This window comes from Arsenophonus sp., assembly GCA_031446085.1.
In the GTDB taxonomy this organism is placed as follows: domain Bacteria; phylum Pseudomonadota; class Gammaproteobacteria; order Enterobacterales; family Enterobacteriaceae.
Genome location: CP132901.1, coordinates 173,015 through 403,700 on the forward strand (window position 1 = coordinate 173,015; position 230,686 = coordinate 403,700).

The 230,686-nt window shown below is 23.1% G+C and carries 224 protein-coding genes, 14 tRNA genes and 1 other RNA gene (2 of these 239 cut by a window edge); 163 read left to right on the forward strand and 76 right to left on the reverse strand.

Annotated elements, in window-relative coordinates; all coding sequences use genetic code 11:
• The 10 genes from bamA to RA161_00885 all read left to right on the forward strand — a co-directional run.
• On the forward strand, nt 1-1,495 hold the 3' portion of the coding sequence (bamA, locus tag RA161_00840) for an outer membrane protein assembly factor BamA (GenBank protein ID WMY97604.1). It extends 905 nt beyond the left edge of the window; the window shows 1,495 of its 2,400 coding nt (coding positions 906-2,400); the start codon falls outside the window, past its left edge; the stop codon is at nt 1,493-1,495.
• A 49-nt stretch (nt 1,496-1,544) separates the two neighbouring features.
• Nucleotides 1,545-2,027: an OmpH family outer membrane protein gene (locus RA161_00845; GenBank protein WMY97605.1), complete on the forward strand. Its 483-nt coding sequence runs from the start codon at nt 1,545-1,547 to the stop codon at nt 2,025-2,027.
• A 5-nt stretch (nt 2,028-2,032) separates the two neighbouring features.
• Nucleotides 2,033-3,067, forward strand: a complete 1,035-nt coding sequence (gene lpxD, locus RA161_00850; GenBank protein ID WMY97606.1) for a UDP-3-O-(3-hydroxymyristoyl)glucosamine N-acyltransferase — start codon at nt 2,033-2,035, stop codon at nt 3,065-3,067.
• Nucleotides 3,068-3,184: 117 nt separating this feature from the next.
• Complete coding sequence (gene fabZ, locus RA161_00855; GenBank protein ID WMY97607.1) at nt 3,185-3,637, forward strand: 3-hydroxyacyl-ACP dehydratase FabZ; 453 nt, start codon at nt 3,185-3,187, stop codon at nt 3,635-3,637.
• 16 nt (nt 3,638-3,653) lie between these two features.
• Nucleotides 3,654-4,451 carry an acyl-ACP--UDP-N-acetylglucosamine O-acyltransferase gene (gene lpxA / locus RA161_00860; protein WMY97608.1) on the forward strand — a complete coding sequence of 266 codons (798 nt, stop codon included), beginning with the start codon at nt 3,654-3,656 and terminating at the stop codon, nt 4,449-4,451.
• A 49-nt stretch (nt 4,452-4,500) separates the two neighbouring features.
• The gene (gene lpxB / locus RA161_00865) at nt 4,501-5,637 is read left to right on the forward strand and encodes a lipid-A-disaccharide synthase (GenBank protein ID WMY97609.1); all 1,137 of its coding nucleotides are present in this window, start codon (nt 4,501-4,503) and stop codon (nt 5,635-5,637) included.
• Between the two features lie 92 nt (nt 5,638-5,729).
• Nucleotides 5,730-9,215: a DNA polymerase III subunit alpha gene (dnaE, locus tag RA161_00870; GenBank protein ID WMY97610.1), complete on the forward strand. Its 3,486-nt coding sequence runs from the start codon at nt 5,730-5,732 to the stop codon at nt 9,213-9,215.
• A gap of 14 nt (nt 9,216-9,229) precedes the next feature.
• Complete coding sequence (gene accA / locus RA161_00875; GenBank protein WMY97611.1) at nt 9,230-10,189, forward strand: acetyl-CoA carboxylase carboxyl transferase subunit alpha; 960 nt, start codon at nt 9,230-9,232, stop codon at nt 10,187-10,189.
• Nucleotides 10,190-10,264: 75 nt separating this feature from the next.
• Nucleotides 10,265-12,013 carry an aspartate--tRNA ligase gene (gene aspS, locus RA161_00880; GenBank protein WMY97612.1) on the forward strand — a complete coding sequence of 583 codons (1,749 nt, stop codon included), beginning with the start codon at nt 10,265-10,267 and terminating at the stop codon, nt 12,011-12,013.
• A gap of 85 nt (nt 12,014-12,098) precedes the next feature.
• Nucleotides 12,099-12,809, forward strand: coding sequence for a YebC/PmpR family DNA-binding transcriptional regulator (locus tag RA161_00885; GenBank protein WMY97613.1), 711 nt, complete (start codon nt 12,099-12,101; stop codon nt 12,807-12,809).
• Here the strand turns inward: RA161_00885 and znuB are convergent.
• Complete coding sequence (znuB, locus tag RA161_00890) at nt 12,800-13,609, reverse strand: zinc ABC transporter permease subunit ZnuB (GenBank protein ID WMY97614.1); 810 nt, start codon at nt 13,607-13,609, stop codon at nt 12,800-12,802. The two genes, RA161_00885 and znuB, sit on opposite strands and share 10 nt — an antisense overlap.
• A 35-nt stretch (nt 13,610-13,644) precedes the next feature.
• A complete protein-coding gene (locus tag RA161_00895; GenBank protein WMY97615.1) occupies nt 13,645-14,298 on the reverse strand; it encodes an ATP-binding cassette domain-containing protein in 654 nt (217 codons plus the stop codon).
• A gap of 71 nt (nt 14,299-14,369) precedes the next feature.
• Between RA161_00895 and znuA the strand changes: the two genes are divergently transcribed.
• The 3 genes from znuA to lpxM all read left to right on the forward strand — a co-directional run bounded on the left by znuA (nt 14,370) and on the right by lpxM (nt 17,612).
• Nucleotides 14,370-15,296 (forward strand): zinc ABC transporter substrate-binding protein ZnuA, encoded by a 927-nt coding sequence (znuA, locus tag RA161_00900; GenBank protein ID WMY97616.1) that lies wholly within the window; start codon nt 14,370-14,372, stop codon nt 15,294-15,296.
• 12 nt (nt 15,297-15,308) lie between these two features.
• Entirely contained in the window at nt 15,309-16,568 is a 1,260-nt protein-coding gene (locus RA161_00905; protein ID WMY97617.1) for a peptidoglycan DD-metalloendopeptidase family protein, read from the forward strand.
• An 84-nt stretch (nt 16,569-16,652) separates the two neighbouring features.
• Complete coding sequence (lpxM, locus tag RA161_00910; protein ID WMY97618.1) at nt 16,653-17,612, forward strand: lauroyl-Kdo(2)-lipid IV(A) myristoyltransferase; 960 nt, start codon at nt 16,653-16,655, stop codon at nt 17,610-17,612.
• Nucleotides 17,613-17,615: 3 nt separating this feature from the next.
• On the opposite strand, the gene eno is transcribed toward lpxM, so the two are convergent.
• Nucleotides 17,616-18,875, reverse strand: a complete 1,260-nt coding sequence (gene eno, locus RA161_00915; protein WMY97619.1) for a phosphopyruvate hydratase — start codon at nt 18,873-18,875, stop codon at nt 17,616-17,618.
• A gap of 4 nt (nt 18,876-18,879) precedes the next feature.
• The gene (locus tag RA161_00920) at nt 18,880-20,502 is read right to left on the reverse strand and encodes a CTP synthase (GenBank protein WMY97620.1); all 1,623 of its coding nucleotides are present in this window, start codon (nt 20,500-20,502) and stop codon (nt 18,880-18,882) included.
• 282 nt (nt 20,503-20,784) lie between these two features.
• Between RA161_00920 and serC the strand changes: the two genes are divergently transcribed.
• From serC to rpsA, 4 genes are all read left to right on the forward strand, one after another.
• Nucleotides 20,785-21,873, forward strand: a complete 1,089-nt coding sequence (serC, locus tag RA161_00925) for a 3-phosphoserine/phosphohydroxythreonine transaminase (GenBank protein WMY97621.1) — start codon at nt 20,785-20,787, stop codon at nt 21,871-21,873.
• Between the two features lie 20 nt (nt 21,874-21,893).
• Entirely contained in the window at nt 21,894-23,177 is a 1,284-nt protein-coding gene (gene aroA, locus RA161_00930; GenBank protein WMY97622.1) for a 3-phosphoshikimate 1-carboxyvinyltransferase, read from the forward strand.
• A gap of 26 nt (nt 23,178-23,203) precedes the next feature.
• Complete coding sequence (gene cmk, locus RA161_00935; protein WMY97623.1) at nt 23,204-23,929, forward strand: (d)CMP kinase; 726 nt, start codon at nt 23,204-23,206, stop codon at nt 23,927-23,929.
• Nucleotides 23,930-24,096: 167 nt separating this feature from the next.
• The gene (gene rpsA, locus RA161_00940; GenBank protein WMY97749.1) at nt 24,097-25,773 is read left to right on the forward strand and encodes a 30S ribosomal protein S1; all 1,677 of its coding nucleotides are present in this window, start codon (nt 24,097-24,099) and stop codon (nt 25,771-25,773) included.
• A gap of 74 nt (nt 25,774-25,847) precedes the next feature.
• Here the strand turns inward: rpsA and RA161_00945 are convergent, their stop codons facing one another.
• On the reverse strand, nt 25,848-26,582 hold the full coding sequence (locus RA161_00945) for a YciK family oxidoreductase (GenBank protein WMY97750.1): 735 nt from the start codon (nt 26,580-26,582) through the stop codon (nt 25,848-25,850).
• Between the two features lie 78 nt (nt 26,583-26,660).
• Here RA161_00945 and sohB point away from each other — a divergent pair, with 78 nt between their 5' ends.
• Nucleotides 26,661-27,671: a protease SohB gene (gene sohB, locus RA161_00950; GenBank protein WMY97624.1), complete on the forward strand. Its 1,011-nt coding sequence runs from the start codon at nt 26,661-26,663 to the stop codon at nt 27,669-27,671.
• A gap of 47 nt (nt 27,672-27,718) precedes the next feature.
• Here sohB and ribA read toward each other — a convergent pair whose 3' ends face one another.
• Both ribA and rpmE read right to left on the reverse strand, forming a co-directional pair.
• Entirely contained in the window at nt 27,719-28,324 is a 606-nt protein-coding gene (gene ribA / locus RA161_00955; GenBank protein WMY97625.1) for a GTP cyclohydrolase II, read from the reverse strand.
• A gap of 150 nt (nt 28,325-28,474) precedes the next feature.
• Nucleotides 28,475-28,687, reverse strand: coding sequence for a 50S ribosomal protein L31 (gene rpmE, locus RA161_00960; protein ID WMY97626.1), 213 nt, complete (start codon nt 28,685-28,687; stop codon nt 28,475-28,477).
• Between the two features lie 326 nt (nt 28,688-29,013).
• Here rpmE and RA161_00965 point away from each other — a divergent pair, with 326 nt between their 5' ends.
• The 4 genes from RA161_00965 to murJ all read left to right on the forward strand — a co-directional run bounded on the left by RA161_00965 (nt 29,014) and on the right by murJ (nt 33,381).
• Nucleotides 29,014-29,712 carry a hypothetical protein gene (locus tag RA161_00965; GenBank protein ID WMY97627.1) on the forward strand — a complete coding sequence of 233 codons (699 nt, stop codon included), beginning with the start codon at nt 29,014-29,016 and terminating at the stop codon, nt 29,710-29,712.
• A 116-nt stretch (nt 29,713-29,828) separates the two neighbouring features.
• Complete coding sequence (hslV, locus tag RA161_00970; GenBank protein WMY97628.1) at nt 29,829-30,359, forward strand: ATP-dependent protease subunit HslV; 531 nt, start codon at nt 29,829-29,831, stop codon at nt 30,357-30,359.
• Nucleotides 30,360-30,369: 10 nt separating this feature from the next.
• The gene (hslU, locus tag RA161_00975) at nt 30,370-31,704 is read left to right on the forward strand and encodes an HslU--HslV peptidase ATPase subunit (protein ID WMY97629.1); all 1,335 of its coding nucleotides are present in this window, start codon (nt 30,370-30,372) and stop codon (nt 31,702-31,704) included.
• A gap of 144 nt (nt 31,705-31,848) precedes the next feature.
• Nucleotides 31,849-33,381: a murein biosynthesis integral membrane protein MurJ gene (murJ, locus tag RA161_00980; GenBank protein ID WMY97630.1), complete on the forward strand. Its 1,533-nt coding sequence runs from the start codon at nt 31,849-31,851 to the stop codon at nt 33,379-33,381.
• 6 nt (nt 33,382-33,387) lie between these two features.
• Here the strand turns inward: murJ and RA161_00985 are convergent.
• A tRNA-Val gene (locus RA161_00985) sits at nt 33,388-33,461 on the reverse strand.
• Between the two features lie 28 nt (nt 33,462-33,489).
• Nucleotides 33,490-34,854, reverse strand: a complete 1,365-nt coding sequence (locus RA161_00990; GenBank protein ID WMY97631.1) for an MATE family efflux transporter — start codon at nt 34,852-34,854, stop codon at nt 33,490-33,492.
• Nucleotides 34,855-35,038: 184 nt separating this feature from the next.
• Between RA161_00990 and RA161_00995 the strand changes: the two genes are divergently transcribed.
• Nucleotides 35,039-35,689, forward strand: a complete 651-nt coding sequence (locus tag RA161_00995) for a riboflavin synthase subunit alpha (protein WMY97632.1) — start codon at nt 35,039-35,041, stop codon at nt 35,687-35,689.
• Nucleotides 35,690-35,704: 15 nt separating this feature from the next.
• On the opposite strand, the gene erpA is transcribed toward RA161_00995, so the two are convergent.
• Nucleotides 35,705-36,052 carry an iron-sulfur cluster insertion protein ErpA gene (gene erpA, locus RA161_01000; GenBank protein WMY97633.1) on the reverse strand — a complete coding sequence of 116 codons (348 nt, stop codon included), beginning with the start codon at nt 36,050-36,052 and terminating at the stop codon, nt 35,705-35,707.
• 82 nt (nt 36,053-36,134) lie between these two features.
• The gene (gene mrcB, locus RA161_01005; protein WMY97634.1) at nt 36,135-38,381 is read right to left on the reverse strand and encodes a bifunctional glycosyl transferase/transpeptidase; all 2,247 of its coding nucleotides are present in this window, start codon (nt 38,379-38,381) and stop codon (nt 36,135-36,137) included.
• A 169-nt stretch (nt 38,382-38,550) separates the two neighbouring features.
• Here mrcB and dksA point away from each other — a divergent pair, with 169 nt between their 5' ends.
• The 7 genes from dksA to sucD all read left to right on the forward strand — a co-directional run bounded on the left by dksA (nt 38,551) and on the right by sucD (nt 46,985).
• Nucleotides 38,551-39,000, forward strand: coding sequence for an RNA polymerase-binding protein DksA (gene dksA, locus RA161_01010; protein ID WMY97635.1), 450 nt, complete (start codon nt 38,551-38,553; stop codon nt 38,998-39,000).
• A gap of 102 nt (nt 39,001-39,102) precedes the next feature.
• Nucleotides 39,103-39,582: a 2-amino-4-hydroxy-6-hydroxymethyldihydropteridine diphosphokinase gene (gene folK, locus RA161_01015; protein ID WMY97636.1), complete on the forward strand. Its 480-nt coding sequence runs from the start codon at nt 39,103-39,105 to the stop codon at nt 39,580-39,582.
• Nucleotides 39,583-39,696: 114 nt separating this feature from the next.
• Nucleotides 39,697-40,440: a Nif3-like dinuclear metal center hexameric protein gene (locus tag RA161_01020; protein WMY97637.1), complete on the forward strand. Its 744-nt coding sequence runs from the start codon at nt 39,697-39,699 to the stop codon at nt 40,438-40,440.
• A 308-nt stretch (nt 40,441-40,748) separates the two neighbouring features.
• Entirely contained in the window at nt 40,749-43,583 is a 2,835-nt protein-coding gene (locus RA161_01025) for a 2-oxoglutarate dehydrogenase E1 component (protein ID WMY97638.1), read from the forward strand.
• A 25-nt stretch (nt 43,584-43,608) separates the two neighbouring features.
• Nucleotides 43,609-44,838, forward strand: a complete 1,230-nt coding sequence (gene odhB / locus RA161_01030) for a 2-oxoglutarate dehydrogenase complex dihydrolipoyllysine-residue succinyltransferase (GenBank protein WMY97639.1) — start codon at nt 43,609-43,611, stop codon at nt 44,836-44,838.
• A gap of 105 nt (nt 44,839-44,943) precedes the next feature.
• Nucleotides 44,944-46,113 carry an ADP-forming succinate--CoA ligase subunit beta gene (sucC, locus tag RA161_01035; protein ID WMY97640.1) on the forward strand — a complete coding sequence of 390 codons (1,170 nt, stop codon included), beginning with the start codon at nt 44,944-44,946 and terminating at the stop codon, nt 46,111-46,113.
• 2 nt (nt 46,114-46,115) lie between these two features.
• A complete protein-coding gene (sucD, locus tag RA161_01040) occupies nt 46,116-46,985 on the forward strand; it encodes a succinate--CoA ligase subunit alpha (GenBank protein ID WMY97641.1) in 870 nt (289 codons plus the stop codon).
• Between the two features lie 52 nt (nt 46,986-47,037).
• Here the strand turns inward: sucD and dcd are convergent, their stop codons facing one another.
• On the reverse strand, nt 47,038-47,622 hold the full coding sequence (gene dcd, locus RA161_01045) for a dCTP deaminase (GenBank protein WMY97642.1): 585 nt from the start codon (nt 47,620-47,622) through the stop codon (nt 47,038-47,040).
• Between the two features lie 147 nt (nt 47,623-47,769).
• Between dcd and metG the strand changes: the two genes are divergently transcribed.
• Nucleotides 47,770-49,407, forward strand: coding sequence for a methionine--tRNA ligase (gene metG / locus RA161_01050; protein WMY97643.1), 1,638 nt, complete (start codon nt 47,770-47,772; stop codon nt 49,405-49,407).
• A gap of 71 nt (nt 49,408-49,478) precedes the next feature.
• Nucleotides 49,479-51,188 (forward strand): NAD-dependent malic enzyme, encoded by a 1,710-nt coding sequence (locus RA161_01055; GenBank protein WMY97644.1) that lies wholly within the window; start codon nt 49,479-49,481, stop codon nt 51,186-51,188.
• 11 nt (nt 51,189-51,199) lie between these two features.
• Here RA161_01055 and RA161_01060 read toward each other — a convergent pair whose 3' ends face one another.
• The 3 genes from RA161_01060 to ispB form a co-directional block, all read right to left on the reverse strand.
• Nucleotides 51,200-52,240: a 3-deoxy-7-phosphoheptulonate synthase gene (locus RA161_01060; GenBank protein WMY97645.1), complete on the reverse strand. Its 1,041-nt coding sequence runs from the start codon at nt 52,238-52,240 to the stop codon at nt 51,200-51,202.
• A gap of 135 nt (nt 52,241-52,375) precedes the next feature.
• Entirely contained in the window at nt 52,376-53,722 is a 1,347-nt protein-coding gene (gene pabB / locus RA161_01065; GenBank protein ID WMY97646.1) for an aminodeoxychorismate synthase component I, read from the reverse strand.
• 219 nt (nt 53,723-53,941) lie between these two features.
• Nucleotides 53,942-54,907, reverse strand: a complete 966-nt coding sequence (ispB, locus tag RA161_01070) for an octaprenyl diphosphate synthase (GenBank protein WMY97647.1) — start codon at nt 54,905-54,907, stop codon at nt 53,942-53,944.
• A gap of 207 nt (nt 54,908-55,114) precedes the next feature.
• Between ispB and rplU the strand changes: the two genes are divergently transcribed.
• The 18 genes from rplU (at nt 55,115) to RA161_01160 (ending at nt 73,145) form a co-directional block, all read left to right on the forward strand.
• A complete protein-coding gene (gene rplU / locus RA161_01075) occupies nt 55,115-55,429 on the forward strand; it encodes a 50S ribosomal protein L21 (GenBank protein WMY97648.1) in 315 nt (104 codons plus the stop codon).
• A gap of 8 nt (nt 55,430-55,437) precedes the next feature.
• A complete protein-coding gene (gene rpmA, locus RA161_01080) occupies nt 55,438-55,704 on the forward strand; it encodes a 50S ribosomal protein L27 (GenBank protein ID WMY97649.1) in 267 nt (88 codons plus the stop codon).
• A 165-nt stretch (nt 55,705-55,869) separates the two neighbouring features.
• Nucleotides 55,870-56,874 carry an Obg family GTPase CgtA gene (gene cgtA, locus RA161_01085; protein WMY97650.1) on the forward strand — a complete coding sequence of 335 codons (1,005 nt, stop codon included), beginning with the start codon at nt 55,870-55,872 and terminating at the stop codon, nt 56,872-56,874.
• A 146-nt stretch (nt 56,875-57,020) separates the two neighbouring features.
• Nucleotides 57,021-57,497: a transcription elongation factor GreA gene (greA, locus tag RA161_01090; protein WMY97651.1), complete on the forward strand. Its 477-nt coding sequence runs from the start codon at nt 57,021-57,023 to the stop codon at nt 57,495-57,497.
• 126 nt (nt 57,498-57,623) lie between these two features.
• Entirely contained in the window at nt 57,624-58,241 is a 618-nt protein-coding gene (locus RA161_01095) for an SAM-dependent methyltransferase (protein WMY97652.1), read from the forward strand.
• A 53-nt stretch (nt 58,242-58,294) separates the two neighbouring features.
• Nucleotides 58,295-60,178: an ATP-dependent zinc metalloprotease FtsH gene (ftsH, locus tag RA161_01100; protein WMY97653.1), complete on the forward strand. Its 1,884-nt coding sequence runs from the start codon at nt 58,295-58,297 to the stop codon at nt 60,176-60,178.
• A gap of 11 nt (nt 60,179-60,189) precedes the next feature.
• Nucleotides 60,190-61,032 (forward strand): dihydropteroate synthase, encoded by an 843-nt coding sequence (gene folP / locus RA161_01105; protein WMY97654.1) that lies wholly within the window; start codon nt 60,190-60,192, stop codon nt 61,030-61,032.
• Nucleotides 61,025-62,362: a phosphoglucosamine mutase gene (gene glmM / locus RA161_01110; GenBank protein WMY97655.1), complete on the forward strand. Its 1,338-nt coding sequence runs from the start codon at nt 61,025-61,027 to the stop codon at nt 62,360-62,362. Before folP ends, glmM begins: the two co-directional genes overlap by 8 nt.
• A 46-nt stretch (nt 62,363-62,408) precedes the next feature.
• Nucleotides 62,409-62,714 (forward strand): preprotein translocase subunit SecG, encoded by a 306-nt coding sequence (gene secG, locus RA161_01115; GenBank protein WMY97656.1) that lies wholly within the window; start codon nt 62,409-62,411, stop codon nt 62,712-62,714.
• Between the two features lie 34 nt (nt 62,715-62,748).
• Nucleotides 62,749-62,836, forward strand: a tRNA-Leu gene (locus RA161_01120).
• A gap of 58 nt (nt 62,837-62,894) precedes the next feature.
• Nucleotides 62,895-62,971 (forward strand) — tRNA-Met (locus RA161_01125).
• 267 nt (nt 62,972-63,238) lie between these two features.
• Complete coding sequence (gene nusA / locus RA161_01130; protein ID WMY97657.1) at nt 63,239-64,756, forward strand: transcription termination factor NusA; 1,518 nt, start codon at nt 63,239-63,241, stop codon at nt 64,754-64,756.
• Between the two features lie 12 nt (nt 64,757-64,768).
• Nucleotides 64,769-67,357, forward strand: a complete 2,589-nt coding sequence (gene infB, locus RA161_01135; protein ID WMY97658.1) for a translation initiation factor IF-2 — start codon at nt 64,769-64,771, stop codon at nt 67,355-67,357.
• A 46-nt stretch (nt 67,358-67,403) separates the two neighbouring features.
• Entirely contained in the window at nt 67,404-67,772 is a 369-nt protein-coding gene (gene rbfA, locus RA161_01140; GenBank protein ID WMY97659.1) for a 30S ribosome-binding factor RbfA, read from the forward strand.
• Nucleotides 67,773-67,805: 33 nt separating this feature from the next.
• Complete coding sequence (gene truB / locus RA161_01145; protein ID WMY97660.1) at nt 67,806-68,738, forward strand: tRNA pseudouridine(55) synthase TruB; 933 nt, start codon at nt 67,806-67,808, stop codon at nt 68,736-68,738.
• A 111-nt stretch (nt 68,739-68,849) separates the two neighbouring features.
• A complete protein-coding gene (gene rpsO / locus RA161_01150) occupies nt 68,850-69,119 on the forward strand; it encodes a 30S ribosomal protein S15 (protein ID WMY97661.1) in 270 nt (89 codons plus the stop codon).
• Between the two features lie 151 nt (nt 69,120-69,270).
• Nucleotides 69,271-71,376, forward strand: coding sequence for a polyribonucleotide nucleotidyltransferase (pnp, locus tag RA161_01155; protein WMY97662.1), 2,106 nt, complete (start codon nt 69,271-69,273; stop codon nt 71,374-71,376).
• 95 nt (nt 71,377-71,471) lie between these two features.
• Nucleotides 71,472-73,145, forward strand: a complete 1,674-nt coding sequence (locus tag RA161_01160) for a DEAD/DEAH box helicase (protein WMY97663.1) — start codon at nt 71,472-71,474, stop codon at nt 73,143-73,145.
• A 19-nt stretch (nt 73,146-73,164) separates the two neighbouring features.
• Here the strand turns inward: RA161_01160 and fabA are convergent, their stop codons facing one another.
• The 5 genes from fabA to dapD all read right to left on the reverse strand — a co-directional run bounded on the left by fabA (nt 73,165) and on the right by dapD (nt 78,980).
• Entirely contained in the window at nt 73,165-73,683 is a 519-nt protein-coding gene (gene fabA, locus RA161_01165; protein ID WMY97664.1) for a bifunctional 3-hydroxydecanoyl-ACP dehydratase/trans-2-decenoyl-ACP isomerase, read from the reverse strand.
• A 104-nt stretch (nt 73,684-73,787) separates the two neighbouring features.
• On the reverse strand, nt 73,788-75,374 hold the full coding sequence (guaA, locus tag RA161_01170) for a glutamine-hydrolyzing GMP synthase (GenBank protein ID WMY97665.1): 1,587 nt from the start codon (nt 75,372-75,374) through the stop codon (nt 73,788-73,790).
• Nucleotides 75,375-75,427: 53 nt separating this feature from the next.
• Nucleotides 75,428-76,903: an IMP dehydrogenase gene (guaB, locus tag RA161_01175; protein WMY97666.1), complete on the reverse strand. Its 1,476-nt coding sequence runs from the start codon at nt 76,901-76,903 to the stop codon at nt 75,428-75,430.
• A gap of 114 nt (nt 76,904-77,017) precedes the next feature.
• Nucleotides 77,018-78,148: a succinyl-diaminopimelate desuccinylase gene (gene dapE / locus RA161_01180; GenBank protein ID WMY97667.1), complete on the reverse strand. Its 1,131-nt coding sequence runs from the start codon at nt 78,146-78,148 to the stop codon at nt 77,018-77,020.
• 13 nt (nt 78,149-78,161) lie between these two features.
• The gene (gene dapD / locus RA161_01185) at nt 78,162-78,980 is read right to left on the reverse strand and encodes a 2,3,4,5-tetrahydropyridine-2,6-dicarboxylate N-succinyltransferase (protein WMY97668.1); all 819 of its coding nucleotides are present in this window, start codon (nt 78,978-78,980) and stop codon (nt 78,162-78,164) included.
• A 180-nt stretch (nt 78,981-79,160) separates the two neighbouring features.
• On the opposite strand from dapD, the gene ahpC reads away from it, so the two are divergent.
• Nucleotides 79,161-79,754, forward strand: coding sequence for an alkyl hydroperoxide reductase subunit C (gene ahpC, locus RA161_01190; protein ID WMY97669.1), 594 nt, complete (start codon nt 79,161-79,163; stop codon nt 79,752-79,754).
• 136 nt (nt 79,755-79,890) lie between these two features.
• Here the strand turns inward: ahpC and rho are convergent, their stop codons facing one another.
• Nucleotides 79,891-81,150 (reverse strand): transcription termination factor Rho, encoded by a 1,260-nt coding sequence (rho, locus tag RA161_01195; GenBank protein WMY97670.1) that lies wholly within the window; start codon nt 81,148-81,150, stop codon nt 79,891-79,893.
• A gap of 148 nt (nt 81,151-81,298) precedes the next feature.
• Nucleotides 81,299-81,631, reverse strand: a complete 333-nt coding sequence (gene trxA / locus RA161_01200) for a thioredoxin (GenBank protein ID WMY97671.1) — start codon at nt 81,629-81,631, stop codon at nt 81,299-81,301.
• 278 nt (nt 81,632-81,909) lie between these two features.
• Here trxA and RA161_01205 point away from each other — a divergent pair, with 278 nt between their 5' ends.
• Nucleotides 81,910-82,671, forward strand: coding sequence for an inositol monophosphatase family protein (locus RA161_01205; protein WMY97672.1), 762 nt, complete (start codon nt 81,910-81,912; stop codon nt 82,669-82,671).
• A gap of 18 nt (nt 82,672-82,689) precedes the next feature.
• Here RA161_01205 and RA161_01210 read toward each other — a convergent pair whose 3' ends face one another.
• Nucleotides 82,690-83,778, reverse strand: a complete 1,089-nt coding sequence (locus RA161_01210; protein WMY97673.1) for a glycosyltransferase family 4 protein — start codon at nt 83,776-83,778, stop codon at nt 82,690-82,692.
• Between the two features lie 101 nt (nt 83,779-83,879).
• Here RA161_01210 and glyQ point away from each other — a divergent pair, with 101 nt between their 5' ends.
• Nucleotides 83,880-84,764 carry a glycine--tRNA ligase subunit alpha gene (gene glyQ / locus RA161_01215; protein WMY97674.1) on the forward strand — a complete coding sequence of 295 codons (885 nt, stop codon included), beginning with the start codon at nt 83,880-83,882 and terminating at the stop codon, nt 84,762-84,764.
• Nucleotides 84,765-84,793: 29 nt separating this feature from the next.
• Complete coding sequence (gene glyS / locus RA161_01220; protein ID WMY97675.1) at nt 84,794-86,848, forward strand: glycine--tRNA ligase subunit beta; 2,055 nt, start codon at nt 84,794-84,796, stop codon at nt 86,846-86,848.
• A 36-nt stretch (nt 86,849-86,884) separates the two neighbouring features.
• On the opposite strand, the gene RA161_01225 is transcribed toward glyS, so the two are convergent.
• On the reverse strand, nt 86,885-88,069 hold the full coding sequence (locus RA161_01225) for an N-acetylmuramoyl-L-alanine amidase (GenBank protein ID WMY97676.1): 1,185 nt from the start codon (nt 88,067-88,069) through the stop codon (nt 86,885-86,887).
• Nucleotides 88,070-88,241: 172 nt separating this feature from the next.
• Between RA161_01225 and RA161_01230 the strand changes: the two genes are divergently transcribed.
• The 3 genes from RA161_01230 to murI all read left to right on the forward strand — a co-directional run bounded on the left by RA161_01230 (nt 88,242) and on the right by murI (nt 92,440).
• Nucleotides 88,242-89,552 (forward strand): amino acid permease, encoded by a 1,311-nt coding sequence (locus tag RA161_01230; GenBank protein ID WMY97677.1) that lies wholly within the window; start codon nt 88,242-88,244, stop codon nt 89,550-89,552.
• Nucleotides 89,553-89,673: 121 nt separating this feature from the next.
• On the forward strand, nt 89,674-91,542 hold the full coding sequence (gene sppA, locus RA161_01235; GenBank protein ID WMY97678.1) for a signal peptide peptidase SppA: 1,869 nt from the start codon (nt 89,674-89,676) through the stop codon (nt 91,540-91,542).
• Between the two features lie 64 nt (nt 91,543-91,606).
• Nucleotides 91,607-92,440: a glutamate racemase gene (murI, locus tag RA161_01240; protein WMY97679.1), complete on the forward strand. Its 834-nt coding sequence runs from the start codon at nt 91,607-91,609 to the stop codon at nt 92,438-92,440.
• Nucleotides 92,441-92,455: 15 nt separating this feature from the next.
• On the opposite strand, the gene RA161_01245 is transcribed toward murI, so the two are convergent.
• Nucleotides 92,456-92,968 (reverse strand): CinA family protein, encoded by a 513-nt coding sequence (locus RA161_01245; GenBank protein ID WMY97680.1) that lies wholly within the window; start codon nt 92,966-92,968, stop codon nt 92,456-92,458.
• Between the two features lie 165 nt (nt 92,969-93,133).
• Between RA161_01245 and metK the strand changes: the two genes are divergently transcribed.
• Nucleotides 93,134-94,291, forward strand: a complete 1,158-nt coding sequence (gene metK, locus RA161_01250) for a methionine adenosyltransferase (GenBank protein ID WMY97681.1) — start codon at nt 93,134-93,136, stop codon at nt 94,289-94,291.
• Between the two features lie 24 nt (nt 94,292-94,315).
• Here the strand turns inward: metK and RA161_01255 are convergent, their stop codons facing one another.
• The 4 genes from RA161_01255 to RA161_01270 form a co-directional block, all read right to left on the reverse strand.
• Entirely contained in the window at nt 94,316-94,870 is a 555-nt protein-coding gene (locus tag RA161_01255; GenBank protein ID WMY97682.1) for a phosphatase PAP2 family protein, read from the reverse strand.
• Nucleotides 94,871-94,903: 33 nt separating this feature from the next.
• The gene (locus RA161_01260; GenBank protein WMY97683.1) at nt 94,904-95,182 is read right to left on the reverse strand and encodes a glutaredoxin domain-containing protein; all 279 of its coding nucleotides are present in this window, start codon (nt 95,180-95,182) and stop codon (nt 94,904-94,906) included.
• 50 nt (nt 95,183-95,232) lie between these two features.
• Nucleotides 95,233-96,141, reverse strand: coding sequence for a tRNA-modifying protein YgfZ (gene ygfZ, locus RA161_01265; GenBank protein WMY97684.1), 909 nt, complete (start codon nt 96,139-96,141; stop codon nt 95,233-95,235).
• Between the two features lie 62 nt (nt 96,142-96,203).
• Nucleotides 96,204-97,028: a sugar phosphate nucleotidyltransferase gene (locus tag RA161_01270; protein WMY97685.1), complete on the reverse strand. Its 825-nt coding sequence runs from the start codon at nt 97,026-97,028 to the stop codon at nt 96,204-96,206.
• Between the two features lie 160 nt (nt 97,029-97,188).
• Between RA161_01270 and RA161_01275 the strand changes: the two genes are divergently transcribed.
• Complete coding sequence (locus RA161_01275) at nt 97,189-97,827, forward strand: MBL fold metallo-hydrolase (protein ID WMY97686.1); 639 nt, start codon at nt 97,189-97,191, stop codon at nt 97,825-97,827.
• A gap of 6 nt (nt 97,828-97,833) precedes the next feature.
• Here the strand turns inward: RA161_01275 and RA161_01280 are convergent, their stop codons facing one another.
• From RA161_01280 to asnS, 3 genes are all read right to left on the reverse strand, one after another.
• Entirely contained in the window at nt 97,834-99,027 is a 1,194-nt protein-coding gene (locus RA161_01280) for an amino acid aminotransferase (GenBank protein ID WMY97687.1), read from the reverse strand.
• Between the two features lie 91 nt (nt 99,028-99,118).
• A complete protein-coding gene (locus tag RA161_01285; GenBank protein WMY97688.1) occupies nt 99,119-100,243 on the reverse strand; it encodes a porin in 1,125 nt (374 codons plus the stop codon).
• A 236-nt stretch (nt 100,244-100,479) separates the two neighbouring features.
• Nucleotides 100,480-101,886, reverse strand: a complete 1,407-nt coding sequence (gene asnS / locus RA161_01290; GenBank protein WMY97751.1) for an asparagine--tRNA ligase — start codon at nt 101,884-101,886, stop codon at nt 100,480-100,482.
• Between the two features lie 674 nt (nt 101,887-102,560).
• Between asnS and rpsF the strand changes: the two genes are divergently transcribed.
• The 3 genes from rpsF (at nt 102,561) to rplI (ending at nt 103,741) form a co-directional block, all read left to right on the forward strand.
• Complete coding sequence (gene rpsF / locus RA161_01295; GenBank protein WMY97689.1) at nt 102,561-102,899, forward strand: 30S ribosomal protein S6; 339 nt, start codon at nt 102,561-102,563, stop codon at nt 102,897-102,899.
• Between the two features lie 122 nt (nt 102,900-103,021).
• Complete coding sequence (gene rpsR / locus RA161_01300; GenBank protein WMY97690.1) at nt 103,022-103,249, forward strand: 30S ribosomal protein S18; 228 nt, start codon at nt 103,022-103,024, stop codon at nt 103,247-103,249.
• Between the two features lie 27 nt (nt 103,250-103,276).
• Entirely contained in the window at nt 103,277-103,741 is a 465-nt protein-coding gene (gene rplI / locus RA161_01305) for a 50S ribosomal protein L9 (GenBank protein ID WMY97691.1), read from the forward strand.
• 13 nt (nt 103,742-103,754) lie between these two features.
• Here the strand turns inward: rplI and kdsB are convergent, their stop codons facing one another.
• From kdsB to alaS, 6 genes are all read right to left on the reverse strand, one after another.
• Nucleotides 103,755-104,531: a 3-deoxy-manno-octulosonate cytidylyltransferase gene (gene kdsB, locus RA161_01310; GenBank protein ID WMY97692.1), complete on the reverse strand. Its 777-nt coding sequence runs from the start codon at nt 104,529-104,531 to the stop codon at nt 103,755-103,757.
• A complete protein-coding gene (locus RA161_01315) occupies nt 104,524-104,697 on the reverse strand; it encodes a Trm112 family protein (GenBank protein ID WMY97752.1) in 174 nt (57 codons plus the stop codon). Before RA161_01315 ends, kdsB begins: the two co-directional genes overlap by 8 nt.
• A 72-nt stretch (nt 104,698-104,769) precedes the next feature.
• A tRNA-Arg gene (locus RA161_01320) sits at nt 104,770-104,843 on the reverse strand.
• An 18-nt stretch (nt 104,844-104,861) separates the two neighbouring features.
• Nucleotides 104,862-104,949, reverse strand: a tRNA-Ser gene (locus tag RA161_01325).
• A gap of 302 nt (nt 104,950-105,251) precedes the next feature.
• Nucleotides 105,252-105,428 carry a carbon storage regulator CsrA gene (csrA, locus tag RA161_01330; GenBank protein ID WMY97693.1) on the reverse strand — a complete coding sequence of 59 codons (177 nt, stop codon included), beginning with the start codon at nt 105,426-105,428 and terminating at the stop codon, nt 105,252-105,254.
• A 102-nt stretch (nt 105,429-105,530) separates the two neighbouring features.
• A complete protein-coding gene (gene alaS / locus RA161_01335) occupies nt 105,531-108,170 on the reverse strand; it encodes an alanine--tRNA ligase (GenBank protein ID WMY97694.1) in 2,640 nt (879 codons plus the stop codon).
• A 493-nt stretch (nt 108,171-108,663) separates the two neighbouring features.
• Between alaS and ssb the strand changes: the two genes are divergently transcribed.
• The 5 genes from ssb (at nt 108,664) to lpxL (ending at nt 113,871) form a co-directional block, all read left to right on the forward strand.
• On the forward strand, nt 108,664-109,143 hold the full coding sequence (gene ssb, locus RA161_01340; GenBank protein WMY97695.1) for a single-stranded DNA-binding protein: 480 nt from the start codon (nt 108,664-108,666) through the stop codon (nt 109,141-109,143).
• Between the two features lie 138 nt (nt 109,144-109,281).
• The gene (gap, locus tag RA161_01345; protein WMY97696.1) at nt 109,282-110,283 is read left to right on the forward strand and encodes a type I glyceraldehyde-3-phosphate dehydrogenase; all 1,002 of its coding nucleotides are present in this window, start codon (nt 109,282-109,284) and stop codon (nt 110,281-110,283) included.
• 245 nt (nt 110,284-110,528) lie between these two features.
• Nucleotides 110,529-112,082 carry a sodium/proton antiporter NhaB gene (gene nhaB, locus RA161_01350; GenBank protein WMY97697.1) on the forward strand — a complete coding sequence of 518 codons (1,554 nt, stop codon included), beginning with the start codon at nt 110,529-110,531 and terminating at the stop codon, nt 112,080-112,082.
• A gap of 53 nt (nt 112,083-112,135) precedes the next feature.
• Nucleotides 112,136-112,798, forward strand: coding sequence for a MutH/Sau3AI family endonuclease (locus RA161_01355; protein ID WMY97698.1), 663 nt, complete (start codon nt 112,136-112,138; stop codon nt 112,796-112,798).
• A gap of 155 nt (nt 112,799-112,953) precedes the next feature.
• Nucleotides 112,954-113,871 (forward strand): LpxL/LpxP family Kdo(2)-lipid IV(A) lauroyl/palmitoleoyl acyltransferase, encoded by a 918-nt coding sequence (gene lpxL / locus RA161_01360; GenBank protein WMY97699.1) that lies wholly within the window; start codon nt 112,954-112,956, stop codon nt 113,869-113,871.
• 4 nt (nt 113,872-113,875) lie between these two features.
• Here the strand turns inward: lpxL and rne are convergent, their stop codons facing one another.
• Nucleotides 113,876-116,146 (reverse strand): ribonuclease E, encoded by a 2,271-nt coding sequence (gene rne / locus RA161_01365; protein WMY97700.1) that lies wholly within the window; start codon nt 116,144-116,146, stop codon nt 113,876-113,878.
• A 266-nt stretch (nt 116,147-116,412) separates the two neighbouring features.
• Between rne and RA161_01370 the strand changes: the two genes are divergently transcribed.
• The 13 genes from RA161_01370 to RA161_01430 all read left to right on the forward strand — a co-directional run bounded on the left by RA161_01370 (nt 116,413) and on the right by RA161_01430 (nt 125,423).
• The gene (locus RA161_01370; protein WMY97701.1) at nt 116,413-116,652 is read left to right on the forward strand and encodes a S4 domain-containing protein; all 240 of its coding nucleotides are present in this window, start codon (nt 116,413-116,415) and stop codon (nt 116,650-116,652) included.
• Between the two features lie 89 nt (nt 116,653-116,741).
• Complete coding sequence (locus RA161_01375; protein ID WMY97702.1) at nt 116,742-117,362, forward strand: pseudouridine synthase; 621 nt, start codon at nt 116,742-116,744, stop codon at nt 117,360-117,362.
• A gap of 188 nt (nt 117,363-117,550) precedes the next feature.
• Entirely contained in the window at nt 117,551-117,721 is a 171-nt protein-coding gene (rpmF, locus tag RA161_01380; protein ID WMY97703.1) for a 50S ribosomal protein L32, read from the forward strand.
• A gap of 274 nt (nt 117,722-117,995) precedes the next feature.
• Nucleotides 117,996-118,949, forward strand: a complete 954-nt coding sequence (locus tag RA161_01385; GenBank protein ID WMY97704.1) for a beta-ketoacyl-ACP synthase III — start codon at nt 117,996-117,998, stop codon at nt 118,947-118,949.
• A gap of 20 nt (nt 118,950-118,969) precedes the next feature.
• Nucleotides 118,970-119,902 carry an ACP S-malonyltransferase gene (gene fabD, locus RA161_01390; protein ID WMY97705.1) on the forward strand — a complete coding sequence of 311 codons (933 nt, stop codon included), beginning with the start codon at nt 118,970-118,972 and terminating at the stop codon, nt 119,900-119,902.
• An 11-nt stretch (nt 119,903-119,913) separates the two neighbouring features.
• Nucleotides 119,914-120,648 carry a 3-oxoacyl-[acyl-carrier-protein] reductase gene (fabG, locus tag RA161_01395; protein WMY97706.1) on the forward strand — a complete coding sequence of 245 codons (735 nt, stop codon included), beginning with the start codon at nt 119,914-119,916 and terminating at the stop codon, nt 120,646-120,648.
• Between the two features lie 134 nt (nt 120,649-120,782).
• Nucleotides 120,783-121,034 (forward strand): acyl carrier protein, encoded by a 252-nt coding sequence (acpP, locus tag RA161_01400; protein WMY97707.1) that lies wholly within the window; start codon nt 120,783-120,785, stop codon nt 121,032-121,034.
• A gap of 119 nt (nt 121,035-121,153) precedes the next feature.
• Nucleotides 121,154-121,990: an aminodeoxychorismate lyase gene (gene pabC, locus RA161_01405; protein WMY97708.1), complete on the forward strand. Its 837-nt coding sequence runs from the start codon at nt 121,154-121,156 to the stop codon at nt 121,988-121,990.
• Nucleotides 121,991-122,045: 55 nt separating this feature from the next.
• Complete coding sequence (gene tmk, locus RA161_01410; protein WMY97709.1) at nt 122,046-122,687, forward strand: dTMP kinase; 642 nt, start codon at nt 122,046-122,048, stop codon at nt 122,685-122,687.
• A complete protein-coding gene (locus tag RA161_01415; protein ID WMY97710.1) occupies nt 122,657-123,664 on the forward strand; it encodes a DNA polymerase III subunit delta' C-terminal domain-containing protein in 1,008 nt (335 codons plus the stop codon). The genes tmk and RA161_01415 overlap by 31 nt, the downstream gene beginning before the upstream one ends.
• Nucleotides 123,665-123,682: 18 nt before the next feature.
• Nucleotides 123,683-124,468, forward strand: a complete 786-nt coding sequence (locus tag RA161_01420; GenBank protein WMY97711.1) for a YchF/TatD family DNA exonuclease — start codon at nt 123,683-123,685, stop codon at nt 124,466-124,468.
• A gap of 25 nt (nt 124,469-124,493) precedes the next feature.
• Nucleotides 124,494-124,835, forward strand: coding sequence for an HIT domain-containing protein (locus RA161_01425; GenBank protein ID WMY97712.1), 342 nt, complete (start codon nt 124,494-124,496; stop codon nt 124,833-124,835).
• Between the two features lie 39 nt (nt 124,836-124,874).
• Nucleotides 124,875-125,423, forward strand: coding sequence for a hypothetical protein (locus tag RA161_01430; protein WMY97713.1), 549 nt, complete (start codon nt 124,875-124,877; stop codon nt 125,421-125,423).
• Between the two features lie 15 nt (nt 125,424-125,438).
• Here the strand turns inward: RA161_01430 and RA161_01435 are convergent.
• From RA161_01435 to mutY, 4 genes are all read right to left on the reverse strand, one after another.
• Nucleotides 125,439-125,511 (reverse strand) — tRNA-Phe (locus RA161_01435).
• A 34-nt stretch (nt 125,512-125,545) separates the two neighbouring features.
• Nucleotides 125,546-126,631, reverse strand: a complete 1,086-nt coding sequence (mltC, locus tag RA161_01440) for a membrane-bound lytic murein transglycosylase MltC (GenBank protein WMY97714.1) — start codon at nt 126,629-126,631, stop codon at nt 125,546-125,548.
• A gap of 39 nt (nt 126,632-126,670) precedes the next feature.
• Nucleotides 126,671-126,919 (reverse strand): oxidative damage protection protein, encoded by a 249-nt coding sequence (locus RA161_01445; protein ID WMY97715.1) that lies wholly within the window; start codon nt 126,917-126,919, stop codon nt 126,671-126,673.
• A 35-nt stretch (nt 126,920-126,954) separates the two neighbouring features.
• Nucleotides 126,955-127,995: an A/G-specific adenine glycosylase gene (gene mutY / locus RA161_01450; GenBank protein ID WMY97203.1), complete on the reverse strand. Its 1,041-nt coding sequence runs from the start codon at nt 127,993-127,995 to the stop codon at nt 126,955-126,957.
• Between the two features lie 70 nt (nt 127,996-128,065).
• Here mutY and trmB point away from each other — a divergent pair, with 70 nt between their 5' ends.
• Complete coding sequence (trmB, locus tag RA161_01455) at nt 128,066-128,740, forward strand: tRNA (guanosine(46)-N7)-methyltransferase TrmB (GenBank protein WMY97204.1); 675 nt, start codon at nt 128,066-128,068, stop codon at nt 128,738-128,740.
• Nucleotides 128,741-128,872: 132 nt separating this feature from the next.
• Complete coding sequence (infA, locus tag RA161_01460; GenBank protein ID WMY97205.1) at nt 128,873-129,091, forward strand: translation initiation factor IF-1; 219 nt, start codon at nt 128,873-128,875, stop codon at nt 129,089-129,091.
• A gap of 4 nt (nt 129,092-129,095) precedes the next feature.
• Here the strand turns inward: infA and ychF are convergent, their stop codons facing one another.
• From ychF to lolB, 5 genes are all read right to left on the reverse strand, one after another.
• On the reverse strand, nt 129,096-130,172 hold the full coding sequence (ychF, locus tag RA161_01465; GenBank protein WMY97206.1) for a redox-regulated ATPase YchF: 1,077 nt from the start codon (nt 130,170-130,172) through the stop codon (nt 129,096-129,098).
• Between the two features lie 24 nt (nt 130,173-130,196).
• Nucleotides 130,197-130,772 (reverse strand): aminoacyl-tRNA hydrolase, encoded by a 576-nt coding sequence (gene pth, locus RA161_01470; GenBank protein ID WMY97207.1) that lies wholly within the window; start codon nt 130,770-130,772, stop codon nt 130,197-130,199.
• Nucleotides 130,773-130,892: 120 nt separating this feature from the next.
• The gene (locus RA161_01475; protein ID WMY97208.1) at nt 130,893-131,840 is read right to left on the reverse strand and encodes a ribose-phosphate pyrophosphokinase; all 948 of its coding nucleotides are present in this window, start codon (nt 131,838-131,840) and stop codon (nt 130,893-130,895) included.
• A 58-nt stretch (nt 131,841-131,898) separates the two neighbouring features.
• On the reverse strand, nt 131,899-132,762 hold the full coding sequence (gene ispE, locus RA161_01480) for a 4-(cytidine 5'-diphospho)-2-C-methyl-D-erythritol kinase (GenBank protein WMY97209.1): 864 nt from the start codon (nt 132,760-132,762) through the stop codon (nt 131,899-131,901).
• Complete coding sequence (gene lolB / locus RA161_01485; protein WMY97210.1) at nt 132,759-133,421, reverse strand: lipoprotein insertase outer membrane protein LolB; 663 nt, start codon at nt 133,419-133,421, stop codon at nt 132,759-132,761. The genes ispE and lolB overlap by 4 nt, the downstream gene beginning before the upstream one ends.
• Before the next feature lie 166 nt (nt 133,422-133,587).
• Between lolB and prfA the strand changes: the two genes are divergently transcribed.
• The 3 genes from prfA (at nt 133,588) to kdsA (ending at nt 136,437) form a co-directional block, all read left to right on the forward strand.
• Nucleotides 133,588-134,718 carry a peptide chain release factor 1 gene (gene prfA, locus RA161_01490; GenBank protein ID WMY97211.1) on the forward strand — a complete coding sequence of 377 codons (1,131 nt, stop codon included), beginning with the start codon at nt 133,588-133,590 and terminating at the stop codon, nt 134,716-134,718.
• Nucleotides 134,719-134,805: 87 nt separating this feature from the next.
• A complete protein-coding gene (gene prmC / locus RA161_01495; GenBank protein ID WMY97753.1) occupies nt 134,806-135,510 on the forward strand; it encodes a peptide chain release factor N(5)-glutamine methyltransferase in 705 nt (234 codons plus the stop codon).
• Between the two features lie 75 nt (nt 135,511-135,585).
• Nucleotides 135,586-136,437, forward strand: coding sequence for a 3-deoxy-8-phosphooctulonate synthase (gene kdsA / locus RA161_01500; protein WMY97212.1), 852 nt, complete (start codon nt 135,586-135,588; stop codon nt 136,435-136,437).
• Nucleotides 136,438-136,458: 21 nt separating this feature from the next.
• Here kdsA and RA161_01505 read toward each other — a convergent pair.
• The 3 genes from RA161_01505 to trxB all read right to left on the reverse strand — a co-directional run bounded on the left by RA161_01505 (nt 136,459) and on the right by trxB (nt 138,423).
• Nucleotides 136,459-136,548, reverse strand: a tRNA-Ser gene (locus RA161_01505).
• A gap of 53 nt (nt 136,549-136,601) precedes the next feature.
• Nucleotides 136,602-137,420 (reverse strand): exodeoxyribonuclease III, encoded by an 819-nt coding sequence (gene xthA / locus RA161_01510; GenBank protein ID WMY97213.1) that lies wholly within the window; start codon nt 137,418-137,420, stop codon nt 136,602-136,604.
• A 49-nt stretch (nt 137,421-137,469) separates the two neighbouring features.
• Nucleotides 137,470-138,423: a thioredoxin-disulfide reductase gene (gene trxB / locus RA161_01515; protein WMY97214.1), complete on the reverse strand. Its 954-nt coding sequence runs from the start codon at nt 138,421-138,423 to the stop codon at nt 137,470-137,472.
• Nucleotides 138,424-138,554: 131 nt separating this feature from the next.
• On the opposite strand from trxB, the gene RA161_01520 reads away from it, so the two are divergent.
• Together RA161_01520 and lolA are read left to right on the forward strand one after the other, a co-directional pair.
• On the forward strand, nt 138,555-139,892 hold the full coding sequence (locus RA161_01520) for a DNA translocase FtsK (GenBank protein WMY97215.1): 1,338 nt from the start codon (nt 138,555-138,557) through the stop codon (nt 139,890-139,892).
• A 76-nt stretch (nt 139,893-139,968) separates the two neighbouring features.
• Nucleotides 139,969-140,592 (forward strand): outer membrane lipoprotein chaperone LolA, encoded by a 624-nt coding sequence (gene lolA / locus RA161_01525; protein WMY97216.1) that lies wholly within the window; start codon nt 139,969-139,971, stop codon nt 140,590-140,592.
• A 25-nt stretch (nt 140,593-140,617) separates the two neighbouring features.
• Here the strand turns inward: lolA and mutS are convergent, their stop codons facing one another.
• Nucleotides 140,618-143,182 carry a DNA mismatch repair protein MutS gene (gene mutS, locus RA161_01530; protein ID WMY97217.1) on the reverse strand — a complete coding sequence of 855 codons (2,565 nt, stop codon included), beginning with the start codon at nt 143,180-143,182 and terminating at the stop codon, nt 140,618-140,620.
• Nucleotides 143,183-143,229: 47 nt separating this feature from the next.
• Complete coding sequence (gene gyrA / locus RA161_01535) at nt 143,230-145,782, reverse strand: DNA topoisomerase (ATP-hydrolyzing) subunit A (GenBank protein WMY97218.1); 2,553 nt, start codon at nt 145,780-145,782, stop codon at nt 143,230-143,232.
• Nucleotides 145,783-145,955: 173 nt separating this feature from the next.
• Here gyrA and ubiG point away from each other — a divergent pair, with 173 nt between their 5' ends.
• From ubiG to birA, 6 genes are all read left to right on the forward strand, one after another.
• The gene (gene ubiG, locus RA161_01540; GenBank protein ID WMY97219.1) at nt 145,956-146,669 is read left to right on the forward strand and encodes a bifunctional 2-polyprenyl-6-hydroxyphenol methylase/3-demethylubiquinol 3-O-methyltransferase UbiG; all 714 of its coding nucleotides are present in this window, start codon (nt 145,956-145,958) and stop codon (nt 146,667-146,669) included.
• A 269-nt stretch (nt 146,670-146,938) separates the two neighbouring features.
• A complete protein-coding gene (nrdA, locus tag RA161_01545; protein ID WMY97220.1) occupies nt 146,939-149,230 on the forward strand; it encodes a class 1a ribonucleoside-diphosphate reductase subunit alpha in 2,292 nt (763 codons plus the stop codon).
• 32 nt (nt 149,231-149,262) lie between these two features.
• A complete protein-coding gene (gene nrdB / locus RA161_01550; protein WMY97221.1) occupies nt 149,263-150,396 on the forward strand; it encodes a class Ia ribonucleoside-diphosphate reductase subunit beta in 1,134 nt (377 codons plus the stop codon).
• Nucleotides 150,393-150,710 (forward strand): class I ribonucleotide reductase maintenance protein YfaE, encoded by a 318-nt coding sequence (yfaE, locus tag RA161_01555; protein WMY97222.1) that lies wholly within the window; start codon nt 150,393-150,395, stop codon nt 150,708-150,710. The genes nrdB and yfaE overlap by 4 nt, the downstream gene beginning before the upstream one ends.
• A 60-nt stretch (nt 150,711-150,770) precedes the next feature.
• Nucleotides 150,771-151,802, forward strand: a complete 1,032-nt coding sequence (gene murB, locus RA161_01560) for a UDP-N-acetylmuramate dehydrogenase (GenBank protein WMY97223.1) — start codon at nt 150,771-150,773, stop codon at nt 151,800-151,802.
• Complete coding sequence (gene birA, locus RA161_01565) at nt 151,799-152,770, forward strand: bifunctional biotin--[acetyl-CoA-carboxylase] ligase/biotin operon repressor BirA (GenBank protein ID WMY97224.1); 972 nt, start codon at nt 151,799-151,801, stop codon at nt 152,768-152,770. Before murB ends, birA begins: the two co-directional genes overlap by 4 nt.
• A gap of 7 nt (nt 152,771-152,777) precedes the next feature.
• Here the strand turns inward: birA and yegQ are convergent, their stop codons facing one another.
• Nucleotides 152,778-154,046: a tRNA 5-hydroxyuridine modification protein YegQ gene (yegQ, locus tag RA161_01570; protein ID WMY97225.1), complete on the reverse strand. Its 1,269-nt coding sequence runs from the start codon at nt 154,044-154,046 to the stop codon at nt 152,778-152,780.
• 107 nt (nt 154,047-154,153) lie between these two features.
• Nucleotides 154,154-154,495, reverse strand: a complete 342-nt coding sequence (gene bamE / locus RA161_01575; protein WMY97226.1) for an outer membrane protein assembly factor BamE — start codon at nt 154,493-154,495, stop codon at nt 154,154-154,156.
• Nucleotides 154,496-154,672: 177 nt separating this feature from the next.
• On the opposite strand from bamE, the gene RA161_01580 reads away from it, so the two are divergent.
• The gene (locus RA161_01580) at nt 154,673-155,797 is read left to right on the forward strand and encodes a 4-phosphoerythronate dehydrogenase (GenBank protein WMY97227.1); all 1,125 of its coding nucleotides are present in this window, start codon (nt 154,673-154,675) and stop codon (nt 155,795-155,797) included.
• Between the two features lie 14 nt (nt 155,798-155,811).
• Here RA161_01580 and serS read toward each other — a convergent pair whose 3' ends face one another.
• From serS to surE, 3 genes are all read right to left on the reverse strand, one after another.
• Complete coding sequence (gene serS, locus RA161_01585; protein ID WMY97228.1) at nt 155,812-157,107, reverse strand: serine--tRNA ligase; 1,296 nt, start codon at nt 157,105-157,107, stop codon at nt 155,812-155,814.
• A 69-nt stretch (nt 157,108-157,176) separates the two neighbouring features.
• Nucleotides 157,177-158,139, reverse strand: coding sequence for a peptidoglycan DD-metalloendopeptidase family protein (locus tag RA161_01590; GenBank protein ID WMY97229.1), 963 nt, complete (start codon nt 158,137-158,139; stop codon nt 157,177-157,179).
• Nucleotides 158,140-158,252: 113 nt separating this feature from the next.
• Nucleotides 158,253-159,011 (reverse strand): 5'/3'-nucleotidase SurE, encoded by a 759-nt coding sequence (surE, locus tag RA161_01595; protein WMY97754.1) that lies wholly within the window; start codon nt 159,009-159,011, stop codon nt 158,253-158,255.
• A gap of 143 nt (nt 159,012-159,154) precedes the next feature.
• On the opposite strand from surE, the gene RA161_01600 reads away from it, so the two are divergent.
• On the forward strand, nt 159,155-160,783 hold the full coding sequence (locus RA161_01600) for a phosphoglucomutase, alpha-D-glucose phosphate-specific (GenBank protein ID WMY97230.1): 1,629 nt from the start codon (nt 159,155-159,157) through the stop codon (nt 160,781-160,783).
• A gap of 49 nt (nt 160,784-160,832) precedes the next feature.
• On the opposite strand, the gene ispF is transcribed toward RA161_01600, so the two are convergent.
• From ispF to RA161_01615, 3 genes are all read right to left on the reverse strand, one after another.
• A complete protein-coding gene (gene ispF, locus RA161_01605; GenBank protein WMY97231.1) occupies nt 160,833-161,345 on the reverse strand; it encodes a 2-C-methyl-D-erythritol 2,4-cyclodiphosphate synthase in 513 nt (170 codons plus the stop codon).
• A gap of 28 nt (nt 161,346-161,373) precedes the next feature.
• Entirely contained in the window at nt 161,374-162,105 is a 732-nt protein-coding gene (gene ispD, locus RA161_01610) for a 2-C-methyl-D-erythritol 4-phosphate cytidylyltransferase (protein WMY97232.1), read from the reverse strand.
• 71 nt (nt 162,106-162,176) lie between these two features.
• The gene (locus RA161_01615) at nt 162,177-162,440 is read right to left on the reverse strand and encodes a septum formation initiator family protein (protein ID WMY97233.1); all 264 of its coding nucleotides are present in this window, start codon (nt 162,438-162,440) and stop codon (nt 162,177-162,179) included.
• A 360-nt stretch (nt 162,441-162,800) separates the two neighbouring features.
• Here RA161_01615 and RA161_01620 point away from each other — a divergent pair, with 360 nt between their 5' ends.
• On the forward strand, nt 162,801-163,550 hold the full coding sequence (locus tag RA161_01620) for a YciC family protein (protein WMY97234.1): 750 nt from the start codon (nt 162,801-162,803) through the stop codon (nt 163,548-163,550).
• A 30-nt stretch (nt 163,551-163,580) separates the two neighbouring features.
• Nucleotides 163,581-163,976, forward strand: a complete 396-nt coding sequence (locus RA161_01625) for a pyrimidine dimer DNA glycosylase/endonuclease V (GenBank protein WMY97235.1) — start codon at nt 163,581-163,583, stop codon at nt 163,974-163,976.
• 15 nt (nt 163,977-163,991) lie between these two features.
• On the opposite strand, the gene tilS is transcribed toward RA161_01625, so the two are convergent.
• Nucleotides 163,992-165,314 carry a tRNA lysidine(34) synthetase TilS gene (tilS, locus tag RA161_01630; protein WMY97236.1) on the reverse strand — a complete coding sequence of 441 codons (1,323 nt, stop codon included), beginning with the start codon at nt 165,312-165,314 and terminating at the stop codon, nt 163,992-163,994.
• A gap of 109 nt (nt 165,315-165,423) precedes the next feature.
• On the opposite strand from tilS, the gene ispH reads away from it, so the two are divergent.
• Nucleotides 165,424-166,371, forward strand: a complete 948-nt coding sequence (gene ispH, locus RA161_01635) for a 4-hydroxy-3-methylbut-2-enyl diphosphate reductase (protein WMY97237.1) — start codon at nt 165,424-165,426, stop codon at nt 166,369-166,371.
• A 34-nt stretch (nt 166,372-166,405) separates the two neighbouring features.
• A complete protein-coding gene (dapB, locus tag RA161_01640) occupies nt 166,406-167,179 on the forward strand; it encodes a 4-hydroxy-tetrahydrodipicolinate reductase (GenBank protein ID WMY97238.1) in 774 nt (257 codons plus the stop codon).
• Between the two features lie 30 nt (nt 167,180-167,209).
• On the opposite strand, the gene lspA is transcribed toward dapB, so the two are convergent.
• From lspA to ribF, 3 genes are read right to left on the reverse strand one after another with little or no spacing between them, the layout of a single operon-like run.
• A complete protein-coding gene (gene lspA / locus RA161_01645; GenBank protein WMY97239.1) occupies nt 167,210-167,725 on the reverse strand; it encodes a signal peptidase II in 516 nt (171 codons plus the stop codon).
• Nucleotides 167,700-170,513: an isoleucine--tRNA ligase gene (gene ileS / locus RA161_01650; GenBank protein ID WMY97755.1), complete on the reverse strand. Its 2,814-nt coding sequence runs from the start codon at nt 170,511-170,513 to the stop codon at nt 167,700-167,702. Before ileS ends, lspA begins: the two co-directional genes overlap by 26 nt.
• Nucleotides 170,514-170,518: 5 nt before the next feature.
• Nucleotides 170,519-171,460 (reverse strand): bifunctional riboflavin kinase/FAD synthetase, encoded by a 942-nt coding sequence (gene ribF / locus RA161_01655; protein ID WMY97240.1) that lies wholly within the window; start codon nt 171,458-171,460, stop codon nt 170,519-170,521.
• A gap of 152 nt (nt 171,461-171,612) precedes the next feature.
• On the opposite strand from ribF, the gene rpsT reads away from it, so the two are divergent.
• Nucleotides 171,613-171,876 carry a 30S ribosomal protein S20 gene (gene rpsT, locus RA161_01660; protein WMY97241.1) on the forward strand — a complete coding sequence of 88 codons (264 nt, stop codon included), beginning with the start codon at nt 171,613-171,615 and terminating at the stop codon, nt 171,874-171,876.
• A gap of 205 nt (nt 171,877-172,081) precedes the next feature.
• Here rpsT and RA161_01665 read toward each other — a convergent pair whose 3' ends face one another.
• Nucleotides 172,082-172,795, reverse strand: coding sequence for a Bax inhibitor-1/YccA family protein (locus RA161_01665; protein ID WMY97756.1), 714 nt, complete (start codon nt 172,793-172,795; stop codon nt 172,082-172,084).
• Nucleotides 172,796-173,177: 382 nt separating this feature from the next.
• A complete protein-coding gene (gene smpB, locus RA161_01670) occupies nt 173,178-173,645 on the reverse strand; it encodes an SsrA-binding protein SmpB (protein ID WMY97242.1) in 468 nt (155 codons plus the stop codon).
• 115 nt (nt 173,646-173,760) lie between these two features.
• Here smpB and ssrA point away from each other — a divergent pair.
• Nucleotides 173,761-174,135, forward strand: a transfer-messenger RNA (tmRNA) gene (gene ssrA / locus RA161_01675).
• A gap of 24 nt (nt 174,136-174,159) precedes the next feature.
• Here ssrA and bioA read toward each other — a convergent pair.
• Entirely contained in the window at nt 174,160-175,443 is a 1,284-nt protein-coding gene (bioA, locus tag RA161_01680) for an adenosylmethionine--8-amino-7-oxononanoate transaminase (protein WMY97716.1), read from the reverse strand.
• A gap of 92 nt (nt 175,444-175,535) precedes the next feature.
• On the opposite strand from bioA, the gene bioB reads away from it, so the two are divergent.
• From bioB to RA161_01725, 9 genes are read left to right on the forward strand one after another with little or no spacing between them, the layout of a single operon-like run.
• Complete coding sequence (bioB, locus tag RA161_01685; GenBank protein WMY97243.1) at nt 175,536-176,573, forward strand: biotin synthase BioB; 1,038 nt, start codon at nt 175,536-175,538, stop codon at nt 176,571-176,573.
• The gene (locus RA161_01690; GenBank protein WMY97244.1) at nt 176,573-177,739 is read left to right on the forward strand and encodes an 8-amino-7-oxononanoate synthase; all 1,167 of its coding nucleotides are present in this window, start codon (nt 176,573-176,575) and stop codon (nt 177,737-177,739) included. Before bioB ends, RA161_01690 begins: the two co-directional genes overlap by 1 nt.
• Entirely contained in the window at nt 177,732-178,478 is a 747-nt protein-coding gene (bioC, locus tag RA161_01695) for a malonyl-ACP O-methyltransferase BioC (protein WMY97245.1), read from the forward strand. Before RA161_01690 ends, bioC begins: the two co-directional genes overlap by 8 nt.
• Entirely contained in the window at nt 178,471-179,160 is a 690-nt protein-coding gene (gene bioD, locus RA161_01700) for a dethiobiotin synthase (protein ID WMY97246.1), read from the forward strand. The genes bioC and bioD overlap by 8 nt, the downstream gene beginning before the upstream one ends.
• Before the next feature lie 60 nt (nt 179,161-179,220).
• Nucleotides 179,221-180,042, forward strand: coding sequence for a transporter substrate-binding domain-containing protein (locus tag RA161_01705; GenBank protein WMY97247.1), 822 nt, complete (start codon nt 179,221-179,223; stop codon nt 180,040-180,042).
• Nucleotides 180,043-180,063: 21 nt separating this feature from the next.
• The gene (locus RA161_01710; GenBank protein WMY97248.1) at nt 180,064-180,777 is read left to right on the forward strand and encodes an ABC transporter permease subunit; all 714 of its coding nucleotides are present in this window, start codon (nt 180,064-180,066) and stop codon (nt 180,775-180,777) included.
• Between the two features lie 50 nt (nt 180,778-180,827).
• Entirely contained in the window at nt 180,828-182,468 is a 1,641-nt protein-coding gene (gene pgi / locus RA161_01715; GenBank protein ID WMY97249.1) for a glucose-6-phosphate isomerase, read from the forward strand.
• Between the two features lie 15 nt (nt 182,469-182,483).
• Entirely contained in the window at nt 182,484-182,684 is a 201-nt protein-coding gene (locus RA161_01720; GenBank protein WMY97250.1) for a hypothetical protein, read from the forward strand.
• A 20-nt stretch (nt 182,685-182,704) separates the two neighbouring features.
• A complete protein-coding gene (locus RA161_01725; protein ID WMY97717.1) occupies nt 182,705-183,376 on the forward strand; it encodes a 4-hydroxybenzoate octaprenyltransferase in 672 nt (223 codons plus the stop codon).
• Here RA161_01725 and plsB read toward each other — a convergent pair.
• Both plsB and miaB read right to left on the reverse strand, forming a co-directional pair.
• Nucleotides 183,363-185,807 (reverse strand): glycerol-3-phosphate 1-O-acyltransferase PlsB, encoded by a 2,445-nt coding sequence (gene plsB, locus RA161_01730; GenBank protein WMY97251.1) that lies wholly within the window; start codon nt 185,805-185,807, stop codon nt 183,363-183,365. The genes RA161_01725 and plsB overlap by 14 nt on opposite strands.
• Nucleotides 185,808-185,987: 180 nt before the next feature.
• Nucleotides 185,988-187,310, reverse strand: a complete 1,323-nt coding sequence (miaB, locus tag RA161_01735) for a tRNA (N6-isopentenyl adenosine(37)-C2)-methylthiotransferase MiaB (GenBank protein WMY97252.1) — start codon at nt 187,308-187,310, stop codon at nt 185,988-185,990.
• 128 nt (nt 187,311-187,438) lie between these two features.
• Here miaB and RA161_01740 point away from each other — a divergent pair, with 128 nt between their 5' ends.
• The gene (locus RA161_01740; protein WMY97253.1) at nt 187,439-188,626 is read left to right on the forward strand and encodes an FAD-dependent oxidoreductase; all 1,188 of its coding nucleotides are present in this window, start codon (nt 187,439-187,441) and stop codon (nt 188,624-188,626) included.
• On the opposite strand, the gene coaA is transcribed toward RA161_01740, so the two are convergent.
• Complete coding sequence (coaA, locus tag RA161_01745; protein WMY97254.1) at nt 188,623-189,405, reverse strand: type I pantothenate kinase; 783 nt, start codon at nt 189,403-189,405, stop codon at nt 188,623-188,625. The genes RA161_01740 and coaA overlap by 4 nt on opposite strands.
• 293 nt (nt 189,406-189,698) lie before the next feature.
• On the opposite strand from coaA, the gene RA161_01750 reads away from it, so the two are divergent.
• The 5 genes from RA161_01750 to tuf all read left to right on the forward strand — a co-directional run bounded on the left by RA161_01750 (nt 189,699) and on the right by tuf (nt 191,405).
• Nucleotides 189,699-189,771 (forward strand) — tRNA-Thr (locus RA161_01750).
• Nucleotides 189,772-189,802: 31 nt separating this feature from the next.
• Nucleotides 189,803-189,884: transfer RNA gene (locus tag RA161_01755), tRNA-Tyr, on the forward strand.
• A gap of 62 nt (nt 189,885-189,946) precedes the next feature.
• Nucleotides 189,947-190,018 (forward strand) — tRNA-Gly (locus RA161_01760).
• A 15-nt stretch (nt 190,019-190,033) separates the two neighbouring features.
• Nucleotides 190,034-190,106 (forward strand) — tRNA-Thr (locus RA161_01765).
• 114 nt (nt 190,107-190,220) lie between these two features.
• Nucleotides 190,221-191,405 (forward strand): elongation factor Tu, encoded by a 1,185-nt coding sequence (gene tuf, locus RA161_01770; protein ID WMY97255.1) that lies wholly within the window; start codon nt 190,221-190,223, stop codon nt 191,403-191,405.
• An 80-nt stretch (nt 191,406-191,485) separates the two neighbouring features.
• Here tuf and ppa read toward each other — a convergent pair whose 3' ends face one another.
• Complete coding sequence (ppa, locus tag RA161_01775) at nt 191,486-192,025, reverse strand: inorganic diphosphatase (GenBank protein WMY97256.1); 540 nt, start codon at nt 192,023-192,025, stop codon at nt 191,486-191,488.
• Nucleotides 192,026-192,302: 277 nt separating this feature from the next.
• Here ppa and rsmH point away from each other — a divergent pair, with 277 nt between their 5' ends.
• The 21 genes from rsmH to RA161_01880 all read left to right on the forward strand — a co-directional run bounded on the left by rsmH (nt 192,303) and on the right by RA161_01880 (nt 214,191).
• Nucleotides 192,303-193,256 (forward strand): 16S rRNA (cytosine(1402)-N(4))-methyltransferase RsmH, encoded by a 954-nt coding sequence (rsmH, locus tag RA161_01780; protein ID WMY97718.1) that lies wholly within the window; start codon nt 192,303-192,305, stop codon nt 193,254-193,256.
• A 5-nt stretch (nt 193,257-193,261) separates the two neighbouring features.
• Nucleotides 193,262-193,579 (forward strand): cell division protein FtsL, encoded by a 318-nt coding sequence (gene ftsL / locus RA161_01785; protein ID WMY97257.1) that lies wholly within the window; start codon nt 193,262-193,264, stop codon nt 193,577-193,579.
• A gap of 49 nt (nt 193,580-193,628) precedes the next feature.
• Nucleotides 193,629-195,299 carry a peptidoglycan glycosyltransferase FtsI gene (gene ftsI / locus RA161_01790; protein WMY97258.1) on the forward strand — a complete coding sequence of 557 codons (1,671 nt, stop codon included), beginning with the start codon at nt 193,629-193,631 and terminating at the stop codon, nt 195,297-195,299.
• Between the two features lie 23 nt (nt 195,300-195,322).
• Nucleotides 195,323-196,810, forward strand: coding sequence for a UDP-N-acetylmuramoyl-L-alanyl-D-glutamate--2,6-diaminopimelate ligase (murE, locus tag RA161_01795; GenBank protein ID WMY97259.1), 1,488 nt, complete (start codon nt 195,323-195,325; stop codon nt 196,808-196,810).
• A complete protein-coding gene (gene murF / locus RA161_01800) occupies nt 196,807-198,195 on the forward strand; it encodes a UDP-N-acetylmuramoyl-tripeptide--D-alanyl-D-alanine ligase (GenBank protein ID WMY97260.1) in 1,389 nt (462 codons plus the stop codon). The genes murE and murF overlap by 4 nt, the downstream gene beginning before the upstream one ends.
• A complete protein-coding gene (mraY, locus tag RA161_01805) occupies nt 198,189-199,262 on the forward strand; it encodes a phospho-N-acetylmuramoyl-pentapeptide-transferase (protein ID WMY97261.1) in 1,074 nt (357 codons plus the stop codon). The genes murF and mraY overlap by 7 nt, the downstream gene beginning before the upstream one ends.
• 2 nt (nt 199,263-199,264) lie before the next feature.
• Nucleotides 199,265-200,566 (forward strand): UDP-N-acetylmuramoyl-L-alanine--D-glutamate ligase, encoded by a 1,302-nt coding sequence (gene murD / locus RA161_01810; protein WMY97262.1) that lies wholly within the window; start codon nt 199,265-199,267, stop codon nt 200,564-200,566.
• A gap of 81 nt (nt 200,567-200,647) precedes the next feature.
• Entirely contained in the window at nt 200,648-201,727 is a 1,080-nt protein-coding gene (gene ftsW / locus RA161_01815) for a cell division protein FtsW (GenBank protein ID WMY97719.1), read from the forward strand.
• Complete coding sequence (murG, locus tag RA161_01820) at nt 201,720-202,793, forward strand: undecaprenyldiphospho-muramoylpentapeptide beta-N-acetylglucosaminyltransferase (GenBank protein ID WMY97263.1); 1,074 nt, start codon at nt 201,720-201,722, stop codon at nt 202,791-202,793. The genes ftsW and murG overlap by 8 nt, the downstream gene beginning before the upstream one ends.
• The gene (gene murC / locus RA161_01825) at nt 202,794-204,272 is read left to right on the forward strand and encodes a UDP-N-acetylmuramate--L-alanine ligase (protein ID WMY97264.1); all 1,479 of its coding nucleotides are present in this window, start codon (nt 202,794-202,796) and stop codon (nt 204,270-204,272) included. It begins immediately after the preceding gene.
• Complete coding sequence (locus tag RA161_01830) at nt 204,265-205,182, forward strand: D-alanine--D-alanine ligase (protein WMY97265.1); 918 nt, start codon at nt 204,265-204,267, stop codon at nt 205,180-205,182. The genes murC and RA161_01830 overlap by 8 nt, the downstream gene beginning before the upstream one ends.
• A gap of 180 nt (nt 205,183-205,362) precedes the next feature.
• Complete coding sequence (locus RA161_01835) at nt 205,363-205,920, forward strand: cell division protein FtsQ/DivIB (GenBank protein ID WMY97266.1); 558 nt, start codon at nt 205,363-205,365, stop codon at nt 205,918-205,920.
• A 64-nt stretch (nt 205,921-205,984) separates the two neighbouring features.
• Nucleotides 205,985-207,241 (forward strand): cell division protein FtsA, encoded by a 1,257-nt coding sequence (gene ftsA, locus RA161_01840; GenBank protein WMY97267.1) that lies wholly within the window; start codon nt 205,985-205,987, stop codon nt 207,239-207,241.
• 36 nt (nt 207,242-207,277) lie between these two features.
• Nucleotides 207,278-208,444 carry a cell division protein FtsZ gene (ftsZ, locus tag RA161_01845; GenBank protein ID WMY97268.1) on the forward strand — a complete coding sequence of 389 codons (1,167 nt, stop codon included), beginning with the start codon at nt 207,278-207,280 and terminating at the stop codon, nt 208,442-208,444.
• A gap of 97 nt (nt 208,445-208,541) precedes the next feature.
• Complete coding sequence (gene lpxC, locus RA161_01850) at nt 208,542-209,459, forward strand: UDP-3-O-acyl-N-acetylglucosamine deacetylase (GenBank protein WMY97269.1); 918 nt, start codon at nt 208,542-208,544, stop codon at nt 209,457-209,459.
• Nucleotides 209,460-209,634: 175 nt separating this feature from the next.
• The gene (gene secA / locus RA161_01855; GenBank protein ID WMY97270.1) at nt 209,635-212,346 is read left to right on the forward strand and encodes a preprotein translocase subunit SecA; all 2,712 of its coding nucleotides are present in this window, start codon (nt 209,635-209,637) and stop codon (nt 212,344-212,346) included.
• A 35-nt stretch (nt 212,347-212,381) separates the two neighbouring features.
• A tRNA-Met gene (locus tag RA161_01860) sits at nt 212,382-212,455 on the forward strand.
• A gap of 12 nt (nt 212,456-212,467) precedes the next feature.
• A tRNA-Leu gene (locus tag RA161_01865) sits at nt 212,468-212,549 on the forward strand.
• Nucleotides 212,550-212,570: 21 nt separating this feature from the next.
• Nucleotides 212,571-212,641 (forward strand) — tRNA-Gln (locus RA161_01870).
• A gap of 73 nt (nt 212,642-212,714) precedes the next feature.
• Nucleotides 212,715-213,572, forward strand: a complete 858-nt coding sequence (gene asd / locus RA161_01875; protein ID WMY97271.1) for an archaetidylserine decarboxylase — start codon at nt 212,715-212,717, stop codon at nt 213,570-213,572.
• A 37-nt stretch (nt 213,573-213,609) separates the two neighbouring features.
• Nucleotides 213,610-214,191 carry a NifU family protein gene (locus RA161_01880; protein WMY97272.1) on the forward strand — a complete coding sequence of 194 codons (582 nt, stop codon included), beginning with the start codon at nt 213,610-213,612 and terminating at the stop codon, nt 214,189-214,191.
• Nucleotides 214,192-214,252: 61 nt separating this feature from the next.
• Here RA161_01880 and RA161_01885 read toward each other — a convergent pair whose 3' ends face one another.
• The 4 genes from RA161_01885 to potA form a co-directional block, all read right to left on the reverse strand.
• Nucleotides 214,253-215,281, reverse strand: a complete 1,029-nt coding sequence (locus RA161_01885; protein ID WMY97720.1) for an extracellular solute-binding protein — start codon at nt 215,279-215,281, stop codon at nt 214,253-214,255.
• 85 nt (nt 215,282-215,366) lie between these two features.
• The gene (gene potC / locus RA161_01890) at nt 215,367-216,134 is read right to left on the reverse strand and encodes a spermidine/putrescine ABC transporter permease PotC (protein ID WMY97273.1); all 768 of its coding nucleotides are present in this window, start codon (nt 216,132-216,134) and stop codon (nt 215,367-215,369) included.
• 10 nt (nt 216,135-216,144) lie between these two features.
• Complete coding sequence (gene potB, locus RA161_01895; GenBank protein ID WMY97274.1) at nt 216,145-216,996, reverse strand: spermidine/putrescine ABC transporter permease PotB; 852 nt, start codon at nt 216,994-216,996, stop codon at nt 216,145-216,147.
• Nucleotides 216,983-218,095, reverse strand: coding sequence for a spermidine/putrescine ABC transporter ATP-binding protein PotA (potA, locus tag RA161_01900; protein ID WMY97275.1), 1,113 nt, complete (start codon nt 218,093-218,095; stop codon nt 216,983-216,985). The genes potB and potA overlap by 14 nt, the downstream gene beginning before the upstream one ends.
• 613 nt (nt 218,096-218,708) lie before the next feature.
• Between potA and rpsJ the strand changes: the two genes are divergently transcribed.
• The 26 genes from rpsJ to rpsD all read left to right on the forward strand — a co-directional run.
• The gene (gene rpsJ, locus RA161_01905) at nt 218,709-219,020 is read left to right on the forward strand and encodes a 30S ribosomal protein S10 (protein WMY97276.1); all 312 of its coding nucleotides are present in this window, start codon (nt 218,709-218,711) and stop codon (nt 219,018-219,020) included.
• A 38-nt stretch (nt 219,021-219,058) separates the two neighbouring features.
• The gene (rplC, locus tag RA161_01910; GenBank protein ID WMY97277.1) at nt 219,059-219,706 is read left to right on the forward strand and encodes a 50S ribosomal protein L3; all 648 of its coding nucleotides are present in this window, start codon (nt 219,059-219,061) and stop codon (nt 219,704-219,706) included.
• 12 nt (nt 219,707-219,718) lie between these two features.
• Nucleotides 219,719-220,345: a 50S ribosomal protein L4 gene (gene rplD, locus RA161_01915; GenBank protein ID WMY97278.1), complete on the forward strand. Its 627-nt coding sequence runs from the start codon at nt 219,719-219,721 to the stop codon at nt 220,343-220,345.
• Complete coding sequence (rplW, locus tag RA161_01920) at nt 220,321-220,623, forward strand: 50S ribosomal protein L23 (GenBank protein ID WMY97279.1); 303 nt, start codon at nt 220,321-220,323, stop codon at nt 220,621-220,623. Before rplD ends, rplW begins: the two co-directional genes overlap by 25 nt.
• A 58-nt stretch (nt 220,624-220,681) precedes the next feature.
• Nucleotides 220,682-221,503, forward strand: a complete 822-nt coding sequence (gene rplB, locus RA161_01925) for a 50S ribosomal protein L2 (GenBank protein WMY97280.1) — start codon at nt 220,682-220,684, stop codon at nt 221,501-221,503.
• A 19-nt stretch (nt 221,504-221,522) separates the two neighbouring features.
• A complete protein-coding gene (gene rpsS, locus RA161_01930; protein ID WMY97281.1) occupies nt 221,523-221,813 on the forward strand; it encodes a 30S ribosomal protein S19 in 291 nt (96 codons plus the stop codon).
• 13 nt (nt 221,814-221,826) lie between these two features.
• Entirely contained in the window at nt 221,827-222,180 is a 354-nt protein-coding gene (gene rplV, locus RA161_01935; protein ID WMY97282.1) for a 50S ribosomal protein L22, read from the forward strand.
• Nucleotides 222,181-222,203: 23 nt separating this feature from the next.
• Complete coding sequence (gene rpsC / locus RA161_01940) at nt 222,204-222,890, forward strand: 30S ribosomal protein S3 (GenBank protein WMY97283.1); 687 nt, start codon at nt 222,204-222,206, stop codon at nt 222,888-222,890.
• A gap of 25 nt (nt 222,891-222,915) precedes the next feature.
• The gene (gene rplP, locus RA161_01945; GenBank protein ID WMY97284.1) at nt 222,916-223,317 is read left to right on the forward strand and encodes a 50S ribosomal protein L16; all 402 of its coding nucleotides are present in this window, start codon (nt 222,916-222,918) and stop codon (nt 223,315-223,317) included.
• Between the two features lie 7 nt (nt 223,318-223,324).
• Nucleotides 223,325-223,540 carry a 50S ribosomal protein L29 gene (rpmC, locus tag RA161_01950; protein ID WMY97285.1) on the forward strand — a complete coding sequence of 72 codons (216 nt, stop codon included), beginning with the start codon at nt 223,325-223,327 and terminating at the stop codon, nt 223,538-223,540.
• Entirely contained in the window at nt 223,515-223,799 is a 285-nt protein-coding gene (gene rpsQ, locus RA161_01955; protein WMY97286.1) for a 30S ribosomal protein S17, read from the forward strand. The genes rpmC and rpsQ overlap by 26 nt, the downstream gene beginning before the upstream one ends.
• A gap of 73 nt (nt 223,800-223,872) precedes the next feature.
• Nucleotides 223,873-224,244, forward strand: coding sequence for a 50S ribosomal protein L14 (gene rplN, locus RA161_01960; protein WMY97287.1), 372 nt, complete (start codon nt 223,873-223,875; stop codon nt 224,242-224,244).
• 25 nt (nt 224,245-224,269) lie between these two features.
• Nucleotides 224,270-224,584 carry a 50S ribosomal protein L24 gene (rplX, locus tag RA161_01965; protein ID WMY97288.1) on the forward strand — a complete coding sequence of 105 codons (315 nt, stop codon included), beginning with the start codon at nt 224,270-224,272 and terminating at the stop codon, nt 224,582-224,584.
• Between the two features lie 18 nt (nt 224,585-224,602).
• Complete coding sequence (gene rplE / locus RA161_01970; GenBank protein WMY97289.1) at nt 224,603-225,145, forward strand: 50S ribosomal protein L5; 543 nt, start codon at nt 224,603-224,605, stop codon at nt 225,143-225,145.
• Between the two features lie 15 nt (nt 225,146-225,160).
• On the forward strand, nt 225,161-225,466 hold the full coding sequence (gene rpsN, locus RA161_01975; protein ID WMY97290.1) for a 30S ribosomal protein S14: 306 nt from the start codon (nt 225,161-225,163) through the stop codon (nt 225,464-225,466).
• A gap of 35 nt (nt 225,467-225,501) precedes the next feature.
• Complete coding sequence (gene rpsH / locus RA161_01980) at nt 225,502-225,894, forward strand: 30S ribosomal protein S8 (GenBank protein ID WMY97291.1); 393 nt, start codon at nt 225,502-225,504, stop codon at nt 225,892-225,894.
• A gap of 13 nt (nt 225,895-225,907) precedes the next feature.
• Nucleotides 225,908-226,438: a 50S ribosomal protein L6 gene (rplF, locus tag RA161_01985; protein ID WMY97721.1), complete on the forward strand. Its 531-nt coding sequence runs from the start codon at nt 225,908-225,910 to the stop codon at nt 226,436-226,438.
• Nucleotides 226,439-226,448: 10 nt separating this feature from the next.
• Nucleotides 226,449-226,802, forward strand: coding sequence for a 50S ribosomal protein L18 (gene rplR / locus RA161_01990; protein WMY97292.1), 354 nt, complete (start codon nt 226,449-226,451; stop codon nt 226,800-226,802).
• Nucleotides 226,803-226,814: 12 nt separating this feature from the next.
• A complete protein-coding gene (gene rpsE / locus RA161_01995; protein WMY97293.1) occupies nt 226,815-227,315 on the forward strand; it encodes a 30S ribosomal protein S5 in 501 nt (166 codons plus the stop codon).
• On the forward strand, nt 227,312-227,506 hold the full coding sequence (gene rpmD, locus RA161_02000; protein WMY97722.1) for a 50S ribosomal protein L30: 195 nt from the start codon (nt 227,312-227,314) through the stop codon (nt 227,504-227,506). The genes rpsE and rpmD overlap by 4 nt, the downstream gene beginning before the upstream one ends.
• Nucleotides 227,496-227,930, forward strand: a complete 435-nt coding sequence (rplO, locus tag RA161_02005) for a 50S ribosomal protein L15 (protein WMY97294.1) — start codon at nt 227,496-227,498, stop codon at nt 227,928-227,930. The genes rpmD and rplO overlap by 11 nt, the downstream gene beginning before the upstream one ends.
• 3 nt (nt 227,931-227,933) lie before the next feature.
• Nucleotides 227,934-229,259 (forward strand): preprotein translocase subunit SecY, encoded by a 1,326-nt coding sequence (gene secY, locus RA161_02010; GenBank protein WMY97295.1) that lies wholly within the window; start codon nt 227,934-227,936, stop codon nt 229,257-229,259.
• 20 nt (nt 229,260-229,279) lie between these two features.
• Nucleotides 229,280-229,396, forward strand: coding sequence for a 50S ribosomal protein L36 (gene rpmJ, locus RA161_02015; GenBank protein ID WMY97296.1), 117 nt, complete (start codon nt 229,280-229,282; stop codon nt 229,394-229,396).
• Nucleotides 229,397-229,442: 46 nt separating this feature from the next.
• The gene (gene rpsM / locus RA161_02020; protein ID WMY97297.1) at nt 229,443-229,799 is read left to right on the forward strand and encodes a 30S ribosomal protein S13; all 357 of its coding nucleotides are present in this window, start codon (nt 229,443-229,445) and stop codon (nt 229,797-229,799) included.
• A 43-nt stretch (nt 229,800-229,842) separates the two neighbouring features.
• On the forward strand, nt 229,843-230,232 hold the full coding sequence (gene rpsK, locus RA161_02025) for a 30S ribosomal protein S11 (GenBank protein WMY97298.1): 390 nt from the start codon (nt 229,843-229,845) through the stop codon (nt 230,230-230,232).
• Nucleotides 230,233-230,264: 32 nt separating this feature from the next.
• Nucleotides 230,265-230,686 carry the 5' portion of a 30S ribosomal protein S4 gene (rpsD, locus tag RA161_02030; GenBank protein WMY97299.1) on the forward strand. The gene runs 199 nt beyond the window's last position, so only the first 422 of its 621 coding nucleotides appear in the window; it begins with the start codon at nt 230,265-230,267; the stop codon falls past the right edge of the window.

The following is a 230,686-nucleotide window of genomic DNA, read 5'->3' on the forward strand; positions in this document are numbered from 1 at the left end:
TGAAAATAAAATTAAAAGTTTTTTATCCTTGTATGGATATTCTTATCCTGACATTAATACTAGTATCAAAATAAATGAAAAAAATAAAAATATAAAATTAGAAATTAATATTTTTCATGGAAGAAGAATGTATGTAAGAAAAATAAGTTTTATAGGAAATTATTCTACTAAAGATTCTGTTTTGCGGAGAGAAATAAGACAATTTGAAGGAACATGGTTAAATTACGATTTAATTTTATTAGGTCAAAAAAGATTAAAAAGAACTGGTTTTTTTGAAGACGTTAATTTTGATATTAAAAATATACCTGGAATATTAGATCAAGTCGATGTATTTTATAAAATTAAAGAACGTAATAGTGGTTCAATGAATTTAGGAATAGGTTATGGTAGCAAAAGTGGATTAAGTGTACAAATATCAGTACAAGAAAATAATTTTTTAGGTACCGGTAATGCATTATCTATTAATGCTCGTAAGAATAAACATTCTAGTTATTTAGATTTGTCATTTGATAATCCTTATATTTCAACTAATTATATTAGTTTTAATAATCGTATATTTTATAATGATTTTAATGCAAAAAATGCAAATCTTTCAGTTTATAATAATAAAATCTATGGATTAGATGCTATTTTTGGTTTTCCATTATCTGAGAAAAATCATTTATATATTACTAATAGTTTTGTTCATAATTCATTATTTAATATGAATTCAGAAGTGAATATTTGGAATTATTTAAATAGCATGAATGCTATTGATAAACTTGATAAAAAAGAACATTTTAATACTAATGATTTTGCTTTAAATATTGGTTTAAATCGTAATAGTTTAGATCAGGCTTTATTTCCAACAAAAGGAAATAAAATACGTTTAGATTTAAAAGCTACAATACCAGGGTCAAAAAATGAATATTTCAAAATTCAATATAATACAAGTCAGTATTATCAAATAGTTAAAGATACAAAATGGGTATTATTAAATAAAATAAAAATAGGTTATGGAAATGGAATAAAAAATAAGTTGTTTCCATTTTACGAAAATTTTTACGCAGGTGGACCTGATAGTATCAGAGGATACTATTCTAATAATATAGGTCCAAAAGCAATTTATTTAAAAAAAAATGATCATAATAAATTAATGCCAGTATCAAATACTCCTTCATCTGATACAGTTGGTGGAAATGCAATTTTGACTTCTACATTAGAATTATTTTTTCCTACCCCATTTTTAAATCCAAGATATGTTACAGATTTTAGAACTTCCTTTTTTATTGATTTAGGAACTGTATGGAATACAAATTGGAATAAAATTCCTGAATTTTGGAGAGAGAAAATTCCGAATTATGGTAATATGTCTAATTTTAGAATTTCAGTTGGAACTTCATTGCAATGGTTATCTCCATTGGGTCCATTAGTTTTTTCATACGCTAAACCATTGAAAAATTATAAAAACGATAGAGTGGAAGAATTTCAATTTAATGTTGGTAAAACATGGTAGAACATATAAAAAATATTTTTTTAATTTTTTTAAGAAGAAGGAATTTAATATGAAAAATATATTTTTTATTATAAGTTTTTTTTTATTATCACATGATTTATATGCAGTTAAGATTGCTGTTATGAATACTGCAGAAGTGTTTGAAAAACTACCTATTCGTAGAGAAATTTTTCAAGAAATTCAAAAAAAATTTGAAATACGTATTGGTGAATTACAAAAAATGGAAGATGATTTAAAAAATCAGGCAAAAGAATTACAAAAAAATAATTCTTTATCTTATGATAAAGATATAAAAGAATTTGAGCAAAAACGTATAGATTTTATTAATAAAGCTAAAAAAATAGAAGAGGATAATCAGAAATATCAACAAGAAGAAAGTTTTAAAATATTTAAAATGATACAGGTTGCTATTAAAGAAATTGCGCTAAAAGATGGATATGATATTGTAATTGATGTTAATGGTATTCAATATAATAATAAAAAAGAATATTTAAATAATATTACTAATAAAGTAATTCAACAGGTTCAATAAAATCAATGAATACTATTAGATTAGCGGATTTAGCAATGCAATTAAATGCAAAATTATACGGTAATGGTGACATTTTAATAAAAAGCATTGCTCCTATTCATTCAGCTAAAAAAGGACAAATTACTTTTTTATCTGATAAACGTTATCGAATACATTTACCATTTTGCAAAGCAGATGCTATCATATTAAAACAGAAAGATTTATTTAATAATAGTAAAAAAATATCAGTTCTAGTTGTAAAGGATCCATATCTTGCCTATGCAAAAATTGCACAAATGTTAGATACTACTCCAAAACCATCTCAGGATATACATCTTTCTGCTGTTATAGATAAATCTGTAAAAATTGGTAGAAATATTTCTATAGGTGCAAATACAGTAATAGACTCTAATGTTTATGTAGGAAATAATGTTATTATTGGTGCTGGTTGTTTCATTGGGAAAAATGTTAGTATTAAAGAATATACTAAAATATGGGCAAATGTTTCTATTTATCATAACGTAAAAATTGGGAAAAATTGTTTGATTCAATCAGGTGCTGTAATTGGTAGTGATGGATTTGGTTATGCTAATGAAAAAGATCAGTGGATAAAAATACCTCAATTAGGTTCAGTTATTATTGGTAATAACGTAGAAATTGGTGCCTGTACAACTATTGATCGAGGATCTTTAGAAAATACTATTATTGGTAATGGTGTGATTATTGATAATCAATGTCAAATTGCACATAATGTTAACATTGGAGATCATACAGCTATTGCTGCAGGTGTTACAATGGCTGGAAGTCTAAAAATTGGTCAATATTGTATGATTGGTGGTGCTTCTGTAATCAATGGCCATATTGAACTTTGTGATAGAACAATTATTACAGGCATGGGAATGGTATCTCGTGCTATTAATAAACCAGGAATATACTCTTCTGGTGTTCCAGTACAACCTAATAAGGTGTGGAGAAAAACAGCTACTTTAGTAATGAATATTAATAAAATATATACAATTCTTAAAGCATTGAAACATAAAATATTATCTAAAAATAGTTAAATTATTTACATACTAATGGTACTGTTCATTTCGGCCTGCAGTTTAATCTTGCTTTAAGATTAAAGCAGGCCATATTATTCATATTTTTTTCAATTAAAATCAAGAAGAGTCTTTTCTATGAGTGATAAGCATACTCTGGATATAGAAGAAATTTTAAATTTATTGCCACATCGTTATCCTTTTTTATTAGTTGATCGTGTATTAGATTTTAAAGAAGGTAAATTTTTGCGTGCAATAAAAAATGTATCTGTTAATGAGTTATTTTTTCAAGGACATTTTCCAGGTAAACCTATTTTCCCTGGAGTCTTAATTTTAGAAGCAATGGCTCAAGCTGCTGGAATTTTAGCATTTAAAAGTGTAGGAAATTTAGAGCCTGGCGAACTTTATTATTTTGCAGGTATTGATGAAGCGAGATTTAAAAGACCAGTACAGCCTGGTGATCAAATGATTATTGAGGTTATATTTGATAAAAGTAAAAGAGGATTAACTCGTTTTAAAGGTATAGCAATTGTAGAGGAAAAGATTATATGTGAGGCTATTATGCTATGTGCTCGTAGTCAGGAAGGATGAAAATGAGGGCTGTGATATGATTCATAAAACAGCAATTATTCATCCTTCAACAATAATTGAGGATGGTGCAATTATTGGACCTAACGTACACATTGGACATTTTTGTTATATAGGTTCAAAAGTAAAAATTGGTTCTAATACTATTATTAAGTCTCATGTAGTTGTAGATGGAAATACTAAAATTGGTTCATATAATCAAATATTTCAATTTGTTACTATTGGTGAGATAAATCAAGATTTAAAATACCAAGGTGAAATTACAAGTGTTGAAATTGGAAATTATAATCGTATTCGTGAACATTGTACGATTCATAGAGGTACAATACAGGGTGGAGGATTAACAAAAATTGGAAATGATAATTTATTAATGGTTAATACGCATATTGCACATGATTGTTATTTAGGAAATTATTGTATTATTGCTAATAATGGAACATTAGGTGGACATGTTAAATTAGATGATTATGCTATTATTGGTGGTATGAGTGCAGTACATCAATTTTGTCAAATTGGAACGCATGTTATGGTTGGAGGATGTTCAGGTGTTGCACAAGATATACCACCTTATATAATTGCACAGGGAAATCATGCTACACCTTTTGGTATTAATGCTGAAGGTTTAAAGCGTAGAGGTTTTGATAAAGCTTCATTACATGCTATTCGTAACGCTTATAAAATTCTTTATCGTTGTGGTAAACCATTAGAAGATGCTAAAGAAATATTAATTAAATTAGGCAAACATAATCCTTATGTCAAAGTTTTAAGTGATTTTTTAGAGAATTCTGCTCAATCAAATCGAGGTATTATTCGTTAATAACGAATGTTGTTATAAAAATGTTTAAAATGAATAATTTTTTTTTGAAATGTTAACTATTGGTTTAGTTGTTGGTGAAGCATCAGGTGATATATTAGCTTCTAATCTTATGCGTGCTCTTAAAAATCAGGTTTTTAATATAAGATTTGTAGGAGTTGCTGGACCTCTTATGGAAAAAGAAGGTTGTGAAGTATGGTATAAAATGGAAGAAATTTCTACAATGGGTTTATTTGAAATTTTGAAGAAAATACCAAAAATTTTAAAAATTCGTTTTAAATTAATTAAAAAGTTTTCTAAATTAAAACCTGATGTTTTTATTGGTGTTGATGCTCCAGATTTTAATATTTTTTTAGAAAAAAAATTAAAACAAAGAGGAATTAAAACTATTCACTATGTTAGTCCTTCTATTTGGGCATGGAGAAAATATCGTGTTTTTAAAATTAAAAAATCTGTAGATTTAGTAATTGGTTTTTTACCTTTTGAAAAAAAAATTTATGAAAAATATGGTATTAATTTTAAATTTGTTGGCCATCCTATGGCAGATAAAATTCCATTCTATCCTGATAAAAATAGTGCAAAAATGAAACTTAATATTTCTTCTAATACTCAATGCTTTTCTATTCTTCCAGGAAGTCGTTATTTTGAAATTAAATTATTATCAAAAATTTTTTTAAAAACAGCAGAAATTGTTAAAAAGAATTTTCCTTTTTTACAGATTCTTGTTCCTTTTTTTGATAAAAAACAAAAAAAGCAGTTTGAAAGTATTTATAAAAAAACTTGTCCAAAATTAGAATTAAAAATATTAGATGGAAAATCAGATTTAGCTTTAATTGCATCAGATTTTGCTTTATTAGCATCTGGATCTGCATCTTTAGAATGTATGTTGTCGAAATGTCCTATGGTTGTTGCATATAAATTAAAACCACTAACATATTTATTTGCAAAGTTTTTAATAAAAATTTCTTATATTTCATTACCAAATATATTAGCTGGAAAAAAAATAATTGAGGAGTATATTCAAGAAAAATGTGAGCCAGAAAATATTGCTAATTCTTTACAAAAATTATTAAATTGTCAAAAAAGATCTTTTTTAAAGAAAGAATTTTTAAAATTGCATAAACAAATAAAATGTAATGCTAATCAAAAATCTGCAGAAGAAATATTAAATATTATTAAATATAAGTAATTTTTTTTAAAAATCTTAAAATTTAGTTTATTTTAAATAAAATATTTTTTATTTGAAATATATAAGATAACAAAATATAAATAAAGAGAAAAATGTCTAAAATTAAATTTGTACATTTACATGTTCGTAGTGATTATTCTATTGTAGATGGATTAATAAAAATTGATCTTTTACTGAAAAAAATGTGTTTTTTAAATAGTCCTGCAATAGCAATTACAGATTTTTCAAATTTTCATGGATTAATAAAATTTTATAAATCTGCATGTTCTATGGGAATTAAACCAATTATTGGAGTAGATTTTCATATGTTATCATCATTTAACAATGAAATATTTGATATAACAATTTTAGCTAAAAATAATGAAGGTTATCATAATTTAATGTATCTTATTTCAAAATCATATAGTAGCGGTTGTAAAAAACTAGGACCATTGATTAAACAAAAATGGTTAATAAAATATAAAAATGGTCTTATATTATTATCTGGTTCTACTAATGGTGATATTGGAATTTTTTTATTGCGTAAAGATAAAGTTTTATTAAATAAATGTATTAATTTTTATAAATTACATTTTTATTCAAATTATTATTTAGAACTTGTAAGAACAAAACAGAAAAATCAAGATCAGTATATTAAATCTGCCATTTTATTATCAAAAAAAGAAAATTTACCAGTAGTTGCAACTAACAATGTTCGTTTTTTAAATAAAAACGATTTTGAAGCACACTCAATTCGTGTATCTATACATAATGGATGTATGTTATCTGATTTTAAAAAAACACAAAAATATACTGAGGAACAATATTTACGTACTGAAATAGAAATGTGTGAATTGTTTTCAGATATACCTGAAGCATTAGAAAATAGTGTTGAAATAGCTAAGAGATGTAATGTACAAATTGAAAAAAAGAAATATTTTTTGCCAAATTTTTTTACTAATCCAACAAGAATAGAAGATTTTTTAGTTAAATGTGCTCATAATGGATTAAAAGAAAGATTATCTATTTTATATCCTAATTTCAAATCATCTGATATTTTTTTTAAAAAATATTATCAACGTTTAAATGATGAATTGAAAATCATTAATAAAATAGGTTTTCCAAGTTATTTTTTAATTGTTATGGAATTTGTGCAATGGTCTAAACAAAAAGGTATTCCTGTAGGTCCAGGAAGAGGTTCTGGTGCAGGTTCTTTAGTTGCATATGCTTTAAAAATTACAGATCTAAATCCATTAGATTTCGATCTTTTATTCGAACCTTTTTTAAATATGGAACGTATTTCAATGCCTGATTTTGATATTGATTTTTGTGTGAAAAAACGTGATTTAGTTATTGAACATGTAAAAGAAAAATACGGTCGTGATTCTGTTGCACAAATTACAACTTTTGGAACTATGACAGCTAAATCAGTTATTCGTGATGTTGGAAGAGTTTTTGGTTATTCATATAGTTTTGTTGATAGAATCGCAAAATTAATACCTAATGATTTTGGTATTACATTAAAAAAGGCATTAAAAATAGAATTACAATTACAAGATATGTATAATAATGATGAAGATGTCAAATTAGTTATTGATATGTCGAAAAAATTAGAAGGTATTATTCGTAATGTGGGTAAACATGCTGGAGGATTAGTTATTTCACCAACAAAAATTACAAATTTTACTCCTTTATATTTTGATGAGAATAGAACAAATCCAGTAACACAGTTTGATAAAGATGATATAGAATATGTTGGATTAGTAAAATTTGATTTTCTTGGATTAAAAACATTAACTATTATTAATTATGCTTTAAAAATGATTAATATGTTAAAAGAAAGAAAAAAGTTGGATTATATTAATATAATTAATATTCCTTTAAATGATTTAAAAGTTTTTAATTTATTAAAAAAAGGGCAAACTACTGCAATATTTCAATTAGAATCACAAGGAATGAAAGATTTGATAAAAAGATTATGTCCTGATTCATTTGAAGATATTATAGCATTAGTAGCACTTTTTCGTCCTGGTCCATTACAATCAGGAATGGTTGATAATTTTATTAATAGAAAAAATGGAAAAGAAAAAATTTATTATCCTGATATTAAATGGCAACATACTTTATTAAAACCTATTTTGTCATCGACTTATGGAATTATTTTATATCAAGAACAGGTTATGAAAATTGCACAAACATTAGCTGGTTATACATTAGGAGAAGCAGATTTATTACGTCGTGCAATGTGTAAGAAAGATCCAATAGAAATGAAAAGACAGCAATTAATATTTCAAGCTGGAGTAAAAAAAAAAGGAATAGATCCTAATTTAGGATTAAAAATTTTTAATTTAGTAGAAAAATTTGCTGGATATGGGTTTAGTAAATCTCATTCTGCTGCTTATGCATTGATTACATATCAAACTTTGTGGTTAAAAACACATTATCCTGCTTTTTTTATGGCATCTGTTATGACTGCTGAAATGGACAATTTAGAAAAAATTGTTGTTTTAATTGATGAATGTTTAAAAATGAAATTAAAGATATTACCACCAAATATTAATTTTGGATTTTATAAATTTTATGTTAATGAAAATAATGAAATTGTTTATGGATTAGGTGCTATTAAAGGAATAGGAACATCAATAATTAACAATATTGTATTTTCTAGAAAAAAGTATGGTTTATTTGATAATATTTTTGATTTTTGTATTAAAATAGATAATAAAAAAATTAACAAAAGAGTTTTAGAAAAATTGATTTTGTCTGGAGCATTTGATGTTTTTAAATTAAATAGAATCAAACTAATTGAAATATTACCACATGCTTTAAAATTATCAGAACAAAAAAATAAGAACTTTTTTTTAGGCCAAAAAGATATGTTTGGTTTATCGAATTATATATCAGAAAAAATTAAAAGTAGTTTTTTGAATTCTTCTCATTTACATTATTCTAATGAATTTATATTAAATGGAGAATATGAAACTCTTGGTTTATATTTAAGTGGACATCCTATTACTCCTTATTTAAAAGAAATTCATTATTACAATAATGGAATAAAATTACGAGATATTAATTCAAATACTGAGAATCAAGTATTAATTATTATTGGTTTAATTACATCGATTAAAATTCTGAGAAACAAAAATGGACAAAAAATAGCAATCTGTATTTTAGATGATCGTTCTGGTCGTTTAGATATTTTTTTATTTTCCAAAATTTATGATAAATATCAAAATCTTTTAAAAAAAAATGAGATTATATGCGCTAAAGGTCGTATTGTATTCGATAATTTTAGAGACAATTATAAAATGATTGTTTATGAATTAATTTCATTAATAGAAATTAGAAATAAATATATAAAAAATATTTCTATTATTTTGATGAAAAATCAAATCAATATTCTATTATTAAAGGAAATTGAAAATATATTAAAAAAGTATATTTCTGGAAAAATACCAATTAATATTTTGTATTGTCAAGAAAATGCAAAAAATATTAGATTAATTTTAGGGAATAAATGGAAAGTAGTAGTTAGTAATAATTTTTTAGTAGAATTAAGAAATTTGCTTGGAGAAGATCGAATAAAAATAGAATTTTAATAAATAGGAGTATTATGGGTCTTAATTTTTTAAATTTTGAACAACCCATTCTAGAATTAGAAGAAAAGATAAATGATTTAAAATCAATTAATTTTAAAGAAAAAAAATTAAATATCTCTTTAAATAAAGAGATAGCTCAACTTCGTAAGAAACGTTTAGAACTAACTAGTAAAATTTTTTCTAATCTTGGTGCTTGGCAAATTGTGCAATTAGCACGTCATCCTATGCGCCCACATACTATAGATTATATAGAGCGTATATTTACTCATTTTCAAGAATTATCTGGAGATCGGTTTTACGCAGATGATAAAGCAATTATTGGTGGATTAGCGAGATTGGATGGACGTTCTGTAATGATCATTGGACATCAAAAAGGTAGAGATACAAAAGAAAAAATTCGTAGAAACTTTGGAATGCCTGCTCCAGAAGGTTATCGAAAAGCATTAAGACTCATGGAAATTGCAGAAAGATTTAAACTACCAATTATTACTTTTATTGATACACCCGGAGCATATCCAGGAGTAGGAGCAGAAGAGCGTGGTCAAGCAGAAGCTATTGCTCGTAATTTAAGAGAAATGTCTAGATTATCGGTACCCATAATATGTACTGTAATAGGAGAAGGAGGATCTGGAGGTGCTTTGGCTATAGGTATTGGTGATAAAATAAATGTGTTACAATACAGTATATATTCTGTAATTTCTCCAGAAGGTTGTGCAGCAATATTATGGAAAAGTAGCGATAAAGCATCATTAGCTGCAGAAGCTATGGGTATTACAGCTAATCGATTAAAGTCATTAAATTTGATTGATAATATTATAGAAGAACCTTTAGGTGGAGCACATCGAGATTATGAAAAAATTGCATATAATCTTAAAAAAAGGATTATTCTTGATCTTATTGATATAGATTTATTAAATACTAAAGAATTAATTAAAATCCGTTATAATCGTTTAATGAAATGTGGTTATTGTTAATATTAATTAATTTATATTCAATTAAAAAAAATAGATTGAATTATATAAATAAATTTTATTTAAGAAGATAATTTTATGCGTACACGTTATTGTGGAGAGTTGAGTGATCAAGATATAGGTAAAAAAGTTATTTTATGTGGATGGGTTAATAGTTATCGTCATTTAGGTCAATTTATTTTTGTTGATTTAAGAGATATTACAGGAATAGTGCAAATTTTATTTTTAAAAAATAATAATAATTTATTTTCTCAAGCAAAAAGAATAAGAAACGAATTTTGTATACAAATTTTTGGAAATGTTTGTAGACGTAAAAAAAATAATGATAATATTAAAACTGGAACCATAGAAGTACAAGTTAACAACTTTATAATTATTAATAGTTCAGATCCATTACCAATAGAAAATAAAAATAAAAATATAGAAGATTTGCGATTAAAATATAGATATCTTGATTTAAGACGACCTACCATGTTAAAAACATTAAAGGTTCGTTCAAAAATTACAAGTATTATACGTGAATTTTTAGAAAAAAATAATTTTTTGAATATTGAAACGCCTGTTTTAACAAAGTCTACTCCTGAAGGTTCTCGAGATTTTTTAATACCTAGTCGTATACATAAAAAAAAATTTTATGCTTTACCACAATCTCCGCAACTTTTTAAGCAATTATTAATGATTTCCGGTGTAGATAGATATTATCAAATAGTTAAATGTTTTCGAGATGAAGACTTAAGATCTGATCGTCAACCAGAATTTACTCAAGTTGATTTAGAAATATCTTTTATGAATTCTATTAAAATACGTAAATTAATGGAAAAAATGATTAGATCTTTATGGAAAAAAATTTTAGGTATTGATATAGGAACATTTCCTGTTATTACATTTTTAGAATCAATAAAAAAATATGGTTCTGATAAACCAGATTTAAGAAATCCATTAGAGTTGATAGAAGTAACAGAATTATTTAAAAAAAATAATTATTTAAATTTTTTACCTTTTAAAATTCATGATCAGATTTCGATAATTTTATTATGTATTTCTAATAATACACTATTAAAATATGAAATATTAAATCAATATATTCAGAATGCTAAAAAAAAATATCAATTAGATTTATTTTGGATTCAAATTAATTCATTGGAGATAAATAATATAAAAATTCAATCTTCTATTAATTTTGAATTTCAAGAAAATAAATTATTTTTAAATTTTTTATTGAATAATTTTCCAATTCATATTGGAGATGTGATTATTTTTGGGTTAGGTAAATATAATATTCTCAACAAATATATGGGAAAATTAAGAGTTGAAATGGGTAATATTTTAAATATTACAAAAAAAAATATATGGAAACCATTATGGGTTATAGATTTTCCAATTTTTAAAAAAGATTCAAATGGTGTTTTACAATCTATGCATCATCCTTTTACAGCTCCTAAAAATTTTTGTATGTCAAAATTGAAAAGTAATCCATTGAATGTTATAGCTGATGTTTATGATATGGTTATTAATGGATATGAAGTAGCTAGTGGATCTGTTCGTATTCATAAATACGAAATGCAAAGAATTATTTTTGATATTTTAAATATTAATAAAAAAGAACAAATGAATAAATTTGGGTTTTTTTTAAATGCTTTAAAATATGGAACACCACCTCATGCTGGTTTAGCATTTGGTTTAGATAGATTAGTTATGTTATTAATGAACAAAAAAAATATCAGAGATGTCATTGCATTTCCAAAAACAGCTACAGCAAATTGTTTAATGACTAATACTCCAAGTAGAATTGATGATTCTATATTAAAAGAGTTAAATTTAGTATAGAGATTTAAAAAAAATAAAAAATATTGTTTTTTTGAAAAAAATGTTTTTTTTATCATAAGAAAATTGTATAAAAGAGATTATTGTCATGTCTGGACATAGTAAATGGGCAAATACAAAATATCGTAAAGCAGCACAAGATTCAAAACGTGAAAAAAAAATTACTAAAATTATACGTGATTTGTATTCAGCTAGTCGTTTATATGGAAATAATCCAACATCTAATTCTAAACTACGTGTTTTAATAGATAAAGCGTTATCAAATAATGTTAATAAAAGTGTTTTAAATAAAATTATTTTTAATAAAAAAAATGAAAAAGAAAAGCTACAGTCTATAACATATGAAGGTTATGGTCCAGGAGGTATTGCAATTTTATTAAAATGTTTAACCAATAATAGAAAAAGGACTATTTCATATATACGTCATGTATTTAGTAAATACAATGCTAATTTAGGTATTTCTGGATCGGTATCATATTTGTTTGTTAAACGTGGACTTTTATCTTTTTATAAGGATAAAAATGAAGATAAATTATTAGAAATAGCATTAGAAAATGATATAGAAGATATTGAATTATCTAATAATTATATATTTATATATACACATCCAAAAAAAATTTATGATATAAAAAATATATTAAATAAATTCGGATTTCAATCGATTAAAAATTTTATTACAATTGTTCCAATAAAAAAAATTAAAATAGAAGAAAAAGAAATCGCGTTAAAATTAAATTCTTTTATTCAATCTTTAAAAAAAATTCACGATGTTGTAAACGTTTATCATAATTATTTTTGATATAAATTAATTTTTTCTTTATAAATATTGATTAGTAAAGAAAAAATAAATAATATACTGGTACATACTACAATAGATGGTCCAGTTGGAGTGTCATAATTTGCTGAAATTATTAAACCTCCAGTTACTGAAAACATTCCAATTATTATGCTAATAATTGCTAATTGTTCAGGAGTTTTTGAAAATATTCTTGCTGTTGCTACAGGTAAAATTAATAAAGAAGTGATAATTAAAGCACCTACAAATTTCATGGAAATGCCAATAGTCAATGCAGTTATTAACATCAGCAATAATTTTAATTTTTTTATTTTAATTCCATCCACAAAAGCTAAATCTTGATTAATTGTTATTAATAAAAATTTATTCCATTGACTAATTACAGTTATAATAATAAGAAATACTCCAATAGCAATAAACAATATATCATTATTAGTTACAGACAATAGATCACCAAATAAATATATCATTAAATTTGTTCTAACATTTCCTATAATACTAACTATTAATAGACCTAATGAAAATGTTGTATGCGCTATAATTCCTAACAAAATATCAAGAGTTAATTGCTGATATTTTTCTAACCAATTTAATAAAAAAGCTAAAATTAGTGTAATACAAATAACTGTATAAAATAAATTTATATCAAATAGTATGCTTAATGCTACTCCTAATAATGAAGAATGTGCTAATGTATCACCAAAATATGATAATCTACGCCAAAATATAAAGGTTCCAAGAGGACCTGTAACAATTGTCAATAATATTCCAGCTGACCAGCCAGGTATTAATAATTCAATCATATTATTATATTATTATTTGATAGAAATATAAGCAATCATTTATAGTAATCAGAAACTATTTTATGAAAGAATTCTTTTTTTACTTTGGAAAAATTGATTTGTTTATTTTTTATAAACAAAATTTTATTTGTTTTTTTCATGATTTTTTTAATATCGTGAGAAATAATAAATACAGCACAATTAAATTTTGATCTAACAATTTCAATTAGATTATATAATTTTTTTTGTCCATTAATATCTAGATTTTTTGTAGGTTCATCTAGTACTAATAATTCTGGATTATCTAATAACGAACGAGCAAGTAAAACTTTTTGGATTTCTCCACCAGAAAGAGTGTACATTTGTTTATTTATTAAATATTCACCATCTACATAAATTAATGTAGCAATGATCTCATCAATATTAACTTTTTTCAGAGTCATAAATCTTTTTACAGTCAATGGTATTGTCATATCTATAGAAAAAAATTGAGGAACGTATCCAATTCTTAAAGAGGACTTGTAAAATATTTTTCCATTTTTATATGGTAATAAACCTAAAATTATCTTAGCTAAAGTAGATTTTCCTACTCCATTTTTACCAATTACTGTTAATATATCTCTAGGATATAAACTAAAAGATATATTTTGAAGAAATAGAATTTTGTTTATATTAATAGAAATATTTTTTAATATTAATAATGGTTGCATAGTATAAAAAAATCTTGTAGCTTAAAAATATTTCTGATACATTATCATGCTTATTTTTTAAAAACTATATTATGTTGAAAAAAAAATTATATATATTAATATTCTATTTTTTTTGTTTTCAATTAAATGCATTTGTAGTAACGTCAATACGACCTTTAAGTTTTATAGCATCTGCTATTACAGATGGTATTACTGATGTTTACAGTTTAGTTCCTATTGGAAGTTCTCCTCATGATTATTCAATAAAAATATCTGACTTAAAAAAAATTAAAAATTCAGATTTATTAATTTGGATCGGACCTAACTTAGAAAACTTTTTAATTAAAGTAATACATAATGTTCCAAAAAATAATGTTATTACATTAATGTATGATGTTAATATAAAAAAAATGTTATTAAAAAATAATTCTAATGATTTTGAGAATTTTTATAAAAAAAGAAGGTACCAAAAAATTGATGATCATCTTAATTTTCACAATGTTAATACACATATTTGGTTATCTTCGGATATTGCATTCATTATTGCAAAAAATATTTATGAAAAATTAATTATTCTTTATCCAGAATATCAAAATAAATTAAATCATAATTTAAATGTTTTTAAAAAAAATCTTAAAGATGTTAATAAAAAAATAAATGATGAGTTTTTTTCATTAAGAAATAAGAAATATTTTGTTTTTCATGATGCATATGCTTATTTTGAACAGAAGTACAATTTATCTTCATCAGGATATTTTACGATTAATCCTACAATTTATCCTGGAATAAAAACATTATATAAAATTAAAAAAATTTTAAATAAAGAAAATATATCTTGTATTTTTGTAGAACCACAATTTAAATTTTCAATAATAGAATCTATTGTAAAAAATACAAATGTAAAAATAGGGATTTTAGATCCTTTAGGAGATGAAATATCTATAAATAAAAATAGTTATTTAGAATTTTTGACTATGTTATCTCAGCAATTTAAATATTGTTTATATAAAAATATTTGAGGAATATTATAGATGCAGAAAATAGTAAAAAATATTTTTCAGACATACATTAATTTAAATAAAAAATATAAATTTTTTTTAAGAAAGATATTAATCTTATCATTTATTTTTTATTTTTTTCAAATTATTTCTCAAATATCAAATTTAAGAAAATTAAAAGAATTTTTTGTAAATTATTTTTATAAAAATAGTGATATAAATTTTTATTTGTATAAAAAATATAAAGAAATAGAAAGTTTTTTATATTTATTGCAATATAAAAAAAAAAATGATGATATATCTTTTCATTCTTTTAAAAATAATAAAAGAATATTTAATAATATTTTTAATATTAATCAAAGAATAATTAATAATAAATATTATTTAGATTTTAATCTAAATGAATTATATATTTCAAATATAAATAATAAAAAAAGATATTTTTATAGTAATGAGGAAATATCGCGTTTAATAAATCAATATTTTTATATGTATTCTGATATAACGTATAAGTATGTTGATTTTATTATTGTTAAAAAAAATTTTATTAATGATTTAATAAATACTGATTTAAATATTTATGAAATTAATCAGATAATAAAAATTATATCATATCAAATAAATATTAATAAGATAAAATCTGGAGATCAAATTTCATTTTTAATTTATAAAAAAGTTTTTAATAGAAAGAGTAAAATTTTTGCAATATATTGCATAATAAGTCAAAAAAAATACTTTATACTTTTAAAAAGTAATAATGAATATATTGACATTAATGAAAATCACTTAAATTTTGATTTTTTAAATTTTCCTTCAAAAAAAAGATTTCGAATTTCTTCATATTTTAATTTAAATAGATTACATCCTATTACAAAAAAAGTTTCTCCACATTTTGGAGTTGATTTGTCTATGCCTATTGGTACTCCTGTTATTTCTATAGGAGATGGAAAAATAGTATCAGCAAAATATGATAAAATAGCAGGAAATTTTATTACTATATCTCATAATATAAATTATATAAGTCGATATTTACATTTACAAAAAATTTTTGTACATAATGGACAAATAGTAAAAAAAGGAGAATGTATTGCATTATCTGGTAATTCTGGTAGAACAACTGGACCACATTTGCATTATGAATTTTGGATTAATAATAAACCAGTAGACCCATTAAAATTAGAGATATTAATTCCAAGATTAAATAAATATGAATATGAAGAATTTCATAATTTTTTAAAAAAAATTAGATCTAAATTAAGTTTGATTGAAAATTTCTATATATTTGAAAGATAAAATTAAATTTGATATATGAGATCTATTATTTTAAATAATAGATTATTATCTTATTTATATTTTTAAAAAAAATTGAGTAAAACAATGAATAAAAAAAAAAATACGAATAAAAAATGTGGATATATACCCACTTTTCATTATTTTTATCTTTTTCCACAATATTGGGGAACTTGGATTCTTGCTTTTTTATTAGTATGTGTTGCATATTTACCATTTAAATATAGAGATAAATTATTAGCAAAATTAGGACATTTAATAGGTAAATGTAAATTAGCTAAAAGTGCACGTAGGAGAGCAAATATTAATTTATTAAAATGTTTTCCTGAATTTACACAAAAACGAAGGGAAAAATATCTTAATGAAATGTTTGCAGTTGCTCCGCAATCATTAGGTATTTTAGCTGAATTAGTATTACGTGGCATTGGAAATACAGCATCTCGTACAAAATGGCATAATGAAAATATTATAGACAAATTAAAAAAAGAAAAACGTAATGTTATTTTTATGGTACCTCATGGTTGGGCTGTAGATATACCTGCAGTTTTGTTAGCAGCTAAAGGTAACAAAATAGCTGCTATGTTTCATCACCAAAAAGATCCAGTTGCAGATTATTTGTGGAATAAAGCAAGATATTCTTTTGGTGGACGTTTACATTCTCGTGAGGCTGGAATTAAACCATTTGTAGAGAGTGTTAAAGAAGGTTTTTGGGGATTTTATTTGCCTGATCAAGATCATGGTTATAAAAATAGTGAATTTGTTGATTTTTTTGCAACTCATAAAGCAACTTTACCTAAAATAGGACAATTAATGAAAATTTGTAAAGCAGCTATTGTTCCATTATTTCCAGTATATAATTATAAAACACATAAATTAGATATTTATATACGAGATCCTATGGAAGATATTTTAGGAAAAAGTGATCAATATGTAGCAAGAAGAATGAATGAAGAGTTAGAATATTTAATTAGGCCTTATTTAGAACAATATGCTTGGATTTTAAAATTTTTAAAAACTCGTCAAAATGGAGAAGTTACATTATATTAATTTTTATTTTTTTGACAATGATTCTTCAATACGTATTAGTTGATTAAATTTAGCTGTATGTTCGGATCTTGTAATAGAGCCTATTTTTATTTTTTTTGATCCTGTTCCAACAGCAAAATCTGCTATTGTTGTATCTTCAGTTTCTCCAGATCGATGTGAAATAATAATTGAATATCCAATATTTTTTGCCATTTTTATAATTTTTAATGTTTCTGTAACAGTACCTATTTGATTTAATTTAATAATAATTGAATTTGCAACTTTCATTTTTTTACCATATTTTAACATTTCTATATTCGTTGCAAATATATCATCTCCAACTAGTTGTATTTTTTTACCTAAAATTTTTGTTTGGTATACGAAACCATCCCAATCATTTTCATCTAATCCATCTTCAATATATGTAATAAAATATTTTTTAGATATATTATTTAAATAATGTGTTAATTCTTTTGAAGAAAAAATTTTATTTTTTTCAAAATAATATTTTTTATTTTTTTTATTATAAAAAGTAGAAGATGCACAGTCTATTGCTAAAGTAATATCTTTACCTATTTTATATCCTGCATTTTTAATAGAACGCAGTATAGTTTTAAAAACTATATGATGAGATTTAAAATTAGGTGTATATCCTCCTTCATAACCTACAGAAGTACTAATATTACATTTTTTTAAAATGTTACCTAAATGATAAAAAATTTCTGAACCAATTCTTGCAGATTCTTTAAAATTTTTTGCAGATATTGGTTGTATCATAAATTCTTGTATTTTTAAATTATTATTTGCATGTTTTCCTCCATTGATAATATTAATCATAGGTAATGGTATTGTAAATTTATTTGGTGTTCCATTAAGTTCTGAAATACGTTGATATAGAGGTATTTTTTTTAATAATGCAGAAATTTTTAAATTTGCTAAAGATACTGCCAAAATAGAATTAGACCCAAGATTAGATTTATTTTTTGTTCCATCTAAATTGATTAATATACGATCTATATTTTCTTGATCCATAGGATTTTTATTGATTAGATTAGAAGCAATTGGTCCATTAATCATTGAAACTGCATTTAAAACTCCCTTACCAAAAAAACGTGAAAAATTATTATCTCTTAATTCTAATGTTTCTTTTGAACTAATTGAAGTTCCAGAAGGAACGGATGCTATACTATAATATCCATTTTTTAAATGGATTTCTGCTTCAATTGTAGGGATTCCTCTTGAATCAAGAATTTCTCTTCCTATTACTTTATTGATATTAGACATATTATTATAATTTTATTTTTTTATATTTTTTTGCTGCTTGTATAAATGAAATAAATAAAGGATGTGCATCTCTTGGAGTTGAATTAAATTCAGGATGAAATTGACAAGCTATAAACCATGGATGATTAGGATGTTCAATAATTTCTACATGTTGGTTATCAATAGAATAACCTGAAATACATAATCCAGCTTTTTTTAATTTATTTAAAATTTTTGTATTTACTTCATATCGATGTCTATGACGTTCTAAAATAATATTTTTTTTGTACAATTTGTTTGCCTTTGTTCCTTTAATTAAATAACAAGTTTGATTACCTATTCTCATTTTTCCAGGTAATTTATTATTATTTTTAGTCTTTTTTTTATTAAAACATTTATTCATTAGATCTACAATAGGATATTGACAAGATGGTGAAAATTCTGTAGAATTAATATCCTCAATATTCATTATTTTTCTTGCATACTCAATAATTGCTACTTGCATACCTAAACAAATTCCGAAATATGGGATATTATTTTCTCTTGCATATTGAGCTGTAATAATTTTCCCTTCTACCCCCCTATTACCAAAACCTCCTGGGACTAATATAGCATCAACTTCTTTTAAAATATCTAATCCATTATTTTCAATAATAATGGAGTCAATTAATTTAATATTGACTATCACCTTATTTCTCAAACCTCCATGTTTCAAAGCTTCAATAGTAGATTTATAAGAGTCTGGTAGATTTGTATATTTTCCAACCATTCCAATAGTTACTTGATCTGTAGGATTAGATTGTGCCTTAATAACTGCATCCCATTCAGATAAATCTGCTGGAGGACAATTAATATTAAATTTTTTACAAATATAATCATCCAATTTTTGTATTTTTAATAATTTTGGAATTTTATAAATAGAATCTACGTTTTTTAAAGAGATTACAGCTTTTTTTGGTAGATTACAAAAAAGTGCAATTTTTTTTCTTTCATTTAGAGAAATATTATTTTCAGATCTACAAATTAATACATCAGGTTGTATACCTATAGAAAGTAATTCTTTGACTGAATGTTGTGTTGGTTTTGTTTTAAATTCTGAAGATGTTGACAAAAATGGTATTAAAGTTAAATGTATAAATAATGCATTTTCTCGTCCAATATCACAAGCTAACTGTCTTATTGCTTCTAAAAATGGCAAAGATTCTATGTCTCCAACAGTTCCTCCTATTTCAACTATTATAATTTGATAACCACTACTTCCTAAAGATATACGTTTTTTAATTTCGTTTGTAATATGAGGTATTACTTGTATAGTAGAACCCAAATAGTCTCCATTTCTTTCTTTTCTCAAAACTTCTGAGTATACACTTCCTGTAGTAAAATTGTTATATCGCGTCATTTTAGTTCTAATAAATCGTTCATAATGACCAAGATCTAAATCTGTTTCTGCTCCATCTTCTGTTACAAAAACTTCTCCATGTTGTTCTGGACTCATAGTTCCAGGATCAACATTAATATAAGGATCTAATTTTATAATAGTGATTTTTAATGAACGTGATTCTAATATGGCGCCTAAAGATCCAGCTACGATTCCTTTTCCAAGGGAGGAAACTACACCTCCAGTAATAAAAATATAATTTTTTTTCATATTTTTTTAAAAAAAAGTTATTGTTTTATTGGTTAATAAATAAAAATTTTTTTTTATGAAAATAAAATAATTAGAAAAATATTTTATAGATTAACATTTAACAAATATTTTTTATATTATCATTTTTTTATATTATTTAGTGTAAAATTTAATTTTTTTAAAAAAAGTATTAATAAATTTAATGAATTTATTTAAAAATGTACTTGTATATATTTAGATATGATAGGTTTAAAATATATAGTATAAAAAAATTTTTTGTAAAATATTTTTGAGGATTAATAAATGAATCAAATATATAATTTTAGTGCTGGTCCTTCTATGTTACCAATTTCTGTTTTAAAACATATAAAAAAAGAATTATATAACTGGAATGGATATGGCATATCAATATTAGAAATAAATCATCGCAATATTTTATTTATTAAAATGATTGAAGAAATAGAAAAAAATTTTCGTTATTTATTAAATATTCCAAAAAATTATAAAGTATTGTTTTGTCATGGTGGTGCAAGAGGACAATTTTCAGCATTTCCTTTAAATTTATTTAAAAAAAATGAAGTAGTTGATTATATTATTACTGGATATTGGAGTAAAATAGCAGCAAAAGAAGGTAGAAAATACTGTATTCCTAATTGTATTAATATTAGTTTTTATAAAAATTCTCGTATTTATTTAAAAAATATATATCAATGGCCTTTAACAAAAGAATCAAAATACATTCATTATTGTCATAATGAAACTATTGATGGTATAGCTATTCATGATATTCCTTTTTTTCCTTCTGATAAAATAGTAATTGCAGATTATTCATCATCTATATTATCTGCTCCTATTGATATTAGTAAATTTGGATTGATATATGCTAGTGCACAAAAAAATATTGGATCTTCAGGGTTAACTTTTGTTATCATACGTGACGATTTATTAGGTTTTCCTAGAAAAGAAACTCCTTCAATATTAAATTATACTTTATTGGAAAAAAGTCATTATTTTTATAATACTCCACCAATATTTTCATTATATTTATCAGGAATAATGTTAAAATGGATTAAAAGTCAAGGGGGATTAATTAAAATGGAAAAAAAAAATAAAAAAAAAGCTCAATTACTATATAATAAAATTATTGAAAGTAGTTTTTATGTCAATCATGTTGCTTTTCGAAATCGTTCTTTAATGAATATTCCGTTTTATCTTGATACAAAAAATTTGGAAGAAAAATTTTTAAAAATGGCTGAAAAAAAAGGATTACTCTTTTTAAGAGGACATCGTAATTCTGGAGGGATACGTGCATCATTATATAATGCTATGCCAATAAAAGGAGTTCAAAAGTTAGTAAATTTTATGAAAGAATTTGAATTTAACTATAAATAATTTTTTTTATTTATTAATTTATGAATTATATTTTAATACCTAAAATTTCTTATATTAATGGTAGTATTACATTACCTGGATCAAAAAGTATTTCAAATCGAGTATTGTTATTATCTGCCTTATCTAAAGGAATTACAAAAATAGAAAATTTATTAAAAAGTGATGATACATATCATATGTTAATGGCTTTAAAAAAATTAGGTATTCAATATACTTTGTCAAAAAAGTATCAAATATGTAAAATTAAAGGTATTGGAAATCATTTCAATAATAAAAAAAACATTACTATTTTTATAGGAAATGCAGGTACAGTTCTTCGTCCTTTAACAGCTTTATTGTCTCTAGGTCATAATGATATTATTTTGATTGGAAATGATCAAATGAATAATAGACCAATCAAATATTTAGTAGATTCTTTAAGACAAGGCGGTGCTAAAATTAAATATTTAGATAAAAATGGATATCCTCCTATACGTATATATGGAGGTTATATAGGAGGAAAAATTAAATTAAATGGAAATATATCTAGTCAATTCTTAACCGGATTATTAATTCAAACACCATTATCTGATAATGATACTATTATTGAAATAAAAAATAGTTTAGTTTCTAAACCTTATGTTAGATTAACGATCTTATTAATGAAAAAATTTGGTATTAAAATATACCATAGTAATTATTCTTATTTTTATATTCAAGGTAAACAACAATATATTTCTCCCGGTCATTATGTTGTTGAAGGTGACGCTACTTCTGCAACATATTTTTTAGCTTCTGCTGCAATTAAAGGAGGAACAGTTAGAACAATAGGAATTAATCAAAATAGTATACAAGGAGATATTAAATTTTTTAATATTTTAAAAAGTATGGGTTCCAAAATTTTATTTGGTCATAATTATATTGAATGTTCAAAAAATAGACTTATTGGCTTAGATATTGATATGAACGATTATCCAGATTCAGCAATGACTTTATCTATTTTAGCATTATTTGCAGTAGAAAAAAGTATTATAAGAAATATACATCATTGGGTAGTCAAAGAATCCAATCGATTATATGCCATAAGTCATGAATTGAAAAAAATTGGTGTAAAAATTAAAATAGGACAAAATTATATTGAGATTACTCCTCCTAAGCACATTAAATCTAAAATTATAGAAACTTATAATGATCACAGAATAGCAATGTGTTTTTCTTTATTATCTTTAAATAAAAAAATTATTCTTTCTAATCCTAAGTGTGTAAATAAAAGTTTTCCTAATTATTTTTTAGAATTTAATCGTATTAGTCATAGAAAGAAATAATTTTTTTAAAAAAAATGGTTTAATGTATGTTAATAAATCAATTATTTAAAGAGGTTTTAGTGAATCAATTACCACCTGTAATAACTATTGATGGACCTAGTTCTGTTGGAAAAAGTAGTTTATCAAGAATATTAGCAAAAAAATTTAAATGGTCGTTGCTTAATTCTGGTATACTATACAGAATTATAGCATTTTTGTCTGAAAAGTTTAATGTAAATATCAACAATGAAGATGATTTATTATTATTAGCTAATTTTTTTAATATTTCTTTTTATTTTAAACATACTACTGTAATTGTTTTTTTTAAAAAAAAAAATATTACTTGCAATCTTTATACAGAAAAAATTGCAAATATAGCTTCAAAAATAGCAATTTTTCCAAGGTTGAGAAAAATTTTATTATATAAACAAAGAAATTTTAGAGTAAAACCTGGTTTGATTGCAGAAGGGAGAGATATGGGTACTGTAGTATTTCCTGATGCTAGAATTAAATTTTTTTTATTTTGTAATTTGCAAGTTCGTATTTATAGAAGATTTAAAGAATTAAAAAATATGGGATTAAATGTTAACATTGATGAAGTTCGTGCACATGTAATAAAACGTGATCGTCGAGATAAAATTAGAAAATATTCACCTTTATTAATACCTAAAAATGCTTATGTTATAGATGTAACTAAATTATCAATTGAAGATCTTCAATTGATTGTTTTAAATTACTGTAAAGAAAAAAACATTTTTATAGATAAAATCTAATACTAAATATGTTATTGTTAAAAATAATGGTATAATTGTTTTTGAAAAAAGATAATATTTTTTTATTCTTTATATGATGGAAATTTATAAAGTATATTCAACAATTTTATTTAATAGGAATTTAAATAAAATTACATTAAAATATTTGAAGATTATGATATATGACAGTGATAGAATCTTTTGCTCAACTTTTTAAAGAATCCTTAAAAAGTATAAAAATTAAGTCAGGTTCAATTATTTCTGGGTTAGTTATTTCTATTGATAAAGATGTAGTATTAGTAGATGCAGGATTAAAGTCAGAATCAGCTATTCCTGTAGAACAATTTAAAAATTTAAATGGTGAATTAGAAATTAAAGTTGGAGATACGATTGATGTAGTATTAGATCATTTAGAAGATGGATATGGTGAAACTATTTTATCTCGGGAAAAAGCGAAGCGTTGTGAAGCTTGGTCAATTTTAGAAAAGGCATATAAAAAATCGGAGATAGTTGTTGGTTTAATTAATGGAAAAGTTAAAGGTGGTTTTACTGTAGAATTAAACGGAATTCGTGCTTTTTTACCAGGTTCTTTAGTAGATATTCATCCAATTAAAGATACAATACATTTAGAAGGAAAAGAATTAGAATTTAAGGTAATCAAATTAGATCAAAAAAGAAATAATATTGTAGTATCTCGTCGTTCTGTTATTGAATCTGAAAATAGTATAGAAAGAGAAAATTTATTGAGTAGTTTAAAAGAAGGAGCAAAATTACAAGGAATAGTGAAAAATCTAACTGATTATGGTGCTTTTATAGATTTAGGTGGTATTGATGGATTATTACATATTACTGATATGTCTTGGAAACGAGTCAAGCATCCTAATGAAATCGTAAATATTGGTGATAAAATTAATGTTAAAGTTTTAAAATTTGATAAAGAACGTAGTCGTGTTTCTTTGGGATTAAAACAATTTTCAGAAGATCCATGGATGAAAATTAAACAACGTTATCAAGAAGGAGATAAGGTAAAAGGAAAAGTTACAAATCTTACCGATTATGGATGTTTTGTTGAAATTGAATCAGGAATTGAAGGATTAGTACATGTTTCTGAAATGGATTGGACTAATAAAAATATTCATCCTTCAAAAATTGTTTCTGTCAATGATGTTTTAGAAGTTATGATATTAGATATTGATGAAGAACGTCGTCGAATTTCTCTAGGTTTAAAGCAATGTAAAGTCAATCCATGGAAAATTTTTTCTGAAAAATATCAAAAAAATGATCATGTTAAAGGAAAAATTAAATCTATTACTGATTTTGGTATTTTTATTGGATTAGAAGATGGAATTGATGGATTAGTACATTTATCTGATATTTCGTGGAATGTTCCTGGAGAAGAAGCAGTACAAAAATATAAAAAAGGTGATGAAATATTGACTACTATTTTACAAATAGATCCAGATAGAGAAAGGATTTCTTTAGGAATAAAGCAATTAGAAGAAGATCCTTTTTATAATTTTATTTCAAATCATAAAAAAGGTTTTATTGTTAATGGGGAAATTATTAAAATAAATTCTAAAGGAGCTATTTTAAAAATAAATAATTCTTTAGAAGGATATCTATATTTTTCAGATCATATCGATGATGTAACAATTGAAAAATATAAAAAATTAAAGATTGGGGATACGGTTGATGTTTCATATGTAGGATTTGATAGAAAAAATAGAATTATCCTTTTGTCTAGTTTATCTTTTTCTGAAAATATTAAAAATAAAAAAAATGGTTCTAATCTTAAAGATGAAGAAAATATATATATCACAAATAATGTAATGGTAGAAGCATTTAAATCTGCTAAAAATGAATAGAATTTTAAATTTTTTATTTAAATTTGATAAATATAAAAAAAATATTTTCGTACTATCATCTGCAATTTATTATTTTATTGTGCATTTAAAGTTAATCCAGAAATATGAATACTATCTTCACTCATTAAATAAAGATAGATTGGCATGATTTGATTTGGAGTTTTGTTTTTTAAAAAGTTTTCTTTTGGAAATGCTTTTTTTCTCATTTTTGTTTGTGTTTTTCCAGGATTAATACAATTAACTCTTAAATGAGTATTTTTATATTCATCAGATAAAATTTGCATTAAAGACTCAATTCCAAATTTAGATACAGAATATGCACCCCAATTTGCTCTACCCTTTTTCCCTACTGTAGAACTTGTAAAGATTAAAGAACTTTGTGGAGCTTTTAATAATAATGGTAAAAAATTTTTAGTTAGTATAAAGGAAGAATGAAGATTAACTTGAATTACATGATACCAAGTTTTTATTGGATAATCAATAATTGGTTTTATTTCGCCCAATATTGCAGCATTGTGTAAAAGTCCATCAATATATTTATATTTTTTTTTAATTTTTTTAACTAATTTTTTAGCTTGTACGTTAGTTAATTTGAGGAAATTTAATGAATATATTTCAACATTCACTTTAAATTTTTTATTTATAATTTTTTTAGTTTTTTTTACATTATTTATTTTTTTACCTATAAGAATAAGATTAGCGCCATAACTTGCATAAGTAAGTGCTGCTTCTTTTCCTATACCATCTCCAGCTCCCGTAATTAAGATTGTTTTTTTATATAAAAATTTTGGTTTCGGTTGATATTTTATCATTATTTTATTTACAAAATTTGTCATATTATATATATAATTATATAATTTAAATTTTCTATTTTAAAGGGTATTATTGTGGATTTTATATTTTCTTATATTTTATTTTTTGTTAAATTAATTACTATAGTTGCATTATTTTGTTTTCTTATATCATTATTATTTTCAATAAATATTCGTAAATCAAAAAATAGTTATTTGAAAGTTGTTAATTTAAATAAAATATATTCTGAATATCAACGTAAAATATACTCTATTAAAATGAATTATACAGAATATAAAAAATGGTTTAAAAAATATAAGCAAAATTTAAAAAAAAGAGTTGGAAAAAATAGATTGTTTTGTAAATCTAAAATTTCAAAAAAAAATTCTCTTTTTGTTATTAATTTTAAAGGTAGTATAAATGCACAAGAGGTTCATGCATTAAGAGAAGAAATTACTGCTATATTATCTGTAGCAAACAAAAAAGATGAAGTATTATTACGTCTTGAAAGCCCAGGTGGAGTGGTTCATGGATATGGATTAGCAGCAGCCCAATTAAGTAGATTGAAAGAAAAAAATATAAGGCTGACTATATCGATTGATAAAATTGCGGCTAGCGGTGGATATATGATGGCATGTGTTGCCGATTATATCATAGCAGCACCTTTTGCTATTATTGGTTCTATTGGAGTTGTAGCTCAAATTCCAAATATACATAATTTATTAAAAAAAAATAATATAGATATCGAACAACATACTACTGGAGAATATAAACGTACTTTAACTGTATTAGGCGAAAATACTGAAGAAGGGAGAAAAAAATTTATAGAAGAATTATATGAAACACATAATTTATTTAAAGACTTTGTTCATAAAAATCGTAAATCATTAGATATTCAATCCGTCTCTAATGGAAAACATTGGTATGGTATAGAATCAAAAAAAAATGGTTTAGTTGATGAATTAAAACTTAGTGATGATTTTATTTTAGAAAAAATCAATACTCATGATATTATTGAAATAATATTTAGTCCTTCTAAATGTTTTATTGAAAATTTTATTAATATTATTTTCGATAAAATCAAAAATTCTTTTTTACATCAGTAAAGAAATAGTTAAGTATTTTTTTTATATACGTAAAAATATAGAAGTATTTATTTATTTTTATTTGTGTAGGGTAAGATATGACCTAATTTTTTCGCTTTTACATTGAGATAGTCAGTATTTTCTGGATTTTTACCGACTATTAAAGGTATTCTTTCTATTACATTAATTCCTGCTTTTTTTATTATTTTTAGTTTTAAAGGATTATTCGTTAGTAATTTAATTGATCGAATTCCTAACAATTTATACATATCAGCACAAATAGTGAAATCTCTTTCGTCAGCTTTAAAACCTAATTTTAAATTTGCTTCTACTGTGTCTAATCCTTGATCTTGTAAAGAATAAGCTTTAATTTTATTTAATAATCCAATGTTTCTTCCTTCTTGACGATGATATAATAATATTCCTCTTCCTTCTTTTGCAATTTGTTTTAATGCTGCTTTTAATTGAAATCCACAATCACAACGTACACTAAATAGTGCATCTCCTGTTAAACATTCTGAGTGAATTCTCGATAAAATTGGATTTTTTTCTTTTATATTTCCATATAAAAGTGCTATATGATTTTTTTTATTCTTTATTTCTTCAAACCCAACAATTAAAAATTCTCCATATGGAGTAGGCAATTTTGCATCTGTTATGTACTTAATTCTCATAATATTTGATTTATTTAGAAAATATTTTTAACAAAGAAATAATTTAATATAAAAAATTAGTCTATTAAATGTAATTTAATACGTTGTCATCAATAAATAATTGTTAATTTAATAAAAATATTAAACAATTTCTTTTAAAGATCAATTGTATTATTTAATAATAGGTATTTGAAAATGTTTTTTAAATTTATTCATTTTTCCTCTAATAATTAAATCTCGTTGTTTTCCTGTATAAAAAGGATGACAATTATTACATACATCTAAATTGATATTAGATTTTATTGTAGATTTAGTAATTATTTTATTTCCACATGAACAAATAGCTACTATTTTTTTATATTTTGGATGAATATTTTTTTTCATATTTTTTTTAAAAAAGTATTAACGTTACATTGATTCAATATATAATAAAAAATATATATTTAACAACATTTTATTTTAAAATATTTTAATTGTGTAAAATAATTTTATATATTATTATTATTGAAAAATATTTTATTTATTTAGTAAATAAGTTTTGTTATAAATTTTTATGAAAAAAAGTATTAGTGAATTTGATTTATTTTTTACGAATTACATATAGATCATTATCATATATTTTTTAAATCGCAATCATTGCAATTAATATTTTGTAATATTAATTGCAAAATATTAATGAGTATTTCATTATTTTAGTTTTACAAATTAAAGTGGTACAGAAAGATTATATAAGAAACGGAAATATTAAAATCCGTAATAAAAAAATTCAATATTTAAAAAAAAGAAAAAGGAGATTTTATTTATATCAATATTCTTTTTTTTCTATTATTATAGTAATTTTATATTTTATTTTAATTAACTTTTATAGAAATAAAAAAAATTTGGTTTTTGATGATTTTTATTTTTTTAAGTTAAATAATAAAATAGAAAATTATTTTTTACCACCAAAAAGACCAATAGAAAAATGGCGTTATGTTAAAGCATTTGAAAATGGAATTATAAATTTTTCTAATCTTAATGAATTAAATACTTATTATTATAGTAATAAATATCATGATACTCCAAAATATCAATTATTTTTTCCAATTACAAAAGGTCTTGATAGTACTAGTACAAAACATATAGTTATAGATTATAAAAAGCAAGATTTTAAAAAAAAAGACAATAAAAAAAAAATAAAAAATAAATGTAATATTTTTTTAAAGTGTGGATCTTTTAAAAATGTTACTCAAGCTGAATTAGTCAAAGCAAATCTTGCTTTTTTAGGATTTGAAAGCAAAATTTATTTAGAAAAAAATGGAAGAAATTATGTTTCTTTGGGTCCATATAATAAAAATGTAGCAAAAGAAATATTTTCTCAATTACAAAATATTATTACTAATTGTAAATTACAAAATTTAAAAAATTGATTTTTTTTTTTATGTATATATATTAAAAAATAATAATCTTATTAATAAACATTAAAGTTATATTAAAAAAATTATAATTCTTTTTAAGTTTTTATAACGTTATTAGGGACTGTTTGATGACTACAATTATAAGTGTTAGACGTCATAATGAAGTTGTCATTGGAGGAGATGGACAAGCGACGATAGGTAATATTGTTATGAAAAACAATGTTAAGAAAGTACGTCGATTATATAATGATAAAGTTATAGCAGGTTTTGCTGGAGGTACAGCAGATGCATTTACTCTTTTTGAATTTTTTGAACAAAAACTTGAATTACATCAAGGTCATCTTACTAAAGCTGCTGTTGAACTTGCTAAAGATTGGCGCACTGATCGTATGTTAAAAAGACTTAATGCTTTATTAGCTGTTGCAGATAAAAATAGTTCATTAATTATTACAGGTAATGGTGATGTTATTCAACCAGAAAATGATTTAATTACTATTGGTTCTGGTGGGGCTTATGCACAAGCTGCCGCTCGTGCTATGTTAGAAAATACAATAATGAGTGCTCGTGAAATTGTAGAAAAAGCATTGTATATTGCTAGCGATATTTGTATTTATACTAATCATCATTTTAACTTTGAAGAATTATCTTCAAAAATTTAAGGATTTAGATATGTCTGAAATGACACCTCGTGAAATTGTGAGTGCACTTGATAATCATATCATTGGTCAAGATAAAGCAAAACGGTCAGTAGCTATTGCATTAAGAAATCGTTGGCGTAGAATGCAGTTGGATGATTCTTTGAAATATGAAGTGACACCAAAAAATATTTTAATGATTGGTCCAACTGGAGTAGGAAAAACTGAAATTGCGAGAAGACTTGCAAAATTAGCAAATGCTCCTTTTATAAAAGTTGAAGCTACAAAATTTACTGAAGTTGGATATGTTGGTAAAGAAGTTGATTCAATAATACGTGATTTAACTGATGCTGCGATTAAAATGGTTCGTTTACAATCTATAGAAAAGAATCGATATCATGCTGAAGAACGTGCAGAAGAACGTATTCTTGATGTATTAATACCATCAGTAAAACAAAATTGGGGAGAAGAAAAAAAGAATGTTGCATCTTCTTCAATTACAAGACAAACATTTAGAAAAAAATTAAGAGAACGCGAGTTGGATGAAAAAGAAATTGAAATTGAAGTAGCTACAACTCCAATGGGTGTAGAAATTATGGCACCTCCTGGAATGGAAGAAATGACTAATCAATTGCAATCTATGTTTCAAAATTTAGCTGGACAAAAACATAAATCAAGAAAAATTAAAATCAAAGAAGCATTCAAGATTTTAGTTGAAGAAGAAGCAGCAAAATTATTAAATCCTGAAGAGTTAAAACAGAAAGCAATAGATTCAGTAGAACAACAAGGTATCGTATTTATTGATGAAATTGATAAAATTTGTAAAAGAGGTCAAGTTTCTGGAACAGATGTATCTAGAGAAGGTGTACAACGTGACTTATTACCATTAGTAGAAGGTTGTACAGTATCTACAAAACATGGAGTGGTTAAAACAGATCATATATTATTTATTGCTTCTGGTGCGTTTCAAGTTAATAGTCCTTCTGATTTGATTCCTGAATTACAAGGAAGACTACCTATTAGAGTTGAACTTAAAGCATTAACAGCAAAAGATTTTGAACGTATTTTAACAGAACCTAATGCTTCATTAACAGTACAATATAAAGCATTAATGAAGACAGAAGGGTTGAATATTGAATTTACTTCTGATGGGATTCAGAAAATTGCTCAAGCAGCGTGGCAGGTAAATGAGAAAACAGAAAATATCGGAGCACGTCGATTACATACTGTATTAGAAAAATTAATGGAAGATATTTCATTTGATGCCAATGAATATAATGGAAAAATAATAAAAATTGATAAGAAATATGTTTCAAAACATCTTGATGAATTAATCTCCGATGAAGATTTAAGTCGTTTTATATTATAAATTTAATTTTTTTTTTGTTATTAAATGCTATTTAATATTTAAATTAAATAAAAAAATTCAATATGCTATTTATATAGCTTTTATAAATAAAATTAATTAGTAAAAAATTACTAATTAATTATTAAAATTTTAACATAATTTTCAGTGAATTTACTTAAATCATTTATATCAATAAGTTTTTTTACTTTAATATCTAAAATATTCGGTTTTTTCCGGGATATTATCATTGCTCGATTTTTTGGAGCTGGGATAGAGACAGATTCTTTTTTTATTGCATTTAAATTTCCAAATTTTTTAAGAAATATTTTTGCAGAAGGTGCTTTTTCTCATTCTTGCATTCCTATTTTAATGGAATATAAAACAAAAAAAAAAAATACAGAAATTAAAGAATTTATTTCATATGTTTCTGGATTATTGATTTTTATATTAATGATTATTTCTTTATTTGGTATTATTTTTGCTTCAAATATAATTTATATATTACTTCCTGGATTTATAAAACAAAAAGATAAATTTATCCTAACAGTTGATTTATTTAAAATTGTTTTTCCTTATATTTTGCTAATTTCTTTAGCAACATTATATAATTTAATTTTAAATACTTGGAACAATTTTTTAGTTTCGTCGTGTACTCCTTTATTGTTTAATCTTGTAATAATATTATCAATATTAATTTTATCGCAATATTGTTCACCTTCAATATTTGCTTTAGCTATTGGTGTAATTATTGGAGGATTAGTACAAATTTTATATCAAATTCCTTTTTTGAAAAAAATTAATAAATTTATTATTCCTAAAATATCTATTTCTAATAGTTCTATTGTAAAATTAGTAAGATCGATGAAATCTGGAATAATTATTATTTGTATTGGTCAAATAAATGTGATTTTTAATATTTTTTTATCTTCTTTTTTAAGTTCAGGTTCTATTTCATGGATATATTATGCTGATAGATTAATTGAATTACCTATTGGTATTTTAGCAGTGGCGTTAAGTACAGTTTTATTTCCTAATTTTTCTAAAAGTTTCTTAACAGGAAATAAAAAAGAATTTCAAAAATTATTAGATTGGGGATTAAGAATTTGTTTTTTATTTGCATTTCCATTTGGAATTATTATGAGTTTATTAGCAAAACCATTAATTTTTTCTTTTTTTCAATATAAAAATTTTACTAATCATGATGCAATAATGACAGAAAAAGTTTTAATTTTTTATTCTATTGGTTTGCTTGGTTTTATGATTAATAAAATATTTATTCCTGTTTTTTATTCTATAAAAGAAATAAAAACATTAACTATAATTACTATATTATCTTGTTTTTTTACACAAATTATGAATTTAATTTTTATTAAATTTTTTTATCATTCTGGATTAGCTCTTTCTTCTAGTTTAAATGCATATTTTTATTCTTTTATGCTTTATTTTCAATTAAAGAAAAAAAATATTTTTTTTCCTTTACCAGGATGGAATAAATTTATATTAAAATTAGGAATAGCATTAGCAATAATGATAACAACATTAACGATTCTTTTACATTTTTTTCCTTTTGTCGTAGAAAGTTCGATGATTATTAGAATAATGCAATTAATTTTTTTTATTTTTATGGGCAGTTTTAGTTATTATTTAATGTTATTTTTTTTAGGATTTAAGTTAAACAGTATTTTTTTAAAAAATTAAATTATATGCGTCTGAGTGGATTTGAACCACTGACTTCCACCATGTCACGGTGGTACTCTACCTAACTGAGTTACAGACGCAAAAAAATGTAATTTGAAATCTATTTATTCAAAGCAAATAATTATTATTAGATTTATTTTGAATCCATAATATACGTGCTATCATCATAATGGCAGATGCAGTTAACCCTATAATAAATCCTATCCAAAATCCTCTTGCTCCTAATGGGTATATGAGCCAATTAGTTAATCCTAAAATATATCCTATTGGCAATCCTAAAATCCAATAAGCTATAAAAGTAATAAAAAAGATAGCACGCGTATCTTTATATCCTCTTAAAATACCAGCGCCTATTACTTGTAATGCATCAGATATTTGATAAATTGCAGCATAAAATATTAAGTTTGATGCTAATGATATTACTTCTGGATTGTGATTATACATTAATGCAATTTTTTTTCTAAATAACCCTGTCAGAATACCAGTAAAAAATGCAACAAATAATCCAACTACTATACTAGTATAGGCTGATATTTTTGCTTTTTCAATAGATTTTAATCCTAAATTAAAACCAACACGGATTGTTGCAGCTATACCTAAAGAAATAGGAAACATAAACATTAAAGAACTAAAGTTTAAAGCGATTTGATGACTTGCAACTGCAATAATTCCTAATGGAGCAATTAAAAGTGCTACTACTGAAAAAAGTGTGACTTCAAAAAAATACGCTAAGCCAATGGGTAATCCTAAAAAAAATATACTTTTTAATAAAGTTAAATTTGGAAATATAAATCGTTTTTTAAAACAAAATTTGTTTTTTTTAACTAGTATAATATGTATATACCAATAAATTAAAAAAAACATTAACCAATAAACAGAAGAAGTCGCAATAGCACATCCTACTCCTCCTAATTTTGGAGCACCTAAACGTCCATATATAAAAATATAATTTATTGGTATATTAATTAATAATCCAATGAAACTAATAAACATTCCAGGTTTTGTATTCGATAATCCATCACATTGACTACGATAGACTTGATAAAATAAATAACCTGGTGCTCCCCACATTATTGCATGTAAAAACTTTTTTGATTTTTTTGCTAAACAGAGATCAATATTTGGTATATTATTAATAATATAATAACTATTATACAAAATGAACATAATGAATAATGATAAAAAAAATGCTAACCACATACCTTGTTGTACATAATTTTTAATTATTTTATTTTTTTTAGAACCATTCAATTCTGATATAATTGGTGTTAATGCCATTAATAAACCATGTCCAAATAAAATACTAGGTAACCATATAGAAGTCCCTAATGCAACAGCCGACATTTCTATTTCACTAACTTTTCCTGCCATTATTGTATCTATAAATCCCATAGCAGTTTGAGAAAATTGTGCTAAAATAATTGGAATTCCTAATAGTAATATACTTTTTGCTTCTTTAAAATATTTATACACACTATATGTATCCTTTAGTTAATATTATGATGAAGATTTAATTATGTTTTTTAGAATTATTTATTGTATAGATTTGTACAAATGATATCTATATGTTAAATATTAAATTAGTTTTGATTATTTTTTAAGTATTTTTATAATAATTAAAAAATGATTGATTATTTGTATTATAAGGTGATATAAAATGTTTACCGGTATTATACAAGGTATAGGAAAAGTTATTGACTATAAAAAAAAATCATATTTTTTAAATTACACTATTGAATTTCCAAATTTTTTATTAGAAAAATTAAAAATTGGATATTCAGTATCTAATAATGGATGTTGTTTAACAGTTACTTTTATTCAAAATAATCAGGTAACATTTGATATAATTAAAGAAACTATCAAAATGACTAATTTAGCGAATTTAAAAATTGGAGATTTAGTTAATTTAGAAAGATCGATAAAATATGGAGATGAAATAGGAGGACATTTGATATCTGGTCATATTATAACTACAGGGAAAATTTCTAAAATCTTTAAAAGAAAAAAAAATTTAACAATGCTAATTGTTATTAAAAATAAGTTTTTAATAAAATATATTTTTTATAAAGGGTTTATAGCTATAGATGGTATTAGCTTAACAGTAGGTGAAGTATTAGATAATGGTTTTTTTGTGCATCTCATTCCTGAAACTCTTAGAAGTACAACAATGTTTCAAAAAAATGTTGGAGATATTGTGAATATTGAGATTGATAATAATACGAAAAGTATAGTGGAAACTACAGAAAAAATAGTATCAAATTTTTTAAAAACAATTGATAAAAAATATAAATTCTTATTAGAAAAATAAAATTAATTTTAATAGTTAAACATCAAAAGAAGAACCACAACTACAAGTTATTTTTGCATTTGGATTAATAATTGTAAATTTTGATTCTTTCAACTCTTCAATATAGTCTATGCAACTTCCAACGAGATATTGCATACTTGTTGGATCAATAACAAGTTTTATACCTTTTTCTATTATTTTAAAATCATCTTCATTAATTTTATTATCAAAAGTAAATCCATATTGAAATCCATTACATCCACCTCCTATAATATAAATTCGAAAATGTAAATTATTATTATCTTTCTTATTAGAAGTAGATTTTTTTATTTTTTCTATCGCTTTTTTTGTTAATTCTATAAATATTTTTTTTTCTTTTATCATAATATATAAATATAGTTTATTTAATTATTAAATAATTTTATTTTATTTGTTTATTATTTTTTTTTCAATTTTTTTCTTATAATTAATTTATTTTTTTATTACATAAAACATTAATATTTTTAATCCATATTGGTATAATTCTATCTGATTTTCCTTTGCAAATAAAATCTCCATTATTTCTAATTTGTATTGGTATAATATGAGAAGGTGGAATATTTTTTAGAATTGCTGGGGTATGATTTTTTAAATATTGATTATAGATATATAATGCTCCATTTGCTCCTGTTAAATTAATAGGCTTATTTTTATCATTCCCTACCCAAATAACAGTAACCTCTTTTTCATCAACTCCTGCAAACCAACTGTCTTTTAAATCATTAGTTGTTCCTGTTTTTCCAGCTAAATTATATTGAGAAAAATGTTTCATTAATAAACGTGAAGTTCCCTTTCTAACTACTTCTTGCATTCCATAAAGTGTTAAATATGCAGATTGTGCATTAATTGTTCTAAATGATGAAGGATAACTATGATAAATTTCTTCATTATTTATGTTGAGAATAGATCTTAAAGATGATAATTTTGAAAAATTTCCACCACTACTAATTGTTTGAAACATTTGTGCTGTTTCTATTAATGTTAAGTTTAATGATCCTAATAGAATTGCTGGATTTTTTTTTATTGTTTGTTCAGGTATTCCAAGACAAGTTAATATATGACTAATTTTATTTAAACCAATTTTTAATCCAATATTTACTGTTGGTACATTTAAAGAATGTATTAAAGCATCAATTAACAAAACTTTTCCTCTAAAATGACGATCAAAGTTTTTTGGTTTCCATATTTTTTTATTTCCTGTTTTAATTGAGATAGGTTTATCAGGAATGATAGTATTTAAATTAAAATTTTCTGGATCATTCAATGCAGTTAAATATATGGATGGTTTAATTAATGAACCAATAGATCTTCTTGCATTTAATGCTCTATTAAATCCAGAATATTGTGGTTTAGATCCCCCAACCATTGCACGTATTTCACCGTTTAATCGATCTACTGAAACAATTGCACCTTCAAGATCAGAAAGCATATATTTTTTTTTTAATGCTATAATTTCTTTCTTCATGGCTTTTTCTGCAGATTTTTGAGAAATAATATCTAATGTTGTAAAAATTTTTGCACCAGATAAGTTATATTTTTTATTTCCCAGTTTGTTAATTAATTCTTTTTTAATTAATTGTATAAATGCTGGCTGTGGATTTAAATGAATATTTTTGTTTTGTACTCCTAAAGATCTCATAATAAATATTTTATATTTTAGTTCATTAATAAGATTTCTTGATTTCAATAATTTTAATATTGTATTTCTTCTTTTGATTGCAAGTTCAGGGTTTTTCCATGGATTATATAAAGAAGCTCCTTTAACCATTCCTATTAAAAGTGCATATTGATCTATACTTAACTCTGTAATTGGTCTTCCAAAATAATAAATGCTAGCTAGTGGAAAGCCATGAATTTGATCATCTCCTATTTGCCCTAAATAAACTTCATTTAAATAAAGTTCTAAAATTTTATCTTTGTTATAAAGAAATTCTATAATAAATGCCATATATATTTCATTTATTTTTCGTAATATTGTTTTTTTATTTGTTAAAAATAAATTTTTTACCAATTGTTGTGTTAATGTACTTCCTCCTTGTATAGTTTTTCTTGCATTGAAATTAGCTATTATTGCTCTTCCTATAGAATATAAATTAATTCCATCATGTTTATAAAAATATCTATCTTCAGTTTCTAATAATATCTTAATTAAAATATTTGGAAAATTTTTTATTGGTAGTACCAAACGTTGCTCATTGTTATTTAATCGTATCATTGAAATTAATTGAGGTTCTAATCTAAATATTGCTAATTCTTTTTTGTTATTAATATTTGTAATATTTAGTAGAATATTATTTTCGAATTTTAATCGAACTAAAATACTTCCTTCTTTTTGATCTGGAAATATAAAAGGACGACGTAAAATATCTATAGTATTATTGTTAACGGTGTATTCTCCTGGAAATAAAATTTTATTAACCTGACGATATTGCATTGCATGTAATAATTGAATAATTTCGTATTTGTTGTATGAAATTCCTGGTTCTAAATTTATAATACGACTATATACAGCAGCTGGTAAATCCCATATGTCTCCTTGAAAACGTATTTGAATTTTTTTAAATAAATAAAATCCGTATAGTATTATTAATACTAATAAAATTATTATAATTTTTATTAAAAAGAAAAAGAATTTATTTTCTTTTTTAAGATCAGGGTATTTTTTTTTAAACATTAAAGTAATATTTTATCCCATAATAAAAATAAATATTTTTTTAAATAAAATTAGTTTTTTGTATTTACTACTATTATAATATAGTAATATATTAAAAAATTTTAGATAAAAATATATAAAAAATTTTTTTAAAAATTATAAAATTTAAATTAATTCAATTGAGAAAATTATGCAAAAATTTAATAAAAGATCAAAATTAAGTATTTTACATATTGCAGGTGTTAAACCATATCAAGAAAAATTTAACGAAAAATATATGAATCATAATCAATTATTACATTTTAAAAAAATTTTAGAAAGTTGGCATAGTCAATTAAATTATGATGTACATAAAACGATAATGTATATGCAAGATGAAGCATCAAATTTTCCAGATCCCATAGATAGAGCAGTACAAGAAGAAGAGTTTAGTATTGAGTTACGTAATAGAGATCGAGAGAGAAAATTAATTAAAAAAATAGAAAGAACATTGAAAAAAGTTTATGATGAAAGATTTGGTTATTGTGAAAGTTGTGGTATTGAAATTGGTATTCGTCGTTTGGAAGCAAGACCTACAGCAGATCTTTGTATTGATTGTAAAACATTAGCAGAAATACGTGAAAAACAAATGAATGGTTAAAATACGTTAATTATTTTTTTAAATTTTTTTTAATATAATAATTAAAAACTAATTTTTTATAAAAATTTTTTAGATTATTAAAATGTTTTAATAGAGTTTTTGATGAAACGTGTATACATTGCCATCGGAAGTAATTTGAACAATCCACTAAAACAAGTTATTGGAGCTATTAAAAAAATAAAAAATTTATCTGATACAAATTTTATAAAATCTTCATCATTTTATCGTTCTAAACCTATGGGTAGAATATTAGATCAACCTGATTATTTAAATGCAGTTGTATCTATAGATACTGATTTGTCTCCCGATATTTTACTTGAATATATGCATTTTTTTGAATTTTTGCATGGAAGAATTCGTACTTTTAAATGGGCTTCTAGAAATTTAGATCTGGATATTTTATTGTATGACAATGAAATTATTCAAACTAAAAGATTAACTATTCCTCATTATGGAATAAAAAAAAGATCTTTTGTTTTATATCCTTTATTTGAAATAGAACCTAATTTATGTTTTCCAGATGGAGAATTATTATCTTCTAGAATCAAAAAAGTATTAATGAATGATTTAACTTTATGGTGAATATTAAATATTTTTAATTGACATTTAAAAGTAAAATAATAGATATTTTTTATATACATGTTTTATATCAATTAAATAAGAAAATTATTTAATAAGTAAGTTTAGGTGATTAATATGCACAATTTAAAGTTAGAAAAAATAATTAATACTTATTTAGGAATTGATAAATATCATGATTCAGTTCCTAATGGATTACAAGTTGAAGGTTGTGAAGAAATTAAAAAAATTGTTACTGGTGTTACTGCATCTCAATCTTTGTTAAATACTGCAGTTTGTTTAAAAGCACACGCTATTATTGTACATCATGGATATTTTTGGAAGAATGAGTCTAATTTAATTAAAAATATAAAACGGAAAAGATTAAAAACGTTATTATCTAATAATATTAATCTTTATGCTTATCATATTCCACTAGATGCACATCCAGTCATAGGTAATAATGTACAATTAGGAAATATTATAGGAGTGAATATTGATGATTATATTACTCCATTATTACCTGTAGGACGTTTTTCAATTCCAATTTCATCTTCAGAATTAATGACACGATTAAAAAATAGATTGGATCGTCAACCATTATATTATGGAGATTTTATATCCAAAAAAATCTCTACTGTTGCATGGTGTTCTGGTAAAGGACAAAAGTTTATTGAAACAGTAGCAAAATTAGGAATAGATGCATTTATTACTGGAGAAGTTTCTGAAGAAACTTTTCATATATCAAAAGAAATGAAAATTCATTTTTATTCAGCTGGACATCATGCAACTGAAAGATATGGTATTAAAGCATTAGGTGAATGGATTAAAAAAAATTATAATTTAGATGTTACTTTTATTGATATACCAAATCCTGCATGAAATAGTTAAAAATTTAGCATAATATAATATTTATTATCTAATAAACTTTAGATATACGCAATTTATTTTAATTTCATATTTATTTTTTTAAATATCAAAATAAAATTACAAAGATATAATAGATTGTTTAAATAATAAAAAATATCTTAAAAAAAATTTTTTTTAAGTAATTTTTTAAAATATACAAAATTAAATTTTTTTAAATTAACTTAATAAATTTGACATTTACGTTTGAAAATCACTATAATTATTACAATAAATATTCTTTGATGCTATGTAAAGCAATCCTTTTGCTTAAGGGGATATAAATGCAAAATGGTATTTTAAAAAAATGGTTAAATACTAGTTTTCTATCTAGTATAAATTTTAATTACATAGAAAGTTTATATGAACAGTATCTATTAGATTCTGGTTCAGTAGAACCAGAATGGGTGTCAATATTTCAGGAAATATTAAATCATTCTTCTTCGAAAGAGTACTTCTATTTACAAAAACAGAAAAAATATTTTATAGAAACTAAAAACAATAAAAAAAGATTATTCAACAATCATGTTTTTATGAATTCAGATCATAAATCTAAATTTTTTGATAGTTGTCAACTGAATATTTATAATTTTATTAATGCATATCGTTCTGATGGACATAAAAATGCTTCTTTGGATCCATTAAATCTTAAACCTAAACAATATATACCTTCTTTAGATCTATCATCTTATAATTTACATAAAATTGATTTTAATAAAGAAATTGATCTATTAATTCCATTTTTAGGATTTAAAAAAATAAAATTCAATAATTTATATGATCAACTAAGAAAGATTTATTGTTCTTCTATTGGATTTGAATATATGCATTTAAGTAATGAAAATGAAAAAAATTGGATACAATCAAAATTAGAACAAAAAAATTCTATTGATTCATGCTTTTCTAAAGAAGAAAAGGTAAACTTTTTATCTCATCTGATCTTTGCTGAAGGATTAGAACATTATTTAGGCGTACATTTTCCTGGAGCAAAACGATTTTCATTAGAAGGTGCAGATTCAATTATTCCGATGTTAAAAGATTTATTAAATTATTCATCGTCATACAATACTAAAGAAGTAATTTTAGGTATGGCTCATCGTGGTAGATTAAATGTGTTGATTAATATTTTTGGAAAACCATCAAAAGATCTATTTAACGAATTTGCTGGTAAATACACTTCTTTAACTAGAAGTGGAGATGTTAAATATCATCAAGGATATTCTTCAGATATTCAATTGAATAATAAAAAAATACATTTAGTTTTAGCATATAATCCATCTCATTTAGAAATTGTAAATCCAGTAGTTATGGGGTCAACTCGAGCACGTTTTGATCGTTCTGATAATAAAAAAGAGAATAATATTCTTTCTGTTACAATTCATGGTGATTCAGCAGTGGTTGGACAAGGAGTAGTGCAAGAAACGTTAAATATGTCACAAACAAGGGCATATAAAGTAGGGGGAACTATTAGAATTGTAATAAATAATCAAATAGGATTTACTACTTCTAATATTAAGGATTCAAGATCTACGTTATATTGTACTGATGTGATGAAAATGATAGAAGCTCCGATTTTTCATGTTAATGGAGATGATATTGAATCTGTTATTTTCGTTACAAGACTTGCAATAGATTTTCGAAATAAATTTAATAAAGATGTAATTATTGATTTAGTATGTTATAGAAGATATGGTCATAATGAGGCTGATGAACCTTCAGCAACACAACCAATAATGTATCAAAAAATTAAACATCATAAAACAACTGCAAAAATATATGCTGATCAATTAATTTTAAAAAAAATTATTAATCAAACAAACATAGATAAAATAGTAAATAATTATAGAAAAAAATTAGATAATAGTGATGTGATTGTAGATGGACATATTTCTAAAATTAATCATCAATCGATTTGGACAAAATATTTAAATATTCAATGGGATCATTCATATGAAAATAAAATTGATAAAAAAAGATTAAGAAATTTAGGAATAAAGTTAAATACAATTCCTAAAAATATTGTTATGCATCCTAGAGTTAAAAAAATATATGATGATCGTTTAGATATGGCAATAGAAAAAAAACTATTTGATTGGGGTGCAGCAGAAACTTTAGCATATGCTTCTTTATTAGATGCAGGAATTAAAATACGTATATCGGGAGAAGATACTAGAAGAGGGACTTTTTTTCATCGTCACGCAGTTATTTATAATCAAATTGATGGATCTTCATATATTCCATTAAATCAAATAAATAAAACAAAGAAATTATTTAACATATGGGATTCAGTTTTATCTGAGGAAGCTGCACTTGCTTTTGAATATGGTTATGCATCTACAGATCCTCAAACTTTAGTCATATGGGAAGCACAATTTGGTGATTTTTCAAATGGTGCACAAGTAGTAATTGATCAATTTATTAGTTCTGGAGAACAAAAATGGGGTAAAATGTGTGGTTTAGTTATGTTATTACCTCATGGATATGAAGGACAAGGTCCAGAGCATTCATCTGCTAGAATAGAACGTTTTTTACAATTATGTGCTGAAGATAACATTCAAGTATGTGTACCTTCAACTCCTGCACAGTTTTATCATGTTTTACGTCGTCAAATTTTACGTAGTGTAAGACGTCCTTTAATTTTAATAACTCCAAAATCTTTATTACGTCATCCTAATTCTGTTTCTAAATTAGAAGATTTATCTGTTGGTAGGTTTCATTCTGTCATTATAGAAGAAAATAATTTAAATCTGAAAGATATTAAAAGAGTTATTTTTTGTACAGGAAAAATTTATTATGATTTAATTGAAGAACGTAAGAAAAGAAACCAAAATAATATAATTATTATTAGAATAGAAGAATTATATCCATTTCCTAAAGAAATTCTAAAAAAAGTTTTAATATCATATATGCATATTCGTGATTTTTTATGGTGTCAAGAAGAACCATTGAACCAAGGAGCATTTTATTATGTTAGAAATTATATTTCTAAAATCATACCTAATAATGTAAAATTAAGTTATTGTGGTCGTCCTGCATCTTCATCTCCTGCTGTAGGATATATTAAAATCCACCAAAAACAGCAGAATAAATTAATTCAAGATGCATTAAATATAAATTAATAATAATAAAAATAAAGGATCGAAAATGAATTTTATAGATATTCTAGTTCCTGATCTTCCAGAATCAGTGACAGATGCTACAGTGGCAACTTGGCATAAAAAACCAGGTGATAAGATCATGCGTGATGAGGTTTTATTAGAAATAGAAACTGATAAAGTTATATTAGAAGTTCCTGCTGTAGAATCAGGTATTTTGGAATCTATTTATAAAGACACTGGAACAACAGTATTAGCAAAAGAATTATTAGGTCGTATAAAAATTATTAATACTGAAGTTTTAAAAAAAATTGAACAAAATTCAGAAAATATTGTATTAAATAATAAAAAAAATAAAATTGAAGAAATAGAAAAATATTTAACTCCATCATTAAGACGATTAATTAAAGAATATAATTTAGATATTAAATATATTAAAGGAAGTGGTTTAAATGGTAGAATAATTCGTGAAGATATTGAACAATACATTAAAAATAATAAAATTAAACCAGTAGATTTGACTATTAATAAAAATCAAAATGATAATAACAAAAAAATTACATCCAATATTGATATAAATCGTTCTGAAAAAAGAATACCAATGAGTAGATTAAGAAAACGTATTGCAGAAAGATTATTAGATGTATCTCAAAATACTGCTATGTTAACTACGTTTAATGAAGTAAATATGAAACCTGTGATTAACTTACGAAATCAATATGGTGAATCTTTTGAAAAAAATCATGGTATACGTTTAGGATTTATGTCTTTCTATGTTAAAGCTGTAATAGAAGCATTAAATAAATATCCTGAATTTAATGCATCAATTGATGGTGATGATATTATCTATTATCAATATATTGATATTAGTATTGCAGTATCAACACCAAGAGGATTAGTTACTCCAGTATTAAGAAATGTTGATCAGCAAAATATAGCTGAAATCGAAAAAAATATTAAAGAATTAGCAATTAAAGGAAGAGAAAATAAATTAAAAGTTAATGAGTTAATTGGTGGAAATTTTACTATTACAAATGGTGGTATTTTTGGTTCATTAATGTCGACACCAATTATTAATCCACCTCAAGTTGCTATATTAGGTATGCATGCAATTAAAGATAGAGCAATAGTTATTAATAATAAAATCGATATTTTACCGATGATGTATTTAGCATTATCTTACGATCATCGTTTGATAGATGGACGAGAAGCTGTAGGATTCTTGTTAGTTATTAAAAATATTTTAGAAGATCCTATTCGTTTATTATTAAATGTTTAAATTAATAAAATAATAGTATTTTTTTATAGTAAAAATAAATATAAGTTTATAACTTATAAATAACAAAAAATATGTTTTAAAATTTTAATTAATGGATCAATTATTATGAATTTACATGAATATCAAACGAAAAAAATTTTTAAAAATTATAATTTATGTATACCAGAAGGTTATGTTTGTAAGACAATAAAAGATGCAAAAAAAAATATTATTAAACTAAAAAATAATTATCCTTTAGTCCTTAAGTGTCAAATTCATGCTGGAGGTCGAGGTAAAGCATTTGGAATAAAACAAGCAAAAAATTTTCAAGATATTGAATTTTTTTTTAATCAATGGTTGAATAAAAGATTAGTCACTTATCAAACCAATTCTATTGGACAAATTGTAAATAAAATTTTAATAGAGAAATCTGTTAAAATTGAACAAGAATTTTATATAGGTGTTATTTTAGATTTTAGTTCGAATAAAATATTTTTTTTAGCGTCCAGAGAAGGTGGAATTAATATTGAAAAAACAGCTCATGGTAAACCAAATACAATTTATAAAATTACTATTGATCCTTTAATTGGACCTATGCCATATCAAGGAAGACAATGTGCTTTTAATTTAGGTTTAAAAGGTAAATTAATAGAAGATTTTACTAATATTTTTATCAAAATAATAATCATATTTTTAAAATATGATACAAGTTTAATAGAAATTAATCCATTAGTTCTAACTAATAAAAAAAAATTTGTTTGTTTAGATGCTAAAATGTCAATTGATGACAATGCAATTTATCGTCAACCAGAGTTAGCAATAAAAAGAGATTGGTCTCAAGAAGATAAACGTGAAATGCAAGCTATGAAACATCAATTGAATTATATTTCATTAAATGGAAGTATAGGATGTATGGTAAATGGTGCTGGCTTAGCTATGGCTACTATGGATTTAATCAAATTATATGGAGGATCTCCTGCAAATTTTTTAGATGTTGGAGGGGATACTAATAAAGAAAGAGTTCAAGAAGCATTTAAAATTATTTTATCAGATAGTAAAGTTAAAGTAATATTAATCAATATATTTGGTGGTATAGTACGTTGTGATTTAATTGCAGATGGTATTATTAGTGCAATGAAAGAAATTAGAGTAGATATTCCAGTTGTAGTCAGATTAGAAGGGAATAATGCTAAATTAGGTATAGAAAAATTAAAAACAAGTCAATTAAAAATTATTGCAGCAATCAATTTAGTGGATGCAGTTCAAAAAGTTATATTTATCTCGGAGAAATATTAGTTATGTCTATTTTAATAGATAAAAATACTACTGTTATTTGTCAAGGTTTTACAGGAAAACAAGGTACTTTTCATTCTCAACAAGCGATTAATTATGGTACAAAATTATTAGGAGGAGTTACTCCTGGAAAAGGAGGAACATTTCATTTAAATTTGCCAGTTTTTAATTCGGTATATGATGCAGTTATGAATACAGGTGCTGATACATCAGTTATTTATGTTCCAGCAAAATTTTGCAAGGATTCTATATTAGAAGCTATAGATGCTGGTATTAAATTAATTGTTACTATCACTGAGGGCATTCCGATCTTAGATATGTCAATTATAAAGACAAAACTAAAAAATAGTAAAGTTCGAATGATTGGACCAAATTGTCCTGGAATAATTACTCCAGATGAATGTAAAATTGGTATTCAACCTGCCTATATACATAAATCTGGTATCGTAGGTGTAATTTCTCGTTCTGGTACATTGACATATGAAGCTGTAAAACAAATTACAGACATTGGATTAGGACAATCTACTTGTGTTGGAATTGGAGGAGATCCAATAACAGGTTTAAATTTTATTGATATATTAAAGTTGTTTGAAAAGGATAAAAAAACTGAAGCCATTGTTATGATTGGAGAAATTGGTGGTAATGCAGAAGAATTAGCTGCAGAATATATTAAAAATCATATAACCAAACCAGTTGTTGCTTATATTGCAGGTGTAACGGCACCAAAAGGGAAAAGGATGGGTCACGCCGGGGCTATTATTTCTAGTAATACAGGTGATGCAAATAAAAAAATTCTTTCTTTAAAAAAAAGCGGAGTAAAAGTAGTAAAAAATTTATCTAAAATTGGAATATCAGTGAAAAATATTTTAAGTTAATTATTTTTTCGATATATATGATTTGTATATGGAATAGTGTATTACTACTTTTTTAATCATCTTCACTAATTTTACTTTTAATAGTATTCATTTGGTTAATGTATTTAGCATTAATACGTGAATGATATGGTTTTTTTGCAAATCCAGATAAAAGTTCAAAACTTAGTGATGCAATAATCATTCCTGGTCTTAATATAAGAGGAATTTTCCCAGAATTATAACATTCTAAAACTATTTTTCCAGACCATCCTGGATCTATACGATGAGCAGTAACGTGAATCATTAAACCTAATCTAGCTAAGGAAGATCGTCCATCTATCCAACCAACTATATTATTTGGTAATGTAATAAATTCTGAAGTGATTGTTAATATTAATTCGTGAGGATGTAGAAAAAAAGGTGATTTTTCCTTTAAAGTAATTTCATGACTCATAATTGAATTTATAATACTATTTACTTTTTTTTTATCTCCACTTAAATCTACATATGGTGCTTTATATCCTTTAAAAACTCTAAATTTGTTTCCTAATTTTAAATCAATACTAGCGCCATGGATATTTTTTTTTTCTATATCTGGATTAATAACAATTTTTTTTTTATTAATCCATTTTATTATATGATGATCACAAAGTTTCATTTTAATATTATTGATAAATTATTCTATTATATTGTTACAATCAATATTATTGATATTGTATATAAATTATACACTAATTTATAATTTTATATTTTTTTTTTAAAAAAAGTTTTTTAATTATTTTTAAAAATAAAAAAAGGAAAAAATATGTTTAAAATAAAAAAAACAATTCTAGTGACTTGTGCATTTCCATATGCTAATGGACCAATACATCTTGGTCATCTTTTGGAACATGTTCAAGCTGATATTTTTGTTAGATATCATAAAATGAAAAATAATAAGGTATATTTTTTTTCTGCTATTGATGCCCATGGTACAGCTATTATGTTAAAAGCAAACGTTTTAAAAATTAGTCCAGAAAAATTAGTTGAAAAAACACAAAAAGAACATAAAAAAGATTTTGAAAATTTCAATATAAATTATAATTACTATGGTAATACACACAGTGATGATAACCAAAAAATATCGGAAAAAATATTTTTAAAATTAAAAAAAAATGGGTATATAAAAAAAAAAGATATTTTTCAATTATATGATCCAAAAAAAAAAATATTTTTACCTGATCGTTTTGTTAAAGGTATTTGTCCTAAATGTAAAGCATCTGATCAATATGGAGATGTTTGTGAAATTTGTTATTCTATTTATAATGCTCAAGAATTAATTAATCCATATTCGATTATTACTGGTAACACTCCAAAAATAAAAAAAACAACACATTTATTTTTTAATCTACCTTTTTTTAAAGATTTTTTGTTTAATTGGATGAAATCAAAGGATATTATACAAAAAAATGTATTGAACAAAGTTTTGGAATGGTTTGAAAATGGATTAGAATTGTGGGATATAACAAGAGATGCTCCTTATTTTGGTTTTAAAATTCCAAACGAAACAAATAAATATTTTTATGTTTGGTTAGATGCATCTATTGGATATATTAGTATATCTAAAATATTATCAAAAAAATATTTGAATTTAAATTATAAAAAATTTTGGAATCGAGAATCTAAAATAGATTTATGTCATTTTATAGGAAAAGATATTATTTATTTTCATAGTCTTTTTTGGCCTGCAATTTTAGAAAGTATTCATTATAGACAACCAACAAAGATTTTTGTGCATGGTAATGTCATTATTAATGGATACAAAATGTCAAAATCAAGAGGAACTTTTATTACTGCACGTTCATATATTAATTATTTAGAACCTGATTATTTGCGTTATTATTATGCTTCTAAATTGTCATTAGATATTAGTGATATTGATTTGAATTTAAGAGATTTTATGCAACGTATTAATTCAGATCTTATCAATAAAATTTTGAATTTTGCTTCTAGGAATGCAAAAATTATCGATCAATATTTTCATAATAAATTATCTTCTAAATTAGAAGATCCCATTTTTTATCAAAAATTTGTTAAAAAAAGAGAAAAAATAGAATTTTTTTTTGAAAATCTTGAATATAGTAAAGTGATTAATGAAGTGATTTTATTAATAAAAAATGCTAATTATTATTTTAATTTAAAAGCTCCATGGAATCTTTTAAAAGAAAAAAATCATATGCATAATATTTGTACTACTGGAATTAATTTATATCGTGTTATCATGACATATTTGAAACCAATTATTCCTAATATTTCAAAAAATGCAGAAAATTTTTTAAATATTTCATTAAAATGGGATGAAATTAATCATCCATTGTTAAATCATGATATTTTATCATTTAAAATTTTATTTACAAGAATAGATTATTCATCTATAGAATCTATTTTAAAAAAAAATAAATAAAAATATTATTTAAGAAGTCAAAAATATATTATAATACGTGTTTAAATTCAAAATTTAAATTAAAAATGAATATGAAATTGAACTATAAAAATAAACGTCCATTATATATTTCTTATGCAGGACCAGTTTTATTAGAATGTCCTTTGTTGAATAAAGGTAGTGCATTTACAGTAGAAGAAAGATTTAATTTTAATCTTTTGGGTTTATTACCTGAACAAGTGGAAACAATTGAAGAACAAACAGAAAGAGCATATCAACAATTAATAAAATTAAAAAGTAATATAGATAAACATATATATTTAAGAAGTATTCAGGATACAAATGAAACACTATTTTATCGATTAATTGAAGAGCATTTATCTGAAATTTTACCTATAATTTATACTCCAACTGTTGGAAAAGCATGCGAATATTTTTCTTCTATTTACAGAAGAGCAAGAGGACTTTTTATTTCCTATCCTAATAGAAGAAACATAGATGATATTTTACAAAATGCAACAAAACAAAATGTAAAAGTCATCGTAGTAACTGATGGAGAAAGAATTTTAGGATTAGGAGATCAAGGTATTGGAGGTATTGGAATTCCTATTGGTAAATTATCTTTATACACAGCTTGTGGAGGAATTAGTCCAGCATATACTTTACCTGTGGTATTAGATGTTGGAACAAATAATCCATATAAACTTAGTGATCCTATGTATATGGGCTGGAGACATACAAGAATTAGAAATGAAGAATATTATTTATTTATTGATCAATTTATTAATTCAGTAAAAAGACGTTGGCCAAATATTTTATTACAATTTGAAGATTTTGCTCAAAAAAATGCTATGTTTTTGTTAAATAGATATCGAGATATTATATGTTGTTTTAATGATGATATACAAGGCACTGCTTCTGTTGCATTAGCTTATCTGATATCTGCTACTCGATTTATTAACCAAAAGTTAAGTAATCAAATCATTGTATTTTTGGGAGCAGGATCTGCTGGTTGTGGAATTGCAGAATATATTATTAAACAAATGCAATCTGAAGGTATTAGTGAAAATCAATCTAGAGAAAAAATTTTTATGGTAGATAAATGCGGTTTAATTACAGATAAGCATTTTAATTTATTTCCATTTCAAAAAAAATTAGCACAAAAAAGTAATAATTTAATGAATTGGAAAATTAAAAATATTAAAAATAATAAAATATCTTTTTTAGATGTTATTAGAAATGCAAAACCAACGATATTAATTGGTGTTTCAGGTAAAAAAGATTTATTTACTAAAGAAATTATTGATACAATGTTAGTTAATTGTAATTTTCCTATTATTATGCCATTATCTAATCCGACTTCGAAAATAGAAGCTCATCCAAAAGATATTATTCGTTGGACAAATGGAAATGTTTTAATTGCCACTGGAAGTCCATTCCCTCCATTTTATTATAAAAATAAGCTACATTTTATTCCTCAATGTAACAATGTATATATTTTTCCTGGGGTTGGATTAGGTGTGATAGCATCTGGTGCAAAATTTATTACAGATAACATGTTTATGATTGCAAGCAAAACATTAGCAGAAAATTCTCCCTTTTTAATAAAGGGATTTGGAAGTTTATTACCTTCACTAGAAAAAATACAATTTATTTCAAAAAAAATAGCAAAATCAATAGCAAAAGAAGCACAAATACAAGGAATTACATCATCTAATATTTCAGACGATATGTTAGATCAATCAATTGAAAGTAATTTTTGGATTCCAAAATATCGCAGTTATAAAAGAACTTCTTTTTAAGAAAGAGATAATTATATTATTTTTTTTATAGATTTTGCAAATCTTTCTATAATTTCTTTTGTACTTTCCCATCCTATACATGGATCTGTAATTGATTTTCCGTATTCTATTGGACATGAATCAATTTCTTGTTTTCCTTGAATTAAAAAACTTTCAACCATAATTCCTGAAATATTAATTATTTTTTTTTCTAATTGTTTAGTAATAATTTTTGTTGTTTTTAATTGTTGTTCTGGGTTTTTTTGAGAATTTCCATGACTTAAATCAATGATAATTTTTTCAGATATATTAAATTTATTCAACTCAAAATAAGTATTTTTAATATTTTTTAAACTGTAATTTGGTTTTTTACCTCCTCTCATAATAATATGAGTATAAGGATTTCCTTTCGTTTTATAAATAGTAATCTTTCCATTTAAATTAGGCATTAAAATAATGTGACTTTTTCTTGAAACACGTACAGCATTTATTGCTACGTTAATATCTCCATTAGTGTTATTTTTAAAACCTATAGGACAAGGTAATCCTGAAGCAACATATCTATGTATTGGATTTTCTGTAGTTCTAGCTCCAATTGCACCCCAACTAATAAAATCTACAATATATGGGATAATATTAAAATCTAAAAATTCTGTTGCTGTAGGTAAACCTAAGTTATTAATTTTTCCTAATAATTTCCTTGATATTTTTAAACCTTTATTTATTTGATATGAATTATTTAAATCTGGATCTACAATAAAACCTTTCCATCCAAATATAGTTCTAGGTTTTTCAAAATAAGTACGCATTACTATTTCAAGATAATCTTTATAATAAAAATGTAATTTTGATAGTTTTTGAGCGTATTCGTAAACCGATTTTTTTTCATGTACAGAACATGGACCAATAATCATCAGTAATCTTTTATCTTGACCAATTAAAATGTTTTGAATTCTTTTTCTACACTCTAAAACATTTTTAGAATTTTTTTTAGAAATAGGAACTTTTTTAATAATTCGTTTTGGAGATATAATGTTTCTAAAATAAATAGTTTTTAATTGATGATTATACATACAAAATTTATCTTATTTTGATTATTTTAATTTTTAAAACATATAATAAAAAATTGGTGTAATTATTTTATTATATATGTTTTAAAAATTTTATATATATAAAATAAAGGATTTTTTAATCAATATAAATTTTTATTAAAAAATTGGTAAAATCTTATTTAATTTATCCAATATTTCTTGATATTCTTTTTGTGCTATACTTTCTAATATAATTCCTCCACCACACCAACAATAAATAAAATTATTTTCAGTCATTAATGTTCTAATATTAATATTAGTATCCATTGTTCCACAAAAACTAATATATCCAATACTACCAGAATAGCAATATCTTCTGTGAGGTTCTAATGTTTCAATAATTTCCATAGCACGTAATTTTGGTACACCTGTTATTGAACCTCCAGGAAAACATGATTTCAATAAATTAATTGGATGAATGTTATTTGGTAATTTAGCTATAATAGTGCTAATTAAATGATGTACAGAAGGAAATGATTCAACAACAAATAGTTCTTTTACTGATACACTTCCTGGAACAGCAATTTTACCTATATCATTTCTTAATAAATCTACAATCATGATATTTTCAGTTCGATCTTTTTTGGAAGTAATTAATTTATAAATTTGTTTTTTATCTTTTTTTTTATTTTCTAATCGAACTGCTGTTCCTTTAATAGGTCTTGTTTGTATTAAATTATTTTTTATTTGTAAAAAACGTTCTGGAGACAATGATATTAAAGTATGTTTTTTTAATCGTAAAAAAGCAGAAAATGGGGTTAAATTTTTTTTACTAAGTTCAATGAAACAATTCCATTCATCACCTTTATATTTTGTATAAAATCTTTTTGCTAAATTAATTTGATAACAATCTCCATTTATTAAATAATTGTAAATCTGTTCTATTTTTTTAAAATATTCTTTTTTAGATATATTACTTTTCCATTGTTGAGAAATAGAAAATTTTTTTGTTTTTATATATCTTTGTTTATTTAACCAAACTAATCTTTTATTTATATCTTCATAACTAATCAAAGTAATTTTTTTCTTATAATGATCAATAATAATAGCCCAAAGATATATCCCAACAGCCATATCTGGAAAAGTTAATTTTTTTTCAGCATATTTTGGCAAATTTTCTATTCTTCTAACAAGATCATAACTCCATATTCCTGCAACCCCTCCTTGAAATGGAATGTTATTATCTGTAGATGTTTTAATGTTAAAAAAATCCATTTTTTTTTGAATTAATTTAAATGGATCAGATTTTGATATGATTTTTTTATTATTATGAATAATTTCTGTGATGTTTCCTTTAGTTTCTAAAGTAACAACAGGATCAGAAGATAAAATATCAAAACGATTATATGGGTGATTTGATCTTCCAGAATATAATAATATAGACCAAGGTAATTTATGGATAATTTTGAAATATTTTAATGCTGCATCTAATGAATATGGTAGTTGTTTTTTTTTCATTTTCATAAAAATATGAATATAACTTATTTAATAAATATACTATATATAGTATATATATATCTATTTTTAAAGTGTAAAAAAAGAAAAAAATTATATTTGATTCATAAAAATCAAATAACTAATTTAAAATTAAATAAAAGATACATGATTGATTTAAAATTTGTAAAAAATATATAATAAAAGAATTAAAAAATATAAGTTAATTTATATCAAATAAATTTTTTATTAAATTTTTAACAAAGTAACAGCAAGATTGATTAACGCTTTTTTAAATGAAGAATTAGGTAATTTATTAATTGATCTTATTGCTTGGTATGCTGATTTTTTAGCTTTATTATAAGTATATTCAATCGATCCATAGTGTTTCATTAAAAAAACAATATTTTTAAAAAAATTTATTCCATTTCCTTTTTGAATTATTTTTCTAATTAGATCAGACTCTTTTTTAGTTCCGTTTTGAATTAAATGTAAAAGAGGTAAAGTTAATTTTCCTTCTTTTAAATCATTACCTATATTTTGATTTAAGTTATGATTTTTAATATTATAATCAGAAATATCATTGATTAATTGAAAAGCAATACCTAGATATCTTCCATAATTTTGAAAAGCTTTTTTTTGTATTTTATTAGCTCCAGAAACGATTGCTGAAGCTATTGCAGTTGATTCAAATAATCGAGCTGTTTTATTATATATTATTTGCATATATATTTCTTCCGTAATGTTGGGATTGTTAGTATACATTAATTGTATTATTTCTCCTTTTGCAATAATATTAGTTGTATCGGACATTAATTTTAAAATAGACATTAATCCTAAATTAGTCATCATTTGAAATGATTTACTATAAATGAAGTCGCCTATTAATATACTAGCAGAATTTCCAAATATAGTATTAACTGTTTTTTTTCCTCTTCTAATTTTTGATTTATCAATAACATCATCATGTAAAAGTGTAGCAGTATGAATAAATTCTACTAATGCTGCAATATTAATATGTTTTTCTCCTTTATATTTTAAATATTTTCCTATTAATATTGCTATAATTGGACGAATTTTTTTTCCTCCGCTATCAATAATATATTTGCTAATCTTTTTAATAAGTAAAACATCTGAATTTAATTCGTTAATAATAATTTTATTTACTTCTTGCATATCTTTTTTAGTTAATTTAATAATAGATTTTAAATTCATTTTTACAGTTTTTATTTTTATGTTGAAAATTAAAAAAAATGATAGTTCTTATTTAAGAACATTTAATTTTTTTATCTATAAAATAGATATGATTAAGTAATTATTTTATAATTAAATATTAAAATTATTTTAATTTTTTATTTGTAAAATATTAAATATCATTATAATATTAATTTTTTTCTTTTTATAGTCAATAGGGGTGAAATAATGTATGCAATTTTTGTAAGTGGAGGAAAACAATATTTAGTTAAGAAAGGTGAAATAGTACGTTTAGAAAAAGTCAATTATAAAATTGGAGATTGCATTAATTTTAATGAAGTATTATTAGTTGTTGATGGTGAAAATATAAAGACTGGAAATCCTATTTTAAAAAAAATTACTATAAAAGGTGAAGTGATATTACATGATAGAAAAAAGAAAATAAAAATTATTAAATTTAAACGTAGGAAACATAGTCAAAAAAAACAAGGTCATCGTCAATGGTTTTCTGATATAAAAATTATTGATATTATCAACAATTAGGTGAAAAAATGGCACATAAAAAAGCTGGTGGTTCAACAAGAAATGGACGTGATTCTTATTCAAAACGATTAGGAATTAAACATTTTGGAGGAGAAAAGGTTAATAGTGGTAGTATTATAGTACGTCAAAGAGGTACAAAATTCCATCCTGGTCCTTACATTGGTTGTGGAAAAGATTATTCTCTTTTTGCTTTAAAATCAGGAATAGTGAAATTTTATACTAAAGGTTTAAAAAAAAGAAAATATGTTTGTATTATACCAAAAAAAGAATATTAATAAATAATGTAATTCTTTTTATACTTTCTAAGAAGTAAATATCAATTTTTTATTTTTTTTTTACTTATATTATAAGTTTGAATTTTTCAAAAGTTAAGACAATCACGTTTTTTAAAAAATATATCTGAATAATTCAGATATATAAAATAATAAAAAGAAAATATAATGAATTTTGTAGATGAAGTTAAAATATTAGTTGTAGCAGGCAATGGTGGTAATGGATGTATAAGTTTTAGAAAAGAAAAGCATATTCGTTACAAATATGCTAATGGAGGTGATGGTGGAGATGGAGGAAATGTATATTTTGTAGCTGATAAAAATATTCAAAATTTATCTTATTTTAAGTTTAAAAAAAAATTTTATGCCGAATCTGGAAAAAAAGGAAATAATAATAATTGTACTGCTAAACGTGGCAAAGATATTTTATTAAAAGTTCCTTTAGGTACAAGGATACGAGATTTTAGTACACATAAAATTATTATTGATATGATATATCACAAACAAAAAATTATGATTGCAAAAGGTGGTATACACGGATTAGGAAATAAAAAACTTAAATCATCTTTAAATCGTTCTCATCAATTTTATCATTATGGAACAAAAGGTGAAAAAAAAGAATTACTAATTGAATTAATAATTATTGCAGATGTTGGTATTATAGGTATGCCAAACGCAGGAAAGTCAACTTTGATTAGTGTTATATCAAATGCAAAACCAAAAATAGCATCCTATCCATTTACTACTTTATTTCCAAATTTAGGAGTATTAAAAAATAAAGATAAAATAATAACTATTGCAGATATACCTGGTTTAATGAAAAATGCTTCAAAAGGTTTTGGATTAGGTATATCTTTTTTAAAACATTTAAAACGTTGTAAAATGTTATTGCATTTAGTTGATATATCTCCAATAGACGGATCAGATCCAGTAAAAAACATTAAAATAATTTTTAATGAATTAAAAAAATATGATCGAAAATTAATTAAAAAAAAATGTTGGTTAATATTTAATAAAATTGATTTATTAGAAAATAAAAATATTGATAAAACTATAAATTTTTTTATTAAAACATTGAAATGGAATAGTAGATATTACATTATTTCTTCAAAAAAAAATATTGGAATTACAAAGATTTCTAATGATATTTACAATTTTTTATATAACAAATAAAAAATAATATTAAAAATCAATAATTTTTTTAAAAAAAATTATTTTAAAATATTTTTTTTTATATTTTTAAAAAATATGTTTTAATTATCGAATTGATTAAATAACTAATATTTAATGTTAGTTAAAAATTTTTGAGGAATTAATAAATGAAACAAATTCCTATGACAGTTCTCGGAGCAAAAAAATTACAAAAAGAATTAGAATTTTTAAAAAAAATTCGTCGTCCTGAAATTATTGCTGCTTTAATAGAAGCACGACAACATGGTGATTTAAAAGAAAATTCTGAATATCATGCTGCAAAAGAACAACAAGGTTTTTGTGAAGGACGTATTCAAGAAATTGAAAAAAAATTATCATACAAACAAATTATTGATGTAACAAAAATTAAAAATTTAGGTCGTATAATCTTTGGTTCTACTGTTACTTTACTAAATTTATATACAAAAAAACTTAAGACTTATCGTATTGTAGGTGAAGATGAAGCTGATATTAAAATTAATTTAATATCTATTAATTCTCCTATTGCACGAGGTTTAATAAATAAAAATGTTAGTCAAATAGTATCCATTGATACTCCAGGTGGAACAGTAAAATATAAAATTTTGAATGTAGAATATATATAAAAACATTTAATTTAGATTTTTTTATAAAAAAATAAAATTTTGTATAAAAAAAACTTGATTTTTAGTTGTTAATTCTAATAAAGTGAATCATGAAAATTAATAAGAATAAAATAATTAAAAATTACTATGGCTAATAAAAAAATATTAGCATATTCTAATTATTGGATTAGAAAACATATTCAAGATGAATATGTTAAAAAATCTTACCAGAATAAAATTCGTTCCAGATCTTGGTTTAAATTAGATTCAATCCAAAAAACTGATAAAATATTAAAACCTGGAATAATTGTATTTGATCTTGGATCAAGTCCAGGAGGATGGTCTCAATATGCATCATATATTTTAAAAGAAACTGGTCGTATTATTGCATTTGATTTATTACCTATGAAACCTATTCATAATGTTGATTTTTTTCAAGGAAAAATATCTATTAAAAAAATTAAAAAAATTATAAATCAAAAAAAAATTGATCTTATAATGTCAGATATGTGTCCTAATATTACGGGAATTGCATCTACAGATGATATAAATATACTTTATCTTGGAAGATTAGCATTAAAAATATGCTATTATTTTTTAGATCAAAAAGGCATTTTTGTTGTAAAAACTTTTCATGGAAAAGAATTTAATAAATATTTAAATGAAATTTCTAAATTATTTAAAAAAATTAATATTAGAAAGCCAAATGCTTCACGTTCTACTTCTAGTGAAGTATATATTGTAGCAAAAATAAAAAAAATATAATTTTAAAATTTTATTATTAAATAATATAGTAAAAATTTAAAGAGGTTAATTTCTTGAATGATATGGCAAAAAATCTAATTCTTTGGGTTGTTATTGCAGTAGTATTGATATCTTTATTTCAAAATTTTGGATCAAATGATGTTAATAATCGAAGAACAGATTATTCTACTTTTATGCGTGAGCTAATTCAAGATCAAATAGAAGAAGTTCGTATTTCTGATCGAGAAATTAGTGTAAAAAAAAATGACAATAGTCGTTATACAACTTATATTCCATTAAAAGAAGATCCAAAACTACTAGATACTTTGCTTGAAAGACGTGTAACTGTCATTGGTGAACCACCTCAAGAACAAAGTTTTCTAGCAACTATATTTATATCTTGGTTTCCAATGCTTTTATTAATTGGAGTATGGATATTTTTTATGCGTCAAATGCAAGGTGGTGGAAAAGGTGCACTTTCTTTTGGAAAAAGTAAAGCTCGTATGTTAAAAAAATCACAAATAAAAACTACTTTTGCAGATGTTGCAGGTTGTGATGAAGCAAAAGAAGAAGTATCAGAATTGGTTGAATATTTACGTGAACCAAGTCAATTTCAAAGATTAGGTGGAAAAATTCCAAAAGGTATTTTAATGGTTGGTCCTCCCGGTACTGGAAAAACTTTATTAGCAAAGGCTATTGCTGGAGAAGCAAAGGTACCATTTTTTAGTATTTCTGGTTCGGATTTTGTAGAAATGTTTGTAGGTGTTGGAGCTTCTCGTGTAAGAGATATGTTCGCACAAGCTAAAAAATCAGATCCTTGTATTATTTTTATTGATGAAATAGATGCTGTAGGTCGACAACGTGGTTCTGGATTAGGTGGGGGACATGATGAAAGAGAACAAACTTTAAATCAAATGTTAGTAGAAATGGATGGTTTCGAAGGAAATGAAGGAATCATTGTTATTGCTGCTACAAACCGTCCAGATGTTTTAGATCCTGCTTTATTACGTCCTGGACGTTTTGACAGACAAGTTGTTGTAGGACTACCTGATATACGTGGTAGAGAACAAATTTTGAAAGTACATATGAAAAATGTTCCACTCGATATTGGTATTGATGTTTCAATTTTAGCACGTGGTACTCCTGGATTTTCTGGAGCTGATTTAGCTAATTTAGTCAATGAGGCTGCAATTTTCGCTGCACGTTCTAATAAAAATGTAGTTACAATGTTAGAATTTGAAAAAGCAAAAGATAAAATTATGATGGGTGCTGAACGTCGTTCCATGGTGATGACAGAAGAACAAAAAGAATTTACTGCTTATCATGAAGCAGGACATGCAATTATTGGAAGAATTGTTCCAGAACATGATCCTGTACATAAAGTAACTATCATACCAAGAGGTAGAGCATTAGGAATTACATTTTTCTTACCAGAAACTGATCAAATTACTGCAAGCCGACAGAAATTAGAAAGCAAAATTTCTACTTTATATGGAGGTCGTTTAGCTGAAGAAATAATTTACGGTTCTGAAAAAGTATCTACTGGTGCATCTAATGATATTAAAGTAGCAACAAATTTAGCTAGAAATATGGTGACCCAATGGGGATTCTCAGAAAAATTAGGTCCTCTCCTTTATGAAGAAGAAGAAGGAGAAATTTTTTTAGGACGTTCTATGACAAAAAATAATCATTTATCAGATAAAACAGCATATGTTATTGATGAAGAAATTAAATTAATTATTGATCGAAATTATAAAAGAGCACGTCAAATTTTACATGATAATATTGATATTTTACATGCAATGAAAGATGCATTAATGAAATATGAGACTATTGATGCATTTCAAATTGATGATTTAATGAATCGTCGTCCATTAAGAGCACCTGAAAATTGGAATAAAAATAAAAAAAATGATGATAAAAATCATCTTACATCTTCTTTATTAGAAAAAAAATAATTTTTAAAAAAATGAAAATAACTATCTCAAAAAAAAAATATTCATGTCCTATGGTTATGGGAATCTTAAATATCACTCCTGACTCATTTTATGATGGTGGATTATATCAAAATTATAATAAAGCTATTGATCATGTTGCAAATATGATAAATTCTGGTGCAGAAATTATTGATATTGGCGGAGAATCAACACGTCCAGGATCATTATCAATTAGTGCTGAACAAGAATTAGACAGAATCATTCCTGTTGTTAAAGGCATAAAAAAACGATTTAATATATTAGTATCTGTTGATACTTCAAAAGCTATTGTAATGAAGAAAGTTGAAAAACTCGGTGTAGACATCATAAATGATGTTCGATCTTTAAAAGAAGATTCAGTAATAGAAACATTAAGTAATAATAATTTAAAAATATGTATTATGCATATGCCTAAAAAACCAAAAAATATGCAAAAAAATATTTTTTATACAAACGTGATTAAAGAAGTTAATGATTATTTAATAAAAATAATTGAAAGATGTAAAAAATTTGGTATTAATAAAAATAGATTAATTATTGATCCAGGATTTGGATTTGGAAAGAAAATGACACATAATTATCAACTATTAGCAAATTTAAATTATTTTCATATTTTGAAACTTCCAATATTAGTTGGAATATCAAGAAAATCTATGATTGGAGAATTATTAAATTTATCAACTTCTCAAAGAATGATTGGTAGTCTTGCCGCTTCAGTAATTGCAGCTATGCAAGGAGTATCTATTATTCGTACTCATGATGTTAAAGAAACAGTAGAGTGTATGAAAATTGTAAAAAAGACTCTTTCATTTTTAAAAAAAAATTATTATGAGTAGTAAAAAATATTTTGGAACAGATGGTATTCGTGGTAAAGTTGGCAAACATCCTATTACACCAGAATTTTTTTTAAAATTAGGATGGGCTGTTGGAAAAGTATTAAAAAAATATGGCACAAATAAAATAGTCATAGGTAAGGATACACGTATATCAGGATATATGTTAGAATCTTCTTTAGAAGCAGGGTTATCATCTGCAGGTTTATCTATTGTTTTTACTGGTCCACTTCCTACTCCGGCTATTGCTTATTTAACTAGAACTTATAATGTTGAAGCAGGCATAGTAATATCAGCATCTCATAATCCGTATTATGACAATGGAATAAAATTTTTTTGGATGAATGGTATGAAACTACCTGATGAAATTGAACGAGAAATAGAAGCAACAATTGATCAACCTATTTATTGTGTAGATTCTGTAAAATTAGGACGAGCAAGTAGAATTATAGATGCACCAGGTCGATATATAGAATATTGTAAAAGTACTTTTCCATCTAATCAAAGTTTAGAAAAATTAAAAATAGTTTTAGATTGTGCTAATGGATCTACTTATCATATTGCACCTAATGTATTTACTGAATTAGGAGCAAATGTCATTTTGATAGGTTGTAATCCTAATGGATTTAATATTAATAAATCATGTGGAACGACTAATATCGATACTCTACAAAAACGTGTTATTAAAGAAAAGGCGAATATTGGTCTTGCATTTGATGGTGATGGTGATCGTGTCATTATGGTTGATCATTATGGAAATAGAATTGATGGAGATCAAATTTTGTATATTATTGTAAAAAATTTATTACAAAATGGATGTTTACATGGAGGAGTAGTTGGTACGTTAATGAGTAATATGGGATTAGAAATAGAGTTAAAAAAATTAAAAGTACCATTTATGAGAGCTAATGTAGGTGATCGTTATATTTTAAATAAATTAAAAGAAAAAGGTTGGTTTTATGGGGGAGAAAATTCAGGACACATTATTTTATTGGATAAAAATACTACTGGAGATGGAATTATTGCTAGTTTAGAAGTTTTAAGTATAATGATAAAGAATAATAAAAATTTATATAAATTATCTCGAGAGATGACTTTATTTCCTCAAATTTTAATTAATGTAAATTATTATCATTCGGATAATCCATTAAATACTAACAATATTTTAAATGTAATTAAAGAAGTTAAAAAAGAATTAAAAGACAACGGAAGAATTTTATTAAGAAAATCTGGAACAGAACCATTAATTCGAATTATGGTAGAAGGTAAAAATAAATTTCAAATAAAAATGATAGCAAATCGTGTATCCAATATTATCAAAAAATTAAATTAATTTTTTGATAATAAAAATATTAATAACTTTAAAAGGTTAAAAAAATATGTTTTTACTTTTTTTAATACTATTCTCATTAGTTTCTATTATATTAATAATACTTATTATTTTTTTTCAAGGAAAAGAATCAGAAAACAATGCCATTTTAGGATTAAATTCTACAAAAAATTTTTTTAACAATCCTGGAACAGGTAATTTTATTACACGTTTAACTTCTTTTTTTGCAGCATTATTTTTTATATTTAGTTTAATTTTAGGAAATTTAACAATTAAACAAAACAAAACAGAAAAAAAATGGGAAAATATTGGTACAGAATTAAATATTAAAAAGAAAAATTTTGATAATAAATAAAAAAATAAATAATAATTTTTTTTATTATTTTTTTGCCGAGATGGTGAAAATGGTATACACGCTACTTTGAGGGAGTAGTGTCTAAAAAAGACATACGGGTTCAAATCCCGTTCTCGGCACCAGAATGTAAAAGATTAGTTGCATTTAATATATAATAATGATATTATAATAAAAATATATCGCGGAGTGGAGCAGTTTGGTAGCTCGTCGGGCTCATAACCCGAAGGTCGTTGGTTCAAATCCAACCTCCGCAACCAAAGATTAAATAAATATAAAAAAATTTATATTTAATTTAATATTCTAAAAAATGAATTTACAAATAAAAAACTTATTATTAATATAATAAGATTATTATTAAACCCCTTAATTTTTTTTTGGGGTTTTTTATTATTTAAAAAAATTTTTTGTAATTATTTAATAATTCAAATTATTTAAAAAGTTTAAAATTTAATAATATTATTAAAAATAATAAAAATTTTTTATAAAAAACTTTCTTATTTAAGAAGAATTGTAAAGGCAATTTAATGAATAAAGAAATTTTAACAGTAGTTGAAGCAGTGTCCAATGAAAAATCTCTTCCTAGAGAAAAAATATTTGAAGCTATTGAAATTGCTTTAGCTACAGTAACAAAAAAAAAAAATGAAGAAGAAATAGATATTAGAGTTAATATTGATAGAAAAACAGGAAAATTTGACACATTTAGACGTTGGTTAATTGTAGAAAATGTTTTGAGACCAGAACGTGAAATATCTATAAAGGATGCACAATTAAATTATAAAAATGTTAAATTAGGAAATTTTATAGAAAATAAAATTATATCTGTTAAATTTGATCGTATTACAACACAAACAGCAAAACAAGTTATTGTGCAAAAAGTACGAGAAGCAGAACGATCTATGATCGTTCAGCGTTTTTCTGAACAAAAAGGAGAAATTATTACTGGTATAGTAAAAAAAATTAATCGAGAAAATATTATTTTGGATTTAGGAAATAACGCTGAAGGTATTATCTTACGTGAAGATATGTTATTAAGAGAAAATTTCAGACATGGAGATAGAGTAAGAGGTGTTTTATACGATATACGTCCAGAATCTAAAGGTGCACAATTATTCATTAGTCGTTCTAAACCAGAAATGTTAGTTGAGTTGTTTCGCATTGAAGTTCCAGAAATTGGTGAAGGAATTATTGAAATTAAAGCAACAGCTAGAGATCCAGGTTCTAGAGCAAAAATTGCAGTAAAAACTAACGATAAACGTATCGATCCTGTTGGAGCTTGTGTTGGTATGAGAGGATCTCGAGTACAAGCTGTATCTACAGAATTAGGAGGAGAAAGAATTGATATTGTTTTATGGGATCCAAATTCTGCACAATTTGTTATTAATGCTATGGCTCCTGCTAATGTTGGTTCTATTGTAGTAGATGAAAATAAATACACAATTGATATAGCTGTTGAAAATACTAATTTAGCCCAAGCAATTGGTAGAAATGGTCAAAATGTTCGATTAGCTTCACAATTATTAAAAAAACATCAAAACGATGAAAAATGGGAATTAAATGTAATGACGTCAGAAGATTTAGAAGATAAGCATCAAAAAGAAATTAAAAATGCAATGGATTCTTTTATGACACACCTTGATTTAGATTCAGAATCTGCAAAATCTCTTATAGAAGAAGGTATTTCTACATTAGAAGAATTAGCATATATTCCAATAAAAGAATTATTTCAAATAAAAGGATTTAGTCAGTCTAAAATACAAAAATTAAGATTAAAAGCTAAATCTGCGTTGATTACATTAAAATTAAATCAAAAAGAAATTACAAATAAAAAAAATATATCACAAGATTTATTAAAAATACCAGGCATGAATGAAGAATTAGCAAGAAAATTATTTTCTAATAAAATTGTTACATTAGAAGATTTTGCAGAACAATCTGTTGAAGATTTAAAAGATATTGAAAAAATTGATAATAAAAAAGCTGGTGATATGATTATGTTTGCAAGAAATATTTGTTGGTTTTCTAAAGAAAAAAATAATTTTTAGTAGGGAAATAGGATGGTAGAACAAACTTTAAAATTATTTGCAAAAGAAATAAAAATTTCTACAGAACGTCTAATTAAACAATTTCATGAAATAGGAATTGAAAAAAAATGTAATGATATAATTTCTCAAAAAGAGAAAGAAATATTATTAGATTATTTAAATAATAATCATAATGGATTAGTAAATAATCAAATAAATAAATTAATTTTACAAAAAAAAATTAAGACAATATTAAATGTTCCTATAACTGGTGGAAAAAGTAAATCTATTAATGTGGAAGTTAGAAAAAAAAGAAAATATATACAGTATGATATTGTAAAACCAGAATCTGATTCTAAAAATACAAACAATAAAATGCAAAATATAGAAATAAATTTAGAAAAAAATGATTCTTCTATTTTAAATAAAAATGATTTAATTAACAAAAAACCACAATTTTCTTTAAAAGAAAAAAAAATATATATTAATACTATAAAAAAAATAAAAAAAGAATTAAAAGTAACTGAAATTTATAAAAATAAAGAAAAAAATAAAAAAAAATTAGCAAAAGAAATAAAATTAGAAAAAACAATTTTTGATAAAAAAAATAATAAATTTAACAAAAATAAAAATATTAAAAATAATTATTTAGATATTTCTTTTAAAGAAAAAGAAGACATTATAAATAATAATAATTTAAGTAATATTAAAAATTATATTCAAGTTCGTAATAAGAAAAATATAAAACAAAAAAAAAATTATCATTTTTATGATCAGAATAATATTGAACAATTTAAAAATTTTACTAATAAAAATAATAAAGAAAAAATAATAAAAAAAAGTAAACTACAACAAAATTTTAGAAAACCAATTGCCTCAATTAATAAAAATATATTAATTCCAGAAACAATTTCTATTGTAGATTTATCAAACAAAATGGCAATAAAAAGTTCAAAAGTAATAAAAAATATGAAAAAAATGGGATTTTCATTTTCTATTAATGAATTTCTCGATCAAGAAACTGCACAACTTGTAGTAGAAGAAATGGGTCATAAGGCAATATTACAAAATTCTAATAATATTGAAAATGAATTATTAAATGATCGTAGTATTGAAAATGTATCATCCGAAATTAGACCACCAATAGTAACTATTATGGGACATGTAGATCATGGTAAAACTACTTTATTAGATTATATTCGATCTAGTCAAATCACTCAGAAAGAATTAGGTGGAATTACACAACGTATAGGTGCATATCATGTCAAAACAAAAAATGGAGCAATCACTTTTTTAGACACTCCAGGACATGCTGCATTTTCAGAAATGAGATTTAGAGGAGTGAAAATTACTGATATAGTTGTTTTAATTGTAGCTGCAGATGATGGAGTCATGCCACAAACAATTGAAGCTATTAAACATGTTAAAAGAGAAAATGTTTCTATTATAGTTGCTATTAATAAAATTGATAAAAATGTTACTGATTTAGAACGAATTAAAAATCAGCTTTCAAAATATGATATCTTATCTGAAGAATGGGGAGGAGATGTACAATTTGTTAAAATATCTGCAAAAACTGGATATGGTGTAGATACGTTATTAGAATCCATTTTATTACAATCTGAAATGTTAGAATTGCGAAGTATTAGTGTAGGCAGGGCTTCAGGTGTTATTATTGAATCTTACTTAGATCAAAAAAAAGGAGTAATAGCAACTGTTTTAGTTCAAAAAGGTATGTTATCTAAAGGTGATATAGTATTATCGGGCTTTCAATATGGAAAAATTCGTGCAATGTATGATGAATTTGGAAAAGAAATATTATCAGCAGGACCTTCTATTCCTGTAGAAATATTAGGATTTTCTGATATCTTGTTATCTGGAGATACTATCTCAGTAGTAAGAAATGAAAAAAAAGCAAGAGAAATTGCTACATATCGTTTAAATAAATTTAAAGAAATAAAATTAAAACAACAAAAAAGAATAAAATTAGAAAAATTATTTTCTAATATGAAAAACAATCACAAAGTATTAAATATAATTTTAAAAACTGATGTACAAGGAAGTATAGAGGCTATTATTAATAGTATTAAATTGTTATCAAATGAAATTAGAGTTCATATTATTTCTTTTGGAGTGGGTAGTATTAAAGAAAATGATGCTATATTAGCTATATCCTGTCATGCAATGATTATTGGTTTTAATGTACGTTGTGATTTATCTGCAAAAAAAATTATTGAAAAAGAAAAAATAGATTGTCGTTTTTATTCAGTAATTTATCAATTAATTAACGATATTAAAAAGATAATTATTAAATTATCTTCTCAAGAAGATAGAAAAAAAATCATTGGAGTAGCAGAAGTAAAAAATATTTTTATGATATCTAAAAAAAATATTGTTGCTGGTTGTAAAGTAATAAATGGTATAATTAAAAGAAATAATAATATTCGTTTGTTACGTGATGATATTGTTATACACGAAGGTATGCTAGAGTCATTGCGTCGTTTTAAAAATGACATACATGAAGTTAAAAATGGAATGGAATGTGGAATAGTAATAAAAGATTTTTATGATATTTCTTCTGGAGATATTATAGAATCATTAGATATTTTAAATAAATGTTAAATTATTTTTTTAGAAAATTTTTTTATTTAATAAGTGAATTTATGATATGAACAAATTTCATACTCGTTCCGAACGTATTTCAAATGAAATAAAAAAAACAATTGCTTCAATATTACAAAAAACTATAAGAAATCCAAAAATAAAAATGACAAATGTTTTAGATGTTAAAATATCTCGCGATCTTTTGTATGCAAAAATTTTTGTTACATTTTTAAATTTGGTTAATGATAAAAAAAAAACAATAAAAAATAATATTTTTTTATTAAATTATTTATCTGGATATATTCGATTTTTGTTAGGAAAAGAAATTTATCTAAAAATTTTACCACAGTTATTTTTCATATATGATGATTCTCTTGATAAAGGTATAATGATATCTAAAATAATAAGAGACGTTATATACAAAAAAAAATAATGTAACTTGTTATTATTTAATTTTTACATAAAAATGAAAAAAAAATACAGAGATGTAAATGGGATACTATTATTGGATAAACCTAATTTTGTTACTTCTAATTATGCTTTACAAAAAACACGAATTTTATTTAAAGCTAAAAAAGCAGGACATACTGGATCTTTAGATCCTTTAGCTACAGGTATGTTGCCTATTTGTTTTGGAAATGCTACAAAATTTTCTCAATTTTTATTAAATGCAAATAAAAACTATCAAGTTATTGCACATCTAGGTATATCAACAAATACAGCAGATTCAACTGGAAGTATTATTAAACAAAGAACGGTTAATATAACTGAAAAAAAATTAAATGATGTATTAAACTATTTTAATGGTTTAATATACCAAACTGTTCCTACATATTCTGCAATTAAATATAATGGTATACCAAGATATAAATATGCTCGAAAAGGTATTACAATTCCTTCTAAAAGAAGGCCAATTATGATTCATCATTTAAAACTAAAAAGATGGGTTAAAAAAGAGTTAGAATTAGATATTCTATGTTCTAAAGGAACATACATACGTAGTTTAATAGATGATATAGGAAATTTATTAGGTTGTGGAGCACATGTTAGTTATCTAAGAAGATTAAATGTAGCAAATTACATTACTTTTAAATTAATAACTTTAGAAAAATTAAATAATATTAATGAAAAAAATAAAAATTCTTCTAATTCTTTATTTAAAGAATTAGACTCTCTCTTGCTTCCGATAGAAACAGCTATTAGTCATTTACCTATTATGAATCTTTCTACAAAAGAATCAATCTATTTTCAAAAAAATAGATATTTAAATATTAATAATCATACATATTTGAAAGGAGATTTTATTAAAATTACAGAAGGTATTGAAAAAAAAATAATAGGAATTGGAAAAATTATTGATAAAGAAAAAATTTTCCTTTATCAAATATTAAAAAAATAATTAGTAATCAGATTATCAATCTTGCATTATTTAAAATTAAATAGTATGATATTATCATAAATTTAATTTTAAATAAGTTATTGAATTTTAGAAAAGTTTGGAGTATAGAATATGTCTATTTCTAATGATCTTAAAAAAAAAATTATTTTAAAATATGGCAAAACTAAATACGATAGTGGATCTAGTGAAGTTCAGATAGCTTTGTTAACGGAAAAAATTAATTCTTTAAAAGATCATTTTATGAAGCATTCTAAAGATTATCATAGTCGCATTGGCTTATTACGTATGGTATCTCATCGACGTAGTCAATTAAATTACTTAAAGAAAAAAAAAATTGTTATATATAACAAATTAATTGAATCTTTAGGATTACGTCGATAAAGCACTCTTATTAAGAATATTTTTATAATTTCATTTTCTAATAAAAAATATCTAATTTTCATTAAGTATTGAAAAATAAAATTCGATTTCTATAAATTAAATTAATTTCATCTGATTATAATAATAAATTGTTATTAAAAGGACATTTATTTTGCTAAATCCAATTGTTCATAAATTTCAATATGGAAAACATACTGTTACTATTGAAACAGGAATGATAGCTCGTCAATCGACTTCTGCAGTTATGGTAAACATGGATGATACTGTAGTATTTGTAGTAATAGTAGGAGATAAAAAAAAGAAAAAAGATCAAAGTTTTTTTCCATTAACTGTTAATTATCAGGAAAAATCATACGCTGCTGGAAAAATTCCTGGTAGTTTTTTTCGTAGAGAAGGACGTCCAAATGAAAATGAAATATTAATTTCTAGGCTTATTGACCGTCCTATTCGTCCTTTATTCCCAAAAGGTTTTATTAACGAAATACAAATTATTGCAACTGTTATGTCAATCAATGGAGATATTTGTCCGGATATTGTTTCTATAATAGGTGCTTCAGCAGCTTTATCTTTATCAGAAATACCATTTAATGGTCCTATTGGTGCTGCTCGAGTTGGATATATTGATAATAAGTATGTATTAAATCCAACATTTAATGAATTGAAAAAAAGTAAATTAGATTTAATTGTATCTGGCACATCTAATGCTTTAATTATGGTAGAATCTTCGTCTAATTTATTAAATGAACAAAAGATTCTTGATGCTATTTTTTTTGGATACGAAAAGCAACAAATTGTAATAAAAAATATTAATACTTTAGTTTCAAAGGTAGGAAATAAAAAATGGGATATACCAGTAGAATCAGAAAATTTAGAATTAGACAATTACATATCTAAATTATCTAAAAACAAATTAAAAGAAGCTTATTATATTTTTGAAAAAGAAAAAAGATTGAATACTATTAATGAAATTAAAGAAAAGATTACAAATGATTTCTTAATAAAAGATGATACTTTAGATTTGTCTAATATTAATCAAATTTTTCTAAAATTAGAAAAAAAAATTGTAAGAAAAAGAATATTAGATGGAAAATTTAGAATTGATGGAAGAAAATATGACATGATACGTCCATTAGATGTACGTATTGGTATTTTACCTCGTACTCATGGTTCTGCTCTGTTTACTAGAGGAGAAACACAAGCATTGGTAACTGTTACTCTTGGTACGGAAAGAGATGCACAAATTGTTGATGAATTAGTTGGAGAATATACTGATCGATTTTTATTTCATTATAATTTTCCTCCTTACGCTGTTGGAGAACTAGGAATTATTGGTGCTCCAAAACGTCGTGAAGTTGGACATGGCAGATTAGCAAAAAGAGGAATTTTATCAGTTTTACCAAAACAAGAAGATTTTCCATATATTATTCGTGTTGTATCTGAGATTACAGAATCTAATGGTTCATCTTCGATGGCATCTGTTTGTGGTGCTTCTTTAGCTTTAATGGATGCAGGTGTACCAATTAAACAAGCAGTTGCTGGTATTGCTATGGGCTTAGTTAAAGAGAATAATAAATTTGTTATTCTTTCAGATATTTTGGGAGATGAAGATTATTTAGGTGATATGGATTTTAAAGTAGCCGGTACTTTCAATGGAATTACTGCATTACAGATGGATATAAAAATTGAAGGTATTAACGAAATAATATTAAAGAATTCTTTAAAACAAGCAAAAGATTCTTTACATGAAATTTTAAACTTCATGCAAAAAACAATCAGTCTTCCAAAAAAAGAAATTTCAGAATTTGCTCCTCGTATTCATATTATACACATTGATCCTGAAAAAATTAAAGATGTTATTGGAAAAGGTGGTTCAGTTATTCGTGCGTTAACAGAAGAAACTGGGACGTCAATTGAAATTGATTATGATGGTACTGTAAAAATTGCTGCGACAGATTGTTTAAAAACACAAGAAGCAATTCGAAGAATTGAATATATTACTGCTAAAGTAGAAATTAGTAGAACATATAAAGGTGTTGTAACTAAAATTGTAGATTTTGGTGCATTTGTAAATATTGGAGGTACTAAAGAAGGTTTGGTACATATTTCTCAAATAACAGAAAAACGTGTAAAAAAAGTTAGTGATTATTTAGAAATTGGAAAAGAAGTAATAGTCAAAGTATTGGATATAGATAGAAATGGTCGTATTAGATTAAGTATGAAAGATGCTGTTTCTTCTTTAGATAAATTTATAAAATAAATATTAGTTCATATTTATTTTATTTTTTTAAAAAATAAAATAAATAGTTAAAAATAATTTAACAAATAAAGTAGTATATAAGGTCTATACTGTACATGATTAATGAAAAGATGATTCCTTTTGCTAAATTAGGTTTAATTAAACCTATCTTGAATGCATTAAATGATCTTGGTTATAAGAAACCATCACCAATACAAGAGAAATGTATACCTTATTTATTAGAAGGATTAGATGTATTAGGTATGGCTCAAACAGGAAGTGGAAAAACCGCAGCATTTGGCCTACCTCTATTACAAAATATTAAAATTCATTTGTCATTCCCCCAGATATTAGTTTTATTACCAACTAGAGAATTAGCCATTCAAGTTGCTGAAGAAATGAAAAAATTTTCTAAACATATGAATGAAATTAATATTGTTGCTTTATATGGAGGACAACGTTATGATATTCAATTTAAAATTTTAAAAAATGGACCTCAAATAGTTGTTGGAACACCAGGTAGATTATTAGATCATTTAAATAGAGGTACATTAAACTTATCTCATTTAAATAGTTTAGTTCTCGATGAAGCTGACGAAATGTTAAGAATGGGATTTATTGAAGATGTAAAAAAAATTATCAATTGTATTCCAAAAAAACATCAAACAGCTTTATTTTCAGCTACAATGCCTCATGCTATTCGAAATATTACTAATCATTTTATGAAATTGCCTAAAGAGATTAGAATAGAATCAAATATTGATACACAACCTAATATTTATCAAAATTATTGGATTGTATATGGTATTAAAAAAAAAGAAGCTTTAATACGTTTTTTAGAATCAGAAAATTTTGATGCTGCAATCGTTTTTGTACGTACAAAAAATGCTACTTTAGAAATTTCTTCAATATTAGAAAAAAATGGATATAATAGTTCAGCATTAAATGGAGATATGAATCAATCTTTAAGAGAAGAAACATTAGAACGTTTGAGAAATGGAAATCTTGATATATTAATTGCAACTGATGTTGCTGCAAGAGGATTAGATGTAGACCGTATTACTTTAGTCATTAATTATGATATTCCAATAGATGCAAAATCTTATATACACCGTATCGGACGAACAGGAAGAGCAGGTAGAAAAGGTCGTGCTATTTTATTTATTAATAATAGAGAAAAAAGATTATTATATAATATCAAAAGAATGATTAAACAACCTATTTCTGAAATTAAACTTCCAACCTCTACTTTTATAAGTCAAAAAAGACAAATTCAATTTACAGAAAATATAGAAAATGAATCAAAAAAAATTGATTTTAAAAAATATAAAGATTTGATTTATAAAATCATACCACCTAAAATGAATATAGAAACATTAGCTATAATACTATTAAAAATAGCTGAAGGGAAAAAACCGCTAATTTTACCAAAAGAAAATATTATAAAAGAAAAAATTTTTCCTAATAAAAAAAAGAAATTAATTTTTAATAAAAAAAATAAAAAAAAATATTCAAAATTTAAAAAAATGAAATTATTTCGAATAGAAATAGGAAAACATGATGGTGTAGAAACAAGAAATATTGTTGGTGCTATTTTAAACGAATCTAAAATAAATAGTTCAGATATCGGATATGTTAAAATACACTCTTCTTATTCAATTATAGAATTATCTGAAAAAATACCAAAAAAAGTGTTTAAAAATATAAGTTATATAAAAATATTACATAAATCGATAAAAATAACACAATTAAATGCTAAAAAAATAAAAAAACAAAAAATAATTAATTAAATTAAAAAAATTATTAAAATTAAAATATAGATGTGTCTTGAAATAATCCAACTTTTAAATCTGTAGCAGTATAAATTAGTTTTTTATCAACAAAAACCTCACCATTTCCCAAACCAACAATTAATTTTCTATTAATTACTCTTTTTAAATGTGTTCTGTATACAACTTTTTTTGATGTTGGTAATATTTGTCCAGTAAATTTTACTTCTCCTACACCCAATGCACGTCCTTTCCCTTTTCCTCCTATCCATCCAAGATAAAAACCTATTAATTGCCACATTGCATCTAATCCTAAACAACCAGGCATAACTGGATCATTAATAAAATGACAAGAAAAAAACCATAAATTTGGATTTATATCTAATTCAGCTTCTATGAATCCTTTATTAAAATATCCTCCATCTTTTTTCATTTTTACAATACGATCTAACATTAACATTTTTCCAGAAGGTAATGGAGGTCCATTTTTTCCAAATAATTCCCCCTTACTAGAGGCATATAAATCTTCTTTATTATAAAAATTAATTTTATTGAACATTATAATAACCTAATAAAAATATACATTTTAAATTATATTATTTATTAATAATATCATATCAATGATATTATTAATAAATAATATCAAAAAAAAATTTTAAAAAATTATTCCCATTCTATAGTAGATGGTGGTTTATCTGTAATATCATAAACTACTCTTGAAATTCCAGATATTTCATTAATAATTCTATTGGAAACATGAGATAAAAATTTATGTGATAAAGGAGTCCATTTTGCTGTCATAAAATCTGTAGTATTAATTGCACGTAATGCAATTACCCAATCATATTTTCTACGATCTCCCATTATTCCTACAGAACGTACTGGAATAAAAATAGAAAATGCTTGATCTATTCTATAATAAAGTTTTTTCTTTTTTAATTCTTCAATAAAAATCTCATCCACTAATCTTAATAAATCACAATATTCTTTTTTTACTTCTCCTATTATTCTTACTGCTAATCCAGGACCGGGAAATGGATGACGATGTAAAATATCATATGGAATACCAAGATTCTTACCAATTTTTTTAACTTCATCTTTAAAAAAAAATTTTAAAGGTTCAATTAATTTTAATTTCATTACTTTTGGTAATCCACCAACATTATGATGTAATTTAATTACTTTTGATTTTTTATCATTAGAAAATGAAGTTGATTCAATTAAATCAGGGTATATAGTACCTTGTATTAACCATTTTACTTTTTTATATTTTTTAGCTATTTCGTTAAAAATTTCTATAAAAAGATGTCCGATAATTTTTCTTTTTTTTTCTGGATCTTGAATTCCAATTAAAGAATCTAAAAATCTTTTTTCAGAATCAATATAAATAACATTCAAATGAAATAATTTTGAATATTTATCAATAATTTCTTTTGTTTCATTGAAACGTAACAAACCATTATTAACAAAAATGCAAATTAATTGATTACCGATTGCACGATGTACTAATAGTGCTGATGTTAAAGAATCAATACCTCCAGATAAACCTAAAATTGCATAATCTTTATTAATTTTTCTTTTAATTTTACTGATACTATCATTAATCATTAAAGAAGTTTTCCAATATTGTCTACAGTTACAAATTTTTAAAACAAAACGCTTTAAAATTGATTTACCTTGAATAGTCTGTGTTACTTCAGGATGAAATTGTAAACCATACATTTTTTTTGATTTATGTTCAATAATTGCATACTCACAATTTTTTGTACTCCCAACAACAAAAAAATCTTTAGGAATAGATGTAACTGTATCTTCATGACTCATCCAAACATCTAAAAATTTTTCTTTATTTTGATTGATATCATCATAAATATTACCTAATAATTCTGATTTTTTTTTAATAAATATTTTTGAATAACCATATTCTCTTTTTTTATTTATTTTTTCAACTGTACCTCCTAATTGAAAACACATAACTTGCATACCATAACAAATTCCTAATACAGGTAAATTTGATTGTAATATATATTCAGTAATTTTAGGACTATCAAAATTTGTAACACTTTGATAACTACCAGATAATATAATACCACTAGGATTAAATTTTTTAATTTCTATTTTTTGAGCATCACAAGATAATAATTCACAATATACTCCTATATCACGAATACAACGCGCAATAAGTTGAGTATATTGAGAACCAAAATCAAGAATTAATATTCTTCCATTTTGATTATTTTTCTTATTCATTTAAAAAATGAATCCATACGATATTTTTATTTATATTTTAAATTAAATATTATTTAATTCAAAGTATAATTTGAAGATTCTTTTGTAATAATTATGTTATGAACATGACTTTCTTTAATACCAGCATTACTAATTCGAATAAATTTTGTTTTATTTTGCAAATCATTAATATTTGCACATCCAGTTAATCCCATACAAGAACGTAATCCACCCATTTGTTGATGAATAATATTTTCTATTGATCCCTTGTATGGTACTAATCCTTCTACACCTTCTGGAACTAATTTTTCTATTTTGTTATTATTACATTGAAAATATCTGTCTGCCGTATTTCCTTTCATCATGGCATTTAAAGATCCCATTCCTCGATGAATTTTATAAGATCTTCCTTTGAAAATTATTATTTCACCTGGAGATTCATCTGTTCCTGCAAATATTGAACCAACCATAACACAAGAAGCACCTGCAGCTATTGCTTTAGCAATATCTCCAGAAAATCGAATACCCCCATCTGCAATGATTGGAATATTTTTCTTCTTTAGAGCATATGCTACATCAGAAATTGCTGTAATTTGAGGCACACCAACTCCAGTAACAATTCGTGTTGTACAAATAGATCCAGGTCCAATACCAACTTTTATAATGTCAGCACCAGCCTTAATTAAGGCATTAGCTCCCTCTCCAGTTACTACGTTACCTCCAATAATTGGTAAATTAGGATAATTTAATCTAACTTTTCTAATATATTGTAGTACTTGATTAGAATGTCCATGAGAAGAATCTATTAATAAAATATCTATTCCAGCCTTAATTAATTCGTTAATATGTTCTTCTTCACTATTAATTCCTATTGCAGCACCTACTCTTAACCTACCTTGTTCATCTTTACATGCATATGGTTTTTCTTCTGATTTTTGAAGATCTTTTATTGTAATCATTCCAAATAAATAAAAATTTTTATCTACTATTAATATTTTTTCAATTCTTTTTTCATGCATAATTCTAGATATAATTTTTTTTTCATTATGTAAATCTTCATATTGAATTGTAATTAACTGATCTCTTGGTGTCATAACATTAGTTACACATTGATCGAGATTATTAACAAATCGAATATCACGCTTTGTTATAATACCAATAACTTTTTTATTATCATCCATTACAGGATATCCAGAAAAACCATTACATTTAGCCATTTCATAAACTTTTCTAATTGTGGTTCTTGACGTTACTGTAATAGGATCTAATATAATTCCACTTTCATATCTTTTAACTTTTTTTACTTCTCTTACCTGTTTTTTATAAGACATATTTTTATGAATAAATCCTATTCCACCTTCCTGAGCTAATGAAATAGCTAAACGAGATTCTGTTACAGAATCCATTGCAGCAGAAAGCATCGGGATAGACAAAGAAATACTATTTGTTAATTTAACTGATAAATCTGTATTATTTGGTAATATATAAGAATGTGCAGGGATTAATAATACATCATCAAATGTTAACCCTTCTTTTTTAATATGTAACATAATAATTTCTCACCGTATCAAATTATATTTAATAATATAATAAAAAAAGATTATATATAGATATATATAACTCACAAAGATATATTTTTATGTATAAAAATAGCTTTTATAAATTTATAATAATATTTTCTTCATGATATGAAAATATAAATCAGATAGTTTATATAAGTCTTGAATTTGAACATATTCATTAACTTGATGAATAGTATGATTTAACAATCCTAATTCTACAATTTGTATTCCTTTTATTTTATTAAAAAAACGACCGTCAGAAGTTCCACCATCAGTAGATAATTTAGGAAAATAACCACAATTCTGATAAATAACTTCATTGACTATTTTAACTAATTTAGATGGTTTATTTAAAAATGGACTAGCAAACGATATCCATTTAATTTGAAAATCTGATAAATATTTTTTAATTATTTTTTGTACTATTTTTTGAATTTCTTTTTGAGTTATATTTGGGGAATACCGAAAATTAAATTTTATTTTTATTTTTTTTGGAATTGAATTGTTTACAATATTATCCGTATTTATACTATAAATTTGAATTTTAGTAGAAGGAAAAAATTCTGTTTTTTTATTCCATTCATTTTTAATTAATTCATTTAAACAAGGTAATATTAAATGAATTGGATTTTTAACTAAATCAGGATATGCTATATGACCACCTATTCCATTTATTGTTAAAACACCTGTTAATGATCCTCTTCTTCCATGTTTTATAGTATCAGCTATTTTATTTTTACTAGTAGGTTCGCCAATAACACAATAATTAATTTTTTCTTTACGTTTAATCAAAGTTTGAATAACTTTTACACTTCCATTAATAGCTAAATTTTCTTCATCAGAAGTAATTAAAAATGCTAATTTTCCTTTATGTAAAGGATACTTTTTAACAAATTTATTTGCTGCAACTATCATAGCAGATATAGCGCCTTTCATATCAGATGCACCTCTTCCATAAATAAATCCATTTTTAATATACGCAGAAAAGGGTTTAGAAATCCAATGATTGTCTTCAGTTGGAACTACATCAGTATGACCTGCAAAAACTAAAGTTTTCCCTTTATTTCCATGATAAGCCCATAAATTAGTTGTATCATGAAATTTCATAACTTCAGTATAAAAATTTTGTTTTTTTAAATATTTGATTAAAATAGATTGACAGCCAGAATCATTTGGACTAATTGATTTTTTACTAATTAATTTTTTTGTTAATTCAAGAATTAATTTATTCATTTTATGTAAAATTTCATATTCTTAACATTTTATTAAGTTTTATTTTTGATTTAGTTCTTTCATCTACATTTTTAATAATAATAGCACTATAAACATTATATTTTCCATTTGATTCAGGTAAACTACCAGGCAACACTACAGATCCTGCAGGAATACGACCATAACTAATTTGATTTGTTTTAACATTATAAATTTTTGTACTTTTCCCGATGTATACTCCCATAGAAATTACAGAACCTTCTTCTATTACAACACCTTCAACAATTTCAGAACGTGCACCAATAAAACAATTATCTTCAATAATTGTTGGAGAATCTTGTAATGGCTCTAAAACACCACCGATTCCTACTCCACCTGATAAATGAACATTTTTTCCAATTTGTGCACATGATCCTACGGTAGTCCAAGTATCAATCATAGTACCTTCGTCAATATAAGCACCAATATTGATAAAACATGGCATTAAAACAGTATTTTTTGCAATATATGCACCTTCTCTAATATTTGCAGGAAAAACAACTCTAATTTTATCTTTTTCAAATTTTTGACTATTGTAATTAGAAAATTTCATTTTGATTTTATCAAAATAATTAATTTTTGTAGATTTAATTAATTTATTTTTTTTTATTGCAAAAAAAATTAACAAAGCTTTTTTAATCCATTGATGAGTTTTCCATTTTCCTAATTTTTTTTCTGATACTCTCAACTTTCCTTCATTTAATTTTAAAATAATTTTATTTATTGCATATAATACTATTTCAATGTTATCAATATCTAATTTTTTTTCTATTTTTTTATAAGCTTCTTCTATTATTTTTTTTAATATTTTCATTTTAAATTTTTAAGAGGACAGATTTATTTTTCATATTTTAAATTAAAATATTTTTAAAATAAATACATAGTTAATATAATATATGTTATAATTTTTTTAGAAATTTTTTTTCAATAAATTTAATATTTTTATATTAAACTTATTGAAAAAATACGAAAATATTCAGAAGGAGTATATGAAATGTCTTTAATTAATACTAAAGTACAATCCTTTAAATCTCATGCACTAAAAAAAGGAAAATTTATAGAAGTTACTGAAAATAATCTTAAAGGAAACTGGAGTGTTTTGTTTTTTTATCCTGCAAATTTTACATTTGTTTGTCCAACAGAATTAGGAGATTTATCTAATTTTTATCACGAATTCAAAAAAATAGGAGTAGAAATTTATTCTATATCTACCGATACACATTTTGCACACAAGGAATGGTATAATCATTCTAATACAATTAGTAAAATAGAATTTACTATGATTGGTGATCCAAATGGTGTATTAACGAGAAATTTTGATGTTATGTCAAAAAAAATTAATAAACAAGAAAATTATGACGAAGAATCGGGATTGGCAGAAAGAGCAACTTTTATTATAAACCCTGATTGTATTATAAAAAGTATTGAAATTAATCCAGAAAATGTAGGAAGAAATGCATCTGATTTATTAAATAAAATTAAAGCAATTCAACATGTCTCTAATAATCCTGGTGAAGTATGTCCAGCAAGTTGGAATGAAGAAAAAGCTACATTATATCCTTCAATAGATTTAATAGGAAAAATTTAATTTTTCATTAAACAGAAAAAAATAAAAATTAATAACAACAATTTTTGATAACGATTTTTTGAATTGTATCAGATAATTGTTGTTATTATAATCTGACTATCCACTACAGTAATAACATATAAAAAATATACTTTTATTATGAACGTTTCATAAAATTAAAAAATTCATCATTTGTCTTTGTCATAGACAATTTATTAATTAAAAATTCCATAGCATCTATTTCATTCATTGGATGAATTATTTTACGTAATATCCACATTTTTTGTAATTCATCTGTAGTTGTTAATAATTCTTCTTTTCTTGTTCCAGATCTATTATAATCAATAGCAGGAAAAACACGTTTTTCTGCTATTTTTCTAGATAAATGTAATTCCATATTTCCAGTTCCTTTGAATTCTTCGTATATCACTTCATCCATTTTAGATCCTGTATCTACAAGTGCGGTAGCAATAATAGTTAAACTTCCCCCTTCCTCTACATTTCTAGCAGCTCCAAAAAAACGTTTTGGTCGATGCAAAGCATGTGCATCTACTCCTCCTGTTAATACTTTTCCCGAAGAAGGAATAACAGTATTATAGGCACGTGCTAATCTAGTAATAGAATCCAACAAAATGATAACATCTTTTTTGTGTTCAACTAATCTTTTTGCTTTTTCAATAACCATTTCAGCAACTTGAACATGCCTTGATGCTGGTTCATCAAAAGTAGAAACTATAACTTCTCCTTTTACAAGTCTTTGCATTTCTGTAACTTCTTCTGGTCTTTCGTCAATCAAAAGAACTATTAATACACAATCTGGATAATTACTTGCAATGTTTGTTGCGATATTTTGCAATAACATTGTTTTCCCTGCTTTAGGAGGAGCTACAATTAATCCTCTTTGACCTCTTCCAATTGGAGCAGATAAATCTAATACTCTTGCTGTTAAATCTTCGGTTGAACCATTTCCACGTTCCATAATTAATCTATCATTAGCATGTAATGGTGTAAGATTTTCAAATAAAATTTTACTTCTAGCATTTTCTGGTTTGTCAAAATTTACTTCATTTACTTTAAGTAATGCAAAGTATCGTTCTCCCTCTTTAGGAGGCCTAATTTTTCCAGATATAGTATCTCCAGTTCTTAAATTAAATCTACGAATTTGACTTGGAGAAACATAAATATCATCTGGACCTGCAAGATATGAACTATCTGCAGAACGTAAAAAACCAAAACCGTCTTGTAATATTTCTAATACACCGTTTCCAAAAATATCTTCTCCACTCTTTGAATGTTGTTTTAAAATTGCAAAGATAATATCTTGTTTTCGCATACGTGCTAAATTTTCTAATCCTATATTTTCTCCGAGAATAATTAATTCAGATACTAATGTATTTTTTAATTCAGTTAGATTCATAATGGTGGGTTTATTAAAACTTAAGATTTATATTTTAAGTTAATTAAAATATTTTTCACTAAATTTTTTTTTATTTGTAAACATTCAATTTTATTTGATTGATTATAACATATATATTTGTATAGTCTAGTAGTTATTATTTTTTATTTTAATATTTAAGATATTTGTTCAATAAATTGCATATATAATTTTTTGATAAAAAACCTACCTCTTTTTTTAGAATTTGTCCATTCTTAAATAAAATTAATGTAGGAATACTACGAATATTATATTCCATAGTGATCTTTGGATTTTTATCAATTTCTAATTTTCCAATTTTTAATTTTTTTTCATATTCTTGAGCTATTTTTTCAAGAATTTTAGAAATATTAATACATGGAGTACACCAATCAGCCCAAAAATCTACTAATACAAATTCTTTATTGTTGACTACTTGATCTTTAAAATTTTGATCAGACAAAATGATAATATTTTTTTTCATAAAAAATCCTAAAAAAAATTATTTTATTTTTATGTATAAAATAATACTATATATTATAGTTTATATCTAACATATATTAGACACGTTATTATCATATAATAATTTGTATTTTTTAAAAAATCTAAAATAATCTATATTAGACCAGTTGTATAAGTAATAATAAGAATATATCTTCTTACGTATCTATATATATTAAAAACAAAAAATATTATAACATAATAATTTTTTAAAATTATCAAAAAAAAATATATTTATCAAAATAAAAATATAGGATTATTATGAATCCAATGCTTAATATTGCTATACAAGCTGCTCGAAAAGCTGGTGATTTTATATTTAAAAATCAAAATTTTTCTATAATGAAAGAAGAAAAAATTTTGATTTTTAATAAAGCACAAGAATTAATTACTAGATTTATTCACAAATTTTATCCAAAACATCTCATAATCACAGAAAATATGTTAAATCTTTTAAGCGAAAAAAATGATATTCGATGGATTATTAATCCTATAGATGGTGTAACAAACTTTCTTCATAACTTTCCTCACTTTGCAGTCACTGTTGCGATACAAATTAAAGAAAAAACAGAATTTTCTGTAATTTATAATCCTATATTAAATGAATTATTTATTGCCATTCGAGGTTATGGTGTTAGATTAAATAATTATCGATTACGTATTAAAAAAAATAATTTATTACAATCGATAATGATTGCTGTAAATTTTCCAAATAATAAAGGAAAAAATTTTCAAAAATTTCATAAAATTATAAAAAAACTTAATAAAAAATATTTTAATTTTCGATATACTGGCTCGTTTGCACTTGATTTTGTATATATAGCATCTGGAAGAATAGATGCACTATGTTTTATAAACTTAAATCTATCTAACTTTATTACTGGACTATTATTTATTCGTGAATCAGGAGGAATCATTACAGATTTAATTGGAGGAGAAAATTATATTAAATCTAGAAATATCATCGCTGGACATCCAAGCATTATTAGAAAAATTTTATTAGAAATTAAAAATATTTGCTAAAAAAATATTTATTATTATTTACTTTTTATTAGTAATAATATCTACTACTTGATTAGTTAAACCATAAAAATCTTTTTTTTTACTATAAAAAAAAGCAGATTTTGACCATTTTTTTAATATATTATTATTATTTAAAGCATAAATTAATGCTTTATTCAATTTCTTTTGTTGATATGGAAGATTAAGAACAATACCACATTTTGCTTTTTTAATATAAAAAGAATATCCACAATTTACTGTAGTAATCACTGGTAAAGCACATACTATTGCTTCTAATAAAACATTACCTCCTGCTTCTTGGTATGCAGGATGAATTAATAAATGTGCTTTGTTCATAAATTCATAAATATTATTTCTTCCATTAAGAAAAATAATTTTTTTGTATAAACCAAGAAAAAAAGAGTATAATTTATATCTAAATGATGAAGATTCTCCAATCACAATGAGTTTTACTTTATCTTTCAAATAATTTGGCAAATTAAAAATTGCTCTTATTGTTCTACCTAAACCTTTTCTATAAAAATCTGATCCAATTTGTAATAAAACAATATTTTTATTTTTTCTATATTGATTAATTCTTTCTTTAAAAAATAAATTTTTATTAAATTCTATTCCTGGTAATAATTTATAAAATCGAAAATTTTGTGTTTGATAATATTTTTGAATTTTTTTTATTTGTATTTTTGTTAAAACTAATAATTTAGTATTACTTTTAATATTAAATACTGCATGTTCATATTTTAAATAATGTTTATATCTATTAGTTAATTTATAAAAAAAATTTTTCTGGAGATCTGCAAAACAAACATCTCCAACATAATAAAAATCTAATCCAGGCATTTTGTTAAATCCTAAAATAATATCTGTAGGAAATTTTTTAATATGATTTGTAACTTTTTTATAAAAGCTTTCATTTTTTTTATGATTACTATATTTTTTAATTAAAAATAATATTAATTTTATATTTTTTGGAATTTTTCCTCTCCAAGACATACTATAAACTCGTACTTTATAGCCTCTTTTTTGACATTCTAAAAGAATTTTTATAAATTTTTTTTGCAATCCACCATAAGGAAAATATTTATATATACAAAAAGTAATTTCCATAAAAGATAATATATATTTGCTAAATATATATATTATATATATATTAATTTGTAATTTAATTAAAAAATTGTTTTGTATCTGTATTATTATACAGATAGTTAATGAATAATTCAAAAAAAATGGAAACTTTTCAAGAATTAATAACAAAATTAAAAAATTATTGGATTAAATATGGATGTACTATTGTTCAACCTTTCGATATAGAAATAGGTGCTGGAACTGCACATCCAATAACATTTTTTAATAGTTTAGGTCAAAAATCAGCTAGTTTTGCTTATGTTCAACCTTCAAGAAGACCTTCTGATGGTAGATATGGAAAAAATTCAAATAGATTACAAAAATATTATCAATTTCAAGTTATTATCAAACCATCATTAGATAATGTACAAGATTTGTATCTATCTTCATTAAAAGAATTAGGCATTAATTTAAACATTCATGATATTCGTTTTATAGAAGATAATTGGGAAAGTCCAACATTAGGAGCGTCTGGACTTGGATGGGAAGTATGGTTAAATGGGATGGAAATTACACAATTTACCTATTTTCAACAAGTTGCTGGTATTGATTGTAATCCAATAACTTGTGAAATCACATATGGTTTAGAACGTTTAGCAATGTATATACAAAATTCTAATGATATATTTTCAATTTTATTATCTAATAACATAGATAATAAATTACATTATAAAGATATTCATCTTGAAAACGAAATACAACAATCGAAATATAATTTCGAATATGCTAATATTCAATTCTTAATAAATGTTTTTAATGAATATCAAAAGGAAATTATTTATTTATTAGATTTAAAACCTCCATTGTATTTAACAGCCTATGAATATACATTAAAAATAATACATATATTTAATATTCTAGAATCTAGAAAATCTATTTCCATCACAGAAAGACAACGTTATATATCTAAAATAAGAAAATTAATAAAAAAAATAGGAAAGATTTATATTTCTAATCAAAATAAATAAATTTTTTAATACTTTTAAAGGAAAAAAATATGAATCAAACTTTTTTAGTTGAAATTGGTACTGAAGAATTACCATCAAAATACATTCATAAAATTATTTTTTCTTTAAAAGAAAAAATTAAAGAGCAATTAAAAAAAAATTATTTTTCTTATAAAAGTTTATTTTATTATGCAACTCCCAGACGTTTAGCAATAAAAATTGTTCATATTCATTTCACCAGAGAATATAATTCTCTTATTAATTCAAAAAAATTTTGTAACAAAATTCAATCTTTTCAACAAAATTTTTTAAATAATCAAAAAGAAAAATATTTTTCTAGAAAAAAAATTTCTTCTTTAGATCTAAATAATGAAAATATATATAAAAAAAATGATATAAAATTTGATATTAAAGAATCATTATTTTTAATTTTTAAAAAAACACTTAAAAAAATATCAATTCCTGAATCAATGCGTTGGGGTGTTGGAAAAACGTATTTTATTCGTCCTATTCGAACATTTACAATGTTGCTTAATCATCAATTGATTGATGGAGAAATACATGGAATTAAAAATAAAAGATTCATTTTAGGACACAGATTTATAGGAAAAAGAAAAATTAAAATTAATTTTGCTGATGAATATCCAAATATTCTATTTAATCATGGAAAAGTCATTGCTGATTATCAGCAAAGAAAAGATACTATAGTCAAACAATTAAAAAATAAAATTAAACAAATTAATGGCGTTATAAAAATTTCTTCTTCTTTATTAGAAGAAATTACATATTTAGTTGAATGGCCAGTAATATTAATTGGTCAATTTGACAAATTTTTTTTATCTCTTCCAAAAGAGATAATAGTAACTATTATGGAAAAAAACTTAAGGTATTTTCCTATTTACAATAATAAAAATCAATTAATGCCTTATTTTGCTTTCGTTTCTAATATTGATTCAATAAAACCTCAAGAAATTATTATTGGAAATGAAAAAGTAATTAATGCACGTTTTTTAGATATAAATTTTTTTTTAAAAAAAGATCTTAATTTATCCTTAGAAAAATATTTACCTTTTTTAAAAAAAATTACATTCCATAAAAAATTGGGATCTTTATATGATAAAACAAAAAGATTAGAACTTTTTTCATCGTTCATTGCTAATTATATTAATGGAAATGTATTTTATGCACAACGTGCTGCATTACTATCAAAATGTGATTTAGCTACTTCTATGGTTTTTGAAATGCCTCACTTACAAGGTGTCGTAGGTATGTATTATGCAGCACATAATAAAGAAAAAAAAGAAATAGCCATTGCAATTAAAGAACACTATCAACCTTACTTTCATGGAGATCATGTTCCAAATTATAAAACTTCTGATATATTAGCTATTACAGATAAGATAGATACGTTGGTTGGTATTATAGGAACAAATTCTAATAATGAAATAAAAAGTGACAAAGATCCTTTTGGTTTACGTCGATTAGCTTTTGGAATATTATCAATTATAATTAAAAAAAAATATGATTTAGATTTATCTATTTTAATCGATAAATCAATAAAATTATATCAAAATAAATTAAACAATACAGAAACTAAAAAAAAAGTATTAAATTTTTTATTAAAAAAAATTAATAGTTGGTATATTGCAAGAGGTTATAATAAAAATGTTATCAAATCAGTACTAAATGTATCCCCAACCAATATGATTGATATTGATATAAAAATTAATACAATCACATATTTTAAAAAAAATAAATTGATGCAGAACATAATAAAAATTTATAAAAGAATTTTTAATATATTACAAAAAAATAATATAGAATTAAACAACAATATTGATTTTAATCAATTAATTTATAATGAAGAAATAGAATTAGCCTCAAAAGTAGTATATTTAGAAAAAATATCAATTCCTTTATTTTCTTATAGAAAATATAAAAAAATATTAATTAATATGCTTGAATTAGAAAAAAGTATAGAATTATTTTTTCAAAATGTTATTATTTTAGATAAAAATGATAAATTAAAAAAAAATCGTTTGACCATTTTATATAAAATACATAATTTATTTTTTAAAATCACTAATTTTTCATTATTACTATAATTTTTATTTAAAATAAAAAAAATGAAGTTAAATAAATTAGAGATAATATTTTGTATAAAAAGATTGTATTCCTAAAAAAATAGATTTTGCTATTTGTTTTTGAAAATTAATATTATTTAATTTCTTTTCCTCTTTTTTATTACTAATAAAATCTAGTTCAATAAGAATTGAAGGAATTCCAGGGGATTTCAAAACTTGAAATGTAGATTGTTCAACATTTTTTTTGTGTAAAGTATTAATTTTTTTTATTTGATTTAAAATTTCAGCACCAAATTTTAAACTAGTTCTAATAGTAGCTGTTTGTACCAAATCAAAAATAGTATGATCTAAATATTTATCACCACTTTTTTTAAAATTATCTATACTATAAATAGAATTTTGTGTTTTTGATAAAAAAAGTGCTAAGTTACTTGTCGCTCCTTTTTTGGATAAGGCAAATATTGAAGAACCTTTAGCATTTCGATTAGTGAATGCATCCGCATGAATTGATATAAAAAAATCTGCTTTTACTTTTTTTGCTTTTTCGATTCTAGTATTTAATGGAACAAAAACATCATATTCACGAGTTAAATATCCTTTCATATAAGGTTCTTTATTAATAAAATATTTTAATTTTTTTGAAACCTCTAAAACTATTTTTTTTTCTGTAGATTTAAAGTAGCCTATAGCTCCAGGATCTTGACCTCCATGACCTGGATCTATCATAATAATAATTGGTTGATGTTTTTTTTTATTGATTAAAAAATGATTTTTTTTAAATACAAGATTATTTTTTTGATTGTTAAGTTTTTTATCATCAAAATAAAAATCAAAAATTGAACGAAATTTAAAATGATTAATAGGATCAATACGTGATGTTTTTAAAAAAATTTTTTTTTTGTTTTTAAACACAAATCTGACTGTTTTTTTATTAAATTGTCCAATTCTTAATAATTCTATATTTGGTTTAAACAATATTTTTTTTTTATTAATAAATTTTAAAACTTCTTTTAAAGAAACATTTTCAAAATCTATTACTAATCTTTTAGGATTTAACAAAGTAAAATATTTATAATTTAAATACTTACTAGATTCTATTGTCATTCGAGTATAAGCATTTGAATGACCAATACGAATTGCAGATATATTATTTGCTTGAACGAAGTTGATTAAATTTACTTTCAATATAACAATAAATAAAATTTTTTTTAAAAAAAATATAATTTTTTTAATTTTTTTCATTAAATTATAACATATATCACAATATTGATAAGTAATAAAAAATGTAATTTAAAGTTACTTATCTTATAAAAGATCTTTTTTAAAATTTATTAAAATAATAATTGACATAAAAAGTATTATATATAGAATTTTTTAATTCTAAATTAAAATTTAGAAATAAAGGAATATATATTTGAAAAATAAAAAACTGAATTTATTTCATTTAACTATTTTAGTAATGAATTCTATTTTAGGAATAGGAATTTTTAGTTTACCTCAAAACATAGCTCAATTTTCTTCAGCTTTTGCCTTAATTATAACTTGGATTATTACAAGTATAGGAATTATATCTATTACTATATCTTTAGTTTTATTATCTAAATTTAAACCTAATTTAGATGGAGGTATATACAGTTATGCTAAATCAGGATTTGGAAATACAGTAGGTTTTTTATCAGCGTGGGGCTATTGGATATCAGCAATTATTTCCAATATTTCTTATTTATTAATTTTTTTTTCTTCATTAATGATTTGCATCAATATATTTACTATTAATTTTTTAAAAAATACAAATCAAATAAATTCTTTTATTGTTGAATCTATTTTTTTATGGAGTATTCATTTAATAATATTACACGGAATCAAAATTACAAAATTAATTTATAATTTATCTACTATAGCTAAGTTATTACCATTAATTATATTTATTTTTTTTAATATTTTGAATTTTGATAAAAATATTTTTTATTCTGATTTCTATGGTATAGAGATGAATATTCCAATATTAGAACAGATTCAAAATACCGTTTTAATAATTTTGTGGTTATTCATCGGAATAGAAGGTGCTATTGTAATATCAAGAAAGTCCAAAAAAAAAAAATTTATAGGATATGCTACATTATTAGCAGTATTCTTCATATTATTACTTTATATAATAATCACATTTATTTCTATAGGAAATATTTCAAGATCTAATCTTGCATTGATAGAAAATCCATCTATTATTACAATTTTAATAAATCAAATAGGAAAATATGGAAAAATTATTATTACTTTTAGCTTTATATTTGCAATGTGCAGTTCCTATTTGACTTGGATGATTTTAGCTATAGAAATTCCATATTTAGCATCACTAGACGATATTTTCCCTAAAATCTTTAGTTTAAAAAATAAAAATGATATTCCATATTATTCTTTATGGATTACAAATTTTATGATTCAATTTTCTTTAATGTTAATTCATATATTTAAATATACCAATTATACTAAATTATTGACTATTGCATCAGAAATAATTTTAATTCCTTATATTTTTGTAAGTAGTACTTTAATAAAAATATCCTTCAATAAAAAAAAGATTCTTACTATATTTGTTGGTTTTATTAATATACTTTATTTTATTTGGTTAATATATAGTTCTAAATTAATTTATTTGTTTTTATCTTTTATTTTGTATTTAATCGGATTTTTTCTATTTTTTATTAAAAAAAAATATTTTCTATAGATAACTATTTTAATTTAATTAAATTCTGTGATAGATTAAAAAAATAAAAATTTCTTTATTTTTGTAAAAACTATTACTATTTTTTATAAATATTTTTAAAATAATGCTTTTGAAGGTTAATATGAAAAAAATAAAAAATATTATTATTTTATCTATTAAATATATTCTAAAAGTATTGACTTTTATTAAAAAAATGGTTTTAAATTTTCTTTTTTTTATTACCATTTTTAGCATCTTTTTTCTTTATTTTTCTTATTATAAAAATGAAACAAAAAATATTAATGAATATTATGGTGCTTTATTATTAGATTTAAAAGGAACAGTCACTAATGAATCATCTTTTCTTTCATTATTACATCAAAATGGAAATCAAATATTTCATAAAAAAAATAGTAACATAGAAAAAAACTCATTGTTTGATATTATTTATATAATTAGATTTGCAAAATATGATTCTGCAATTAAAGGTTTAATTTTAAAATTAGATGATTTTAAAAATACTGATTTAGAATCTTTGGAATATATTGGAAAAACTATTAAAGAATTTAAAGAATCAAAAAAACCTGTTTATGCAGTTTCTAATGAATACAATCAATTCCAATATTATCTAGCTAGTTTTTGTGATTTTATATATTTAAATCAAGCAGGTCAAATTAATATTAATGGATTTAGTAAAAATCAACTTTATTTTAAAAAATTTTTAGAAAATCTAAATATTCATACCTATTTATTTCGAATAGGAGAATACAAATCAGCAATTGAACCATTTATGAGAAATAGTATGTCTCAAGAAATACGCCAAATAGAATGTAATTTGTTAAATTCATTGTGGAATTATTGTATAACAAGCATTGCTAAAAATCGTAACATTCCAAAAGAAAATATTTTCCCGGGAGACAAATTATTTATTGAAAAAATCAAAAAAAATAATGGAAATTATATCAAATATGCAATTGATAATAAATTGGTCGATGAAATTTTTACTGATTTTTGGACAAAAGAAGAATTTATAAAAAAATTTGGATTTAATAAAAAAAATAAAAAATTCAATTTCATCAGTATATATAATTATGCTAATCTTATTTTTAATCAAAAAAAATATCAAAAAAAAGAAAAAAAAAACATTGCTGTTATTACAGCAAATGGTTTAATTATGAATGGTGTTAAAGGAAATAATATTGCAGAATCTCAGACAATCATTGAAGAAATAAGAAAAGCAAGACTTAATTCTAATATAAAAGGAATTATATTAAGAATTAATAGTCCTGGTGGAAGTGTATTTGCTTCAGAATTGATTAGAAATGAATTAGTTTTGCTAAAAAAAAGTAATAAACCTATTGTAGTATCAATGGGCAATATAGCTGCTTCAGGAGGATATTGGATTGCAACAGCATCAAATTATATTATTGGACATCCAACTACAATAACAGGATCTATTGGTATTTTTGGAATAATACATACTTTTGAAAAATCTTTGAATAAAATTGGCATATATTCCAATGAAATATCAAATTCAAAATTATCAAATTTTTACTATACTAAAGATATTAGTAAAGAATATTTAGAAAATATGGAATTAAATTTAAAAAATTATTATCAAACTTTTTTAAAATATGTTTCTGAATCAAGACAAAAAAATATAAAAGAAATTGAAAAAATTGCTAGAGGAAGAATATGGACTGGATTAGAAGCATATAATCATGGATTGATTGATCAATTAGGTAATTTTGATGATGCTATGAATAAAATTAAAGAATTAACTGGAATTAAACATGAAATAATTGATTGGAATTTTGAAAATCATTCTTTTTTTGAAAATATTTATATCAAGTTAATAGGATTTTACAAAAGTTTATTTGTAAAAAATTTAAACAATAATATTTATAAAAGAATTAATAATTTCTTTAATGAGCAAATACGATTATTATTTATAATGAATGATCCAAGAAATTCTTATGCATTATGTATTTACTGTACCAATATCTATTAACTTTATATATTCTTATTATTTCTTATATAATAAGAATATATATTTCATAAATTTTTCTTAATTAATGAAAATTAATAAAAAATGTTTTTTAAAAAATTTAAAAATTTCTTCTTATATTTTAATTTTCGATTCAGGAATTGGAGGATTATCCATTTATGATGACATAGTAAAAATATTTCCAAATATGAATTATATTTATTTTGTCGATAACGACTATTTTCCATATGGAGAAAAACAGTCTAATATCATTATTCAACGAGTGATAGATTTATTAAATTATATTTATAAAAAACATAATTTATTAATAGTTATAATTGCATGTAATACTGTTAGTACAATTGGATTAAAAATTTTAAGAAAAAAATTTCATTTTCCAATAATTGGAGTTTTTCCAAATATTCCACTAGCTACAAAATTGACTAATAACGGTATTATTGGAATAATTGCAACGAATTTGACAATTAGTGGTAATTATATTCAAAAAATAGTTAATAAATTATCTACTTATTATGAAATTAAAACTATTAGTTCTCCAGAACTAGTAGAATTAGCAGAAAAAAAAGTCTATAAAAAAAAAATTGATAAAAGTGTAATCTTAAATACATTAAAACCTTGGACTCAAATTAAAAAAAGACCTGATATCATAGTATTAGGTTGTACACATTATAATTTTTTATATCAAGAAATAAAAAAAGAATTTTTTAATAAAATTTTACTACTAAATTCTAATTTAGTAGTCTTAAAAAAAATATTTTGTATTTTTGATAAAATAAAAAAAAAAAATTTTTACAAAAAAAAAAACTTAGTTTATTATACAAAATTTTTTTATCAAAAAGATATTTTTCTTTCTCTATTTAAAGAAAGGGGTTTTGAAATATTTAAAAAAATATCATTTTAATCAATAAAACTATTATTAATCTATAATGACTTCATTAATTAATGTTAATAATGTATATTTTACTGCTTGCTTTCTAATTGATATTCTATTCCCTTTAAAATGACAACAACGAGATAATGTTTTTCTATTTTTTTCTCTATTAGCAAATCCAAACCATATTACACCAACTTTATCATTTTTGTTATTTTTACATAAATGAGGACCAGCAATGCCAGTAATTGATGCAGAATAATCTGATTTTGAAATTTTTAATACTTTTTCTGCCATTTTTATAGCAGTATATTCACTTACAACACCATAACGTTCTAGATTACCTAAATTGATTTTTAAAATATCTTTCTTAGATTCATTAGAATATGTAATAAAGCTTTGATTAAAATATTTAGAACTTCCAGGTATATCAGTAATAACTTTTGACACCCATCCACCAGTACATGATTCTGCAAATGTTATAGTTTTTTTATTTTTTGCTAAAATTGAACCTAAAATTTTACTTAAATAATGAATTTTTTCTTCTTTATATATCATATAAACTATTTCGTTTTTATTTGTAAGATAGTTGATATCTATTGATAATAATAGTATAGATATAATAGAAAATAAAACAAATCAGAAACTAAATTATTTTTTAATAAAATTATTATATAAATTCGATAAACTTTTATAAAAAAAATTAAGTTAAAAGGTCATAGTATGAACATGCATTATTTTACTTCTGAATCAGTTTCGGAAGGACATCCTGATAAAATGGCAGATCAAATTTCAGATGCAATTCTAGATACTATTTTAATGAATGATATTCAAGCACGTGTTGCATGTGAAACATATATTAAAACTGGAATGGTAATAATTGGTGGAGAAATTACAACAAAAGCATCAATCGACATAGAAGAAATTACTAGAAATACGATACGTCAAATTGGTTATTACAATTCTGATTTTGGATTTGATGGAAATTCTTGTGCTATTATTAGTACAATTAACAAACAATCTCAAGATATTAAAAGAGGGATAAATAACGATAACCCTTTAAAACAAGGTGCAGGAGATCAAGGAATTATGTTTGGTTATGCAACTAATGAAACAAAAACATTTATGCCTGCACCTATTATATATGCACATCGCTTAGTTAAACAACAATCTAAAATTAGAAAAAAAGGTATTTTACCATTTTTAGGACCAGATGCAAAAAGTCAAATTACGTTTTGTTATAAAAATAATAAAATCTATTCTATAGATACTATTGTTTTCTCTACACAACATAAAAAAAGTGTAAATCAAAAAACAATATACGAAGGAGTAATGGATGAAATTATTAAACCTATAATTCCAATATCATTATTAAAAAGAAATACTAAATATTTTATAAATCCAACTGGTCGTTTCGTAATAGGAGGACCTACTGGAGATTGTGGACTAACAGGAAGAAAAATTATAGTTGATACTTATGGAGGTATGGCTAGACATGGAGGAGGATCATTTTCAGGAAAAGATCCTTCAAAAGTAGATAGATCAGGAGCATATGCAGCACGTTATGTAGCAAAAAACATTGTTGCTGCTGGTCTGGCAGAAAAATGTGAAATTCAAATTTCCTATGCTATAGGACTATCAAAACCAATATCTATTATGATTGAAACTTTTGGTACAGAAAAAATACCAAATTATAAAATTATTGATTTAATAAATCATTTTTTTGATCTCACTCCTTATGGAATTATTAAAACACTTGATCTTTTACAACCAATATATAAAAAAACTGCAGTATATGGACATTTTGGAAGATCTGAATTTCCATGGGAAAAAACAGATAAAATTAATATATTAAGAGATGCTGCAAATATAAAATTATAAAAAAATATATATAAAAATAAAAAATTAGTATTTTAAAAAAAATTTTTTTATACTTTTAAAAAAATAATTTACAAGAAAAAAAACAAATATTGATAAAAATAAAGATCCAACAATATCTATTGGCCAATGCAAACCTAAAAAGATTCGTGAAATTCCTATCAGATTAGTTATAATAAAGAAAAATATTCCCATATTCTTATTAATATTAAAAAAATTCCATGTCAAAATATAACTAATCAAAGCATGATTACTTGGAAATGATGAACTTGAAATATGATATATAGAATATACATTTAACTCAGAATCAAAAGGTCTTTGAGTAGGATAATAAAATCTAATTAAACTAGATATTATTAATCCTAATAATATTGAAAAAAATAATTGAAAAATAAATTTCTTCTTTCTTAAAGAAAGCATTTTTTTTTCAAAAATAAAAAAAAATATACCTAATATAGGTAATAAAAAAATTAATTTACTTGCAAAAAAAATAAATATAGTAATTAAAAATTTAGAAGTCTGTTCATTAGCATTTATAAAATAAAATATTTTTATATTTATCTGTTTTATTAAATCAAACAATATATTTAATATCCTTTAAATAAATTTTTTCCTTCAAAATATATTTTTTTCAACATATCTTTTAAATTCTTCATATCCACCAATATATTTATTTTCTATAAAAATTTGAGGAACAGTTTTAATTTTTTTCTTTAGATTTTTTATAAGAAAAAAATTGCTATGTTCCTTATTATTGATATCAATATATTCATGTTGATATATAACATTATCTTTACATATTTTTTTAGCTAAATTTATAGCAGAAACACAATACGAGCATTTAGAACGACCAAAAATGTAAATTTTTTTATGATTTTTTGATAAATTATTCATATTTTTTTCCATAAAATTTATTTTTCTTCGATTAATTACTTATACCTTTATTATATTTTAATTTTTAATCTACTATCTTTTTGATTTTTAATTCTAAAAATACTATTAAATGATATCATTTTATTACGTATTACAGCTTGAATATCAAAATATTTATCAAATATAAGTACAACAGATAAAATTGTACCAACTTTTTTCCAATAGCTATTTATTTTAAATTCTATTTCTTCTCCTATATTTGGAAATAAATTGCAAATTCCACTTAAACAATACATAGAATAATTATTAATTTTTTTATGTTTAACCTTAACAATATTTTCTTGTCCAAGATAGCATCCTTTATTATAACTGATACTGAATGGTATTGCATCTAAATTTAAATATTGAGGAAAAAATTTTTGAATGTTTTGATTTTCAATAATAGGATATCCTCCATTTATCTCCAAAGATAACCATTGATTATGATCAATGGTATAAATTAAATCTTTAAATATATTTTGATACTGTATATTATTTGTAACTAACAAAAAACGTTCAATAGGATTTTGAATATACAAAAGTATATTATCCTTCAAATAAACAATATTTTTATTTAAATCAGGTAATGTTTTAAAATATTTTTTTAAAATATTCTTAATATTTTCCCCAACTAATCCTAATATTGTTACATTTTTTTTTATATCAATTGAAATTTTAGAAAAAATAGCATATTTTTTAAATACATTTATTTGATCTTTTATTAAGTTATTTTTAATAATATAAGCATACCCTTTTTTATATTGAAAAATTCTAAAAACATGTAAGACTTTTCCATATGAATTACAATGGGCTGTAAAAATATATCTTGTATTATTTATAAATTTAACGTCTCCAGTTATCTGTTCTTGTAAATATTTTTTTGAATCTGGACCAGAAATTTGTACCAATTTCCATTGATCAAGTAATATAATTTGTCTCATAAAAGTATTCTAATGTATATTTAAAATAATTTATATTTTATTTTAAAATTAAATGATTTGATTTACTTTAAATTATATTTAATCCATTGATTAAATTTATTTCCTAATGTTTCATGTTTTAAACTGAATTCTAAAAAAGCCTTCATATATTCTAATTTGTTACCACAATCATGATATTTACCTTTTAAAAAATGTGCTTCAACTTTTTCATGTTTAATCAACATTTTAATTGCATCTGTCAAATCTATAGAATTATTAAAAATATTACCTTCATTTTCTAAAAAATTCCATATTTTTTCAGAAAATACATATCTTCCAACAATAGATAAATTAGAATTTATTTCATGAAATTCTGGTTTTTCTATTATATTATTGATAATATTTTTTTTAGACTCCATTTCTTTTTTTAAACTTACAATTCCATAACTTGAAATATTTTTTTTTGATATTGGAGTGACTAAAATTTGACTTAATCTACACTTGTTAAATTTCATCAACATAGCACTGAGATTTTCTTGATTTAGATTTGATGCATATTGATTTATAATAACGTCTGGTAAAATCAATGCGAATGGTTGATAACCAACTAATGGTTTTGCACATAATATTGCATTTCCTATTCCTTTTGGAATATCTTGATTAACATATTTAATTATAGGTATTTTAAAATCTTTAAAATGTATATTGTTAAAAAATAAATTAGAATGTTCTTGGACAAATTCTAATTTATTTTTTAAATATTTTTTAATAGAACGTTTTTTACTATTAATTACGAGTATTATATTTTTTAAATTAGAAAAAATACATTCGTAAAAAATGTAATCAATCAATGGTTTATCTGCTAATGGTAACATTTCTTTAGGAATAGATTTTGTAGAAGGAAACATTCTACTACCAATTCCAGCAGCAGGAATAATAACTTTAGTAATTTCTTTATTACAATTATTAATTTTTTTTCCTTGCTAAATAATTTTAGTATAAAATACTATATAATTATATATAATTATATAATTATGAAAAGTAAAATATTTTTATAGGTTTAAAAAAATGAAATTTGAAATTATTCAGGTTACTTATTTAAAACAAAATTGTACAATAATTTGGGATGAAAACACATTAGATGGAGTTGTCGTAGATCCAGGTGGAAAAAGTAAAAAAATAATTCAAAAAATAAAACATTATGCAATTAATATAAAATATATATTACTAACACATGGACATTTTGATCATATATCTGATGCAATGAAAATATCTAAATATTTTTCTATACCTATTATTGGTCCAAATATAGAAGATAAATTTTTATTTGAAAATTTTTCATTACAATCAAATGTTATTTCAAATAACATAAAAAATTTTAATTTTTATCCAAATTTATGGCTTAATGATAATGATGTAATTACTTTTGGTACTATCAAATTCAATGTTTTACATTGCCCAGGTCATACTCCTGGACATGTAATCTTTGTAAATCATAAAGATAAAATAATTTCTATTGGAGATGTTTTATTTCATAAAAGTATTGGAAGAACGGATTTACCTAGAGGAAATTTTATAACCTTAATAAATTCTATAAGAAAAAAAATATTTGTTTTAGATGATGATTATAAATTTATACCTGGTCATGGAAAAATTTCAACTTTAGGAATTGAAAAAAAATATAATCCATTTTTTAAAAAAAATTAAGTTTTTTTACCTTGTTACTGAAATAATTGAATCACATAAAAATGGAATATTCTTTGATGTTAAAGCTGCAATATTAATTCGCCCTGAATCAATTAAATAAATACCATATTCTTTTCTTAATCTTTCAATATTATGTTTATCTAAATCTGTAAATGAAAACATCCCATTTTGTTTTTTAATAAAATCAAAATGTTCCGAATTACTTCTTTCTTTTAAATTTTTAACTAACAATCTTCTCATTTTTTTTATTCTATTACGCATACTAGTTAATTCCATAATCCATTCTTTTTTTAAAATTTTATTTGATAGAATTGTACTAACAATAGCTGCTCCATGTGATGGAGGATTAGAATAATTAGATCTTATAATTAATTTAGTTTGACTTAGTACATTTTCTGCATGTACACTATTTTTAGCAATAATTGTATAAGAACCAACACGTTCATTATATAAACTAAAATTTTTTGAATAAGAATTTAAAACAATAATTTCAGGATTGTTTTTTGCAAAAATTCGTAAACTTAGTGTGTCTTGATATAAATCAGTTGAAAAACCTTGATATGCAAAATCAAATATTGGTAATAATTTTTTTTTCTCTGCAAGTAATGATAATATTTTCCATTGCTCAGGAGTAGGATCAATTCCAGTAGGATTATGGCAACATCCATGCAATAATAATACATCTCCAAATTTTGTATATTTTAGACTATTTAACATTTTTTCAAAATTTAAATTATGATTATGGGAATCATAATAATTATATTGACAAATTTCTAATCCAGAATTTTTAAAAATAGTGTTATGATTAGGCCAAGTTGGATTACTAATCCATACGCGTTTAATAAAAGAATTACTCGATAAAAAATCAGCTATTATGCGTAATGCACTAGTACCACCAGGAGTTTGAGAAGTTCTTGCTCGATTTTCTTTAATAATTGGATTATTTTTTCCTAATAATAAATTTTGAGTTAAATTACAAAAATTTGGAATACCAATAATATTAAGATAATTTTTTGTTACTTCATTTTCTAATAAATATTTTTCTGCTTTTTTTACAGATTCTAAAATAGGTGTTTTCCCAAATTCATTTTTATATATCCCAATTCCTAAATTAATTTTTTCTTTTCTTTGATCAAGATTAAATTTTTCTAATAAATCAATAATAGGATCCTGTAATGCAAATTTAATTTTTTCAAACATATATAAACCATAAATTAAAATTATTAATATCATAATAAAAGCAGCGATAAATCGCTGCTTTTATTATTTTAAAAAATTACAATATTAAAAACTAAAACTGATATATTAAACCTACACCAAATACACTATCAGTACCAATGTTATGTGTTTGAGTAAATTCATTGTTATTTATTAAATTCATTTTATAATCAACAACTGCAACTAAATTTTTATTAAAATTATAATACGTTCCTAATGAAATATATTTAAGTAATTTTTGTCTAGATAATACATTTCCATTATCTTTTTTTGTAGATTCAATATAAGATATAGAAGGTTTTAACCCTAAATCATCAAATGAATATTGAGCAACTAACTCTAAATTTTCAGTTTTGTTACCAATATTGTCTATATCAGATTCAATTCGATCAAAATCTCCCACAATTCTACTTAATCTAAAATGTTCACCGTAAATAGCAGCTGTATATAAATTATTAAACTTATATTTTACACCTAAATTCCAACCTTGAGGATGATCACTGTAAGTACTTTCATACATTTCTTGGCTTAAATTTAATGGAATAATCGTATTGGATCTAATATATCCTAGACCTAATGTTACGCCACTATCACCAACATCATATTGAACTGATAAACCCCATCCACTTCCATTATTTTTTAAAATATCTTTACTACCTGAATTATTATTTTTATTTTTTCCTTGATATTGCAAAGCAAAATTTAATCCATCAACTAATCCAAAAAAATCAGCTGTACGATAAGTTAATAAATTACGATTAAGTCCAACCATATAACTGTCAGATTGACGAATATATCCTAAATTAAATAACGGCGATATATTGGTCCATACACTAATATCACGTAATACTCCATAATTACGACCATAATCAATAGATCCATAATTAGGTGAACTAAATCCAATATACGCTAATTTGTTTTTATGTATACTTTCATCTTCTGTAGTATTTGTATTAGTATTCAAAGCAAAATGTCCATAACCACGAAATTCATCTGATATATAAACATTTCCTTTTATTCCTAAAGTAAAGTTAGAATTGTCACCTCGTTCATGACTATCTTTTTTCGTAAAATGATGTCTTGCTTTCATTTTCCCATAAAAATCCAATTGATTTCCATCTTGATTATAGATTTCAGCTGAATTTACTGTGGTAACAAATAAAGCTGTAATCATTATTACAAGAACGTTCCGCTTCATTATGTTTTCCTCATTATTGTTTTATATTATTTGTTTTATAAAACAAATCTATAGTTCAATAAATACACTTCTTGTTGATTTAATATCAAAATTTTTTATTAAGTTAAAAATCTGATAAAGTTAACTTATTGATTAAGTTTAAATAATCTTTTTTTACATAATTTTTTTATAGAAAAAAAATTCGTCATACTAAATATAATTTAAATATTTTTTATAAACCACTTGATAAAAATTTTCTAATAATTTAAGTTTCCTACTGCTCGTGGGAATGGTATAGCTTCACGAATATTTTTTATTCCCGTTACATAACTTATCAATCGTTCAAATCCCAATCCAAACCCTGCATGAGGTACAGTTCCATAACGACGTAAATCTGTATACCAAGAATATTTATTTAGATTTATTTTATTTTCTTTCATTCTTAAACATAAAAAATTATAACGCTCTTCTCTTTCAGAGCCTCCAATAATTTCTCCTACGCCAGATATTAAAACATCCATTGACGATACAGTCTTATTATCATCATTTAAACGCATGTAAAAAGCTTTTATATTTTTTGGATGATTTTTTATAATCACTGTATTTTTGAAATATTTTTCAACTAAATATCGTTCATGTTCTGTATTCAAATCTATGCCATAAAGAACTGATCTTTTAAATTCATCTTTTGATTTCTTTAATATTTTTATAGCATCACGATAATCCAATTGAACAAAATCATTACTAATAAATTTTTCAAGTCTATTTAATATTAAATTATCTATTTTTTTCGACAAAAAAAATAAATCGTCATTCCTTTCATTTAAAACGATACTGACTATGTATTTTAACATTTTTTCTGATAAAATTGCAATATCATTTAATCTTCCAAAAGCTAATTCTGGTTCTACCATCCAAAATTCTGCTAAATGACGATTAGTATTTGAATTTTCTGCTCTAAAAGTAGGACCAAAAGTATAAACTTTTTTTAAAGCACATGCATAAGATTCTGCATGTAATTGACCAGATACTGTTAAAAATACCTTTTTTTTAAAAAAAGAATCATGTTCTGATTTAAAATTACTTGAATTAATTTGATTATTATTTTCTGAATTTTTATTAGAAATGATTTCAAACATTGCACTACTTCCTTCTGTATCTAAAGATGTTATAATAGGAGTAGAAATCCAAATATATCCTTCCTTATTAAAAAAAGAATGTATAGCGTATGCTATAGTATTTCTAATTCTAGAAATCGCACCTATAATATTAGTTCTAGGACGAAGATGAGCAACTTCACGTAAATATTCTATAGTGTGCTGTTTTGAAGATATTGGATAAGATTCTGGATTTTCTATTTTTCCGATTACAACAACCTCATTTGCTACTATCTCTACATTTTGTTTTTTTCCTTTAGATTTACAAATTTTACCAATTACTTCAACAGTACAATGAGTCGTTAGCAACGATATTTCTTTATAATTCTTTAAAAAATTATGTACAATAACTTGTAATGGTGTTAAACAAGAACCATCATATATCATCAAAAATAAAAATCCTTTTTTCGAGACTCTTTTAGTTCTAACCCAACCTTTAATAATAATATTACTACCTATTTTTATATTTCCATTAAGTACTTTTAATATAGAAACCGTTTTAATCATTTTCATTTTTTAAATCTGTTCTTAATTTTCATTTTTTTTACATATTTAATTTGATATAAACTACCAAAAAATTAAATTGATTATAAAAAACATCAATAAATAGAATTTATTCCAAAAACTAAACTTTAAAAAAGTATTTTTCAACATTATACAAATTTTTATTTTATTTTAAAATAGAAACATTTAATTTTACTTTTACTTAAAAATTAATATTTTCATTTAATCACTAATGAACTTTAATATTAGAACCTCAAAAAACTGATTTTTTTTTACGCATTTTATAAAAATAAAATTTAAATTTATAAAGAAATAATTTACAATCAGATTATAAATATTTAGAATATTAAAAACAAGAAACTTTTTAATAAAAATAAAAAATATTTAATTAAATATATTTAATTCATTTGAAAATAATTTTTACAATTAAAAATAATTATTTAAAAATTTTGATATAAATAGTCAAGTTTTAAAATTATTAGAAATAATAATATCAAACTAAGATAGTTAAACAACATTTTTTTAATTTTCAATCTATACAATTATTATTTAATTTGGTAAAATTTTTATTAAAACAAGTAATATTATTAATTAATGATTTATTTTTTTTATAAAAAATCTTTTATTACTTTAAGTTAAAAGGTATACTAATAATGTTTTATTATGAAATTATTTTCATGATCCATCCCGAATATAGCGAAAAAGTTACTAGTATTATCAATAGTTATACGGAATTTATTATCAATGAAAATGGGAAAATATATAGATCTGAAAATTGGGGACGTCGTCAATTAGCTTATACAATTAATAAATTACATAAAGCTCATTATTTTTTAATGAATATTAAAGCAAAAAAAAGTACTGTTGCAGATCTTGAAAAGAAAATTCGTTTTAACGATGCTATTATTCGAAGTTTAATATTAAAAGTTAAAAACTCTATTACAATTGAATCGCCGATGTTAAAAAATAAAGAAAAAAATTTGATTGTTTCTGAACAGAAAAAATTAAATACATAATAAAAATATCGATTTTAAATTTTAAATATTGATTTAATATCTTAAATTTGATCTATTAAAAAGAAATTTTATAAATTTTAAATAAAAAATAACTGTTTTTTTACTAATAGGATAATATTGATATGATTCGTTATATTCGAAAACGTAAATTTTGTCGTTTTACTTCAGAAAAAATTAAAGAAATCGATTATAAAGATATTAATATTCTAAAAAGTTATATTAATGAAAATGGGAAAATTGTTCCAAGTCGAATTACAGGAACTTCTTCAAAATATCAACGTCAATTGTCTATAGCAATCAAACGTGCAAGATATTTATCTTTATTACCATATACAGATAATCATCAATAAAAAAATAAAATATTTTTGGAAATAAAAATGAAAGTTATTCTACTTAAAAAAATTGAAAAATTAGGCAATATCGGAGAAATAGCTTTTGTAAAATCAGGATATGCCAGAAATTATTTAATACCTAAAGAAAAAGCTTTAATTGCAACTAAAGAAAATATTTCTTTTTTTAAAGAAAAAAGAAATGAAATAGAAAAAAAAGAAAAAAAAATATTTGAAGATGCTCAAAATCGTTTAAAAAAAATAAAAAATATAAAAAATATTATAATTTATGCAAAATCAGGTTTACAGGGTCGACTATTTGGATCAATAGGAAAAAAAGATATAATTAAAGAATTTTACAAAAAAAATATTTTAATTTCTAAGAATGAAATATATCTAAAAAACGGAATTTTTAAAAATACTGGAAAGTACGAAATAATATTAAAATTACATTCAGAAATTAATTACAAATTTAATATTGTTATTTTGGATAAAAAAGAAGAAGAAAAATAGTTCTTAAAAAAAACTATCTATAAGTATTAGAAAAATTTTTTGTTTTTTCAATATCTTTAATTTCATTTATTGAAAAAATTCTATGGTTATTTATTAATAATACGTAAATTTTTTCTTCATTCCAGAGATACCTAAGTTGTTCTAACATTTCAATTTTTTCTATTGGACTTTCTCCCCATTTAATATAATTTAAAATAGAAAAAACACGATATGCATAAATACCTATATGATGAAAGTAATGTTTTTTTTCTTTTTCGATTAAAATTTCACTATTTATTGAACTATATTTAAAAGGTATAGGTGCTCTAGAAAAATATAATGCATAATTTTTTTTATTTAAAATAACTTTTACTATAGATGGATTTAACAAATCTTCTTTTTTATGAATATTACAAGCTACAGTACTTATATTAGTTTTTTTTAAAAAAATACTATTTGCTACTTTATTAATAATATTTGAAGAAATAAAAGGCTCATCAGCTTGAACATTTACTATTACATCCTCATGATGTAAGTTATATTTATTAATAACTTCAGAAATTCTTTCAGTTCCTGATTGATGTGTATTACATGTCATACATACTAGAATATTTTTTTCTGTTCGTCGTAATATTATATCTCTAATTTTTTTATTATCAGTAGCAACTATTACTTTTTTAGCATTAGATTTCAATGCATTTTCTAATACTCTAATAATCATAGGTTTTCCAAAAATACTATATAAAACTTTTTTTGGAAACCTGACAGATGATAATCTTGCAGGTATAACGACAAAAAAATTTTTATTCATCTAAAGATATCTTCCTTGCTTCTTCTTTTAATAATACTGGAATATTGTTACGTATTGGATATGCGAGATGATCATTTTTACAAATAAATTCTACATTTTTAGAATCATAAAATAATTTTCCAAGACAAATAGGACATACAACTATTTTTAATAAAAATGCATCTATCATTTTTTTATTTACCAATAAAAAATTTTATTTTTAAATAAATAATAAAATATTTAAAAATAAAATTTTTTACGCATCCAGGAGGATTCGAACCTCCGACCGCTCGGTTCGTAGCCGAGTACTCTATCCAACTGAGCTATGGATGCAAAAAAAATATATCAATTCGGTGAAAGAGGGATTCGAACCCTCGATGTAGTTCAACTACATACTCCCTTAGCAGGGGAGCGCCTTCAACCACTCGGCCACATCACCATTAAATTTAATTTTAATAAATATTATTATATTTTAAATATTATCAGATACAAACTAGAATAATTATATTATTTTTAATAAAAAACTAAAATAGTTTTATTTAAAATAAAACTATAATTTTAATTATAAAATACAATGAATATCTTAAAAATTTTATTTTTAAATATAAAAAATCTATATTTTATTTAATTCTTTTTATCTTTGAATAAAAAGTTAAATAAAAAACTATTATAGTTTTTTATTTAAAAAAAATTAATATTTTATTTTTAAATTAAAATAATTTAAGAAAAATTATTTATTGATTACAATATTTTGTTAGCCTGCTGAATACGTTGATAAATTTCTTCGCGATGTACAGAAATATTTTTAGGTGCATTAACACCAAGACGTACCTGATTTCCTTTAATACCTAAAACTGTAACTGTGATGTTATCGTTTATTATAAGTGTTTCACCAACTCGACGAGTCAGAATAAGCATTCTTTGCTCCTTGAAATTATAAAGTAGTGAGATTTTGTTGAAAAGAAGAATTATTTTTTTATCTTAAATAAGATAACATAATGAAAAAAATTATTTAATTCATTAAATAATTTTTAGATTAATCCATTTTTCAATAGAGGTCAAAATTATAGATAAATTTTTTATTTTATCTCCTCTAGCTTGTGCTATTTCAACATTCCCTCCTCCTTTAATATGTATTTTTTTATTAATAAATAAAATAATTTCATTCGAACTAATTTTATTTATTATTTTTTTACTAACACTGGAAATGACAAAAAAATTTTTCTCTCTAATACTAAATAAAACAATAATAGAAATTCTTAATTGCTCTTTTAATTTACGAATTATTAAATACAATTCTTTTTGTTCAAAATTTTTTAAAGACTGTACCAATATATTAACATTATTAATACATTTATTTTTTTTAATAAGATCCATAACCTTTTTATCTACTCTATTTTTTTTATATTTATTTATTTTTTTTTCAAAATTATAATTTTTATTCAAAATATCTTTTATTTTTTTTAATAATTTTTCATCGTTAACATTTATTTCTTTTTTAATACTATTTAATAGACTTAATTTTTCAAGAACATAATTAACAGCTGTATTCCCTGTAATACCTTCAATTCTATATATACCTGATCCAATATTTTCTTTTCTTTTTATATGAAAAAATCCTATATCACCAGTACGTTCTACATGTGTACCTCCACATAATTCTAAAGAAAACTTATTTCCCATATCAACAACGCGCACTTTTTCTTCATATTCTTTATCTACTAATCCAATTGCACCGCTCTTCTTTGCTTTATCTATAGATATAATTTTGCTACAAATCGGATAATTTTTCTGAATTTCTAAATTCACTATATTTTCAATTTTATCTAAATCCATATTTGTAATATTTTTAAAATGCGTAAAATCAAAACGAAAATAATTTTCATTTATAAATGATCCTTTTTGTAAAATGTGTTTTCCAAACATGTAAAGCAAAGTTGCATGTAACAAATGTGTAGCAGAATGATTAATAGATATTGCTTGTCTTCTATAAAAATCTATTTCTGCTTTTATCACATCATTTTTCTTTATTTTTCCAAAAATCAACTTACCAAAATGTAATATTGTTTTTCCATATTTCTGAGTATTAGAAACTAAAAATTTAGATTGATCATTATATAATAATCCGGTATCACCAATTTGCCCTCCAGATTCCATATAAAATGGAGTTTGATCTATTATAATAATACCTGATTCGTTTTTATTTAAAATATCAACAATTTTATTATTATGATTTATAATGCATATTACAATACTTTTTAATTTAAAACTATTATAACCTTTAAAAACAGTATTATAATTCAAATTTATTAATTTTTGATAAGATGAAAATCTGATATTAGATTGTTTACTTTGATTTTTCTGATTCTGCATGGCTAACAGAAAATCTGATTTACTAATTCTAATATTTCTTTCTTTACAAATTTCAAAAGATAAATCAAATGGAAAACCATACGTATCATATAAATTAAATATTATTTTTCCAGATAAAATATTATCTTTCACTTTTTCCAATTCTTTAATTAATATTTTCATTCCATTTGATAACGTTAAATTAAATTTTTTTTCTTCATTTTTAATAATATTTCTAATAAAAACATTTTTCTCATTTAAAGTTTGAAATATATTTCCTACTACTTTAATAAAAGGGTCAACTAATCTATAAAAAAATATTTCTTTTATGCCTAACATATATCCATGACGAATTGCACGTCTAATAATACGACGTAACACATATCCTCTTCCAGAATTAGAAGGCAATATACCATCATCAATTAATAAAGATACAGATCTAATATGGTCTGAAAGAACTTTTAATGATCTATGTCTTATATCGTTATAATTTAAGGTTTTTGCTATACATAATAGCAATTCTCTAAATATATCAGTTTCATAACTAGAATCTACATTTTGTAATATTGCTGAAATACGTTCTAATCCCATTCCAGTATCTATAGAAGGTTTTTTTAATTTTAATAAACTACCATCCAATTGACGATTAAATTCAATAAAAACAATATTCCAAATTTCAATGAATCTATCACGATCATCAATATCTAATTGATTGATACAAGAATGAGATAAATTTTCTTGAATATTATAAAAAATTTCAGTACAAGGACCACATGGACCAGTATCACCCATTTTCCAAAAATTATCAGAAATAGATGATTTTGAATAATTTTTTTTCTTAATAATATGAGATTTATCAATACCTATATCTTTAATCCAGATATTATATGTTTCATTATCTTCATAATGAATTGTAACCCATATTTTTTTTACTTCTAAATTAAACCATTCTTTACTTGTTAATAATTCCCAAGCATATCTTATAGCATCTCTTTTAAAATAGTCACCAAAACTAAAATTTCCTAACATTTCAAAAAAAGTATGATGATAATTAGTATATCCTACTTTATCTAAATCATTATCTTTTCCACCTACTCTAAGACATTTTTGAATTGTAACAACTCTTGAATATTTACTACTACTTGGTACTAAAAAAAAATCTTTAAATTGATTCATTCCAGCATTGGTAAATAATAATGTAGGATCATTTTTTAATACTAATGAACTACTTGGTAATATTTTATGTTTTTTCATTTTAAAAAAATCAAAAAACATTTGACGAATTTCAATTGAACTTTTGTAGTTCATAATAATCCTAAAGTTTATAAGTTTAAAAAAAAAATATAAAAAATTATAAGATGTTTTTTAAAAAAAAATCTGAATTCACTTAAATATTTTTATATTTCATTTAAAATGAAATGTATTTTAAATACATAATTAAAAGTGGAAAAAAACACAAAAAAAATTTTAATAAAATAAGTTTATTTTTATGCTACTCTTTATCATTTATATAATATACACTATGTATTCATGTCAAATATAAATAAATATTGGTAATAAAATATAACTATTTTTGATATTTATTTAAAACAGTTAGCCAAAATAATAAAATATTCCAAATCACCATTAGTTTGATCATGCTACCATTATATAAAAAAATATAACATTTTGGACTAAATATCATAACATGATAGAATAATCTAAATTTGTATTGGAATAATAATTCCATGAGTGAATAAATTTAAAAACATGTATTGATAGTTAAATAAAAATACTTTATAACAACGGAGATAAGCTAATTATGGCCAATAGAGGAATTAATAAAGTTATATTAATTGGAAACTTGGGACAAAATCCAGATATAAGATATATGCCAAATGGAGGAGCAGTGGCTAATATCACATTAGCTACTTCAGAAACATGGAAAGATAAAAAGAATAATGTAATAAAAGAAAAAACTGAATGGCATCGTGTCGTTATTTTTGGTAAATTGGCAGAAATTGCAAGAGAATATTTGCATAAAGGATCTCAAATATATATTGAAGGATCATTACAAACTAGAAAATGGCAAGACCAAAATGGTCAAGACCGTTATGTAACAGAAATTATTGTTAATATGAATGGAACATTACAAATGTTAGGGAAAAAAATAGAATCTAAACAAGACAATCTCGAAATGAATCAGAATTTTAATTATCAAATAGAAAAAAAAGACAGTAAATCTAACAAAATTGAAGAAGATATTTTAAACTTTAATGAAGATGAAGAAATTCCGTTTTAGTAACTTGAAATCATATTTTTATATGGTATATTAAATATAAAAATTTCATACTTATATTAGTTATAAGTTATATATTTGTTTTACAGATTTATCTAACATTATTTTTCGAAAAATAACATTCACTTAAATGGTAATTTAATGTCTATAAAAATTGGTATTAATGGATTTGGCCGTATCGGAAAAACAATTTTCCGTGCTGCTCAAAAAAGAAAAAATATATCAATTGTTGCTATAAATGATATTTCAGATTTTCATTATATAGGGTATATGATGAAATATGATTCAACTCATGGAGTTTTTTCAAATTCTGTTAAAATTGAAGATAACTATATTATAGTAAATAAAAAAAAAATTTATTGTATCTCAGAAAAATATCCAAAAAATATAAATTGGAATCAATTTGATGTTGATATAGTTATTGAAGCAACTGGATTATTCTTAGATTATAAAAAATCTTTTCAGCATATAAAATCTGGTGCTAAAAAAGTAATTTTAACTGCACCCCCTATCTCTAACGATGTCCCTATATTTGTTATGGGAATTAATCATAAAAAATATAATAATGAAAAAATAATATCTAATGCTTCATGTACTACTTATTGTTTAGCACCAATTGCTAAAATTATTCATGAAAATTTTGGAATAATTGAAGGATTTATGAGTACAATACATGCAGTAACATCAACACAAAAAACAGTAGATGGAACTACTAAAAAAAATTGGCGATTTGGTAGAAGTGCCTATCAAAACATTATACCTTCATCTACCGGTGCAATTTATTCTATTGAAAAAATATTACCGGAACTAAAAAATAAATTAAAAGGCATATCATTTAGAGTTCCAATATCTAATGTTTCACTACTTGATTTAACAATCAGATTAAAAAAAAACATAAATTATGAAGAACTTTTTTTTCATGTTAAAAAAGCTTCTAATTCATTCTTAAAAGGAATATTAAATTATACTACAGATGAAGTTGTTTCATCTGACTTCAATGGAGAAACAACAACTTCTATTATTGATATGAAAGCAAGTCAAATATTAAATAAAAATTTAATAAAATTGATTTCTTGGTATGACAATGAAACAGGTTATTCTAATAAAATCCTAGATTTAATCGAATATATTAGTAAAAAATAAAAAAAGTTATTAATAAATAAAGATATATCAAAAAATTATAATTTTTAATATATAAAAACTATAATTTTTTAAGTAAACATGTACTTCAGATTCAAATTTTATTTTTTTAAATTAAAATGATCAATTTATTCAACAAATATTATCCCTTCTTTTATACATCAATTATCTCTAATTAGAAAATATGTAAGTAATATGATAATATCATTTCTAATTATTCTAAAAAATAAATAAAAAAAGGAATACTTATGAATGTGAATATAACCAGAAAAAAATCTATTTTTATAGAAAAATTTCTAGGAAATACACCTAAGTGGTATAAATTAACTATAATTATATTTTTAATAATCAATCCTATTTGTTTTTTATTAATAGATAAAAAACTAGGAGGATGGTTATTAATGATAGAATTCATATTTACTTTAGCTATGGCTTTAAAATGTTATCCGTTGCAATCTGGTGGATTGCTAATAATAGAATCTGTAATCATAGGTATGACAAAAACGGAAAACATTAGCAACATTATTCATCAATATACAGAAGTTATTTTATTACTAATATTTATGGTATCATCAATTCATTTTTTAAAACCACTATTATTATATATTTTTACAAAGTTCTTTCTCTCAATAAATTCTAAACGTATATTATCTCTATTCTTTTGTTTAGGAACAGCATTGCTTTCAGCATTTTTAGATGCTTTAACGGTGATTGCTATATTAATTAGTATTTCTTTTAGTTTTTATAATCTTTATCAAAATTATACATTAAATAATTATAATAATGTTAAAAATATAATTACAAATAATCAAGATACTAAAATATTTAAAAAAATGGAATTTAAATCAAAAATATTTTCTAAATTTTTACGTAATTTAATAATGCATGCAGTAATAGGGACAGCTTTAGGTGGAGTAATGACTATTGTTGGAGAACCTCAAAACTTAATTATAGCAAAATCTGTTCAATGGAATTTTAATCAATTTTTTTTACATATGCTTCCTGTAACTTTTCCAGTATTATTTTCATCTATATTACTTTGTTATTTATTGGAAAAATATAAATTATTTGGATATGGAATTGAACTAAATGAAGATATAAAAAATTTTTTTAAAGAATATAATTCTATTAATAAAAAAATTAATAATAACTTTGAATTACTTATTCAAGTATTTGTCACAATATTACTTATAATAACATTAGTTTTCCATTTAGCCGAAGTTGGTTTAATTGGATTATCAATTATTATTTTAATGACTGTATTTTGTGGATTAGATGAAAAAAATGTTTTAAAAAAATCTTGTCAAGAAATATTACCATTTACAGGATTATTAATTACTTTTTTTGCCGTTATGTCAATTATTATTGACCAACAACTTTTTAAAGAATTTATATCATTTATTTTAGAGAAAACTGAAAAATCACAAATATTATTTGTATATTTATTTAATGGATTGCTTTCAACAATTTCAGATAACGTTTTTGTTGGTGCTATATATATAAGAGAAGCTTTAAATTCATTTAATTTAAACTTAATTACAAAAAAACAATATGAATATTTAGTAGTTGCAATTAATACAGGTACAAATCTACCTTCTATAGCAACTCCTAATGGTCAAGCTGCATTTTTATATTTACTTACTTCACCTTTTGCAAAAATATTAAATCTATCTTATAAAAAAATGATGTATATGTCTTTACCATATACCATAGTAATTAGTATAGTCGGTTTAATATCAATAAATTTCTTTTTAATACCAACTACAACATATTTTATTCAACTAGGTTTATTACCTAAATAGTTTTTTTAAGAAATATTTAATAATTTAAATAAAAAAATAATTTACTATTTAAAATGTGCAATTTTTTAAAAAATAAAACTATTTTATTATCTAAAATCAATCAAATTATTGGTTTATCTTTGGGAGATCTTGCAAAACGTTTAAAAATTCCTATTCCATATAATTTAAAAAAAAAAAAAGGATGGATAGGTCAATTATTTGACAATTTTTTTGGAGTTAATTTGATTCATCAATCAAACATTGATTTTCCTCATTTAGGTATTGAATTAAAAACTATCCCAATAAATCGTTATGGAAAACCATCACAAAATACCTTTGTGTGTTCATTGTCATATATTAATAGTAATAATTTTAATTGGTTTCAGTCTTATATTCGTTATAAACTATCACATGTTTTATGGATATTAATAGAAGAAGACAAAAAAATTCCTTTAAAAGAAAGAAAAATTATTAATTCTTTTTTATGGAAACCTTCTAAAAAAGAAGAGAATTGTATTCAAAAAGATTGGGAAATATTAATGGATATTATTGTTTTTGGAAGATTAGAACAATTAAATAGTTATTATAGTAAAATATTAGAAATTAAAGTTAAAAGTTTTTACAAAAAAAATCAAACAATGTCCATTAACCAAAACGGTTTTATTTTTAAAAATTCACCAATAGCATTTTATTTAAAAAAAGATTTTACTAAAACAATCATAATAAAAAATTTTTAAAAAAAATATTATTTTAAAATTAAAATGAATTATTGACTATTTTATATAATAATGAGAAAATGAAATTTCTTTTTTATTTTTAATGTTTTTAGTTATAAACTATATTTATATATAAATAATTTTATTAAAAATAACAATATATTCTTATTCAAGAAATGTCTTTTTTAAAATTGACGTATTTTCATCCAAAATACTGGATAATATGGTTAACAACTGGAATTATTTATTTACTTGTGTTATTGCCGTATCCAATAATATATTGGATTGGAATAAAATTAGGAAGATTGTCTAAATTTTTTTTAAAAAAAAGATTCAAAATAATAAAAAGAAATTTAGAATTATGTTTTCCAAATATGACTTTTAAAAAAAGGAAAAAGATTATTAAAAAAAATTTAGAATCTATTGGAATGGGATTATTAGAGACTGGAATGGCTTGGTTTTGGTCCGATAAAAGAATTAAAAATTGGTTTAAAATTAAAGGATATAAAAATATTTTAAATATAAAAAAAACAAGAAAAGGTATTATTTTAATTGGTATACATTTTTTAACACTTGAATTAGGAGCACGTATTTTAGGAATATTAAATCCAGGAGTAGGCGTTTTTAGACCACACAATAATCCATTAATTAATAAACTACAAACCTGGGGTAGATTACGTTCTAATAAATGCATGATCGATAGAAAACATGTAAAAAGTATGATTAAAAATTTAAAAAATGGAGAAATGTTATGGTATGCACCCGATCATGATTATGGACCAAAAAAAAGTGTTTTTGTTCCATTTTTTGCAATTACAAATACAGCAACCACAAAAGGAACATATATATTAACTAAATTAGCTAATCCTATTATAATTCCATTTACTCCAAGAAGATTAAACAAAGCAAAAGGTTATGAATTATTAATACAACCTCCTATCATCAAATATCCTCAAGAAAATGATATTTCAATAGCAAAATTTATGAATAAATTAATTGAAAAAGAAATTATGAAAGCTCCAGAACAATATATGTGGCTACATAGAAGATTTAAAACAAGACCAAAAGGATTTAAATCTCTTTATCAAAAATAAAATGCTATAAAACTATTTTAATTTTATTTTTCTGTCCAATAAAAGTTTGTTTTTTTTTATAATTATCTTTTAAATATCTTGAAGATTTTCTAAAACGTTGAGATACATTTTGCGTTTTTGTAAAATTGTTACTATTTCTAATATTTTTTTTAAAATATTCTTTTCTTTTGTAATCAATAATATTATTTTTATTTTTTTTATTATCAATTTTTTTCTTTTTAAAACTATTTTTTTCTAAAAAAAAATAAGGATTAACTTTTTTATTATTTAATAATAATTTTATATTTTTTTTATTATCAATTTTTTTCTTTTTAGAAAAACAAGCATCTTCATTTTTTTCTTTTTTGTAATTTATTATTTTTTTATTTTTTATCTGATTTTTCTTTTTTTTAAAAAAATTAATTTTATTTTTTATAGGAAATCGTGTTTTAAAAACAAATATTTTTTTTAAAAAAAATATTAATTTTAATTGAAATATAAAGTAAACATTTTTTAAAAAAATATAAAAACTGTTTAAAATAGAACTTTTTTTATTATTTGATAATATTTTTTGAAATATTAAAATAATTTTCTTTTTTATTTTTTTAAAAATTAATATTTTTTTATTTACAATATTTTTAATTTTTTGAAAACTTAATATAGAAAAAATATTTTTTTTTCTTTTTTGTGAATGAAATAAAAAATTAGATAATATTGGTTTTTCTCGAATTTTATTTTCATTATTTTTTTTTTCTATAGTTTTTTTTATCCTATTTTCATGATATTTTGCAAGATAATAACTAAAAGTCGATATTACTTCTCCTTTTTTAATACGTAATATATGAAAATGAGGAGTTTGCATCTTATCATTTGCAACTACTATTATTTGTATATTGTCTTTTAAAGACTCAATTTCATTTATTGATTTTCTTTTTTCATTAAGTAAATAGATAGCAATTTTAGTTGGCACAATAACATGTATTGCATGTGTATTTTCTTTTAAAAATTCCTCTTTAATTAATCTCAAAATAGATAAAGAAAGAGATTCATTATTGCGAATTCTTCCAATTCCATTGCACCTTGGACAAATATGACAAATCGATTCACCTAATGATGAACTTAATCTTTGACGTGATAGTTCCAATAAACCAAATCTTGAAATTTTAGTAATCTGAATACGTGCTCGATCTTGTCTTGTGATTTCTCTAAGTTTATTTTCTATTTCTCTTTGATGTTTTATGAAATGCATATCAATAAAATCTATTACTATTAATCCACCTAAATCACGTAGACGTAATTGACGTGCAATTTCAGTTACAGCTTCTAAATTTGTATTAAATGCTGTTTCTTCAATATCTATTCCTTTTGTAGATCGCGAAGAATTAATATCAATAGAAGTTAAAGCTTCAGTACTATCAATAACTAATACACCACCAGAAGGTAATCGCACTTCTCTTTGAAATATTGATTCAATCTGAGATTCAATTTGATAATAACTAAATAATGGAGTACTACCAGTATAATATTTAATTTTTTTAAAAAAATTTTTTTGACCAATAGAATTTACATGATATTTAGCCATTGTTACAATTTTATAATTATCAATTAAAATTTCTTCAATATCTGGACGTAAATAATCACGAAAAGCCCTAGTAATCACGTTACTTTCTTGATGTATCAAAAAAGGTGCTGTTCTATTTTTTGAAGCTTTCTTTATAGCTTCCCAATGATTTAATCTATATTTTAAATCTTGCTGCAATGTTTCTTTAGTTTTTCCTAATCCAGCAGTACGTATAATTAAACCCATTCCATTTGGAACCTGTAATGATGATAAAGCTTCTTTTAATTCAATTCTATCTTCTCCTTCAATCCTTCTTGATATACCTCCAACACGAGGATTATTTGGCATTAATACTAAATATGTACCAGCCAATGTAATAAATGTAGTTAATGCTGCTCCTTTTTGCCCTCGTTCTTCTTTATTTATTTGAATTAGTATTTCCTGTCCTTCTTTTAAAATATTTTTAATATTAGGTCTGTTATTATATGAATAATTATTTGGAAAATATTCAGAAGAAATTTCTTTTATAGGTAAAAATCCATGTTTCTCTGATCCATAATCTACAAAAGCAGCTTCTAGACTAGATTCTATCCTTGTAATCTTCCCCTTATAAATATTTGATTTTTTTTGTTCATGTCTAAAATTTTCAATATCTAAGTCATAAAGTTTTTTTCCATCAACGAGCGCTACTCGTAATTCTTCTTCTTTAGTAACATTAATTAACATTCTTTTCATTGAAATATACTCTTTGTAATTAAAAAAAATAAATATTTTTTTTCAAAATTATTCCCCTATAATAAATAATTATATATTTTGTAATATCTTTGTTAAAAGATATTAAATTTCTAATTTAAGTCAAAAATATTATTTATAATAAACAAAAATTTATTATTATATGTGATAATATAATATATAGATCAATAAGAAACAAATTTAATTAAGTCTAAACATTGTTTTATTAAAAGAGCTCAATTTACTTTAAATGAGCAATAATTTATAGCATGACAAAATATAATTCAATAAAATTTATTACTATCAATCAAAACAACCATGAACAAAGAATTGATAATTTTTTGTTCACTCAATTTAAAAAAGTACCTAAAAGTAGAATTTACAATCTTATTCGAAGAGGAAAAATTAGAATTAACCATAAAAAAGTTCAACCAAAAAATAAAATTAATACAAACGATATTATTACTTTACCATCTATTCAAACATCTTTTAAAAAAAAAAACCTTTAAAATTAAGAAAAATATCTAATTTTTTAATACAAAATATTGTTTATGAAGATCAAGATTTAATAGTTTTAAATAAACCATCAGGTATTTCAGTGCACAGTGGAAGTAAAATAGATTTTGGTATTATTGAAATATTGAAATTAAGATTTCAAAATTTACAATTTTTAGAATTAGTACATAGATTAGACAAAGAAACTTCAGGTATTTTATTAATTGCTAAAAATAGATTTACTTTAAAAGAATTACAAAAACAATTATTTTTAAACAGAATAAAAAAAGAATATATTGTTTTAGTTAAAGGACATTGGAATGCTAATTTAAAAAAAATAAATATTTCTTTATCAAAATCAATTTATAAAAAAATAAAAAATAAAAATTTTATAAATTATTATAAAAAAAAATCAATTACTTTTTTTTCTGTAAAAAAGTATTTTTTCAATACAACACTAATCAATGCATATCCAATTACTGGCAGAACGCATCAAATTAGAATACATACTCAATATGCAAAACATCCAATTGTACTTGATAAACGTTATGGTGACCATAAATTTAATAAAGAAATATTTAATCTTGGATTAAATAGATTATTTTTACATTCTTATTCTATTACTATTAAACATCCTAGAACAATGGAAAATAAAAAATTTTTTGCTCCATTGGATAAAAATCTAATACTACTATTAAAAAAATTAATAAATTATAAAAATTAAATAATTTAAAAAATTATTATTAGCGAATAATAATTTTTTTGTTATAATATTAATAAGTATTAATAAAAATTAATATTTACATTAAATATTTAAAAATACAGTTTTTATTATAAAATATAAAAAACAGAAAACTCAAAAAATAACAGTATGTTAATATAAATATATTTTAAATAAAGGATAATCTTTTTATGGCAGTACAAAAAAATAAAAATAGTAGATCAAAAAGAGGAATGAAAAGAGCACATCAATCCTTAAAAATTACTACTTTATCAATAGATAAACATTCTGGTGAAAAACATTTACGTCATAATTTAACAAAAAATGGTTTTTATAGAGGACGTAAAATCATAGAAAAATAAATTAAGTATTAATAAATATTAATATTCATATATATATATGAATATTAAATTAATTGTAAAATCATAATAAAATATTTTAAAAGTATTTTTGTTATTTAATAACATCAAACTTAAAATTAATAATTAAATTGTATTAGAAATAAATATTAGCAAATTAAATTAAAAAATATTCATATAAAATTTTTTAATTTAAGTTCAAAAAATATTCTAAAAAAATTTAAAAAATCCAATTAAAATTACATGTCTGACTCTACTTAAGAGTAAAAAAATTAGAATGTATACAAAAATCTTAGGTACTGGAAGTTATTTGCCTGTTAAAATTCGTACTAATGCTGATTTAGAAAAAATGGTAAATACTTCAAATGAATGGATTATAAGTCGTACAGGTATAAAAGAAAGAAGAATAGCAACAAAAGAAGAAAACGTATTTACAATGGGTGCGAGAGCAGCACATGAAGCATTATTAATGGCTGAAATTAAAGTAGAAGAAATAGATTTGTTAATTGTTGCAACAACTTCAGCAACACATGCATTTCCTAGTGCAGCTTGTCAAATTCAACAAAAGTTAGGTATTAAAAGCTGTGCCGCTTTTGACGTAGCAGCAGCATGTGCTGGTTTTACATATGCATTAAGTATCAGTGATCAATTTATTAAAACAAAAATGGCAAAAAAAGCACTAGTAATAGGATCAGATGTTCTATCAAAAATGTTAGATCCTAATGATAGAAGTACTCTTATATTATTTGGAGATGCTGCTGGAGCTATTGTGGTTGGATCATCTGAAAAACCTGGAATTTTATCAACACATTTGTATGCTAATGGTAATTATGGAAATTTATTAACCTTAAAACATCAAGAACATAGTACATTATCAAAACCAACATATATTGTAATGGTAGGAAATGAAGTATTCAAAATAGCAGTAACAAAACTAGCTAAAATAGTAGATGAAACTTTAAAAAAAAATGAATTAGATAAATCAGAATTAGATTGGTTTATACCACATCAAGCTAATTTAAGAATAATCACAGCTACTGCAAAAAAACTTTCTATGCCGATGGATAAAGTTATTATTACTCTAGATAAACATGGAAATACATCAGCTGCCTCTATACCAACTGCATTTGATGAGGCAGTTCGAGATGGAAGAATTAAAAGAGGAAATATGATATTACTTGAAGCTTTTGGTGGTGGATTTACTTGGGGTTCTGCATTAATACGATTTTAAATAAAATAGGAATAAATATAATGGCTAACTTTGCAATGATTTTTCCAGGACAAGGTTCACAATCGTCTGGAATGTTAGGAGATTTAGCTAAAAAATTTGTTATTATTAAAAAAACATTTTTAGAATCTTCAGACATTTTAGGATATGACTTATGGAATTTTTTACAAAATGCTTCAGAAACAGAATTAAACAAAACATCTAAAACTCAACCTATTGTTTTATCGACATCTGTTTCAATATTTCGAATATGGCAAGAAATTAATGGAAAAATGCCTCAATTTATGGCTGGACATAGTTTAGGTGAATATTCTGCATTAGTTTGTTCTGGAGTTCTTGATTTTCAAGAAGCAATTAAATTAGTTGAATTACGTGGCAAGCTTATGCAAAAAGTTTTTCCAAAAGGGAAGGGAGGAATGTATGCTATAATTGGATTAGATAATGAATCAGTATCAAAAATATGCTACGACATTTCAAAAAATAAAACAGTATCCCCAGCTAATTTTAATGCACCTAATCAAATAGTAATTGCAGGAAATAAAAAAGATGTAGAAAAAGCAGCTTTATTATGTAAATATGCTGGAGCAAAGTATATTATTCCATTATCTATCAGCGTTCCTTCTCATTGTATGTTAATGAAACCAGCTGCTAAAAAATTAGAAAAAGCATTAAAAAAAATAAAATTTCACAATCCTAAAATACCTATAGTTAATAATGTAGACGTCAAGATAGAATTTTGTATTAATAAGATAAAAAATGCATTAGTTAGACAAATGTATAGTCCGGTTCGTTGGGTAGAAATAATTCAATTTTTATCAAAACGTAAAATTTCAAATTTTATTGAAATTGGACCTGGAAAAATACTAACAAAATTAACAAAACGTATTAATAATAAAATTAATGTTATTGCAATTAATGATATTAACTCATTAAAAATTGCATCAATTACTCATTGAGAATAATAGTTATGAACTTTAATGGAAAAAAAGTGTTAGTTACTGGTGCTAGTAGAGGAATTGGTAAATCTATTGCAAAATTATTTGTTAAATATGGAGCAAAAGTTGCAGCAACAGCTACTAATAAAAAAAATGTAGAAATTATTAATCAATATCTTCAAAATAATGGGAAAGGATATCTTCTAAATGTAACAAATCATCAATCAATTGAAGATATATTATATAAAATTCATCAGGAATTTGGAAATATTGATATATTAATTAATAATATAGGAATTATATCTGACAATTTAATAATTAGAATGAAAAAAGAAGATTGGAATAAAGTTATTGATATTAATTTAAATTCAATTTTTACTATATCAAAAAACATTATACATTCAATGATAAAAAAACGTTATGGTCGAATTATATCTATAGGTTCAGTGATTGGTATGACTGGAAATATAGGTCAAACAAATTATTCTGCTTCTAAAGCCGGAATAATTGGATTTAGTAAATCTCTTGCAATAGAAGTCGCTTCAAGAGGAATTACTGTAAATGTTGTTTCTCCAGGATTTATAGAAACTGATATGAGTATATCTTTGTTAAAAAACAAAAAAGAAAAAATATTAGAAAAAATTCCTATGAAACGATTAGGAAAAACAAAAGATGTTGCAAACTCTGTAATTTTTTTAGCTTCTGACCAAGCATCTTATATTACAGGTATTAATTTACATGTTAATGGCGGTATGTATATGATTTAAAATGAATGCAACATTTAAAAAAAATTAAAATTAATTAATTTATATTTTAAATATTTATAAAAATCTTTGATTATTTTTCTTCATCTATATAATAAAAATATTATGAATATGAGTTTTAATAGGAATATAATAGTATGAGTACCATTGAAGAACGTGTTAAAAAAATAACTTCTGAACAGTTAGGCGTTGCAAAAGAGGAAGTTGGAAATAATGCTTCATTTGTTGAGGATTTAGGAGCAGATTCTCTTGATACTGTTGAATTAGTAATGGCATTAGAAGAAGAATTTAATATTGAAATTCCTGATGAAGAAGCAGAAAAAATCACTACAGTACAATCTGCGATTGATTATATTAATAAAAATATAAAAAAAGATAATAAATCTTAATTTTTTAAAAGATTTATATTTTTTGTACAAATAAAATAAAGGTAGAGAGATACTCTACCTTTATTAAAATAATTATCAATAAAAAATATACATTTTAAAATTATAGCTAAGATATATTAATGATATGTTTTATTGACGGTAAAATTAATAATTTTATTTCCATAAAAAATAGAGCAATCCATTTTGGAGATGGATGTTTTACAACAATTAGAGTTGTAAAAAAAAAACCTGCTTTATTATTAAAGCATATTTGTAGATTGCAAAATGGAGTAAAAAAGTTATATCTACCAGAACCGAATTGGCAAAAAATTATTATAGATATTAATAAAATAGCAAATCTAAATAAAAATAAATTGGGTGTAATTAAAGTTATAATTACTAGATCATGGAAAAAAAATAATATAGGGTATAGTTTTAAAAATAATAATAAAGTTATTGTTATTATTATTTTAAATAAATATCCTTTTTTTTATTTAGATCAACAAAAAAAAGGAATAAATTTAGCAGTTAGTAATATTTTAATAAATGCCAATAAACATCTTTCCGAGATCAAACACCTTAATAGATTAGAACAAATTTTAATAAAAAAAGATATTGAAAATAAAAAAATAGATGAAGTCATTACAATAAATACATATGGTCATTTAATCGGATGTTGTTCAGGCAACATATTTTGGAGAAAAGGAAAAAATGTATATACACCATATGTTAATATTTCTGGTGTTGCAGGTGTTATGAGAGAACATATTATAGAAATTTTATCTAATAATAAAAAATATAAACTTTTTTATGTAAAAACAAAACCTAATATTTTACTTTATGCAAATGAAGTAATAATTACTAATTCGTTAATGCCGATATTACCAATAAATAATATTTTTATATATAAAAAAAAATGGAAATATAATTCAAAAAAATTATTCAATTTTCTATTACCTTACTGTTTAAAAGTATAAAAATATACTATTATTATTTTTAATAAAAAAAAATAAAAAATTAATTAATAATTCTATGAAAAATTGTTATATAGTCTTAGAAGGAATGGAAAAATCGGGAAAAACAACAGCAACAAATACAGTTTATAACATTCTAAAAAAAATTGGAATAAAATCTATTCATTGTATTAGAGAACCTGGAAGCACAAAATTAGGCGAAACAATAAGAAATTTAATAAAATTTGGAATAAAAAATGAAAAAATAGTTGCTCAAGCTGAACTATTTATGATGTATGCTGCTCGAGCACAACTAGTAGAACAAGTAATAAATCCTCTTTTAAAAAAAGGATATTGGATTATTAGTGACAGAAATGAAATTTCATCTCAAGCATATCAAGGAGCAGGAAGAAATATAGATTTAAGATTTATTCTGAATCTCAAAAAACATGTTTTAAAAAAAATACGTCCAGATCTCATAATATATCTTGATATTACTCCTGAATTATGTTTAAAAAGAATTAATATAAACAAAAATATAGATATCTTCGAAAAAGAATCTATAAATTTTTTTTATAGAATTTATAATTTCTACATAAAACTAACAAAAAAAGAAAAAAATATTATAAAAATTGATGCTAATCAACCATTAAAAAAAGTAAATACAGATATTAAAAATATATTATTAAATTGGATAAATATATTAAAAAACAAGAAATAATTTGGTATCCTTGGCTTAGTAATCCATATAGACAAATTATATCAGGATATTTAAATAATAAAAAAAATTATTCGATGCTTATAAATACTAAGATTGGACTTGGTACTGATATATTAATAAAAAAAATTAGTCAAAGATTATTTTGTATGAATCCAAATAATCTAAAAAGTTGTTTTTCTTGTCATGCCTGTCAATTAATTTTAAAATCTAATCATCCAGATTTTTATAAAATCCAATGTGGAAAATATATAAACAAAATAGATATCAATAATCTAAGAAATATAATTAGTCATCTATATTATTCTTCCTATCAAAATAGAAAAATAATTTGGATTAAAAATATAGAATTTTTGACAATAGAATCTATGACTTTATTACTTAAAGTATTAGAAGAACCTAAAAAAAATATTATTTTTTTATTGAGTACTCATAACAAAAATAAAATACTTAAAACTATTCAAAGTCGTTGTATATGTATTTCAATTGATTCTCCAAAAAAAGAAACATTAATTTTATGGTTGAAAAAATATACATCTCAATTATCTAATAATGAATTAGAAATTATTTCAAATTTACATATTAATAATCCAAAATTAGCTTTCAATTTAATACATATAGAAAATTGGATAAAAAGAAAAAAATTTTTTTATTTATTAAGAAACAGTTTAATAAATAAAAATCTTCTTTTATGGTTATCTGAATTCAATCAAAATAATATATCTATTAAATTATATTGGTTAATTACTATTTTAATAGATGTATTAAAAAATAAAATGAAGATAGAAAATTTTATTATTAATACAGATCAATTAGATTTAATTAACCAATTAAATCTACTACATTCTAATGATATGTTATTTGAAATAATTAAAGAATGGAATATATACTATTTTAGATTAAAATCTAAGATTAATATTAATAAAAAAATTCAATTAGTATCTCAATTAATAAATTGGCAAGAAAAAATCTTTAATTAAAAGGATAATACAAATAAAATGAAAAATTTTTTTATAGATTCACACTGTCATCTAAATGATCTAAATCATTATAGAAAATATCAAAATATACAACACATTATTAATAAAGCACAAAAAAAAAAAGTAAAATATATATTATCAATATCAACTAGTTTAAAAGAACATGTAAAAATATACAAAAAAATTAATCAAAATAAAAATATATTCATGTCTTGCGGCATTCACCCTCAAAATGTAAATCAAATTGATTTATTTAATCAATTCGAATTTCTAGCTTCTAAAAAAAAAGTTATTGCATTAGGAGAAACTGGTTTAGATTACTATATAAAAAATAATAATAAAATATTGCAACAAAAAATATTTTCTAAACATATTTTTATTGGGAAAAAATTAAAAAAACCGATCATTATTCATATGAGAAAATCAGAAAAAGATGTGTTAAATATTTTAAAAAATGAAAAGATACAAGAATGTGGGGGGATTATTCATTGTTTTAACAGTAATAAAAATGTAGCAAAAAAAATGTTAGATTTAGGATTGTATATATCTTTCTCTGGTATTTTAACATTTAAAAATGCAGAAAATATTAGACAAACTGCAAAAACAATACCTATGGATCGTATCTTAATTGAAACTGATTCTCCATATTTAACACCAGTACCTCATCGGGGAAAAGAAAATGAACCTTCATACATCATACATACAGCAAAAATACTAGCAAATATAAAAAAAATTAATATTGATAATTTAGCAAAAGAAACAACAAAAAATTTTTGTACTCTTTTTAAATTAAAACTAAATTAATTAGATTATTTTAAGGAATTAAAAAATGAATTTTAAAAACAATTTCAATGACATTATACAACACAAAACAAAAACAAATCTTATATATCAAGATAAACTTGTTACAGCTTTTAATGATATTAATCCAAAAGCACCAATACATATACTTGTTATTTCTAATATTTTAATTCCAACATTAAACCATATGAAAAAGAAACACATAAAAATATTAGGTCATATGATTTATATTGCAACTAAAATTGCAAAAAATAAAAATATTGCTTCTAGTGGATATCGATTGATATTAAACTGTAACAAAGATGCAGGTCAGGAAATATCACATATTCATATACATTTAATTGGAGGAAAACAATTAAATAGTTTTTAACTGTTTATGTAAAATATATCAATCAATCATAAAAAATATATGAAAAAAATTATATTATTATTTTTAATAAACCTATGTATTTTATCATGTACATCAAATCAAAAAATAAAAAATCCATCTCTTTTAAAAAATAAAAATTTTTCTTATAAAAATTATGTTTTTAATAATTCAAAAAAAATTAACAAAGAAACTAATTGGAACCAAATAATATTATCATTAATTAATGAACTACTAAAAGAATTTTCTTTTAAAGAAAATCAAAGTTTGTTAATTAATTCTATCAAAAATAATACTAATATATTTATTCCAAATAAATATATTACTAACATGATAAGTGATATAATAAAAAGGAAAAATATTATTACAATATCTCCAGAACAAATTAATGAAACATATAAAAAAATAGGATTATTAAAAGAAGATAATTTAATTAGTTGTGCCAAAGAAATTATGTTAGCTCGTTATATTCATTCGAAATATGTTCTTTGTTTAGAAATTTTTAGCTATCATGACAAAAAATTAATTGAAATAAAACTTATTGAAACAAAAAGTGGAGAAATATTTTATAAAAAAACTAGTGAATTTTAATGAAATATAAAAAATTGCCCGGAGGCGGAATTGAACCGCCGACACGAGGATTTTCAGTCCTCTGCTCTACCAACTGAGCTATCCGGGCATATATTTTTTATTTTTCTAGTTTATTATATATATTACATATTTTTTACTTTAAATAAAATATTTTTATAATTTTCATGTGCATCGTTTACTTTAATTAAATAATTACGTAACTTTATATTAGGATGTTTTGTAATCAAAATATGATACACATCATCAGGTGGCATACTATTAATAATATTAATAGATATTTTAATATCTTTATTAAATAATTTTAAAATATTATTTACTCCGGCATTATAAGCAGCAATTATAACATATCTTTTCGATAACTCATTATTAATTTCATGTAAATAAATATTTTGTAATAATGATAAATAAGCAGTACCAACATCAATATTATTTTGAGGATCTAATAAATAAGATTTTGTTGGTATACTTTTTTTTCTTTGAAAATAAACGAATACATCTTTCCCAGCTGTATTAGGTATAATTTGCATTAATCCTAAAGCATGAGATCGACTAATAGCATATGGATCAAAATTAGATTCTATTTGAATAATAGCTAATATTAATGGAACATCTATAGAATATTTTTTTGCAGCTTTTTGAACATAAGGGAGAAAAATTTTAGCCTTTTTATTTAAAGTAATATCTGATAATTGTATTGTAACAAACCAAATAATGTTTAATCCGGATTGACGTTTTTTTAATTTATTTTTTAAAATAAATTCAGCAAATTTCTGAGCTCTCCATTTCCATTGAACTAATTGATTAGTATTATCTAAAACTTTTCCAAATAAAAAAATATTATTCTTATTTTTTAATTTTTTTAAACTAGAATCTAAATTTTTAAAATTATTACTCATTAATAATATAGTTATTAATGCTTTTTTAATATTTTCTATTGGTTTAATTTGAGAAATAGTTTCAATAGTAATTCTACCAGAATACAAATTCATGTAACTTCTAGTTTTATATTGATCAGTATATTCAACATAATCACTGGGACCAATAACTAATATTTCATCATTACCCCAAATATTTTGAACATTATTAGCATATTGTTGTAACAACAATTCAAAAGCATTAGTATCTTTATGATTATTAAAAGAATTCGCTATTTTACAATAAATTGCTATGATAATTAGATGAATATAAAAAATATTTTTTATTTTCATTTGATATAAAAATAATATAACTAAAAAATTATTCAATAATTAAAAATTTTTTATATTTTTTTTAAATAAAAAATTAATCATCTCTCTTTCTAATATAGATTTATCTTGAGTATTTGTTGTATTTAATTTTTTTTCATTAATGATAACAGTTTGTTTTTTTAACCATTTTTTCCAAGCTTGCTTAGAAATTTCATTAAATATTTTTTCCCCTAATTTTGTAGGATAAGGAGGAAAATCTAATTGTTCAGAATTTTTTTTAAAAAATTTACAAAATATGATTTTATTCATTATTGATATTCCTATTTTTAATAATATTTATCAATTTAATTATTTAACAAATTTAATATTTTTTTAACTATTGTTGGTATTCCAACTTTAATATCTTGTTTTTTATTATACCAAATACCTTTTTTTTTATCTAGCTTGATAATATTTTCATTTATAGAACAATAAATTGGAAAAATATTTAAATTTATATGACTTAAATAATGTTGAAAAGATTTGATTTCTTTTAAAGAAACTTTATTGATTTCTTTTTTTTTTAACCATTGATATAGTTTATGTAAACTAGTAAATTCTGGAAAGCTATATAAATTAGATAAAATTCCAGTATTTAAACGTTTCTCCAACCAAAAATTATTATTTTTTTCTAAAATGACTATCCATATTTTTTTATTTAATTTAATTCTTATTATTTTTTTATTTGGAAGTTCATTAAAAGTATTGTTTATAAATGCATAACATTTTTTATTTAAAGGACAAATATAACATTTTGGATTTCTATAAGTACAAATTTGAGAACCTAAATCCATCATACCTTGATTGAACTTTCTAGGATATTTTTTAGAAATTATTTGATTCATTAAATTCCATAATTTATTTTCAGTTTTTTTTTTATTGATATATTCATAAATTCCATAATAACGACTTAAAATTCTTTTTACATTGCCATCTAAAATTGGAAAACATTGATTTCTTGACAATGATAAAATTGCACCGGCTGTAGAACGACCAATTCCTGGCAATTTAATTATTTCATCAAATGAATTAGGAAAAATTCCATTATAAACATTTAATATTTTTTTAGCTGCATTATATAAATTTTTTGCTCTATTATAATATCCTAAACCATTCCAGAGATAATAAATTTCATTTATATTTTTATTTGCTACAGATATCACATTAGGACAAAATGAAATAAACTTTTTAAAATAAGGAATTACAGTTTTTACTTGAGTTTGTTGTAGCATAATTTCAGAAACCCAAACATAATAATCATTATTTTCAATTTGCCATGGTAAATATTTTCTACCATATTTTGTATACCATTCAATTATAAGAGAAGAAAAAACTAAATTATTCATAATTTACTTTAGAAAATTTTTAAAATATATATAATAAATTATTTATCATAATAAATAAAATATTTCTATTATGCATCATATACATAGTTTTGTTTTAAGAAATAGAAAATTAAATCAAAAAAAACAAGAAATATTTAAAAAATTATGGCCCTATTTTGGATTAAATTTTGTAAATAATCCAATATCAATAAAAGAAATATTTCATAATACATACCCTGTTATATTAGAAATAGGTTTTGGATCCGGTAAATTATTAATTCAAACAGCAAAAAAAAATACTAAAAAAAATATTTTAGGAATAGAAGTATATAAAAAAGGAATTTTTTCTTGTTTTATTCAAGCTGAAAAAGAAAATATAAAAAATTTAAAAATTATCTATTATGATGCAATATCCGTTTTAAAATTAATGATTCCGAATAATTCATTATCTGTAATACAAATTTTTTTTCCTGATCCTTGGCATAAAAGAAAACATCATAAACGGAGAATGATAAAAAAAATTTTTTTGGAGATACTTTTAAAAAAATTAAGAAATAAAGGTATTATTCATATAATGACGGATTGTAGTTCATATGCAAATCACATTATTAACAACATTAGTTTAATTAATGATCAGAAATCATATTTTCCATTTTTAAATAATTATATAAAACTTATTTCCAATCAATTAATAAGTAAATTTGAATCTCGTGCTATTAATAAAAAAAATTCTATATTTCAATTTTTTGTTCAAAAAAATATGTAAATATTTTTATAAAATTATTGTTGATAATAAATTTTATTTGTATACTATTGAAAATAGTAGTTTTAAATTTAAAACTATCTGAATAAAATATGTCAAAATTGTTTTTTTGAAAAAAAATATAAAGAGACTCAAATGAATAAAGAAGAAAATATAGAAATGTCAGGTGTTGTGCTAGATACTTTACCGAATACAATGTTTAGAGTTAAATTAGAAAATGAACATATAATAATAGCTCATATTTCAGGAAAAATGAGAAAAAATTATATTAGGATATTAACTGGAGATAAAGTTATTGTTCAATTAACACCTTATGATTTAAGTAAAGGAAGAATAATATTTAGAAACCGTTAATTAGCTAAATATTAAACAAAAAATTTAATATATCTCCATCTTGAATAATATATTTTTTACCTTCTAATCTTATTTTTCCAAATTTTTTAACATTTATCTCTCCTTTATATTTAATAAAATCATTAATAGAAATAGTTTTAGCACGAATAAAACCTTTTTTTATATCACTATGTATCATATTTGCAGCTTCTAATGCTGTTACACCTTTTTTAACTATCCATGATTTGACTTCTTTTTTCCCAACAGTAAAAAAAGTATTTAAATTCAATAATTTAAAACTTTTATTTATAATTGAATTTAATTGCATATTTAATTCATTTTTTTTATTAAAATTAATATTTCTTTGTTTTGATTTTGCATATATTCGAATAATACACTTTATATTTTTATCTTTGAAATATTCTTCTAAATTTTTTAAATATATATTTTTGCTATTTGTATTATTATGATCAACATTAGCAATATACATTATTGGTTTTAAAGTTAAAAACTGAAGATAATCAATTACTTTTATTTCTTTATCATTCAAAGATAAAGTACTTAACATTTTAAAATTTTGAAGATGAGCAAAACATTTCTCTAAAATACGAATTTCTTCTTTATTTTCATGATTTGTTCTATTTAAAATATTACTTTTTTTGACACGTTTTAAACTACGTTCACAAAGATGTAAATCAGAAAACAATAATTCTTTATGAACAATATTCATATCACGAATAGGATCAATGTTCTTATAAACATGAATAATTTTATCGTCTTTAAAACAGCGGATTAAATGAATAATTGCGTTTACATTTTTAATGTTATTTAAAAAATTATTTCCTAAACCTGATCCTTTATGAGCATTTTTTACTAATCCTGCAATATCTATAAATTCTATTGTACTTGGAGATATTTTTTTTGGTTTTACTATTTCTGCAATTTGATATAATCTACAATCTTGAATAGGCACTATTGCTATATTCGGATCAATAGTACAAAATGGATAATTGGCAGATTCAATCATTGAATTTGTTAACAAATTAAATAAAGTAGATTTTCCTACGTTAGGCAAACCTATAATTCCTAATTTAAAAGACATCATAAACCCATTATGTTAAATTTTCTATTTTAAATTATGTAAATAATTAATAGCTTTATTTGGTCCTTCACTAAAAAAAAATTTTGTAGCTAAAACAATTTTATTTATACAATAATTAATAATTTTTCTTTCTCTAATAGATGGTATATTTAATAAAAATCTTGTAACATTTTGTTTTTTTCCTGGATGACCTATCCCAATTCTCAAACGATAAAAATTATTATTTTTCAAAACGTCTTCAATATTTCTAATTCCATTATGAGTAACATAAGTATTACCAAATTTAATTTTTGCTCTACCAATTGGTAGAGTTAAATCATCATAAGCTATAAGTATTTCATTATTTTTTATTGAATAAATATCTTTAATATAAGATACAGATAAACCACTCAAATTAATATATGTTTTAGGAAAAAGTAAAAATACCTTATTATTTTCTATCATAATTTGATGAATATATCCTAAAGGATATTTTTTTTTAGAAATTATATTATAATTTCTCATTAATAAATTTAAATACCAATATCCAATATTATGTCTAGTAAGAAAATATTTTTTTTCTGGATTTCCCAAACCAACAATTAATTTAATTTTATTCATTATAACAGTTTTATATGTATTAATAGAATTTTTAATTTCTAATAATTACTTTAAAATAATTAAATATTATATTGTAATTGTATTTAAAATATACAATATATATAAAATATAATTTTATAACTAATGTTCAAACATAGCCGATATCGATTCTTCATTACTAATTCTTCTAATAGCTTCTGCTAACATATCAGATAAAGTTAAAGAACGTACTTTATTTAATTTTTTAATTTCAGAAGAAAGTGGAATAGTATCACATACTACCACTTCATCAATAAGAGAATTCTTAATTTTTAAAACTGTATTTCCAGAAAATATTGGATGAGTAGCATATGCAAAAACACGTTTTGCACCTCTTTCTTTCAATACTTCTGCTGCTTGACACATTGTCCCTCCAGTATCAATCATATCATCTACTAAAATGCAATCACGACGAGCAACATCTCCTATAATGTTCATAATTTTAGAAACATTTGCACGTGGTCTTCTTTTATCAATAATTGCCATATCAGTATCATATAATAATTTTGCAATTGCACGTGCACGTACTACTCCACCAATATCAGGAGATACTACAATTGGATTATCTAATTCTTTTTTAAGCATATCATCTAATAAAACAGCACTACCAAAAACATTATCTACTGGCACATCAAAAAAACCTTGAATTTGTTCTGCATGTAAATCAACAGTTAAAACTCTATCCACTCCTACACTAGATAAAAAATCAGCAACTATCTTAGCTGTAATTGGTACTCTAGCTGATCTTACTCTACGATCTTGTCTAGAATATCCAAAGTAAGGAATTACAGCAGTAATTCTTCCAGCAGAAGCACGACGTAATGCATCTACCATGACTACTAATTCCATTAAATTATCATTTGTAGGAGCACAAGTAGATTGTATGATAAATATATCATCTCCTCGTACGTTTTCATTAATTTCTACACTTATTTCACCATCACTAAATCGACCTACTGTAGCATTTCCAAGTGTAGCATATAATCGATTAGCAATATTTTTAGCAAGATATAATGTAGCATTTCCAGAAAAAATTTTCATATTTGGCATACAAAAACTCAATTAAAAATTAATAATTATTATCTAGATTTAATAAAAATTTTCATTTTTATATGTTTTTACGTAAAATATTTAAAGTAGATTTGTTCATACTACTAGAAACAAAACCAAAAACCCAATTTGGAATTTTATTTAATAATTTATAAGCTATTTTTTTTTCTTTTTTATAAAATTCAGCAAAAACACTACTACCAGTTCCAGTTAAATAACAAGATTTATATTGAGATAACCAAGAAAATAAAGCTTCAACCTTAGGAAATTGATCTCTTACTATTTTTTCGAAATCATTATGATATGGTTTATTTAATAATTCTATCAATGAAAATTTATAGGAACGTTTTTTAAATTTAAAATTTGAAAATATTTTTAGAGTAGATATTTCTAATTTAGGATACAAAATCAAATACCACTTTTTTTTCAATTTTATTGGAATGATTTTTTCTCCAATTCCTTCTGCAAATCCTGTCCTACCTTTGATAAATAAAGGTACATCAGCACCAAGTTTTTTTGCTAATATTAAAAATTCTTTATTATTAATATTAGATTTCCAATAATAATTTAAAGCAATTAATGTAGTAGCAGCATTAGATGAACCTCCACCTAATCCAGATCCAATAGGAATATTTTTATTAAGATATATATCTATCCCTCGACAATAATTTTTTTCATTTTTTTCAATAATATATTGTTTTAATAAAAAAGCTGCTTTAATAATTAAATTATTTTTTTTATTTAATCTTTTATCTAAAGTATGTAATTTAATTAAATCATCATTTCTAAATTTCATATAAATAAAATCACAATAATTAATTAATTGAAAAAAAGTTTGTATCTCATGATAATGATCCCTTCTTTTATTAAGAATATAAAGAAATAAATTTATTTTTGCAGGTGATGGCCATATTAATTTCATGAATAATAAATCCAGTTATTTATTTTAAGAACAAATAATTCTTTTTTCCATTGAATTTCAATATTTTTTGGCAAGAAAATATCTCTTTTTTTATAAAAAGAAAGATATTTAATAAAATATCTTTCATTTTTATCAATATATTTAATAGATTTTAAAAAACCAAAATTATTTATTGTTATCAAAGATTTATTTTTTGGCAAACCAATAATCCAATATGATAAATTTTTAATTAAATTGAATATTGATGAATATTGATTCAATATATTTTTTTTGATCTGAAAAATATCTCTATTATAAAATGTACCATGTTGATTTTTGAAATCAATATTATCATATGATACATTAATCATATATTGATAAAATCCTAACGGATCTTTAATTAAGATAGAATATTGAAATAAATTTTTTTGCTGTAAAATAAATTTACAATAAATTATATTTTTGTTATTTAAATAATAAATAGTGCCTTTAACTTTTAAATTTTCTAGTTTTTTTAATATTTTTTTATTTTTATTCCATAAAACATTTTTTTTAAAATCAATTTTTTTAATTTTTATATTTTCATTATGTAAAACACAAGATGATAAAAAAAATAAAATCATTAAAAAAAATAAAATTTTGTAATATGAAAAATATTTAAAATGACGAAATGATATCATTAATGAATCCTTTTTGATTTTTTTTAATCCATATTTTGAAAAATATCTTCCAAATGAATATTAAAATAATTATAATTACTTTAACCTGAAAAAAATTGTTCATTTATAACAGATTTTAAATCATTTTACAAAATAAAAAAATATTAAAATATAGGAAATAAAATGAATGCATGACATTATTATAAATAAATTAAACGATTTAGAAAAACGATACAAGAAAATTAAACAAGATTTAATCAAAATTGATACAGTTAATAACTCAAAATTATTGATATCTTTGTCAAAAGAATATTCAAGTTTAAAAAATATTGTTCATATATTTAAAAAATGGAAAAAAGTTCAAAAAAATATTAAAAATACAAAAATATTACTTAACGATAAGGAAATTTATGAAATAGCAAAAATTGAATTAGAAAAATTAGAAAAATATAATCAAGAATTAAAAAAAAAAATATATTTAAATTTATTACCTAAAAAATCAGAAGATAAAAAAAATTGCTTATTAGAAATAAGATCAGCTACTGGTGGTCATGAATCTGCAATTTTTGCTGGAAATCTTTTTAGAATGTATTATCGCTATGCAGAAATTAATAATTGGTTATTAGAAATAATTAATTTCCATCCAGGTGAGCATGGGGGATATAAAGAAATTATCACGAAAATTAGTGGTAAAAATACATACTACTATCTTCAATTTGAATCAGGAGGACATAGAGTACAACGTGTTCCAAATACAGAATCTCAAGGAAGAATACATACATCTACATGTACAGTTGCCGTAATTCCATTTGTTTCTAAAAAAGAAATAAATCAAATTAATTTAAATGATCTTAGAATAGATACTTTTCGCTCGTCTGGAGCAGGAGGACAACATGTCAATACAACAGACTCAGCAATTCGTATTACACACATTCCAACTGGAATAGTGGTGGAATGTCAAAATGAAAGATCTCAACATAAAAATAAATCGAAAGCTATTTCTGTATTAGCATCAAGATTAAAAGCAATTGAAAATAAAAAAAAACATGAAAAAGAAACATTGCAAAGAAAAATTTTATTAGGTTCTGGAGAAAGATCTGATAGAATCAGAACATATAATTTTATACAAGGTAGAATTACAGATCATCGTATCAATTTAACAATATATCAACTCGAAGAAGTAATGAATGGAAAATTAGAAATCATTTTAAAACATTTAATCAAACACAACCAAATTGAAAAAATTAATAATTTTTTGGAAAAAAACAATGAATTATCAAGATTGGATACATCATGCAACAAAAACTTTAATATATAGTAAAACACCTCAGTTAGATGCTTTCATATTATTAAAACACATCGTAAAAAAAAAATTTGTTATATTTTAGCTTTTCAAGAAACACAAATTCATAAAAAAAAATTAAAAAAACTAAATTTTTTATTAAAAAAACGTTATATTGGTTATCCGATATCTTATATAACAAAAAAAAAAGAATTCTGGTCTATTCCTATTTATGTTTCTAAAAAAACTTTTATTCCTCGTCCAGAAACAGAATCTTTAGTTGAACAAAGTCTAATACTTATTAATAATAATAAAAAAAATAAAATTCTAGATTTAGGTACTGGAACAGGAGCAATATCTTTAGCACTAGCTAAAGAATTAAAAAAATCTCAAATTACTGGAGTAGATATCAGTCATCATGCAATAAAAATTGCAAAATACAATTCTCGTTTATTAAAAATAAAAAACGTTAATTTTTATCAAAGCAATTGGTTTAGTAAAATATCCAAGAATTCTAAATTTAATATTATTGTTAGTAACCCTCCTTACATTTCTTCATCTAATGTTAGTTTAGAATTAAATGATATCAGATTTGAACCAAAAATAGCATTAATTTCTAAAAACAATGGTTTAAAAGATATTGAAATCATTATAAATAATGCCACTTTTTATTTAAAAAATAAAGGTTGGCTTTTGATTGAACATAGTGAATTTCAAAAAAAAAGAGTACAATTTTTATTTAGAAAATACAAGTATAAAAATATTTTATCTATTAAAGATTATAATAATTTTGATAGAATTACTATTGGTAAATATCAATATTTTTAATATCATATAAATACATAGTTTTTATCATTAAAAAAATAATATTTTTATAATTTTTTTTATTAAAGAGTGTATTAAATGTGTAATAAAATTATATATCTCGACAAAATTAAAATTGCTAATCATCTTCCATTCGTTTTATTTGGAGGAATGAATGTGTTAGAGTCATATGACTTAGCAATGCAAATATGTGAAAAATACGTAAAAATTACAGAAAAACTTAAAATACCTTATATATTTAAAGCATCTTTTGATAAAGCAAATCGTTCTTCTATTCAATCATACAGAGGGCCTGGAATTAAAAAAGGGATTCAAATTTTTAAAAAAATTAAAAAAGAATTTAACGTAAAAATTATTACAGATGTTCATGAACAAAATCAAGTTCCATTAATATCAAAAATAGTCGACATAATTCAACTACCTGCATTTCTAGGCCGACAAACTGATCTTATTAAAAAAATTGCAACAAGTAATAAAATTATAAATATTAAAAAACCTCCATTCATTAGTCCTGCTCAAATTGGAAATATTATTAAAAAATTTAAAAAATTAGGTAATGAAAATATAATTATTTGTGAAAGAGGTGTTACATTTGGATACGATAATTTAATAGTTGATATGTTAGGATTTAATATTATGAAAAAAATTTCACATGGATTGCCAATAATTTTCGATGTTACTCATTCATTACAATTTCGAAATCCAGACAGTTTAATTTCAAATGGAAGAAGAAATCAAATAGTAGAATTAGCAAGAGCTGGAATTGCAGTTGGTTTAGCAGGTTTATTTTTAGAATCACATCCTAATCCAGATAAAGCAAAATGTGATGGTGCATCTGCACTACCATTAAAAAAACTAGAACCTTTTTTAAAACAAATAAAAGAATTAGATGATTTAATTAAAAGTTTTAATGTTATTAAGATTAATTGATACATTATTTTTCTTTATTTAAGGTGAGAAAGGGATTCGAACCCTTGATACATATTTAGTATGTATACATGATTTCCAATCATGCTCTTTCAACCACTCAGACATCTCACCAAAAATATTTAATATAAATATCCAATTTTTATTTAAAAAAATATTTTAAAAAATTAAAGGATAACATAATCAAAATCAGCCCAAACTGGTGCATGATCTGATGGTTTATGCATAGATCTAATTTCATAATCAATATCTATTTGACTACATTTTTTAAAAACTTCTAAAGAAGATAAAATTAAATCTATTCTTAAACCTCGATTAAATTTAAAACCATTTGAACGATAATCAAACCAAGAAAATTTGTCTTTTATTTTAGGATTTTTTTTTCGATAAACATCAATAAAACCAATATCTTGAATTAATTGAATCCAATTTCTTTCTTCTGGTAAGAAAGCACATTTTCCAATCTTTAACCAACGAATCATATTAGCTAATCCAATACCAATATCTAAATCACTTGGACTAATATTCATATCTCCAATAATAACAATTTTTGATTTATAAAAAAATATTGATTTTAAATAAGAGATAAAATCTTTAAAAAATTTTTTTTTAGCAGGAAATTTTATAGGATGTTTTTTATTTTCTCCATTTGGAAAATAACTATTTATGATAGTAATCATACTTCCTGTTTCAATCTTAAAAATTGCAGATATTACTCTGGGTTGTACATTTTTTTGATCATTTGGTAATCCTTTATAAATTTTTAAAGGTTTTTTTTTATATAATAAAGCAACACCATAATGAGACTTTTGACCATAATATGTACATCCATATCCTAAATTATTAATTTTATCACATGGAAACAATAAATCGTGCACTTTAGTTTCTTGTAATCCAATAATATCCGGATTATACTTATTTATGATTTCATATAATTGATGTATATGTGCTCTTATACCATTAATATTAAAAGATACTATCTTCATTTATATTTTTAAATATATACATATTTTTGATAATTTTTTAAATTTTTGATTATTTTTCTAAAAAATGTTCTGCATCAATTGCTGCCATACAACCTGAAGCAGCTGAAGTTATCGCTTGACGATATATTGGATCTATAACATCTCCAGCAGCAAAAACTCCATTAACTGATGTTTTCGTTGCATTACCTTGATATCCTGAATTTACTTCAATGTAACCATTTTTCAAGTTTAATTGATTTTTAAAAATTTGAGTATTAGGTATATGTCCAATTGCTATAAATATTCCAGAAACAAAAATAGTAAATGTTAATTTTTGATCTTTTGAAAAAATTTTTATTCCATTAATACCATTATCATCACCTATAATATCATTGATAATGCAATTAGTATGCAAAACTATATTTTTTTCTTTTATTTTTTTTTTTAACCTTTTTATGATAATTTTTTCTGCTCTAAACTTATCTCTACGATGAATTAAATATACTTTTTTAGCAATATTTGATAAATATATTGCCTCTTCAATTGCTGTATTTCCACCGCCAATAATAGCAACTTCTTTATTCTTATAAAAAAACCCATCGCATGTAGCACAAGTAGAAACACCTCTACCCAAATATTTTTTTTCATTCTCTAATCCTAAATATCTAGGAGACGCACCTGTTGCAATTATTAAAGATTTACATATATAATTATTATTTTCTCCAAACAATTGGAATGGATTCTGTTCAATATTTACACTATAAATATGATCATTAATAATATTCTTTTTTGAAATAAATTTTTTAACATGCTCATACATACGATCCATTAAAACTGGACCTAATACATTTAAAGGTTCACCAGGCCAATTTTCAACTTCATTAGTTGTAGTTAATTGACCTCCCTGTTGTATTCCTGTAATTAAAAATAAATTTAAATTTGCTCTTGCCGCATAAATAGCAGCTGTATATCCAGCAGGTCCAGATCCAAGAATAATGAGATCACTATATTTAGTTTTTTTCATAAAAATTTATGTAAAAATATAAAAAAATTAGATTTTATCTTATTCTATTAAATATTTATATAAAAATATCATCTTATATTATATATATAAGATATTTTAAAAAAACAACACCTTTATATATTAAAGAAATTATGAATAATTTACAATTAAAATTATCTTTATTTTTTTTGTTTGTACTAGGATGTTTAATGCCTGTTAGTTTTTTGCTAATAAAATTTACAAAAAAAATTGTAATATCTTTTTTAAGTTTTATATTTTTTTTGTTAAAAAAAATATTTTCTATTTCTTTAAAAGAAGAAAAAATAAAACATTTAAAAATTTGTCGAAAAAAGAAGAAAAAAGAAAAAAATATTTTTTATCAACAAAGTAAGCAACTTGAATGTGAATTAATGAATTTTAATATTTCAGCTAAAGTAATAGAATTTTGTCATGGACCTGTTATAACGAGATTTTATTTAAAATTAGCTCCTGGAGTAAGGATTAAACAAATCTCTAATTTATCTCAAGATTTAGCATGTTCTTTATCTACACAAAAAATCAAAATAATAGAATCTATTCATGAAAAACCATATATAGGAATAGATATTCTTAACAAGAATCGTGAAATAATAAATCTTATTTCCATAATCAATTGTAATAAATTTAAAAAAAATCAAACTAAAATACCTATTTTATTAGGTAAAGATGTGGAAGGTAAATTATTAATAAAAAATTTAGAAACCATGCCACATCTATTAGTAGCAGGAAGCACTGGATCTGGAAAATCAATGTGGATTAATTCCATGATTATATCTATTTTGTATAAAAAAAAACCAAAAGATATTCAATTTATTATTATTGATCCTAAAATATTAGAATTTTCTATTTATCAAGGAATACCGCATTTAATTAATAACATTATTACTAATATACAAGATTCTATTGAAATACTAAAATGGTGTATTCAAGAAATGGAAAGAAGATTTAACATAATGAATTTTTTACAAGTAAAAAATTTAAAAAATTTTAATAACAAAATTAAAAAAATAAAAAACAAAAAAAAATTAAATAAATTAATCTTAAAAACTAATAATTTTAAAAAAACTTTAAAAAAAGAACCATATATTATTATAATAATTGATGAATTTGCCGATCTAATAATGCAAAATAAAGAAATTGTTCCTTTAATTATAAAATTAGTTCAAAAATCTCGTGCTTCTGGAATACATATCATTTTATCTACTCAAAGACCATCAGCAAATATTATCAATGGTCTAATTAAAGCTAATATACCTTCAAGAATTGCTTTTACAGTATCAAGTAAAATAGAATCTAGAATTATATTAGATCAAGACGGAGCTGAATCTTTAACAGGAAAAGGAGATATGTTATATTTACCTCAAAATTCATCTATACCAATTAGAGCACACTCTCCTTTTATTAAAGAAGAAGAAATAAAAAAAATAGTTAATTTTTTTAAAAAAAATTAATTTTTTTTATTTATAAAAAACAATAAAATAGATATATTAATCTATCAATTATATTCATCATCTTTTTTAGAAAAAAATGAAAATAAAAAAAATTATTTTATTATTTTACATAATTTTATATATTAAACCTATTTTCTCATCAAATTTACCATCTCTTGAATTACAAAAACGTTTAGAAAAAATCAATGGATTTTGTGGAAAATTTAATCAAAAAATTATTGATCAATCTGGATTAAATATAGAAGAAAGTCAAGGAAATATATGGATGAAAAATACAAATACATTTAAAATACAAACAATTTATCCAGAAGAAAACTTAATTATTTCTGACAGTAAAAATATTTACTATTATCATCCATCACTTAAACAAGTTACTATTATTCTGCTATCTGATTTAAATCTAAATACACCGTTTGTACTATTTACAAATCATGATAAAAAAAATTGGGAACAATATAAGATCAATCAGAATAAAAATAATTTCTTTTTAGTACCAAAATTAAAAAATCTTAATTTTAAATATTTTTTCATTACCATTCAATCTAATGGAAAATTAGAAGAATTAGGTATTGTAGAACAAAATGGACAAAAAAATATTTTTATTATTAGTCATTATAAAAAAATTATGTTAAAAAAAGATTTATTTAAATTCAATTTTAAGAAAAATATCTTAATTGATGATCAAAGATCAAAAAAATAATTTTTTAAGTACATATAATTATAAATTATTTATTTAACATTTTTTTAAGAGAGTATAAAAAAAATAAAGCTTTTTTAGGAGTTAATGAATCAATATCAATCGATTTTATATTGTTTACTACTAAAAACATATTCCTATATTTATTTTTTTTTATTTTTTTATCAGAACTCCTTAATTTTAATTGATTGCGATTTAATTCTATAATTTTTTTTTTAGATTGATATATAACTTCTTTAGGTAATCCAGCAAGTCTAGCTACATCTATTCCATAACTATTATAGGATGGTCCATTCTTTACTTGATATAAAAAAGAAATTTCATTTTTGTATTTTACAACATCTAAATGAACATTAGTAATTCCATTATTTTTTTCTTCCAATTTGGTCAATTCAAAATAATGCGTAGAAAATAAAGTCATAGATTTAATTTTATTTAAAAGGTAAAGAGCACATGACCAAGCTATAGCTAAACCATCATATGTTGATGTTCCTCTTCCAATTTCATCAATTAATACCAAACTATTTTCTGTTGCATTATTTAATATATTTGCTGTCTCTGTCATTTCCAACATAAAAGTAGATTGTCCTGTTGCAAGACTATCTGACGATCCAATACGAGTAAAAATTTGATCAATTGGACCAATAACTGCTGATTTAGCTGGAACAAAACTACCAATAAAAGTTAATAAAACTATTATGGCAATTTGACGCATGTAAGTACTTTTACCACCCATATTAGGTCCAGTAATAATCATTAAACGATTTTTTTTATTTAAATCAACAGAATTTGAAATAAATAAATGAGATTTGGATTGTTCAACTACTGGATGTCTTCCTTCAATAATTTTTATTCCTCTTTCTTTTTTTAAAACAGGACAATTATAGTTTAATACTTCAGATCTTTCTGACAAATTTAATAGTACGTCTAATTCTGCTAATGCTTGTGCACTATTTTGTAAATCTATCAAATGAGATAACAAATATTTTATTATAGATTCATATATTTCTTTTTCAAGAGATATTGCTTTTTCTTTAGCAATTAATAAACTTGATTCATATTCTTTAAGTTCTTTTGTTATATATCGTTTAACATTTTTTAAAGATTGTTTTTCAATATAATAACTAGGAAGTTTTAAACTTTCTAATTTACTAACTTGAATATAATATCCATATATTGAATGAAAATTAATTTTTAAAGTATTAACTTTTAAAGTTTTTTTTTCTCTTTTTTCTAATTCAATTAAATATTGATTATTATTTTCTATTAATAATCTATATTTATCTAACTTTTTATTATATCCTTTTACAATTACTCCACCATATTTTAATAATGCTGGAGGATTTTTAACAAGAGAATCATTTAATAATTTCGTTAAAAATGGAAAAAGGTTAATTTTATTTTTTAACGTATTTAAATATTCATTTTTTATTTTTTTTAAAATAAATTGGATTGGCGAAAATTGTTTAAAAGAAAAACGAATCTTACTTAAATCAATAGGATTTGCTAAATTTAAAGCCAAACGAGCAAATATCCTTTCTAAATCTGCTATATTTTTTAAATATGGTTTAAGATCAAAAATATATTTTTTTAAATCTTTAATAGAATTTTGACGATTATATAATATATTGAAATTAAGTAAAGGAGAACTTAACCAACGTTTTAACATTCTACTGCCCATTGGAGTAACACATTTATCCAAAATAGAAATCAAAGTATTTTTACATCCAAAATCAAAATTTTTTGTTAATTCAAGATTTTTTCTAGTAATTGGATCAATAATAATAATATCTTTTTGTTTTTCTAAAACAATACTAGAAATATGCATTAACGATGTACACTGTGTATTTTTTGCATATTGTAAAACACAACCAGCAGCTCTTAATGCTAATAAAGAATTTTCAATTCCAAAACCTAATAAATTTTTTGTTTTAAATTGTAAATTTAACTGTTGTCTCGCAGTATCTAATTCAAATTCCCATATAGGACGACATTGTAAAAATGAAATATCACTAATTAGATCTAAATTCTTAAAATTTTCTGGATAAAGTAATTCTGTTGGTTTAGTTCTTGATAATTCTGATCTCATATCATTATTATTGAATATTTCAGATACAACAAATCTACCTGATGTTAAATCTAGTGTAGCATATCCATATTGATTATTTTCCTCCCAAATTGCAGCTAATAAATTATCTGATCTTTCAGATAAAAGTCCTTCATCTACAATAGTTCCTGGAGTAATAATTTTAACTACTTTTCGAGATAACAAATTAGAACTTGAAACTTTACGAACTTGATTACAAATAGCAATTGATTCCCCTAAATTTACTAGTTTTATCAAATATTTCTCTACTTTATGACAAGGTATACCAGCCATAGGAACATTTTCATTTAATGAATAACCACGCTTTGTTAAAGTAATATCAAGTAATTTAGAAACTTTTTTAGCATCATCAAAAAATAATTCATAAAAATCACCCATTTGATAAAATAACAAAATATTTGGGTATTTTGATTTAATTTTTAAATATTGACTCATCACAGGAGTATATGTTTTTTTTGTTAAAACGTTTTTATATTCTTCAATCATCTTATGTTTTATATTTTAACTATATAAAAAAATTTTTTATTTTTAATTTATATTTTTCTTAATATTTTTTCAGAATTAACTACACGTTGCAATGCAACTACTTTTTCTTCTGGAGCAGTTCTAATTAATATAACTCCTTGTGTATTCCTTCCAATCATATTAATCTCTTCAACTCTAATTCTTACTAATGTCCCTGAATTAGTAATTAACATAATTTGATCAATTTTAGTAACTTGAATTGCACTAATTAATTTTCCATTTCTTTTATTAATTTTCATTCCAATAACTCCCTGAGTAGCACGAGATTTAATTGGATATTCGGTTTGATCAGTTCTTTTTCCATATCCATTTTCAGTAACTGTCAAAATATCTTGATGATTATCTGGAATAATTAAAGAAACTACTCTATCATTTTCTTTTAATTTAATACCTTTAATCCCAATAGCTAAACGGCCCATTGGTCGTACTTTATCTTCTGTAAATCGTACTACTTTACCATAAGCAGAAAATAACATAATTTGATTTTTTCCATTAGTTAAATCTACTCCAACCAGTTCATCATCTTTATGCAAAGTAATAGCAATTATTCCTATTTTTCTTGGTTTTTTAAAATCATTTAATGCTGTTTTTTTAATGATTCCTTTAGAAGTAACCATTAAAATATAATAAGTATTATTAAATTTATCTAAAGAAAATATAGCAGTAATTCTTTCTCTTTTATTTAAAGGCAAAATATTAATGATTGGTTTTCCTCTAGCAACTCTTGTTGATTGAGGTAATTGATATACTTTAATGCAGTAAAGACGACCAAAATTAGAAAAACATAAAATATTTGCATGAGTATTAGTAACTAATAATCTTTCAATAAAATCTTCTTCTTTTATTCTAACAGCAGATTTTCCTTTACCACCTCTTTTTTGTGCAGTATAGTCAGATAGAGGTTGATATTTTATATATCCTTTATGCGACAAAGTAACAACAACTTCCTCTTGATAAATTAAATCTTCAGTATTAATATCAGGAACATGTTCTCTAATTTCAGTTCTTCTTAAATCAAAATATTTTTTTCTTATATCAATCAATTCTTTTCTTACAATATCAATTAATTGCATTGGACTTTCCAATATAGAAAGTAAATTCTTAATTTTTTTTAAAATCATATCATACTCATATAATATTTTTTTATGTTCTAAATTAGTTAATTTATGTAAACGTAAATTTAAAATTGCTTGTGCTTGTTTTTTTGTGAAAAAATATTGCGATTCATGTACTCCATATTGATCTTTAACCCATTTTGGCTTAAAAATATTAGTAGAAGAATGTTTAACTAAAATATCTTTTATATTACCTAAATCCCATGCATAATTAATTAAGTTTAATTTTGCTTCATTTGGTGTTAAAACACTACGAATCATTTTAATCATGGATGAAAGATTAACTAAAGCTATTGCAAAAGCTTCTAAAATATGTGCTCTTTCTCGTGCTTTTTCTAATTCAAAAATAATTCTACGTGTTATAATATGCTTTCTATGATATATAAAATGTTTAATTATGTCCTTTAAATTCAATAATCTTGGCTTTCCGTTACAAAGTGCGACCATGTTAATACCAAAATTAATTTGTAATTGAGTTAAAGCATAAAGATTATTTAAAATAATTTCTGCTATAGCATCCCGTTTGATTTCAATAACAATTCTTAATCCATCTTTATCAGATTCATCGCGCAATGCATAAATACCATCAATTCGTTTTTCTCTCACTAATTCTGCAATTTTTTCTATTAATTTTGATTTATTAACTTGATATGGCAATTCATAAATTATAATTTTTTCTCGTTGAGTCTTTTGATTTTTTTCAATATTAACTCTTGCTCGAATATGAATAATTCCTTTTCCAGTATGATAAGCATCAATGATTCCTTTTTTTCCAATAATAATTGCAGAAGTTGGAAAATCTGGACCAGGAATGTATTTTAATAAGTTATGAATAGTAATATTACTATCATTTAAATAAGCTAAACATCCATTAATAACCTCATTAAGATTATGAGGAGGTATATTAGTCGCCATACCAACTGCAATACCAGAAGATCCATTAATCAATAAATTTGGTATTCTAGTAGGCATTACATCAGGTATTTCTTCAGTTCCATCATAATTAGATACAAATTTTACAGTTTTTTTATCTAAATCTTCTAATAATTCATAAGCAATTTTAGACATACGAATTTCAGTATAACGCATCGCTGCAGCAGAATCTCCATCAATGGATCCAAAATTTCCTTGTCCATCGATTAACATATATCTCATAGAAAAAGACTGTGCCAAACGAACTATGGTATCATAAACAGCAGAATCTCCATGAGGATGATATTTTCCAATAACATCTCCTACTATACGAGCAGATTTTTTATAAGGTTTATTCCAATAATTTCCTAAAACATGCATCGCATATAAAACGCGACGATGTACAGGTTTCAAACCATCTCTTACATCTGGTAATGCACGTCCAATGATTACAGACATCGCATAATCTAAATAAGATTTTTTTAACTCTTCCTCTATACTAACTAATCTAACATTATTTACTACATCGTTCATATACGTATTCTCTTTAATAAAAAACTTAAAAAAACAATATAAAAAAGTCCATTTTTATATTGTTTATCAATCTTTTTTTGGTGATTCAATTAAAAAATTTATTTTGATTTTTAATTATTGTACAATATTTATTGTAAAATAGTAAAATTATTATAAGAGAGATAAAAAAAATAATGAAAAATAAAATAAAAAATTTTGATATTAAAGAAATTAAACAATTTGAAAAAATCGCAAATCATTGGTGGAATAAAAATAACAATGTTTACTTATTACATAAATTAAATCCATTACGTTTAAATTATATTTTAAAACATAGTAATGGACTTTATAAAAAAAAAATACTTGATATCGGATGCGGAGGAGGTATTTTATCTGAAAGTATAAGCAAAGAAGGTGGAATAGTAACAGGAATTGACATTAGTAAAAAACAAATTGAAGTTGCTAAAAAACATGCTCTCAAAAAAAAATATAAAATAAATTATTTAGTAGAAACAGTAGAAGAACACATAAAAAAAAAAAAAAAATATGACGTTATTACTTGTATGGAATTATTAGAACATGTTCCTTATCCTAAATCAATTATTAAATCTTGCCAATATTTAATTAAATCTAGCGGAGATATTTTTATATCTACGATTAATCGTACTATACAATCTTGGTTTTTTATTATTTTTATTGGAGAATATGTATTAAATTACATACCAAAAGGAACACATAAAATAAAAAAATTTATTCAACCTTCTGAATTATTAGAATGGATAGATAATTCTTCACTAATAGCAAAAAATATTACAGGTATTAAGTATAACCCAATAATTAAAAATTTTCAATTGAGTTCTAATTTAAATACAAATTACTTAATACATTTAAAAAATCAAACATTTTGATTTTTTAAAAAAATAATTTAAAATGAACAAATTTTAATATTTTCAAAAAAAAGTTGATACTTCAAAAAAATTATAGTATATATAAAATTCTAAACATAAGTATGAATATGAAAGGAACTTTTAAATAAAATAATATATTGTAGTTTGATATCTCCCTGCCATTTATTATCAAAGATATAATCGATTTAACAAAATATTTCAACTTTTTATTAAAAGTTATATAAAAAAATCTTAAATAATATTTCTATATTCAGGTATACACATTAACAATGCATAAAAAATTATTTGTTATTAAGAGAAATGGAATTAAAGAAGAAATTAACTTAGATAAAATTCATAAAGTATTAAATTGGGCTGCTAAAGGATTGAAAAATGTATCAATTTCTCAAATTGAATTACGATCTAAAATACAATTTTATAATGGAATTAAAACATCAAATATTCAAGAAACTTTAATAAAAGCAGCTGCTGATTTAATTTCAGAAAAAACACCAGATTATCAATATCTTGCAGCAAGATTAGCTATTTTTGATTTAAGAAAAAAAGCATATGGTTCTTTTACACCACCTCCATTATATAAACATGTTCAAAATTTAGTAAAAATTAATAAATATGACGCTCATTTATTAGTTGATTATTCTAAAGATGAATTTGATCAAATGAATAGTTTTATTGATCATCATAGAGATATGAATTTTTCATATGCTGCAGTGAAACAATTAGAAGGAAAATATTTACTAAAAAATAGAATTACTGGACAAATATATGAAAGTGCACAATTTTTATATATTTTAGTTTCTGCATGTTTATTTTCAAAATATTCTAAAAAAAATAGATTAAATTATATCTATAGATTTTATAATGCTATTTCTACATTTAAAATTTCTTTACCAACTCCTATTATGGCAGGAGTACGAACTCCAACACGTCAATTTAGTTCATGCGTATTAATAGAATGTAATGATAGTCTTGATTCTATTAATGCTACCAGTGGAGCTATAATAAAATATGTTTCTAGACGTGCGGGAATTGGAATTAATGCCGGAAGTATTCGTGCTTTAGGTAGTCCAATTAGAAATGGAGAAGCATTTCATACTGGATGTATTCCCTTTTACAAACTATTTCAAAGTGCTGTAAAATCATGCTCGCAGGGAGGAATAAGAGGAGGAGCTGCTACATTATTTTTTCCATTATGGCATTTAGAAATAGAAAGTTTACTTGTACTTAAAAATAATAGAGGCATTGAAGATAATCGTGTTAGACATTTAGATTATGCAGTACAAATTAATAAAATTATGTATGAAAGACTTATTCAAAACCAATATATTACATTATTTAGTCCTTCTGACGTACCAGGATTATATGAATCTTTTTTTTCAAATCAAAAAAAATTTATAGAATTATATATTAAATATGAAACAAATGATAAAATAAGAAAAAAAAAGATCAAAGCTATTGATTTATTCTCTATTTTAATGCAAGAAAGAGCTTCAACTGGAAGAATATATATACAAAATGTTGATCATTGTAATACGCATAGTGCATTTAATTCTAAAATAGCACCTATTCGACAATCAAATTTATGTTTAGAAATCACATTGCCAACTACTCCATTAAATGATCTTAAAGATGAAAATGGAGAAATTGCGCTATGCACATTAGCCGCATTTAATTTAGGTATCATAAATAAATTAGATGAATTAGAGGAATTATCTATATTAATAGTACGTGCATTAGATGCACTACTTGACTATCAATCTTATCCTATTAAAGCTGCAGAAAAATCTGCAAAAAATAGACGATCTTTAGGAATTGGAGTTATAAACTATGCATATTATTTAGCTAAAAACAATCTTAAATATTCTAATGGAAGTGCAAAAAAATTAACCCATGATACATTTGAAGCAATACAATTTTATTTATTAAAAGCATCAAATCAATTAGCTAGAGAACAAGGTGCATGTGCTTTATTTAATGAAACAACATATTCAAAAAATATTTTTCCTATTGATACATACAAAAAAAATTTAGATAGTATTATTTCTAATCAGTTAAATTATAATTGGGATATTTTAAGAAAAAATATAAAAAAATATGGATTAAGAAATTCGACACTTTCAGCATTAATGCCATCAGAAACATCTTCTCAAATTTCTAATGCTACAAATGGTATTGAACCACCTAGAGGATACATAACAACTAAAGCATCCAAAGATGGAATATTAAGACAAGTAGTTCCAGAATATGAAAAATTAAAAAATAACTATGAATTACTTTGGGATTTGCCAGATAATGAAGGATATTTAGAATTAATTGGCATAATGCAAAAATTTGTAGATCAGTCTATTTCAACAAATACTCATTACGATCCAAAACGATTTTTAATGAATAAAATCCCAATGCATCAACTATTAAAAGATTTATTAACAGCTTATAAATATGGAATTAAAACACTTTACTATCATAATACCAGAGATGGAGCAAAAGATTATCAAAAAAATATTAAAAAAGATGTAGAATCTTATAATTATTTTTGTGAAGGAAATAGTTGTGTTATTTGATAATTTACAATTTAAAAGGAATAAAATATATAATGAGAAATTATACAATATTTTCAGAAATTCCTAATGATCAATTAAAAGAACCAATGTTTTTTGGACAACCAGTAAACATTTCACGTTATGATCAACAAAAGTATATAATTTTTTCAAAATTAATTGAAAAACAACTTTCATTTTTTTGGAGACCAGAAGAAATAGATTTATCTCGTGATCGCATTGATTATCAAAAACTACCAATACACGAAAAACATATTTTCTTAAGCAATTTAAAATATCAAACATTACTAGATTCAATTCAAGGACGTAGTCCAAACATCGCTTTTTTACCTTTAGTATCTATTCCTGAATTAGAAACATGGATTGAAACTTGGTCTTTTTCAGAAACAATTCATTCTAGATCATATACTCATATTATTAGAAATATTGTTACTAATCCTTCTATCATTTTTAATGATATCATAATTAATTCTGAAATTATCAAACGTGCAAAAGACATTTCTAATTATTATGATAATTTGATTAAAATGACTAATTATTATAATACTGTAGGAGAAGGAAAATATTACATTAATTCTAAAAATTTAAAAATAGATTTAAAAACATTAAAAAAATCTCTTTATCTATGTTTAATTAGTGTTAATGTTTTAGAAGCTATTCGATTTTATATTAGTTTTGCTTGTTCATTTGCATTTGCAGAAAGAGCATTAATGGAAGGAAATGCTAAGATAATTAAATTAATTGCACGTGATGAATCATTACATTTAATTGGTACACAAAATATAATAAATATTATGAAATCTGGTCAAGATGATCCAGAAATGCGCATAATAGCAAAAGAATGTGAACAAGAAACAATCAATATATTTATAAGAGCAGCAGAACAAGAAAAATCTTGGGCGAAATATTTATTTTCTAACGGATCTATGATTGGTTTAAATAAAGAAATATTATATCAATATATCGAATATATTACTAATATCCGTATGCAAGCTATCAATTTAAATTCTCCATTTGAAATATATTCAAATCCAATTCCATGGATTAATTCATGGCTTATTTCTGATGATGTTCAAGTTGCACCTCAAGAAGTAGAAAATAGCGCTTATTTAGTAGGACAAATAGATGCAGAAATAAATTTAAATGATTTAAAAAAAATTAAACTATGAAAACAACAATACAACCATATTATTCTATAATTTTAAAAAAAAAAAATATCAAATCTATCAATTTTTATATTAAAAATAAAATTTTTTTATTAAAATTTTTAAAAAAAAATAATATTTATATTGAATCACAATGTCAAAGTGGATATTGTGGTTGTTGTCATGTAAAATTACAATATGGAAAAGTAAAATATATTAAAAATCCAATAGGATTAGTTAATGATTACGATATTCTTCCTTGTATTTGTTTTCCAATTACTGACATTATTATATCAATAAATTATTACAAAAAAAAAAAAATTATTTTAAATTTTTGAATAATTTTTTTTTTACCATGTTAATATTATTTTAATATTTAATTTATTATTGCAATCTTTATGGAATATAAAACATTAAAATCCTATAATACTCTAGGATTAGATGCTAAAGCAAAAGCTATATGGATAGCTTCTTCTAAAGAAGAATTGTTGTTCTTATTTAAGAAAGCAAAATGGAAAAAATTACCAATATTATTACTTGGAAAAGGAAGTAATGTATTTTTTATAAAAAATTTTAATGGTGTAGTTATTTTAAATCGAATTAAAGAACTAAAAATTACAGAATCATCAAAAAAATGGTTTATTCATGTAGGAGCCGGAAATATTTGGCATGAACTAGTCAAAACTCTTCTTAATCATGGAATTTATGGATTAGAGAATTTAGCGTTTATTCCAGGATGTGCTGGAGCAGCACCAATACATAACATTGGTGCTTACGGTTTAGAATTTCAAGATGTGTGTAACTACGTTGATATTTTAAATCTAAAAAATGGATCAGAATATAGACTAAAAAAATCTGAATGTAAATTTGGATATAGAGAAAGTATTTTTAAAAATCAATATTACTATAAAAATTTTGCAATTACTTCTATAGGATTAGAATTAAATAAAGTCTGGAAACCAATATTAACATATAATAATGCAATATCTAAAAAAAATCAAATTACTGCAAAAGATATTTTTTATAATATTTTATACTTAAGAAAAAAAAAGTTACCTAATCCTTTTATTTTTGGTAATGCAGGTAGTTTTTTTAAAAATCCAATACTTAAAAAAAAAGATGCAAAAATTTTGAAAAAAAAATATCCTAATTGTCCTGAATATACAAAAAATGCTGATTATACCAAAATATCAGCTGGATGGCTAATAGAACAATGTAACTTAAAAAATTACGAATTTGGAGGTGCTGCTGTATATGTACATCAACCATTGGTTTTAATTAATAAAAATCGTGCTACTGGAAAAGATTTTATAAATTTAGCAAATTATATTAGAAAAAAAGTTATGCATAAATTTAGTATTTTGTTAGAACCAGAAGTTTGTTTTATTGGAAAAAATGGGATTCTAAATTCATTAGATCATTTATTATGAATAATAATCGTTATATTTTACCACTAAAACTAATTAAAATTCTTTCTAATGGATCAATATATTCAAAAAAAGAATTATCTAAACGATTAGGAATTATTCCAGAATATATTAAAGATAATATTAATATATTGAAAAAATGGGGAATAGAAATTAATACTTTTTTTAAAGATACCTATTTTTTAAATAAAAAAATGGACTTTTTAAATTCTGAAAAAATTTATAAATTAGTGAAAAATGGAAGAATTATTATTCTTCCTATTATTCATTCAACTAATCAATATCTTATAGAATGTATAGAAAAATTAAAGTCAGGTGATGTTTGTATAGCAGAATATCAAACCAATGGAAGAGGAAGAAGGGGAAGATTTTGGAATTCTCCATTTGGATATAATTTGTATTTATCATTGTATTGGAATTTTCAAAAACATCCTATCAAAATTCTAGGATTAAATATAGCAATTAGTACTGTAATTGCAGAAACTTTAAATAAACTATTAAATCAAAATAAAATTCAATCAAAATGGCCTAATGACATATATTTAAATGAAAAAAAATTAGCTGGAATTCTAATTGAAATAATTAAAAAAATAGATAATTCTACACATATTATTGTTGGTGTAGGATTAAATATTAAAAAAAATAAAAATAGTATACTTAATACTAATCAACAATGTATTACTTTAGAAGAAGCAGGAATAATTATAAAAAAAAATATTATCGCTAGTAAATTAATTTTAAAACTACGTTATACTTTATTAAAGTTTGAAAAACATGGATTACTACCATTTGTAGATCGTTGGCTAAAATTAGATAAATTTTTGAATAAAACAGTATCATTACATATTGGAAAAAATCATCAAGAAAGAGGTATGGTAAAGGGAATAAATGAATATGGAGCAATTTTATTAGAACAAAAAGGGAAAATTACAACATATTTAGACGGTGAAATTTCTTTAAGATCAAATTAAAAAATAATTAAATTAAATTTTTAATTAAAAGTGCAAATTTCAAATTGATTTTTTTAGGTATCTTTAAATAAACAATATATCCATTTCCTTTTGCATGAATAATAGACGATTTATTTTTATCTAACATGGCATCTAAAATAAATTTAAAATTTTCTATTGGAGTAATTAATTCTAAATTATCTCCAATAGAAAATTTATTTTTCACATTAACTTCAGCAAAATGATCCTTATATTGTCCGGTAAATTCACCAACAAATTTTTGAGTATATGAAACAGAATGTCCAAAAATATAATTTTGACGATTCATATCGTCGTCATCATGTCTCTTAAAAAAACCACTAGTATATCCTCTATTCGAAAGTCCACTCAACATTTTTAATAAATCATTATTAAATGGTCTTCCAGAAATAGCATCATCAATTGCATTACGATATATCTGAGCAGTTCTAGCACAATAATAAAAAGATTTAGTTCTTCCTTCAATCTTAAAAGAACAAACACCTGAATTTAATAATTCTTTAATATATTTAATTCCACATAAGTCTTTAGAATTTAAAATATAAGTACCATGAATATCTTCAATAACCTGCATTTTTTCTAAATTACTATTATTTCTATTTATAATCACTGATTTATATGTTTGCTTTTTTTCTTTTATTTTTTCATTTTGATTTATGTCATATTTCCATCTACATATATTAGTACAAGCACCTTGATTAGCATCACGTTTACTTAAATAACTTGATAATAAACACCGACCAGAATATGCCATACAAAGTGCACCATGTATAAATACTTCTAATTCAATATCTGGAACTTTTTTATGAATTTCATAAATTTCTTCTATATCTAACTCACGAGATAAAATAATTCTACTTAGACCTATTTTTTTCCAAAATTTCACTGTAGCCCAATTAATTGCATTAGATTGTACAGAAAGATGAATATTAATATTAGAAAATGAATCTTTTAACATCATAATTAATCCAGGATCAGATACAATAAAAGCATCTGGATTCATTTTTACTATTGGAGATATATCCTGAATAAAAGTTTTAATTTTAGAATTATGAGGTATTATATTTAAAACAACATAAAAACGTTTTCCTTGATTATGAGATTCTTGAATACCTTGATTTAATTTTTCATAATCAAAATCATTATTACGAACTCGTAAACTATACCTAGGCTGACCAGCATATACAGCATCTGCACCATATGCAAAAGCATATCTCATATGTTTTAAAGAACCAGCAGGAGAAAGTAATTCTACCATAATATTAGTACACCCCTTTATAACAACTAAAAAATTTAGATATAATGTTCTTTTAATGTTTTTTAAAAATTATCATTTTTTAGTTTTATTAAAAAATGAAATATAAATCAATTACAATTTAAACATAAAGAATGATATTTAATATCTTTTAAAATATTGTTTTTAAAAGATAAAATAATTGTTTCTTGTTTTACTAAATTAAAACCAATTTTTTTACGAAAAATATAATACCATTTTGATTGAAAAAACGGCTCTTTTAATAAAGGGTAACCTAAGATATAGATAACTTGACTTTTGGTCATTCCTTTCCTTATTTTCAAAATATTATCTTTTGAATAATAATTTCCTTGATCAATATTCGGATAATAAATTAAATATTTATTTAAAAAACAACCAGAAATAACAAATTGAAATAACAAAAAAATCAATAATCTATAAAAAAAACTCATAAATTCCTTTAAAAAATAAATTTATTATTTTTTTTAAAAAAATTAATGATATATTATCATATATATAAAAAAATTACATACATATAAATATATGTAATAAATCAAAAATATTATCAATAATCAAATAAATGTTTTTTTATATATAAAAAAATTAACAATTAGGCAAAAAAAAATTTTATGAATATATTAATTGATAAAGATATATTATATGCAAAAAAAATATTTGAAAAACTAGGAAAAATTAAATTAATTTCATATAATATGTTTAACAAATCACTATTAAAGAATAGTGATGCTGTTATTATAAGATCAAATACACCAATAAAAAACAATATATTAAAAAATAGCAAAATCAAATTTCTTGGAACTGTAACTTCAGGTATAGATCATATTGATCAAGAATATATAAAAAAATCAAATATCTGTTTTTCGCATGCATCTGGATGTAATTCTACTAGTGTAGTTGAATATATTTTTTCTGTACTATTCTTTTTATCAGAACATTATAATTTTGATCTGAAAGAAAAAATTGTTGGTATTATAGGAGTTGGAAATATTGGAAGTCTTCTAAACAAATATTTAAATGTTTTAGGAATTAAAACATTGCTATACGATCCACCTCTTTCTAAAAAAATAAAAAATAAAGAATTTGTTTCCTTAGAAAAAATCATTAATCATTCACATATAATATCATTACATGTTCCATTAAAAAAATATGGAAAAAATCCAACTTATCATTTATTTAATGAAGAAATATTTGATAATTTATCTTCAGAAACAATAGTAATTAATACTAGCAGAGGATTAGTTATTGACGAAAACGCTTTACTAAAAGTTTTAAAAAAAGGAAAAAAAATTCGTATTGTATTAGATGTATGGAGTACTGAACCATATTTATCAGAATTACTATGTCAAACAATTATCACTACTCCTCATATTGCAGGATATAGTTTAGAAGGCAGGATAAAAAGTGTATTAAAAATACACAAAGATTATTGTAAATATTTCAATAAAAAAAATACAGAAATAGGAATTAAACATTTTCTACCTCAATCTGATTTTAAAAAAATATTTATTCAAGGAAAATTAACTCAAAAAAAATTAAAAAAATTGATACATCTTATCTATGATGTAAGAGATGACGATATAAATTTGAAAAAAAAATTAGGAATAATTTCAAAAGATATTTATATATTACGAAAAAAATATTCAATAAGACGTGAATGGTCATCAATTAAAGTACAAACTAATAACTTTGAGACTAAAAAAATATTAAAAAAAATTGGATTTTATGTAAAATAAATTACTATACATTTTTAAATATACTTCATATAATTCATATATGGTCTCAATACTTTTGGTATTTTTATTTTTCCATCCTTTTCTTGATAATTTTCCATAATAGCAACTAAAGTCCTACCTACTGCTAATCCAGAACCATTCAGTGTATGTACAAACTCATTTTTTTGACCTTTTGATAAAATATTTTTAAATCTAATTTTTATACGACGAGATTGAAAATCTTTTGTATTAGAACATGAAGAAACTTCTCTATAAGTATTTTGAGATGGAATCCAAACTTCTAAATCATATGTTTTAGAAGAAGAATATCCTAAATCTCCAGTACATAATAATATTTTTCTATAGGGTAATTGCAACAATTTTAAAACCTTTTCTGCATGATTTGTCAGTTCTTCTAAAGATTCATTAGAAGAATTTGGATGAACTATATGAATTAATTCAATTTTATCAAATTGATGCATACGTATTAAACCACGAGTGTCTTTCCCATAAGAACCAGCCTCTGATCGAAAACACGGACTATGTGCTACCATACGAATAGGTAACAAATCTGCTGATAAGATCCTATCTTGAAAAATATTAATTAATGAAACTTCTGAAGTAGGAATTAAAATATATTTTTTTTTTATTTTATTATTTTGAATCTTTCCTACATAAAATAAATCAGACTGAAATTTTGGTAATTGACCAGTTCCATATAACGCATGATCTTTTACTAAATAAGGTACATATGTTTCTAAATATCCATGAACATCTATATGTAAATTTAACATAAACTGAGTTAATGCACGATATAATCGTGCTATATTTCCTTTCTTTACTATAAATCTAGAACCACTCATTTTGATTGCTGAAGAAAAATCAAATCCATCTATTTTTTCTCCTAATTCAACATGATCTTTAATTTTAAAATTATATCTTTTTGGTATACCCCATCTACTAATCTCTATATTATTATTTTGATCAATACCATCTGGTATTAAATCATCTGGTATATTAGGTAAGGATATATTAATATTATATATTTCTTCCTGAATTTTTTTTAATTCTTTTTTCAATAAATTAATTTCTTCTTTTAAATTAATATTTTTTTCATTATTAAATTTAAAATTATTATGATATTTGATATGGTTTTTAATATTAATTTCATTTCTATTATATTCTAAAATTAAATTATTTAACTTTATTTGTTTATTTTTTCTTTTACTTTCTAATTGAGAGAATAAAATAAAATCAAATAAAAACCCTCTACGAGCTAATTTTTTAGAAATTAATTTCGGATTTAAACGTAATATTATTGGATCTAACATATGTAAAATAAAAAATATATTTTTTAAAAATATAAATAATATTATAAAATAATCTTATTATAACAATAATTATTTATTTGGTAAATATCGTAATGGATCAACAGATTTTCCTTTGTAACGTATTTCAAAATGTAATTTTACAGAATTAGAATCACTGTTACCCATAGTAGCAATTTCTTGTCCTTCTTGTACTTCTTCCTCTTCTGTTACCAGAATTAAATTATTATGTGCATAAGCACTAAGATAATCTGAATTATGTTTAATAATAATTAAATTTCCATATCCTCTTAACACACTTCCAATATAAACCACTTTACCTTTTGCACTAGAAAATATTGGTTGACCTAATTTTCCAGCAATATCTATACCTTTATTACCACCTTGTAAATCAGAAAATTTTTCAACAACTTCGCCATTTGTTGGCCAAATCCAATGAATATCTATACCTTTTTTATTTTTTTTTGAATAAGAAATATCATTTTTATTATTTTTTAATTTATTAATTTTAGATTGATTTTTTTCTTCAGAAAAAAAATAATTATTTTTATTAGAAAAATTACTAAAATTATTAATTTTTAATATTTGACCTACATATAAATAATTTGGATTGATAATATTATTATATTTCATAATCTCATGATACTTTATTCCTGTAATCCAAGAAATATAAAATAAAGTATCTCCTTTTTGAACAATATAAAAATCTTTTTTATATTTTCCTTTTGGAATATTTTCATAATTTCTATTTTTAAAAAAATTATTTAATACTTTTTTTTTATATATTTTTTTTTTCAAAGATGTTTTTTGTATATTATTAAATAAAAAACTTGGATTTTCTTGATAAGAAAAAACATTATTTTTATTTTCTAAAATAGAAGAACATTTATTTTTTGTTAAATAATTATTTTGATCATTTAAGGAAATAATAGGTGCTGAACGTTGATACATTTTTGAACATCCTAACAAAAAAGAAGTAGTAAATATATAAATAAATGCTAATCGAATTACATATTCTTGAGCATTAAAATTCATTTTTTCTCCTAAACGAACTATTCTAAATACTTAGAATATAAAATTGATTTGAATAAAAAAATATTTAATTTTTAATAAAATTAAAAAAATAAAAATCACTTTAATCAATTTTTTTACATATATTTAATATTTTTAAACCACTTTTTTAATACTACTTGCAATTTATAATCAGTTAAATCAATATTTAATGGCGTAATTGAAACATATCCATTTTGAATAGCAGCAAAATCTGTATCAGAAGATTCATCAAAAATGTTACCAATAGGTCCTAACCAATATAAAAATTCTCCTCCTCTTGGTTCCATAAATTTATAAACTTTTTGCGCAGCATAACGAGTACCACATCTTGTAATTTTATAACCTTTAATTTTCAAAAAAGGTATATTTGGTACATTAATATTTAGAATCTTACATTCTGTCAATGGGTGATGTATCAATAATTTTAAAAAATTACATATTACTTTTGCTGCAGTTTCATAATATTTTTTTCCATTTAATGAAACAGCTAAAGCTGGAAATTTAAGATGTCTTCCTTCTATAGCTGCAGCTACCGTTCCAGAATAAATTACGTCATCACCTAAATTTGGACCTTGATTAATACCTGAAATAACAATATCAGGACAAGGACGAATTAACTTATTAATTCCTAAATAAACACAATCTGCAGGAGTACCTTCTACAGAAATATCACCATTTTTAAATTTATTTATACGTAATGGTTTATCCAAAGTAAATGCACTAGATGATCCGCTTTTATTTCTGTCTGGTGCAATAATTTGAACATCATTTTTTTTTTTTCTTAATATAGAAGCTAACTTTTGTATTCCTAATGCATTAATTCCATCATCATTGCTAAGCAATATTTTCATTATTATTATCTCATTTATTAATAAATCTTGCAAAAAATATAAAAAAATTATATATAAACTATTGATATAATACGATATATTATGTCAATAATTTATTAAACATAATTCATAAGAAAATATTTATAAATAAAATTTATTAGAAAAAGTTGATTATTCATTGTAGAGCAGGAAAAACTCCTAAAAAAAAAGATTTAATTAATATCTCATTATTAATAAAAAATTATTATGATTTAAAACCAGAAAGAAATAATTTTAATCATAAAGTAAAGTTTGGAACTTCTGGACATAGAGGTAGTTCATCATTACATACCTTTAATGAACAACACGTTTTAACTATAGCTCAAGCTATTTCAGAAATAAGAAAAATAAAAGGTATCACTGGACCTTGTTTTGTAGGAAAAGATACTCATGCTTTATCAGAACCTGCATTTATGACAGTAATAGAAGTATTAATAGCAAATAGAATAGATACTATAGTAGAACATAATTATTCATACACACCTACTCCTTCAATATCATATGCTATACTTAATTATAATAGAAATAATAAAAAAAAAGCAGATGGTATTATTATAACTCCATCACATAATCCTCCAGAATATGGAGGAATAAAATACAATGATTTTAATGGTGGACCAGCAAATGAAAAAATTACAATAAAAATAGAAAAAAGAGCTAATCAATTAATTAGTAATAAATTATCTGGAATTAATCGTATTCCTTATAAATTAGCAATAAAAGACACTCATTATCATGAAAGAGACTTTATTTATCCATATGTAAAAGAATTAAAAAGAATAGTCAATATTAATGCTATTAAAAATAGTGGATTAAAAATTGCTATTGACCCTTTAGGGGGTACAGGAATAAATTATTGGATGAGAATGAATGAATACTATCAATTAAATTTTGAAATACTTAATGAAAAAATAGATCCAACCTTTAGCTTCATGAAATTAGATTATGATGGTATTATTAGAATAGATTGTGCTTCTCAATGGTCTATACAAGGTTTATTAAAAATAAATAAAAAATATGATTTAATTTTGGTAAATGATCCAGATTCAGACAGACACGGTATTATTACAAATAAAAAATTAATCAATCCGAATCACTATTTAGCAATATCTATTGATTATTTATTTAAAAATAGACCACTATGGAAAAAAAATCTAATCATCGGAAAAACTTTAGTTTCTAGTAATATTATAAATCATGTTATTAATAAATTAGGTTTAAATTTTATTGAGTTTCCAGTAGGATTTAAATGGTTTTCAAATGGATTATATAAAGGAATTTTCGGTTTTGTAGGAGAAGAAAGTGGAGGCGCTTCATTTTTAACATTTAATGGTTCTCCTTGGACAACTGATAAAGATGGAATTGCTCTTTGTCTTTTAGCAGCAGAAATTATATCCATTACAGGAATCAGTCTAGAAGACTATTTTAAAAAAATTATAAATATAACAGGAAAATACAATTATAATTGTATTAAAAAAAAAATTAATTATAAACAAAAAAAAATATTATCTAATTTGTCATGGAATATGACTATTCCAGATAATTTAGCAGGAGATCCAGTAATCAATCATTCAAATAAAACTTTTAAAAAAAATATTTTTTTGAAAGGAATTAAAATTATCACAAAACATGGATGGTTTGTAATAAGAATATCAGGAACGGAAGACATATATAAAATATATTGCGAAAGCAAAAAAGATAAATCCCATCTTAAATTAATAGAAAAAGAAGCTAAAAACATTATAAAAAAAAATTAAAAAAATTAATATAATGAAATATTATTGAAAAATTATAATATTTACATATTTACCATGCTGTTACTAAATTTTTATCATTATAATTACTATTATCTTTTATTAATAAAACAATAGCTTCACATATAATACCTTCTTCTTCACCAACCAATTTCAATTTTTCAGTACTAGTTGCTTTAACACTCACACTATCTATATCACAATTTAAATCTTCTGCAATATTTTTACGCATATCAAAAATATATGGAAACATTTTTGGTTTTTCAGCAATAATTGTAATATCCAAATTACCTATACAATATCCTTTTCTTAAAACTTTAGAATATGCCTCTCTTAACAAAATACGACTACTAATACCCTTAAAATTAGGATTTGTATCTGGAAATAATTTTCCAATATCACCAAGTGCTGCTGCACCAAGAATAGCATCAGTTAATGCATGTAAAGCCACATCTCCATCTGAATAAGCTATTAATGATTTTTGATAAGGAATTTTTACTCCACAAATTTTTAGAATTCCATTTTTTCCGAATTTATGTATATCAAAACCATATCCAATTCTCATGGAAAATACTCCTTTACTTACAATAAAGTCATAAAATAGAAGAAAGATAAAACCTTGCTAATATCAAATCTTCTGGTGTAGTAATTTTTAAATTCTTTATTTCACCTTTTAATAATTTAGGGTGATAACCACAAAATTCTAAAGCTTCTGATTCATCTGTAATAATTATTTTATTTTTTAATACCCTTTTTAAACAATTTCGAATTAAAATTAAAGGGAAAAATTGTGGAGTCAATGCATGCCATGTTTGACTTCGATTAATAGTATGACTAACTTTTAAAGTTTGTCTAAAGGTAAACTTTAAAGTATTTATTACTTTAATAGCTAAAAGACCACCATGAACAAAAGATTTTTTGTCAATCAATTTTATTATCCGATTTAAATCTAATTGACTTAAACAAGGTCTAACAACATCATGTACTAAAACCCACGCTTGCTTTATTTTTAAATATTTATACAAATATTCTAAACCTAAAAAAACAGAATCGGATCTTCTTTTACCACCTATAACAGTTTTAATTTTTTGATTATTTGAAATAGATAACTTTTTAAAAAAAGAATCATTTTTATTTAAAACAACTATAATTTTTAAAATTCTATGATTTTTTAAAAATATATTTAATGTATGCTCAACAATAGTCTTTCCAAATATTTTATAATATTGTTTTGGATAATTTAAATGCATTCTTCTTCCTATACCAGCAGAAGCTATTAAAGCAAAAATAGGAGTTTTATTATTAAATAATAATGATTTATTCATAATATCATGAACTAAATTTCATCTTTTATTATAAGATTTTTTAAAAAGTATAAACTTTATTTATATTTTAATTAATTTAGTATTTTTAAAAAAAATTCTTCTGGTTTAATCATACCAAGTTCATACCTAGAATATTCTTCTATAGCATCAAATCTAGTATTTAAATCGTAAATTTCAGCTATTAATAATTGATTTCTTTTTTCTAAATCTTTATTTAATTTTTTTAAAAAAAAAACATCCTTCTTTAGATTTTTATAATCATGAAAACTATTTTTTCCAAACCAAAAAGAATATTGTATTCCTAATAATATAAAAAAAAGTATAAATTTATACATACATTTCCTTTATTTTAAATAAATAAAGTAAAAAATTTAATTTATTTATATGATTTAATCATAATATTTTCATTTTTTTAAAAAAATTTATTAAATAATATATTATTTATAATGATATATTATTTATAATGATATATCATTTATATATATATATATTAAAAATACAATATTCTTACTAATTTAAAATATAAAATAAATAAATTTTTATTTATTTTATACAATTTATTTTTAAACAATATTTTTAATAATTTGTATAATAAATACTGAATTAATATAATAAAAAATAAACTTATAAAAATAATGTTTTTTATTATATAAATACATTCAATTTATAAAGAATATATTAATTTTTTAATAATTATGAATACCAATTTGATAATTAATGATTGTATTAACTTCTTCAAAAATCAAAAAAATGATATTTTTATTTTTTCATTTATTACATCTTGTATTAGTGTATTTTTTTATCATTTTAGTATTTCAAATTACGATTTTGAAAAAATGATAGAAATACTTCATGCTGCAAAAAATATTAATTCACTTCTATTATGGATAAATGAATTACCAAAAGAAGAAAAAAATTTTTTATTAAAAATTTCACTTTTATCATTAATATCAATATTTATAAATATGATATTATTATTTTCTTTAATTATTAACTATTTATTTACCTTACATAAAAATAAAAAAATATTTATTTTTTCTATTTTTATAAAATCATTATACCAATTACCTAAAATGATTATTTTATTTATTATTTGTATAATATTAATTTATTTAGGACTAATTTTATTTATTATTCCTGGCATATTTTTTACAATAATTTTATCATTTTCTCCTATTATTTTATTAGAAAAAAAAAATATAATACCCATTAATGCTATTATACAAAGCTTTAAAATTTCATTAAACAATTGGAAAAATATCTTTCCTATAATTACAATATGGTTTTTAATACAATTATTAATAAATTTAATTTTAATAAAATTAAATTTATTTCCACATATAATACACAATTTAATATCATCTATAATTAATAACTTACTTCATTCTTTCTTACTAATTTATTATTTTAGAATTTACACATTAAAAAATATTAATTATATATGAATATATAATTCACTCTATTTTAAATAAAAAATGACTCGTATTAATGTTATTTCTCCAAAAAAATTATGTGATCAACATTTATTATCAGAACATAGGGAATTAACAAGAATTCCTAATTACATTATGAAAAAAAATGGAAATGTAAAATTATCAAATCTGAAATCATATACACTTGGAAAAGGACATGTGATCTTTTTTAGAAATAAATTATTATTTTTATACTTAAGATATATAAAATTAAATGAAGAATGTATTAATCGAGGATTTTTAGTAAAAAACAGATGGCCAAAAGAAGTGAAGAAATTTATTCACTTATGGCATGACTATCAAATTACAAATAAAGATATTTTAATCAATGAAAAAAGAATAATTGAAAAAATGCCATTAAAACCTAGATTTACAAAACATTTAAAAAAACAATTTTAGAAAAAAAATTCATTATTAATTTTTAATAAAATTTAACGTTAATTTTGATTTTTTATCAATACATTTTCCTGATTCAGTGATAAATAGACCAATACCTCCAATTAATATTTCATTATAATAAAGTAATGGAATTCTATCTCTCAACCAAGGATATATATTAAATTTCTTCCATATTTTTTTACTACTAATTAATTTTTTAGAATTCATTATTTTAATGAAACCCTTTAATCCAAATCTGACTGTTACTTTTTCAGTATATAATGGAGTTCTAAATGAAAAACCACTATTAGAAGTAGTGATAATACCTATTTGATCTGGCAAAATTAAAGATTTATTAATATTCCATTCTAACACAATATTAGCTAGATTTTTAAATCTTTTTAAAATCCATAATTGTTTTTTAAATCTACGAATTTCATATATATGAGATATATGAAATATTGGATCTGAATTAATTTTAGCACAAATGACGTTTTGAAAAATTTTTTCTAATTGTATTTGAGAAGGCATCAAAAGATTATAAAATCTAAACCATTTACGTAATATAGCATTTCTCTTTATTTTTGAATAAACAATTAATTTTTCAACTAACAACGATCCTTCTTGTGTAATTGTACGAATAAAATCCGTATATAATAATTCATCTAATAATTTTTCTTGTTCTGCACACATCTTAGAACTTTTAAAAATAGATTGAGAAAAATATGGCCATCTTTTATTTAAAACAGAAAAAATTTTAGATCTTAAAAAATTTCGTTCATATTTTTCATCTTGATTAGTATCATCTTCAATCCAAAATAATTTTTGTCTAATAGCATATTTTTTTAAACTAATTCTATTAAAAGTTAATAATGGTCTAATTAAAAAAGTAAAAAAAAATGGACTAATTATTGACATTGATGACAAACCTTTAGGACCACTACCTCTTTTTAATGCTAAAAAAAATGTTTCTGCTTGATCATCTAAATGCTGTCCTGTAACAACAATTTCATTAGGAAGTAAAGTTTCTAATATTGATTGATATCTTTTTTTACGTGCAGCATCTTCTAATCCCTTATCCAAGGATTGTATAAAAATTTTTTTTACAAAAAAAGGAATATTCCATTTTAAACAAATTTTTTGACAATGTATCATCCATAAATCAGATTTATTACTAATATTATGATTAACATGTAAAGCACGAATATTATATTTCGTATTCTTTTTTTTACATAAAATCATCAAGACGTGTAATAATACTGTCGAATCTAATCCACCACTAAAACTTACTAATATATTTTTGTAATTTTTTAAAATTTTATCAATTTTATTTATTAATAAACAATCATCATGATGCATAAAAAAAATAATTTAAAAAAATAAGTTGTAAAATAAATTAATGAATTATTATCATAATTCATTAATTTATTTTACAATGTTCAATATATCATAATATTTTAATAAAAAAATGAAAATACTATTAGCTAATCCAAGAGGATTTTGTGCAGGTGTAGAAAGAGCAATAAAAATTGTTAATTATGCACTATTAATTTATGGTCCACCTATTTATGTATGGCATGAAATTGTACATAATGAATTTATTATTAATGAATTTAAAAAAAAAGGAGTAATTTTTACTGAAAACTTAAAAAAAATCAGAAAAAATTCTATTTTAATTTTTTCTGCACATGGAGTATCAGAAAAAATTAAAAAAAAAGTCAAAAAACTTCATTTAAAAAATTTATTTGACGCTACTTGTCCATTAGTTTCTAATATACATATGGAAGTAAAAAAAGCTAGTCTTAATAACAAAGAAATCATTTTTATAGGAAATGCAGGACATCAAGAAGTAAAAGGAACAATAGGACAATATTACAATAAAAACGGAGGAATTTATTTAGTAGAATCTAAAAAAGATATTTGGAAATTAAAAATAAAAAATGAACAAAATTTGTACTATATAACTCAAACAACTTTATCAAAGTATGACACAATGCATATTGTAAAAGAAATTTATAAAAGATTTCCTAATATTCAAAGTTCAAAATTAAACAACATTTGTTACGCAACAATTAATAGACAAGAAGCAATTTATAATTTAGCAAAAAAAACAGATATCATCTTAATTGTTGGATCAAAAAATTCATCCAATGCAAACAGATTAAAAGAAATATCTGAAAAAATTGGAAAACCAAGTTACTTGATTAATTCATATCATGATATTAATATAAAATGGATTAAAAACATTAAAAAAATTGGAATCACTGCTGGAGCTTCTGTTCCAAATATTATAATTGATAATATTATAACTTTTTTTAAGAAACAAGGAATTAATAAAATTATAGAATTAAATGGAAAAAATGAAAATGTTAATTTTAAATTACCAAGAAATTTACAAAAACTTATTAAAAAATAAAAATTTTATGTTACTAATTTAAAAAATATATAAAATGATTAATCAAAATATTAGAATTGCCATTGTTGGATCTAAAGGAAAAATGGCAAAAATGTTAATAAAAAATATTATAAATCACAAACAAATACTGTTAAAAGTAATCTTAGAGAAAAACAAAACAGATCTGACCAATCATAAAATAAAAAAAATTCTTGGAAATAAAATATTAGATATTAAAATTCAAAATAATATTTTTAATGTTCTAGATTACTTTGATACGTTAATTGATTTTAGCGAACCAAAATCTACTTTATATTATTTAAATATATGTAAAAAATATAAAAAATCTATGATTATAGGAACAACTGGTTTTAATAAAGAAGAAAAAAAATGTATTAAAAATGCTGCAAAAAAAATACCTATTATTTATTCAACAAATTTTAGTATAGGAATGAATATAATATTTAAAATATTAAAAATAATGACAAAATTTCTTGGAAAGAATTATGATATAGACATTATAGATATTCATCATAAAAATAAGAAAGACCTTCCATCAGGAACAACATTAGAAATTGACAAAACTATTAGAGAAATTTTAAAAAAAAAGAAAATTGATAAAAAAATAAATTCTTTTAGTATTAGAAATAGTAACATTGTTGGAGAACATATAATTATGTTTTCTGGAATGGAAGAAAGAATTAAAATAAAACATGAAATATTTAATAGAAAAATTTTTGTTGATGGAGTAATAAAAGGATGTCTTTGGATAAAAAATAAAAAACATGGATTATACACTATGCAAAATATATTAAATATTGATATATAATTTTATATATCAAAAAATAAAACAATTTATTTATACTGAACATAAACATCTCTTATTTAAAATTAATAAAAATATACCAATAGATATAAATGAATCTGCAATATTAAAGGTAGGCCAATGAAAATTTAAAATATAAAAATCAATAAAATCTATTACAAATCCATATAATATTCGATCGATTAAATTACCTATTCCTCCAGAAAATATAAATAAATATGCTAAAATATTTTCTTTATTTATATTTTTTTGATAAAAAATATAAATAAAGAAAATAAAACAAATAATACTAATAAAAAAAATAAGAAACCATCTCAATATATAAGATTTATTTTCAAATAATCCAAAACTAATACCAAAATTTTGAATATAAACAATATTTAAAAATGGATTTAATGAATAGATTTCATAAACATGAAACTTATTTAAAATAATTTTTTTGCTTATAAAGTCTAAAGTAATAATTATTAATGATAAAAATAAATACTTAACTTTTATAAGTTTTTGACTATCTTTTAATAATTTAAACAAATTTACGTATTTCACCATTACCAAAAACATTCAAAATACATCTATTACATAAATCTGGATACATTAAATTTAATCCTACTGTCTCAGAAATATGCCAACAACGCAAACATTTTGTGCCATTAGCTTTAAAAAATTTAATTTTTTTTATTTTAAAAACACTTTTATTTTTTTTATCAAATTCTCCTATATCAATTATTTTAATTTTTGAAATTAATAACAAAAAATGTAACTCATTTTCTAAATGATGAAGAATTTTAGATAAATTAGTATTAACATATAAAATAATTTCAGCTTCTAAAGAATTAGAAATAATTCCATTAATACGACCTTTTTCAAGAACTTTATTAATCGAATCTCGAACCATAAAAATACCATTCCAAAAAGTATCGTTAAATAATTCATTAGAATCTATTAAAAATAAATCTTGATAATACTCTTCTGCAAAAATTTCTTTATCATCAACTCCTGGAATATTTTTCCAAATTTCATCAGAGGTAAATGATAAAACTGGAGCGATCCATCTTACCAATGCATGTAAAATATGATACATAGCAGTTTGTGCACTATATCTTGATATACTATTTTTTTTTATAGTATACTGACGATCCTTAATAATATCTAAATAAAATGAACCCATATCATTAGAACAAAAATCCATAATTTTTTTTATTACGCTGCGAAAATTATAATTTTCATAATATTTTTTTATAGATTCTTGTGTTTGAAAACAACGATGAACTATCCATTGATCTAAAATAACCATATTTGATTTATCTATTTTATGAATTTTAGGATCAAATTCATACAAATTACCTAATATAAAACGCGCTGTATTACGAATTTTTCGATATATATCTACTATTCGATACAAAATTTTTTTTGAAATTTTCATTTCATTTTTATAATCTGTTACTGCAACCCACAAACGTAATATATCTGCACCCCATTCATTAATTATATCTTGAGGAGTAATAATATTACCTAAAGATTTTGACATTTTATAACCACGATCATCTACTGTAAAACAATGTGATAAAATTGCTTTATATGGCGCTTTATTTTGAAAAATATTAGAAAGTATTAAAGATGACATAAACCATCCTCTATATTGATCTTCTCCTTCTAAATACAAATCTGCAATAGGTTCTTTATTCGCTAATTTATCTCTCATGACAGTATAATGCATTGATCCAGAATCAAACCAAACATCTAAAATATCATCTAACTTATCATAATTAGATGATTCATTTCCTAATAAAATTTCAGGATTTAAATTCCACCAAGATTGAATACCATTCTTTTCTATTTTTTTTGCAATAACCTCTAAAAAATTTAAAGTACAAGGATGTAATTTTTTTGTTTTTTTATGTATAAATAATGCAATAGGAGTTCCCCAAATTCTCTGACGAGAAATACACCAATCTGGACGATCTAACAACATAGACTTCATTCTTTTTTCTCCCCATGATGGAATCCATTTGATATTAGAAAGATTTTTTAAAATGATACTACGTAAATTATTCTTATCTAAATCAATAAACCATTGAGGAGTAATACGAAAAATTATAGGAATTTTATGACGCCAACAATATGGATAACTATGTTCATATTTTAATTGATGAAATAATAAATCTTTTTCTTTCAAAAAAGAAATTACTTTATTATTCGCTTCATCAAATAATAAAGTATTATTTAATAACGGATGTATATTAGAAAAGTAATATCCATTATTATCAATTAAATTAATCACTTTTAAACGATATTTTTTAGAAAGTGCATAATCTTCTGGACCATGTCCAGAAGCTATATGTACTAAACCAGTACCAATTTTAGAAGTAATATTTTTATCAAAAATAACTGGAATTTTAGTTTTATTAAATGGTTGAATAAAAAATAACGATTTTAATCTATACCCTTCTATAGTACTTAATAAAGTCCATTTTTTTATTAAACAACATTTTATTATTTTTCTTATAAGAAATTCAGAAATAATAAAACATTCTCGATTAATTTTAATTAATTGATATCTAAAATTCTTATGTACTGCAATGGCAACATTTCCTGGTAAAGTCCACGGATTAGTAGTCCAAATTATTGCTGAAATAGGTAATAAAAGATTTTTGATATTAAATAATTCATATACTAATTGAGAATTTATTACATTAAATTTTACATAAACTGAATCAGATAATTTATTTTTATATTCTAATTCAGCTTCTGCTAATGATGAAGAACACTCAATACACCAATGAACAGGTTTTACACCTTTAATTAAATATTTTGATTTAATGATCTTAATTAAAGAACGAGTAATATTAGCTTCTATTTTAAAATCCATAGTAGAATAAAAATTATTCCAATCAGCTAATATTCCCATTCTAATAAAATCTTTTTTTTGACAATCAATTTGTTCGTTTACATATTTTCGACATAGTTTTCTAAAATGATTATTTGAAATAATCATATTTTCATTTTTAATTTTCTTTTCTATAATGTGTTCTATCGGTAATCCATGACAATCCCAACCCGGAATATATGGAGCATCAAACCCAGATAATCCTTTAGATTTAATGATAATATCTTTTAATATTTTATTTACTGCATGTCCAATATGTAATTTCCCATTTGCATAAGGAGGACCATCATGTAATATAAACGTTTTTTTCCCTTTTTTTACTTGTCGAATAATATTATATAAATTCTTTTTATACCAATTATTTAAAATTTTTGGTTCAATATGTGTCAAATTAGCACGCATCGAAAATGAAGTTTTAGGTAAATTTAAAGTTTTCTTATAATCCATAATTAATCTCATTGAATACGTTTATAATTTCTAAAAAAATTTCTTGCAGAAATAATATCACAATAAATTTGGTTTTTTAATTTTTCTAATGAATTAAATTTTTTTTCATTGCGTAATTTTTTTCTAAATATTATTTCAATACAACGACCGTAAATATTGATATTTTTATCAATAATATAAACTTCAACTTTTTTATTTATTCCATTAAAAGTAGGACAAGTACCTATATTTGCTACTGCTTCTAATGGTTTATTTGACAAACCATAAACTTCTACTATATAGACTCCCTTTAAGGGTAATACTAAAGCTCTATAATCTATATTAGCTGTTGGAAATCCAATTAAACTACCAATTTGTCTACCATGGATAACACGACCACTTAATCTATAGGAATGTCCCATAAGATGTTCTGCTAACTTAAAATTAGCATTTAATAATGCATTACGTATAGATGTGCTACTAACACGACTTCCAAAATTGTAAAGAGTTCTTATATTAATTATTTTAAAATCATATTGATTTTTGATTTTATTCAAATATTTTAAATCTCCTTCTCTATTTTTACCAAATCGAAAATCATCTCCAACAGCTAAAAATTTTATTTTTAACTTTTTTACTAAAAATTTCAAAACAAATTGTTCTGCAGTTAACAATGAAAAATCATGATCAAATTTCACGCATAATAAATAATCAATTTTATATTTTGAAATGTACTTAATTTTATCACGTAATGAAGTAATGCGAGATGGGGCAGAAATTCCCATAAAATACTCTAATGGTTGTGGTTCAAAAATCATAACTATAGTTGGTAATTGAAATGTTTTACTTATTTTTTTTAAAATATTTAAAATTTTTTGATGTCCTCTATGTACAGAATCAAAATTTCCAATCGTCAAAACACATCTATTATTTTTTAATAAAATATTTTTAATTCCTCTAACTAATTTCATGCTAAACTCAAAAAAAGAATATTTTAAAAAATCTTCAATAAAAATAGAACTATAAATTATTATAAATAATATTTATATTATATGAAAAATAAAAACAATCAAAAAAATATATTTTAAATTTTAATCAAATAAAAAGGATCATAAAAATTTATATGGCAAATATTAAAAGTGCTAAAAAAAGAATAATACAATCTAAAAAACGTCGTTTTAATAATAATTGTCGTCGATCTATTCTTCGAACTTTTATGAAAAAAGTTAATCATGCAATATTACATGGAAATAAAGAAGAAGCAGAAAAAATGTTTAAAAAAACACAATCTATTATAGATAGATATTCAAAAAATAGAAAAATAATACATAAAAATAAAGCAGCTCGTTATAAATCAAATTTAATAATGAAAATAAAATCTATGTAAAATTATTTACTTACATATATATCTAGAAATTAAATAAAACTATTGATTTTAAACTCATAAAAACTTCTTAAGTTATTTAAAAATTTTAAATTTTTAAATAACTTTTTTTATATATATGTTTGATATACTTTATATTTAAAGTAATAAAAAAATAAAAATCCTTCTAAATTAATAAAGAAGGATTTTTATTGAAAAAATAAAAAAATTAACGACGATCACCAAGTATACGTAAAAACATAAAGAAAAGATTTATAAAATCTAAATAAAGAGTTAATGCTCCAAATATAGCATATTTACGCATATTATCTTCATTATTATATATATCTACTTTATTGCCCATTTCTTTTAATTTTTGAGTATCATACGCTGTTAAAGCTGAAAATATTAATATTCCACAATAACTGACAAACATTGAAAAACCAGAACTTCTAAACCAAACGTTTACAATAGATAGAATTATTAATCCTATAATTGACATAAATAAAAAAATAGAAAAACCACTTAGATCACGTTTTGTCAAATAACCATATACACTCAAAGATAAAAATGTTAAAGAAGTTATAAAAAAAGTACCGGTAACAGAAATACTAGTATAAGAAATTAATATTAATGAAGATGTTAATCCTGTTAACATCGAATATAACATAAACATTGAAGTTGCTAAAACAGGACTCATTCTTGATAATGCAAATGACAAAGTAAGCACTAATAAAAATTCTAAAACAACTAAAAAAATAGAAATCCAATGATTATTTGCTAAATATAATACTATTTTAGTATTATTAATAGCATACCAAGATACAAATGCAGTTAAAAATAAACCAACAGTCATCCAACCATAAACTTGATTCATATAATTTTGAATTTCAGTTCTAGTACTTTGAATAATTGAATTATTTTGATGCTCAAATCGATCCATGATCATTACCCTCATCTCTATAATTAAAAAGTTATTAATCAGATTGTATTTTTAAAAAAATAGTACAAAAAAACAATCTTCATTGTATAATAAATATTTACTGAAGTAAATCTTTGTAAGATTGAACTTAACAAATATAAATATTAAATTTAAATATATTACACTTTTAAATAATAAAAAATTATTTATCAAATAACCTCAAGAATATTATTTATTTTGATATTTATCACATGATAAAAAAATATAAAAATAAAAATATTACATAAATTGTTTATTTTTTTTGTCAAGAATAGTAAAACACCAATCAAAAATCAACAAAAAAATGTTTTTTTTAAAAAAAAACTGTCATTTTAATATAAATAAATAATTTTTTAAGTTAGAGTTAAAAAAAATTTTTGATAAACCGTTCTTTATCTATATTCCATTCTCTTTTTTTTATATCTAATCTCTTATCATATTGTTTTTTTCCTTTTACAATACCAATTTCAATTTTACACCACTTTTTTTTCCAATATATAGATAACGCTACTGCAGTACAATGCAGTCTATTAATATGACTCAATAAAATATGTAATTCTTTTTTATTTAACAATAACTTTCTATTTCTTTTAATATTACATTTCTTATATAAAAAAGTTGATTTAATTGGTGTAATTGTTGCATTAACAAGATAAGCTTCATTTGATATAAAACTAACATAACTATTAATAATACTAACCTGATTAAATTTTAACGCTTTTACTTCCCAAGGTTCTAATACTAAACCTGCTTCCATTCTTTTTAAAATAAAATATTCATAATTTATTTTCCTGTTAATTACAATGTTTTTATTAAACATATTTTTTTTCATAAAAAAGTAAATATTTTTTATATTACAAAAAAATAAATTTAATTTCTATATTTTAATAGAATTTAGTTGATTTTTTAGTAAAATTAATTATAATTTATTTCTAGGTATAGAAATTGGGGCTGTTTTTGGATTCGACGAATTTTATTAAATAATGAAATGCATGTCGAGGGTGCGGCTGGACCTCGTAAAAAAGTCGCGCATCAATAAATGCAAATAAACATAAAACATTTGAACTAGCAGCTTAATAAACTACGAGTTCCTTCTTATTTACTTAATTACTCTAAAAGTAAATCAAAAAGAAGATAATATAATACAGAGTAAACGTGAAAATATTTTGCTTATTAAATTGAAACGTTTAAAAAAATAAGCTAAAAAATTTAAAATATGTATGTCTGTTTTAAATTTATTATCTTCGACATAACTAAACATGTAGAATTTCTATATATTATAATACTTTCGGATGCGGGTTCAAATCCCGCCAGCTCCACCAATTTAAATAGTTTAATGGATTATTTTATTTATATTGATTTTGATAAATAGCTAATTTAATAATATTAGTTAACTTTTTTATTTCTTTTTTCTGAATAATATAAGGAGGCATTAAATAAATTAAATTTTTAAATGGTCTGACCCATATACCTTGAGAAACAAAAAATTTTTGTAAATTAATAATATTTACTGGATCATACATTTCTATAACACCAATTGCACCTAAAATACGTACATCTTTAACTGTTTTTACATCTTTTATAGGAATTAAATCTTTAATTAATTGATTTTCAATATTTTTAACATTTTTTTTCCACGAAGATTGCATTAACAATTTAATGCTAGCTAACGAAATAGAACAAGCTAATGGATTAGCCATAAATGTAGGACCATGCATAAAACAACCTGGATTTCCATCACTAATAGTATTAGCTATTTTTCGAGTAGTAATAACAGCGGATAATGTTAAATATCCACCTGTTAATGCTTTTCCAACACATAAAATATCAGGTATAACATTACTATGTTCATAAGCAAATAATTTTCCAGTTCTTCCAAATCCTGTTGCAATTTCATCCGCAATTAATAAAATATTATATTTATTACATAATTTACGAACATATTTTAAATAATTAGGATGATAAAAACGCATTCCTCCTGCTCCTTGAACAATAGGTTCTAAAATAACAGCAGCAATTTTATCAAAATTTTTTTCTAATACCATTTTAAAAGATGCAGTGTCATCAAAATTCCATTTGCTATGAAATGTAGATTTCGGAGCTTTTACGAAAAAATTGTTAGAAAAATAGCCAGAATAAAGATGATGCATAGAATTTTTTGGATCACAAACAGACATAGCACCAAGTGTATCTCCGTGATAACTATATTCTAAAGCAATAAATTTTGTTCTATTTTGTTTTTTCATTTTCCAATATTGCATAGCCATTTTTAATGCTATATCTACAGCAACAGAACCAGAATCAGCAAAAAAAATACATTCTAATGAATTATCCACAATTTTTAGCAATTGTTTAGATAATTCAATAGCAGGAATATGTGTTATACCACCAAACATAACATGAGACATTTTTTTAATCTGATTTATCGCAGCTTGATTGATAACTGGATGATTATATCCATGAATTACTGACCACCAAGAAGACATGCCATCAATTATTTTTTTGCCATTTGCTAATTTTAATTTTACTCCCGATGCACTAATCACTGGATAAGTTGGAATAGGATTATTCATAGAAGTATAAGGATGCCAAATATGCTTCAAATCAAAATTAATATCATCTATTTTCATAAATTCTTCCTTATGAATTTTATTCATTTTAGTTGACATGATAATGATATTATTTAAACTGACAATAGTTTTATTTTTTTTGGAGAAATTTTATGAAGATAAAAAAAAATTGGACAACTAGTGAAGTAAAAAAAATTTTTGATAAACCATTTTTTCAATTATTATTTCAAGCACAAAAAATACATCGTATTAATTTTAATCCACAAGAAATACAAATTAGTACATTGTTATCAATAAAAACAGGTGCTTGTCCAGAAGATTGTAAATATTGTCCTCAAAGTGCAAGATATAAAACAGGATTAAAAGTTGAAAAATTATTAGAAATGAAAAAAATTATTCAAGCTGCAAAACAAGCAAAAAAATCTGGTGCTACTAGATTTTGTATGGGTGCAGCATGGAAAAATCCACATCAACGAGATATTCCATATTTAGAAAATATTGTAAAATCTGTAAAAAAATTAGGATTAGAAACATGTATGACATTAGGTACATTAAATAATAATCAAGCAAAAAAACTATCTCGAGCTGGATTAGATTATTATAATCATAATTTAGATACCTCTAGAAAATTTTATAAAAAGATTATTACAACAAGAACTTATCAAGATAGACTCGATACAATTGAAAAAGTAAGAAAAGCAGGAATTAAAGTATGTTCTGGAGGAATTATAGGATTAGGAGAAAAAAAATTAGACCGAGTTGAATTATTAACGGAATTAGCTAATTTACCTACACCTCCAGAAAGTGTACCTATTAATATGTTGATAAAAATAAAAGGAACACCTCTCGAAAAAAATGCAGATATAGATCCTTTTGATTTTATTCGTACTATTGCTGTGGCACGAATCATTATGCCAAAATCATTTATAAGATTATCAGCAGGAAGAGAAAAAATGAATGAACAAACACAAGCACTTTGTTTCATAGCTGGAGCGAATTCAATATTTTATGGTTGTAAATTGTTAACTGCACCAAACCCAAATGAAGATAAAGATATACAATTATTTAAAAAATTAAATATCAATACAAAACAAAAAAAAGAATCACTTAAATACTATAAAAAAATTAAAGAAATTGAAAAAAAATCTATAAAAATTAACAGTAAAAAATTTTATAACGCGGCAATATAATGAAATGGATAGATTATTTAAGTAATCAACTTAATATTCAAAAAAAAAGAAAATTATGGAGAAAAAGAAAAATAATTCAAAATAATAATATACGAACATTACTAATTGATAATAAAAAATACCTAAATTTTTCAACTAATGATTATTTAGGATTAACTAGTAATCAATCGATTATTGAAGCATGGAAAACAGGATTAGACAAATTTGGAACAGGAAGTGGAAGTTCTAGTTATATCACTGGATATAGTTCAGCACATGCTAAATTAGAAACAAAATTAGCTAATTGGTTAAATTATGATAAAGCTTTATTATTTAATTCTGGCTATTCAGCTAATCAAAGTGTAATAAACGTCTTAATGAATCATAAGAATAATCTTATCATTGCTGACAAATTATTTCATGCCTCTTTATTAGAGGCAGGAATAAACTCAAAGGCAAAATTAAAAAGATTTAACCATAACGAAATATTATCTTTAGAAAAAAAAATTTTAGAGTCGAATTCTAAAAAAATATTAGTAGCAACTGAAGGGATATTTAGTATGAATGGAGATATTGCACCTTTAAATCAAATTCAAATAATTACTAAAAAATATAACACTTTTCTTTTAGTAGACGACGCTCATGGTATAGGAATACAAGGAAAAGAAGGATCAGGAAGCTGTAAACTTTACAATATCAAACCAGAACTACTAATTGTAACTTTTGGCAAAGCATTTGGAATTAGTGGAGCTGCATTACTTTGTAACAAAACTATTGCAAATTATTTTTTACAAAATGCAAAACACTTAATTTATAGTACATCAATTCCACCAGCACAAGCAATGGCATTAATTGAAGCAATTAATCAAATTAGACATGCTGACAAATTAAGAATGAATCTTAAAAAAAATATTAGCTTTTTTATTAAAAAAGCACATGAATACAATCTACCAATTTTAAATTCATATACTCCCATTCAACCTTTAATGGTTGGTAAAAATGATGTTTGTTTAAAAATAGCAGAATTTTTAAAAAAAAATAAAATATGGGTACAAGCAATACGTCCTCCAACAGTTCCTCCTGGTACTTCTCGTTTACGAATTACATTGAATGCCTGTCATAAATTAAATGACATATTAAAATTAATAAAAACAATCAGTTATTTTTTTAAAAAAATCAATGAATAAAAAATACATTGCTCATTCTTTTAATAGAGCTGCTAAAAAATATGATAAAATTGCCATTTTTCAACAAAAAAGTGGGCAACATCTTTTTAAATTACTTTCTATTATACCAGGAAAAACTATTTTAGATGCAGGATGCGGTACTGGATATTTTAGTTATCAATGGAAATTGATTGGAAAAAAAGTTATTGCATTAGACATATCATCATCAATGTTAAAAGTTGCGAAAAAAAAAGGTGCTGCTAACACATATATACAAGCAGATATGGAAATGTTACCGTTAAAAAACGAAAGTGTTGATTTATGCTTTAGTCATCTTTCTATTCAATGGTGTGATAATTTACATCATACGTTAAGTGAATTATATCGCATTACTAAAAGAGGAGGAGTTATTGCATTTTCAACTTTATTAGAAGGATCTTTAAATGAATTAAAAGAATGTTGGAGAAAAATAGATAATAATTCACATATTAATTCATTCATGAATATTCAAGATATTAAAGCAATCTGTAATATTTGGAAATATAAATTTGAACAACAATGTTGGTTAACTATTTATCCATCTTTAATTACCTTATTAAAATCTTTAAAAGATATCGGAGCTACATACTTAAAAAAAGGAAGAACACATGGATTAATGACAAAAAATAAATTAAATAAATTAGCATTATACTATCCTCATATAGGACATCAATTTCCTTTAACTTATCAACTATTATTTGGAATACTATATCGTGAATAAATGTTTTTTTATTACTGGAACTGATACAAACATTGGAAAAACAATAGTTAGTTGCGCACTTTTGCAAGGAGCTAATTTTATGGGCTATAAAGCAATAGGTTATAAACCAATTGCTTCAGGAAGTAAGGAAACTAAATTTGGATTACGAAATCAAGATTCTGAATATTTACTAAAATATAGTACAGTACATTTAGAATATCAAGATATTAATCCTTTTACCTTTAAAGAAGGTACATCTCCAAATATTGCAAGTAAAATAGAAAAAAAAATAATAGATATAAACAAAATAAGTCAGGGATTAGAAAAAATAAAAAAAAAAGCCGATTACATTATTATTGAAGGAGCTGGAGGATGGTATACACCAATTTCTTTTAATCAAACATTATCAGATTGGGTTACTAAAGAAAAAATAGAAATTATTTTAGTTATTGGAATTAAATTAGGATGTATAAATCATGCGATATTAACTAAAAAAGCAATTCTAAATGAAAAATTAAAAATTGTTGGATGGATTGGAAATCATCTTGAATCTACTCATCAATATACAAAAGAATATTTAGAAACAATAAATACATTTTTATCTCCTATTCCATGCTTAGGAAATATACCATTTTTAAAAAATTGGAAAAAAAAATCAATGATAGAATATTTATATTTAAATAAAATTTTTTCATATATTTAATTATTAATAACAAAAATATCTTTTTATTAGTCACATTAAAACTTACTTAGGATGTAAACAATGGAAATACAAAATATTAAATTTTTTTTATTTATTATTTTAATAATATTTTTTTCATTTGTTAATGCTGAAAAAATTGATGAAATTCAAAAAAATGGAATCATAAAAATTGCAGTTTTTGATAGTAATCCACCTTTTGGATTTATAGATCCCGTTAATAATAAATTGATAGGATATGATATTGATATTGCTAATTCTATTGCTAAACTTTTAAATGTAAAAACAGTGTTCTTAACAACCAATCCAGCAAATAGAATTCCTCTTTTAGTAAGTAATAAAGTAGATCTTATCAGTGCTAATTTCACAATTACTCAAGAAAGATCTAAAAAAGTAGAATTTTCTATTCCTATTTTTTCAACTCAACAAAAATTTATCGCACGAAAAGGAATATTAAAAAATCAAGATGATCTTAAAAATTTAAGAATAGGAGCTGATAAAGGTACTATTCAAGAAATTAGATTAAAAAATCTATATCCAAATATTAAAGTAATTTCTTATGATAACACACCATTTTCTTTTTTAGCTTTACGTAATAATAATGTTGATGCCATAACACAAGACGATGCAAAACTAATAGGATTATTTTCAAAATTACCTAAAAATATTCAAAAAAATTATGAAATCTCTTCATTTAGTATTAGTCATGAATATCAAGCATTAGCAGTAATAAAAGGAGAAAAAAAATTCATTGACATAATAAATAACCTATTATTAGAATTAGAAAAAAACGGAGAAGCTCAGAAAATATTTAATCGATGGTTTTTGGAAGAAAAATCATTAAAAAGAAATAAGTTCAAAAAACATTTCGAAAAATTAAAATAAAATCATTTTAAAAGGAAAATTATGATTGAAAATTTTTTTTCAATTATAGAGAAAGAACAATATTTAAATTCTATTTGTTATGGATTATTTGTAACTATTTTAATTTCATTATTTACAATATTTTTTTCAACAATATTAGGTTTATTATTTTTTATTTTAAAAGAAATTAATTTTCTTTTTTTAAAATATTTTATTAAAATTTATATTACTTTATTTAAAAATACTCCATTATTAATGCAATTATTTTTTTGGTATTTTGCTGCTAATAGTTTTCTCCCAACATCTTTAATTAAATGGTTAAAAACGTCGCATCATATTAATATAATTAATATTTCATTGATTAATTTAATTTCATTTGAATTTTTAATAGGATTAATAGGATTAACGATATATTCAATCCCTTTTATTGTTGAAGAATTAAAAAGTGGTATGTTAAGTATCAAGAAAAATCAAAAAATAGAAGCAATGGCTTTAGGATTGTCAAAAATAACAATATGGAAATATATTTTTTTCCCTCAAATATTAAAGAATTCTTATATTCCAATTTTAGGTCAATATATGAATATTATTAAAAATTCTTCATTAACAATGGCAATAGGAGTAACAGAACTTTCTTATATTTCACGTCAAATTGAAAGTGAAAGTTTTCAAACATTTACAATATTTATAATAACAACAATATTATATATACTCATTATTGGAATTATAGAAATAATTAGAAAATTTATACAATAAAAGATAAACAAATTGAATAAAAAAATATTAAATAAATTTATTAAAAAATAATGAAAAATATCAATCCCACACACACTTCTATTTGGAAAAAACTAAAAAAAAATTATGAAACAACAAAAAAAATTCATATGTTTGATCTTTTTAAAAAAGATCAAAATCGTTTTAAAAAATTTTCATTATTATTTAATAATAAAATTTTAATTGACTATTCTAAAAATAGAATAACTGATTCTACATTTAAATTGTTACTAAATCTAGCAAAAAATTTAAGAATAGATATTGCAATCAAAGCAATGTTTATTGGAAAAAAAATTAATCAAACAGAAAATCAAGCAGTTTTACATATTGCACTAAGGAATATCAAAAATAATCCTATTATATTAAATGGAATTAACATAATGCATGATATTAATCATATTCTCAAAAAAATGGAAAAATTTAGCAATCAAATTATTAATAGTGAATGGAAAGGATATACTGGAAAATCAATTACAGATATAGTAAATATCGGAATAGGTGGATCACATATTGGACAAAATATGGTAGTTGAAGCATTAAAACCTTATAAAAATCATTTAAAAATACATTTTTTATCCAATATAGATGGAACACATATTGAAGATATTTTAAACAAAATTTTACCTGAAAGAACATTATTTCTTATTACTTCTAAAACTTTTAAAACGAAAGAAACTATAATTAACGCAAAAAATGTAAAAAAGTGGTTTTTAAAAATTTCAAAAAATAAAAAAAGTTTAGAAAAACATTTTATTGCTATTTCAAATAATGAAAAAGAAGTTAATAAATTTGGAATTAATACAAAAAAAAATCTATTTAAAATATTTAATTGGATCAATGGTAGATATTCATTATGGTCTGCAATGGGGTTAATTATTGTTTTATCAGTAGGATATAATAATTTTAAAAAATTATTATATGGAGCTCACGACATGGATGAACACTTCAAAAATAATACTTTTGATCAAAATATTCCTGTAATATTAGCATTAATAAGTATTTGGTATAATAATTTCTTTAAAAGTGAAACAGAATTAATTCTTCCATATAATCAAAATTTATATCGTTTTTCAGAATATATTCAACAAATAGGTATGGAATCAAATGGGAAGTCTATTGATAGAAATGGAAAAAAAATCAATTATCAAACTGGATCTATTATTTGGGGAGGAGTTGGTACAAATTATGAACATACCTTTTGTCAATTAATACATCAAGGAACAAAATTAATTCCTTGTGATTTTATAGTTCCTGTTACAAATAACAGTACATATCAAGAAAATAACTATTATTTAATTGCTCATTTTTTATCACAATCTCAAACCTTAGCATTTGGAAATATTAAAGAAAAAAAATACAAATATATTGACTATTGCTTTAACAAGATAAAAAATTCTATACCTTATAAGAAATTAATTGGCAATAATCCAAGTAATACAATTTTATTAAATAAAATTACGCCTTATACTTTAGGAGCATTAATTGCAATGTATGAACACAAAGTATTTATTCAAGGAGCAATATTAAATATTTTTAGTTTTGATCAATGGGGTATAGAATATGGGAAAAAGATAACCAATTATTTTTTTTCTGTTTTAAAAAAAAAAAAAAATACACATTGTGATTCTTCAACCAATGGATTAATAAAATATGTAAAAAACTGGAAAAAATAATTAATTTAAAAAATTATGAAATTTTTAACATTTAAAAAAAAAATTAAAAAAAATAAATTTGTAAAAAAAATTTATCCTTATTTATCCTTGATAAGAATCAATAATCCTACAGGAATTTTTCTATTATTATGGCCAACTTATTGGGCATTATGGTTATCTAGTAATGGAATGCCTGAAAAAAAAAAATTATTATATTTACTCTTGGTAGTATTTTAACAAGAAGTGCAGGATGTATTATTAATGATTGTATAGATAAAAATATTGATAAGCATATTCCTAGAACTAAAAAAAGACCATTAGTAATAAAAAAAATAAAAATTAAAAATGCATTAATATTATATTTATTTTTAATTTTTCTATCATTTTTTTTGGTATTACAATTAAATCGAATGTCTATTTTTTTATCATTAATATCATTATCATTAATGATATTATATCCTTATACAAAAAGAATTACTTATTTCCCTCAAATAATATTAGGATGTACATTTAGTATGTCAATACTAATAGTGTATATTTCTAATAATCTATTTTTCCCTGTAGAATCTTGGTTGTTATTTATAACAAATATTATATGGATTATTATATATGATACCCAATACGCAACAACAGATATGAAATATGATATTATTATATCTATTAAATCTACGGCTATATTATTTGGAAAAAAAAATAGAAAAATAATTTTATATTTTCAATGTTTAATGATTTTCTCTTTAATATATATAGGATATTATTTAAAATTAAATTATATTTTCTTTATTCATTTAATTATAGCAGGATTAATTTTTCTATATCAACAAAAATTGATGAAAAAAAATAACCAAAACGCATATTTAAAAGCATTCAAAAGTAACCAATATGTCGGATTAATTATTTTTATTGGAATATTTCTTAATTTTTTATAAAATATTTTGAATTTTTTATAATTAAATATATTTCAAAAGAAATCAATTTAGAAATGACTTTATATAAAGAAGATATGTTATTAGTAACTAATAAATTACCTTTTCTATTAACATACTTTTCTTTCATTAAAGTATCTATTAACTTTGAAAAAATACTTTTGTCAAAAAATTCAGGAGAATTAATTCCATATAATATAGATAAACGATGTGCTAATATTTGACTTTGTTTTTCTAAAATCAATCTGTTATAAACAGATTGATTACTTAACAAAGATAATGTAATAGCGTAACGTTGTAATATTTCTTTTATACTTGATGCTAAAGTTTGTAACAATCTTAATCGATTTGGATTAATAATAAAAGATTGTTCTTCTTTTTTTAAAAATATTATTTTTTGTTTTTTTAATTCATTAATAATTATTTCTATAATTTTATGCAATTCTTTTCTCTGATATCGCATAAAGAGTTCTGCTTTTAAAAATGGATAAATTAAATTAGTTTGATATTTAATAACACTAATTTTAATATTACCATTATAATATATAATTATACTAGAAACTAATGCTGGTAAAGCAATCAAATGAATAATATTATTTCTATAATAAGTCATAAAAACTGCATTATTTCTTGAAAGAAAAATAATATCTCCAATATTATCTCTCTCAATATGAAATTTTTTAGATAATAATGCATCTTCTAAAATTAATTTAGCATTTTTATTAGGTATAGTTATGTATTGACTATATGGAATATTTTTAAAAATTTTTAAATAACATTCAATTTGTTCTATTAATTCTTCTCTAGTTAATGCTCTTTGAAATGAAGATAATAAAATTATACTACATAAATTTATTGCATTTAATGCAGCAGCATTATTAATATGAGTCATAATTTTATAAGCTAATTTTGATGAGACTATATTTAACCAAATAGGACGATGATATACAAAAGAATTAATAGATTTACGCCATTTAGGAACATGGATATCTAAATATTGATTCAACAAAATTGGCTTTCCAAAATTTACATATCCTTGTCCTAAATTTTTTAATTTCAATAAAGCTTTTAACATTAAAAAAAATCCCTCTTTTTTTTTGGTAGCTCCTTTTAATTCCTTAGAATATGTAGAAACTTCTAAAACATTTTCATATCCAATATAAATAGGCACAATTGAAATGACGCGAGTATCACTATTTAAAATTCCTTGAATTGTCATAGATAACGTTCCGGTTTTTGGATCTAATAATCTACCAGTTCTAGATCTTTTTCCTTCAATAAAAAATTCTACAGAATATCCACGAAAAAATAATTCATTAAGATATTCACGAAATATAATAGAATATAACTTATTATATCCAAAAGATCTTCTAATAAAAAAAGCTCCTAACCTACGAAAGATATTTCCAATAGGCCAAAAATTTAAATTGTTTCCTGCAATAATATGAGGTGGTACCAATCCTTGATGATATAATATGTAAGAAAGCAATAAATAGTCCATATGACTTCTGTGAGATGGAATATAAATAATTTCATATCCATCTTGAGCTAATTTTCGAACACGTTCTATATGATTCACATGAATACCTTGATAAAAACGATTCCAAGTCCAACTCAAAACTCTATCTGTAATACGAATAGTTTCATATGAAAAATTAGCAGCTATTTCTTTTAAAATTTTTTTTGCTTGTTTTTGTACTTTTAAAATATTAATTTTTTTTACTTTAGCTTCATCAGACATAACTTTTTTTATGATATTAGATTTTAAAATTTTATTAAATAAGTCTTGTCTAATCGGTAATTTAGGACCAATCGAAGCTAATCTTTGACGCGAATAATGAATACGTGCTACTCGAATTAATTTTTTAGTAATAATTTTATCTGTACCATATTTTTTAGCAATCTGTGATAATGACACAATAGGAGAAAATCGAATAAAAGTATCGCGTCCTAACCAAATAATTGAAAAAAATTTTTGAACTTTATTTAAAAATTTTAAAATAGGTATCGTTAAATGCGATTCTCTTCCTGGTGATCTACCAAACATAACTGAAACTGGTAATAATTGAACATTTAAATTTTTATTTTTAAAATGCAAATCTAGATATGAAATAAATATTTTTACTGAATCCATTTTATAAAGAGATAATAAATAACTGAAAATATAAGATTTATCATCTATAAAAATATACGAAGGTAATTTTTTTTTTTTAATTATATTTTTATCAAACGGATCAGGTAATCCAATACATTTACATTGATATCTTAATGTAAATAAATCCATATAAGAACGATAAGGTAATACATATAAAAAAGGACGTTTTAAATCAAAAGATAACTCTTTAATAGGATTTTTTGGTATTAATTTACTTTTTATAAAAAAATTCATAATAAAATTTATTATATTAAAAATACATTTTAACCATTTTAACATTAATAAAAATGCTCCAATAAAAACAAAAAATTTATACTAATACCTAATAGTATTACTAAAAAGTTATTTTTAAATTCTAAAAAATATTAAATATTACTTAACATTTTTAAAAATTCTATAATAGTTTAGTTTAAACTAAACTATTCATGAAAATTAAATATATCAGTCTATTAATAAATATTAAATTAATTCTCCATTTAAACTATGTAATTTATAACCAGTAATTTTTAATTTTACAAATTTTCCAATCATATCAAAAGAACCATCAAAAACAACAATACGATTATTTTCTGTACGGGCACAAAGTTTATTTTTATTTTTACGAGATAATCCTTCAACTAAAACATTTTGAATAGTTCCTAACATCATTTTGCTATAAAAAAATGATTTTTCATTAATTTTATTTTGTAAAATTGAAAGACGTTCTTTTTTTGTTTCTAAAGTAATATTATCTTCTAATTTAGATGCTGCAGTTCCAGGTCTAGCAGAATATATAAAACTATAACTCATATCAAAACAAATATCTTCAACTAATTCAATTGTTTTTTTAAAATCCCGTTCAGTTTCACCAGGAAAACCAACAATAAAATCTGAACTAATTAAAATATTAGAACGTGCTATTCTTAATTTTTCAATAATTTTTTTATATTCATTAATAGTATATAATCTTCTCATTAATCTTAAAATACGATCTGAACCACTTTGTACTGGAAGATGTAAAAAACTTACAATTTTTGGTATATGCTTAAAAGCATCAATAATATCATCTGTAAATTCAAAAGGATGACTAGTCGTAAAACGAATTCTTTTAACCTTATCAATTGAAGAAATTAAATATAGTAATTCTGAAAATGAACAAGTTTTTCCATTAAAACTTTTACCATAATAAGAATTAACATTTTGTCCTAATAAATGTATTTCTTTAACACCTTGTTCAGTCAATTCTATTATTTCTAATAAAATATCATCACATGATCTACTAACTTCTGGTCCACGAGTGTACGGAACTATACAAAATGAACAATATTTATTACATCCTTCCATGATAGAAACATATGCAGAAACACTATTTGCTATTGGTTTTGGTAAATTATCAAATTTTTCTATTGCAGGAAAAGAAATATCTATAACAGAATTATTACTCATTTTCTTTTTTTCAATCATGAATGGTAATCGTTGTAAAGTTTGAGGACCAAAAATTATATCGATATATGGCGTTCTTTTTAATAAAAATTTACCTTCTTGAGATGCAACACAACCGCCAACTGCTATAATAACCTTTGGATTCTTTTGCTTTATTTTTTTCCATCTTCCTAATTGATGAAACAATTTTTCCTGAGCTTTATCTCTAATAGAACATGTATTAAGAATCAATACATCAGCTTGTTTATATGAATCGGTTTTTTGATAACCACCATATTCATGTAATATATCAATAATTTTATCCGAATCATATTCATTCATCTGACAACCCCAAGTTTTAATATAAATTTTTTTAACCATTTTTTACCTCAAATAAATAATTATGTTAAATTTTAATTGATTAATTCTTATTAATAAAACATTATACCTATATAAACCGTAATATAATAAAATTGTATGTACTATTTTTATTTTTTATTTCTATATATATGAACAATAAAAAAAATATAAACATTGTCATAATAGGAGGTGGAATTTTAGGTTCTACAATTGCACTTGCCTTAGCTCAAAAAGGATGGAATATATTAATTATAGAAAAAAATAAATTTAAAAATTTGAAAATTCAAAATGAACCATATTTACGCGTTTCTGCATTAAATTATCAATCTATTCAATTTTTTAAAAAAATCAATATATGGCATGAAATTTTAAAAATAAATCGATATCAATCATATAAGACAATAAAAATTTTAGAAAATAAAAAAACAATTCTTAATTTTCAATCTAAAAATATTCAAATACCTGTTATGGGTTATATTATCGAAAATAATATATTACAAAAAATATTGTTAAAAAACCTCATAAAAAAACAAAACGTTTCTTTAAAATATTCAAATAAATCAATAAATTTAAACTATAAAAAAAAAAAATGGGAAATTATTATTAATAATAAAAAAATTTTCACTGATTTTATTATAGGAGCAGATGGAAAATTCTCCGAATTAAGCAATATTATTGGAATTAGAAATTATGGTTTTCAATATGAACAATCATGTTTATTAATTATAATAAAAATAAATCAAATCATCAAAAAAGATATTGTTTGGCAAGAATTTACTTCAACTGGACCACGTGCCTTTTTACCATTATTTGATGCTTATGCATGTTTAATTTGGTATGAACATCCTAAAAAAATAAAAGATTTAAAAAATATGACAAATAAAAAATTAAAAGAAAAAATTAGAAAAAAATTTAAAAATGAATTAAATAATATAAAAATAATCAAAAAAGATTCATTCCCACTCTTTTTTTATCATGCAAGTCACTATATAAAAAATGGAATAGCACTAATTGGAGATGCTGCACATACTATACATCCCTTGGCAGGTCAAGGAATTAATTTAGGATTACGTGATATTAATACATTAGTCAATACATTAAATTACATTAAAAAAAACTCTTTATCCATAAATAATAAAAAGAATTTTTATTTATATGAAAAAAAAAGAAAACAAGATTTTTTATTAATGCAATCAAGTATTACAATTATAGATTTTTTATTTAAATCTAATTTTCAATTAGTATCAAATATTAAAGAAGTATTATTTAATTTTTTAAATAAAAGTAATTTACTAAAAAATCAAATTTTAAAATACGCACTAGGATTGTATTTTTAATTTAACAAATATGAACAATAATTTTTCCATTTTAATTTTACTAAATCATGATCATAATTTTTCGTAATAATTAAATTTGCTTTTTTTTTAGTTAATATAATATTTTCTTCTAAATTTACTTTATTAACATTTTCCCATATAAAAGTCGCGATGCCAATGATTTCATTTAAATTAAATTTAGAATAACGATAATAATAACTATTAGGATCAGAAAAATAACAAAATTCTAAAAATCTATTAATATACCAAACTTTTAAAAAATAATCAGGTGCATCAATATAAATTGAAAAATCAAAAAAATTGGATGTGAAAATATTTTCGTTTAAATAATTTGTATAATCTTGAAAAATATTTAATCCTTCTACTATTAAAATATCTGGTTGTATAAAAGCTTGTTTTTTATTTTGAATAATATTATAATATTTATGAGAATAAATCGGGGCAAATACTTTCTTATTCCCTAATTTCATATTAACAATAAATTTTATTAAATGATTTATATCATATGACTGAGGAAATCCTTTTTTATTAAGTATATTTAACGTATTAAGAATATCATTGGAATACAAAAAACAATCTGTGGTAATTAAATCTACTTTTGGACGATTAGGAAAATTACTTAAAAATTGCCTTAATAATCTCGCAATAGTAGTTTTCCCAGAAGCAACACTACCAGTAATTCCAATAATATATGGTACTTTGTACGTATAACCATAGTTGCGTTTTTTAAAAATATTTTTTTGTTTTTTATTAAAATTAATATAATTAATATTCAACATTTTTGACAAAAGAAAATATTTTTTAATTATTTTTTTAAAAATAAATTTTCGATTTTTTTGTATAAAACTAGAGAATATTTTATAATTAGTTTCACTAAAAAGATTATTAAATTTCATAACATAGTTTATTTTATTTTTTTAAAAAAAAATTCAAAAAATTAAAAATTTTATAAAAATCTTTAAAAAATAATAAATTGTATATATAATTTGTTTAAATATATTTATTTTTAAAATATTATAACAAATTATATTAGTAATTATCATTTTAATTGTTTTCATTTTATTAAAAAAATGCCGGTATAGCTTAGTAGGTAGAGCAACTGACTTGTAATCAGTAGGTCCCAAGTTCAATTCTTGGTGCCGGCAATTTTATATTATATATAAAAATAATAATTTCGGTGGGGTTCCCGAGTGGCTAAAGGGAGCAGACTGTAAATCTGCCGTCTGAGACTTCGAAGGTTCGAATCCTTCCCCCACCAAATAATTTTGTTGATATAATTATGTAGTTTATTTTTATATATTAATTTTAAACAAATATATAGCGGATATGGTATAATGGTTATTATCTCAGCCTTCCAAGCTGATGATGCGGGTTCAAATCCCGCTATCCGCTAAAAAAATATATAGGGCTGATATAGCTTAGTAGGTAGAGCACATCCTTGGTATGGATGAGGTCGGCAGTTCAATTCTGCCTATCAGCACTAATATATGAATAAATAAGATTTATAATTAAATACATAAAAAAATTATCGTTTAATTCATTTTTTTAATAAAAAGAGTTAAATAATAATTAAATATTTAAAGGTAAAAATATAATGTCTAAAGAAAAATTTCAACGTTCAAAACCACATCTTAACGTTGGTACAATTGGTCATGTTGATCATGGTAAAACTACTCTAACATCAGCTATAACCACTGTATTAGCTAAAAAATATGGAGGTAATGCATTTGCTTTTGAACAAATAGATAATGCACCAGAAGAAAAAGCTAGAGGTATTACTATTTCAACATCTCATGTAGAATATGATACTTCTTTAAGACATTATGCTCATGTAGATTGTCCAGGACATGCTGATTATATAAAAAATATGATTACTGGAGCAGCACAAATGGATGGAGCAATATTAGTTGTAGCTGCAACAGATGGACCAATGCCTCAAACTCGTGAACATATATTATTAGCTAGACAAGTTGGTGTACCTTATATCGTGGTATTTTTAAATAAATGCGACATGGTAGATGATAAAGAATTACTTGAACTTGTCGAAATAGAAGTTCGAGAATTACTTACACAATATAATTTTCCTGGAGATAAAACACCAATTATTCAAGGATCTGCTTTAAAAGCTTTAGATGGTATTCAAGAATGGGAAGAAAAAATTTTACAACTTACAAATGCATTAGATGAATATATTCCAGAACCAGTTAGAGCTATTAATAAACCTTTTCTTTTACCTATTGAAGATGTTTTTTCTATATCTGGAAGAGGAACTGTAGTAACTGGAAGGATCGAAACTGGAATTGTAAAAGTTGGATCTGAAATCGAAATAGTTGGCTTAAAAAAAACTACTAAGACAATATGTACTGGAGTAGAAATGTTTCGAAAATTATTAGATGAAGGAAGAGCTGGTGAAAATGTAGGAATTTTATTAAGAGGAACAAAAAGAGAAGAAGTTGAACGAGGTCAAGTCTTAGCAGAACCTAATTCTATTAAGCCATACACTAAATTTGATTCAGAAGTATATATCCTAAAAAAAGAAGAAGGAGGTCGACATACACCATTTTTTAACGGATATCGACCACAATTCTATTTCAGAACTACCGATGTTACTGGAACAATAAAATTAAAAGAAAATGTTGAAATGGTTATGCCTGGAGATAATATACATATGCAAGTTACTTTAATAGCACCTATTGCCATGGATGTTGGTTTAAGATTTGCTATTAGAGAAGGAGGACATACAGTTGGAGCAGGATTAGTAACTAATATTATTGAATAATATAATAAATTATTTATTAAATAATAAATAACATGCAAAATGCATACTATATTATGCATCATAATATAGTATGCATAATTTTATATTGTTGATTTAGTTAATGCTCTTTCTACAGAAAGAGTAATTTCTTTTTTACTTATATTTACATCTTCCCAACCATCTATACTAACCCATTTTTTACTTTCTAATTGTTTATAATTCTGAAAAAAATGTTGAATCTGTTTTTTTAATAAAATAGGCAAATCACATATACTATATATGTGATCATATTCTTTTGTAATTTTAGAATGTGGTACTGCAATTAATTTTAAATCAATACCAGATTCATCAGTCATTTTTAATAAACCAATAGGACGACAACGAATTACTGTTTTAGATTGTAATGGATATGGTGTTGGAACTAATACATCCATTGGATCTCCATCCAATGCAAGTGTATTATTAATATACCCATAATTACATGGATAAAACATTGAAGTAGCAATAAATCTATCAACAAATAATACACCTAAATCTTTATTAATTTCATACTTTACTGGTAAAGAATAAGCGGGTATTTCTATAATAGCATATAAATCATCAGGAACTTTTTTTCCATTTGGAATATTTTTAATGTTCATATGAATTGTTTAAATTAAAAAAATTATATTTAAAAAATATAATGATATAAATTAATAAAAATAACAAGAATAAAGTTTATTTTTTAATATATGAAAATATATAATATTAAAATATTTCTATATATAAAAAAATTAATTTAATTAAATTATATATTATTTATATATACCTTATTAAATTTGACAAATTTTCAATAAATCATTAATTTTAAACTAATTTAAAATTTATTTTCACATATTTCACATTAAATTAAATTTTTTAAAAAAATAAAAATGGAATATAAATTTGAATAAAAAAAAATATAAAAGTGTATTATTAAATGAAGCCATTAATAGTTTAAATATCAAGAAATCAGGAATATACATTGATGCTACTTTTGGAACAGGAGGACATTCTAAATTGATTTTATCTCATTTAGGACCATATGGAAAGTTAATAGCAATTGATCGAGATCCAGAAGCAATTGAAATAGCTAAAAAAATAAAAGACAAAAGACTTATCATTCATAATCTTTGCTTTTCTAAATTATTCAAATTTATTAAATTTCAAAAATTAGAAGGTAAAATCAATGGAATATTATTAGATCTTGGTATGTCTTCAATACAATTAGATAATCCAAAAAGAGGGTTTTCATTCATGAAAGATGGACCATTAGATATGAGAATGAATCAACAAAAAGGAGAAACAGCAAAAAAATGGCTTACATATGCTAAAAAAAAAGATATAGAAAAAATTTTAAAAAAATATGGAGAAGAAAAATATGCGAAAAAAATAGCTAAAAATATATTTTATTACAATCAACTCAATAAAAATGATCCATTAAATAGTACTGTAAAATTAAAAGAATTAATCAATAAATGCATTTCTATAAAAAAAAGGAAAAAAAATCCAGCAACTAAAACCTTTCAAGCAATTCGAATTTATATTAATAATGAATTAGAAGAAATAAAAAAGTTTTTAAAAGATTCATTAAATATATTAGCAACTTATGGAAGATTATCTGTTATTAGTTTTCATTCTTTAGAAGATAAATTAATAAAATCATTTATTACAAACAATAGTAATATTTTATTGAACATTCCATCAAAATTACCTATTACTGAAAATGAAATAAGAAAAAAATTTCCAAAAAAAATGAAAAAACTTGGAAAAGTTAAAGCGACAAAAAATGAAATTTCTAAAAATCCTCGATCAAGAAGTGCAATTCTTCGTTTTGCAGAAAAAATAAAATAATCAATATGAAAAACCATAAATATAATTTGATTACTATTATAGGAATAGATATTATTCAAAATAATATTATTCATATTTTTCTTATTATACTAATTATTATTTTTTCATTTCTTAATATTAATTTACGTCATAAAATACGATTCTTAACAACATATAAAGAATTGCTTTTAAATAAACAAGAACAATTAGATGCTGAATGGCGTAATCTTCTATTAGAAGAAAATTCATTAAAAGAATATTCTAAAATAGAGAAAACTTCTATAGAAGTGTTAAAAATGATTTATATAGATCCTAATTCCACAAACAAAATTATTAATCAATAAAAATATTATCTTTAATACAACAAAAATATTGTTATTAACTACTAAAAATATGAAACAAAAAATAAAATATATTAAATTACGTTTTTTTTTATTATTTACTAGTGTTGGATTAATACTAATTATTTTAATTTTTAGAATTACTTATTTACAAATTATTAATACAAAAGATTTAACAAAACAAGGAAATATGCGTTCAATCAGAACCTTAGTCATTAATAATCTAAGAGGTATGATCTATGATAGGAATGGAAAAAAATTAGCAATTAGTATTCCAGTATATGCTATATGTGCTGATCCAAAAAAAATTATTTTTAATAATATGGAAATAAAAGAAAAAAAATGGAAAGAATTATCTGAAATAATAAATATTCCTGTTTCATCGATCAAAAAAAAAATACAAATTAATTCTAAAAATCGTTTTATTTATTTAGCACGTCAAATTCACTATTCAAATATAGAATATATTTTAAAATTAAAAATAAATGGAATTTTCTTAAAAAAAGAAACAAAACGTTACTATCCATTAGGGAAAATTACTGCACATTTAATTGGTATTACTGATATTGATGGAAATGGAATAGAAGGTATAGAAAAAAGTTTTGATCAAAAACTGTCTGGAAAACCAGGGAAAAAAATTATTCGAACAAATAAACAAGGACATATTATTGAAAATTTATTTATTCAAAACGATAAAAAACCAGATGATTTAACTTTAAGTATAGATAGCAAAATACAATCGTTAACTTATTATGAATTAGAAAATGCTGTTAAAAAAAATAAAGCTGAATCCGGAACAGCTATAGTCGTAGATATAAAAACTGGAGAAATATTAGCAATGGTAAATAGTCCTTCTTATAATCCAAATAATTTTATTCATACTGCTAACCAAATAATAAGAAATAGAGCTATTACTGATTTATTTGAACCAGGATCAACAATTAAACCAATAGTAATGATTGGAGCGTTATACAATGGAATGATTAAAGATAATAGTATAATAGATACTAATCCATATTTTATTAATAAATATAAAATTAAAGACGTAAAATTATATCATTCATTATCAGTTACAGAAATTTTAAAAAAATCTAGCAATGTAGGAATTTCAAAAATAGCTTTAAAATTATCTGATAAAGAATTAATTGATACTTATTCACAATTTGGATTAGGAAAATCAACTAATTTAGGACTAATTGGAGAACAAAATGGAATATTACCTAAAAATAAAAAACTTTCTAAAATTCAAAAAGCAACTTTTTCATTTGGTTATGGATTTATGGTAACTCCTTTACAATTAATAAAAGCTTACACAATCATAGGAAATCTTGGAATATATATACCTTTATCTATTTTAAAAGTTGAACATCCAATAATAGAAAAAAAAATATATTCAGAATCTATCATTCGTACAATTATTAAAATGTTAGAAAGTGTTTCATTACCAGGCGGAGCAGGAGTAAAAGCATCTATCCAAGGATATAGAATTGCTATCAAAACAGGAACAGTAAAAATTGTTAATAAACAAGGGAAATATATTAATGAATATGTTGCATATACTGTTGGAATAGCACCAGCAAGTAATCCAAAATACGCTTTAATTGTATTAATCAATAAACCAAAAACAGGCAAATATTATGGAGGGATAGTTTCTGCACCAATATTTAAAAACATTATGAAAAGTATATTACATTTAATGCAAATTAAACCAGATCAAAAATAACTATTTAAAAAACTAAATAAAATATGTATCATATCAATTTGAAAAAAATATTAAAATCTATTGGAATTGATGCACCAAATTTATTTTTTAGAAAAATTATTTCTAACAGTAAAAAAATACAATCCGGTGACCTATTCATTGCAGTTAAAGGAATAGAAGAAGATGGAAGAAAATATATCAATCAAGCTATTCAAAATGGTTCGAAAATAATTTTATCGGAATGCTTTAAAAAAAAACAACACGGTATTATTGAATACGTTAATAATACACCAATTATATATATAAAAAAATTAAAAAATCATCTATCTTTTTTATCTGGAAAAATTTATCAAAATCCATCATCAAAATTAAAACTAATTGGAATTACAGGAACAAATGGAAAAACTAGTACAAGCCATTTTATAGCACAGTTAGTCCAAAAAATTGGAGAAATTTCTGCTGTAATGGGTAGCATTGGTAATGGAATTTTAAACGATATCAAACCAAGTATTAATACAACTAGTTCTGCTATTAAAATACAATATGAATTACAAAAATTTGTAAAAAAAAAAGTTTCTTTAGTAGCAATTGAAGTTTCATCTCATGGATTAGTACAAAAACGTGTTGCAGCATTGAATTTTGAAGCTATAGTCTTTACCAATCTTACTAACGAACATTTAGAATATCACCAAACAATGCAAAATTATGAAAATGCAAAATGGCTTTTATTTTCTCAACATAAATCTAATTATCAAATTATTAACGTAGATGATAAAACTGGAATTAAATGGATATCATATTTTCCAAAAGCTTGTCTTATCTCTCTAAATAATTGCATACCAAAAAAATGGAATGGATTTAAAATTACTGTTAAAAAAATACAATATTTTAAATTTGGTACATTAATTGATTTCAAATCAAGTTGGGGTCAAGCAAAAATTCAAACTTGTTTAATAGGAAAATTTCAAATTAGTAATCTCATGTTAGCTATAGGAACTTTATTAACATTAAAATATCCATTTGAAATAATAAAAAAATGTTGCAAATTTATCAAGCCTATATCTGGAAGAATGGAACTTTTTTATTCTAAAGAAAACCCAACAATAATTGTAGATTATGCTCACAATCCAATAGCATTAAAAAATGCATTAATTACTTCTCGTTTATATTGTGAAGGAAAATTATGGTGCATATTTGGATGTGGTGGAGAAAGAGATAAAAAAAAACGTATGATAATGGGTAATATTGCAGAAATATATTCTGATATTGTGATATTAACTAATGATAATCCAAGAAATGAAGACCCACAAATTATTATTAATGATATTTTAAAAGGATTTTTTTATAAACATCGAGTTATTTTAATCTTTGATAGACTAAAAGCGATTATTTATTCTATTAAATATGCTAAAAAAAATGATGTTATTTTAATAGCAGGAAAGGGAGATGAAAATTATCAAATAGTAAATAATAATAAATTATTACATTCAGATAGAGAAATAGTTAATAATATATTAAGGAGTAATACATGATTCCTATTTCAATAATTCAATTAACTAATATAACAAACGGAATACTTTATGAAAGTAATAAAAAAACAGAAAAAGATCTCTTTATTGAAAATATTAGTATAGATAGTAGAAAAAAACAAAAAAACAGCCTATTTATTGCTTTAAAAGGAAATAAATATGACTCACATTTCTTTGTCAAAGATGCTATTAAATCTGGTGCAATTATACTATTACTAAATCAAAAAATAAATGTAAAATTTCCACAAATTATTGTAAAAGATACCCGATTAGCAATGGGAAAAATTGCAAATTGGATAAGAAAAAAATGTAATGCTAAAATTATTGGAATTACTGGATCTGCTGGAAAAACTTCTGTTAAAGAAATTACTGCATCAATTTTATCTCAATCTAACTCAACATTATATACTTACAAAAATAATAATAATAATATAGGAGTTGCACTAACTCTATTTCAATTAAGTACCAAAAACAAATATGTTGTAATTGAAGTAGGAAGTAATACATTTGGAGAAATTGAATATATATCAAAAATAATAAATCCTGATTCTATATTAATTAATAATATATTTCATGCACATTTAGATAAATTTAAATCAATTAAAGGAGTATCTAAAGAAAAAGGAGAAATTCTATCTTATTTATCTAAAAAAGGAACTGGCATTTTTAACTTAGACAGTCATGATTTAAAAAATTGGAAATCAAAATTTACTGATAAACAAAATATATTTTATTTTTCTTTATTTAAAAAAAAAAATTGTCATTTTTATGCAAAAAATATAAAAACAAATATCAACAATGTTCAATTTGATATGCATACACCTATAGGAATACTAGATAAAGTATTATTAAATATTCCTGGAATACATAATGTTTCTAATGTATTAGCAGCAACTGCAATATCAATATCAGTAGGAGCTAATTTAAACCATATTTACAATGGAATATTAAATTCCAAACCAATTAAAGGACGATTATATCCTATAATATTAAAAAAAAATAAATTTGTTTTTGATGATACCTATAATTCAAATATAGGTTCAATGATTTCTGCAATTAATTTTTTATCATCTCAATTAAATATGTACAAAGTATTAGTTATTGGAGATACATACGAATTAGGGAAAAAAAGCATTATCTTTCATAAAATAATAGCTAATTATGTAATTAAATCAAATTTAGATGAGGTCTTTATTATAGGTGATAAATATAAAATTGTTAATAACAAAATTATTTTTGGAAAATTTTTTAAATCAAAAAATCAAATAATTAAACAATTAATTCAAATAATTAATAAAAAAGAAAAAATATCAATATTAATTAAAGGATCTAGAAAAATGAGAATGGAAAAAATAGTAAAGAAAATTAAGGAGCATTTTTTGTGCTAATAATTATTACAAATTTCTTTTTAAATCTTAACTGGATAACACATCTAAATTTGCGTTTTTTTGGAAGTTTATTTACATCTTTTTTTATTTTACTAATATTTGGACCATTTTTAATTAATTATCTTAAAAAAAAAAAAGTTCATCAAATAATTAGGAAAGAAGGACCAAATCTTCATAAAAAGAAGAAAAACGTACCCACAATGGGTGGAATATTAATAATATTTTCTATTACTATTTCTGTTTTATTATGGAGTAATTTACAAAATATACAAGTATGGTATGTATTAATTACATTACTAATGTACAGCATAATCGGTTTTATTGATGATTATAAAAAAATTAAAAATCAGAACTCAACAGGATTAAGATCCTGTTGGAAATATTTTTTTCAATCTATTTCTGCACTACTAATTGGTTTTTTTTTATGTGTTAATAATGAAAATTATTTATCTATAAAATTAATACTACCACTTTTAAATCCAATTATAATAAAATTAAATTTTGTTACTTATATAATTTTAATTTATTTTATTTTAGTTGGTACAAGCAATGGAGTAAATTTAACAGATGGATTAGATGGATTAGCGATCATGCCTGTAATATTAATTTCATTTGGATCGACAATAATGCTATTTATTATTGGTAATATAAATATTGCTAATTATTTTAACGTAATTTATTTAAAATATGCTAATGAATTAAATATTATTTATGCATCTATAATAGGTTCAGGATTAGGTTTTTTATGGTTTAATACTTATCCTTCTCAAATTATTATGGGAGATACTGGATCGTTAGGATTAGGAGGAATATTAGGAATATTAGCTATATTAACACATCAAGAATTTTTTTTCTTTATTATGAGCGGAGTTTTTATAATAGAAACAATATCTGTAATACTGCAAATGATATCATTTAAATTATATAAAAAAAGAATTTTTTATATGGCTCCAATTCATCATCACTATGAATTAAAAGGATATTCTGAACCAAAAATTGTTATAAGAATTTGGATAATTTCTATTATTTTTTTATTAATTAGTTTAATAATTTTTATAGGATTTTAAAAATGAATTATAATGGTAAAAAAATTGTTATTATAGGTTTAGGAATTACTGGATTATCCTGTATAGACTTTTTTTTATCTTACAAAACTGATATATATGTAATAGAGATTAAATCAACATTAAAAAACAAAAATATTCTAAAAAATATTAAATATCATTTTGGATCAATAAAAAGAAAATGGATTATGAATGCTGATTTAATTGTCATTAATCCTGGTATTTCATTAAAAATACCAGGATTAAAAGAAGCAATAAAAAAAGGAATCAAAATAGTCAGTGATATAGAAATTTTTTCTTATGAAGTTAATAAACCAATTATTTCTATTACAGGTTCAAATGGAAAAAGTACAGTTGCTACATTAGTGTATTATATACTAAAAAAAAATGGATGGAATGTTGCTATAGGTGGAAATATTGGCATTCCTGTTTTAAGTTTATTAAAAAAAAAATATGATTTATATATTTTAGAACTTTCTAGTTTTCAACTAGAAACTACTTTTTCATTGAAATCAAATATTTCAACTATATTAAATATCACTGAAGATCATTTGGATCGTTATCCAAAAGGTTTTTCAGAATATTGTTCGAAAAAATTGAAAATATATGATAATGCACTTACTTGTATTATTAATGAACAAGATAAAAATACATGGCCTTTATTAAAAGAAAAAAAAGATTGTATAAGTTTTGGAATAAATTCTGGTAACTATCAATTAAATACAACTAAAAAAACATTAGAATCCAATGGAAAAAAATTAATTGATATTAATCAAATTCATTTAACAGGAGAACATAATTATTTAAATATTTTAGCAGCAATTGCAATAACTAAAAAAATAGGAATACCTTATAAAAATATTTTAAATAATATAATCAAATATACTCCACTACCATATAGAATGGAATGCATACACAAATATAAAGGTATCAAATGGATTAACGATTCAAAATCTACTAATTTAGGTAGTACTATAGCAGCATTAAAAGCAACAAAAACAAAAAAAAATATACATTTAATTATGGGCGGAATTTTAAAATCAAAAAACATTGAAATTTTATATAATTACATAAAATATAGTAATATCAAATTATATTGTTTTGGAAAAGATGGACATCTTTTATTAAAATTAAAAAAAAATAGTATTTTAAAAAATACAATCCAAGAACTCATACAACATATCTCTCCTCTTTTAAAAAAAGGAGACATTGTACTATTTTCACCAGGATGTTCTAGCTTTGATCAATTTAATAATTTTGAACATAGAGGAAAAACATTTACCAAATTAGTTAAAAAGAATGATTAAATTTAAAAAAAATTATAAAAAAAAAAAATAAATATTATTTTATATGACCGAAATTTACTTTGGAGTGTTATTTTCCTTTCAATTGTAGGTTTCATTATGGTAACATCTGCGTCTATTTCTATAGGACAAAAATTAACAGAAGATCCATATTTTTTTGCAAAAAAAAATTTAATCTATTTAATTATATCTTCTTTATTATTTATATTTATTTTAACTATTCCAATCAAATGGTGGGAAAAAAATAGCATTACATTATTAATATTTAATTGTTCCTTACTAATAATTGTACTCTTTTTTGGAGAAAATATAAATGGCTCATCAAGATGGATACATATTGGAATAATTAGTTTACAACCGTCTGAAATTACAAAATTAACTTCATTTATTTATATTAGTGGATATATTGTTAGAAAATATGAAGAAGTAAAAAATCAATTTTTTGGATTTATAAAACCTATATTCATTTTAATAGTAATAAGCATATTATTATTAATACAACCAGATTTTGGAACAATTATAATATTATTAGTTACTATTTTATCACTGCTATTTTTAGCTGGAGCTAAATTAATTATATTTGTAATCAGTATTACAAGTTTTGTTTTTACTATTTTCATACTAATTACCATCCAACCATACCGTTTGGAACGTATAATGAGTTTCTTAAATCCGTGGGAAGATCCATTTAATACTGGATATCAACTAACACAATCACTAATGGCATTTGGTAGAGGTTTTTTATTTGGAGAAGGATTAGGAAATTCAATTCAAAAATTAGAATATTTACCTGAGGCACATACAGATTTTATTTTTTCTATTTTAGCAGAAGAATTAGGATATTTTGGTGTCATTACAGTACTTTTACTGTTATTTTATATTATTTTTAAAAGTATAAAAATAGGGAAAAAATCTTTGGATAACAAGGAATATTTCTCAGGATATTTAGCATGTGCTATCGGTATTTGGTTAACAGTACAAGCACTAATTAACATTGGTTCTGCATCTGGATTATTACCTACTAAAGGGTTAACTTTACCGTTAATTAGCTATGGAGGATCTAGTTTATTAATCATAATTATGTCAATTGCAATATTAATAAGAATCGATTTTGAAATTCGTACTAATTTAAATCAAGCAATTTTAATAAAAAATAATGAATAATATTAAAAAATTAATGATTATAGGTGGTGGAACTGGAGGACATATATTACCTGGAATTGAAATAGCAAAATATCTAAAAAATAAAGGATGGAAAATTTATTGGATAGGAACTACAAGAAAAATGGAATATCTTTTAATTCCAAAAGAAAAAATTAAATTTAAATCTATTGAAATATCAGGATTACGTGGAAAAGGAATAAAAAATTTTTTTTGTAATTTTATAAAAATATTCGAAGCAATTTTAAAATCTAAAAAAATAATAAATAAATATCAACCTGATATAATTTTATCAATGGGAGGATATATTTCTGGACCAGGTTCTATTGCAGGATGGATTTCTAATATCCCTATCATTTTACATGAGCAAAATACAATTGCTGGATTAACAAATCGTTTTTTATCTCTTTTTGCAAAATTAGTTTTACAAGCTTTTCCTAATACTTTCAAAGATGCTCAAACAGTTGGAAATCCTATTAGTAAAAAAATATTAAATATAGAAGTACCTCAAAAAAGATTTAAACATAGAAACAAAATAATACGTATTTTAATATTAGGAGGAAGTCAAGGCTCTCAGACAATAAATAGAATAATACCAAAAATTGCATCAGAATTAGACAAAAAAATATTAATTTTACACCAAACTGGAAAAGGATTAAAAAAAGAAACAAAAAAAATATACGATCAATTAAATAATAAATTAAAAAATTATAAATTAATAGAATTTATAAAAAATATTTCTCAAGCATATAATTGGGCAGATGTTGTCATATCTAGATCTGGAGCACTAACAGTTACAGAAATTGCAACTATTGGATTACCAGCTATCTTTATTCCATTTGAACATAAAGATCAACAACAATATAAAAACGCATTAATACTAAAAAAAATTGGTTCTGCAATAATTATTAAAGAAAAAAATCTTACACCTCAAAAAATAATAAAAATATTAAAAAGTTGGAATAGAGAAGATCTTCTAAAAATGGCTAAAAGAAGTAAAAATATTGCTATTAGAAATAGCACTGAAAAAATATCATCTATATTAATAGATATAGTAAAAAATAAATAAATGAATTACAAAAAACAAAATCTTAATATATTAAACTTTACAACAAATCAATCCCAACCTATACACCTTATTGGAATAGGAGGTATGGGAATGGGAGGATTAGCAGAAATTTTATTTAAAAAGGGTTTTTATATCACAGGTTCTGATATAAAAAAAAATAAAGTTACTAAACGATTAAAAAAAAATGGAATTAAAATATATTCCTATCATCATCCAAAAAATGTTATTAACGCATGTTCACTAATTATTTCTACAGCAATATCTTCAAACAATATAGAAATAATAACTGCAAAAAAAATAGGCATTCCAATTTTTAAACGTTCTGAAATATTAGCAGAATTAACAAAATGTTATTATAGCATAGCTGTTTCAGGAACACACGGAAAAACAACAACTACATCTATTATAAATGATATATATCAAATGGCAGGATTAAATCCTACATTTATTAATGGAGGAATTACAAAAAAAGATGCATTACAAGCACTATTAGGAAAAAGTCATTATTTAATAATAGAAGCAGATGAGAGTGATGCATCTTTTTTATTATTAAAACCATATGTAATAGTTATTACTAATATAGAATATGAACATATGGAAACATATTTAGGCGATATAGAAATACTAAAAAAATCTTATATTACTTTTTTAAATAATCTTCCTTATGATGGAAAAGCTATTTTGTGTATTGATGATCCTATTATCAAATCTATTATTCCTAGAATAAAAAAAAAAATTATTACATATGGATTTAGTAAATCTGCAAATATACAAATTATTACATACAAGCAAATTATAAATAAAAGTTTTTTTAAACTATCAATAAATAGAGGAGAAAAAATAAAGTTTTCATTAAACATACCTGGTAAACATAATATATTAAATGCCACTGCTGCCATAACAACAGCAATAACAGAAAAAATTTCTTATCGAACTATTATTGATTCCATTAATTTATTTCAGGGTATAGAAAGAAGATTTGATATCTTAGGAAATTTTTATATAAATAAACAAACAGATAAAAATGAAAGTATTATACTCATTGACGATTATGGACATCATCCTACAGAATTAGAAGCAACTATTAAGACTGCTAGAATAGGATGGCCAAAAAAAAGAATTATCATGTTATTTCAACCACATAGATACAGTAGAACTAAAGATTTATATTTAAGTTTTGTTAATGTATTGCAAAAAGTAGATATTTTATTAATGTTAAATATTTATTCTGCTGGAGAAAAACCAATTTTAGGAATAAATAGTGAAAATTTATGTAAAGAAATTCAAAGAAAAGGTAAAATAAATCCGATATTCGTAAAAAATAATAAAGAAATCTTTCAAAGATTAAGAAAAATTATTAAAAAAAATGATTTAATAATAATACAAGGTGCAGGTAATATAGAAAATATTGCAAAATATTTAAAAAAAACAAAGTTAAAATCAATAATACAAAATAGAGGAAAAATACTTTATGATTGATAAAGTTGCTGTACTGTTAGGAGGTAATTCTTCAGAAAAAGAAATTTCTTTAAAATCTGGTTATTCTATTTTAAACGGATTAAAAAAAGCTAAAATTAATGCATATCCTATAGATATTAAATTATTTCCTTTGATAAAAATTAAAGAATTTAATTATACAAGAGTTTTTATAGCTTTACATGGTAAAGGTGGAGAAGATGGTATAATTCAAGGAGTATTAGAAATGTTAAAACTACCATATACAGGTAGTAAGGTTCTTGCTTCAGCACTGGCAATGGACAAATTAAGAAGTAAACAATTATGGTCAGGTATTAATTTACCAGTAGCACCTTATGTTTTTTTAAAAAAAAAAAAAATAAAAAAAATAACAGATAAAGAACTTTTTCAATTTGTTCAACATTTAGGTATGCCATTAATTATAAAACCAACACTAGAAGGATCAAGTATTGGAATTTCTAAAATTAATACTATTTTAAAATTAAAAAATGCAATCAATACAGCCTTTAAATACGATGAAACAATTCTTATTGAAAAATGTTTAAATGGTCCAGAATATACTGTTGGAATAATAGGAGATAAAATATTACCTGCAATTCGAATTCAAACAAAAAAAAATTTTTTTGATTATTATGCAAAATATCAATCTCTTGAAACAAAATATTTTTGTCCAAGTGGATTAAGTAAAATAAAAGAATTAAAATTAAAAAAAATAGCATACGACGCTTATCAATCTATTGGATGTTCTGGATGGGGAAGAGTTGATTTAATGGAAAATAACAATAATTTCTTTTTACTAGAAGTAAATACATCACCTGGAATGACAAAAAAAAGCTTAATTCCTATTGCAGCACAAACGATAGGCATTAGTTTCTCAAAATTAGTAAAGAAAATTTTAGAATTAGCAGAATAATATATTACAAAAATAATTAAAATGTTTATAAAAAAAAATAAATATAAAAATTATGTTTTTAATAAAAAAAAAATATTTAAAATATTTTTTTTTATAAAAATTTTAATTATTTTTATGATTATTTATATTTTCTTTTTTTTGATAAAAAATATTAACCTATCCATTAAAAATATAAAAATTATGGGTCAAAGACAATATACAAACGATATAGAAATAAAAAAAATTATATTAAATAATAATATAAATTTTTTCAATATAAACACTAAAAACATAATTTATAAAATCAAAGAAATTCCATGGATTCAAAATGTTAAAATTTATAAAAAATGGCCAAATATAATAAATATTTACCTCACTGAATATGAACCTTATGTAAAATGGAATAATCACTTTTTTCTTAATATAGAAGGACACATTTTTACTTTATCAAACAAAATAAAAAACGAATTTCCAATATTATATGGACCTAATAATAGTCATAATGAAGTATTAAAAATGTATAAATTTATGATTCAAAAATTAAAAATATATAATTTAGATATTAAAATATTAAAAATGACAAATCGAGGTAGTTGGATTGTCAAATTAACCAATAATATAGAATTAAACATTGGAACAAAAAATATTAAAGAACGTTTTGATAAATTTATTTCTCTATATCCAATATTGACAAATAATATTAAAAAAAATATTAGATATATAGATCTTCGCTATAAAAATGGGATAGCTATAAGTTAAAAAATAACTTCTACATATTTAATAATTTCGAAATATTTATCAAATATATACAGAGATATTGATGATGATCAAAACAATAGATAAAAAATTATTAGTTGGTCTTGAAATTGGTACTTCAAAAGTATCTGTACTTGTAGGAGAAATTTTACCAGATGGTATTATTAATATAATTGGTGTAGGTAATACACCATCTAAAGGAATGGATAAGGGGGGTGTAAACGATCTAGAATCTGTTGTTCAATGTGTACAACGTTCTATTAATCAAGCAGAATTAATGGCTGATTGTCAAATTACATCAGTATATTTAGCACTATCTGGAAAACATATTAGATGTCAAAACGAAATTGGCATGGTTCCAATTTCAGAAGAAGAAGTCACTCAAGATGATGTTGACAATGTTGTTCATACAGCAAAATCTGTAAAAGTACGTGATGAACATAGAATACTTCATGTAATTCCACAAGAATATAAAATTGATTACCAAGAAGGAATCAAAAATCCAATAGGTCTTTCTGGTGTTCGTATGCAAGCTAAAGTACATTTAATTACTTGTCATAATGACATGGCTAAAAATATAATGAAAGCTGTAGAAAGATGTGGATTAAAAGTAAAACAATTAATATTTTCTGGATTAGCTTCCAGTTATTCTGTACTTACTGAAGATGAACAAGAATTGGGAGTATGCGTCATAGATATTGGTGGAGGAACAATGGATATGGCAATTTATACCGGAGGAGCATTAAGACATACTAAAGTTATTCCTTATGCAGGCAATGTTGTTACAAGTGATATTTCTTATGCATTTGGAACCCCACCAAATGATGCAGAAATTATTAAAATAAAATATGGTTGTACATTAAATGCTGTAATTAATAAAGAAAAAAATGTAGAAGTACCAAGTGTAGGAGGTAGACCTCCTAGACATTTACAACGTCAAACATTAGCCGAAGTAATAGAACCACGTTATACAGAATTATTAAATTTAGTTAATGAAGAAATTATCAAATTACAAAATAAATTGCGTCAACATGGAATTAAACATCATCTAGCTGCAGGTATAGTACTAACTGGAGGTGGTGCACAAATGGATGGATTAGTTGAATGTGCACAAAAAGTTTTTAATACTCAAGTACGAATTGGAAAACCATTAAATATTACTGGTTTAACTGATCATGCGAAAAAACTTTATTATTCAACAACAGTTGGTCTTTTACATTATGGAAAACAAAATCATTTTGAAGATGAAAAACAAAAAAATAAAAGTATATTAATAAGTGATTGGTTAAACAAATTTACTAGTTGGATAAAAAAAGAATTTTAAAATTAAAAAAAATCTGTACTTAAAGAGGAAAAGATTATGTTTGAACCAGTAGAATTATCTAATGACGCAATAATTAAAGTAATTGGTGTAGGAGGAGGAGGAGGAAATGCAGTTGCACACATGGTACGAAAACATATTGAAGGAGTAGATTTTTTTGCAATTAATACAGATGCACAAGCATTACGAAAAATTGCAGTAGAACAAACGATTCAAATAGGAAGCGGGATTACTAAAGGATTAGGAGCTGGAGCAAATCCAGAAATAGGGAGAAATGCTGCAGAAGAAGATCGAGAAGCATTACATAATGCATTAGATGGTGCAGATATGGTTTTTATCGCTGCAGGAATGGGTGGAGGAACAGGAACAGGCGCGGCACCTGTTGTTGCAGAAATTGCTAAAGAATTAGGTATTCTGACTGTAGCAGTAGTTACAAAACCTTTTCATTTTGAAGGAAAAAAACGTTTAGCTTTTGCAGAATCAGGAATTGTAGAATTATCTAAATTTGTTGATTCACTAATTACTATTCCAAATGACAAACTATTGAAAGTACTTGGAAGAGGAATTTCTTTATTAGATGCATTCAGTTCAGCAAATGATGTATTAAAAGGTGCAGTACAAGGTATTGCAGAACTTATTACACGTCCTGGTTTAATGAATGTTGATTTTGCTGATGTTCGAACTGTAATGTCTGAAATGGGATATGCAATGATGGGTTCTGGAGTTGCTAATGCAGAAGATCGAGCAGAAGAAGCAGCAGAAATAGCTATTTCTAGTCCTCTATTAGAGGATATTAATTTATCTGGAGCTAGAGGTGTATTAGTTAATATTACTGCAGGATTCGATTTAAAACTAGACGAATTTGAAACAGTTGGAAATACAATCCGTGCATTTGCATCAGATAATGCAACAGTCGTAATTGGAACTTCATTAGATCCAGAAATGAATGATGAATTACGTGTTACTGTTGTAGCAACTGGAATAGGAATGGAAAAAAATCAAGAAATAACATTAATCAATAATCAAAAAACAGTATCTTCAATCAAACAATTATATAATTCAAATAATCAAACTTCCATTTCTAATATAACACCATTAATGGAAAAACAAATAATATCTAAAATAAATAGAGAAAAAGAAATAAGATCTAAAAAAGATCTAGATTACTTAGATATTCCTGCTTTTTTAAGAAAGCAAGCTGATTAAATTTTTAATTAAAATTTTATTTTTTATGTTATAATATTGTCTTGTTATCCTTTTCAAAGGATGACAAGACGTATAGTAAATATTTGAGTACTTAATAATGATTAGACAAAGGACACTTAAACGCATTGTTAAAGTCACCGGAATGGGACTACACATCGGTAAAAAAGTTACTTTAACACTAAGTCCAGCACTATCAAATACAGGAATTATTTATAGAAGAATAGACTTAAATCCTCCCGTTGATTTTTTAGCAAATGCAAAATCAGTACGTGATACCATGTTATGCACCTGCCTGGTCAATCATAACAATGTACGTATATCAACAATAGAACATTTAAATGCTGCTTTAGCTGGATTAGGAATTGATAATGTTATTATTGAAGTCGATGCTCCAGAAATTCCTATTATGGATGGCAGCGCAGCTCCATTTGTTTTTTTACTATTAGATGCAGGCATTGAAGAATTAAATAGTATGAAAAAATTTATTCGAATTAAAAAATGTGTACGTGTATTCGATGGGGATAAATGGGCAGAACTAGCTCCATATAATGGTTTTAGTTTAGATTTTACTATTAATTTCAATCATCCTGTAATTGATAGAAGTCGTCAACGTTATAAATTAGATTTTTCTGAAAAATCTTTTGTTCGAGACTTAAGTCGTGCACGTACTTTTGGTTTCAAGAATAATATTGAATATTTACAATCCAAAGGCTTATGTTTAGGAGGTAGTTTCGACTGTGCAATTATAGTTGATGATTATCACATCTTAAATAAAGATGGATTAAGATTCGAAGATGAATTCGTACGACATAAAACGTTAGATGCTTTAGGTGATTTATTTATTTGTGGATATAATATTATTGGTGCCTTTACTGCATATAAATCAGGACATGCATTAAATAATAAATTATTACAAACTACTTTAGAAATGAAGTCGGCATGGGATATGGTCACATTCAATGATGAATCAGAAATTCCTTTGTCATTTAAATCTCCTTTAAGATTAATGATTTAATTGATAAAAAATATTTGTTTAAAACAAATATTTTTTATCAATGAACTTAATATCTTGTATAATAAACGTTTTTTTAATTTCGAAATTATATTATTTATGATATAAATCATAATATTATTACTAAATAAAAAAAACAAAAAATTATTTTTTATAAAAAAAATCCTCAATACAAAATATGTTTAATAAATTATTAACAAAACTTTTTCAAAATAGAAATGAAAAAATTCTAAATCGTTTAAATAAAACTGTTTATCTTATTAATAAACTTGAAAAAAAAATAAAGAATTTTTCAGATTATCAACTTAAATTACAAACCAAAAAATTTAGAAAACAACTAAAATTAGGTAAAAAAATAAACGAATTACTTCCAGAAGCTTTTGCAACGGTTAGAGAAGCTAGTAAAAGAGTGTTTAATATGCGTCATTTTGATGTTCAAATTCTTGGAGGAATTGTCTTAAATGAACGTTGTATAGCAGAAATGCGTACTGGAGAAGGTAAAACATTAACAGCAACATTACCAGCATATTTAAATGCATTAACTAAAAAAGGAGTACATATTGTTACTGTTAACGATTATTTAGCAAAACGAGATGGAGAAAATAATAAACCACTATTCGAATTTCTTGATATGACAGTAGGAATTAATATCTCAGGAATATCTAATAAAATGAAAAAAACAGCATATTTAGCGGACGTAACTTATGGCACAAACAATGAATATGGTTTTGATTATTTAAAAGATAATATGGTTTTTAGTCCACAAGAAAGAGTTCAAAGAACCTTACATTATGCATTAATAGACGAAGTAGATTCAATTTTAATTGACGAAGCAAGAACTCCACTGATTATATCAGGTCCTGCTGAAAATAGTTCAAAACTATATCAAAAAATTGATAAAATCATTCCTTATTTAAAAAAACAAGAACAAGATGATTCTGATTTTTTTCAAGGTAAAGGACACTTTTCTATTGATGAAAAATCAAAACATGTAACTCTAACAGAAAGAGGATTAGATTTAATTGAAAAATTATTAGTACATGAAAAATTAATGAAAAAAGGAGAATCTCTTTATTCAATTTCTAATATTGTACTTATGCATCACGTTATGGCTGCTTTACGTGCACATGTACTTTTTAATAAAAATGTTGACTATTTAGTAAAAAATGGAGAAATAGTTATTGTAGATGAATATACTGGAAGAACTATGGAAGGACGTAGATGGTCAGATGGTTTACACCAAGCAATAGAAGCAAAAGAAAAAGTAGAAATAAAAAATGAAAACCAAACATTAGCATCAATTACTTTTCAGAATTATTTTCGACTTTATGAAAAATTATCTGGAATGACAGGAACTGCATATACAGAAGCTTGTGAATTTCGTTCAATCTATCAATTAGATACTATTGTAATACCAACTAATTCGCCTATGATTAGGAAAGATTTTCCAGATTTAGTTTTTATTACAGAAAAAGAAAAAATTAATGCTATTATTAATGAAATTAAAAAATGTAGTCAAAAAGGACAACCAGTTTTAGTAGGTACTATCTCTATTGAAAAATCAGAATTAATATCAAAAAAATTAAAAGAAAAAAAAATTAAACATAATGTATTAAATGCTAAATTTCATGAAATGGAAGCAGACATTATAGCACAAGCCGGAATGGAAGGTGCGGTGACGATTGCAACAAATATGGCTGGAAGAGGAACAGATATTTTGTTAGGTGGAAATTGGCAAGCAGAAATTAAAAAAATTAAAAATAGAAACCAAAAAGAAATTAATGAAATTAAAAAAAAATGGAAAGAAAATCACAAAAAAATAATTAACATAGGTGGATTACATATCATCGGAACAGAACATCACGAATCACGTCGAATTGATAACCAATTAAGAGGAAGATCTGGAAGACAAGGAGACCCTGGTTCATCTAGATTTTATCTTTCTATGGAAGATTCTTTAATGCGTATTTTTGCTTCAGAGAAAGTAGCAAATATGATGAAAACATTAGGTATGAAACCAGGAGAATCTATACAACATAAATGGGTTACTAAAGCTATTGCACATGCTCAAAGAAAAGTTGAAAGTCGAAATTTTGATATCAGAAAACAACTTTTAGAATATGATGATGTAGCAAACGATCAACGTCGTGCAATTTATGCACAAAGAAATAATTTATTAAATGGATCTGATATATATGATACTATTAAAAAAATTCGTGAAGATGTGATTAATCTTATACTAAATAAATATATTTCAAATAATTTATTAACTAATGAAATTCAATTAAAAAAATTGCAAAACCAATTAAAAAAAGATTTTCGTTTAGAAATATCTATTCAAAAATATCTGGAAATAAATAAAAATAAAGAAAAACTTCAAGATCAGTTAAAAAAAGAAATTTTGAAAAAAATGATTGATCTATATAATCATTTAGAAAAAAAAATAGGTCAAAAAATTATGAGATCTTTTGAAAAAAACATTATGTTGCAAAAATTAGATTTTTTATGGAAAGAACATTGTGCAGCAATGGATTATCTAAGACAAGGAATTCATTTACAAGGTTATGCACAAAAAGATCCAAAACAAGAATATAAACGAGAATCTTTTAATATGTTTTCAAATATGTTAAATACATTAAAATATGAAGTTATATCAACATTAAATAATATTGAAGTAAACCAAATAGAAAATTTGAAATTTATAAATGAAAATAGTAATATTTTATTAAAACACAAAATTTATTCGTCAGATAAGCAAAATAAAAAAAATAATATTTTGTTGATTCAAGATCAACATCTTAATAAAAATAAATTAGGAAGAAATATGCCTTGTCCATGTAAATCTGGAAAAAAATATAAGTTTTGTCATGGTAATTTAAAAAAAACATAAATATTTAGTACCTATTTTATTTTTTTTAAAAAAAAGGCTACGTAGCTCAGTTGGTAAGAGCACAGCACTCATAACGCTGAGGTCACAGGTTCAAATCCTGTCGTAGCCTCAAAAATAAAATGCGGGAGTGGCGAAATTGGTAGACGCACTAGATTTAGATTCTAGCGCTATAAAGCATGCGAGTTCAACTCTCGCCTCCCGTATTTAAAAAAATGAAAAAATTTTGGGGTATAGCCAAGTGGCAAGGCACCAGGTTTTGATCCTGGCATCCCTGGTTCGAATCCAGGTACCCCAGAAAAAATATTATAAATAAACTACAATGGTTTTAAATATAAATATACATATTTATATTTAATTTAATAAAAAATATGAAAGAGAAAATATCTTTTTTTGTTCAAAAAAAAATTACTCAATTTTTTGGATGGATTGCAAATAAAAATTGTTCATTCTTAACAAAAATTTTTATAAAATTTTTCGTTAAAAAATATAAAATTAATTTACAAGAAAATCGACTAAATCATTATTCACAATATAAAAATATTAATTCTTTCTTTTTAAGAAAACTTAAAAAAAAAAATCGTCCAATAGCATCTGGATATAATCAATTAGTATCTCCAGTAGATGGAATAATCACAGAACTAGGGAAAATTCAAAAAAATATAATTATACAAGCGAAAAAATATAATTATACATTAGAATCATTATTTGCTAATGATATTAATAGTAGTATTTTATTTAAAAATGGGTTATTTATAACTTTTTATTTATCTCCTGCTAATTATCACCGTGTACATATGCCATACAGCGGAATTTTAAAAAAAATGATTTATATTCCTGGTACATTTTTTTCAGTAAATAAAAAAAATGTTAACTCTATTTCTAATATTTTTACAAAAAATGAACGAATCATATGTATTTTTAATACAAAATTTGGTATGATGGCACAAATTTTAATAGGATCAATAATTGTAGGAAGTATTAGTACTAAATGGCATGGAATAATCAATAAAAAACATGAAAATGAAATCCAATATTGGAATTACTCAAAAAATAATAAAATTTTTTTAAAAAAAGGAGAAGAAATGGGAAAATTTCAAATTGGTTCAACTGTAATTACATTATTTCAAAAAAAATATATTACTTTAAATTCATCTTTAAAAAAAAAAATGTTTATTAAATTTGGATCAGAAATAGGAAATGTTTCTGACCTAAAAAAAACAAATTGAAAAACATATTAAAAATTCTTAAATAGGTATATTTTATATGATTCATATTACAAAATCTGCACAAAAACATTTTATCAAATTATTAACAAAACAAAAAAAAGGAACACAAATTAAATTTTTTATTGAACAAACAAATTCAAAAAAAATAGAAGGAAAAGTAATTTATTACGTACCTAAAAAAACAAATGAAGAAAATGTTAAAATTCAGTTTGATAAATTTGATGCATATCTAGATAAAAAAGATGTTGCCTTTCTAAAAGGAGCTATAGTAGATTTTATTTCAAATCAATTAAACTCTCAATTAACTATTCAGCTAACTTACAAAAATAAAAACAAAAAAATATTTAAAAAAGATTCATTAATAAATAAAATAAGACACATTATTCAATCACAAATTAATCCACAATTATCATTACATGGAGGACACATATCACTAATTGATATTATTAATGAAGGATATGTATTATTAAAATTTAAAGGAGGATGTAATGGATGTTCTATGGCACAAATTACCTTAAAAGAAGGAATAGAAAAAAAATTAATGAATTTATTTCCCAATGAAATAAAAGGTGTCAAAGACGTTACTGATCATGAATATGGATCTCATACTTACCAATAAACGAATAAATTTTGAACATAAAAAATAGAAAAACAATATTATTAAACTCACTTTAATAATTTCAATGTATTAGTTTCAATTTTTGAAAATAGTCTTCATATATTAAAGATGTTTCTCCTACATCATCTTGCCATTCTCCTTTGTCTAAAATTGATTTGCTTGGATATAAATTTATATCAGATAAAATCTGAGTAGATAATTGCTTTTTTGCTGTTAAGTTTGGTGTAGGATAACCAATTTTTTTTGCAACTAAAGCAGCAATATCTGGTCTTAACAAAAAATCAATAAGTTTTAAAGCTCCTTCAATATTTTCAGCATTTTTTGGAATGGCTAAACTATCCATCCAAAAAATTCCTCCTTCTTTAGGCCAAATAAAATTTATCTTCATATCAGATTGTTGATTTGCTAAAAATGCAGAACCGTTCCACATCATACCAATTTCAATTTCTCCTTGAATAAATGGATATGCTGGATTATCAGAATTAAACATTCGAACATTTGGCATCAATTTAATTAATTCTTCATATGCTTTTTTTATAACCAATTTATCTTTTGTATTACCTGAATAACCTAATTTAAGTAAAGCGATCTGAAAAACTTCTCTAGCATCATTAGTTAATAATATTTTCTTTTTAAAAATAGGATTCCATAAATCTGCCCAAGATTCAATGTTTAATTTATTAGTTATTTTTTGATTAACTCCTATACCAGTAGCACCCCAAATATATGGAATAGAAAAATCATTATTAGGATCAAAAGATTTATTTAACAAACTAGGATCAAGATTGTTAAAATGAGTTAGTTTATTACGATTTATTTTTGTTAACATATCTTCATTACGCATTTTAGAAATAAAATAAGTAGATGGTACTATTAAATCATAATGAGAATTAGGATTGCTTTTTAGTTTTGTATACATACTTTCATTAGATTCATAAGTTGAATAAATTACTTTAATTCCAGTTTCTTTAGTAAACTGACTTAATAAACCTGTTGGTATATATTCAGACCAATTATAAAAATATATTTTTTTATCTCTACCATCAGCAAAAGATATTGAAAAATAATGTATTATTAAAAAACTTAACATTAAAAATAAAAAACATTTTTTCATTATTAATTTCCTATTTTAAAATACAAAATTTTAAACATACTATGAAAAATTATATTTTTATTTAAATATATTTTTTAGTAATCCACTCACTAATAAATAAAAAAATAAAAGAAAACAATAATAATATTGCTGCAATTGCATTGACTTCAGGTGAAATTCCAATTTTCACCATAGAATAAATTTTTAATGGTAAAATTTCATATGATGGACCAGTAATAAACGAAGAAATAATCACATCATCCATAGAAAGAGTCATAGTTAATAACCAAGATGATACAATAGATGGACTTAATAAAGGAAGTATTATTTTTTTTAAAATAATAAATTCACTTGCACTCAAATCTCTAGCAGCTTCTAAAATTTTGACATCAAAATCTTTAATTCTCGTGTAAATAATTACTACAACTATCGGTAAAGAAAATGTAATATGTGCAATTAATAAAGAATAAAAACCTAATTCAATTTTTAAAAAAACAAACAATAAAAGCAAAGAAATCGCTAATACTATATCAGGAATAATGATAATAATAAATAACATAGAAGTAATAAATTTTTTAAATCTAAATTCATAAAAATATAAAATTACTGCTACTAAAGTACCTAAAATAGTTGAAATAATTGAAGAACAACTACCTAAAATTAATGAATGAATAGCAGAATCTATTAAACTATCATTTTTTAATAGTAAATCATACCATTGCAATGTTAAACCATGCCATTTATATCCAAAAATTGACAAATTAAAAGAATTAACAACTAATATTATTATTGGAATATATAAAATAATATATATCAAAATTATAAATATATTACGAAAAATAAATTTCATTAAAATTAAATTATTTTTTGTTAAATAGAATTAATATATGATAATAAATATATGAAACAATAATCATAATAAATATTAAAAAAATACTCATAGCTGATCCAAATGGCCAATTTCTTAAATAAAGAAATTGATTTTTAATAATATTTCCTATTAATAAATTTCTACTTCCACCTATGATATCAGAAACGTAAAATAAACCTATAGATGATAAAAATACTAATAAACTTCCCGAAATCACTCCAGAAATAGTTAAAGGGAAAATAATAGAAAAAAAAACACGTAATCGGTTAGCTCCTAAATCAAAAGCAGCTTCAATACAATTCTTATCTATCTTTTGAATACTAGAAAATAATGGAATAATCATAAAAGGTAATAAAAGATAAACTAAACCTATGATTACTCCTACTTCAGTATACAAAATATCAATTGGTTGATTAATTAATTTTACTGATAACAATAAAGAATTTAAATAACCATTTTTACTAAAAAAAATTTTTAATGCATAAATTCTAATAAGGGAGTTAGTCCAAAATGGTAAAATTAACAAAAATAACATAACAGATATCCATTTTTTAGAAACAACCGTAGCTAAAATTAAAGAAAACGGATATCCTATCAATAAACATAATAAAGTAGAGAAAAAAGATATATATATAGAATATAACATTACTCTATAATACACAGGATTAAAAATTTCTTTATAATTATCAAAAGTTAAAATAAAATCAAAAATTTTAATTGCATTATATTGAAAAAAACTAATAAAAATTAAACCTAGATTTGGTATAAAAATAAAAAAAAATAACCAAAATATAACAATATATACAATAATTTTTTGAAATAAAATATTATTTTTTTTCATCTAATAATACAATTTCCTTTTTTTTCATCCATGTAATACACACTTCTTTGTTAAATAAGGAATTTATATCTAATTGATTTTCATTAAAAAAGGAACAAACTAAAATTTTTTTCCCATTATTTAATTTGACTTCTATATCAAACATTACACCTTTATAATTGCTTTGATAAATATTTCCAATTAAACCAATTTTTGTTTTAGATTTATTATATTTTTTAATTTGAAGATCTTCTGGACGTAATAAAACTTTTAGATATTGACCATTATGTACAAATAATTTAGTGTAAATATTACATTCATATCCTTCAACAATAGCACGTATTTTTTCTTTGTTAATTCGATACAAAACAATAGAATTTAAAATATTAATAGAACCAATAAATTTTGCAACAAATATATTTTTTGGATTTTTATAAATTTCATATGGAGTCGAATCTTGTTCTATTTTTCCATTACGCATTACTATAATACGATCAGACATAGCTAATGCTTCTTCTTGATCATGTGTTACATAAATAAAAGTAATGCCTAAGTATCTTTGTAACGATTTTAATTCGTTTTGCATCTGTTTTCTTAAATGAAAATCTAATGCAGATAAACATTCATCTAATAAAAGAACTTTAGGTTTATTAATAATAGCACGAGCAATAGCAACTCTCTGTTGTTGTCCTCCAGATAATTGATGAGGATAGCGATTTTTTAAATCTTCCAACTGTATCATACATAACATGGAGTAAACTTCAGATTGAATTTCTCTATAAGACTTTTTTTTCATTTTTAAACCAAAAGCTATATTATCAAATACTGACATATGAGGAAATAAAGCATAGTTTTGAAAAACTGTATTAACATGTCTTTTTTCTGCTGGAATTTTAGTAACATCTTTATTTTCAATAAATATATAACCATTATCGACATATTCTAATCCAGCAATTAATCTTAATATAGTAGTTTTTCCACATCCAGATGGACCTAAAATTGTAATAAATTCTCCATAATTAATGTTTAAATTCAATCCAGAAATAATTTTTTTTCCATTAATTTTTTTATTTAAAGATTTTAATTCAATTAATGATTTAAATGAAGTAATATTGTGCATGTAATATGTAACATATCAAATTAAACAACAGTTAAAAGTATATTTAAAACTATTTTAAGTATATAAGAAATATACAAAAAATAAGAAACACTTGCATATATTTTAAAAATGTCATAAATAAAACATTTATATAAATATTATTTTTTTAAATTTAAAAACAATTAAAATAAACAACCGATCAAGAACTTTATTATTTAATTTTATATTTAATTCATATATAATAAATATGTTTATCTCGTTTGTTTTTATTAATACATAATGATAACATTATACATTATCTACTTTAAATAGTTTTATCTAAATATAAAAACAAATATGTGATTTAAAATAATATTTTTTATAAAATATTTTATATTGTCTATCTTATCAAAAATAAGTATAGATATTACTTCACTGCAATAAAATTAAATTAAACTGATATATCTTATTTTGGATACAATAAAAAAAGCTAAAGAAAATATAGTCACTTTTTTGTAAAATATACAAAAATAACTAATTTTATAAAAAATATTGTTTTTAAAATATTTTTTTAAAAAATCTTACTATTCACATTATTATACCTCAATCTTTAAAATACATAATTAAAAATATCAATCATGGAAATTATAAATTTATGCAAAATCAAAGAATTCGTATCAGATTAAAAGCATTTGATCATCGTTTAATAGATCAATCTACTGCAGAAATTGTAAAAACTGCCAAACGTACTGGAGCTCAAGTAAGAGGACCTATACCACTTCCAACAAGAAAAGAAAGATTTACAATTTTAATTTCACCACATGTTGATAAAGATGCTCGGGATCAATACGAAATTCGTACTCATAAACGTTTAGTAGATATAGTAGAACCAACAGAAAAAACAGTTGATGCATTAATGAAACTAGATTTAGCTGCAGGAGTAGATGTACAAATTAGTTTAGGATAAACTATTATAACAATGGATAAATAAGGAATCATTAAAATATGATTAAATTAATAGGTAAAAAAATAGGTATGACACGTATTTTCACAGAAGAAGGCATATCTATTCCTGTAACAGTAGTTACTATTTATAAACATCAAATAACACAAATAAAAAATAAAAAAAAAGATGGATATAATGCAATTCAAATAACATCTGGAGAAAAAAAACATAATATAAATAAAGCCGAATTAGGACATTATCTTAAAAACAACATAAAACCTGGATTATATTTACATGAATGCCGCATTAAAAACGATAAAAAAGAAGATATTAAAAAATATAAAATAGGTCAATTTATTGATATAGAAATATTTCATAATGTAAAAAAAGTTGATGTTATTGGTACTTCAAAAGGAAAAGGTTTTGCAGGTACAGTAAAAAGGTGGAATTTTCATACACAAGATGCTAGTCATGGTAATTCATTATCACATAGAGCTCCAGGATCTATTGGACAAAATCAAACGCCTGGTAAAGTTTTTAAAGGAAAAAAAATGTCAGGACAACTTGGAAATAAACAAATTACAATTCAAAATCTTAAAATAATAAAAATTGATAATACTCATAACTTTTTATTATTGAAAGGCTCAGTGCCAGGTCCAACAGGAACAAAATTAATTATTAAACCATCTGTTAAAATAGAATCATAAAGGTAATAAAAAATGGAATTATTAATTCAAGATAACAAAAAAACTATTACTATTTCTGATAGTATATTTAAACAAAATTTTAACACATCTCTAGTACATCAAGTTATAACAGCTTATTCTGCATGTAAACGTCAAAATACTTCTGCACAAAAAACTCGTTCTCTAGTATCAGGATCAGGTAAAAAACCATGGCGTCAAAAAGGCACTGGTAGAGCTCGTGCAGGATCAACAAAAAGCCCTATTTGGAGATCTGGAGGAGTAACTTTTACATCCAAATTTAAAAAATATCGCCAAAAAATAAATAAAAAAATGTATAAAGGTGCATTAAAAAGCATTTTTTCTGAACTAATACGTCAAAAAAGATTAATTTTAATGGATCAAATTATAATAGAATTGCCAAAAACAAAATTATTATTAAAAAAAATCAAAGAAATATCATCTAAAAAAATTTTGATTATTATTTCTGAATTTAATCAAAATTTGTTATTATCAGCACGTAATCTTCATAATGTTAATATTCACTATGTATATAACATAAACCCTGTAAATTTAATCAATTTTGATTATACAATAATAACTACTAATGCTATTAAAAAAATTGAAGGAATTCTTGAATGCAATACCAAGAAAAATTATTAAAATTATTATTTAAACCTCATATTTCAGAAAAAACTTCTAATTTGATGAAATTGAATAACACTATTTCTTTTAAAGTAAAAAAAAATGCAACTAAGCAAGAAATCCGTGATGCTATTAAAAAAATATTTAAAATAGAAGTTCAAAATATTAATACAGTACAGATAAAAGGAAAAATTAAAAAAAATAAAAATATCATTGGAAGAAAAAAAAATTGGAAAAAAGCATATATTACTCTAAAAAAAGGACAAAGTTTAGATATAATTAATACTACGGAATAATTATATAAAAAAATTAAATATATTTCAAATTGAGTAATATAAAAAGGAAATTAATATAATGGCTATTATAAAATGTAATCCTACCTCTCCTGGAAGACGACATGTAATAAAAATATCAAACAAGTTTCTACATAAAGGAAAACCATTTTCTAAATTATTAAAAAAAAACAATAAAACAGGAGGAAGAAACAATAATGGAAGAATTACAACACGTCATATTGGAGGAGGACATAAAAAAAAATATCGTTTAATTGATTTTAAAAGAAATAAAGATTCCATATTAGGAAAAATAGAGCGTATTGAATATGATCCAAATAGATCTTCATATATAGCTTTGATTTTATATAAAGATGGTGAAAGACGTTATATTATTGCACCGAAAAACATTAAAATAGGAGATGTTATTTCATCTGGAATCAATGCAACAATTAAAATAGGAAACACACTTCCAATAAAAAATATTCCGATAGGAACTATTATACATAATATAGAATTAAAAAATGGAAAAGGTGGACAATTAGCAAGAGCAGCAGGATCATATGCACAAATTATTTCAAAAGACCATAATTATGTTAATATTCGATTACGTTCAGGAGAAATAAGAAAAATATTTTGTAATTGCCGTGCTACAATAGGCGAAGTAAGTAACAATGAAAATATGTTGCGTGTTCTTGGTAAAGCAGGTGCTAATCGATGGAGAGGTATTAGACCAACGGTTAGAGGAACTGCAATGAATCCTGTAGATCATCCACATGGAGGAGGAGAAGGTCGTAATTTTGGAAAACATCCAGTAACACCATGGGGTTTACAAACTAAAGGGAAAAAAACTAGAAATAATAAAAGAACAAACAAATATATTATTCATCGTTCTAAAAAATAATTTTTAAGGAGATTTTTCGATGCCACGTTCTATGAAAAAAGGTCCATTTATAGATAAACATTTGCTAAAAAAAATACAAAAAGCGACAAAAAATGGAGATAAAAAACCTTTAAAAACATGGTCTCGTCGTTCAACTATTTTTCCTAATATGATAGGATTAACTATTTCAGTACATAATGGAAAAAAACATATACCAATTTATATCACTAACGAAATGTTAGGTCATAAATTAGGTGAATTTGTACCAACACGTACTTATAGAAGCCACTCTGGAGATAGAAAAATTAAAAAAACAGAAATAAAAAAATAAAAGGAAAAAATAAATGGAAACTATTGCCTCATACCGAAACGCAAAATCATCTGCACAAAAAATTAGATTAGTAGCTAATCTAGTTCGAGGTAAAAACGTATCAAAAGCAATGGAAATTTTAACCTTTTCTAATAAAAAAGCAGCTTTTTTGATAAAAAAAACACTACAATCTGCAATTGCTAATGCAGAACATAATAACGGAATAAATATTAATAATTTAAAAATAAAAAAAATTTTTATTAATGAAGGTCCAACTATGAAACGTATTTTCCCTCGTGCAAAAGGACATACAGATCGAATTCTTAAAAGAACAAGTCATATTACAATTATAGTATCGGAATCTAACTCCATAAAAAAAATAAAATAAACATAAAAATAAAGGAAAAAATAATGGGACAAAAAGTTAATCCTTATGGAATGCGTTTAGGAATTACTAATATTTGGAATTCTACATGGTATGCAAACAAGAAAGATTTTTCAAAAAATCTAGAAAGTGATTATCAAGTACGTAAATATTTAAATGAAAAACTTGCAAAAGCATTTATATCTCGTATCGTAATAGAACGTCCAGCTAAAAGTATCCGTGTTAGTATATATACCGCAAGGCCAGGTATTATTATTGGAAAAAAAGGAGAAGACATTGAAAAATTAAGAAAAAAAATTGCTATTATTACAGGAGTACCTGCTCAAATTAATATTTCTGAAATTAAAAAGCCTGAATTAGATGCAAAATTAGTTGCACACAATATTGCTGGACAACTAGAACGTCGTATTATATTTAGAAGAGTGATGAAAAGAGCAGTACAAAATGCTATGAGACTTGGAGCAAAAGGAGTAAAAATAGAAATTAGTGGTCGTTTAGGAGGAGCTGAAATAGCAAGAAGAGAATGGTATCGAGAAGGAAGAGTTCCATTACATACTTTAAGAGCTAATATCGATTACAGCACTGCAGAAGCATTTACTACTTATGGAGTTTTAGGAATAAAAGTATGGATTTTTAAAGGAGAAATTTTAGGAAACATGTATAATAATGAAAAAATAAATAAAATAACATCAAATAAAAAAATAAAAATATAATGTATAATCAAAAGAGATCAATATAATGTTACAACCAAAAAAAACAAAATTTCGAAAAATGCAAAAAGGTCGAAATAAGGGTCTAGTAACAGATATGGATATTAATTTTGGATCCTTTGGTTTAAAAGCAATTGTAAGAGGAAGATTACGTGCATGTCAAATTGAATCTGCACGTATAGCTATAAGTCGTGCTATGAAACGTCAAGGAAAAATATGGATTCGTGTATTTCCTGATAAACCTATAACCAAAAAACCATTGGAAGTAAGAATGGGAAAAGGAAAAGGAAATGTGGAATTTTGGGTAGCACTTATCAAACCAGGAACTATTTTATATGAAATAAATGGTGTATCTGAAATAATCGCGCGCAATGCATTTAAAATTGCAACATCAAAACTGCCAATTAAAACTATTTTTATAAAAAAATGAGTATATTATGAAGATAAAAGAATTAAGAAAAAAAAAAATAAAAATATTACAATCTGAACTATTTAATATGTTACGTGAACAATTTAATTTACGTATGCAAAAAGCAAATGGCAATTTTCAACAATCACATTTATTTAAAAAAGTACGTCGAGGAATTGCTACTATAAAAACTTTACTACACGAAAAAAAAATCATTCATGAAAAAAACAAAAACAACAAATAACAATAAAAAAAACAATAATCGTATTTTACAAGGTCGTGTAATTAGCAATAAAATGCAAAAATCTATTGTTGTTGCTATTGAACGTATAGTAAAACATAAATTATATGGAAAATATATACGTCGAAAAACAAAATTACATGCACATGATGAAAATAATGAATGTAAAATAGGAGATATTGTAAAAATTTACGAAACTAAACCAATATCAAAAAAAAAATCATGGAAGTTGATGAATATTGTAAAAAAATCAATTCTATAATTGATGTCATTGAATAAAAAATGTATCATCATAAAATATGATAGGAAAATTCTAAAAATAATAAAGAAATTTTATGATTCAAACACAAAGTATATTAAAAGTAGCAGATAATTCTGGTGCACGATATGTTATATGCATTAAAGTCTTAGGTGGAACTAGACGTAGATATGCAAATATTGGGAATATAATCAAGGTTAGTGTAAAAGAAGCTATTCCTCGAAGTAAAGTAAAAAAAGGGGATGTATTAAAAGCAATTATAATTAGAACAAAAAAAGGTATTCGTCGTACAGATGGATCATTAATTCGATTTGATTCTAATGCTTGTGTTTTATTAAACAATGTTAATGAACAAGTTATAGGCACCCGTATTTTTGGTCCTGTAACACGTGAATTAAGAACCGAAAAATTTATGAAAATTATCTCTTTAGCTCCAGAAGTACTTTAAATTTTAAAAGGATGGGATAGTTGATATGGCATCTAAAATTCGTAATAATGATGAAGTTATTGTATTAGTTGGAAAAGATAAAGGAAAAAGAGGGAAAGTAAAAAAAATTCTATCAAAAAATAAAGTGCTTGTAGAAGGAATTAATTTAATTAAAAAACATCAAAAACCAATTCCGTCATTGAATCAACCAGGAGGAATTTTAGAACAAGAATCTGCAATTGATATTTCTAATATTGCTATTTTTAATTTTAAAACAGGAAAAGCAGATCGTGTTGGTTTTAGAATAGAATCAGGTAAAAAAATTAGATTTTTTAAATCTAATAATAAAATTATCAAATAATTTTTCTAAGGATAAACAATGATAAGATTACACGATTTTTATAAAACTCAAGTTATTCCTAAATTAATCGAAAAATTTGGTTATACTTCTATTATGCAAGTACCTAAAATCGAAAAAATAACAATTAATATGGGTGTAGGTAAAGCAGCAACAGATAAAAAAAAACTTGATTATGCAATTTCTGATTTATCAGCAATTAGTGGACAAAAACCTTACATAACAAAAGCGAGAAAATCAATTGCAAATTTTAAAATTCGTCAAAATATTCCAATAGGATGTAAAGTCACTTTACGAAGAAAAAGAATGTGGGAATTTTTTGAAAGACTTCTTTTTATAGCTATTCCTAGAATACGTGATTTTAGAGGATTATCAAAAAAATCTTTTGATGGCAAAGGAAATTATAATATCGGAATACGTGAACAAATTATTTTTCCAGAAATTGATTATGAAAAAATTGATTCCATTCGTGGATTGGATATTGCTATAACTACCACTGCATATTCAGATATTGAAGGTTTTGAACTTTTAAAATCATTTAACTTCCCATTTAAAAATAAATAAAAAAGGAAAAAAATAGTGGCAAAAAAATCATTAGAAATACGTAATATAAAACGTATTAAGTTAATTGAAAAATTTTATAAAAAAAGAAAAAAATTAAAAAAAATAATTTCTAGTATTCAAAGTTCCGATGAAGAACGTTGGAATGCTATACTAAAATTACAAGAATTACCAAAAAATTCTAGTCCAATAAGAAAAAGAAACAGATGTAGACAAACAGGTAGAGCACATGGATTTTTAAGAAAATTTGGATTAAGTAGAATCAAATTTCGAGAATCTGCTATGAAAGGAGAAATACCTGGTCTAAAAAAAGCAAGCTGGTAATAAAAAAATTATAAAAAAATTTAGGAAATAAAAAAATGAGTTTGCAAGATCCAATTTCAAACATGTTAACAACAATTCGTAATGCTCAAAGAGCAAAAAAAAAATCAATTGAAATTCCATTTTCTAAAATAAAAAAAGAAATTGCAAAAGTATTAAAACAAGAAGGTTATATTCAAAATTATGAATCTTTCAATAATAAAATACCTAAACTAAAAATTGAATTAAAATATTTTCAAAAAAAAGGAGTAATAGAAAATATTCAAAGAATTAGCAAACCAAGCCTACGTATATATAAAAAAAAATATAATCTTCCTACAGTTATGGAAGGATTAGGTATCGCAATTATTTCTACATCCAAAGGTGTTATGACTGATAAAAAAGCTCGAAAAATTGGTTTAGGTGGTGAAGTTATTTGTTATGTTTCCTAAAAGGAAAAATGTTATGTCACGTTTATCGAAAATTCCTATTAAAGTACCAGATAATGTTCAAATAAAACTAGAACAATCAAAAATTTCAATTATCGGAAAAAAAGGAACTCTTAATTATACTTTACATAAATCAATAAAAATTAAATATGAAAAAAACAAATTATTTTGTTTTTCAAAAGAAATTGGTCTGCATAAAGCACAGACAGGAACAACACATTCAATATTAAATTCTATGATCATTGGTGTGACAAATGGATTTAAAAAAAAATTACAAATTTTTGGCGTAGGTTATCGAGTTATTTTAAAAAAAGATATAATACTCCTATCTTTAGGTTATTCTCATCCAATTGAATACAAATTACCTGAAGATGTAAAAGCATCTTGTCCATCGCAAACTGAAATCATTCTAACAGGAATAAATAAACAAACTGTTGGACAAGTAGCAGCAAAAATACGTTCATTTAAAAAACCAGAACCATATAAAGGAAAAGGAATTCGTTATGAAAATGAAATCATCAAAATCAAAGAAACTAAGAAAAAATAGGATTTAAATTATGGATAAAAAAAAAAATCGCATTAAAAGAGCTACCAAAACAAGAAAAAAAATAAACAATTTAAAAGCTATTCGTTTAGTTGTTCATCGTACTTCACGTCACATATATGCACAAATTATTTCTAAAAATGGAAATAAAACATTAGTTTCAGCATCTAGTACAGAAAAAAATATAAAAAATCAAGTAAAATATACAGGCAATAAAAATACTGCACAACTAATTGGACAAATCATTGCTGAACGTGCTTTAAAAAAATCAATTCAAATATCTGCTTTTGATCGTTCTGGTTTCAAATATCACGGACGCATTCAAAAATTAGCAGAAAGTGCAAGAAAATCAGGATTAAAATTCTAAAAAGGATATTATATGGTTATAAATGAAAAAATATATAATGAATTAAAAGAAAAATTGATAACGGTTAGTCGTGTAGCAAAAACTGTTAAAGGTGGACGTATTTTTACATTTACTGCATTAACTGTTGTTGGTAATGGAAATGGACGTGTAGGATTTGGATACGGTAAGGCACATGAAGTTCCTATTGCTATTCAAAAAGCTATGGAAAAAGCTAAAAAAAATATGCAAACTATTATGATTAATAAAGATACTTTATATCATCCTATAAAGGGAAGACATACAGGATCTTTGGTATATATGAAACCAGCACATCAAGGAACTGGAATTATAGCGGGCGGGGCTATACGTGCAGTTTTAGAAGTTTTAGGTATACATAATGTACTTGCAAAAATATATGGTTCAACCAATCCTATTAACGTAGTACGAGCAACATTTCATGCATTAAAAAAAATGAAATCACCACAAATGATTGCAACAAAAAGAGGAAAAACTATAAAAGAAATATTAGGATAATAATAATGTTAAAAATAAAACAAATAAAAAGTTCTATTGGTCGTCTTCCAAAACATAAAAAAATATTAACTGCTTTAGGATTACATTATATCGGACATACAGTCATACATAAAAATACACCTTCTATTTTAGGCATGATCAAAATCATTTCTTATATGATCAAAATAGAGGAGAAAAAAAATGAAGAATAATACTTTATCTCCAGCTAAAGGATCAAAAAGTTTACGTAAACGTCTAGGAAGAGGTATTGGATCAGGATCTGGAAAAACATCAGGAAGAGGACATAAAGGACAAAAATCTCGTTCTGGATATAAAATAAAAAAAGGGTTTGAAGGAGGTCAAATGCCTTTATATAGAAGACTTCCAAAATTTGGTTTTTCTTCACGTAAAAAAAAATTTAAAAAAACTATTCGATTATCAGAATGTAATAAAATTAAAGATAAAATTATTAACATTAATATTCTTAAATCTTGGAATATCATTTCAAATTATGTAAAATATGTAAAAATTATTCTTTCTGGAAAAATAAATAAATCAATTATTCTCCAAGGAATTCATGTAACTAAAGGTGCACGTATTTCTATTGAAAAAGCTGGAGGTAAAATTGAGGAGTAACCTATGAAAAAAAAACCAGCCTTAGATTTTAATAGTGCTAATGGTGGAATCAAAGAATTAAAAAAGAGATTATTTTTTGTTATTGGAGCATTAATAGTATTTCGAATCGGCTCTTTTATCCCTATTCCTGGGATTAACACGACGATATTAACAAAATTGCTTGCAGAACAAAGAGGTACAATCATTGAAATGTTCAACATGTTTTCAGGTGGTGCATTAAGTCGTGCTTCTATATTTGCATTAGGAATAATGCCATATATTTCATCATCTATTATTATACAATTACTTACAGTTATTCATCCAAAATTATCTGAAATTAAAAAAGAAGGTGAAATAGGACGTAGAAAAATTAATCAATATACAAGATATGGAACATTAATATTATCCATTTTTCAATCTATAGGCATTTCTATAGGATTTCCAAATATGCAAAAAATGGAAGGTTTAGTTATTAATTTAAACTTTCAATTTTATTTTATTTCTGTTATGAGTTTAATTACTGGTACAATGTTCTTAATGTGGTTAGGAGAACAGATGACCGAAAGAGGTATAGGTAATGGAATATCTATAATTATTTTTGCAGGAATAGTAGCAGGATTACCTGAAGCAATAGTACATACAATTGAAGAAATTAAAAAAGGAGAACTACATTTAATTCTATTATTTTTTATAATATGCCTAATTTTCAGTGTCACTTATTTTGTAGTATTTATGGAAAGAGGACATAGAAGAATTATAGTAAATTATGCAAAACGTCAACAAGGTCATCGTATGTATTCTGCACAGAGCACATATTTACCACTTAAAATTAATATGGCAGGTGCAATACCAGCTATTTTCGCTTCTAGCATAATATTATTTCCAGGTACTCTTTCATCTTGGTTTGGAGATGGTATTGGATGGAATTGGTTAACTACCATTTCTATGTATTTACAACCAGGACAATTACTTTACATTTTACTTTATGCATTCTCTATCATTTTTTTCTGTTTTTTTTATACTTCATTAATATTTAATCCTAGAGAAACAGCTGATAATTTAAAAAAATCTGGTGCATTTATACCTGGAATTCGTCCTGGAGCACAAACAGCAAAATATATTAATAAAATAATGAACGCATTAACTTTGGTTGGAGCAATTTACATTACATTTATTTGTTTAATTCCTGAATTTATGCGTGATGCTATGAAAGTACCATTTTATTTTGGAGGAACTTCATTACTCATTGTTGTAGTTGTTATCATGGACTTTATGACACAATTGCAAACACTTATGATGTCTAGTCAATATGAATCTGTATTAAAAAAAGCTAATCTTAGAGCTAAATAATCAAAAAATAGAGAATAAAAATGAAAGTAAAAACTTCTGTTAAGAAAATGTGTCGTCATTGCAAAATTATTAAACGCAAAGGAGTTATCAGAGTAATATGTCTTGTGCAACCAAAACATAAACAACGTCAAGGATAAAATAATAAAAATAACTTTCAAAAAATATAAAATTTAAGGAAAAAAAATGACTCGTATAGCAGGAATTAATATTCCTGAAAATAAACAAACTTTAATTGCATTAACAACAATATACGGAATAGGAAAAGCTCGTTCTAAAAAAATATGTCAAATCACTGGAATTGATAAAGAGAAAAAAATTAAAAGTTTAAACAAAAAAGAAATAGAAATGTTACGTAAAGAAGTAATGAAATACATTATAGAAGGTGATTTACGTCGTGAAGTTAGTCTCAATATTAAACACTTAATAGATATTGGATGTTATCGTGGATTACGTCATAGAAAAAATTTACCAGTTAGAGGACAAAGAACTAAAACAAATGCAAGAACTTGTAAAGGACCTAAAAGAATAGTAAAAAAATGAAAAAAATTTTTTATTTTTAAACAATTTAAGGATTTGAAACATTATGATAAAATCAAATGCTAATCCAACAAAAAAAATTAAAAAAAATATTTTAGATGGAATAGCACATATTCATGCTTCATTCAATAATACAATTATTACTATTACAGATCGTCAAGGAAACACATTAAGTTGGGCAACATCAGGAGGATCTGGTTTTAGAGGATCTAGAAAATCAACACCATTTGCTGCTCAAATTGCTGCAGAACGTTGTGCTGAAAAAATAAAAAAATATGGAATAAAAAATTTAGAAGTTATGGTAAAAGGACCAGGTCCAGGCAGAGAATCTAGCATAAGAGCTTTAAATGCAGCTGGTTTTAAAATTACAAATATTATAGATGTTACACCTATACCACACAATGGATGTCGACCTCCAAAAAAACGTCGTGTGTAAAAATAATTAAAAATTGGAGATTAATAAATAGAATGGCAAAATATTTAGGACCAAAATTAAAACTAAGTCGTCGTGAAAATACAAATCTTTTTCTCAAATCTTCAATACGTTCTATAGAAACAAAATGTAAATTAGGACAAGCTCCGGGTCAACATGGAGCTAGAAAAAAAAGATTATCAGAATATGGAATACAATTAAGGGAAAAACAAAAAGCGCGTCGCATATATGGAATTATGGAAAAACCATTTCATAACTATTATAAAAAAGCAAGTAAATTAAAAGGAAACACTGGAAAAAATCTTCTACATTTATTAGAATCTCGCTTAGATAACGTAGTATATCGTATGGGCTTTGGAACTACTAGAGCAGAAGCAAGACAAATTGTAAACCATAAATCAATTATGGTTAATAATAAAGTAGTTAATATACCATCATATCAAATATCAATCAATGA

Excerpts from the sequence above, each read along its gene's own strand:
- mltC (WMY97714.1), bottom strand. The coding sequence starts at position 126,631 with ATGAAAATAAAAAATATTTTTTATATTCATCTAATTATCATAGCAATT.
- murF (WMY97260.1), top strand. The coding sequence starts at position 196,807 with ATGATTCCTATTTCAATAATTCAATTAACTAATATAACAAACGGAATA.
- RA161_01020 (WMY97637.1), top strand. The coding sequence starts at position 39,697 with ATGCACAATTTAAAGTTAGAAAAAATAATTAATACTTATTTAGGAATT.
- murE (WMY97259.1), top strand. The coding sequence starts at position 195,323 with ATGTATCATATCAATTTGAAAAAAATATTAAAATCTATTGGAATTGAT.
- erpA (WMY97633.1), bottom strand. The coding sequence starts at position 36,052 with ATGATAAAAGAAAAAAAAATATTTATAGAATTAACAAAAAAAGCGATA.
- RA161_01615 (WMY97233.1), bottom strand. The coding sequence starts at position 162,440 with ATGTATAAATTTATACTTTTTTTTATATTATTAGGAATACAATATTCT.
- nusA (WMY97657.1), top strand. The coding sequence starts at position 63,239 with ATGAATAAAGAAATTTTAACAGTAGTTGAAGCAGTGTCCAATGAAAAA.
- serC (WMY97621.1), top strand. The coding sequence starts at position 20,785 with ATGAATCAAATATATAATTTTAGTGCTGGTCCTTCTATGTTACCAATT.
- ftsL (WMY97257.1), top strand. The coding sequence starts at position 193,262 with ATGAAAAACCATAAATATAATTTGATTACTATTATAGGAATAGATATT.
- eno (WMY97619.1), bottom strand. The coding sequence starts at position 18,875 with ATGTCTAATATCAATAAAGTAATAGGAAGAGAAATTCTTGATTCAAGA.
- RA161_01885 (WMY97720.1), bottom strand. The coding sequence starts at position 215,281 with ATGTTAAGTTTTTTAATAATACATTATTTTTCAATATCTTTTGCTGAT.
- greA (WMY97651.1), top strand. The coding sequence starts at position 57,021 with ATGAAACAAATTCCTATGACAGTTCTCGGAGCAAAAAAATTACAAAAA.
- ispB (WMY97647.1), bottom strand. The coding sequence starts at position 54,907 with ATGAATTTAAAATCTATTATTAAATTAACTAAAAAAGATATGCAAGAA.
- rpsQ (WMY97286.1), top strand. The coding sequence starts at position 223,515 with ATGAAAAAAACAAAAACAACAAATAACAATAAAAAAAACAATAATCGT.
- ispH (WMY97237.1), top strand. The coding sequence starts at position 165,424 with ATGAAAATACTATTAGCTAATCCAAGAGGATTTTGTGCAGGTGTAGAA.
- RA161_01740 (WMY97253.1), top strand. The coding sequence starts at position 187,439 with ATGAACAATAAAAAAAATATAAACATTGTCATAATAGGAGGTGGAATT.
- dapB (WMY97238.1), top strand. The coding sequence starts at position 166,406 with ATGATTAATCAAAATATTAGAATTGCCATTGTTGGATCTAAAGGAAAA.
- metK (WMY97681.1), top strand. The coding sequence starts at position 93,134 with ATGAACATGCATTATTTTACTTCTGAATCAGTTTCGGAAGGACATCCT.
- rpmJ (WMY97296.1), top strand. The coding sequence starts at position 229,280 with ATGAAAGTAAAAACTTCTGTTAAGAAAATGTGTCGTCATTGCAAAATT.
- nhaB (WMY97697.1), top strand. The coding sequence starts at position 110,529 with ATGAATGTGAATATAACCAGAAAAAAATCTATTTTTATAGAAAAATTT.
- dapD (WMY97668.1), bottom strand. The coding sequence starts at position 78,980 with ATGAAAATATTAAAAAAAATAATAGAAGAAGCTTATAAAAAAATAGAA.
- birA (WMY97224.1), top strand. The coding sequence starts at position 151,799 with ATGAATAATAATCGTTATATTTTACCACTAAAACTAATTAAAATTCTT.
- coaA (WMY97254.1), bottom strand. The coding sequence starts at position 189,405 with ATGTTGAATATTAATTATATTAATTTTAATAAAAAACAAAAAAATATT.
- lolA (WMY97216.1), top strand. The coding sequence starts at position 139,969 with ATGAAAATAAAAAAAATTATTTTATTATTTTACATAATTTTATATATT.
- xthA (WMY97213.1), bottom strand. The coding sequence starts at position 137,420 with ATGAAGATAGTATCTTTTAATATTAATGGTATAAGAGCACATATACAT.
- potA (WMY97275.1), bottom strand. The coding sequence starts at position 218,095 with ATGCACAATATTACTTCATTTAAATCATTAATTGAATTAAAATCTTTA.
- RA161_00995 (WMY97632.1), top strand. The coding sequence starts at position 35,039 with ATGTTTACCGGTATTATACAAGGTATAGGAAAAGTTATTGACTATAAA.
- bioB (WMY97243.1), top strand. The coding sequence starts at position 175,536 with ATGAAGATAAAAAAAAATTGGACAACTAGTGAAGTAAAAAAAATTTTT.
- aspS (WMY97612.1), top strand. The coding sequence starts at position 10,265 with ATGCGTACACGTTATTGTGGAGAGTTGAGTGATCAAGATATAGGTAAA.
- rplI (WMY97691.1), top strand. The coding sequence starts at position 103,277 with ATGAAAGTTATTCTACTTAAAAAAATTGAAAAATTAGGCAATATCGGA.
- ahpC (WMY97669.1), top strand. The coding sequence starts at position 79,161 with ATGTCTTTAATTAATACTAAAGTACAATCCTTTAAATCTCATGCACTA.
- yfaE (WMY97222.1), top strand. The coding sequence starts at position 150,393 with ATGAAAACAACAATACAACCATATTATTCTATAATTTTAAAAAAAAAA.
- dapE (WMY97667.1), bottom strand. The coding sequence starts at position 78,148 with ATGAATAAATTAATTCTTGAATTAACAAAAAAATTAATTAGTAAAAAA.
- ppa (WMY97256.1), bottom strand. The coding sequence starts at position 192,025 with ATGAACATTAAAAATATTCCAAATGGAAAAAAAGTTCCTGATGATTTA.
- glyS (WMY97675.1), top strand. The coding sequence starts at position 84,794 with ATGAATCAAACTTTTTTAGTTGAAATTGGTACTGAAGAATTACCATCA.
- RA161_01420 (WMY97711.1), top strand. The coding sequence starts at position 123,683 with ATGAAAAATTTTTTTATAGATTCACACTGTCATCTAAATGATCTAAAT.
- rplV (WMY97282.1), top strand. The coding sequence starts at position 221,827 with ATGGAAACTATTGCCTCATACCGAAACGCAAAATCATCTGCACAAAAA.
- RA161_01430 (WMY97713.1), top strand. The coding sequence starts at position 124,875 with ATGAAAAAAATTATATTATTATTTTTAATAAACCTATGTATTTTATCA.
- rpsE (WMY97293.1), top strand. The coding sequence starts at position 226,815 with ATGGTTATAAATGAAAAAATATATAATGAATTAAAAGAAAAATTGATA.
- kdsA (WMY97212.1), top strand. The coding sequence starts at position 135,586 with ATGTGTAATAAAATTATATATCTCGACAAAATTAAAATTGCTAATCAT.
- potC (WMY97273.1), bottom strand. The coding sequence starts at position 216,134 with ATGAAATTTATTTTTCGTAATATATTTATAATTTTGATATATATTATT.
- rpsJ (WMY97276.1), top strand. The coding sequence starts at position 218,709 with ATGCAAAATCAAAGAATTCGTATCAGATTAAAAGCATTTGATCATCGT.
- cgtA (WMY97650.1), top strand. The coding sequence starts at position 55,870 with ATGAATTTTGTAGATGAAGTTAAAATATTAGTTGTAGCAGGCAATGGT.
- murC (WMY97264.1), top strand. The coding sequence starts at position 202,794 with ATGAATTACAAAAAACAAAATCTTAATATATTAAACTTTACAACAAAT.
- rpmF (WMY97703.1), top strand. The coding sequence starts at position 117,551 with ATGGCAGTACAAAAAAATAAAAATAGTAGATCAAAAAGAGGAATGAAA.
- RA161_01280 (WMY97687.1), bottom strand. The coding sequence starts at position 99,027 with ATGTTTGAAAAAATTAAATTTGCATTACAGGATCCTATTATTGATTTA.
- rpsH (WMY97291.1), top strand. The coding sequence starts at position 225,502 with ATGAGTTTGCAAGATCCAATTTCAAACATGTTAACAACAATTCGTAAT.
- RA161_01620 (WMY97234.1), top strand. The coding sequence starts at position 162,801 with ATGAATACCAATTTGATAATTAATGATTGTATTAACTTCTTCAAAAAT.
- infB (WMY97658.1), top strand. The coding sequence starts at position 64,769 with ATGGTAGAACAAACTTTAAAATTATTTGCAAAAGAAATAAAAATTTCT.
- RA161_01720 (WMY97250.1), top strand. The coding sequence starts at position 182,484 with ATGAAATTTTTAACATTTAAAAAAAAAATTAAAAAAAATAAATTTGTA.
- rpsR (WMY97690.1), top strand. The coding sequence starts at position 103,022 with ATGATTCGTTATATTCGAAAACGTAAATTTTGTCGTTTTACTTCAGAA.
- trmB (WMY97204.1), top strand. The coding sequence starts at position 128,066 with ATGCATCATATACATAGTTTTGTTTTAAGAAATAGAAAATTAAATCAA.
- fabA (WMY97664.1), bottom strand. The coding sequence starts at position 73,683 with ATGTTCAATAAAATTAATTTTTATAATAAAGAAGATTTATATGCCTCT.
- RA161_01225 (WMY97676.1), bottom strand. The coding sequence starts at position 88,069 with ATGAAAAAAATTAAAAAAATTATATTTTTTTTAAAAAAAATTTTATTT.
- ribF (WMY97240.1), bottom strand. The coding sequence starts at position 171,460 with ATGAAATTAGTTAGAGGAATTAAAAATATTTTATTAAAAAATAATAGA.
- smpB (WMY97242.1), bottom strand. The coding sequence starts at position 173,645 with ATGAAAAAAAATATGTTTAATAAAAACATTGTAATTAACAGGAAAATA.
- trxA (WMY97671.1), bottom strand. The coding sequence starts at position 81,631 with ATGAAAAAAAATATTATCATTTTGTCTGATCAAAATTTTAAAGATCAA.
- bioA (WMY97716.1), bottom strand. The coding sequence starts at position 175,443 with ATGAAAATAGATGATATTAATTTTGATTTGAAGCATATTTGGCATCCT.
- RA161_00920 (WMY97620.1), bottom strand. The coding sequence starts at position 20,502 with ATGAAAAAAAATTATATTTTTATTACTGGAGGTGTAGTTTCCTCCCTT.
- sppA (WMY97678.1), top strand. The coding sequence starts at position 89,674 with ATGAAAAAAATAAAAAATATTATTATTTTATCTATTAAATATATTCTA.
- RA161_01275 (WMY97686.1), top strand. The coding sequence starts at position 97,189 with ATGAAATTTGAAATTATTCAGGTTACTTATTTAAAACAAAATTGTACA.
- pth (WMY97207.1), bottom strand. The coding sequence starts at position 130,772 with ATGAATAAAATTAAATTAATTGTTGGTTTGGGAAATCCAGAAAAAAAA.
- ssb (WMY97695.1), top strand. The coding sequence starts at position 108,664 with ATGGCCAATAGAGGAATTAATAAAGTTATATTAATTGGAAACTTGGGA.
- RA161_00845 (WMY97605.1), top strand. The coding sequence starts at position 1,545 with ATGAAAAATATATTTTTTATTATAAGTTTTTTTTTATTATCACATGAT.
- RA161_00905 (WMY97617.1), top strand. The coding sequence starts at position 15,309 with ATGCAGAAAATAGTAAAAAATATTTTTCAGACATACATTAATTTAAAT.
- RA161_01580 (WMY97227.1), top strand. The coding sequence starts at position 154,673 with ATGAATATATTAATTGATAAAGATATATTATATGCAAAAAAAATATTT.
- rpsS (WMY97281.1), top strand. The coding sequence starts at position 221,523 with ATGCCACGTTCTATGAAAAAAGGTCCATTTATAGATAAACATTTGCTA.
- nrdB (WMY97221.1), top strand. The coding sequence starts at position 149,263 with ATGAGAAATTATACAATATTTTCAGAAATTCCTAATGATCAATTAAAA.
- znuB (WMY97614.1), bottom strand. The coding sequence starts at position 13,609 with ATGATTGAATTATTAATACCTGGCTGGTCAGCTGGAATATTATTGACA.
- truB (WMY97660.1), top strand. The coding sequence starts at position 67,806 with ATGAAAAAAAAATACAGAGATGTAAATGGGATACTATTATTGGATAAA.
- RA161_01370 (WMY97701.1), top strand. The coding sequence starts at position 116,413 with ATGACAAAATATAATTCAATAAAATTTATTACTATCAATCAAAACAAC.
- tmk (WMY97709.1), top strand. The coding sequence starts at position 122,046 with ATGAAAAATTGTTATATAGTCTTAGAAGGAATGGAAAAATCGGGAAAA.
- lolB (WMY97210.1), bottom strand. The coding sequence starts at position 133,421 with ATGATATCATTTCGTCATTTTAAATATTTTTCATATTACAAAATTTTA.
- RA161_01830 (WMY97265.1), top strand. The coding sequence starts at position 204,265 with ATGATTGATAAAGTTGCTGTACTGTTAGGAGGTAATTCTTCAGAAAAA.
- rpmC (WMY97285.1), top strand. The coding sequence starts at position 223,325 with ATGAAGATAAAAGAATTAAGAAAAAAAAAAATAAAAATATTACAATCT.
- glmM (WMY97655.1), top strand. The coding sequence starts at position 61,025 with ATGAGTAGTAAAAAATATTTTGGAACAGATGGTATTCGTGGTAAAGTT.
- kdsB (WMY97692.1), bottom strand. The coding sequence starts at position 104,531 with ATGAATAAAAATTTTTTTGTCGTTATACCTGCAAGATTATCATCTGTC.
- ychF (WMY97206.1), bottom strand. The coding sequence starts at position 130,172 with ATGTCTTTTAAATTAGGAATTATAGGTTTGCCTAACGTAGGAAAATCT.
- RA161_01625 (WMY97235.1), top strand. The coding sequence starts at position 163,581 with ATGACTCGTATTAATGTTATTTCTCCAAAAAAATTATGTGATCAACAT.
- RA161_01425 (WMY97712.1), top strand. The coding sequence starts at position 124,494 with ATGAATTTTAAAAACAATTTCAATGACATTATACAACACAAAACAAAA.
- lspA (WMY97239.1), bottom strand. The coding sequence starts at position 167,725 with ATGGTGAAATACGTAAATTTGTTTAAATTATTAAAAGATAGTCAAAAA.
- rpsO (WMY97661.1), top strand. The coding sequence starts at position 68,850 with ATGTCTATTTCTAATGATCTTAAAAAAAAAATTATTTTAAAATATGGC.
- RA161_01355 (WMY97698.1), top strand. The coding sequence starts at position 112,136 with ATGTGCAATTTTTTAAAAAATAAAACTATTTTATTATCTAAAATCAAT.
- rplR (WMY97292.1), top strand. The coding sequence starts at position 226,449 with ATGGATAAAAAAAAAAATCGCATTAAAAGAGCTACCAAAACAAGAAAA.
- RA161_01880 (WMY97272.1), top strand. The coding sequence starts at position 213,610 with ATGATTCATATTACAAAATCTGCACAAAAACATTTTATCAAATTATTA.
- RA161_01710 (WMY97248.1), top strand. The coding sequence starts at position 180,064 with ATGATTGAAAATTTTTTTTCAATTATAGAGAAAGAACAATATTTAAAT.
- RA161_01475 (WMY97208.1), bottom strand. The coding sequence starts at position 131,840 with ATGCCAAATATGAAAATTTTTTCTGGAAATGCTACATTATATCTTGCT.
- rplN (WMY97287.1), top strand. The coding sequence starts at position 223,873 with ATGATTCAAACACAAAGTATATTAAAAGTAGCAGATAATTCTGGTGCA.
- pgi (WMY97249.1), top strand. The coding sequence starts at position 180,828 with ATGAAAAATATCAATCCCACACACACTTCTATTTGGAAAAAACTAAAA.
- znuA (WMY97616.1), top strand. The coding sequence starts at position 14,370 with ATGTTGAAAAAAAAATTATATATATTAATATTCTATTTTTTTTGTTTT.
- murD (WMY97262.1), top strand. The coding sequence starts at position 199,265 with ATGAATTATAATGGTAAAAAAATTGTTATTATAGGTTTAGGAATTACT.
- guaA (WMY97665.1), bottom strand. The coding sequence starts at position 75,374 with ATGAATAAGAAAAATAATCAAAATGGAAGAATATTAATTCTTGATTTT.
- gap (WMY97696.1), top strand. The coding sequence starts at position 109,282 with ATGTCTATAAAAATTGGTATTAATGGATTTGGCCGTATCGGAAAAACA.
- RA161_01705 (WMY97247.1), top strand. The coding sequence starts at position 179,221 with ATGGAAATACAAAATATTAAATTTTTTTTATTTATTATTTTAATAATA.
- sucD (WMY97641.1), top strand. The coding sequence starts at position 46,116 with ATGTCTATTTTAATAGATAAAAATACTACTGTTATTTGTCAAGGTTTT.
- rbfA (WMY97659.1), top strand. The coding sequence starts at position 67,404 with ATGAACAAATTTCATACTCGTTCCGAACGTATTTCAAATGAAATAAAA.
- rplW (WMY97279.1), top strand. The coding sequence starts at position 220,321 with ATGCAATACCAAGAAAAATTATTAAAATTATTATTTAAACCTCATATT.
- mutS (WMY97217.1), bottom strand. The coding sequence starts at position 143,182 with ATGATTGAAGAATATAAAAACGTTTTAACAAAAAAAACATATACTCCT.
- tuf (WMY97255.1), top strand. The coding sequence starts at position 190,221 with ATGTCTAAAGAAAAATTTCAACGTTCAAAACCACATCTTAACGTTGGT.
- asnS (WMY97751.1), bottom strand. The coding sequence starts at position 101,886 with ATGATTAAAACGGTTTCTATATTAAAAGTACTTAATGGAAATATAAAA.
- cmk (WMY97623.1), top strand. The coding sequence starts at position 23,204 with ATGTTAATAAATCAATTATTTAAAGAGGTTTTAGTGAATCAATTACCA.
- secG (WMY97656.1), top strand. The coding sequence starts at position 62,409 with ATGTTTTTACTTTTTTTAATACTATTCTCATTAGTTTCTATTATATTA.
- RA161_01665 (WMY97756.1), bottom strand. The coding sequence starts at position 172,795 with ATGGATCGATTTGAGCATCAAAATAATTCAATTATTCAAAGTACTAGA.
- RA161_00895 (WMY97615.1), bottom strand. The coding sequence starts at position 14,298 with ATGCAACCATTATTAATATTAAAAAATATTTCTATTAATATAAACAAA.
- rpsF (WMY97689.1), top strand. The coding sequence starts at position 102,561 with ATGATCCATCCCGAATATAGCGAAAAAGTTACTAGTATTATCAATAGT.
- dksA (WMY97635.1), top strand. The coding sequence starts at position 38,551 with ATGCAAAAATTTAATAAAAGATCAAAATTAAGTATTTTACATATTGCA.
- guaB (WMY97666.1), bottom strand. The coding sequence starts at position 76,903 with ATGTTACATATTAAAAAAGAAGGGTTAACATTTGATGATGTATTATTA.
- odhB (WMY97639.1), top strand. The coding sequence starts at position 43,609 with ATGAATTTTATAGATATTCTAGTTCCTGATCTTCCAGAATCAGTGACA.
- rplB (WMY97280.1), top strand. The coding sequence starts at position 220,682 with ATGGCTATTATAAAATGTAATCCTACCTCTCCTGGAAGACGACATGTA.
- RA161_01690 (WMY97244.1), top strand. The coding sequence starts at position 176,573 with ATGAAATGGATAGATTATTTAAGTAATCAACTTAATATTCAAAAAAAA.
- folK (WMY97636.1), top strand. The coding sequence starts at position 39,103 with ATGAAACGTGTATACATTGCCATCGGAAGTAATTTGAACAATCCACTA.
- RA161_01385 (WMY97704.1), top strand. The coding sequence starts at position 117,996 with ATGTATACAAAAATCTTAGGTACTGGAAGTTATTTGCCTGTTAAAATT.
- rpsK (WMY97298.1), top strand. The coding sequence starts at position 229,843 with ATGATAAAATCAAATGCTAATCCAACAAAAAAAATTAAAAAAAATATT.
- rplE (WMY97289.1), top strand. The coding sequence starts at position 224,603 with ATGATAAGATTACACGATTTTTATAAAACTCAAGTTATTCCTAAATTA.
- secY (WMY97295.1), top strand. The coding sequence starts at position 227,934 with ATGAAAAAAAAACCAGCCTTAGATTTTAATAGTGCTAATGGTGGAATC.
- gyrA (WMY97218.1), bottom strand. The coding sequence starts at position 145,782 with ATGAACGATGTAGTAAATAATGTTAGATTAGTTAGTATAGAGGAAGAG.
- lpxA (WMY97608.1), top strand. The coding sequence starts at position 3,654 with ATGATTCATAAAACAGCAATTATTCATCCTTCAACAATAATTGAGGAT.
- mrcB (WMY97634.1), bottom strand. The coding sequence starts at position 38,381 with ATGTTTAAAAAAAAATACCCTGATCTTAAAAAAGAAAATAAATTCTTT.
- hslU (WMY97629.1), top strand. The coding sequence starts at position 30,370 with ATGTCTGAAATGACACCTCGTGAAATTGTGAGTGCACTTGATAATCAT.
- plsB (WMY97251.1), bottom strand. The coding sequence starts at position 185,807 with ATGTTAAAATGGTTAAAATGTATTTTTAATATAATAAATTTTATTATG.
- rpsM (WMY97297.1), top strand. The coding sequence starts at position 229,443 with ATGACTCGTATAGCAGGAATTAATATTCCTGAAAATAAACAAACTTTA.
- RA161_01210 (WMY97673.1), bottom strand. The coding sequence starts at position 83,778 with ATGGAAATTACTTTTTGTATATATAAATATTTTCCTTATGGTGGATTG.
- aroA (WMY97622.1), top strand. The coding sequence starts at position 21,894 with ATGAATTATATTTTAATACCTAAAATTTCTTATATTAATGGTAGTATT.
- ftsI (WMY97258.1), top strand. The coding sequence starts at position 193,629 with ATGAAACAAAAAATAAAATATATTAAATTACGTTTTTTTTTATTATTT.
- rplP (WMY97284.1), top strand. The coding sequence starts at position 222,916 with ATGTTACAACCAAAAAAAACAAAATTTCGAAAAATGCAAAAAGGTCGA.
- pabB (WMY97646.1), bottom strand. The coding sequence starts at position 53,722 with ATGAAAATGAAAAAAAAACAACTACCATATTCATTAGATGCAGCATTA.
- ispD (WMY97232.1), bottom strand. The coding sequence starts at position 162,105 with ATGAATAAATCATTATTATTTAATAATAAAACTCCTATTTTTGCTTTA.
- prfA (WMY97211.1), top strand. The coding sequence starts at position 133,588 with ATGCATGACATTATTATAAATAAATTAAACGATTTAGAAAAACGATAC.
- nrdA (WMY97220.1), top strand. The coding sequence starts at position 146,939 with ATGCATAAAAAATTATTTGTTATTAAGAGAAATGGAATTAAAGAAGAA.
- rplF (WMY97721.1), top strand. The coding sequence starts at position 225,908 with ATGTCACGTTTATCGAAAATTCCTATTAAAGTACCAGATAATGTTCAA.
- lpxC (WMY97269.1), top strand. The coding sequence starts at position 208,542 with ATGATTAGACAAAGGACACTTAAACGCATTGTTAAAGTCACCGGAATG.
- rne (WMY97700.1), bottom strand. The coding sequence starts at position 116,146 with ATGAAAAGAATGTTAATTAATGTTACTAAAGAAGAAGAATTACGAGTA.
- yegQ (WMY97225.1), bottom strand. The coding sequence starts at position 154,046 with ATGGTAGAATTACTTTCTCCTGCTGGTTCTTTAAAACATATGAGATAT.
- sucC (WMY97640.1), top strand. The coding sequence starts at position 44,944 with ATGAATTTACATGAATATCAAACGAAAAAAATTTTTAAAAATTATAAT.
- pabC (WMY97708.1), top strand. The coding sequence starts at position 121,154 with ATGATATGTTTTATTGACGGTAAAATTAATAATTTTATTTCCATAAAA.
- RA161_01285 (WMY97688.1), bottom strand. The coding sequence starts at position 100,243 with ATGAAGCGGAACGTTCTTGTAATAATGATTACAGCTTTATTTGTTACC.
- RA161_01055 (WMY97644.1), top strand. The coding sequence starts at position 49,479 with ATGAAATTGAACTATAAAAATAAACGTCCATTATATATTTCTTATGCA.
- bamE (WMY97226.1), bottom strand. The coding sequence starts at position 154,495 with ATGAGTTTTTTTTATAGATTATTGATTTTTTTGTTATTTCAATTTGTT.
- ribA (WMY97625.1), bottom strand. The coding sequence starts at position 28,324 with ATGAGAATTAAGTACATAACAGATGCAAAATTGCCTACTCCATATGGA.
- csrA (WMY97693.1), bottom strand. The coding sequence starts at position 105,428 with ATGCTTATTCTGACTCGTCGAGTTGGTGAAACACTTATAATAAACGAT.
- RA161_01260 (WMY97683.1), bottom strand. The coding sequence starts at position 95,182 with ATGAATAATTTATCAAAAAATCATAAAAAAATTTACATTTTTGGTCGT.
- rplU (WMY97648.1), top strand. The coding sequence starts at position 55,115 with ATGTATGCAATTTTTGTAAGTGGAGGAAAACAATATTTAGTTAAGAAA.
- ubiG (WMY97219.1), top strand. The coding sequence starts at position 145,956 with ATGAAAAATAAAATAAAAAATTTTGATATTAAAGAAATTAAACAATTT.
- glyQ (WMY97674.1), top strand. The coding sequence starts at position 83,880 with ATGAATAATTCAAAAAAAATGGAAACTTTTCAAGAATTAATAACAAAA.
- mutY (WMY97203.1), bottom strand. The coding sequence starts at position 127,995 with ATGAATAATTTAGTTTTTTCTTCTCTTATAATTGAATGGTATACAAAA.
- rpsT (WMY97241.1), top strand. The coding sequence starts at position 171,613 with ATGGCAAATATTAAAAGTGCTAAAAAAAGAATAATACAATCTAAAAAA.
- RA161_01160 (WMY97663.1), top strand. The coding sequence starts at position 71,472 with ATGATTAATGAAAAGATGATTCCTTTTGCTAAATTAGGTTTAATTAAA.
- RA161_00885 (WMY97613.1), top strand. The coding sequence starts at position 12,099 with ATGTCTGGACATAGTAAATGGGCAAATACAAAATATCGTAAAGCAGCA.
- rpmA (WMY97649.1), top strand. The coding sequence starts at position 55,438 with ATGGCACATAAAAAAGCTGGTGGTTCAACAAGAAATGGACGTGATTCT.
- rho (WMY97670.1), bottom strand. The coding sequence starts at position 81,150 with ATGAATCTAACTGAATTAAAAAATACATTAGTATCTGAATTAATTATT.
- rpmE (WMY97626.1), bottom strand. The coding sequence starts at position 28,687 with ATGAAAAAAAATATTCATCCAAAATATAAAAAAATAGTAGCTATTTGT.
- dcd (WMY97642.1), bottom strand. The coding sequence starts at position 47,622 with ATGAAACTTTGTGATCATCATATAATAAAATGGATTAATAAAAAAAAA.
- miaB (WMY97252.1), bottom strand. The coding sequence starts at position 187,310 with ATGGTTAAAAAAATTTATATTAAAACTTGGGGTTGTCAGATGAATGAA.
- infA (WMY97205.1), top strand. The coding sequence starts at position 128,873 with ATGAATAAAGAAGAAAATATAGAAATGTCAGGTGTTGTGCTAGATACT.
- lpxL (WMY97699.1), top strand. The coding sequence starts at position 112,954 with ATGTCTTTTTTAAAATTGACGTATTTTCATCCAAAATACTGGATAATA.
- RA161_01835 (WMY97266.1), top strand. The coding sequence starts at position 205,363 with ATGGGTCAAAGACAATATACAAACGATATAGAAATAAAAAAAATTATA.
- RA161_01520 (WMY97215.1), top strand. The coding sequence starts at position 138,555 with ATGAATAATTTACAATTAAAATTATCTTTATTTTTTTTGTTTGTACTA.
- RA161_01025 (WMY97638.1), top strand. The coding sequence starts at position 40,749 with ATGCAAAATGGTATTTTAAAAAAATGGTTAAATACTAGTTTTCTATCT.
- RA161_01060 (WMY97645.1), bottom strand. The coding sequence starts at position 52,240 with ATGTATAATCATCAATTAAAAACTATTTATTTTAGAAACATTATATCT.
- asd (WMY97271.1), top strand. The coding sequence starts at position 212,715 with ATGAAAGAGAAAATATCTTTTTTTGTTCAAAAAAAAATTACTCAATTT.
- murI (WMY97679.1), top strand. The coding sequence starts at position 91,607 with ATGAAAATTAATAAAAAATGTTTTTTAAAAAATTTAAAAATTTCTTCT.
- metG (WMY97643.1), top strand. The coding sequence starts at position 47,770 with ATGTTTAAAATAAAAAAAACAATTCTAGTGACTTGTGCATTTCCATAT.
- bioC (WMY97245.1), top strand. The coding sequence starts at position 177,732 with ATGAATAAAAAATACATTGCTCATTCTTTTAATAGAGCTGCTAAAAAA.
- trxB (WMY97214.1), bottom strand. The coding sequence starts at position 138,423 with ATGAAAAAAACTAAATATAGTGATCTCATTATTCTTGGATCTGGACCT.
- tilS (WMY97236.1), bottom strand. The coding sequence starts at position 165,314 with ATGCATCATGATGATTGTTTATTAATAAATAAAATTGATAAAATTTTA.
- hslV (WMY97628.1), top strand. The coding sequence starts at position 29,829 with ATGACTACAATTATAAGTGTTAGACGTCATAATGAAGTTGTCATTGGA.
- fabD (WMY97705.1), top strand. The coding sequence starts at position 118,970 with ATGGCTAACTTTGCAATGATTTTTCCAGGACAAGGTTCACAATCGTCT.
- rpsC (WMY97283.1), top strand. The coding sequence starts at position 222,204 with ATGGGACAAAAAGTTAATCCTTATGGAATGCGTTTAGGAATTACTAAT.
- alaS (WMY97694.1), bottom strand. The coding sequence starts at position 108,170 with ATGAACTACAAAAGTTCAATTGAAATTCGTCAAATGTTTTTTGATTTT.
- lpxD (WMY97606.1), top strand. The coding sequence starts at position 2,033 with ATGAATACTATTAGATTAGCGGATTTAGCAATGCAATTAAATGCAAAA.
- RA161_01590 (WMY97229.1), bottom strand. The coding sequence starts at position 158,139 with ATGAATTTTAATGCTCAAGAATATGTAATTCGATTAGCATTTATTTAT.
- murB (WMY97223.1), top strand. The coding sequence starts at position 150,771 with ATGGAATATAAAACATTAAAATCCTATAATACTCTAGGATTAGATGCT.
- ispF (WMY97231.1), bottom strand. The coding sequence starts at position 161,345 with ATGAGAATTGGATATGGTTTTGATATACATAAATTCGGAAAAAATGGA.
- RA161_01205 (WMY97672.1), top strand. The coding sequence starts at position 81,910 with ATGAATCCAATGCTTAATATTGCTATACAAGCTGCTCGAAAAGCTGGT.
- ftsZ (WMY97268.1), top strand. The coding sequence starts at position 207,278 with ATGTTTGAACCAGTAGAATTATCTAATGACGCAATAATTAAAGTAATT.
- RA161_01270 (WMY97685.1), bottom strand. The coding sequence starts at position 97,028 with ATGTTTCCTTCTACAAAATCTATTCCTAAAGAAATGTTACCATTAGCA.
- lpxB (WMY97609.1), top strand. The coding sequence starts at position 4,501 with ATGTTAACTATTGGTTTAGTTGTTGGTGAAGCATCAGGTGATATATTA.
- ygfZ (WMY97684.1), bottom strand. The coding sequence starts at position 96,141 with ATGAGACAAATTATATTACTTGATCAATGGAAATTGGTACAAATTTCT.
- RA161_01445 (WMY97715.1), bottom strand. The coding sequence starts at position 126,919 with ATGAATAAAATCATATTTTGTAAATTTTTTAAAAAAAATTCTGAACAA.
- ftsA (WMY97267.1), top strand. The coding sequence starts at position 205,985 with ATGATCAAAACAATAGATAAAAAATTATTAGTTGGTCTTGAAATTGGT.
- ispE (WMY97209.1), bottom strand. The coding sequence starts at position 132,762 with ATGAAATTAATATGGCCATCACCTGCAAAAATAAATTTATTTCTTTAT.
- dnaE (WMY97610.1), top strand. The coding sequence starts at position 5,730 with ATGTCTAAAATTAAATTTGTACATTTACATGTTCGTAGTGATTATTCT.
- fabZ (WMY97607.1), top strand. The coding sequence starts at position 3,185 with ATGAGTGATAAGCATACTCTGGATATAGAAGAAATTTTAAATTTATTG.
- rplO (WMY97294.1), top strand. The coding sequence starts at position 227,496 with ATGAAGAATAATACTTTATCTCCAGCTAAAGGATCAAAAAGTTTACGT.
- murG (WMY97263.1), top strand. The coding sequence starts at position 201,720 with ATGAATAATATTAAAAAATTAATGATTATAGGTGGTGGAACTGGAGGA.
- RA161_01245 (WMY97680.1), bottom strand. The coding sequence starts at position 92,968 with ATGATATATAAAGAAGAAAAAATTCATTATTTAAGTAAAATTTTAGGT.
- folP (WMY97654.1), top strand. The coding sequence starts at position 60,190 with ATGAAAATAACTATCTCAAAAAAAAAATATTCATGTCCTATGGTTATG.
- rplX (WMY97288.1), top strand. The coding sequence starts at position 224,270 with ATGGCATCTAAAATTCGTAATAATGATGAAGTTATTGTATTAGTTGGA.
- rplD (WMY97278.1), top strand. The coding sequence starts at position 219,719 with ATGGAATTATTAATTCAAGATAACAAAAAAACTATTACTATTTCTGAT.
- lpxM (WMY97618.1), top strand. The coding sequence starts at position 16,653 with ATGAATAAAAAAAAAAATACGAATAAAAAATGTGGATATATACCCACT.
- acpP (WMY97707.1), top strand. The coding sequence starts at position 120,783 with ATGAGTACCATTGAAGAACGTGTTAAAAAAATAACTTCTGAACAGTTA.
- serS (WMY97228.1), bottom strand. The coding sequence starts at position 157,107 with ATGTTAGATCCAATAATATTACGTTTAAATCCGAAATTAATTTCTAAA.
- fabG (WMY97706.1), top strand. The coding sequence starts at position 119,914 with ATGAACTTTAATGGAAAAAAAGTGTTAGTTACTGGTGCTAGTAGAGGA.
- accA (WMY97611.1), top strand. The coding sequence starts at position 9,230 with ATGGGTCTTAATTTTTTAAATTTTGAACAACCCATTCTAGAATTAGAA.
- potB (WMY97274.1), bottom strand. The coding sequence starts at position 216,996 with ATGAAAAAAAATAATATTTTATTTCAAAAAATTATTGTATATATTGTT.
- RA161_01095 (WMY97652.1), top strand. The coding sequence starts at position 57,624 with ATGGCTAATAAAAAAATATTAGCATATTCTAATTATTGGATTAGAAAA.
- rplC (WMY97277.1), top strand. The coding sequence starts at position 219,059 with ATGATTAAATTAATAGGTAAAAAAATAGGTATGACACGTATTTTCACA.
- secA (WMY97270.1), top strand. The coding sequence starts at position 209,635 with ATGTTTAATAAATTATTAACAAAACTTTTTCAAAATAGAAATGAAAAA.